222 protein-coding genes, 3 tRNA genes, 1 pseudogene and 1 riboswitch (2 of these 227 cut by a window edge) are annotated in these 226,498 nt (G+C 64.6%); of the genes and pseudogenes, 59 read left to right on the forward strand and 167 right to left on the reverse strand.

The window, feature by feature from the left end; genetic code table 11:
• The 3 genes from IEW81_RS04350 to IEW81_RS04360 all read right to left on the reverse strand — a co-directional run.
• Nucleotides 1-6, reverse strand: the beginning of a protein-coding gene (locus IEW81_RS04350; protein WP_097060289.1) for an NAD-dependent epimerase/dehydratase family protein. The gene continues 840 nt to the left of window position 1, outside the view; 6 of the gene's 846 nt are visible here — the first part of the coding sequence; the start codon lies at nt 4-6; its stop codon lies beyond the left edge, outside the window.
• A gap of 281 nt (nt 7-287) precedes the next feature.
• Entirely contained in the window at nt 288-1,406 is a 1,119-nt protein-coding gene (locus IEW81_RS04355; RefSeq protein ID WP_097060288.1) for a Gfo/Idh/MocA family protein, read from the reverse strand.
• Nucleotides 1,403-2,146 (reverse strand): sugar phosphate isomerase/epimerase family protein, encoded by a 744-nt coding sequence (locus tag IEW81_RS04360; protein ID WP_229671236.1) that lies wholly within the window; start codon nt 2,144-2,146, stop codon nt 1,403-1,405. The genes IEW81_RS04355 and IEW81_RS04360 overlap by 4 nt, the downstream gene beginning before the upstream one ends.
• A gap of 122 nt (nt 2,147-2,268) precedes the next feature.
• Here IEW81_RS04360 and IEW81_RS04365 point away from each other — a divergent pair, with 122 nt between their 5' ends.
• On the forward strand, nt 2,269-2,868 hold the full coding sequence (locus IEW81_RS04365) for a YqaJ viral recombinase family protein (protein WP_097060407.1): 600 nt from the start codon (nt 2,269-2,271) through the stop codon (nt 2,866-2,868).
• On the opposite strand, the gene IEW81_RS04370 is transcribed toward IEW81_RS04365, so the two are convergent.
• Both IEW81_RS04370 and IEW81_RS04375 read right to left on the reverse strand, forming a co-directional pair.
• Complete coding sequence (locus tag IEW81_RS04370) at nt 2,824-3,504, reverse strand: DUF998 domain-containing protein (RefSeq protein WP_097060287.1); 681 nt, start codon at nt 3,502-3,504, stop codon at nt 2,824-2,826. The genes IEW81_RS04365 and IEW81_RS04370 overlap by 45 nt on opposite strands.
• Nucleotides 3,505-3,507: 3 nt before the next feature.
• Entirely contained in the window at nt 3,508-4,116 is a 609-nt protein-coding gene (locus IEW81_RS04375; protein ID WP_097060286.1) for a Pr6Pr family membrane protein, read from the reverse strand.
• A gap of 110 nt (nt 4,117-4,226) precedes the next feature.
• On the opposite strand from IEW81_RS04375, the gene IEW81_RS04380 reads away from it, so the two are divergent.
• On the forward strand, nt 4,227-5,192 hold the full coding sequence (locus IEW81_RS04380; protein ID WP_308421880.1) for an NADP-dependent oxidoreductase: 966 nt from the start codon (nt 4,227-4,229) through the stop codon (nt 5,190-5,192).
• 38 nt (nt 5,193-5,230) lie between these two features.
• Here the strand turns inward: IEW81_RS04380 and IEW81_RS04385 are convergent, their stop codons facing one another.
• The 6 genes from IEW81_RS04385 to IEW81_RS04410 all read right to left on the reverse strand — a co-directional run bounded on the left by IEW81_RS04385 (nt 5,231) and on the right by IEW81_RS04410 (nt 8,655).
• Entirely contained in the window at nt 5,231-5,869 is a 639-nt protein-coding gene (locus IEW81_RS04385; protein WP_229671237.1) for a GNAT family N-acetyltransferase, read from the reverse strand.
• Between the two features lie 97 nt (nt 5,870-5,966).
• Complete coding sequence (gene rplA, locus IEW81_RS04390; RefSeq protein ID WP_097060285.1) at nt 5,967-6,659, reverse strand: 50S ribosomal protein L1; 693 nt, start codon at nt 6,657-6,659, stop codon at nt 5,967-5,969.
• On the reverse strand, nt 6,659-7,090 hold the full coding sequence (rplK, locus tag IEW81_RS04395) for a 50S ribosomal protein L11 (protein WP_097060284.1): 432 nt from the start codon (nt 7,088-7,090) through the stop codon (nt 6,659-6,661). The genes rplA and rplK overlap by 1 nt, the downstream gene beginning before the upstream one ends.
• A gap of 92 nt (nt 7,091-7,182) precedes the next feature.
• Nucleotides 7,183-8,187: a transcription termination/antitermination protein NusG gene (nusG, locus tag IEW81_RS04400; RefSeq protein WP_097060283.1), complete on the reverse strand. Its 1,005-nt coding sequence runs from the start codon at nt 8,185-8,187 to the stop codon at nt 7,183-7,185.
• A gap of 62 nt (nt 8,188-8,249) precedes the next feature.
• Nucleotides 8,250-8,531, reverse strand: coding sequence for a preprotein translocase subunit SecE (gene secE / locus IEW81_RS04405; protein WP_097060282.1), 282 nt, complete (start codon nt 8,529-8,531; stop codon nt 8,250-8,252).
• 51 nt (nt 8,532-8,582) lie between these two features.
• Nucleotides 8,583-8,655 (reverse strand) — tRNA-Trp (locus IEW81_RS04410).
• Between the two features lie 271 nt (nt 8,656-8,926).
• On the opposite strand from IEW81_RS04410, the gene IEW81_RS04415 reads away from it, so the two are divergent.
• The gene (locus IEW81_RS04415) at nt 8,927-10,243 is read left to right on the forward strand and encodes a UDP-glucose dehydrogenase family protein (protein WP_097060281.1); all 1,317 of its coding nucleotides are present in this window, start codon (nt 8,927-8,929) and stop codon (nt 10,241-10,243) included.
• A gap of 63 nt (nt 10,244-10,306) precedes the next feature.
• Entirely contained in the window at nt 10,307-11,503 is a 1,197-nt protein-coding gene (locus tag IEW81_RS04420) for a pyridoxal phosphate-dependent aminotransferase (RefSeq protein ID WP_097060280.1), read from the forward strand.
• A gap of 11 nt (nt 11,504-11,514) precedes the next feature.
• Here the strand turns inward: IEW81_RS04420 and IEW81_RS04425 are convergent, their stop codons facing one another.
• A complete protein-coding gene (locus IEW81_RS04425) occupies nt 11,515-12,276 on the reverse strand; it encodes an SDR family NAD(P)-dependent oxidoreductase (protein WP_097060279.1) in 762 nt (253 codons plus the stop codon).
• Between the two features lie 111 nt (nt 12,277-12,387).
• Nucleotides 12,388-12,541: riboswitch (FMN riboswitch) on the forward strand.
• Between the two features lie 79 nt (nt 12,542-12,620).
• Between IEW81_RS04425 and ribD the strand changes: the two genes are divergently transcribed.
• The 5 genes from ribD to IEW81_RS04450 are packed head-to-tail and all read left to right on the forward strand — an operon-like array spanning nt 12,621 to nt 17,397.
• Nucleotides 12,621-13,709, forward strand: coding sequence for a bifunctional diaminohydroxyphosphoribosylaminopyrimidine deaminase/5-amino-6-(5-phosphoribosylamino)uracil reductase RibD (gene ribD / locus IEW81_RS04430; protein WP_373285369.1), 1,089 nt, complete (start codon nt 12,621-12,623; stop codon nt 13,707-13,709).
• Nucleotides 13,709-14,311 carry a riboflavin synthase gene (locus tag IEW81_RS04435; RefSeq protein ID WP_097060278.1) on the forward strand — a complete coding sequence of 201 codons (603 nt, stop codon included), beginning with the start codon at nt 13,709-13,711 and terminating at the stop codon, nt 14,309-14,311. The genes ribD and IEW81_RS04435 overlap by 1 nt, the downstream gene beginning before the upstream one ends.
• Nucleotides 14,308-15,600: a GTP cyclohydrolase II gene (gene ribA / locus IEW81_RS04440; RefSeq protein WP_097060277.1), complete on the forward strand. Its 1,293-nt coding sequence runs from the start codon at nt 14,308-14,310 to the stop codon at nt 15,598-15,600. Before IEW81_RS04435 ends, ribA begins: the two co-directional genes overlap by 4 nt.
• Nucleotides 15,597-16,073, forward strand: coding sequence for a 6,7-dimethyl-8-ribityllumazine synthase (ribH, locus tag IEW81_RS04445; RefSeq protein WP_097060276.1), 477 nt, complete (start codon nt 15,597-15,599; stop codon nt 16,071-16,073). The genes ribA and ribH overlap by 4 nt, the downstream gene beginning before the upstream one ends.
• 43 nt (nt 16,074-16,116) lie before the next feature.
• On the forward strand, nt 16,117-17,397 hold the full coding sequence (locus IEW81_RS04450; protein WP_229671238.1) for an MFS transporter: 1,281 nt from the start codon (nt 16,117-16,119) through the stop codon (nt 17,395-17,397).
• Nucleotides 17,398-17,426: 29 nt separating this feature from the next.
• Here the strand turns inward: IEW81_RS04450 and IEW81_RS04455 are convergent, their stop codons facing one another.
• From IEW81_RS04455 to IEW81_RS04465, 3 genes are read right to left on the reverse strand one after another with little or no spacing between them, the layout of a single operon-like run.
• Nucleotides 17,427-18,272, reverse strand: coding sequence for an ABC transporter permease (locus IEW81_RS04455; protein ID WP_097060274.1), 846 nt, complete (start codon nt 18,270-18,272; stop codon nt 17,427-17,429).
• The gene (locus IEW81_RS04460; RefSeq protein ID WP_097060273.1) at nt 18,269-19,066 is read right to left on the reverse strand and encodes an ABC transporter permease; all 798 of its coding nucleotides are present in this window, start codon (nt 19,064-19,066) and stop codon (nt 18,269-18,271) included. The genes IEW81_RS04455 and IEW81_RS04460 overlap by 4 nt, the downstream gene beginning before the upstream one ends.
• Complete coding sequence (locus IEW81_RS04465; protein WP_097060272.1) at nt 19,063-19,986, reverse strand: ABC transporter ATP-binding protein; 924 nt, start codon at nt 19,984-19,986, stop codon at nt 19,063-19,065. The genes IEW81_RS04460 and IEW81_RS04465 overlap by 4 nt, the downstream gene beginning before the upstream one ends.
• A gap of 169 nt (nt 19,987-20,155) precedes the next feature.
• Between IEW81_RS04465 and IEW81_RS04470 the strand changes: the two genes are divergently transcribed.
• Entirely contained in the window at nt 20,156-22,006 is a 1,851-nt protein-coding gene (locus IEW81_RS04470; protein ID WP_097060271.1) for an ABC transporter ATP-binding protein, read from the forward strand.
• Nucleotides 22,007-22,084: 78 nt separating this feature from the next.
• Here IEW81_RS04470 and IEW81_RS04475 read toward each other — a convergent pair whose 3' ends face one another.
• The 17 genes from IEW81_RS04475 to IEW81_RS04555 form a co-directional block, all read right to left on the reverse strand.
• Nucleotides 22,085-22,873, reverse strand: a complete 789-nt coding sequence (locus tag IEW81_RS04475) for a TrmH family RNA methyltransferase (protein ID WP_097060270.1) — start codon at nt 22,871-22,873, stop codon at nt 22,085-22,087.
• Between the two features lie 3 nt (nt 22,874-22,876).
• The gene (locus IEW81_RS04480) at nt 22,877-23,452 is read right to left on the reverse strand and encodes a hypothetical protein (protein WP_097060269.1); all 576 of its coding nucleotides are present in this window, start codon (nt 23,450-23,452) and stop codon (nt 22,877-22,879) included.
• A complete protein-coding gene (locus IEW81_RS04485; RefSeq protein WP_097060268.1) occupies nt 23,445-24,038 on the reverse strand; it encodes an isochorismatase family protein in 594 nt (197 codons plus the stop codon). Before IEW81_RS04485 ends, IEW81_RS04480 begins: the two co-directional genes overlap by 8 nt.
• Before the next feature lie 15 nt (nt 24,039-24,053).
• Complete coding sequence (locus IEW81_RS04490; protein ID WP_218839987.1) at nt 24,054-25,484, reverse strand: D-alanyl-D-alanine carboxypeptidase/D-alanyl-D-alanine-endopeptidase; 1,431 nt, start codon at nt 25,482-25,484, stop codon at nt 24,054-24,056.
• A gap of 50 nt (nt 25,485-25,534) precedes the next feature.
• Entirely contained in the window at nt 25,535-26,377 is an 843-nt protein-coding gene (locus tag IEW81_RS04495; RefSeq protein WP_097060266.1) for a hypothetical protein, read from the reverse strand.
• A gap of 191 nt (nt 26,378-26,568) precedes the next feature.
• Nucleotides 26,569-26,641 (reverse strand) — tRNA-Thr (locus IEW81_RS04500).
• 62 nt (nt 26,642-26,703) lie between these two features.
• Nucleotides 26,704-27,345: a TetR/AcrR family transcriptional regulator gene (locus IEW81_RS04505; protein WP_179691803.1), complete on the reverse strand. Its 642-nt coding sequence runs from the start codon at nt 27,343-27,345 to the stop codon at nt 26,704-26,706.
• Between the two features lie 46 nt (nt 27,346-27,391).
• Entirely contained in the window at nt 27,392-28,924 is a 1,533-nt protein-coding gene (locus IEW81_RS04510; RefSeq protein ID WP_229671239.1) for an alpha/beta hydrolase, read from the reverse strand.
• Nucleotides 28,921-30,084 carry a DNA polymerase III subunit delta' gene (locus tag IEW81_RS04515; protein WP_097060263.1) on the reverse strand — a complete coding sequence of 388 codons (1,164 nt, stop codon included), beginning with the start codon at nt 30,082-30,084 and terminating at the stop codon, nt 28,921-28,923. Before IEW81_RS04515 ends, IEW81_RS04510 begins: the two co-directional genes overlap by 4 nt.
• A 98-nt stretch (nt 30,085-30,182) precedes the next feature.
• Nucleotides 30,183-30,806, reverse strand: a complete 624-nt coding sequence (tmk, locus tag IEW81_RS04520; protein WP_097060262.1) for a dTMP kinase — start codon at nt 30,804-30,806, stop codon at nt 30,183-30,185.
• Nucleotides 30,806-33,730, reverse strand: coding sequence for a type I DNA topoisomerase (topA, locus tag IEW81_RS04525; protein WP_097060261.1), 2,925 nt, complete (start codon nt 33,728-33,730; stop codon nt 30,806-30,808). The genes tmk and topA overlap by 1 nt, the downstream gene beginning before the upstream one ends.
• 81 nt (nt 33,731-33,811) lie before the next feature.
• The gene (locus IEW81_RS04530) at nt 33,812-34,171 is read right to left on the reverse strand and encodes an Rv3654c family TadE-like protein (protein ID WP_097060260.1); all 360 of its coding nucleotides are present in this window, start codon (nt 34,169-34,171) and stop codon (nt 33,812-33,814) included.
• Nucleotides 34,168-34,527 carry a TadE family type IV pilus minor pilin gene (locus tag IEW81_RS04535; protein WP_143544647.1) on the reverse strand — a complete coding sequence of 120 codons (360 nt, stop codon included), beginning with the start codon at nt 34,525-34,527 and terminating at the stop codon, nt 34,168-34,170. The genes IEW81_RS04530 and IEW81_RS04535 overlap by 4 nt, the downstream gene beginning before the upstream one ends.
• Nucleotides 34,524-34,712, reverse strand: coding sequence for a DUF4244 domain-containing protein (locus IEW81_RS04540; RefSeq protein WP_097060259.1), 189 nt, complete (start codon nt 34,710-34,712; stop codon nt 34,524-34,526). Before IEW81_RS04540 ends, IEW81_RS04535 begins: the two co-directional genes overlap by 4 nt.
• A gap of 117 nt (nt 34,713-34,829) precedes the next feature.
• Nucleotides 34,830-35,549, reverse strand: a complete 720-nt coding sequence (locus IEW81_RS04545) for a class I SAM-dependent methyltransferase (protein ID WP_097060258.1) — start codon at nt 35,547-35,549, stop codon at nt 34,830-34,832.
• Nucleotides 35,550-35,552: 3 nt separating this feature from the next.
• A complete protein-coding gene (locus IEW81_RS04550) occupies nt 35,553-36,479 on the reverse strand; it encodes a type II secretion system F family protein (protein WP_229671240.1) in 927 nt (308 codons plus the stop codon).
• Nucleotides 36,476-37,489 (reverse strand): TadA family conjugal transfer-associated ATPase, encoded by a 1,014-nt coding sequence (locus IEW81_RS04555; RefSeq protein WP_097060257.1) that lies wholly within the window; start codon nt 37,487-37,489, stop codon nt 36,476-36,478. The genes IEW81_RS04550 and IEW81_RS04555 overlap by 4 nt, the downstream gene beginning before the upstream one ends.
• Before the next feature lie 353 nt (nt 37,490-37,842).
• Here IEW81_RS04555 and acs point away from each other — a divergent pair, with 353 nt between their 5' ends.
• Nucleotides 37,843-39,828: an acetate--CoA ligase gene (gene acs, locus IEW81_RS04560; protein ID WP_097060401.1), complete on the forward strand. Its 1,986-nt coding sequence runs from the start codon at nt 37,843-37,845 to the stop codon at nt 39,826-39,828.
• Nucleotides 39,829-39,846: 18 nt separating this feature from the next.
• Here the strand turns inward: acs and IEW81_RS04565 are convergent, their stop codons facing one another.
• From IEW81_RS04565 to sp36, 3 genes are read right to left on the reverse strand one after another with little or no spacing between them, the layout of a single operon-like run.
• On the reverse strand, nt 39,847-41,352 hold the full coding sequence (locus tag IEW81_RS04565; protein ID WP_229671241.1) for a UDP-N-acetylmuramoyl-L-alanyl-D-glutamate--2,6-diaminopimelate ligase: 1,506 nt from the start codon (nt 41,350-41,352) through the stop codon (nt 39,847-39,849).
• Nucleotides 41,352-41,813 (reverse strand): RidA family protein, encoded by a 462-nt coding sequence (locus tag IEW81_RS04570; protein WP_097060255.1) that lies wholly within the window; start codon nt 41,811-41,813, stop codon nt 41,352-41,354. The genes IEW81_RS04565 and IEW81_RS04570 overlap by 1 nt, the downstream gene beginning before the upstream one ends.
• On the reverse strand, nt 41,813-41,971 hold the full coding sequence (gene sp36 / locus IEW81_RS04575; protein WP_143544646.1) for a Sp36 family protein: 159 nt from the start codon (nt 41,969-41,971) through the stop codon (nt 41,813-41,815). Before sp36 ends, IEW81_RS04570 begins: the two co-directional genes overlap by 1 nt.
• 52 nt (nt 41,972-42,023) lie before the next feature.
• Here sp36 and IEW81_RS04580 point away from each other — a divergent pair, with 52 nt between their 5' ends.
• The 3 genes from IEW81_RS04580 (at nt 42,024) to IEW81_RS04590 (ending at nt 45,668) form a co-directional block, all read left to right on the forward strand.
• Nucleotides 42,024-44,600 (forward strand): transglycosylase domain-containing protein, encoded by a 2,577-nt coding sequence (locus IEW81_RS04580; RefSeq protein ID WP_097060254.1) that lies wholly within the window; start codon nt 42,024-42,026, stop codon nt 44,598-44,600.
• Complete coding sequence (locus tag IEW81_RS04585) at nt 44,600-45,568, forward strand: metallophosphoesterase (protein ID WP_097060253.1); 969 nt, start codon at nt 44,600-44,602, stop codon at nt 45,566-45,568. Before IEW81_RS04580 ends, IEW81_RS04585 begins: the two co-directional genes overlap by 1 nt.
• A gap of 26 nt (nt 45,569-45,594) precedes the next feature.
• Nucleotides 45,595-45,668: transfer RNA gene (locus tag IEW81_RS04590), tRNA-Pro, on the forward strand.
• 115 nt (nt 45,669-45,783) lie between these two features.
• Here the strand turns inward: IEW81_RS04590 and IEW81_RS04595 are convergent.
• The 6 genes from IEW81_RS04595 to IEW81_RS04620 form a co-directional block, all read right to left on the reverse strand.
• Complete coding sequence (locus tag IEW81_RS04595) at nt 45,784-46,449, reverse strand: thymidine kinase (RefSeq protein ID WP_097060252.1); 666 nt, start codon at nt 46,447-46,449, stop codon at nt 45,784-45,786.
• 13 nt (nt 46,450-46,462) lie between these two features.
• Nucleotides 46,463-47,146, reverse strand: coding sequence for a DNA-binding response regulator (locus tag IEW81_RS04600; protein WP_097060251.1), 684 nt, complete (start codon nt 47,144-47,146; stop codon nt 46,463-46,465).
• 170 nt (nt 47,147-47,316) lie between these two features.
• The gene (locus IEW81_RS04605; RefSeq protein WP_097060250.1) at nt 47,317-48,366 is read right to left on the reverse strand and encodes an Rv2578c family radical SAM protein; all 1,050 of its coding nucleotides are present in this window, start codon (nt 48,364-48,366) and stop codon (nt 47,317-47,319) included.
• A gap of 39 nt (nt 48,367-48,405) precedes the next feature.
• Nucleotides 48,406-49,881 (reverse strand): malate:quinone oxidoreductase, encoded by a 1,476-nt coding sequence (locus IEW81_RS04610; protein WP_097060249.1) that lies wholly within the window; start codon nt 49,879-49,881, stop codon nt 48,406-48,408.
• Nucleotides 49,882-49,885: 4 nt separating this feature from the next.
• On the reverse strand, nt 49,886-50,587 hold the full coding sequence (locus IEW81_RS04615; protein ID WP_097060248.1) for an SGNH/GDSL hydrolase family protein: 702 nt from the start codon (nt 50,585-50,587) through the stop codon (nt 49,886-49,888).
• Nucleotides 50,588-50,748: 161 nt separating this feature from the next.
• Nucleotides 50,749-54,354 carry a S8 family serine peptidase gene (locus IEW81_RS04620; RefSeq protein WP_179691802.1) on the reverse strand — a complete coding sequence of 1,202 codons (3,606 nt, stop codon included), beginning with the start codon at nt 54,352-54,354 and terminating at the stop codon, nt 50,749-50,751.
• 192 nt (nt 54,355-54,546) lie between these two features.
• Between IEW81_RS04620 and IEW81_RS04625 the strand changes: the two genes are divergently transcribed.
• The 3 genes from IEW81_RS04625 to IEW81_RS04635 are packed head-to-tail and all read left to right on the forward strand — an operon-like array spanning nt 54,547 to nt 57,348.
• Nucleotides 54,547-54,984, forward strand: a complete 438-nt coding sequence (locus IEW81_RS04625; RefSeq protein WP_097060247.1) for an FMN-binding protein — start codon at nt 54,547-54,549, stop codon at nt 54,982-54,984.
• Nucleotide 54,985: 1 nt separating this feature from the next.
• The gene (locus IEW81_RS04630) at nt 54,986-55,834 is read left to right on the forward strand and encodes an FAD:protein FMN transferase (RefSeq protein WP_097060246.1); all 849 of its coding nucleotides are present in this window, start codon (nt 54,986-54,988) and stop codon (nt 55,832-55,834) included.
• Nucleotides 55,831-57,348, forward strand: a complete 1,518-nt coding sequence (locus IEW81_RS04635; protein WP_097060245.1) for an FAD-dependent oxidoreductase — start codon at nt 55,831-55,833, stop codon at nt 57,346-57,348. The genes IEW81_RS04630 and IEW81_RS04635 overlap by 4 nt, the downstream gene beginning before the upstream one ends.
• A 301-nt stretch (nt 57,349-57,649) precedes the next feature.
• Here the strand turns inward: IEW81_RS04635 and IEW81_RS04640 are convergent, their stop codons facing one another.
• Nucleotides 57,650-58,864 carry an NADP-dependent isocitrate dehydrogenase gene (locus IEW81_RS04640; protein WP_097060244.1) on the reverse strand — a complete coding sequence of 405 codons (1,215 nt, stop codon included), beginning with the start codon at nt 58,862-58,864 and terminating at the stop codon, nt 57,650-57,652.
• Nucleotides 58,865-58,983: 119 nt separating this feature from the next.
• Here IEW81_RS04640 and IEW81_RS04645 point away from each other — a divergent pair, with 119 nt between their 5' ends.
• The 3 genes from IEW81_RS04645 to IEW81_RS04655 all read left to right on the forward strand — a co-directional run bounded on the left by IEW81_RS04645 (nt 58,984) and on the right by IEW81_RS04655 (nt 60,871).
• Nucleotides 58,984-59,439: a GNAT family N-acetyltransferase gene (locus IEW81_RS04645; protein ID WP_097060243.1), complete on the forward strand. Its 456-nt coding sequence runs from the start codon at nt 58,984-58,986 to the stop codon at nt 59,437-59,439.
• Nucleotides 59,440-59,453: 14 nt separating this feature from the next.
• Complete coding sequence (locus IEW81_RS04650; RefSeq protein ID WP_097060242.1) at nt 59,454-59,762, forward strand: MGMT family protein; 309 nt, start codon at nt 59,454-59,456, stop codon at nt 59,760-59,762.
• Between the two features lie 236 nt (nt 59,763-59,998).
• Entirely contained in the window at nt 59,999-60,871 is an 873-nt protein-coding gene (locus IEW81_RS04655) for an endonuclease domain-containing protein (protein WP_097060241.1), read from the forward strand.
• A 387-nt stretch (nt 60,872-61,258) separates the two neighbouring features.
• Here the strand turns inward: IEW81_RS04655 and IEW81_RS04660 are convergent, their stop codons facing one another.
• From IEW81_RS04660 to IEW81_RS14450, 10 genes are all read right to left on the reverse strand, one after another.
• Nucleotides 61,259-63,064 (reverse strand): ABC transporter ATP-binding protein, encoded by a 1,806-nt coding sequence (locus tag IEW81_RS04660; protein WP_097060240.1) that lies wholly within the window; start codon nt 63,062-63,064, stop codon nt 61,259-61,261.
• Nucleotides 63,061-64,869: an ABC transporter ATP-binding protein gene (locus tag IEW81_RS04665; protein WP_097060239.1), complete on the reverse strand. Its 1,809-nt coding sequence runs from the start codon at nt 64,867-64,869 to the stop codon at nt 63,061-63,063. The genes IEW81_RS04660 and IEW81_RS04665 overlap by 4 nt, the downstream gene beginning before the upstream one ends.
• A gap of 154 nt (nt 64,870-65,023) precedes the next feature.
• Nucleotides 65,024-66,232, reverse strand: a complete 1,209-nt coding sequence (gene ddaH, locus IEW81_RS14675) for a dimethylargininase (protein ID WP_097060238.1) — start codon at nt 66,230-66,232, stop codon at nt 65,024-65,026.
• Between the two features lie 74 nt (nt 66,233-66,306).
• On the reverse strand, nt 66,307-67,923 hold the full coding sequence (gene purH, locus IEW81_RS04675; RefSeq protein WP_097060237.1) for a bifunctional phosphoribosylaminoimidazolecarboxamide formyltransferase/IMP cyclohydrolase: 1,617 nt from the start codon (nt 67,921-67,923) through the stop codon (nt 66,307-66,309).
• A complete protein-coding gene (purN, locus tag IEW81_RS04680; protein WP_097060236.1) occupies nt 67,920-68,507 on the reverse strand; it encodes a phosphoribosylglycinamide formyltransferase in 588 nt (195 codons plus the stop codon). Before purN ends, purH begins: the two co-directional genes overlap by 4 nt.
• A 9-nt stretch (nt 68,508-68,516) precedes the next feature.
• On the reverse strand, nt 68,517-69,746 hold the full coding sequence (locus tag IEW81_RS04685) for a cell division protein PerM (RefSeq protein WP_097060235.1): 1,230 nt from the start codon (nt 69,744-69,746) through the stop codon (nt 68,517-68,519).
• An 81-nt stretch (nt 69,747-69,827) separates the two neighbouring features.
• Complete coding sequence (gene dhaM / locus IEW81_RS04690) at nt 69,828-70,571, reverse strand: dihydroxyacetone kinase phosphoryl donor subunit DhaM (protein WP_097060234.1); 744 nt, start codon at nt 70,569-70,571, stop codon at nt 69,828-69,830.
• Complete coding sequence (gene dhaL, locus IEW81_RS04695; protein ID WP_097060233.1) at nt 70,568-71,233, reverse strand: dihydroxyacetone kinase subunit DhaL; 666 nt, start codon at nt 71,231-71,233, stop codon at nt 70,568-70,570. Before dhaL ends, dhaM begins: the two co-directional genes overlap by 4 nt.
• Nucleotides 71,234-71,254: 21 nt before the next feature.
• Entirely contained in the window at nt 71,255-72,253 is a 999-nt protein-coding gene (gene dhaK, locus IEW81_RS04700; protein ID WP_097060232.1) for a dihydroxyacetone kinase subunit DhaK, read from the reverse strand.
• Nucleotides 72,250-72,555, reverse strand: a complete 306-nt coding sequence (locus IEW81_RS14450; protein ID WP_097060231.1) for an aquaporin — start codon at nt 72,553-72,555, stop codon at nt 72,250-72,252. Before IEW81_RS14450 ends, dhaK begins: the two co-directional genes overlap by 4 nt.
• Before the next feature lie 179 nt (nt 72,556-72,734).
• On the opposite strand from IEW81_RS14450, the gene IEW81_RS04710 reads away from it, so the two are divergent.
• Complete coding sequence (locus IEW81_RS04710; protein WP_097060230.1) at nt 72,735-73,511, forward strand: IclR family transcriptional regulator; 777 nt, start codon at nt 72,735-72,737, stop codon at nt 73,509-73,511.
• Between the two features lie 28 nt (nt 73,512-73,539).
• Here the strand turns inward: IEW81_RS04710 and IEW81_RS04715 are convergent, their stop codons facing one another.
• Nucleotides 73,540-75,069 carry an alpha/beta hydrolase gene (locus tag IEW81_RS04715; protein WP_179691801.1) on the reverse strand — a complete coding sequence of 510 codons (1,530 nt, stop codon included), beginning with the start codon at nt 75,067-75,069 and terminating at the stop codon, nt 73,540-73,542.
• A 209-nt stretch (nt 75,070-75,278) separates the two neighbouring features.
• Here IEW81_RS04715 and pulA point away from each other — a divergent pair, with 209 nt between their 5' ends.
• Together pulA and IEW81_RS04725 are read left to right on the forward strand one after the other, a co-directional pair.
• Complete coding sequence (gene pulA, locus IEW81_RS04720) at nt 75,279-81,335, forward strand: pullulanase-type alpha-1,6-glucosidase (RefSeq protein ID WP_097060228.1); 6,057 nt, start codon at nt 75,279-75,281, stop codon at nt 81,333-81,335.
• A 64-nt stretch (nt 81,336-81,399) separates the two neighbouring features.
• The gene (locus tag IEW81_RS04725) at nt 81,400-81,792 is read left to right on the forward strand and encodes a VOC family protein (RefSeq protein ID WP_097060227.1); all 393 of its coding nucleotides are present in this window, start codon (nt 81,400-81,402) and stop codon (nt 81,790-81,792) included.
• A gap of 73 nt (nt 81,793-81,865) precedes the next feature.
• Here the strand turns inward: IEW81_RS04725 and sucD are convergent, their stop codons facing one another.
• Both sucD and sucC read right to left on the reverse strand, forming a co-directional pair.
• Nucleotides 81,866-82,756, reverse strand: a complete 891-nt coding sequence (gene sucD, locus IEW81_RS04730) for a succinate--CoA ligase subunit alpha (protein ID WP_097060226.1) — start codon at nt 82,754-82,756, stop codon at nt 81,866-81,868.
• A gap of 13 nt (nt 82,757-82,769) precedes the next feature.
• Entirely contained in the window at nt 82,770-83,933 is a 1,164-nt protein-coding gene (sucC, locus tag IEW81_RS04735) for an ADP-forming succinate--CoA ligase subunit beta (protein WP_097060225.1), read from the reverse strand.
• 262 nt (nt 83,934-84,195) lie between these two features.
• On the opposite strand from sucC, the gene IEW81_RS04740 reads away from it, so the two are divergent.
• Nucleotides 84,196-84,987 (forward strand): oxygenase MpaB family protein, encoded by a 792-nt coding sequence (locus tag IEW81_RS04740; protein WP_097060224.1) that lies wholly within the window; start codon nt 84,196-84,198, stop codon nt 84,985-84,987.
• 13 nt (nt 84,988-85,000) lie between these two features.
• Here IEW81_RS04740 and IEW81_RS04745 read toward each other — a convergent pair whose 3' ends face one another.
• The 7 genes from IEW81_RS04745 to IEW81_RS04775 all read right to left on the reverse strand — a co-directional run bounded on the left by IEW81_RS04745 (nt 85,001) and on the right by IEW81_RS04775 (nt 93,935).
• Nucleotides 85,001-86,458, reverse strand: coding sequence for a sodium/solute symporter (locus IEW81_RS04745; RefSeq protein ID WP_097060223.1), 1,458 nt, complete (start codon nt 86,456-86,458; stop codon nt 85,001-85,003).
• Entirely contained in the window at nt 86,455-86,757 is a 303-nt protein-coding gene (locus IEW81_RS04750; RefSeq protein ID WP_229671242.1) for a heavy metal transporter, read from the reverse strand. Before IEW81_RS04750 ends, IEW81_RS04745 begins: the two co-directional genes overlap by 4 nt.
• A gap of 110 nt (nt 86,758-86,867) precedes the next feature.
• Entirely contained in the window at nt 86,868-87,587 is a 720-nt protein-coding gene (locus tag IEW81_RS04755) for a LytR/AlgR family response regulator transcription factor (RefSeq protein ID WP_097060221.1), read from the reverse strand.
• Nucleotides 87,584-88,819 (reverse strand): sensor histidine kinase, encoded by a 1,236-nt coding sequence (locus IEW81_RS04760; RefSeq protein ID WP_097060220.1) that lies wholly within the window; start codon nt 88,817-88,819, stop codon nt 87,584-87,586. The genes IEW81_RS04755 and IEW81_RS04760 overlap by 4 nt, the downstream gene beginning before the upstream one ends.
• A gap of 25 nt (nt 88,820-88,844) precedes the next feature.
• Complete coding sequence (locus IEW81_RS04765; RefSeq protein WP_097060219.1) at nt 88,845-89,075, reverse strand: YbdD/YjiX family protein; 231 nt, start codon at nt 89,073-89,075, stop codon at nt 88,845-88,847.
• Nucleotide 89,076: 1 nt separating this feature from the next.
• On the reverse strand, nt 89,077-91,344 hold the full coding sequence (locus IEW81_RS04770; protein WP_097060218.1) for a carbon starvation CstA family protein: 2,268 nt from the start codon (nt 91,342-91,344) through the stop codon (nt 89,077-89,079).
• Between the two features lie 221 nt (nt 91,345-91,565).
• The gene (locus tag IEW81_RS04775) at nt 91,566-93,935 is read right to left on the reverse strand and encodes an ATP-dependent helicase (RefSeq protein ID WP_097060217.1); all 2,370 of its coding nucleotides are present in this window, start codon (nt 93,933-93,935) and stop codon (nt 91,566-91,568) included.
• A 228-nt stretch (nt 93,936-94,163) separates the two neighbouring features.
• On the opposite strand from IEW81_RS04775, the gene IEW81_RS04780 reads away from it, so the two are divergent.
• Entirely contained in the window at nt 94,164-95,063 is a 900-nt protein-coding gene (locus tag IEW81_RS04780) for an endonuclease domain-containing protein (RefSeq protein ID WP_179691800.1), read from the forward strand.
• A gap of 153 nt (nt 95,064-95,216) precedes the next feature.
• Here the strand turns inward: IEW81_RS04780 and IEW81_RS04785 are convergent, their stop codons facing one another.
• Nucleotides 95,217-96,188 (reverse strand): glycerophosphodiester phosphodiesterase family protein, encoded by a 972-nt coding sequence (locus tag IEW81_RS04785; RefSeq protein ID WP_373285370.1) that lies wholly within the window; start codon nt 96,186-96,188, stop codon nt 95,217-95,219.
• Nucleotides 96,189-96,221: 33 nt separating this feature from the next.
• Here IEW81_RS04785 and IEW81_RS04790 point away from each other — a divergent pair, with 33 nt between their 5' ends.
• From IEW81_RS04790 to IEW81_RS04800, 3 genes are read left to right on the forward strand one after another with little or no spacing between them, the layout of a single operon-like run.
• Nucleotides 96,222-96,497: a hypothetical protein gene (locus tag IEW81_RS04790; protein WP_143544644.1), complete on the forward strand. Its 276-nt coding sequence runs from the start codon at nt 96,222-96,224 to the stop codon at nt 96,495-96,497.
• Between the two features lie 2 nt (nt 96,498-96,499).
• Nucleotides 96,500-97,015, forward strand: a complete 516-nt coding sequence (locus IEW81_RS04795; protein ID WP_097060214.1) for a hypothetical protein — start codon at nt 96,500-96,502, stop codon at nt 97,013-97,015.
• Between the two features lie 44 nt (nt 97,016-97,059).
• Nucleotides 97,060-97,881: a Bax inhibitor-1/YccA family protein gene (locus IEW81_RS04800; protein ID WP_097060213.1), complete on the forward strand. Its 822-nt coding sequence runs from the start codon at nt 97,060-97,062 to the stop codon at nt 97,879-97,881.
• 58 nt (nt 97,882-97,939) lie between these two features.
• Here the strand turns inward: IEW81_RS04800 and guaA are convergent, their stop codons facing one another.
• The 6 genes from guaA to IEW81_RS04830 all read right to left on the reverse strand — a co-directional run bounded on the left by guaA (nt 97,940) and on the right by IEW81_RS04830 (nt 103,870).
• Complete coding sequence (gene guaA / locus IEW81_RS04805) at nt 97,940-99,514, reverse strand: glutamine-hydrolyzing GMP synthase (protein ID WP_097060212.1); 1,575 nt, start codon at nt 99,512-99,514, stop codon at nt 97,940-97,942.
• The gene (locus tag IEW81_RS04810; protein ID WP_097060211.1) at nt 99,511-99,939 is read right to left on the reverse strand and encodes a DUF3817 domain-containing protein; all 429 of its coding nucleotides are present in this window, start codon (nt 99,937-99,939) and stop codon (nt 99,511-99,513) included. The genes guaA and IEW81_RS04810 overlap by 4 nt, the downstream gene beginning before the upstream one ends.
• 4 nt (nt 99,940-99,943) lie before the next feature.
• Nucleotides 99,944-100,744 carry an SURF1 family protein gene (locus IEW81_RS04815; protein ID WP_097060210.1) on the reverse strand — a complete coding sequence of 267 codons (801 nt, stop codon included), beginning with the start codon at nt 100,742-100,744 and terminating at the stop codon, nt 99,944-99,946.
• Nucleotides 100,744-102,135: a cation:proton antiporter gene (locus tag IEW81_RS04820; protein WP_097060209.1), complete on the reverse strand. Its 1,392-nt coding sequence runs from the start codon at nt 102,133-102,135 to the stop codon at nt 100,744-100,746. Before IEW81_RS04820 ends, IEW81_RS04815 begins: the two co-directional genes overlap by 1 nt.
• Nucleotides 102,136-102,138: 3 nt before the next feature.
• Entirely contained in the window at nt 102,139-102,666 is a 528-nt protein-coding gene (locus tag IEW81_RS04825; RefSeq protein ID WP_097060208.1) for a cation:proton antiporter regulatory subunit, read from the reverse strand.
• Nucleotides 102,667-102,748: 82 nt separating this feature from the next.
• Nucleotides 102,749-103,870, reverse strand: coding sequence for a GuaB3 family IMP dehydrogenase-related protein (locus tag IEW81_RS04830; protein WP_097060207.1), 1,122 nt, complete (start codon nt 103,868-103,870; stop codon nt 102,749-102,751).
• Nucleotides 103,871-103,927: 57 nt separating this feature from the next.
• On the opposite strand from IEW81_RS04830, the gene IEW81_RS04835 reads away from it, so the two are divergent.
• Nucleotides 103,928-105,073, forward strand: a complete 1,146-nt coding sequence (locus IEW81_RS04835) for a MalY/PatB family protein (RefSeq protein WP_097060399.1) — start codon at nt 103,928-103,930, stop codon at nt 105,071-105,073.
• 24 nt (nt 105,074-105,097) lie between these two features.
• On the opposite strand, the gene guaB is transcribed toward IEW81_RS04835, so the two are convergent.
• Entirely contained in the window at nt 105,098-106,600 is a 1,503-nt protein-coding gene (guaB, locus tag IEW81_RS04840; protein WP_097060206.1) for an IMP dehydrogenase, read from the reverse strand.
• A gap of 221 nt (nt 106,601-106,821) precedes the next feature.
• Here guaB and IEW81_RS04845 point away from each other — a divergent pair, with 221 nt between their 5' ends.
• From IEW81_RS04845 to IEW81_RS04860, 4 genes are read left to right on the forward strand one after another with little or no spacing between them, the layout of a single operon-like run.
• Entirely contained in the window at nt 106,822-108,144 is a 1,323-nt protein-coding gene (locus tag IEW81_RS04845; RefSeq protein ID WP_373285371.1) for a branched-chain amino acid ABC transporter permease, read from the forward strand.
• Nucleotides 108,145-108,147: 3 nt separating this feature from the next.
• On the forward strand, nt 108,148-109,131 hold the full coding sequence (locus IEW81_RS04850; RefSeq protein WP_097060205.1) for a branched-chain amino acid ABC transporter permease: 984 nt from the start codon (nt 108,148-108,150) through the stop codon (nt 109,129-109,131).
• Nucleotides 109,132-109,138: 7 nt separating this feature from the next.
• Nucleotides 109,139-110,113, forward strand: a complete 975-nt coding sequence (locus IEW81_RS04855) for an ABC transporter ATP-binding protein (protein WP_097060397.1) — start codon at nt 109,139-109,141, stop codon at nt 110,111-110,113.
• Nucleotides 110,110-110,847 carry an ABC transporter ATP-binding protein gene (locus IEW81_RS04860; protein ID WP_097060204.1) on the forward strand — a complete coding sequence of 246 codons (738 nt, stop codon included), beginning with the start codon at nt 110,110-110,112 and terminating at the stop codon, nt 110,845-110,847. The genes IEW81_RS04855 and IEW81_RS04860 overlap by 4 nt, the downstream gene beginning before the upstream one ends.
• Before the next feature lie 414 nt (nt 110,848-111,261).
• On the opposite strand, the gene IEW81_RS04865 is transcribed toward IEW81_RS04860, so the two are convergent.
• The 4 genes from IEW81_RS04865 to groES form a co-directional block, all read right to left on the reverse strand.
• The gene (locus tag IEW81_RS04865; RefSeq protein WP_097060203.1) at nt 111,262-112,536 is read right to left on the reverse strand and encodes an ABC transporter substrate-binding protein; all 1,275 of its coding nucleotides are present in this window, start codon (nt 112,534-112,536) and stop codon (nt 111,262-111,264) included.
• Between the two features lie 183 nt (nt 112,537-112,719).
• Nucleotides 112,720-113,973 (reverse strand): ABC transporter substrate-binding protein, encoded by a 1,254-nt coding sequence (locus tag IEW81_RS04870; protein WP_097060202.1) that lies wholly within the window; start codon nt 113,971-113,973, stop codon nt 112,720-112,722.
• A 167-nt stretch (nt 113,974-114,140) separates the two neighbouring features.
• Nucleotides 114,141-115,073 (reverse strand): EamA family transporter RarD, encoded by a 933-nt coding sequence (gene rarD, locus IEW81_RS04875; RefSeq protein WP_097060201.1) that lies wholly within the window; start codon nt 115,071-115,073, stop codon nt 114,141-114,143.
• Between the two features lie 101 nt (nt 115,074-115,174).
• Nucleotides 115,175-115,471, reverse strand: coding sequence for a co-chaperone GroES (gene groES, locus IEW81_RS04880; RefSeq protein WP_097060200.1), 297 nt, complete (start codon nt 115,469-115,471; stop codon nt 115,175-115,177).
• A gap of 154 nt (nt 115,472-115,625) precedes the next feature.
• Between groES and IEW81_RS04885 the strand changes: the two genes are divergently transcribed.
• Nucleotides 115,626-116,807 (forward strand): THUMP-like domain-containing protein, encoded by a 1,182-nt coding sequence (locus tag IEW81_RS04885; protein WP_097060199.1) that lies wholly within the window; start codon nt 115,626-115,628, stop codon nt 116,805-116,807.
• Nucleotides 116,808-116,838: 31 nt separating this feature from the next.
• On the opposite strand, the gene IEW81_RS04890 is transcribed toward IEW81_RS04885, so the two are convergent.
• The 9 genes from IEW81_RS04890 to glmS all read right to left on the reverse strand — a co-directional run bounded on the left by IEW81_RS04890 (nt 116,839) and on the right by glmS (nt 123,918).
• Nucleotides 116,839-117,411, reverse strand: coding sequence for a DUF4190 domain-containing protein (locus tag IEW81_RS04890; protein ID WP_097060198.1), 573 nt, complete (start codon nt 117,409-117,411; stop codon nt 116,839-116,841).
• A gap of 71 nt (nt 117,412-117,482) precedes the next feature.
• The gene (locus IEW81_RS04895; protein ID WP_179691798.1) at nt 117,483-117,791 is read right to left on the reverse strand and encodes a DUF4190 domain-containing protein; all 309 of its coding nucleotides are present in this window, start codon (nt 117,789-117,791) and stop codon (nt 117,483-117,485) included.
• A gap of 118 nt (nt 117,792-117,909) precedes the next feature.
• A complete protein-coding gene (gene tsaD, locus IEW81_RS04900) occupies nt 117,910-119,001 on the reverse strand; it encodes a tRNA (adenosine(37)-N6)-threonylcarbamoyltransferase complex transferase subunit TsaD (RefSeq protein WP_097060196.1) in 1,092 nt (363 codons plus the stop codon).
• Complete coding sequence (gene rimI / locus IEW81_RS04905) at nt 118,998-119,480, reverse strand: ribosomal protein S18-alanine N-acetyltransferase (protein ID WP_097060195.1); 483 nt, start codon at nt 119,478-119,480, stop codon at nt 118,998-119,000. Before rimI ends, tsaD begins: the two co-directional genes overlap by 4 nt.
• Nucleotides 119,477-120,112, reverse strand: a complete 636-nt coding sequence (gene tsaB, locus IEW81_RS04910; RefSeq protein ID WP_097060194.1) for a tRNA (adenosine(37)-N6)-threonylcarbamoyltransferase complex dimerization subunit type 1 TsaB — start codon at nt 120,110-120,112, stop codon at nt 119,477-119,479. The genes rimI and tsaB overlap by 4 nt, the downstream gene beginning before the upstream one ends.
• A complete protein-coding gene (gene tsaE / locus IEW81_RS04915; protein ID WP_097060396.1) occupies nt 120,096-120,542 on the reverse strand; it encodes a tRNA (adenosine(37)-N6)-threonylcarbamoyltransferase complex ATPase subunit type 1 TsaE in 447 nt (148 codons plus the stop codon). The genes tsaB and tsaE overlap by 17 nt, the downstream gene beginning before the upstream one ends.
• A 35-nt stretch (nt 120,543-120,577) precedes the next feature.
• Nucleotides 120,578-121,663 (reverse strand): alanine racemase, encoded by a 1,086-nt coding sequence (alr, locus tag IEW81_RS04920; protein ID WP_097060193.1) that lies wholly within the window; start codon nt 121,661-121,663, stop codon nt 120,578-120,580.
• The gene (locus IEW81_RS04925) at nt 121,660-122,031 is read right to left on the reverse strand and encodes a holo-ACP synthase (RefSeq protein ID WP_097060192.1); all 372 of its coding nucleotides are present in this window, start codon (nt 122,029-122,031) and stop codon (nt 121,660-121,662) included. Before IEW81_RS04925 ends, alr begins: the two co-directional genes overlap by 4 nt.
• Before the next feature lie 18 nt (nt 122,032-122,049).
• On the reverse strand, nt 122,050-123,918 hold the full coding sequence (gene glmS / locus IEW81_RS04930; RefSeq protein WP_097060191.1) for a glutamine--fructose-6-phosphate transaminase (isomerizing): 1,869 nt from the start codon (nt 123,916-123,918) through the stop codon (nt 122,050-122,052).
• Nucleotides 123,919-123,974: 56 nt separating this feature from the next.
• On the opposite strand from glmS, the gene coaA reads away from it, so the two are divergent.
• Nucleotides 123,975-124,922, forward strand: coding sequence for a type I pantothenate kinase (gene coaA, locus IEW81_RS04935; RefSeq protein ID WP_097060190.1), 948 nt, complete (start codon nt 123,975-123,977; stop codon nt 124,920-124,922).
• On the opposite strand, the gene glmM is transcribed toward coaA, so the two are convergent.
• From glmM to rpoB, 55 genes and pseudogenes are all read right to left on the reverse strand, one after another.
• The gene (gene glmM / locus IEW81_RS04940; protein ID WP_097060189.1) at nt 124,919-126,280 is read right to left on the reverse strand and encodes a phosphoglucosamine mutase; all 1,362 of its coding nucleotides are present in this window, start codon (nt 126,278-126,280) and stop codon (nt 124,919-124,921) included. The genes coaA and glmM overlap by 4 nt on opposite strands.
• A gap of 17 nt (nt 126,281-126,297) precedes the next feature.
• Complete coding sequence (gene rpsI, locus IEW81_RS04945; RefSeq protein ID WP_097060188.1) at nt 126,298-126,813, reverse strand: 30S ribosomal protein S9; 516 nt, start codon at nt 126,811-126,813, stop codon at nt 126,298-126,300.
• 39 nt (nt 126,814-126,852) lie between these two features.
• The gene (rplM, locus tag IEW81_RS04950) at nt 126,853-127,299 is read right to left on the reverse strand and encodes a 50S ribosomal protein L13 (RefSeq protein ID WP_097060187.1); all 447 of its coding nucleotides are present in this window, start codon (nt 127,297-127,299) and stop codon (nt 126,853-126,855) included.
• A 141-nt stretch (nt 127,300-127,440) separates the two neighbouring features.
• Nucleotides 127,441-128,322: a tRNA pseudouridine(38-40) synthase TruA gene (truA, locus tag IEW81_RS04955; RefSeq protein ID WP_229671281.1), complete on the reverse strand. Its 882-nt coding sequence runs from the start codon at nt 128,320-128,322 to the stop codon at nt 127,441-127,443.
• Between the two features lie 176 nt (nt 128,323-128,498).
• The gene (gene ligD, locus IEW81_RS04960; RefSeq protein WP_097060185.1) at nt 128,499-129,518 is read right to left on the reverse strand and encodes a non-homologous end-joining DNA ligase; all 1,020 of its coding nucleotides are present in this window, start codon (nt 129,516-129,518) and stop codon (nt 128,499-128,501) included.
• Between the two features lie 86 nt (nt 129,519-129,604).
• Entirely contained in the window at nt 129,605-130,171 is a 567-nt protein-coding gene (gene rplQ / locus IEW81_RS04965; protein WP_097060184.1) for a 50S ribosomal protein L17, read from the reverse strand.
• 39 nt (nt 130,172-130,210) lie between these two features.
• Entirely contained in the window at nt 130,211-131,203 is a 993-nt protein-coding gene (locus IEW81_RS04970; protein ID WP_097060183.1) for a DNA-directed RNA polymerase subunit alpha, read from the reverse strand.
• A gap of 157 nt (nt 131,204-131,360) precedes the next feature.
• A complete protein-coding gene (gene rpsK, locus IEW81_RS04975; protein WP_097060182.1) occupies nt 131,361-131,759 on the reverse strand; it encodes a 30S ribosomal protein S11 in 399 nt (132 codons plus the stop codon).
• Between the two features lie 58 nt (nt 131,760-131,817).
• Nucleotides 131,818-132,192: a 30S ribosomal protein S13 gene (gene rpsM, locus IEW81_RS04980; RefSeq protein ID WP_097060181.1), complete on the reverse strand. Its 375-nt coding sequence runs from the start codon at nt 132,190-132,192 to the stop codon at nt 131,818-131,820.
• A 159-nt stretch (nt 132,193-132,351) separates the two neighbouring features.
• Complete coding sequence (rpmJ, locus tag IEW81_RS04985; protein ID WP_097060180.1) at nt 132,352-132,468, reverse strand: 50S ribosomal protein L36; 117 nt, start codon at nt 132,466-132,468, stop codon at nt 132,352-132,354.
• A 125-nt stretch (nt 132,469-132,593) separates the two neighbouring features.
• Complete coding sequence (gene infA / locus IEW81_RS04990) at nt 132,594-132,815, reverse strand: translation initiation factor IF-1 (RefSeq protein ID WP_097060179.1); 222 nt, start codon at nt 132,813-132,815, stop codon at nt 132,594-132,596.
• Nucleotides 132,816-132,948: 133 nt separating this feature from the next.
• Nucleotides 132,949-133,782 (reverse strand): type I methionyl aminopeptidase, encoded by an 834-nt coding sequence (gene map, locus IEW81_RS04995; RefSeq protein ID WP_268236628.1) that lies wholly within the window; start codon nt 133,780-133,782, stop codon nt 132,949-132,951.
• Between the two features lie 2 nt (nt 133,783-133,784).
• Nucleotides 133,785-134,384: an adenylate kinase gene (locus IEW81_RS05000; protein WP_218839985.1), complete on the reverse strand. Its 600-nt coding sequence runs from the start codon at nt 134,382-134,384 to the stop codon at nt 133,785-133,787.
• Nucleotides 134,381-135,706, reverse strand: coding sequence for a preprotein translocase subunit SecY (secY, locus tag IEW81_RS05005; RefSeq protein ID WP_097060178.1), 1,326 nt, complete (start codon nt 135,704-135,706; stop codon nt 134,381-134,383). The genes IEW81_RS05000 and secY overlap by 4 nt, the downstream gene beginning before the upstream one ends.
• Nucleotides 135,707-135,804: 98 nt before the next feature.
• Nucleotides 135,805-136,377, reverse strand: a complete 573-nt coding sequence (gene rplO, locus IEW81_RS05010; protein ID WP_097060177.1) for a 50S ribosomal protein L15 — start codon at nt 136,375-136,377, stop codon at nt 135,805-135,807.
• Nucleotides 136,377-136,562 (reverse strand): 50S ribosomal protein L30, encoded by a 186-nt coding sequence (gene rpmD / locus IEW81_RS05015; RefSeq protein ID WP_097060176.1) that lies wholly within the window; start codon nt 136,560-136,562, stop codon nt 136,377-136,379. Before rpmD ends, rplO begins: the two co-directional genes overlap by 1 nt.
• On the reverse strand, nt 136,562-137,290 hold the full coding sequence (gene rpsE / locus IEW81_RS05020) for a 30S ribosomal protein S5 (RefSeq protein WP_097060175.1): 729 nt from the start codon (nt 137,288-137,290) through the stop codon (nt 136,562-136,564). The genes rpmD and rpsE overlap by 1 nt, the downstream gene beginning before the upstream one ends.
• Complete coding sequence (gene rplR, locus IEW81_RS05025) at nt 137,287-137,661, reverse strand: 50S ribosomal protein L18 (RefSeq protein WP_097060393.1); 375 nt, start codon at nt 137,659-137,661, stop codon at nt 137,287-137,289. The genes rpsE and rplR overlap by 4 nt, the downstream gene beginning before the upstream one ends.
• A 2-nt stretch (nt 137,662-137,663) precedes the next feature.
• Nucleotides 137,664-138,200, reverse strand: a complete 537-nt coding sequence (gene rplF / locus IEW81_RS05030; RefSeq protein WP_097060174.1) for a 50S ribosomal protein L6 — start codon at nt 138,198-138,200, stop codon at nt 137,664-137,666.
• A gap of 6 nt (nt 138,201-138,206) precedes the next feature.
• Nucleotides 138,207-138,605, reverse strand: coding sequence for a 30S ribosomal protein S8 (gene rpsH, locus IEW81_RS05035; RefSeq protein ID WP_097060173.1), 399 nt, complete (start codon nt 138,603-138,605; stop codon nt 138,207-138,209).
• 114 nt (nt 138,606-138,719) lie between these two features.
• Entirely contained in the window at nt 138,720-139,328 is a 609-nt protein-coding gene (gene rplE / locus IEW81_RS05040; RefSeq protein ID WP_097060172.1) for a 50S ribosomal protein L5, read from the reverse strand.
• A 182-nt stretch (nt 139,329-139,510) separates the two neighbouring features.
• Nucleotides 139,511-139,846, reverse strand: a pseudogene (gene rplX, locus IEW81_RS05045) (50S ribosomal protein L24); the annotation flags it as partial.
• A 3-nt stretch (nt 139,847-139,849) separates the two neighbouring features.
• Nucleotides 139,850-140,218, reverse strand: coding sequence for a 50S ribosomal protein L14 (gene rplN / locus IEW81_RS05050; RefSeq protein ID WP_097060170.1), 369 nt, complete (start codon nt 140,216-140,218; stop codon nt 139,850-139,852).
• Nucleotides 140,218-140,529 (reverse strand): 30S ribosomal protein S17, encoded by a 312-nt coding sequence (gene rpsQ, locus IEW81_RS05055; protein WP_097060169.1) that lies wholly within the window; start codon nt 140,527-140,529, stop codon nt 140,218-140,220. Before rpsQ ends, rplN begins: the two co-directional genes overlap by 1 nt.
• A 2-nt stretch (nt 140,530-140,531) precedes the next feature.
• The gene (gene rpmC / locus IEW81_RS14680) at nt 140,532-140,885 is read right to left on the reverse strand and encodes a 50S ribosomal protein L29 (protein WP_097060168.1); all 354 of its coding nucleotides are present in this window, start codon (nt 140,883-140,885) and stop codon (nt 140,532-140,534) included.
• Nucleotides 140,885-141,304 carry a 50S ribosomal protein L16 gene (gene rplP / locus IEW81_RS05065; RefSeq protein WP_097060167.1) on the reverse strand — a complete coding sequence of 140 codons (420 nt, stop codon included), beginning with the start codon at nt 141,302-141,304 and terminating at the stop codon, nt 140,885-140,887. Before rplP ends, rpmC begins: the two co-directional genes overlap by 1 nt.
• A 2-nt stretch (nt 141,305-141,306) precedes the next feature.
• Complete coding sequence (gene rpsC, locus IEW81_RS05070) at nt 141,307-142,110, reverse strand: 30S ribosomal protein S3 (protein WP_097060166.1); 804 nt, start codon at nt 142,108-142,110, stop codon at nt 141,307-141,309.
• Complete coding sequence (gene rplV / locus IEW81_RS05075) at nt 142,110-142,535, reverse strand: 50S ribosomal protein L22 (RefSeq protein WP_097060165.1); 426 nt, start codon at nt 142,533-142,535, stop codon at nt 142,110-142,112. Before rplV ends, rpsC begins: the two co-directional genes overlap by 1 nt.
• The gene (gene rpsS / locus IEW81_RS05080) at nt 142,535-142,816 is read right to left on the reverse strand and encodes a 30S ribosomal protein S19 (protein ID WP_097060164.1); all 282 of its coding nucleotides are present in this window, start codon (nt 142,814-142,816) and stop codon (nt 142,535-142,537) included. Before rpsS ends, rplV begins: the two co-directional genes overlap by 1 nt.
• Before the next feature lie 11 nt (nt 142,817-142,827).
• Nucleotides 142,828-143,667: a 50S ribosomal protein L2 gene (rplB, locus tag IEW81_RS05085; protein ID WP_097060163.1), complete on the reverse strand. Its 840-nt coding sequence runs from the start codon at nt 143,665-143,667 to the stop codon at nt 142,828-142,830.
• Nucleotides 143,668-143,686: 19 nt separating this feature from the next.
• Complete coding sequence (gene rplW / locus IEW81_RS05090; protein WP_097060162.1) at nt 143,687-143,989, reverse strand: 50S ribosomal protein L23; 303 nt, start codon at nt 143,987-143,989, stop codon at nt 143,687-143,689.
• A complete protein-coding gene (gene rplD / locus IEW81_RS05095; RefSeq protein WP_097060161.1) occupies nt 143,986-144,657 on the reverse strand; it encodes a 50S ribosomal protein L4 in 672 nt (223 codons plus the stop codon). The genes rplW and rplD overlap by 4 nt, the downstream gene beginning before the upstream one ends.
• Nucleotides 144,658-144,662: 5 nt before the next feature.
• Entirely contained in the window at nt 144,663-145,313 is a 651-nt protein-coding gene (rplC, locus tag IEW81_RS05100) for a 50S ribosomal protein L3 (RefSeq protein ID WP_097060160.1), read from the reverse strand.
• Nucleotides 145,314-145,351: 38 nt separating this feature from the next.
• Nucleotides 145,352-145,660, reverse strand: a complete 309-nt coding sequence (gene rpsJ / locus IEW81_RS05105) for a 30S ribosomal protein S10 (protein WP_009773132.1) — start codon at nt 145,658-145,660, stop codon at nt 145,352-145,354.
• 341 nt (nt 145,661-146,001) lie between these two features.
• Complete coding sequence (locus IEW81_RS05110; protein ID WP_097060159.1) at nt 146,002-146,967, reverse strand: DNA topoisomerase IB; 966 nt, start codon at nt 146,965-146,967, stop codon at nt 146,002-146,004.
• Between the two features lie 9 nt (nt 146,968-146,976).
• Nucleotides 146,977-147,423: a hypothetical protein gene (locus IEW81_RS05115; RefSeq protein ID WP_097060158.1), complete on the reverse strand. Its 447-nt coding sequence runs from the start codon at nt 147,421-147,423 to the stop codon at nt 146,977-146,979.
• A 207-nt stretch (nt 147,424-147,630) separates the two neighbouring features.
• The gene (gene tuf / locus IEW81_RS05120; RefSeq protein WP_097060157.1) at nt 147,631-148,824 is read right to left on the reverse strand and encodes an elongation factor Tu; all 1,194 of its coding nucleotides are present in this window, start codon (nt 148,822-148,824) and stop codon (nt 147,631-147,633) included.
• 109 nt (nt 148,825-148,933) lie between these two features.
• The gene (gene fusA / locus IEW81_RS05125; RefSeq protein ID WP_097060156.1) at nt 148,934-151,051 is read right to left on the reverse strand and encodes an elongation factor G; all 2,118 of its coding nucleotides are present in this window, start codon (nt 151,049-151,051) and stop codon (nt 148,934-148,936) included.
• Nucleotides 151,052-151,140: 89 nt separating this feature from the next.
• Nucleotides 151,141-151,611: a 30S ribosomal protein S7 gene (gene rpsG / locus IEW81_RS05130; RefSeq protein ID WP_097060155.1), complete on the reverse strand. Its 471-nt coding sequence runs from the start codon at nt 151,609-151,611 to the stop codon at nt 151,141-151,143.
• Entirely contained in the window at nt 151,611-151,985 is a 375-nt protein-coding gene (rpsL, locus tag IEW81_RS05135; RefSeq protein ID WP_097060154.1) for a 30S ribosomal protein S12, read from the reverse strand. The genes rpsG and rpsL overlap by 1 nt, the downstream gene beginning before the upstream one ends.
• Nucleotides 151,986-152,245: 260 nt before the next feature.
• A complete protein-coding gene (locus IEW81_RS05140) occupies nt 152,246-152,683 on the reverse strand; it encodes a DUF6121 family protein (RefSeq protein WP_097060153.1) in 438 nt (145 codons plus the stop codon).
• Between the two features lie 41 nt (nt 152,684-152,724).
• Nucleotides 152,725-153,528, reverse strand: a complete 804-nt coding sequence (locus tag IEW81_RS05145) for a DUF6121 family protein (protein ID WP_097060152.1) — start codon at nt 153,526-153,528, stop codon at nt 152,725-152,727.
• A gap of 229 nt (nt 153,529-153,757) precedes the next feature.
• Nucleotides 153,758-154,435, reverse strand: a complete 678-nt coding sequence (locus IEW81_RS05150) for a type IV pilus inner membrane component PilO (RefSeq protein ID WP_097060151.1) — start codon at nt 154,433-154,435, stop codon at nt 153,758-153,760.
• Nucleotide 154,436: 1 nt separating this feature from the next.
• Nucleotides 154,437-155,201, reverse strand: coding sequence for a hypothetical protein (locus IEW81_RS05155; protein ID WP_097060150.1), 765 nt, complete (start codon nt 155,199-155,201; stop codon nt 154,437-154,439).
• Nucleotides 155,198-156,235 (reverse strand): type IV pilus assembly protein PilM, encoded by a 1,038-nt coding sequence (gene pilM / locus IEW81_RS05160; RefSeq protein ID WP_097060149.1) that lies wholly within the window; start codon nt 156,233-156,235, stop codon nt 155,198-155,200. Before pilM ends, IEW81_RS05155 begins: the two co-directional genes overlap by 4 nt.
• Nucleotides 156,236-156,245: 10 nt before the next feature.
• Nucleotides 156,246-157,067 (reverse strand): prepilin peptidase, encoded by an 822-nt coding sequence (locus tag IEW81_RS05165; RefSeq protein WP_097060148.1) that lies wholly within the window; start codon nt 157,065-157,067, stop codon nt 156,246-156,248.
• Nucleotides 157,067-158,743 (reverse strand): bactofilin family protein, encoded by a 1,677-nt coding sequence (locus IEW81_RS05170; protein WP_097060147.1) that lies wholly within the window; start codon nt 158,741-158,743, stop codon nt 157,067-157,069. The genes IEW81_RS05165 and IEW81_RS05170 overlap by 1 nt, the downstream gene beginning before the upstream one ends.
• Nucleotides 158,734-159,288 (reverse strand): prepilin-type N-terminal cleavage/methylation domain-containing protein, encoded by a 555-nt coding sequence (locus IEW81_RS05175; RefSeq protein ID WP_097060146.1) that lies wholly within the window; start codon nt 159,286-159,288, stop codon nt 158,734-158,736. The genes IEW81_RS05170 and IEW81_RS05175 overlap by 10 nt, the downstream gene beginning before the upstream one ends.
• Nucleotides 159,285-159,716 (reverse strand): hypothetical protein, encoded by a 432-nt coding sequence (locus IEW81_RS05180; RefSeq protein ID WP_097060145.1) that lies wholly within the window; start codon nt 159,714-159,716, stop codon nt 159,285-159,287. The genes IEW81_RS05175 and IEW81_RS05180 overlap by 4 nt, the downstream gene beginning before the upstream one ends.
• An 80-nt stretch (nt 159,717-159,796) precedes the next feature.
• The gene (locus IEW81_RS14685; protein WP_097060144.1) at nt 159,797-160,204 is read right to left on the reverse strand and encodes a type II secretion system protein; all 408 of its coding nucleotides are present in this window, start codon (nt 160,202-160,204) and stop codon (nt 159,797-159,799) included.
• A 156-nt stretch (nt 160,205-160,360) separates the two neighbouring features.
• Entirely contained in the window at nt 160,361-161,593 is a 1,233-nt protein-coding gene (locus IEW81_RS05190) for a type II secretion system F family protein (protein WP_097060143.1), read from the reverse strand.
• 3 nt (nt 161,594-161,596) lie between these two features.
• The gene (locus IEW81_RS05195) at nt 161,597-163,249 is read right to left on the reverse strand and encodes a type IV pilus twitching motility protein PilT (RefSeq protein WP_229671243.1); all 1,653 of its coding nucleotides are present in this window, start codon (nt 163,247-163,249) and stop codon (nt 161,597-161,599) included.
• Nucleotides 163,250-163,350: 101 nt separating this feature from the next.
• Nucleotides 163,351-165,015, reverse strand: coding sequence for a GspE/PulE family protein (locus IEW81_RS05200; protein ID WP_097060142.1), 1,665 nt, complete (start codon nt 165,013-165,015; stop codon nt 163,351-163,353).
• Nucleotides 165,016-165,219: 204 nt separating this feature from the next.
• The gene (locus IEW81_RS05205) at nt 165,220-169,101 is read right to left on the reverse strand and encodes a DNA-directed RNA polymerase subunit beta' (protein ID WP_097060141.1); all 3,882 of its coding nucleotides are present in this window, start codon (nt 169,099-169,101) and stop codon (nt 165,220-165,222) included.
• A 57-nt stretch (nt 169,102-169,158) separates the two neighbouring features.
• Nucleotides 169,159-172,683 (reverse strand): DNA-directed RNA polymerase subunit beta, encoded by a 3,525-nt coding sequence (rpoB, locus tag IEW81_RS05210; protein WP_097060140.1) that lies wholly within the window; start codon nt 172,681-172,683, stop codon nt 169,159-169,161.
• 235 nt (nt 172,684-172,918) lie between these two features.
• On the opposite strand from rpoB, the gene IEW81_RS05215 reads away from it, so the two are divergent.
• Complete coding sequence (locus IEW81_RS05215; RefSeq protein WP_097060139.1) at nt 172,919-173,587, forward strand: AAA family ATPase; 669 nt, start codon at nt 172,919-172,921, stop codon at nt 173,585-173,587.
• A 241-nt stretch (nt 173,588-173,828) separates the two neighbouring features.
• On the opposite strand, the gene speB is transcribed toward IEW81_RS05215, so the two are convergent.
• Complete coding sequence (gene speB, locus IEW81_RS05220; RefSeq protein WP_097060138.1) at nt 173,829-174,830, reverse strand: agmatinase; 1,002 nt, start codon at nt 174,828-174,830, stop codon at nt 173,829-173,831.
• 102 nt (nt 174,831-174,932) lie between these two features.
• On the opposite strand from speB, the gene IEW81_RS05225 reads away from it, so the two are divergent.
• From IEW81_RS05225 to IEW81_RS05235, 3 genes are read left to right on the forward strand one after another with little or no spacing between them, the layout of a single operon-like run.
• Nucleotides 174,933-175,799, forward strand: a complete 867-nt coding sequence (locus IEW81_RS05225) for a spermidine synthase (RefSeq protein WP_097060137.1) — start codon at nt 174,933-174,935, stop codon at nt 175,797-175,799.
• A 36-nt stretch (nt 175,800-175,835) separates the two neighbouring features.
• Entirely contained in the window at nt 175,836-176,945 is a 1,110-nt protein-coding gene (locus IEW81_RS05230) for a PQQ-dependent sugar dehydrogenase (protein ID WP_097060136.1), read from the forward strand.
• Nucleotides 176,946-177,005: 60 nt separating this feature from the next.
• Nucleotides 177,006-177,452 (forward strand): SprT-like domain-containing protein, encoded by a 447-nt coding sequence (locus IEW81_RS05235; protein WP_097060135.1) that lies wholly within the window; start codon nt 177,006-177,008, stop codon nt 177,450-177,452.
• Between the two features lie 7 nt (nt 177,453-177,459).
• Here the strand turns inward: IEW81_RS05235 and IEW81_RS05240 are convergent, their stop codons facing one another.
• Nucleotides 177,460-177,864 carry an SRPBCC family protein gene (locus IEW81_RS05240; protein ID WP_097060134.1) on the reverse strand — a complete coding sequence of 135 codons (405 nt, stop codon included), beginning with the start codon at nt 177,862-177,864 and terminating at the stop codon, nt 177,460-177,462.
• Nucleotides 177,865-177,906: 42 nt separating this feature from the next.
• Between IEW81_RS05240 and IEW81_RS05245 the strand changes: the two genes are divergently transcribed.
• Entirely contained in the window at nt 177,907-178,488 is a 582-nt protein-coding gene (locus IEW81_RS05245) for a CGNR zinc finger domain-containing protein (protein WP_229671244.1), read from the forward strand.
• 4 nt (nt 178,489-178,492) lie between these two features.
• Here IEW81_RS05245 and IEW81_RS05250 read toward each other — a convergent pair whose 3' ends face one another.
• Both IEW81_RS05250 and IEW81_RS05255 read right to left on the reverse strand, forming a co-directional pair.
• Nucleotides 178,493-178,795 (reverse strand): DUF427 domain-containing protein, encoded by a 303-nt coding sequence (locus IEW81_RS05250; protein ID WP_097060133.1) that lies wholly within the window; start codon nt 178,793-178,795, stop codon nt 178,493-178,495.
• 42 nt (nt 178,796-178,837) lie between these two features.
• Nucleotides 178,838-179,377, reverse strand: coding sequence for a 2-phosphosulfolactate phosphatase (locus IEW81_RS05255; protein ID WP_097060132.1), 540 nt, complete (start codon nt 179,375-179,377; stop codon nt 178,838-178,840).
• An 85-nt stretch (nt 179,378-179,462) separates the two neighbouring features.
• Between IEW81_RS05255 and IEW81_RS05260 the strand changes: the two genes are divergently transcribed.
• The 3 genes from IEW81_RS05260 (at nt 179,463) to IEW81_RS05270 (ending at nt 182,295) form a co-directional block, all read left to right on the forward strand.
• Complete coding sequence (locus IEW81_RS05260; RefSeq protein WP_097060131.1) at nt 179,463-179,930, forward strand: hypothetical protein; 468 nt, start codon at nt 179,463-179,465, stop codon at nt 179,928-179,930.
• Between the two features lie 4 nt (nt 179,931-179,934).
• Complete coding sequence (locus IEW81_RS05265; protein ID WP_097060130.1) at nt 179,935-180,549, forward strand: DUF1684 domain-containing protein; 615 nt, start codon at nt 179,935-179,937, stop codon at nt 180,547-180,549.
• Nucleotides 180,550-180,765: 216 nt separating this feature from the next.
• The gene (locus IEW81_RS05270; RefSeq protein WP_097060129.1) at nt 180,766-182,295 is read left to right on the forward strand and encodes a DEAD/DEAH box helicase; all 1,530 of its coding nucleotides are present in this window, start codon (nt 180,766-180,768) and stop codon (nt 182,293-182,295) included.
• Nucleotides 182,296-182,658: 363 nt separating this feature from the next.
• Here the strand turns inward: IEW81_RS05270 and IEW81_RS05275 are convergent, their stop codons facing one another.
• The gene (locus IEW81_RS05275) at nt 182,659-183,198 is read right to left on the reverse strand and encodes an NUDIX hydrolase family protein (RefSeq protein ID WP_097060128.1); all 540 of its coding nucleotides are present in this window, start codon (nt 183,196-183,198) and stop codon (nt 182,659-182,661) included.
• A 64-nt stretch (nt 183,199-183,262) separates the two neighbouring features.
• Between IEW81_RS05275 and IEW81_RS05280 the strand changes: the two genes are divergently transcribed.
• From IEW81_RS05280 to IEW81_RS05290, 3 genes are all read left to right on the forward strand, one after another.
• Nucleotides 183,263-183,886 (forward strand): alpha/beta hydrolase, encoded by a 624-nt coding sequence (locus IEW81_RS05280; protein ID WP_229671245.1) that lies wholly within the window; start codon nt 183,263-183,265, stop codon nt 183,884-183,886.
• Nucleotides 183,887-183,958: 72 nt separating this feature from the next.
• Nucleotides 183,959-188,722: an Lhr family ATP-dependent helicase gene (locus IEW81_RS05285; RefSeq protein WP_097060126.1), complete on the forward strand. Its 4,764-nt coding sequence runs from the start codon at nt 183,959-183,961 to the stop codon at nt 188,720-188,722.
• Nucleotides 188,715-189,491 carry a DNA-formamidopyrimidine glycosylase family protein gene (locus IEW81_RS05290; protein WP_097060125.1) on the forward strand — a complete coding sequence of 259 codons (777 nt, stop codon included), beginning with the start codon at nt 188,715-188,717 and terminating at the stop codon, nt 189,489-189,491. The genes IEW81_RS05285 and IEW81_RS05290 overlap by 8 nt, the downstream gene beginning before the upstream one ends.
• A gap of 29 nt (nt 189,492-189,520) precedes the next feature.
• Here the strand turns inward: IEW81_RS05290 and IEW81_RS05295 are convergent, their stop codons facing one another.
• From IEW81_RS05295 to IEW81_RS05355, 14 genes are all read right to left on the reverse strand, one after another.
• Nucleotides 189,521-190,018 (reverse strand): hypothetical protein, encoded by a 498-nt coding sequence (locus tag IEW81_RS05295; protein WP_097060124.1) that lies wholly within the window; start codon nt 190,016-190,018, stop codon nt 189,521-189,523.
• Nucleotides 190,015-190,395: a hypothetical protein gene (locus tag IEW81_RS05300; RefSeq protein WP_097060390.1), complete on the reverse strand. Its 381-nt coding sequence runs from the start codon at nt 190,393-190,395 to the stop codon at nt 190,015-190,017. The genes IEW81_RS05295 and IEW81_RS05300 overlap by 4 nt, the downstream gene beginning before the upstream one ends.
• Nucleotides 190,396-190,397: 2 nt before the next feature.
• Nucleotides 190,398-191,294: an EamA family transporter gene (locus IEW81_RS05305; RefSeq protein WP_097060123.1), complete on the reverse strand. Its 897-nt coding sequence runs from the start codon at nt 191,292-191,294 to the stop codon at nt 190,398-190,400.
• Between the two features lie 17 nt (nt 191,295-191,311).
• Complete coding sequence (locus IEW81_RS05310; RefSeq protein WP_097060122.1) at nt 191,312-191,824, reverse strand: CarD family transcriptional regulator; 513 nt, start codon at nt 191,822-191,824, stop codon at nt 191,312-191,314.
• Complete coding sequence (locus IEW81_RS05315; protein WP_179691796.1) at nt 191,821-192,489, reverse strand: TetR/AcrR family transcriptional regulator; 669 nt, start codon at nt 192,487-192,489, stop codon at nt 191,821-191,823. Before IEW81_RS05315 ends, IEW81_RS05310 begins: the two co-directional genes overlap by 4 nt.
• A 55-nt stretch (nt 192,490-192,544) precedes the next feature.
• Entirely contained in the window at nt 192,545-193,225 is a 681-nt protein-coding gene (locus tag IEW81_RS05320) for a haloacid dehalogenase type II (RefSeq protein WP_097060120.1), read from the reverse strand.
• 24 nt (nt 193,226-193,249) lie between these two features.
• Nucleotides 193,250-193,954, reverse strand: coding sequence for a spermidine synthase (locus IEW81_RS05325; protein ID WP_097060119.1), 705 nt, complete (start codon nt 193,952-193,954; stop codon nt 193,250-193,252).
• A 90-nt stretch (nt 193,955-194,044) separates the two neighbouring features.
• The gene (locus tag IEW81_RS05330) at nt 194,045-194,644 is read right to left on the reverse strand and encodes a DUF305 domain-containing protein (protein WP_097060118.1); all 600 of its coding nucleotides are present in this window, start codon (nt 194,642-194,644) and stop codon (nt 194,045-194,047) included.
• Between the two features lie 78 nt (nt 194,645-194,722).
• A complete protein-coding gene (locus IEW81_RS14750) occupies nt 194,723-195,196 on the reverse strand; it encodes a DUF6153 family protein (protein ID WP_097060117.1) in 474 nt (157 codons plus the stop codon).
• Nucleotides 195,193-197,445: a heavy metal translocating P-type ATPase gene (locus IEW81_RS05335; RefSeq protein ID WP_097060116.1), complete on the reverse strand. Its 2,253-nt coding sequence runs from the start codon at nt 197,443-197,445 to the stop codon at nt 195,193-195,195. Before IEW81_RS05335 ends, IEW81_RS14750 begins: the two co-directional genes overlap by 4 nt.
• On the reverse strand, nt 197,442-197,690 hold the full coding sequence (locus tag IEW81_RS05340; RefSeq protein WP_097060115.1) for a heavy-metal-associated domain-containing protein: 249 nt from the start codon (nt 197,688-197,690) through the stop codon (nt 197,442-197,444). The genes IEW81_RS05335 and IEW81_RS05340 overlap by 4 nt, the downstream gene beginning before the upstream one ends.
• Nucleotides 197,691-197,703: 13 nt before the next feature.
• On the reverse strand, nt 197,704-197,985 hold the full coding sequence (locus tag IEW81_RS05345; protein WP_097060114.1) for a metal-sensitive transcriptional regulator: 282 nt from the start codon (nt 197,983-197,985) through the stop codon (nt 197,704-197,706).
• Nucleotides 197,985-200,060 (reverse strand): heavy metal translocating P-type ATPase, encoded by a 2,076-nt coding sequence (locus tag IEW81_RS05350; RefSeq protein WP_097060113.1) that lies wholly within the window; start codon nt 200,058-200,060, stop codon nt 197,985-197,987. Before IEW81_RS05350 ends, IEW81_RS05345 begins: the two co-directional genes overlap by 1 nt.
• A 27-nt stretch (nt 200,061-200,087) precedes the next feature.
• The gene (locus tag IEW81_RS05355) at nt 200,088-200,807 is read right to left on the reverse strand and encodes a ThuA domain-containing protein (protein ID WP_097060112.1); all 720 of its coding nucleotides are present in this window, start codon (nt 200,805-200,807) and stop codon (nt 200,088-200,090) included.
• A 135-nt stretch (nt 200,808-200,942) separates the two neighbouring features.
• Between IEW81_RS05355 and IEW81_RS05360 the strand changes: the two genes are divergently transcribed.
• Nucleotides 200,943-201,527, forward strand: coding sequence for a PadR family transcriptional regulator (locus tag IEW81_RS05360; protein WP_097060389.1), 585 nt, complete (start codon nt 200,943-200,945; stop codon nt 201,525-201,527).
• 37 nt (nt 201,528-201,564) lie between these two features.
• A complete protein-coding gene (locus IEW81_RS05365; RefSeq protein WP_097060111.1) occupies nt 201,565-203,262 on the forward strand; it encodes an ABC1 kinase family protein in 1,698 nt (565 codons plus the stop codon).
• 182 nt (nt 203,263-203,444) lie between these two features.
• Here the strand turns inward: IEW81_RS05365 and IEW81_RS05370 are convergent, their stop codons facing one another.
• The 3 genes from IEW81_RS05370 to IEW81_RS05380 are packed head-to-tail and all read right to left on the reverse strand — an operon-like array spanning nt 203,445 to nt 205,244.
• A complete protein-coding gene (locus tag IEW81_RS05370; protein ID WP_229671246.1) occupies nt 203,445-204,044 on the reverse strand; it encodes a GNAT family N-acetyltransferase in 600 nt (199 codons plus the stop codon).
• A gap of 36 nt (nt 204,045-204,080) precedes the next feature.
• Entirely contained in the window at nt 204,081-204,884 is an 804-nt protein-coding gene (gene heR, locus IEW81_RS05375; protein WP_097060109.1) for a heliorhodopsin HeR, read from the reverse strand.
• A gap of 57 nt (nt 204,885-204,941) precedes the next feature.
• The gene (locus tag IEW81_RS05380) at nt 204,942-205,244 is read right to left on the reverse strand and encodes a helix-turn-helix transcriptional regulator (RefSeq protein ID WP_097060108.1); all 303 of its coding nucleotides are present in this window, start codon (nt 205,242-205,244) and stop codon (nt 204,942-204,944) included.
• A gap of 106 nt (nt 205,245-205,350) precedes the next feature.
• On the opposite strand from IEW81_RS05380, the gene IEW81_RS05385 reads away from it, so the two are divergent.
• The 8 genes from IEW81_RS05385 (at nt 205,351) to IEW81_RS05420 (ending at nt 216,168) form a co-directional block, all read left to right on the forward strand.
• Nucleotides 205,351-206,871, forward strand: a complete 1,521-nt coding sequence (locus IEW81_RS05385) for a proton-conducting transporter transmembrane domain-containing protein (RefSeq protein ID WP_179691795.1) — start codon at nt 205,351-205,353, stop codon at nt 206,869-206,871.
• Entirely contained in the window at nt 206,868-209,303 is a 2,436-nt protein-coding gene (locus tag IEW81_RS05390; protein ID WP_097060106.1) for a DUF2309 domain-containing protein, read from the forward strand. Before IEW81_RS05385 ends, IEW81_RS05390 begins: the two co-directional genes overlap by 4 nt.
• Nucleotides 209,300-209,617, forward strand: coding sequence for a P-II family nitrogen regulator (locus IEW81_RS05395; RefSeq protein WP_097060105.1), 318 nt, complete (start codon nt 209,300-209,302; stop codon nt 209,615-209,617). The genes IEW81_RS05390 and IEW81_RS05395 overlap by 4 nt, the downstream gene beginning before the upstream one ends.
• Nucleotides 209,618-209,677: 60 nt before the next feature.
• Nucleotides 209,678-210,502 (forward strand): aldo/keto reductase, encoded by an 825-nt coding sequence (locus IEW81_RS05400; protein ID WP_097060104.1) that lies wholly within the window; start codon nt 209,678-209,680, stop codon nt 210,500-210,502.
• Complete coding sequence (locus IEW81_RS05405) at nt 210,499-210,993, forward strand: heme-degrading domain-containing protein (RefSeq protein WP_097060103.1); 495 nt, start codon at nt 210,499-210,501, stop codon at nt 210,991-210,993. Before IEW81_RS05400 ends, IEW81_RS05405 begins: the two co-directional genes overlap by 4 nt.
• On the forward strand, nt 210,990-211,727 hold the full coding sequence (locus IEW81_RS05410; RefSeq protein ID WP_097060102.1) for a FadR/GntR family transcriptional regulator: 738 nt from the start codon (nt 210,990-210,992) through the stop codon (nt 211,725-211,727). Before IEW81_RS05405 ends, IEW81_RS05410 begins: the two co-directional genes overlap by 4 nt.
• Nucleotides 211,728-211,858: 131 nt before the next feature.
• Nucleotides 211,859-213,784 carry a pyruvate kinase gene (locus IEW81_RS05415; protein WP_097060101.1) on the forward strand — a complete coding sequence of 642 codons (1,926 nt, stop codon included), beginning with the start codon at nt 211,859-211,861 and terminating at the stop codon, nt 213,782-213,784.
• Complete coding sequence (locus tag IEW81_RS05420) at nt 213,781-216,168, forward strand: HAD-IC family P-type ATPase (protein WP_097060100.1); 2,388 nt, start codon at nt 213,781-213,783, stop codon at nt 216,166-216,168. The genes IEW81_RS05415 and IEW81_RS05420 overlap by 4 nt, the downstream gene beginning before the upstream one ends.
• Before the next feature lie 59 nt (nt 216,169-216,227).
• On the opposite strand, the gene IEW81_RS05425 is transcribed toward IEW81_RS05420, so the two are convergent.
• From IEW81_RS05425 to IEW81_RS05435, 3 genes are all read right to left on the reverse strand, one after another.
• Complete coding sequence (locus IEW81_RS05425) at nt 216,228-216,662, reverse strand: hypothetical protein (RefSeq protein WP_097060099.1); 435 nt, start codon at nt 216,660-216,662, stop codon at nt 216,228-216,230.
• A gap of 162 nt (nt 216,663-216,824) precedes the next feature.
• Nucleotides 216,825-217,844 carry an aldo/keto reductase gene (locus IEW81_RS05430; RefSeq protein ID WP_097060098.1) on the reverse strand — a complete coding sequence of 340 codons (1,020 nt, stop codon included), beginning with the start codon at nt 217,842-217,844 and terminating at the stop codon, nt 216,825-216,827.
• A gap of 59 nt (nt 217,845-217,903) precedes the next feature.
• Nucleotides 217,904-220,645, reverse strand: coding sequence for a pectate lyase-like domain-containing protein (locus IEW81_RS05435; RefSeq protein WP_179691794.1), 2,742 nt, complete (start codon nt 220,643-220,645; stop codon nt 217,904-217,906).
• Nucleotides 220,646-220,737: 92 nt separating this feature from the next.
• On the opposite strand from IEW81_RS05435, the gene IEW81_RS05440 reads away from it, so the two are divergent.
• The gene (locus IEW81_RS05440) at nt 220,738-221,157 is read left to right on the forward strand and encodes a hypothetical protein (RefSeq protein ID WP_188732665.1); all 420 of its coding nucleotides are present in this window, start codon (nt 220,738-220,740) and stop codon (nt 221,155-221,157) included.
• A 258-nt stretch (nt 221,158-221,415) separates the two neighbouring features.
• Here the strand turns inward: IEW81_RS05440 and IEW81_RS05445 are convergent, their stop codons facing one another.
• The 4 genes from IEW81_RS05445 to IEW81_RS05460 all read right to left on the reverse strand — a co-directional run bounded on the left by IEW81_RS05445 (nt 221,416) and on the right by IEW81_RS05460 (nt 225,707).
• Nucleotides 221,416-221,826 carry an arsenate reductase ArsC gene (locus IEW81_RS05445; protein WP_097060096.1) on the reverse strand — a complete coding sequence of 137 codons (411 nt, stop codon included), beginning with the start codon at nt 221,824-221,826 and terminating at the stop codon, nt 221,416-221,418.
• Nucleotides 221,827-221,901: 75 nt separating this feature from the next.
• Complete coding sequence (locus tag IEW81_RS05450) at nt 221,902-222,804, reverse strand: metalloregulator ArsR/SmtB family transcription factor (RefSeq protein ID WP_097060095.1); 903 nt, start codon at nt 222,802-222,804, stop codon at nt 221,902-221,904.
• Nucleotides 222,805-223,197: 393 nt separating this feature from the next.
• Nucleotides 223,198-224,511, reverse strand: coding sequence for an LLM class flavin-dependent oxidoreductase (locus IEW81_RS05455; protein ID WP_097060094.1), 1,314 nt, complete (start codon nt 224,509-224,511; stop codon nt 223,198-223,200).
• Complete coding sequence (locus IEW81_RS05460) at nt 224,508-225,707, reverse strand: O-acetylhomoserine aminocarboxypropyltransferase/cysteine synthase family protein (protein ID WP_097060093.1); 1,200 nt, start codon at nt 225,705-225,707, stop codon at nt 224,508-224,510. Before IEW81_RS05460 ends, IEW81_RS05455 begins: the two co-directional genes overlap by 4 nt.
• A gap of 524 nt (nt 225,708-226,231) precedes the next feature.
• Here IEW81_RS05460 and IEW81_RS14630 point away from each other — a divergent pair.
• Together IEW81_RS14630 and IEW81_RS05465 are read left to right on the forward strand one after the other, a co-directional pair.
• Nucleotides 226,232-226,360 (forward strand): hypothetical protein, encoded by a 129-nt coding sequence (locus IEW81_RS14630; RefSeq protein ID WP_268236630.1) that lies wholly within the window; start codon nt 226,232-226,234, stop codon nt 226,358-226,360.
• Nucleotides 226,353-226,498, forward strand: partial view of a YkvA family protein gene (locus IEW81_RS05465; RefSeq protein WP_097060092.1) — the beginning only. The gene runs 283 nt beyond the window's last position; the window shows 146 of its 429 coding nt (coding positions 1-146); it begins with the start codon at nt 226,353-226,355; its stop codon lies beyond the right edge, outside the window. Before IEW81_RS14630 ends, IEW81_RS05465 begins: the two co-directional genes overlap by 8 nt.

Genomic DNA, 226,498 nt, shown 5'->3' on the forward strand with positions numbered 1-226,498 from the left:
CCTCATGCCGGGGATCCTGCTGTGTATGGATTTCTCATCACTCCAGTCTGCCACCGCGAAAAGGTGTCGAGTGCGGCCAGAGTCTCCAGAAGGGCTCAATCCCGTCCAGAAGCGCTCCATCCCGTCGAGAGGGTGGGTTCGCGGCGAGCGGAAGGATGATGCGGAACACCGTCTGATCCGGCTTGCTCAGGGTCTCGGCTCGGCCGCCGAGCGCCTCCATGACCGCGCTGACGATCGCCAGGCCAAAGCCGGTGCTGCCCTTTGCCTCGAGCGTGAGCTGTGGCGGGCTACAGGGTCGCTGTGCGGGGATCCCAACCCTCTGGCAGTGACACAGCCGCACCGACCGTGCTTTCGACTGTCACAAATTCCCCGGATTCGGCAGCCTCGATCATCGAGACCATCACGTCGAGCACGTGGTAGCCCTGCTCCCCGGATGCCCGCTCGGGCACGCCTGCACGGATGGCCCTGGCCAGCTCGACGACTCCTGTACCTCGCCCAACCGCCGACGTCGTCGGGATGATCTCTGCTTGCGTCGCACCATCCGCCCACAGCAGCAGGTCACCCTCGAACATATTCGGGTCGGGAAAGACGAGGGTGCCGTCAGCTCCGGCGAACTCGACGAGCCCGGTGCGAGGCAGCGACGATTGAAAGCTGAAGATGCACTGGGCCGAGGCTCCGCCCTCGAACTGGATGAGCGCACTGATGTGGGTCGCCACCTCGACGGGAATCTGCTCTCCAGCCCGGCCGCCCGACCCGATCACCCGCGACTGCTTCGACACCGACGAGGTCGCGGCCACCCGCTTCACCGGGCCGAGATTCTGGACGAGAGTGGTGAGGTAGTACGGCCCCATGTCGAACAGCGGGCCACCGCCCCGCACGTAGAAGAAATCGGGGTTCGGATGCCACGACTCGGGCCCAGGGCTCTGGAACAGCGCGAGTGCCGTGAGGGGAGCGCCGATGCTGCCGCTCTCGATGAGCCGTTTCCCGGCCTGGAGCCCCGCGCCCAAAAACGTGTCGGGTGCCGTGGACACCCGAAGACCACGCCCCGCAGCCTCCGCCAGCAGCGCCTTACCGCTCTGACGATCGAGAGCGAACGGTTTCTCCGTCCACACATGCTTGCCCGCGGCAAGGGCGAGCATCGCAACCTCGACATGAGCGGCGGGGATCGTCAGGTTCACGACGATCTCGATGTCGTCGTGGGCGAGCAGCTCCTCGGTGCTGCCGCTGCCGGCCACGCCGTACTTTTCGGCCTGCTCCTTCGCTCGCGCCGGGTCGATGTCGGCGATGAACACCACATTGACGTCGGGGAAGGTGGTCAGGTTATCGAGGTACTGGGTGCTGATATTGCCAGCACCGATAATCCCGACGCCAACGCGCCCCGTGCGTGTGCCTGCGTCACCGGTCACAGCGTCTCTCCCAGCGAACGGAGAAACGTGATGCTGTCGGTGAGCGCGTCGAACACGTCGCCCTCGAAGTCGTCGAGTTCAATCACCCGCACCGCCTGCGGTGCAGCAGCGAGAACCTCCGCCACGGGCATCCTGCCACTGCCCACGGCCACTTGCGCCCTGTCATCCCGGCTGATGTCGCCGTCTTTGACATGAATGAACCGCACACGGTCGCCGAGGCGCTCGAGAAGGCTGACTGCGCTTACGCCGCCGACCTGCGCCCAGTAGGTGTCGACCTCGAGCACGACAGCCGGATCCAGGTTGTCGGCGAAAGCCTCCAGGGCGGTGGTGCCATCGAGCTCCCCAAACTCCCACCAGTGATTGTGATATCCCACGGTGATGTCGAGGTCCGCCGCAACGCGCGCGACGGCGTTGAGTTCATTCGCCGCCAGCACCACGGCGTCAGAATCCGTCCAGGTCTCGGCGCGGATGTTCGGGTCGATGACTGTCGTCACGCCGAGCCTGCGTGCCGCATCCAGCACGGGAACCAGGTCGATTCCGAGCAGGGTCGAGTGCGCAGATGATGGCGTGAGACCGAACCGCGGCAGCAGCTCCTCGAACAGGTCGACCCGCTCGACCATCCCGAAGAGCTCAACCGTGGCGAACCCCATCCCCGCGATGCGCTCGAGTGTGGCCGCCGGATCTGCGGCGAGCGCCTCGCGAACCGTGTAGAGCTGGACAGACAACGGAAACTGCGACACGAGAAACTCCTTTGTTGGGCATGGCGTGCCTCTCCACTCTAGGAGCACGGCCGTCAGGACCGGCAACTCCAGTGAGCCTGGCCGCGAGCGAGGGCGGAACGGGAGACAATGGTGGAGTGATCATGCAGCCCGAACTCGACCTGTGGGAAGTACCCGCCCAGGATCATCGGGATCGGGTCGTCGCCAGTTCAGACGACCGGGTGTCGTGGATCCGGGCTCGCAGCCGCGGAGTCACCGCAACGGATGCCGCCAGGTTCTCCAGTGAACGGGCTATGCAGTCCGTCCTCCAGGACAAGATGCTCGGTTCGGGATTCAGCGGCAACGCCTACACGGACCACGGCAGGGCCCGCGAGCCGGAGATTGCACGCTGGGTGCGTGCACGCCATCGCATCGAGCCGAGCTCCACGCTGTTTCATGCACACGGCCAGCCACTGCATCTCGCCACTCCGGATGGCGTCGGGATGGTGGACGGCACGGTGGTGCTGGCAGAGATCAAAACCACAGGACATGCCTGGCGCAGCATCCCCCGCTCCTACCTTCGACAGGTCTGGTGGCAGCAGTACGTACTCGGGGCCGAGCGCACGCTCGTCGTGTGGGAGCAGCACACCGATTTCGTGCCGATCAACGCCGAGCCGGAGTGCCGGTGGGTGGAACGCGACGACAACGAGATCCACGTTCTAGTGGGCCTCGCTAACCGCCTTCTGGGGCTCATGCACCGCTGAGCCCGCCGGCGCGACTCGCACCAGCCTCGCCGCGAGGACCGCACCGAACACCACGAGCCAGGCGATGGCGAGGGTGGTGGCCACGAACTCCATCCGACTGCCGAGCTCCTGCTCGAAGCGGAACAGCGAGAACAGACCACCGGTGCCAGCGATCACCGCTACCAGGATGCCCGTGACCCGCGAGAACACGGCAAGTACCCGGTGATTTCGGGCGAACGACGACTGCAGCATCGCCCAGCAGGCCGCTGCGAAAGCAAACACCGCCGCGAGCGTGTGAAGGAAGTCCTGGAGGTTGAACGTCGAGCCGTACGGCAGGGGGCAGCCGGCTGTGCAGGTGACCTGCGACGCGAACAGGAACAGCGCACAACCGATCCAGAGGGAGATCGCCGGGGTCCACGCGCGCAGCGCCCTCGCGTTCGAACGCACGCGACGACCGGCCCAGGCGATCGCACTGCCGCCAACAACGATCAACAACAACGCGGCTTCGAACCAGCCCGCGGTGAGCATGCCTTCCGCCCCGAGTTCGCTGACGTACAGCTCCCGGGGCACCGTAAGCCTCGCCGCCCAGATGATCACGAGCGAGATGATGACGAGGATGCAGCCGCCCAGGGACGCCGCGAGCTCAGCTCTTCGCATGCCTCAGGGTTTCAGGATTCGCACACGGCTGATCGCCCAGGCGCCGACACCGAACGCCGCGATCGCGACAGCAATGCCGACGCAGTAGAGCGCGACGGAAGGATATCCGGTTGCCGGGCTGAGGAACGGATAGGGCACCCAGCCATCGGTGGCGCCACGCACGAGCACGACGACGAGCCATACGACCGGATAGACGAGCACGATCCCGAACCGATTCCATGGCAGCGCTGTACGATCGCCGAAGAATATCCAGTCGATCGCAACATAGAGCGGTATGACTACGTGCAGCACAGTATTGGCCCATTCGAGCTCGACCCCGCCCGGGAGCCCGACCAGCAGTGTGTTGTATACGATTCCGACGATCACGATGTACGTCGCGACGCAGCCTCTCGCGAGAATGAGCGCGGGCGATTGCGTCTTGCCCAGAAAGATCACCACCGCACTGACGATCAGCACCACGGAGGTCAGGATGTTGCTCTGAAGCGTGAAGAACCCGAAGAAATTGAACGGGTTGATGGGCGACCTGGATGCCGTGTCTGCGAGCGTGCCGATGACGGCGGCCAGCCCCAGCACTCCTGCGACGACCCGGAAAGAAGCGAAGAGAAATTTCACTCTCGAATGCTACCGGTTCGAGAGTTTGCAGCGAAGTGACATGACCGAAACAGCGCTGACTCATTGGGGCTCTTTACTGAGGGTGGGAAGCACGGCGGGGAGGCCAGCGAATGACCACGATGCGAGCCATCGTTATTGAGGTGACCGGCGGACCGGATGTCCTGCAAGTGTCGACGGTGGCGCGCCCCACCCGGGTCAACGCCGAATTCCTTGTCAAGGTCGTTGCGGCCGGAGTCAATCCGATCGACACGCAATCCCGATCGGGGACAGGTCCTGCTGAAGCCTTCGGGCCATTTCCCGTCGTTCTGGGCAACGACTTCAGCGGACACGTCGTCGAGTCGTCGTACGACCTCCACCCCATCAAGGCCGGTGACGAGGTGTACGGCATGACGATGGTGCCTCGCTTCGGTGGCACATATGCGGAGTACATCAGCGTGCCCGCGACCTGCCTGGCCCGAAAACCCCGGGCCCTTTCCCATGTGGAGGCTGCTGCAGTACCGCTGGCCGCGCTCACCGCATGGGGTGCGGTCGTAGATGTCGCCAAAGCACACGAAGGCCAGCGCATCCTGATCCATGCCGGGGCTAGTGGGGTCGGGCATTTCGCGATCCAGTTCGCCAGCTACTTCGGGGCCCATGTCATCACCACCGGGTCGACCAGGAACATCGGCTGGCTGCGAGAGCTCGGCGCACGCCAGGTTATCGACCACACCATCAGCCGCTTCGAGGATGTCGTCTCCGAGGTGGATGTCGTCATCGACCTGATCGGAAACCTCACCGACCAGACATCGACGCGCTCGCTCGGGCTGCTGAAGCGTGGTGGCCTGATCGTCAGCGTGCCGACCGGCGGCTGGCCGACCATGGCTGAGGACGCCGCGACCGCCGGCGTGCGTGCGACCGGCTACAACGTCCCGGCAGACGGCTCGACGCTCTCCATGATCTCGCGACTGCTGGAGTCAGGCGACGTCAGGGTGTTCGTCGATCAGGTGTTTGAACTCGACCAGGCCGCGGCCGCCCATACGGCGCTCGAAACGAGCCACACCCGCGGCAAGATCGTGCTCAACGTCAGCCCTGGCTGACCCGGCTCTCACTCATTTCAGCCCGGCCCTGGCTTATCTCAGCCCAGCAGTCGTTCCCGCACGAAATCGCTCTCCAGTCGCTCCCCGAGCCTGAATCGCTTGGTGCCGACTATCACGAAACCGCTCTTCTCATAGAAGCGGTTCGCTCTCTCGTTCTCGTCATTCACTCCGAGCCACACCGAACGCGAGCCTCGCGCCGCTGATGCCCGCACCACCGCATCGACGAGAGCAGTCGAGACACCGCCACCGTGGTGAGCCGCACGCACGTAGAGCTTGCTCAGTTCCGACGTTGGGCGCGTGGAGACGGATGCCACGACATCCGGGTCGGTCGGGTCGCCGTGCACCACCATCGCATACCCCGCGGCCCGGCCGTCGACCTCGGCGATGAAAAGCTCGCGAGCGGGATCCGCGAGGTAGCCGTCGAACGATGCCTCCGACAGGTGCTCTGCGATGAACGCGAGGATATTCTCGGGGTCCGCGTCGGGCGGGCACGCCAGCGGGAAGGTCTCGGCGGCGACCGCGTGGAGAAGAGCCGCATCATCCTGAACCGCTGCACGAACCGCAACCTCGCAAACCGCCTCCTTCCGAACCACCTCCTTCCGAACCGCTTCCTTCCGAAATGACGGAGGGTTGTCGGCGTTGAGGGGCTGTGTTCCCGGATCCGGGGCAGCTGTCACGAGATCTCCGTCATTTCGGAAGGTGTGAGTCGGCACGGGGCCGGGGGTGGGTGCAGAAAAGGGGCCGACCGAAGTCGACCCCTTCCCGCAATCGGGGTTACGCCAGCGAGTTGACGTCGAGCGGGATGCCCGGGCCGAATGTCGTCGAGACGGTTCCCTTGGTGATGTAGCGACCCTTCGACGAGCTGGGCTTGGAGCGCACGATCTCGTCGAGCGCTGCCTTGATGTTCTCGCTCAGCTGGTCGTGGGTGAAGCCGGCCTTGCCCACGACGAAGTGCACGTTGGAGTGCTTGTCGACGCGGAACTCGATCTTTCCACCCTTGATCTCAGACACTGCCTTGGCGGTGTCCTGGGTCACGGTTCCGGTCTTCGGGTTCGGCATGAGGCCGCGGGGGCCGAGCACCTTTCCGAGTCGACCGACCTGGCCCATGAGCTCAGGGGTCGAGACTGCCGCGTCGAACGACGTGTAGCCGGCGGCGACCTTCTCGATGAGCTCGGCGCCACCGACCTCGTCAGCTCCGGCAGCGATTGCTGCGTCTGCTGCGGGGCCCGTCGCGAAGACGATGACACGGGCGGTCTTGCCGGTTCCGTGGGGCAGGATGACGGTGCCGCGCACCATCTGGTCTGCCTTACGCGGGTCGACACCGAGCTTCAGGGCGACCTCGACGGTGGAGTCGAACTTCTTCGATCCGGTCTCGCGGGCGACTGCAACTGCCTCGGCGGCGGTGTAGAACTTGCCGTCTTCGATCTTCTCGACGGCGGCCTTGTATGCCTTGGAATTCTTGGACATTATGCTTCCACCGTGATTCCCATTGAGCGAGCGGTTCCCGCGATGATCTTCATCGCGCCCTCGACGTCGTTTGCGTTGAGGTCGACCATCTTCTGCTCGGCAATCGTGCGGACCTGGTCTTTGGTGAGCTTCGCAACCTTGACGGTATGCGGCGTTCCCGAGCCCTTGGCAACTCCCGCTGCCTTCTTGATGAGCTCTGCTGCCGGCGGGGTCTTGAGGATGAACGTGAATGAACGGTCCTCGTAGACGGTGATCTCCACCGGGATGACGTTTCCGCGCTGCGACTCGGTCGCGGCGTTGTACGCCTTGCAGAACTCCATGATGTTCACGCCGTGCTGGCCCAGCGCCGGCCCGATGGGCGGTGCTGGATTGGCGGCGCCGGCCTGGATCTGAAGCTTGATCAGACCCGTGACCTTCTTTTTCGGTGCCATTGATTTTCCTTTTCTGTTCGAGTGGCCCGGTTGGGCCGCTCTCCCGCTTTCCCGGCTGGGACGCGGTGGTGTGTGGTCGGCGTGAGCCGAAACTACATCTTGGTGACCTGGTCGAAGCTGAGCTCGACCGGGGTCTCGCGCTCGAAGAGCGAGACGAGCACGATGAGCTTGCCGCTCTCGGCCTTGATCTCGCTGATCGAACCCGGCAGGCCCGCGAACGAACCTTCCTTGATGGTGATGGTTTCGCCGATCTCGAAGTCGATCTCGGCGGGGATGACGCGTGATGGGGACTTGCCCTTGCCGGACGCGCCCTTGGCTGCGGGAGCTTCGACGATCTCCACGAGACTCTTGAGCATGTTGAAGGCTTCTTCGAAGCGGAGAGGGCGGGGGTTGTGCGAGTTGCCCACGAAGCCGGTCACGCCCGGCGTGTGACGGACGACGGACCAGCTGTCTTCGTTCAGGTCCATGCGCACGAGCACATATCCGGGGATGCGCACGCGGTTCACGAGCTTGCGCTGGCCGTTCTTGATCTCGACGACATCTTCCGTCGGAACCTGGACCTCGAAGACGTAGTCTTCCATCGCCATCGAGATCTTGCGGTTGTCGATGTTCTGCTTCACACGCTTCTCGAACCCGGCGTACGAGTGGATGACGTACCACTTGCCCGGCTTCTCGCGCAGTTCGGCCTTGAAGGCGTCGTAGGGATCAATTTCCGCGGCGTCTGGCTCTTCACCCAGCTCGGGACCGTCGTAAGGGGTGACGTCGGGCTCTTCCGCAGCTTCTTCCTCTGCCTCCACGTCAGCTTCGTCGCCGGTTGCGGCGACGGAGGCGTCAGCCTCATCCACCGAATCGATGTCGAGCGCGTCGTCGACAATTGTGTCGGCCTCGGGGTCGATCGCAGCATCGAGAGCCTCGAGGAGTCCGGCGAGGTCGCCCTCTTCCTCGTCATCGTCGATCACGTGCATCGCCTCGTGCTCGGCAGCGTTCTCTGACTTGCCGGCGGCCAGATCGGTGTTACCCGTCTGCGCTTCGTCGACCTCGCCAGACTGCTCGGCTGCCGTAGCGAGCTCGAAGTCGTCGCGGTGGTTCTCAGACACAAAATCTCATTTCATTGCTCTTGTTCACAGGGCGATAATCGATCGCCGGAAAGCTGGTTCGATCAGCCTGCGATGGTGGGATCGCCGAACAGGAAGTTGACCAGCGCGCTGAAGCCGAAGTCGAGCCCTGACACCAGGGCCATCATGATGACGACGAACACCAGCACGACGATCGTGAAACTCACCAGCTCCTTGCGGGTCGGTGTGACCACCTTGCGCAATTCGAGCATGACCTGGCGAAGGAACAGGATGATGCCCGCGAACGGTCCGCGCTTTTGGGCACGGTCGTTTCTGGCATTGGCGACGACGTCCTCACTCGGATCATCGACCACGTTTCTCGCCATTCGTTTCTACCTTCCGATACCCCCGCTGGCACAGATGCCTGCCGGGACTTGCAGGGCGGACAGGACTTGAACCTGCAACCTGCGGTTTTGGAGACCGCTGCTCTACCAATTGAGCCACCGCCCTTCGCTCTGCCTCACCCTTCTCCGGCTGCAAACACTGGTCCAGGGCGCGCAAAAGCTTGGCAGAATTCAACTACCTCCACCAGTGTATGTCATCGACAGTCAGGACGAAATCCTGCTCTCGCCGCACCGGGAATGCGGTGAATCACCGATCCGGTGGCACCAACTGCCCACGAGCCCGTCTGATCTGCCCACGAGCCAGGCTGATCATTCTGACAAAATAATGGTCGACGCCGCCGCGCGACGAACGAGCCCACCTACGAAAGAGAGACACCATCAAACTTTCCGTTATCGGATGTGGGTACCTCGGAGCCGTGCATGCCGCCGCGATGGCCGAGCTCGGCCACGATGTGATCGGCATCGACATCGACAGGGCCAGGATCGACGAACTGTCGGTTGGCAATGCGCCGTTCTTCGAGCCGGGGCTGCCGGAGATCCTCGCGTCGGCGACCGCCTCAGGCCGGCTGCGTTTCTCCACCCGGATGGAGGACGCCGCTGGGTCACAGGTGCATTTCATCGCCGTGGGCACCCCGCAGAAGAAGGGCTCGTACGCAGCCGACCTCACCTATGTCAACGGTGCAGTGCGCGACCTCATCCCGTTCCTCGGTGAGGGTGATCTCGTGGTGGGGAAGTCGACGGTGCCCGTGGGGACCGCCGAAACCCTGGCCACGATGCTGGCCGCCGCGGGCACCGGAGCGATTCTTGCGTGGAATCCCGAGTTCCTGCGTGAAGGATTCGCCGTCAAAGACACCATCTCGCCCGACCGCCTCGTGTACGGGCTCCCCGCGTCGCAGACCGCTGCCGCCACCGCGAAAACGCTGCTCGACGAGATCTACAGCTCAGCGCTCGACGCCGGCACCCCCGTGATCGTCACCGATTACGCCACCGCAGAGCTCGTGAAGGTCTCCGCTAACGCGTTCCTTGCGACGAAGATCTCGTTTATCAACGCCATGGCAGAGATCGCCGAGGTGACCGGAGCCGATGTCACCCAGCTGGCAGACGCCATCGGACTCGATGCCAGGATCGGCCGCCGCTTCCTCGGTGCCGGTGTCGGTTTTGGCGGAGGCTGCCTGCCCAAGGACATCAGGGCATTCACCGCCCGAGCAGAGGAACTCGGTCGCGGGGAATCCGTCGCTTTCCTCAAGGAAGTGGATGCCATCAATCTCCGCCGGCGCCAGCGCGCGGTCGACCTGACCGTCGAGGCCCTCGGCGGTTCAGTTTTCGGCAAAAAGGTGGCAGTGCTGGGCCTCGCGTTCAAGCCGTACTCGGATGACGTCCGCGACTCCCCTGCGCTGGATGTCGCCGTTCAGCTTCGCGGGCTCGGCGCCAGGGTGGTTGCCACAGACCCACACGCCATCGCGAACGCTCGGAAGCTGCATCCACAGCTCGACTATGCCGAGAAGCTCGAGGATGCCCTGGCGGATGCCGACATCGTCGTGCTCGTCACCGAGTGGGAGCAGTTCAGGCACCTGGATGCGGTGTGGGCCGGTGGGCTCGTCAAAAACCGCATCATCGTCGACGGCCGCAACTGCCTCGATGCGGCCGCATTCCGCGCCTCGGGGTGGACTTACCGGGGCCTCGGCCGGCCGTAGCTACCTTTCCCGGCCGCCACTTCGTGCGCCCTGACACAGGCGCTCGCGCCCTAAACTTGACCTGTGACCCTGCCCCGCATCTCCCGCCGTATTGCCGCCATCGCCGAATCCGCCACGCTGAAGGTGGACGCGAAAGCCAAGGCCCTCCAGGCCGAGGGCCGGCCCGTCATCAGCTATGCGGCAGGCGAACCGGACTTCTCGACGCCAGCGAACATCGTGGATGCCGCATCCCGGGCGGTGCTCGACCCGAAAAACTACAGGTACACGCCGGCGGTCGGCCTGCCCGAGCTGCGTGAGGCGATCGCCGCAAAGACACTTCGAGACAGCGGATGGGCGGTGCCAGCATCCCAGGTCATCGTCACCAACGGCGGCAAGCAGGCCGTCTACCAGTCGTTCGCGACGCTGCTCGACCCGGGCGATGAGGTTCTGCTTCCGTCGCCGTACTGGACCACATATCCCGAGGCGGTCAAGCTCGCCGGCGGCGTTCCCGTCGACGTCTTCGCCGGTGCAGATCAGGGTTACCTCGTCACCGTCGAGCAGCTCGAAGCGGCTCGCACCGATCGCACCAAGGTGCTGCTGTTCGTCTCGCCGTCGAACCCGACGGGTGCCGTCTACTCTCCCGCGCAGACCCGCGCGATCGGGGAATGGGCGCTGGAGCACGGGCTGTGGGTCATCGCGGACGAGATCTACCAGAACCTCGTCTACGACGGAGTGCGTGCGGTCTCGATCGTCGAGGCAGTACCTGAGCTGGCCGATCGAACGATCCTGGTCAATGGCGTTGCGAAGTCCTATGCCATGACGGGCTGGCGGCTTGGCTGGATGGTCGGCCCCACCGACGTCATCAAGGCGACCGGCAACCTGCAGTCGCACCTCTCGTCCAACGTCTCCAACATCTCGCAGCGTGCCGCGATCGAGGCCCTCACCGGGCCGCAGGACCAGGTCGAGTTCATGCGCCAGTCGTTCGACCGGCGCCGCAGGACGATCGTCACAGAGCTCAATAAGATCGACGGGCTGCACTGCCCGACCCCGGAGGGTGCGTTCTACGTGTATCCGGATGTCACGGGGCTGCTCGGTCGCACCTGGGGCGGTGTCACTCCCACGACATCTCTCGAGCTCGCAGACCTGATCCTCGAGCAGGCTGAGGTCGCGGTCGTGCCCGGAGAGGCGTTCGGACCGTCAGGCTACCTGCGACTGTCCTATGCGCTCGGCGACGACGCGCTCATCGAGGGCGTCTCGAGGCTGCAGAAGCTGTTCGGCTAGGACTGGGCGACTCATCGAGGCGCCATCCTGATCGCACCGTCCAGGCGGATGGTCTCGCCATTGAGCATCGGGTTCTCAACGATGTGGGCTGCCAGCGACGCGAACTCCTCCGGCTTGCCGAGCCTGGCGGGGTGCGGAGTCTGCGACCCGAGCGACTCGATCGTGGCTGGAGACAGCGCGTCGAACAGGGGCGTGTGAAATAGTCCGGGCGCGATGGTCATCACCCGGATCCTGAACCTAGCGAGCTCGCGGGCAATCGGCAGGGTCATGCCGGCAACGCCCGCTTTGGACGCCGAGTACGCCGCCTGCCCGATCTGCCCGTCGAACGCCGCCACGGACGCCGTGTTGATGATGACCCCGCGTTCCTCGGCCTCCGTGGGCTGCTCGGCCATGCTTGCCGCGGCCAGCCTGACCATGTTGAAGGTGCCGATGAGATTGATCTCGATCACCCTGCTGAAGATCTCCAGGGGAAACGGCCCCCGGGTTCCGACCACCCTGGCTGCTGTGGTGACTCCGGCGCAATTGACGAGCACATCGAGCCCGCCGAGCTGTGCGGCCGCGTCGACCGCTCGAGCGGCATCCTGCTCACTCGTGACATTGGTCGGGACGAAGTGTGCTCGCGGGCCGAGGTCGGCGGTGACTGACGCGCCCTGGGAGGTCTCGAGGTCGGCGATGACCACGGTGGCGCCACCATCGAGCAGGCGGCGTGCCGTCGCCAGCCCGAGACCCGACGCGCCGCCCGTGACGAGTGCCACGGTGTTGTTGATGTCCATGGTGGTGCCATCCCCTCGATCCCGGCCGTGGGAGCCACTCTAGCTCCGGCGACAGGTAACTCCGGGAATACGGGGAGTCCGGCGGCGTTGACTAGACTTGCAAGCAATAAACACGTGCTCCGGGGTCGGTGAAAGTCCGAACCGGCGGTGATAGTCCGCGAACCACGGATGGGTGCGAACCCTGAGGTGGTTGACCTGGTGGAATTCCGGGACCGACGGTAATGGGTTGGAAACAACCCTCAGTCCGGATGAGAGGCAGCACGAGCGTCGCGACGATTTTGTTGTGCCGCCGGTCTCACGACCCTTAACCCGGAGTCCGTCTTCCACAAGGACAAGGACACCGGATGACCGCGGAGCAGGCGGGCGCAGCGCAACGCAGCGCAACGCAGGGCAGCGCAGGGCAGGCGTACGAGCCGGCCATGCGCCGCGCCCTCGAGCTCGCCGCCCGCGGACCCGCCACCGGTGCGAACCCCCAGGTGGGCTGCGTGCTGCTGGACGCGACCGGAATGATCGTCGCCGAAGGCTGGCACCGCGGGGCGGGAAGTGCGCACGCCGAGGTCGATGCCCTGTCGAAGAGCGACGGCGCCGTGGGCCTGACCGCCGTCGTGACCCTCGAACCCTGCAACCACACCGGACGTACCGGCCCGTGCAGCGACGCGCTCATTGCCGCTGGGATCGCGCGCGTCGTCTATGCCGTGTCAGACCCCGGGCTCCGTTCGGCCGGCGGAGCCGAGCAACTTCGCAGCGCCGGCGTCGAGGTCGTCTCCGGCGTTCTTACCCCAGATGCCACCGAGTTCCAGCGAGCGTGGCTCGTCTCCACCGCCCTCGGCAGGCCATTCGTCACGGTCAAGTGGGCATCCACTCTCGACGGCAGGGCCGCGGCCGCCGATCGTTCGAGCCAGTGGATCACCGGCACGGCGTCACGCCAGCGCGTGCACGAGCAGCGCGCCGCGAGTGACGCCATCCTCGTCGGCACCGGCACCGTACTCGCTGACGACCCCTCGCTCACGGCGCGTGGCGATGGCGGCGAGCTGATGGATGACCAGCCGCTGCCCATCGTTATCGGCGAGCGCCACATCCCCGGCGATGCCCGTCTGTGGGATCACCCCCGTGGCGTGCTGGAGACCGGCAGCCGCAACCTCGCCGAGATCCTGGAGTGGCTGTTCGGGCAGGGCATCCGTCGCGCCTTTGTCGAGGGCGGCCCGACACTCTCGAGCGCCTTCGTCGCCGCCGGACTCGTCGACGAATATCTCATCTACCTCGCGCCGAAGCTCCTGGGCGGCAATCAGCTCGCGATCGGCGACATCGGCGTCACCACGATCGGCGAGGCCCGAGAATTGCGCATTACGAGCGTCGAGCACCTCGGCAACGACATCCTCCTCAGTGCTCGTCCCATCACAGTGGCAAGACCGATCACAGAAGCAGGTCACTAATGTTCACAGGAATCATCGAAGAGCTCGGCGAAGTCACGGCCTGGGAGCTCAGCGACGATGCCGCACGCATTACCGTACGGGCCCCCCTCGCGGTCAGCGATGCCAGCCACGGCGACTCCATCTCCGTCAGCGGCGTCTGCCTGACCGTGGTCGACCAGGGCCGCGACTGGTTCACGGCAGACGTGATGGCCGTGTCGATCGTGATGTCCACGCTGAGCAGCATGACGGTCGGCCAGCACGTGAACATCGAGCGCGCAGCGCAGGTCGGCGACCGGCTGGGCGGGCACATCGTGCAGGGACACATCGACGGCACGTCGACCGTGCTCTCGATGAACGACGGAAGCGCGTGGCGGGTGCTCCGCTTCAGCCTGGCACCGGATGTCGCACCGCTCGTCGCCCGGAAGGGATCCATCGCCGTCGACGGAGTCTCGCTCACCGTCAGCTCGGTCGGCACGGACTGGTTCGAGGTCTCGCTCATCCCCGAGACCCTCGTCGCAACGATCCTCGGTGCGAAGGTCGTCGGCGATCGCGTGAACATCGAAACGGACATCCTCGCCCGCCACGTCGAACGCATGGTGAATTTTGAGAGGTCAGACCGATGAGTCTTACGAGTATCCCCGCAGCGCTCGAAGCCCTGCGCGCCGGCAGGCCGGTCATCGTCGCAGACAATGAGAGTCGCGAGAATGAGGGCGACGTCATCCTCGCCGCGCAGTCGGCCACCCAGGAATGGCTGGCCTGGACGATCCGCAACACGTCGGGCTTCATCTGCGCGCCGATGACCAACGAGATCGCGGATCGCCTGCAGTTGCCGCTCATGGTCGTCAACAATGAGGATCCGCTCGGCACCGCCTACACGGTCAGTGTGGATGCCGCGGATCGCCTCAGCACCGGCATCAGCGCCGCAGACCGAGCGCACACGCTGCGCGTGCTTGCCGACGTGACATCCACCCCGATGAGTCTTCACCGGCCGGGCCACATCATCCCGTTGCGCGCCGCAGACGGCGGGGTGCGCGAGCGGGCGGGGCACACCGAGGCAACCGTCGACCTGCTGAAGCTCGCCGGGCTCGTGCCGGTCGGAGCGATCGGCGAGATCGTGGCTGACGATGGCGAGATGATGCGACTGCCCGGCCTCATCGCGCTCGGTGAATCGATGGACATCCCCGTCATCACGATCGCCGCCCTCATCGACTACCTGCAGCAGTGGCACTGCGACGCAGACGTGCCCGTCGTCGTCGACATTCCCGAGACGTCGCGCGTGATCTTCGAGGTGGAGACGACGGTGCCCACCGCCCACGGCACCTTCCGATTCCGTGCCTATCGCGACCGGATGACCGGAGCCGATCACGTCGCCGTGATCTCCGGCACCCCCAGGGACGGCACGCTCATCCGAGTGCACTCGGAGTGCCTGACGGGCGAAGTCTTCCACTCTCGCAAGTGCGAATGCGGACCCCAGCTGGATGCGGCCCTCGACCTGATCAATGAGCAGGGCGGCATCGTCATCTACATGAGAGGCCATGAGGGTCGAGGCATCGGGCTCATCAACAAGCTGAAGGCCTACAGGCTGCAGGAAGACGGGCTCGACACCCTCGACGCGAACCTCGCGCTCGGCTTCCCGGCAGACGGTCGCGACTACAGCGCCGCCGTCGCCATCCTGGTTGACCTCGGAATCTCGAAGGTCAGGGCCATCACCAACAACCCCGAGAAGCTGCGCCAACTCGAGGAGCGCGGCATCACCATCGTCGAGCGCGTGCCGCTCGTCGTCGGGGTTGGCGAGTTCAACGAGGCATACCTCGAAGTCAAGCGTGACCGCATGGGCCACGCCATCCCCCCCAAAGATGTGCTGGACGCGGTGCTCGCCACCGCTGCGGCACGAAAGGCAGAACAATCATGAGCGGCGAAGGACATCCCGTATTCGACACCGACGGCACTGGCCTGAAGGTCACCATCGTCTCCGGCCTGTGGCATCACAGCATCGCCGACGGGCTGCTCGCAGGCGCCCGCCGGGTGCTGCTCGCCTCGGGTGCCGAGGTCACCGAGATCCAGGTCCCGGGCAGCTTCGAGCTTCCCGTCGCCTCAAAAGTGGCCCTGGATGCTGGCGCGGACGCCGTTGTAGCACTCGGCGTCATCGTGCGTGGCGGAACCCCGCACTTCGAGTACGTGAGCGCCGCCGCCACCGACGGCCTCACTCGTGTGGCCATCGACACGGGCAAGCCCGTCGGCTTCGGTGTGCTCACCCTGGACGACGAGCAGCAGGGCCTCGACAGGGCCGGGCTTCCCGGTTCGAAGGAAGACAAGGGAGCGGAGGCCGCCGAGGCGGCTCTCGCTACCGCGATCATTCTGCGGGGCATCAGAAACTCGATGTAGTTCATTGCTGTCTCGGCGGTAGACGGACTAGTACTCTGGCGCAGTGATCGCGCCTATGCCAGTTTCGCCGCTAGCAGCATTCACCCCGTTCGCCGAACCGAAGCGGAAGGTGACAGGCGGATGGATCGCCCTGTTCGCGACCGCCTGGCTCGGCATCTGGATGGCCCAGCTCACCCCGGTGCAGCTGCTGCTTCCCACCCAGATCGACGGGCTCGTCGGCAGCGCATCCGGCACCGACAGCGTCATCGCGTTCGGTGTGATCTCCGGTATCGCTGGGGCGTTCGCACTCATCGTGTATCCCCTCACCGGTGCGCTGTCAGACCGCACGACCTCGCGCTTCGGCCGCCGCCGCCCGTGGATGCTCGCCGGCACGCTGGTCTTCGCCGTTGCGCTCTTTTTGCTTGGCCTGCAATCCACCCTCGTCGGAATCGGTATCTTCTGGTCGCTGACGATCATCGGCTTCTGCATGGTGTCCGCCGGTATCACCGCCACCATCTCAGACCAGGTGCCGGTCGACCAGCGTGGCTACGTCTCAGGTTGGGTGTCTGCACCGCAGGCGATGGGAACCGTGCTGGGGCTCGCGCTCGTGCTCGGCCTCACCCTCGGCGTGTTCGTCGGCTACACCCTCGTCGCTGTGCTGCTCATCGCGCTCGTGGTGCCGTTCCTGCTCTTCGTGCCTGACGAGGTGCTGCCTCGGGTGCTGCGCCCACCGTTCAGCCTGCTCGCGCTCGTCAAGGGATTCTGGATCAACCCGGTCGCGCACCCCGACTTCGGGTGGACGCTGCTCGGGCGCATCCTCGTCAATATCGGCAACGCTCTCGGCACCACCCTGCTGCTCTACTTCCTGATCTATGGGCTCAACCGCCCGGAGACGGCGCAGGATGACCTGCTGCTGCTGACCGTCATCTACCTGGTCTTCTTCATCGCGGCCGCGTTGCTGCTGGGAAGGCTCAGCGACAGGATCGGGCGCCGCAAGCCGTTCGTCTACCTCGCCGCGTACCTGCAGGCTCTCGCGGCGCTTCTGCTCGCCTTCATTCCCGACTTCACCATCGCCCAGGTCGGCGCAGGCCTTCTCGGTCTCGGATACGGATGCTACATGGCCGTCGACCAGGCGCTGGCAACCCAGGTGCTCCCCAACACTCACAGCCGCGGCAAAGACCTCGGCATCATGAACATCGCGACCACCGTGCCCCAGGCCGTGGCTCCGCTCGGCGGCGCTTTCGTGGTCGCAGCGCTCGGCGGCTACACCGGGTTGTTCGTCTGCTCCGCGATCGCAGCGGTGCTCGGCGGGCTTGCGGTCATCCCGATCAAGAGCGTGAAGTAGCGCGCTGGGCGGCGCTGGGCGGCGCTGGCTCAATCCAGGAACAGTGCGCGTAAACGCCTGGTCGTGAAGAACAGCCCGACAGCGATCATCACCGCGAAGTACAACAGGTGCAGCAGCATTACCGGAGCGAGCGCCCCCGTCGTGAGGCCGCGCACCAGTTCGACGCCGTGCCAGAGCGGCAGCAATTGCACGAAGAACTGGATCACCTGCGGGTAGACCGACAGCGGGTAGAACGTGCCGGACAGCAGGAACATCGGCAGGAGCAGGAACGAGATCCAGTTCATCTGCTGGAAGGTCTTCAGGTAGCTCGTGATGCCCATCCCGAGGCTCGCGAACCCGAAGGCGATCACGACCAGCGCTGGCAGGGCGAGGATGGCCGACCACGACAGGTTCAACCCGAGCACCTGCATCACTACCAGGAACGCGAGCCCATACGCGGCCCCGCGCAGCAGCGCGAGCGAGATCTCGCCGAGTGCAACATCAAGCGGCCCGAGTCGGGTCGCGAGCATCCCCTCGTAGAGTTTGCCGAAATGCATCTTGAAGAACACATTCCAGGTGGAGTCGTAGATCGCGCCATTCATCGCCGACACAGCGAGCAGCGCCGGAGCGATGTATGCCGCATAGGGAATCTGGTTGCCGAGCGGGTCTGTGACGTTCTGGACGTAGCTTCCGAGCCCGATCCCGAGCGCCAGCAGGTAGAAGATCGGCTCGAAGACTCCCGTGAGCACGATGGTCCAGTTCGTGCTGCGGGTCGCGAGCAGCCCGCGGCCCAGCACGGCGCTAGCGTTGCCGGAGTAGAGCGCGCGCACGCTGCCGGATCCGCGGATTTTTACCGCGGCATCCGGGCCAGCAGGATTCACCCTCACCGAGCTCATTTGTTCAGCCTCTTCGTCGCGATGTGCACCGTGAGAGCCCAGCCGCCGAGGGCGAAGACGAGCAGGTATACGACGTGCACGATCGTGAGCCAGAGTGGCTCAGTCGGCCCGTACGAGGCCTGCCTGCCGAGCTCCGAACCGTGCCACAGGGGCGAGAGCCATCCGATCCACTGCAGGTAGATCGGCAGCTGGGTGAGCGGGAACACCGTGCCGCTGAACAGGGTGAGCGGCAGGACCACGACGCGCTGCATCACGGGGAACTGCCCCTTGTCTTCGTAGATCGTCGCGGAGAATGCGGCCAGCGGCGAGAAGGCGAGCCCGGTGAGGATTCCGATCGGGATCATCGTGAGACCCCAGGGCGAGGGCACGGCGCCGAAGGCGAGCATCACGACGTAATAGACGACCACGACGATCGCCATCCTGATGATGATGAAGATCGCCGTGCCGTCGATGATTTGCCGGGCTGTCAGCGGCGTGGAGTTCATCCCGGTGAAGATGGGATTCCACTTGAAACCCATCAGGATACCCAGGAGGTACTCCTCTGCTCCGACCGTCACGGCGGCCGTCGCGAGCAGCGCGGGAGCCACGAACTGCAGGTAACTCGTACCTCCCGGGCCGACGTTGCCGGTCACGAGGGTCGCGAGCCCGACACCGAACGCGAAGAGGTACAGGATGGGGGTGCCCAACGTGGTCGCCACGATGGTGCCCGCATACGTGCGCATCGTCCGCAGCCGGTGCTCGGCGACGTACCATGCACCCCAGCGGCGGGTGCGGGTCGTGATCACGGAGGTCATTCGATCAGCGTCCGCCCCGTGAGTCGCAGGAACACGTCTTCGAGGCTCGAGCGCCTCACCAGGCTCGTGATGGGGGTGAGCCCCCGGCGCACGACCTCGGCAAGCGCCCCATCGCCGTCTTCCGAATAGATGAGGATGCGGTCGGGCAGCAGTTCGAGCCGGCCGATTCCCTCGACTTTTTCTGCGGCCTCCGCGTTTCGTTCTGAGCCGAAGCGCACCTCGAGCACTTCGCGGCTGGAATGCTCGCGGATCAGCGCCGCCGGAGCCCCTTCAGCCATGATCTGCCCTTTGTCGACGACGACCAACCGGTCGCACAGTTGCTCGGCCTCATCCATGTAATGGGTGGTCAGCACGAGGGTGGTGCCCTGCTCTTTGAGCCTGAACAGGCGATCCCAGAGGATGTGGCGGGCCTGCGGGTCGAGACCGGTGGTCGGTTCATCCAGCAACAGGATGCGCGGATCGTTGATCAGCGCCCTGGCGATCGTGAGGCGCCGCTTCATGCCGCCACTCAGGTCGTCGACCTTCGCTTTGGCGCGATCGGCGAGTTGGGCGAAATCGAGCAGTTCGTCGGCGCGCTTCGCGATGACGGCGCGGGACAGCCCGAAGTATCGGCCATAGACGAGCAGGTTGTCCCGCACACGCAGCTCGGTGTCGAGATTGTCAGCCTGAGGAACGACGCCCAGTTGCGACCGGATCTCCGGCCCGAATTCATCGGGATCGAACCCAAGAATGCTGAGGTCACCGCTGGTGCGGGTGGACACCGCTCCGACCATGCGCATGGTCGTGGATTTGCCTGCGCCATTGGGGCCGAGCAGCCCGAAAGATTCGCCGGGCGCGACCTCGAATGAGATGCCGTCGACAGCGGTGAACTCCTTGTACTTCTTGGTCAGGGCGGTTGCAGTGATCACGGGAGCTGGCACGGATTTCAGCCTAGCTGAGGCCCGCGACACCGGCGCCGGATGCGGTGAGCGAAAATGCGGGAACACGCCCAGCGATGACGAAGTACGCTCGTGGGTGGGCCAGCGCCCGCCAGTGTGACGTTGCTCGGAGTATGCGCAGCGGCAGGCTCCACGCAAGACTGAAGGAATCATGAGCAACTCCCCTGCACGCTCCCCGCGATCGCGATTCGGCGCCAAGGACGAAGGCGGCCCCCGCGCCACCTTCCGGCAGCTGCTGCCGTACCTGGCGGAGCACCGCAAGATCCTCAGCGTGGTTATCGGGCTCAGCATCGTCGGGGCTGCTGCCTCTCTCTCGCAGCCACTGCTCGTCAGCCAGGTCATCACGCGGGTACAGGCCGGAGACACCCTCGGCACCCTCGTCTGGGTGCTCGTAGGCCTCGTCGTCGCCTCGGCGATGATCAGCGGATTCCAGCACTATCTCCTGCAGCGCACCGGCACCTCGGTCGTACTCTCGGCCCGACGCCAGTTGATCAACCGGATGATGCGGCTGCCGATCCGCGAATACGATTCCCGCCGCACCGGGGACCTGGTCTCGCGCGTCGGTTCGGACACCACGCTGTTGTACGCGGTCATCACCCAGGGGCTCGTGGATGCGGTCGGCGGTTCGCTCGTGTTCGTCGGAGCGCTCATCGCCATGCTCATCATCGACCCGCTGCTGCTCGGCCTGACCGTGCTGGTCATTGCCATCTCGGTCGTGACCGTCGTGCTGCTCTCGGGACGCATCAGAATCGCCAGTCGCAAGCAGCAGGAGAAGGTGGGCGACCTGTCTGCCGCCGTCGAACGAGCCCTCGGCGCGATCCGTACGGTGCGGGCATCCAACGCCACGGATCGTGAGATCGCCACCATCGAGAAGGATGCGAAAGGCGCCTGGGACATGGGGATCGCGGTCGCCAGGATCTCCGCACTCGTCGTGCCCGTGGCGGGGATCGCGCTGCAGGTATCGCTGCTCATGGTGCTCGGCGTCGGCGGGTTCAGGGTGGCCAGCGGCGCGATCACCATCGCGAACCTCGTGTCGTTCATCCTGTTCCTCTTCATGATGATCATGCCGCTGACGACCGCGTTCGGGGCCATCAACTCGGTCAACCAGGCGCTGGGTGCCCTCGGCCGCATCCAGGAGATCATCGGCCTGCCGACCGAGACCCAGGACGATTCGCGAATCGCGGACAACGCGGCACCGCCGATCGCGTCGGGGGATGCGATCTCGTTCCACGACGTCGACTTCGAATACACGGTGCCGCCGGTCGCTCCTGCGGCCCCTTCCGGTAACGGCTCATCACCCGGGGTCGAGGCCACCGAACCGCGGGCCGTGCTCCGTGGGGTGTCGTTCTCGGCTGCTCGGGGCAAGCGCACAGCCCTGGTCGGACCATCCGGTGCGGGCAAGAGCACGATCCTCGCCCTGATCGAACGGTTCTACGACCCGCAGGCTGGCGTCGTCAGGCTCGGCGGGGTAGACATCCGCGCTCTCGATCGCACAGAACTCCGAGCACAGATCGGATATGTCGAGCAGGATGCCCCTGTGCTCGCCGGCACGCTCGCCGAGAACCTGCGCATCGGTGCACCGGATGCCACGGACCAGCAGTGTGTCGACGTGTTGCGGTCGGTGAATCTCACCGAGGTGCTCGAGCGCAACGAGCTCGGCCTGGAAGCGCCCGTCGGAGAGGATGGGATCATGCTCTCGGGCGGCGAGCGCCAGCGGCTCGCCATCGCCCGGGCGCTGCTCGCCGCCGCGCCGATCCTGCTGCTCGACGAGTCGACATCATCCCTCGACGGGTTGAACGAGCAGCTGCTGCGCGAGGCGATCGACGCCGTGGCGGAGAACCGCACACTCATCGTGATCGCTCACCGCCTGTCTACCGTGGTCGACTCCGACCAGATCGTGGTGCTCGATCACGGCAGGGTCGTGGGCATCGGAACTCATTCTGAGCTCGTCGCGACCACCCCGCTCTACAAGCAACTCGCCAAGCATCAGCTTCTCGTCTGATCGCCGGGTGGGGCCGGGGCGCCCCGGGAACGCCAACTACCCCTTGCGGCCGACGGCGCAACAATGGCGTTCGCGCGATTAGGCGATCGCGTACATCGCGACAGCGGCCGTCGCTGCGACGTTCAGGGAATCGATGCCGTGCGCCATCGGAATCCTGACGACCGTGTCGGCCGCGTCGAGGGCCTCGGGGGTGAGCCCCTCCCCCTCGGCTCCGAGCACGAGCGCGACCCGATCCGGCACGGACTCGGCGAACTCTCGCAGCGATACCGATTGCGGGCTCAGGGCGAGGGCGGCGATGTGGAATCCGGCGAGTTGCTCACGCGCCTCCGCCCACGGGCCGATCCTTGACCAGGGAACCTGCAGCACCGTGCCCATCGACACCCGGATCGCACGTCGGTAGAACGGGTCTGAGCAGCGGGCCGTGACCAGCACGGCATCGGCACCGATGCCGGCAACCGAGCGGAAAATGGCGCCGACATTGGTCGGGTCTGCGACATTCTCGAGGATGACCACCCGCCGGGCTCCGGCCAGCAACTCCTCGACGTCCGGAAGTGCGGGCCTGTGCATCGATGCGATGAGTCCACGGTGGAGGAGATAGCCCGTGAGCTGCTCCAGCAATTCCGGTGGGCCGGAGAACACCGGCACATCGGGCCCCACGAGCGCGATCGCCTCCTTGACGGTGTTACCGAGCGCCAGGACAGACCGTGGTCGGTGCCCGGCACGAATCGCACGCTGGAGCACGAGGGCAGACTCGGCGATGTAGAGCCCGTGTTCCGTGCCCTGCGCTTTCTTCAGCGCCACATCGGTCTGGTGCGAGAAGTCGCTCAGCCTCGGGTCGGAGAGATCGGTGATCGGAATGACCTGCACCGCTCACTCCAGCCTGTGGGTATCGAACAGGATGACCATACGCCCTTGTGCGTCGATGCCCTGTGCGGCCGCCGAGACGCTGCCGCTGGGCTGTTCAAATCTCAGCCAGTACCGCACTGCGGTAATGTCCGCATCGTCTACCGCAGGCACCAAAGCTGACTGGTTGCCATCGAGCTCCCCGTAGTCGGTCGACAGTGAGAAGAGCGCGCCCTCAGGAAGAGTGACCACTGCGCGGAACTCAGGAGACCGGTCAGACTCGCGCGAGAATCCGCTCTCCACCCTGGTTCCGTCGGGCAGGTCGACGCCGCTCAGTGCCTTCACACTACCGAGCGACAGTTCGGTACATGGTGCCCAGGTGATGCGGCACAAGCCAGCTTCGGACTGGGCGAAGCTACCGACGACAACGGTACCGACCGCGACGATGGCGCCGACCAAGAGACCGGCCACCACGAGCGATACACCCAGTCTCAGCCCCTGGCCACGAGTGCGGACGGGTTCGACATCTCGAGGTTCCGCGAGCGGCTCGAACTCTCCGTCGTCGTAGTCGTCGTACTCGTCGTCCCGCTCGTCGTCAGTCACGGAGCCCGCGAGGCGTCGAGCTGGTGACTGTCGCCCCCGCCGAGGCGAGTCGCTCGAGCGCCGCTGCGCTCGACTCCGGCGCCACCCCGGCAACGAGATCTGTGAGCACGCGCACGGTGAATCCGGCTCCCAACGCATCGAGGGCCGACGCGAGGACGCAGTGGTCCGTGGCGATCCCGACGACGTCGATCGTGGTCACGCCGAGGCGCGAGAGCACATCCTGCACCACCTCTCCGGAGCCCCTAGTGCCCTCGAAGATGGAATACGCGGGAACTCCCTGGCCTTTGCGCACGTGAATGACGCTCGGCCCGAGGTCGAGCGCCGCGTGATATTCGGCACCCGCGCTGCCGGCGACGCAGTGCACTGGCCACGAATCCACAAAGTCGGGCGACTCACTGAAATGCCCGCCATTGTCGTTGTCGCCATCGTGCCAATCGCGCGATGCGAAGACGTGGTCGTACGATTCGGGATGCTCTGCCAGCAGCCGCGTGATGCCCGACGCAACCACCCCCCCGCCCGTCACGCCGAGAACACCGCCCTCGGTGAAGTCGTTCTGCACATCGATGATGAAAAGCGCCGAACTCACAGTTGCACCTCCAGGTTAGTTATTGCTCAGGTTGTTGCCGCAACTGTGCACCGCTGCGACGAGCGTGTCGAGTGACTCGCGGGTGTCGAACGTGATGGCGTCACCCAGCCCGTAGAACGCGAAGGTGAGCGCAGTGCCGTCCGCCGTCGTCACTAATCCCGCCAAGGAACGCTCGTGGAAGATCCAGCCGGATTTCGCATGGGTCGCGGATCCGGCTGCGGCGTTGTCGCCCGTGAATCTCTCCGCGAGATCGCCCGAGGCACCGCCAACCGGCATGCCGTCGAACACCACATCCAGACCGTCTTCGCCGTTTCTGATCTTCACCATCAACTGGGCGATGAAGACAGGGGGCACCGCGTTGTTCGCACTCTCGCCGGAACCGTCCTTGATGACGAGCACCTCGGTTCCGGTCATCCCGAGCCCGTCCATCGCTGAGCGCACGACCTCCTGCAATGACGCCGACGAACCACCGAGATCCTGCTTGAGGGAACTCGATCGGGCCAGCATCTCGGCGAGCGCGTTGTCGCTGTTCATCAACATCTGGCTCACGAGAGTGGAGATGGGCTGCGAGGTCACCTCGGCCAGCACTGTCGACCGGGTTGCCTTACCGCCCGCAAAGGTGACATCGGTGAGTTCGGCAGCGGCGGCGAAGGCCTGGCCGGCTCGCGCGATCGGGTCTTCGCTCCTGGGACTGACGAGCTGCGTCGGATCAGCCCTGTCGCCATCCACCATGAGAGCGGTGATGAACGGCTGGTAGCCGTCGGTTCGTTCTGAAATCGGCCACGACGGATTCCAGTTGTCGGCGGGGTCCCAGAGCGTGGAATCCAGGATGATGCTGGTGATGGGCACCCCGGGGTGGGCCGCCGTGTATTTCTCCATCGCCTCAGTCGCGAGATCCGACACCAGCGGCGCTCCGGGGTAGACGCTGTCTTCAGAGGTCGACAGCGTCGCATCGCCCCCTCCGACCAGCACGATCGTTCCCGGCGTCGTGCCGTCGACGACCTTCGTCGACAGGGTCGCACCGGGCCCGAGCGTGGCAACGGCGGTCGCCGCCGTCAGAAGCTGCAATGCTCCGGCGGGGCTTTGGGGTGACGCTCCCGATCGATCGAACAGGGTCGCGCCTGTGGTGGCGTCGACGACGGATGCCGCCAGCGTTCCCAATAGCGGGTCGGCAGCAGCCGAGCCCACCGAACACGTGCGCAATCTCACGGCCGGCTGCGCGGAATCGGGCCTGACCCGGGCGGGTTTCGCCGGGGGCGTGCTCGTTGGGACAGCAACGGCAGCGCTGGACGCGGGCGCCCTCGAGAAGCCGAGGAAGACCGCCCCGGTACCCAACAGCACGAACACCAGCGCCAGCGCCGTGATGAGCCATGCCGTCGGATGCCTGCCGATCACCGTGCTCATGCCGCCGCGTGACTTTCCCTGGGGCGGTTGCGCGTCACTCATCGGTCAATGATACCGAGACGCTGGCCGTCCTCCCCGTGAGTTTGACAGACTCAGCAGGTGGTCCAGCGGGCTGCGGCCCTGACGAACGAGGCCGGTTCGTCGATCCCGCCGTGGCTCATCGCGAATGCTATGCACGCGCCGCCGATGCTGGAACCCGGGCGATAGAGCGAGGCACGGTGGGAGGTCGAATCCCACCACTTCTGGGCCACCGTCGCGCCGGTGTTACCCGATCCACCAGCGAGATTGCCATCACATCCGGTGCTCGGAACTCCGTCGATGCGCACCGAGCCAATGTGGCCCCAAGCGTCCAGCGGATCAGGGCTGGGCGATTCGGCCATCCAGAACAGTCGCGCTTCCATGCAGGAGTCGTAGCGGAAGTTGCTGTACGAGATCGGCTCGAGGCAATTCGCCATCCTGATCGCGTTGTACTGGAAGGCGAACGATGCGAGGTCATTTGAGGTGGTTCCCGCGACGCCCCCCGCAGAGGTGACTCCGGGGGCTGAACCGACGCTTCCACCCGCGGCAGCAGGGCAACCGGGAGCCTGCGGCGCTCCTGCAGCTCCGGTATTCACGGCTCCGCTGCCGACGATCAACGGGACGGACTTCGGCACCGACTTGTGCACAAGGTTCGCCCAGCTCTGGCTGGTGACACCGACAGACGCTGCGGTGTTCACGACAGCAGGTTCCGGGGCGACCCGGGTGGTGGTGGCGATGGCGATACGAGGTGCGGCAGCGATGGATGCGGCGACCGGCCTAATCGCGAGCGGTGGGGCAGTTGTGCCCACGTCCGCGACGACCGACATGTTGAGGCCCGGCCCTGCCCCGCCGATGAGCGGCGCTATGAGCAGCAGGACGACCGTAGCGGCCGACGAAAGGAATGCAGATTTTTTCATGGTGTGTACCCCCGTACCACAGCGGCACCATCCCCCGATAGCGTGTGCCTACTGATCACGATATTGGTAAGGCTCGACTGCCCGCAAGCATTGAGGGACAGAATCAACCGGTCGACCCCAGAACTGGGGGTGTTTCGTTACCGGATGCCCCCATCAACGGGGGACATGCTGCCCGCTTGGAAGCGTTACGGAGCCGCCTAAGAGAATCGAACTCTTGACCTTCTCATTACGAGTGAGATGCTCTACCGACTGAGCTAAGGCGGCGGGCCCGGGTTACCCGAGGCACAGCATGAAAGCCTAGCCGAGATTTGGCCGCGTCATGACGCTCAGGTCCCAGGTGAGCTGAAGAGGGTCTTCAACTCGCCGAACGACTCCGTCAGCCGCTCGGTCAGCTTCGAGGGCGATTCGCCCTGCGCCCAACTGGTCCAGGCGTGGCGCATGGCAGCAAAGGACACGAGAGTGATGAGCCTGGCCCGCTCGGCGAGTCGGTTCGGATCATTCGCCAAAATCGGATCGTCGACAGCCAGCCTGCGTGCGATAACTGTCGCGACCTCCTCCTCGAACCTGCGCATGGTAGCCATCCTCATGGCGAAGAGGTGAGGGTACTGCTTCAGCAGGGCGTGGCGACGATGGAAGATCTCGACGTCGTTGCTCGAAGCCTCACCCGCGCTGATGAGCAGAGCCGTGATGTCATCGAGGAGACTCCCGGGGCTGCTGTCCATGACGAACCGCTCCACCTGCCCACCGGACGGCAACTCCGGTGGATTGCCCATGAGCGCCTCCTCTTTCGAGGCGAAGTAGTTGAAGAAGGTGCGAGGGGAAATGTCGGCTACCCGGCTAACCTCATCAATGGTCACCCCCTCGAGCCCGCGCTCCGCAACGAGGTCCAGCACGGCGAGCTGGATTGACCGTCTGGTCGCGAGTCGCTTTCGTTCGCGCAGGCCCGGCGCGATGGTGTCCGTCGTCATGACACCATTCTTGCACATTGTGCAATTTTGCAGTGATTCACACGCCTCAGCACAGCGGGTCGGTTGCTGGCACGGTGCCATTGATCAGGAACTCGTCGACCGCATCATTCACACAGTCGTTGGATTTGTTGTACGCCGTGTGACCCTCTCCGTCGAAGGTGACAAGGTGGCCCTTCTCGAGAGTCGCGGCGACCGTCTGCGCCCACTTGTAGGGGGTAGCAGGATCGTTCGTGGTGCCCACGACCAGGATGTCTGCAGAACCCGCCGCCAGGATCGGTGCGCGGTCCCGCTTCGCCGGGACAGGCCAGTTCGGGCATCCCGTTCCACCCCACGACATCTGCGGCCCGAAGACCGGAGCGAGCCTGGCCAGCTCAGCCGCCTCGGCACGCATCTGCGCAACATCGCCGTCCCCGTGAGCATCCAGGCAGTTGATGCTGATGAACGCTTCTGTCTGGTTCTCGGCATAGCTGCCGTCAGGGTCACGGCCGTTGTAGGTGTCAGCGAGCTGGAACGCGTAGCTCGCATCGCCCTGGAACACACTCGTGAACAACTCGCGCAGGGAAACCCAGTTGTCGGCGTTGTACAGGGGCAGGATGATCGCCGTGAACATCGCGCTGCTGCCGAGCTCACGGCCGTCGTCGCTGGCGATCGGGCTCGCGTCGAGACTGTCGAGCAGTGTGCGGATCGTGGTCATCGAGGCATCCACCGACCCAGGAAATGGACAGTCTTCTGCCGAACTGCAGTCTTCGAGGAAGGCCCGAAGCGCGCTCTCGAACCCCTGGGCCTGGGTGGCCGTGCCTTCGAAATCGTCTGAGGCTGGATCGACGGCGCCATCCAGCACCAGCCTGCCTGTCTTATCGGGGAAGAGGTCGGCATACACCTGGCCGAGCAGCGTGCCATACGAGTACCCCAGATAGTTGAGGGTGGTGTCTCCCAAGACCGCCCGCAGCATATCGAGGTCGCGGGCGGCGCTGATCGTGTCGACGTTGCCCAGCAGCGGGCCCGTCAGCTCAAGGCACCGCTCACCGAACTGCTTCGTCGAAGCGTTGGCGGCGGCGATCCAGTCGTCTGAACCGGGGGTACCCGGCAGGATGTCGTAGAGGTAGGAGTCGAGTTCGGCGGGGTCTGAGTAGCAGGTGACCGGTGTCGAGCGGTTGACACCGCGGGGGTCGAAGCCCACGATGTCGAAGCTCGACTGCAGCCGCTTGTCTGTCGCATAGTCGACGCTGTCTTTGACGAAGTCGACACCGGAGCCACCCGGGCCCCCGGGGTTGACCAGCAGCGATCCGACGCGGGCAGAGGATGTCGCGGGCTGGCGCACAAGAGCGAGCTCGATGGATTCTCCACCCGGTTCGCTCCAGTCCAGCGGCGCTGTCGCCGTCGAGCACTGCATGCCGCCGTCGCAGTTCGACCACTTCAGGATCTGCTCGTAGAACGGCGTAAGCCCTGCCGCCACGTCTTCACCCGTCGGCGTCGATGTCGTGTTGGCTGCCGGCGGCATGAACCACGAAACGCACCCGCTCAGGGGCAACAGCACCACCATGGCCATCGCGACGACGACGGCGGTACGGCCCCTCAACTCCTGCCTCCGCGGATCGCGGTGATCAGCATCGCCTCGAGAGCAAGGGCGGGAGGCACGTTGCTCTCGATGCGTTCGCGCGCTGTGGCAATGGCATCCATGGTCGCCAACGTATCTACGGCAGTGCAGGTCCCAGCGGCGGCCTGGAGCCTGTCGAGAATTCTCACGTTGATCGGCTCGCCGGGCACTCCGAGTTGCAACAGCAGCATGTCGCGGTAGAGCGTCAGCAGGTCGACCATGATCCGGTCGATGCCGTCACGGAGGCTCCTGGTGGCGCGCCGCTTCTGGTCTTCATCGAGATTTCTGAGCTGGCTTCGAAGCGCTGGGGGAATCGTGCCGCCCGGCTCGATGCCGAGTGATCGCATCGCCGAGGTGCGTTCTTCGGTGTCCCGTTGCTCGGTGATCGCCACCGCGTCGGACTTTGCCAGCTCGAGCAGCGACACCGCCGCCATCACGGCGCCGGACACCGAGCGGATGCCCAGCGCGATGTCGAGGGTGCGCTCACGCCGCTCCCGCGCATCGGCATTGGTGGCGAGGCGGTGAGCCATACCGATGTGCGACTGTGCTTCGCGGGCGGCACGGGTCGCGGTCGCGGCATCCACACCGTCACGCCGCTCGAGCAGTGCTGCCACCTCGGCGATGCCAGGCACACGCAGGCGCACAGTGCGCACCCGGGATCGAATGGTCGGGATGAGGTCGGCCTCGCTCGGGGCGCACAGGATCCATACCGTGCGCGGCGGCGGCTCTTCCAGCGCTTTGAGCAGCACGTTCGAGGTGCGTTCGGCCATGCGATCGGCATCTTCGATGACCATCACCCGGTACCGGCCGACGGACGGGGAGAACTGCGAGGTCGCGACGAGAGCGCGCACCTCCTCGATCGCGATGATCACTCGCTCGGAACTCAGGACGGCGAGATCAGGATGAGTGCGCGCGGCCACCTGTCGAGCTGCTGCCGCATCCCCGTCGGGGTCACCCGGGCTCAGAAGTGCGGTTGCGAACGCGTATGCGAGATTCGATCGACCAGAACCCGGAGGGCCGGTGATGAGCCAGGAGTGGGTCATCGACGAGTCGCCGGAGCCCCCGATCGCCGAGGCCGAGGCCGCAGCCTCCACGATCGCGATCGCCTCGGATTGACCCGTCAACTCGTCCCAGACTGCCATGCGCCCAGCCTAAGCGCTGCGCCCGACAGCACGCTGCGCCAGCTCCGTGGCAGTTCCGTGGTGGTGCTGCGACGCAGTGCCGTGGCGCAGTTCCGGGATCAGGATGTGGGCAGCGACTCGACCCTGGCGCGGATCGCGGCGGCGATGGACTCCACGCTGTCACGGGCGTCCAGCACCAGGAATCGGTCGGGTTCGGCGGCAGCAAGCTGCAGGTAGCCAGCGCGCACCCTGCCATGGAAGTCGTTGGCTTCGGCCTCGAGCCGGTCGTACCGCGTGCGTGAGTCGGCGAGCCGGTCTTTGCCAGCGTCCTCGTGCAGGTCGAGCAGCACCGTCAGGTCGGGCAACAAGCCCTCGGCCGCCCATAGGGAGATGCCCCGCACCTCGTCACCGCCGAGGACGCGACCCGCCCCCTGGTAGGCGACCGATGAGTCGAGGTAGCGATCCTGCACCACGACGTCCCCGCGCTCGAGAGCAGGTCGCACCTTCGTGGCGATGTTGTGGGCGCGGTCTGCCGCGTAAATGAGCGCTTCTGCCCTGGGAGCGATCTCGCCGCGCCTGTGCAGCACGATTTCACGCAACTCCAGGCCGAGATCGGTTCCGCCGGGCTCGCGTGAGACGACAACCGTACGGCCGGAATTCTGCAGCCACTCGACGAGAATGCCCGACTGGGTCGACTTGCCCGACCCGTCACCACCCTCGAGGGTGATAAACAGCCCTGCCACTAGTTGACGGGGGCCGATGCGGCCGACGATGCAGGGATCTTCGAGATGGCTGGCTTGCGCACGGCGGGCTTGCGCGGCGCCGGTGCGCGAACCACTGGCGTCCTGGCCGCAGCATCGCTCGTCGTGGAGGCTGCCTTCGAGGCTGCCGGCTTCCTGGCCGCCGGCTTTTTGGCGACCGGCTTCTTGACTGCCGGCTTCTTGACTGCCGGCTTCTTGGCGACTGGCTTCTTGGCAACCGGCTTCTTGGCGGCGGGCTTTTTGGCGGCGGGCTTCACGGCCGGTCCCTTGGCACGCTTATCAGCCAACAGTTGCACGGCACGAGCGAAGTCAATGTCCTCGATGTCTTCACCGCGAGGAATCGTCGCGTTAGTTGTGCCATCGGTGACGTAGGCGCCGAAGCGGCCATCCTTGATCTTGATCGGCTTCTCGCTGACGGGGTCGGCGTCGAATTCCTTGAGTGCACTGGATGCGGCCCGCCCGCCGTACTTCGGCTGGGCGAACAGTTCGAGCGCTCCTGCAAGGTCGATCTGGAAGATCTGGTCTTCCGAGATGAGCGAACGGGTGTCTGTGCCCTTCTTGAGGTACGCCCCGAAGCGCCCGTTCTGCGACAGGATCTCCGCACCGGATTCAGGATCGAGCCCCACCACACGTGGCAACGAGAGCAACTCCAGCGCAGTGTCGAGGTTGACGGTTGCGAGATCCATCGACTTGAAGATCGATGCCGTGCGCGGCTTGACGACGGCAACCTTCTTTGCCTTCTTCTCTTTGAGCTCGCCGGTCTTCTTGTCGAGCACGTATTCGGGCTCGACCGCGGGAAGCTCGGGCTCGAGCTCGGTGACGTAGGGGCCAAAGCGGCCATCCTTCGCCACCACCTCCTTGCCATTCTCGGGATTCACCCCGATAACGCGGTCACCGACGACGGGAGCGTCGATCAACTCTCGAGCCTTCTCGGCCGTCAGTTCGTCGGGCGCCAGTTCCTGCGGGATGTTGACCCGACGCGGGGTCTCCGGGTTCTCACCCGGGGCCTCGAGATAGGGCCCATACTTGCCGATGCGCAGCGTGACGTCATCAGCGATTTTGATCGAATTGATCTCGCGCGCGTCGATTTCGCCCATGTTGTCGATGACTGTGCGGAGGCCGCGGTGCTTCTCACTACCGAAGTAGAACCCGGTGAGCCACTCGACACGATCCGCTTCGCCGCCGGCAATACGGTCGAGGTCGTCTTCCATTCCCGCGGTGAAGTCGTACTGCACGAGGTCGGCGAAGTACTCCTCGAGCAACCGCACGACGGAGAACGCGATCCAGTTCGGAACGAGCGCCTGCCCCCGAGGCGTGACGTAGCCGCGGTCGATGATCGTCGAGATGATAGATGCGTAGGTCGACGGACGACCGATACCCAGCTCTTCCAGCGTCTTGACGAGGCTGGCCTCGGTGTAGCGGGGCGGTGCAGAGGTCTCGTGGCCCTTGGCCTCCACCTCGACGAGCGACAGCGACTGCCCCTCTGTCAGCGGCGGGAGTTTGGCCTCGGTGGGCTCGGCTGTCGCGTTGCGCACCTCATCGCGGCCCTCTTCGTACGCGTGCATGAAGCCGCGGAAGGTGATGATCGTACCCGTAGCGACGAACTCGGCGATGGATCCTGACGGTGTCGGGCCCGCGCCGATGGTGATGGATGCCGTGGAACCTTTTGCATCCGCCATCTGGGATGCGACCGTGCGCTTCCAGATCAGGTCGTACAGCTTGAAGTCGTTGCCGCGAAGAGTCGGCGCCACCTCGCTCGGTGTGCGGAAGGTGTCACCAGACGGGCGGATCGCCTCGTGTGCCTCCTGCGCATTCTTGCTCTTGCCGGAGTAGACGCGGGGCTGGTCCGGCACGGTTTCTGCGCCATACAGGCTTCTGGCCTGGTTGCGTGCCGCATCGATCGCCTGCTGTGACAGCGTGGGCGAGTCGGTTCGCATATACGTGATGTAGCCGTTCTCGTACAGCGACTGCGCGACGCTCATCGTCTGGCGCGCAGAGAACCTGAGCTTGCGTCCGGCCTCCTGCTGCAGGGTCGACGTGGTGAACGGAGCCGCGGGCCGCCGCGTGTACGGCTTCGACTCGACAGTGTTGACCGTGATGGCGGTTTTCGGGTCACGCAATGCTTTCGCAAGAGTCTGGGCGGCCAGCTCGTCGACGATCGTCACGTCGCCCTTGAGCTTTCCCTTGTCGTCGAAATCGCGACCGGCGGCGATGCGCTTGCCGTCGAGTCGTACGAGTCGTGATTCGAACTGCTGGGTTGCGGTCTTCGGTGTGAACTGGGCGATCAGGTCCCAGTAACCCGCGGTGACGAAAGCAAGGCGCTCGCGCTCACGATCGACGACGAGTCGGGTTGCGGCAGACTGCACACGGCCAGCTGAGAGTCCGGGGCCGACCTTGCGCCACAGCACCGGCGAGATCTCGAAACCATAGAGGCGGTCGAGGATGCGCCGGGTCTCCTGTGCGTCGACGAGCGCCGTGTCGAGCTCTCGCGTGTTCTCGGTGGCGTGTTTGATCGCCTCTTTGGTGATCTCGTGGAACACCATCCGCTTGACAGGCACCTTGGGCTTCAGCACCTGCAGAAGATGCCACGCGATCGCCTCGCCCTCGCGGTCCTCATCAGTCGCAAGGAAGAGTTCGTCGGCGTTGGCCAGTGCCCGCTTCAGGTCGGCGACAGTCTTCTTCTTCGCGTCAGACACGACGTAATAGGGTTCGAACCCGTTCTCGACGTCGACGGAAAACTTGCCGAGGGTGCCCTTCTTGAGTTCGGGCGGCAGGTTCTTCGGTTCGATGAGGTCGCGGATGTGGCCAACGGAAGACTGCACCTCGAAGCCGTCGCCGAGATACTGGGCGATAGTTTTTGCCTTGGTGGGCGACTCGACGATGACGAGTTTCTTCGTGCCGGGCACGGTACTCCTTGGGTTGGGACGAACGAGATGGCGTGGCTGCCCCCGTCAGCGACACCATACACACACAAACCGCACTCTCACCTAATCCACAGCTGAGTCACCGGGCCCCGCCGTCGCAGCTGCGGTGACCGATACGCCCAGGATTATCCTGACCGCCGTGACCGTCACGATCAGGCCATCGACGTCGCACGAGAGGATGGATGCCCCGTTCGCCTCAGCCACTCTCCCGGCCGCCTCGCACGGCATGCCCGGCACGATGCCCACAGCGGTGTCTGCTGCGGCGAGGGCCGCAGCATCTGCCGCGCCGGCGACGGAATGCCGGGCCGAAAGCCCCGTATAAAGAGGAAGAAGCATCATCGACAGCGCTGTGACAGCCCCCAGGATCGCGACTGTGAGTAGCGACCCTGACCCAGCCTCCCCCGCGCGGCGGTCGAGCGTCACAGGCCACCGCCCAGCGCGCAGCTCGATGCGGTGAGGATGAGGCCAGCGATACCGCCCGTCGCCACCTTCGGCTGGTCCGTCAGCGTCACGCAATCGATGTCGCCGTCCGAGCGCTGCGTGACGGTCGCTCCCGGCGCGAGTCGCGAGGCCGTGGCGGCCGCCGAGTCGCCGCGCGCGAACGATCGCGCTGCGGCCGCCGCGGCATCCTGCAACCGCAATTGCTGCCCGGCCACCTGCACACCGGACAGGCAGACGGCGAGCACCACGATGACCGCGGGCATCGTTACCGCGAACTCCGCGGTAACGCTGCCACCGTCACCCGGGGCCCGTCTCCTGCCGCGAGCGCTGCCGATCATCCCGGAATCGACAGCGCCGTGCGGATGATGTCGGTGAGCAGCCCCCGCACCTCGTCCGAGCGCATGATCACCACCAGTAGCCCCGCGAAGCCGACGGCGGCCATTGTCGCGATCGCGTACTCGGCAGTCGCGGCACCCTGTTCGTCTCGCAGCAGCTTTCTCACCGCGGCGGGGATTCTCTTCATCGTGCGTCCTGTTCTGGCCGAGCACGTCGAGTCTTCCCTGGCGTCGCCGGTTGTTGCAACTCATGCAGACGATCGGTGCGAACGGCACCATAACCAGTCGCTGGGCACGAGAAGTGCCTACTTCGTCGCCACCCCGTAGCTCACGTACTTCCACGACCGCGGCGTCACCCGGTTGAGAAACCGCTGGTCGACTCCCGCCAACGCCGCGCGCCTCGACTCGGTGTTGCCGAACATCGCCAGGACCCCCGTGGTCTGCACATCGACCGTGGAGAAACCATCGAGCAGGGCTCTCATCTGGGCGAGCGTCAGATACCGCCACGAGGTGCCGCGAATCCTGTACGCGATCGAGCGCGCGAGTCGGTGGAACACCGTGCCGCGGATGTTCTCTGCGAACAGCAGGATTCCGCCCGGTTTCAGGGATTTGAGGATCTGAGCCATCGCGTCGACCTGGCGCGAGCCGACGCCTCCGAGCACCGACTTGAAGATCACGACATCGAAGTAGTTTTCATAGGGAACATTGATGGCGTCGATGTCCTGGTAGAGGATCTTCGCCGACACGCCGTATTTTTGATGGATCGGGGCTGCCATGATCTCGGTGTTTTTGAGATTCGAGCAGATGACCTCGTGGCCTTTCAGCGCCAGCCACAGGGAAGGGCCACCGGGTCCCGCGCCGATCTCGAGGCACGTTAACCGCGGACCGGCCTGCGGAAGTGATTGGTCCCAGAGGTCCACGGCTGCTTTCCAGGTGCGCACATCCCAGACCAGCACATCTTTCATCAGGGTGTCGTCTTCGCTCGGTGTCACCGCCATAGTGAGCCAGAGTATCGTGCCGGTCATTCGTCACAACGAACCGACAGTCGACGAGATGACGGCAACCAGGAGGGGAAACACCCCCAGCACCATGAAGGCGGGCAGGATGCACAACCCGAGCGGGAGCATCAGGCGCACCCCGAGCGCCGCCGCATCTTCCTGTGCACGCGCGGTCGCGACCCTACGCAGTTCTTCAGCCTGGCTGTTGAGAAGCTCGGCGGCTGGCACCCCCGCGCTTCGGGACAACTCGAGCACCTCATCGACGCCGACGATGGCAGGCAGGGAGAATCGCGCAACGGTCTCGTCGACGATCGCCCTGGCGTGATCGAGAGCAGAACCACCACTCACGGCGATCGCCATGAGATCGCAGCCGATGCCGGGCGCGGGGTCTTTTGGGCGCGCTTTCGCGACCATGGAGGCATTCCATTTCAGCGCGATCGCCATCAACGCCGCGCCGACGGCAAGGCAGATCCAGCCGATCGCGGTTCCAAACAGCACAGCGAGGGTGTTGAAGCCCAGTGCCGTGCCGAACAACACGCCCACTATGGGCAACGCGAGAACCATCCTGGCGGTCGCAACCGGCGCTGCGAGCGCCACTCTCGCGTCGCGCTGGGCCTGGGCGAGATCGCGCAGGGATTGTGAATACCGGCGGAGGCAGGGGGCCAGCGGGGCCCCGGCCGCGGTGGCGACGGTCCAGGCGGCCGCCAGTCCCCGCCACGCCGCTCCCTCGAGGGGGTCGAGCCTCGCCGCTGCGTCGATCACCGCATCGGCCACTGAGGTCGACGATGCTCCAGCGACTCGCGATGCCAGAGTCGAACCGGTGGACGCCGCAACATGCTGCCAGGCAGAGGCCGGGGTGACTCCTGCTGCCAGCAGCACCGAGAGTCGCTGGGTGACCGCGGCGACCTCGGCCAGCGGCTCCCTAGTGGACGCAGCTCTGCGCCCCGGCGCCCTCACCGCGACTCCACCACGAGAAGCCGTCCCCGCTCGTCGAGCTCGAAGGTGCCGACCCGCACGAGCCGACGCACACCACCACGTCGTTCCAGGTGCAGCACGGAGCCGATAGCACTCACGGCCTGCCGCGCGATTGCCGTCGGCCCGAGATCAGCGAGCGCGCCGAGCGCCTCGAGCCTTGCAGGTACGTCGGCCAGTGAGTTCGCGTGAAGGGTACCCCCTCCCCCGTCGTGGCCGGTGTTGAGCGCGCCCAGCAACTCGCGGATCTCTGCCCCGCGACATTCGCCGAGTACGAGCCGGTCAGGGCGCATCCGCAAGGCCTCTCGCAGCAGCCTGGCCAACCCCAGCCCTCCTGCACCCTCCAGGTTCGCCTGTCGTGCCTCCAGCGATACGAAATGCGGATGCTGCACCCGAAGCTCGCTGACATCTTCGATCGCGATAATCCGTTCGGTCACGGCCGCCTCCCCGAGCAGGGCCGACAGCAGTGTTGTCTTACCGCTGCCGCCCGCCCCGGTGATCAGGAGGTTCTGGCGGGCGGCGACGAGTTTGCGGATGACCACGGCCGGAACGTCGTCGAAGAATCCAGCGCTTTCGAGGTCACCCAGCGAGAGCGGTCGCTGATGGGGGATGCGGATGGAGAGCAACGTGCCCTGTGGTGAGATCGGGGGAAGAACGGCGTGCACCCTGATTCCGTCGTGGATGCGGGTGTCGACGCAGGGGTTCGATTCATCAATGTGCCGCCCACCCAGCGCCACCAGGCGAACAGCGAACTCGCGCAGTTCCGATTCGATAAAGCCCAGGGTCGGTTGCCGTTCGAGACCTCCACCTCGGTCAGCCCAGACTTCCCGGCCACCGTTGACGAAGATGTCGGTGACAGCGGGATCGGCGAACAGCGAATGGAGTTGCCCGAAATCTGCGCTGCCAGCTCGACGGGTGGCAGTGTTCGTTGCGGTGGGTTCAGGTGCAGCAGGTCTCCGAACGACGAAGGGCACCAGGTCCGGTTCGAATGACATGGCAGCACGGTATTCACCCTCGCGACCCACCTGGTGGACCGGGTGAGTTCGGTGGGTTCCGAGCGCAGGGATGGGTTGTGGACGGGAGGAAAATCAAACCCGGGCACATCTTCAGCAAATCCGCGCATATCACCGGTTAAAGAGAGGGGCGACGCCTATTGGGGGGAACAGGCGCCGCCACGGCAACGCGGGATTGGGGGGAATCACGTGCGCTGCCAGTCAAATGTAACTTCGACTAACACAGTGTATCGCATGGCGCCGAAGGCGCAATGAGAGTTTGGGTAGTATCGAAGAGTTCGCTTTGTACACTCACTTCGCGGTTCCTGGCAGGCCGCGTGATCGACGAGGATCTCATGTCCACAAATTCGATTGACAGCCTGCTCCACGAATCACGCCGGTTCCCGCCGAGCGACGCATTCGCGGCATCAGCCATCGCCAGCCCGAGCATCTATGACGACGCCAAAGATGACCGGGTAGCGTTCTGGGCCGACCAGGCCCGCGACATCCTGCACTGGCACAAGCCATTCACAGAGACTCTCGACTGGTCGAACGCACCGGTCGCGCGATGGTTCGGCGATGGTGAGCTGAACGTCGCCTACAACTGCCTCGACCGTCACGTCATCGCTGGAAACGGTGACCGGGTCGCCATCCACTGGGAGGGCGAGCCGGGAGACAGCCGCAGCTACACGTACTCAGAGCTGACGGAAGAAGTTAAGCGCGCGGCGAATGTGATCGCGGCCCTCGGCATCGGGCAGGGCGACCGTGTCGCCGTGTACCTGCCGGTCATCCCCGAGGCCGTCATCGCGATGCTGGCCATCGCGAGGCTCGGAGCCGTGCATTCGGTCGTGTTCGGCGGATTCAGTTCAGAGAGCCTGCGCAGTCGCATCGACGACGCGGGTGCGAAACTGGTGATCACGGCCGACGGCGGCTGGCGCAAGGGGAAGGTGTTCCCGCTCAAGGCTGCGGTCGACGGAGCACTCGAGAACGGAACATCCACCGTCACCAACGTGCTCGTCGTCAAGCGCGGCGAGAACGACGTCGAATGGACAGCGGGCCGCGACCTGTGGTGGCACGACGAGCTCGCCAAGGCAGACCCTGAACACGAGGCGCAGGGGTTCGAGGCGGAGAACCCGCTTTTCGTCCTCTATACCTCGGGAACCACGGGCAAGCCCAAGGGGATCCTGCATACGAGCGGCGGCTACCTGACACAGGTGGCCTTCACGCACAAGAACGTCTTTGACCTCCACCCCGAGACCGATGTCTACTGGTGCACGGCCGATGTGGGCTGGATCACCGGTCACAGCTACGTCATCTACGGTCCGCTCGCCAACGGCGCGACCCAGTTGATGTACGAGGGAACGCCGGATACTCCTCACCAGGGTCGCTGGTGGGAGCTGATCGAGAAGTACAAGGTGTCGATCTTCTACACGGCACCTACCGCGATCCGCTCGGCGATGAAGATCGGGCGGCAGGTTGCCCAGCGCTTCGACCTCAGTTCAATCAGGGTGCTCGGTTCGGTGGGCGAACCGATCAACCCGGAGGCGTGGATCTGGTACCGCGATGTGATCGGTGGCGGCACCGCGCCCATCGTCGACACCTGGTGGCAGACCGAAACGGGCGGCATCATGATCTCAGCGCTACCCGGCCTCACCACCCTCAAACCCGGCTCGGCCCAGGTGCCGATTCCGGGCGTGAAGATCGACATCCTCGGCGAGGACGGCACGAGGGTCGACCCACCGCAGGGTGGCCTGCTCGTGGTGTCGGAACCGTGGCCGGCCATGCTGCGTGGCATCTGGGGTGATCCCGAGCGGTTCAAGGAGGCATACTGGTCACGGTTCTCGACGCCTGCTGCCGATGGCGCGGATGCCGACTGGAAGTACTTCGCCGGTGACGGCGCCCACGTCGATTCCGACGGTGACATCGTGCTTCTCGGCCGCGTGGACGACGTGATGAACGTGTCGGGTCACCGCCTGTCCACCCAGGAGATCGAGTCTGCGCTGGTCTCGCACCACATGGTCGCCGAGGCCGCGGTGGTCGGCGCCGCCGATGAGGCGACCGGCCAGGCCGTCGTCGCCTTCGTCATCCTCAAGTCGAACCAGCCCGTACCGCACACGACAGCCGAATCATCCGCCCTGCTGCGCGCCCACGTCGCGCATCAGATCGGCGCTATCGCCCGGCCCCGCCAGGTATTCATCGTGTCTGAGCTTCCCAAAACCCGCTCAGGCAAAATCATGCGCAGGCTGCTTCAGGATGTCGCCGAGGGCCGCGAAATCGGCGACACGACGACTCTCGCAGACACCTCGGTGATGGAGATCATCTCCGACAGGTTGAAGCAATAGTCCTGCACCAATAAGGCGCTACATCCGATCGGCGAGGAGTCGTTCAGCGGTATCGAGATCGCTGAACGGCACCCGCTGGTCGCCGATGATCTGGTACGGCTCATGGCCCTTGCCCTGCAGCAGCACGACGTCGTCGGGACCAGCGGCATCAATCGCGTACGCGATCGCGGTCGTGCGGTCCCGGATCTCGACGACACGTTCGGGATGCTCGAACCCGCGGCGGATGTCAGCAAGGATCTGGTCACCGTCCTCGAAGTGCACATCGTCGTCCGTCACGATAACGAGATCAGAACCGGCCTCGACGATGCGTGCCATCTCGGGACGCTTGCCAGCATCGCGGTCGCCGGTGGCGCCGAACACCGTCACGAGCCGCGAGTGCCCCGACTCGCGCAGGGCCGTGACGGCATGCTGCACGGCGTCCGGGGTGTGCCCGGCGTCCACAACCACCAGGGGCAGCAACGGCGACGGCTGGATGCGTGTCATCCGGCCGACCACGGGTGTGAGTGGGCCCAGGGTTTCCGCGATGCGCGAGGCGGGCACGCCCTGGGCATGCAGCACGCCGGCCACCGCGAGCAGGTTGTCGACGTTGAACCGGCCGATCAGCGAGCTCGCCACAGCGTGACGAGTACCGTCGATCCTGAGGTCGAATTGCAGGCCCTGCGTGGTGAGTTCGACAGCGCCAGCCGACACGGTGGCGTCGACGTTTCCCTGCGAGCTCAGGCCGATCCGGCGAATCCCTTCACCGATGGTTGCGAAGTGCTCGCGCCCGAAAGCGTCATCGAGGTTGACGATGGCGGCGCTGATCCCGGGCAGGGTGAAGATTTTCGCCTTCTGCTTCGCGTACTCCTCCATCGTCCCGTGATAGTCCAGGTGATCCCTCGTGAAGTTCGTGAAGGCGACGATGTCGAACTCGACGGCGTCGACCCGGCCCTGCTCGAGGGCGTGCGAACTGACCTCCATCGCGACATCCTTGACCCCCTTTGCGACGAAGTCTGCGAGGAACTGGTGCACGGTCGACAACTGCGGGGTGGTCATGCCCATATTGATCCGCGGCTCGCCCGTGACACCGGCACCGAGTGTTCCGATCGTCGCTGACGTGGTGCCCAGGGCGTTCCACGCCTGGGTGAGAAGGTGCGCGGTCGAGGTCTTGCCATTGGTGCCGGTGATGCCGACCATGGTCATGGCCCGGGATGGATGCCCTGAAAAATCGTCAGCCATGCGCCCCAGTACGGTCTTCAGCCCGGCCACACGGTACACGTGCTCGGGCAGTGCGCCCTCGGCGTCGATGGCGTCCACGAGCACGGCAGCGGCCCCCCGCTCGAGCGCATCCTGCACCCATGGCAGAGCAGGAGCCCCGGGTCGCCCCAGTGCGACGAAAACGTCGCCTGGCTCGAGCGCCCTGCTGTCCTGCACCAGTCGACGACCGCGAACGACGATGCCGGTGAGCGCGTCGTCGTAGCGGCCGAGGTCGAGGTCGTGCGGCGTCGCATCGGCTCCGGCCTGCCCGTCTGACCAGACCTCCATCACGCGAACTCGAACAGGAACTCGATCTCGACGGGTGCATCGAGCGGCAGCACGGCGACACCGACAGCGCTGCGGGCGTGGACACCTGCGTCGCCGAAGATGTCGCCGAGCAGTTCGGATGCACCGTTTATCACGCCGGGCTGGCCAGTGAATGACGGGTCTGATGCCACGAAACCGACGACCTTCACGACGCGGGTGATGCGGTCGAGCGAGCCGAGCACGTTCTTCGCGGCGGCGAGTCCGTTGAGCACGCAGGTGCGCGCGAGATCCTTGGCCGTGTCGGCGTCGACCTCGGCACCGACCTTGCCGGTGAACGCCAGCTTTCCCTCGACGGAGGGCAGCTGTCCCGAGGTGTACACGAGGTTGCCGACGATGACCGCGGGTACGTACGCCGCTACGGGCTTGGCTACGGAGGGAATGATGATTCCGAGTTCGATGAGGCGATCATCCAGCTGGGACATCAGGACTCTTCTTTCTGTCGCTTCAAGTAGGCGACCAGGCCGCCTTCGGGACCGGTCACCACCTGGACCAGTTCCCAGCCCTCAGATCCCCAGTTATTCAGGATCGCGGAGGTGTTGTGGATGATGAGCGGCGTAGTGAGGTACTCCCACTGGGGCATTTGTCGGCTTCCGTTCAGCTTAGAAAACGGGATTGTCCCGTACCCTAAGTCTATGTCTGCCCAAAAACCCCCCCGTAGAGGCGTCATTTCCGGCATCGCCGGATTCCTCGGTTTCAGCCTTCTTTCCGGAGTTCTGGTGACCGTCATGGTGGCCCCTGCGATCGCGGTCACCGGCGTGACGGCCTCCAGCACTATCGGTGTGTTTGACAGCCTGCCGGAGTACATCAACATCGGCCAGCAGTCGCAGCGTAACGAGATCTGGGCATCGTATTCGGGCGAGGGAAGCGTTGACGGCAAATTCCTGATCGCCTCGATCTACGACCAGAACCGCGAAGAGGTCACCTACGACCAGATCTCGAAATTCGCCCTGGATGCAACGGTAGACGGTGAGGACGCTCGGTTCTTCGAGCATGGCGGGGTCGACGTCTCCTCGGTCGTTCGTGCAGCACTCGCGAACCTTCGCTCGGGCGCGGTGGAGAGTGGAGCATCCACTCTCTCGATGCAGCTGGTCAAGAACATCGCCACGCAGGAAGCGGAGAACCTTCCTACCCAGGAAGAACGCGACGCGGCCTACGAGAAAGCCAAGAAGGAGTCTTTCGATCGCAAGCTGAAAGAGATGAAGCAGGCGATCGGGCTCGAGAAGAAGTACACGAAGAAGGAAATTCTCACCGCCTACCTCAACATCGCCAACTTCGGCAATGCGACCTATGGGATCCAGGCCGCGGCCCAGCGCTACTACAGCGTCAATGCGAGCGACCTGACCCTCGCTCAGGCCGCAAGCCTCGTGGCCATCGTGCAATACCCGAACCAGCGCAATCTCGGTGATCCCGCTAATTATGAGTCCAACACCGAACGCCGCAACTACATCATCAACGCCATGTACAAGGCCGGAAACATCACCGCTGCCGAACGCGATGAAGCTATCGCCATCCCGGTAGACGACACCACTCTTGCGCTGCAGCCGCCCAGGAACGGATGTATCGCCGCCAACGATTACGCCAAGTTCTTCTGCGATTATGTCGTCAAGAGCGTCGGCGATTTCGCTTTCCTCGGGGGCAACGAGACCGAGCGCAATGCCAACTGGAAACGCGGCGGCTACAAGCTGTACACGACTCTGGACCTCGACGTACAGATTCCCGCCCAGATCGCGACCTGGACCTACGCCCCGAATACCGAGACCGGATTTGCCCTCGGAAGCGCAACCTCGTCAGTGCAACCCGGCACCGGACGCGTGCTGATCATGACCCAGAATAAGCTCTTCGACGACACCGCGGAGGGCATCGGCTCCATCGGCACAGCGGTCAACTTCAACACCAGCTACAAATACGGCGGGTCCTCCGGATTCCAGCCCGGCTCGACATACAAGGTGTTCACGCTCCTCGACTGGCTGAAAGCCGGTAAAGGGGTGCAGGAACGCGTGAGCGGAAATCCCAACCGCCAGGAGCCGTTCAGCTCCTACACGGCCTGCGGATCCAAACTCAGCGGCGGAACGTTCCCGTTCAAGAACAATGCTGGGGAAGCCGGTACTTATACCGTTCGCAGCGGCACCGTGAATTCGGTCAACGGTGTCTTCTTCTCGATGGCCAAGCAGCTCGACCTGTGCGACATCCGCGACGTCGCCGCCAGCCTCGGGGTCGAGCGCGCCGATGGCGATCCCCTCGGGACGAACCCGACATCGATCATCGGAACCAATGAGGTCACCCCTCTCAGTATGGCCACGGCTTATGCGTCCATCGCCGCGAACGGCCTGTATTGCAAGCCGATCATCGTCGACAGCGTGACCATGCCGGATGGCTCGACTGCCGTCGGCCAGAGCCCGGACTGCCGCCAGGCCATCGCCCCGAACATCGCCGATACGGCGATTGACGTGCTCAAAGGCGTTATGGTGACCGGCAACCAGGTCTACTCGAACCCTGACGACGGCATCCCGATCTTCGGCAAGACGGGTACGACCGATGACGCACGTCACACGTGGATGGCAACGGGCACGACAATGGCCGGCACGGTGGTGTGGGTCGGCAACATTGTCGGCGACTACAACATCCTGGACTCCGGATATGCCGGGGTCGCCGGAATCCGACTGAGGCACTACATCATGGAACCAACGGTTGCCGCACTCAATGCCAAGTACGGCGGAGTGGACTGGGCGGCCCCGGACCCGGACTTGATGACGGGTGGCGGCCAGAGCGTGCCGGACGTCACCGGTCTCACGGCCGGCGCCGCACAGACAATCCTCGAGGGCCTCGGATTCTCCTACGCCGACGGTGGAGCCGTCGATTCGTCACTCGAAGCCGGCAGGGTGGTGAGCACTGATCCACCCATCGGTTCCGTCTCCGCCAAGGGCGTGACCATCACGGTCTACACGAGCAAGGGAAACCAGATCCCGTTCCCGGATGTGGTCGCCGACGGTAAGTCGAACGACTTCAACCAGGCGAAAACCCTGGTGCAGGCGGCGGGATACCGGACAGTGGTGCAGGCCTGTGTCGTGCTCGCACCGTCGTCGGGATCGGGGCCGGTGCTGCCTACCGATCCGCGCGTGGGGAAGGTACAGACGAGTAATCCTGCGCCTGGCACTCCCACCGTGCCGGGAGCGACAGTGACGCTGGGCGTCGGCAAGATCAACTGCTAGTGGCCTCATCACCCGGGAGGACTGTTGCCGCGGCACTCGGTGCTGCGGCGACAGTCGGCGCAGCGGCGTTCGCGTGGGGATCCCTTGTCGAACGCAATCGCTTCACGATTCGTCACGAGACCGTATCGGTGCTCGAGCCAGGAGCCAGGTCGCTCACAGTGCTGCACGTGGCCGACCTGCACATGGCACCCTGGCAGTCGGCGAAGCAGGAGTGGGTGCGATCGCTTGCGCTTCTCGAACCTGATCTCATCGTCAACACGGGAGATAACCTCGGACATCCCGACGGCATCGAGGGTGTGATCGAGGCGCTGGCGCCTTTCGCCGGCGTTCCGGGGGTGTTTGTCCACGGATCCAACGACTACTTCGGGCCGCAACTGAAGAACCCATTCTCGTATTTCGGCGGACCATCGTCCAGGCCCACCGCGGCCGCCTCCCTCGACACGGAGCGCCTCGAAGCCTTCTTCGAGAATGATCTTGGCTGGCTGTCGCTGAATAACACCGCCAGGGCCATCGAGATCCGTGGATCGCGACTCGAGTTCTTCGGCACCAACGATGCCCACCGCGGCTGGGACCGGCTCGATAAACTGCCGGGCGTCATCGAGGAAATGCGCGAGAACGTCGGCTGGAACGACGACAGGTCAGGGCCTGAGGCGGTCTCGATCGGTGTGACGCATGCGCCGTACCGTCGCGTGCTCGATTCTTTCGTCAATTACGGCGCCGAAATGATCTTCGCTGGGCACACCCACGGCGGTCAGGTGCGCATCCCGGGGCAGCCCGCGCTGGTCACCAATTGCGACATTCCGCGGGACCAGGCCCAGGGCCTGAGCCTGTGGCATCACGCCCGCCATGCATCCTATTTGAACGTGAGCGCTGGCATCGGGACATCCATCTATGCACCCGTGCGGTTCGCCTGCCCACCCGAAGCGGTGGTCGTGACTTTGACGGGTCGAGATTTCAGCTATTCTTGAGGAGTTCGCGCTTCGGTGCGAGTGATCGGGGTGTGGCGCAGCTTGGTAGCGCGCTTCGTTCGGGACGAAGAGGTCGTGGGTTCAAATCCCGCTACCCCGACACATGCCGGCCTCAGGCCGGTCCACAATTGCTCTCCCTCGGGAGGGCGATTCGTGGTTAACGCCCCAACTCGACGGCGAAGGAGTCAGCGTCAGCGTCAGCGAAGGCGACAACGTCAGGCGAAGTCGGGATCTGGAGCGCTGCCGTAGCTGAATTCCGCCCTGGGGCGCCACCCGTTGTTGAGCACTCCGTTGCTCTCCTCGAGGTAGCAGGCTCCGCACAGCGATTCGTACGTGACATCGACACCGTCGATCGCGACCTGGTCCCCGTCGAAAATGTAATGCTCTCCCACCCGCCTCGCGTTGAAGACGGCCTTGCGGCCACAACGGCAGATCGTCTTCAATTCTTCGAGAGAGTGTGCGATCTCGAGCAGTCGGCGGCTCCCCGGGAACGCGACGGTCTGGAAATCGGTGCGGATGCCGTAGGCGAGCACAGGCACGCCCTCGAGGATGGCGATCCTCAGGAGGTCGTCGACCTGCCCCTCGGTGAGAAACTGCGCCTCATCCACGAGCAGGCAGCTCACTGTCGACCCTGAGCTGGCCAGCACCGACGCCCGCTGCGCAAGGAACTTCTGGAGAATATCCTCATCGGGCGCGACGGTGAAATCAACCGGTCGGGTCACCCCGAGCCTCGACACGATCGCAGCATCGCCCTTGGTGTCGAGCTGGGGTTTTGCGAGCAGCACACGGTGCCCGCGCTCCTCGTAGTTGAATGCCGCCTGCAGCAGCGCCGTGCTCTTGCCGCTGTTCATGGCGCCGTAGCGGAAATATAGCTTGCTCATAATCCTTCTCCGGTCAGCGCAGGAATCCGTCTTCGGCAGCTCGCCTGATGAGTTCAGTCTTCTTGCTGGCCGGGCGATCCACTTTGGAATATTTTTCGCGCACACGTCGAAGGTACGTCTTCGCGGTCTCGTATTGCACATTCATGCGCTCGGCCACTTCCGGTGTGCTGAGGCCCGACGCGTACAGTGTGAAGGCTTGCGCCTCCCCCGCGCTCAGCTTCGGGCGCACACGCGCGGTGGCGCCTGTCGGTCGCGGGCGCCAGTCTCGCTGGTCGGGATCGGGCGCGACGCCCATGACCGCGCGGGCGGCATCCATGACCTCACGCATCGGCAGCGTCTTCGAGAGGAAGGCGACGGCCCCGGCCGCAAGGGCTCGCTCGCTCGCCTCTGGAGTGTCGAGACTCGACAACACGATGACCTTCGCGCCAGCCGCGCGGCACGTGCGCACCCGGGCTTCGATCGACACCGGCTCCTTCAGCTGGAAGTCGATGAACACGAGGTCGGTGGGAAAGTTGCTGCTGTGCACGAGCTGGAGCCAGGTGCTCGCGCTGAGCACCAGATCGAAGTCTGGCGCGTTTGTGCCGATCCAGCTGGCGAGGCTGTCGAGAAGCAACTCGTGATCGTCGAGCACGGCAAGTCGCACGCGTGTCTGCGTGTGCTCGTTCGCGTCGTGCATGGCAGAATCTGGGGCTGTCATCGGGTGATCCTCGGGGTTTCGGTGCAAAAACGAGCGACGACGACACCGCTGCGCGGAGGCGGTTCGCCGTGCTCCACAACGGTGGTTCAGATAACTATGACATGTGCCGACGCGGCCCGGCAGCCCGTAATCGGGGTACACGGGTTGTGGTCACTATCGGGGACAGCCTGTCAGAATAGTGTCGCCTGCGCCAGCGACGGCGGCAACTCTTCTGCAATCAGGGTACGTTCCGTCGACGACCGGGGAAGCGCGGTCGCCGGGTTGATCGAACCACGGTGCAGGCCATGGCGCCGGATGATCGGCTGGATCTTCTGCGCGAGCCAGCGCCGGTACTCCTTCGGCGCATACGAACTCGTCGAGTACATGCGCGAATACCGCTCGACGAGCTCTGGATGATTCGACTCGAGCCACTGCATGAACCACTGTCGCGCTCCCTGTCTGAGGTGCAGCGCCGAATACATCACCGAGGTCGCCCCGGCCGCTGAGAGCTGCTCCAGTGCCCGTTCGAGGTGATCCCTGGTATCAGTCAGGTACGGAAGGATCGGCATCATGAACACCGTGCAGTCGAGCCCGCTCTCTCGTACGGCTCGCACCGTGTCGAGCCTGCCGAGCGTTGCCGGGGCACCTGGTTCCACCGACTTCTGCAGGTCATCATCGTGCACGGCGATCGTCATGGCGATGTCGACCACGACGTGCCGGTTCGCCTGCGCCAGCAACGGCAGATCGCGACGCAACAGGGTTCCTTTAGTCAGGATGCTGAACGGCGTACCGCTGTCGGCGAGACTCGCGATGATGCCCGGCATCAGCCGGTAGCGCCCCTCGGCGCGCTGGTATGGATCAGTGTTGGTTCCGAGCGCGACAGGCTCGTGATTCCAACCGGGCCGGGCAAGCTCCCTGGCCAGGACCTCAGAGACATTCGTCTTGACGATGATCTCGCGGTCGAAATCTTTCCCAGCATCGAGATCGAGATAGGTGTGCGTGTTACGGGCGAAGCAGAAAGTGCACGCGTGAGAACATCCGCGGTACGGATTGATCGTCCAGCTGAAGGGCATCGCGCTCGATGCCGGCACCCTGTTCAACGCAGACTTCGCGAGCACCTCGTGAAATCGCATGCCCGCGAATTCGGGTGTCGACACGGTGCGTACCAGATGGGAGAGCTTCGCCATCCCGGGGAGGGCATCGGGTTGCTCGGATTCCAGCGCCTGACCATCCCACCTCATCCAGATATTCGAACATGTGTTCGAATTTCTGTCAAGTGCTCAGGCTGTGATGTGGAGCACGCGGGCGGTGCGCTCGATGGTGTCGCGTGCGAGCTCCGGCTGGTCTGCGAGCGTCTGGCCGTAGGTCGGAACCATGCGTTCCAATTCGGGCCGCCAGGCATCCATCCGGTCGGGGAAGCACTTCTCGACAAGCCCGAGCATGATAGGAACCGCAGTGGATGCGCCGGGTGAGGCCCCGAGGAGCCCCGCGATGCTGCCGTCGGAGGCCGCCACGACCTCGGTGCCGAACTGCAGCACACCGATCTTCGCCTTGTCTTTCTTCATCACCTGCACGCGCTGGCCGGCGGTGATCGTGTACCAGTCTTCAGGCTTGGCGTCAGGATAGAACTCCTGCAGCTCACTGAACTTCGTGGATTTAGATGCAGCGAGCTGCCCTATCAGGTACTTCACGAGGCTGAGGTTCTGTACGCCGGCCGCCACCATCGGTACGACGTTGTGCCAGCGTAGAGATGCGAACAGGTCGAAAATCGAGCCGGTCTTCAGGAACCTGGGGCTGGCACCGGCATACGGCCCGAACATCAGGCTGCCCCTACCATCCACCACCCGCAGGTCAAGATGAGGAACCGACATGGGCGGAGAGCCCGTGGCCGCTTTGCCGTAGACCTTCGCGCGATGCCGCGCAACAAGCTCGGGGTTGTCGGTGCGCAGGAATTCGCCGCTGACGGGGAACCCGCCGAATCCGCGGATTTCCCTGATGCCCGACTTCTGCAGGAGGTTCAGTGCATAGCCGCCGGCGCCCACAAATACGAACCGGGCGTTCAGTGGCTTGATCGGCGTTCGACCCACGTCTCGACGCATCCTGAGCTGCCACAGGCCGTCTCTGGTGCGCTTGAGCCCCGTCACGACCACGCCGGTGTTCAGCTTCGCGCCGCTGTTGACGAGATTCTTCGTCAGGAGATGCGTGAGCGAACCGAAATCGATATCGGTTCCCGAGGCGATGCGCGTTGCCGCGATCGGCTGCGACTTGCTGCGGCCCGGGATCATCAGGGGCGCCCAGGAGCGAATGACCTTCGCGTCTTCGCTGTACTCCATGCCCTCGAACAGCGGGTGGTCTTTGAGGGCGTCGAATCGCGCGCGAAGATATTCGACGTTCTTCTCGCCCCAGACGAAGCTCATGTGCGGGGTCGCGTTGATGAACTCGGTGGGCTCTGGCAGTGCACCGTTCTCCACGAGGAACGACCAGAACTGGCGTGAGACCTGGAACTGCTCGTTGACCTTCACCGCACTCGCGATGTCGATCGAGCCATCAGCACGCTGCGGGGTGTAGTTGAGTTCGCACAGCGCGGAATGGCCGGTTCCGGCGTTGTTCCACGGGTTCGTGCTCTCAAGCGCGAACTCGTCGAGACGCTCGAAGATCTGGATCTCCCAGTCAGGCTCGAGCTGCTGGAGGAGGGCACCGAGAGTGGCACTCATGATGCCCCCGCCGATGAGGGCGACGTCGACGGGTTTGCTCACCTCCTCACTTTAGCGCCGCTGGGAGGTCGAGCTTCGCTAGTTCGGCATTCATCCGCCCGGCAATTGCCGCATAGCCGTCATCATTCGGATGCAGGCCATCGCTCGCCATCCATTCCGGGTGATTCTCGATCCAGCGGGACGCGCCGGGAATGTAGTCGGCATCGATTTCGGCGGCCGCATCCTTCACCCACCCGTTGATGACCTCGACCGAGCGTGGTCGCTCATCCGTGTACCAGAACGGCTCGACGACGATGAACCGCGCCTCAGGCAATGCATCGTTCAGCCTCGTGAGATCGTCGGTGATCTGCGCCTCAATCTCGACCGCTTTCGTGTCGAAGCTGAAATTGTCATTGAGCCCCATCGTGACGAACACGATGTCTGGGTTGTCGTCGATGACCTGGCTCGGCTCGTCACCGTCTCCGAAAATGGATCGGTTATTGATGAAACCGAGACCGTTCACGCTGGGGTTGAATTCGCTCCACCCCCGCTGGTCGCAGATGACGGTCGACCAGCGCAGGTCTGCGGCCGTCGCACCGGTGCCGAGAGTATATGAGTCACCGTAGAACGCCACCCTCGTGGCGTTCGGATCCCGAGGCTCGGAGATCGCCGTCGGCAGCGATGGCGAACAGCCGATCAGCGTGACCGCCGATCCGACCGCGAGGATGGCTGAGATCACGGCGACAATCACGCTGTTTCGGTTACCCATGCCTGCTATTCGACACCGCCCCCGCTGCGGGTTGGGAGAACTACTGCGGGTCAGGAGAACTACTGCGGGTCAGGAGAACGACTGCGGGTTGGAGAGGTTGCCGCCGACACAGTGATGGGCGGAAGCTCCTGCTTCCGCCCATCACATCTGTTCTGTCGGTTCTAGAAAATAACCCAGATGAGCTTCGTCGAACTGGTCGAGCCCGCCACCGCGGAGTCACCCGCGTAAGCGACAGATACCGTGTAGACGCCTCGAGACAGCTTGGGCAGCGTGTAGCTCACGGTGCCGTCCGCCGCGAGCGCGAGCGGTTTCGTCGTACGATCGTCGATCGTGATCGTGACGGTACCTGTGGCGGCCGCGGGAGCCGCGGTCGTCACGGCGACCTTCGCGATCGAGGTCTGCCAGGAGGAGAAGACCTGGCGGCTCAGCGACAGCGACGTGGTCGACGTGTAGCGCACGGTCACCGCCTCAGACGCAGCCGTTCCCGGTGGGAGGCCGGCCGCGGTCGCGGTGACCACGACCGTCAACTGCGTGCCCTGGTCTGCCGCTGTGATCGTGTACTTCGCGCCGGTGGCACCCACGATGTCCACGCCGTTGGACTGCCACTGGTAGCCGAAGGTCAGACCTTCCATGTCCCACTCCCCCGGAGTGGCCTTGAGCTTCTTGCCCACATCGGATTTACCGGAGATGACCGGTGCGACGAGGTTGAGCGGTGCATCCGGTGCCGGAGCCTCGCCCGTCGTGACGGCGACTGCCGTGTAGCGACCGGTGTCGGCGTAACTCACGAGCCCGAGATACGTCGACAGCGGGGCCAGGTCGGCCCACGAAGCGGTGTACGTCACCGGGGTGCCCTGCACACCCGGCAGCACGGCCGGTGACAGGGTGAGTGGCGCTCCACCAGGAACGACCGAGGTGACCGTCACATCCCAGGCCGTACCGTCGGCTGCCGCGAACACGTCCACCAGGACGAGATAGGTGGCTGCCTCCGGAGTGACCAGGTCGACACGCTCGTCGGCCGAGCCTGTCGCGGACTGCCATCCCGCGACAGGTTCGCCCGCGGCATCCAACTTGTACACCACGAGGTCGAGGTCGGTGGTGTCATCGATCGCGTCGAGGTCGAACCTCGCGAACTCTGCGCCCGCGGGCACATCGACGGTGTATTCGGCGCTCTCACCGGTTCCGCCGAATCCGGAGCGCTCGGTCTGCGTGCCAGTGGGGTCGGGCAGCAGGGCACCCAGCGAGAGACCCGATGTCGCGAGCGCGATGTCACCGTTGCCGCCCGGAGTTACCGTGACATCCACGGATCCTGTGACGCCGATTCCCTCGACCGAATCCGGAGCGACGATGGTGACGGGCCGAGCCGCGATGGGGCTGCGAACCGTGGTGTCACCCGACGACCACGTGAGCGAGCCTGTCGTGAACTCATCGAGTGCCGCATCGGTGCGCGATAGCGTGATCGTGTAGCTCGCGGTCTCGCCGGCAGCTCCGAAAGTGAGCGTCGACGGTTCGACCACGGCATCGATTCCGGCCAGGCCATCGATACTCGCGGTGAAGGTGCCCGCCTGGGTCGCCGTGACGGTTCGCGTCACCGCCTCCGGAGCCGTCAGGGTGCCGACCGAGATTGACGCGAGGTTCAGGTTGCTCGGATCCACCGGCTCGACCCCCGCGTCATAACCGAGCGCCTGGAGGTAGGCCAGCCAGTCTGCGGTGCCGTTCAGGTACAGGAGGCCGGGTTCGAAGAATCGTGTCGGATCCACCTGGCCCGCGCCCTGCGTGAACGGATCGGTCACAGCAGCGCCATCCGCGTTGACCGTGTCACCGGCCGTCGTCATCATGGCCGACTTGATCTCTGCCGGTGTCGCGTTGGGACGCTCGCCGAGATAGAGGGCAGCGAGCCCTGCAATGTGGGGCGCGGCCATCGAGGTTCCGCTGAGGAACTCGTAGGTCGGGGCTGTCGACTCCTGGTTGGGGCCGGCCGCGAGGATCGAGACACCCGGTGCCGAGATATCCGGCTTCAGGAGGTCGCTGCCATCGGCGAGCAACGGGCCGCGCGACGAGAAGCCGGCCACCTGTGGTGTGGGAGGCGTGTAGCTCGTCGAGTTGCCGTCGGTGAAGGTCGCCGTGGCGCCGGCGGTTGCGGCGTATGCGACGACCTGGTCGCGGTATCTGGCGTCGAGGTGCACCGTCGGCAGCGCGTGCTGGTCGGTGTCGATGGATCCCGGACCCCTGTTCACGAGCACCACGCCGATGCCGCCGACTCGCAGCACCTCGGCCGATTTCGCGACCCGGTCGTAGACGCCACGTTCGCAGACCACGATCGTGCCCACGGGCACAGCGGTCAGCGAGTTCGGTGCACAGAGATTCGCATCGGTGCCGCCCGGGGAGGCAAAGGCCGTCGAGTTCACGAGGTTGCCGGTGAGCGCAGCGGCATCCGGTGTCATGTCGACGGTGATGGATGCCCCGGCAAACGCCTGGCCGTCACCGAGGGTGACCGTGGCCTGGTACGACGGGATCGTCGACGCGGCGACCGTCGTGATCCACGGGCTCGCGTTGTCGAGGGTGGACGCGCCGGGGCCGTCGTTCCCGGCGGAGGCCGCCACGAACACTCCCGCTGCGGCTGCACCCAGGAACGCTTCATCCGTCGGGGAGAAGGTCGTCTGGGCCGCGCCGCCGCCGATGGAGTAGTTGATGACATCGACTCCGTCTGTCACGGCCCCGTCGATCGCGGCAAGGAGGTCGGTCGTGGTGCAGCCGTCATCGCTGCGCACGGCAGGATCGGGTCCAGACCAGCACACCTTGTACACCGCGATCTTGGCGGCTGGAGCTACGCCCGTGATCGTGCCGAAGTCGATGCCGCCCACGCTGGCCGGTGTCGCGACATTACCGGCCGCAGTGCTCGCAGTGTGCGAACCGTGTCCGTCGCCGTCGCGAGGCGAAACGAATTCGCCGGTGCCCGTCTTCGCGTTGCCGAGGCGGTCAGCACCGAATCCATTCAGGAAGTAGCGGGCGCCGATGATCTTCGTGCTGCAATCGTCAGCGCTGAACTGCTCACCGGTCTGGCAGACTCCGCGGAAGGTGCTCCCGTCGGCCTTCGCGAATACGGTCGCGTCCCCGTCGAGGTATGGGGCGGGGGAAACCGATCCCGCCAGCGGTTCACCCGCGAATGCCGGGTTCTCTGCTGCTATGCCGGTGTCGAGCACACCGACGACGACTCCGTCGCCAGCCTGGTCGGCTCCACCGATCGACTCCCAGACGCCGCCGGGGCCGTCGAGGCCCAGGAAGCTCGTCGATGGCACGGCGGTGATGTGCTTCAGTTCGTCGGGAGTGACGGCGACGACGTTCTTGTCGGCGACCAGCTCGGCGGCCTGCGCCGAGGTCAGTTCTGCCGAGAATCCGTTGAGGGCAGCCGTGTACGACGAGTCGATCGTGACGCCGGCATCTGCAGCGACGCTCTTCTGCTTCTTGGAGAGGTAGTCGGTGTATTCGAGCACCGGCGCGCGTCGAGCGTTCAGCTGGTCACCCTCATCCGGTGAGGTCGCCGGATACCCGGGGATGCTTCCGTCATACGTCGCGACAGCGTTGTCGGCGAGCGTGACGATGTAACGGCCTGGCTCGAAACTTGTTTGACCGGGCCCGCCCGGTGCCGCAAGAGCAGCAGCGCCGGTTCCGACGACAAGGCCGGCCGCGACCAGTGAAGCAGTGGCGAGCGCCGCTACTGCTAATCGGATAGAGGGACGAGCAGCAGTACGTTCGACACGAATTCTCACAGGAGTCCTTAGGGCGAAAAGGGTTGATACCGGAGGCGGTCGGGTCCGCTCCGCTCACCATAGCCAACATTCACCCCCGAAAAGGGGTAGAACGCGCGAGTTTTTCCGATTTTCGTCGCGACATCACCTTCAGGGAAACTCACACCCGATAGGACATGCTTGTACGAACAACTCACGACCACGAGGATTCCCATGCGATCACTTCACGACCACAAGCCAGCAATCGCCGTCTTCGCCGGCCTTACGCTCGTCGGTGCCCTCGCCGGATGCAGCAGCGCTACGGCCGGGGGCGATGCGAACAGTAAGTCTGATGCGGCAGTCCCCAGTGGGGCGACATACGCCGATGGCACGTACACCGAAAGCGGCAGCTACCAGTCTCCCAACGGCACCGAAACAGTGGATGTCACGATCACCCTCGGCAACGGTATCGTCACCGATGTCACGGTGGTCGGTAAGGGTGAAAGCCGTGATTCCCAGCGCTACCAGGGCGAATTCATCAACGGGATCGCCGCCGAGGTCGTCGGAAAAAACATCGACACCCTCAAAGTGAGCAAGGTCGCGGGATCATCCCTGACGAGCGGCGGATTCAACTCCGCCGTCGACACCATCAAGGCCGACGCTGCCTCCTGACGTGCGATTCGACGCGATCGGTACCGGCTGGCAGATCGACACGGCGGAGCCGATCGCACCAGGCCTTTCCACGCGCATCCGGGCCCGCATCGAGGAGTTCGATCGCACATACTCCCGGTTCCGCGAGGATTCGCTCGTCGCGACCATCGCGCGCTCGGCCGGCACCTTCGTGTTCCCGGATGACGCGGCCGCGCTGTTCGACACATACCGTCGCCTCTACACGGCCACCGACGGCCGCATGTCGCCGCTCGTCGGGCGGTCCATGGACGATCTCGGCTACGACCGCGCCTACTCCCTGCGGCCGACCGGGATGGTGCGATCGGCTCCACACTGGGACGAGGCGTTCTCGTGGGACGGCCGCGGTCTCACCACGCTGCGGCCCGTATCTATCGACGTCGGTGCGGCAGGCAAGGGCTACCTCGTCGATATCGTGCTCGGGCTGCTGGCCGAGGCCGGGCACACGGAGGTGATCGTCGACGCCAGTGGCGACATCCGGCACAGCGGAGCTGACCCGATCAGGGTGGCGCTGGAGCATCCGAAAAACCCCGACAAAGCGATCGGGATCGCGAATATCGGCAACGGCTCGATCTGCGCCTCGGCCTCCAACCGGCGCGCCTGGGGTGACGGGCTCCACCACGTCGTTGACGCGACGACGGGCCTGCCCACCCGGAGAGTCATCGCGACGTGGGCGATCACAACGCTCGCGCTGGAGGCCGACGGAATCGCAACAGCGCTGTTCTTCACCGATCCGGAGCGCATCGATACCGAGTTCTCGTTCGACTGGGTGAGGATGTTGTCCGATGGCCGGGTGGAGTGTTCGACAGGATTCGACGGGGAGATATTCAGATGAGACGAATGCTCGACAGGGTCACGGGCGCCATCCCGATGTACAAGCTCGTCGTGGTCTGCCTCGCAGCGATCACGGTTCTGGCCTTCGCGCTGTCGTTGGCCGGGCAACTCTCCCAGGGTCCGCTGGAGCTGCTCGCCTCCCTCGTCGTCGCGATCACCGCCACGGGCGCTTCGGGGTGGGTTGCTGCACGGCTGGCGAGGCGTCAACTGCACCCCGAGTCATCCATCATCACCGGCCTGTTGATCTTCATGATCATGGAGCCGTCGATCGACCCGCTCACCCTCGGCGGCATCGCGCTTTCCGGCGTCATCGCCAGCGCCTCCAAGTACCTCATCGCCGTGCGCGGTCGCCACATCTTCAACCCCACAGCCACCGGGACATTCATCGTCGGTATCACCGGGATCGCGTTCCCGCTGTGGTGGATCGGCACCCCGTACCTCCAGCCGGTGATCATCATCGGCGCGCTGCTCGTGCTCTATCGCACCCAGCGGATCGCGATGGGGGCGGGATTCGCCGGGCTCGCCGGCGCCGTCAGCGTCGCAGCGTCGCTGCTCGGCGGCAGCACCCTCGAGACCGCGCTCGGGTTCGCGTTCCTGTCGTCTGCCCTGTTCTTCTTCGCCGGGTTCATGCTCAGCGAGCCGTTGACGCTCCCGCCGCGCCTGTGGCAGCAGTTCGTCGTCGCAGGGATCGCCGCCCTGGTCTTCGCGGTGCCGTTCAACTCCGGCCTGACGAATAAGTACCTGCTGGCGCTGCTGGTCGCAAACCTCGTCGCTTTCGCGTTCGGCCAGCGCCGTGGCATCAGGCTGAGCTTCATCGGCAAGCAGCAGGTGGGGCCCTCTACCTTCGAACTCGCCTTCCAGCCGGCCCGACCGGTGCGCTTCTCCCCCGGCCAGTACATGGAGCTGGCGATCCCGCACCGCAGGGCCGACTTCCGTGGCACCCGTCGATACTTCAGCATCTCGTCTGCGCCGAGTGACGACGGGCCCATCACCTTCGCCATCACCTTTGCCATCAGCGCGTCGTCGAAGAGTTCGAGCTACAAGCAGGCGCTGCTCGAGCTGGAACCCGGGGCGATCGTGCACGGCACCGGCGTGGGCGGCGATTTCCTACTGCCGAAGGATGTCTCGGAGCCACTGCTGCTCGTCGCGGGCGGGATCGGCATCACCCCGTTTGCCAGCCAGCTCGCCCATGCCACGGCGCGCAGTGAGAAGCGCGACGTAGTGGTGGCCTACGCAACCAGCTCGACAGGTGAGTTGCCGTATCGCGCGATGCTCGAACACTCTGGCGCGAAGGTCGTGCTGTACTCACCCGAGGCACCCGCAAGCCTGCCGCCAGGCTGGCAGTACGGCGGAAGCGGGCGCGTGACCGGGGAGCGGCTTGCGGACGCCATCCCGGATCTGGCCCGCCGTCGCGCCTATGTCTCGGGCCCGCCGGCTCTTGTGAACGACCTGCGGAAGGCCTTGCGCTCGCAGGGCGCCAAGCGTGTGCACTCCGACTACTTCTCCGGCTACTAGAGCCTGATTTTCGCGCGACTGTTCCGCTTTTGTCACCTCACCCAAGCGACAGGCCGCAGAAGCGGAACACTCGGCCGCCGTCGGTCGCCAGTTCTACGATGAGCGCGTCGCCGCTATCGCCGATCGACAATGGCTGGAATTCTCTATCGCAGGATCGAGACCTGTGTCGAGGTGCTGGCTGCGGACGAGACGATCCATCTGCAGAAGGGCTGGGACGACAGAAGGACCGGGACGACAGAAAGGACCGGACGAGAGAAAGGGCCGGAAGCCTGAGCTTCCGACCCTTTGTACGACGCGAGAATTACGCCAGTCGCGCGGCCAGGTTCTTGTCGAGCGTGTCGAGGAACTCCTCGGTGGTCTCCCACTTCTGGTCAGCACCGACGAGGGCCGCGAGGTCTTTCGTCATGTGGCCGGCCTCGACGCTCTTGATGACGACATCCTCGAGAGTGTCAGCGAACTCGGCGAGCGCCGGGTTACCGTCGAGCTTGGCGCGGTGGGCCAGCCCGCGAGTCCACGCGTAGATGGATGCGATCGGGTTCGTGGAGGTGGGCTTTCCCGCCTGGTGCTGGCGGTAGTGACGCGTCACGGTGCCGTGCGCGGCTTCGGCCTCGACGACAGACCCATCCGGAACTGACAACACCGAGGTCATGAGCCCGAGCGATCCGAAGCCCTGGGCCACGGTGTCTGACTGTACGTCACCGTCGTAGTTCTTACAGGCCCAGACATATCCGCCCTCCCACTTCATGGCCGACGCCACCATGTCGTCGATCAGACGGTGCTCGTAGGTGAGGTTCGCAGCATCGAACTGATCCTTGAACTCCGTGACGAAGATCTCTTCGAAGATGTCTTTGAAGCGACCGTCGTAAGCCTTCAGGATCGTGTTCTTCGTCGAAAGGTACACCGGATAGTTACGCGTAAGCCCATAGTTGAGCGAGGCGCGCGCGAAGTCGCGGATCGACTCGTCGAGGTTGTACTGCACCTGCGCGACGCCGTCACCCGGGGAGTGGTAGACCTCGAACCTCTGTGCTTCGGAGCCATCATCCGGGGTGAATTCGACGGTCAGCTTGCCCTTGCCGGAGAACCGGAAATCGGTGGCCTTGTATTGGTCGCCGAACGCGTGACGACCGATGATGATCGGCTTGTTCCAGCCGGGGACCAGTCGCGGGATGTTCGAGATGATGATCGGCTCGCGGAAGATGACGCCACCCAGGATGTTGCGGATCGTGCCGTTGGGGCTCTTCCACATCTGCTTCAGGCCGAACTCTTCGACGCGCGCCTCGTCTGGCGTTATGGTCGCGCACTTGACGCCGACGCCGTGCTTCTGGATGGCGTGGGCAGCATCGATAGTGACCTGGTCGTCGGTCGCATCGCGGTGCTCGATACCGAGGTCGTAGTACTCGAGATTGATATCGAGGTACGGATAGATGAGCGTGTCTTTGATCTTCTGCCAGATAATGCGAGTCATCTCATCGCCATCCAGCTCGACGACTGTGCCTTTTACTGTGATCTTGGACAAGCGGAACTCCTAAGGTTTTGGGCCGTGATTAGCATACTCGGTTCGAGAAGTATCTCGACATCGAGATACTTCTCCCGCGCACTGTGGCACTGGGTGGGCTCGGGAGATAGCCTGTGTGCATGGGTGAGCTGAGACTGGAAGAACTTTCTGCCAAGACCATCGTCGCGGCAAACAACCTGTCATTGCGTCGCGGACAGGAGCAGTTCGTCACGCCGCCGTCGTACGCGATAGCGGATGCCTACCTCAGCCCCGTGACATCGTGGCCCCGGGTCGTGCTCAACTCCGAGGACGAGGTCGTCGGTTTCATCCGCGGCAATTTCGACCCCGAGTCGACGCAGGAGGAGTTCCGCAGCTGCATCTGGCGTGTGACGGTGGCCGCCAGCGCGCAGGGTACCGGAGTCGGTCGCTTCGCCGTGCTCGCTCTCGCGGAAGAGGCGAGACATCGCGGCTTCGACCGGGTGACCGCGGTTTGGGAGCCCGGGGACGACGGTCCAGAGCAGTTCTTCCTGCGCGTCGGCTTCACCATCAGCGGCGAGACCCAGTACGGCGAGAACATCGGCGTGCTCGGCCTGTAGTGACTCCAGGGCCTGTGACGAACACGGACGATTTCGTCAGCCGGGCGCTCGAGGTGGTCGAGAGCATCCCTCCCGGCTTCGTCATGACCTACGGCGACGTGGCGGCAGCGATGGGGTCGCGTGCTGCGAGGGCTGTTGGCCGGGTCATGTCCCATTACGGGTCGGATGCCGCGTGGTGGCGGGTCGTGCGCGCGAGCGGTCATCCGGCCATACATCACGAGCACCAGGCACTCGAGCACTTCCGCGCGGAGGGAACCCCGCTGAGGTGGTCGCGCGACGGAGTGTTCCGAGTGAACCTCGCGGCCGCGCGATACACGCCGTAGGCGCTGGGCCTCGGCGGCGTGCAGCTCCCGCCGCGTGCTGTTCCCTTCGTGTCCAGCTCCCGCCGCGTGCTGTTCCCTTCCGAAATGACGGACTTTCGCAGGGCTGGACCAATTCGTTGCCGGGGACTGGTGCCGCGGCATCCACTCTTCTCCGTCATTTCGGAAGGGTGGGTGGCTTGTGCACCGATCGGCGTGAGCCCCCTGTTGAGCCGCGGGTGCGCCGGAATGCTCGGCGCATGGATTCCATCTACCTCGACGTCCGGCGGCGCGGCGGAGTCGCTCGCACCTGGGAACTATTGCGCGATGGGCACACTTCCCATCAGCTGACTGCAGCGGTGCATCGCGGCGAAATCGTGCGCGCGCGGCAGGGTCACTACGTCTGCCCCGAGCTCGATGAGGCCGAGCTGCAGGCTGTGCGGGTCGGCGGTCGACTCACCGGTCTGGCCGGCGCCCGCCGACACGGCATCTGGACACCGATCCATGCCCCGCTCGAATTGACGGTCGCCCCGGATGCCCGTGCCCTGCGTAGCCCGACGAATAAGTCGGTGCGGCTGAAGGAGCTCCGCCGCCACCGTGTGCGCGTGCACTGGAACGACGGTGCCGCAACCGGAACGCGATCCCTCGTCGGCCCGCTCGGATGCGTTCTGGAGGTGGCCCGCACTCAGCCCGCCAACATCGCGTTCGCCGTCGTCGAGTCAGCGATCGCGCTCGGGAAAGTATCCCGTTCCAGCTGGGCGCGAGCCGCAAGATCGCTGCCGCACCAGACCCAGGTGAAACTTCGCCGGGTCGACAGGCTGAGTGGTAGTGGCAGCGAGTCCCTCGCGAAATTCGAGTTCATCGCTGCCGGTATCCACTTCTCTCAGCAGGTTCAGGTCACTTCGGGCATCCGGGTCGATTTCGTGCTCGGCGATCGACTGGTGGTCGAGATCGATGGTGCCGAGTTCCACGCTACCCGGGAGGGTTTCGAGGAAGATCATCGCCGCGACGCGGCCCTTCGGGCGTTCGGCTATCGCGTGCTGCGGTTCAGCTACTGGCAGGTCAGCGAGCGATGGGCCGACGTCATGGCGGCGGTGACGGCCGCCCTGGTGAGTCGTGACCACCTGGCGTGACGGGTTGCCGAGCCGCGGCATCCACACGCCACCTTCCGAAATGACGGAGATGGCAGCGGTCAGAGCCGACCCGCTCGCGCCACCATCTGGATGGTCGCTGCGATCTCCGTCATTTCGGAAGAGGTGTAGGGCGGAAGGCTAACGCGGAGCGGCCGAGCGGAGAGGTAGGGCGGAAGGCCAACGTGGAGGGGAGCGGTCAAGTGGATGAGGGCGCGAGCGCGATCTGCCGTGGAGGGGAGCGATGAAGTGGGTGAGGGCGGTGAACCTCCGCGTAGCGTGCCAGATTTGTGGTCTTCGCGTCTTCGAACAGCCGGGGGTGCATCCACTCGCCTCTTCGGCGCGTTCATCGAACCAAGGCGGGGCGTGATGGTCGTCACGGCCTCGGGTCTACACGAGGGATTCCCTCCACGCGGCATGAAGTTGCGCGAAGCGCCCGGTTCCCGCGATGAGGTCGCGCGGGGTTCCGTCCTCGACGATGATGCCGTGCTCCATGACGAGCACCCGGTCCGCGATCGCCACCGTCGACAGCCTGTGGGCGATGATGATCGCCGTGCGGTCGGCGAGCAGTGTCTGCAGGCCTTCCTGCACGAGCCGCTCCGACGGGATGTCGAGCGATGCCGTCGCCTCATCGAGGATCAGTACGACCGGATCGGCGATGAACGCCCGCGCGAACGACAGCAACTGCCGCTGGCCGGCAGAGACCCGTCCACCACGCTTGTTCACCTCGGTGTCGTAGCCGCCTGGAAGCAATTCGATGAACTCGTGCGCGCCCACGGCCTGTGCTGCGCGCACGATCTCGTCGCGGGTGGCATCCGGCTTTCCGAGCGCGATGTTGTCGGCCACGGTGCCCGAGAACAGGTACGCCTCCTGTGTCACCATCACGATCGCCCGGCGCAGGTCTTTCGGGTGCAGTTGGCGCAGGTCGATTCCGTCGAGCGAGATGGTGCCGTGTGACGGGTCGTAGAAGCGCGAGATCAACTTGGCGAGGGTCGATTTACCCGCGCCGGTCGAGCCCACCAGCGCGATCGTCTGGCCCGCTGGCAGCTCCAGGTCGAATCGAGGCAGGATGACCCTGTCAGCCTTGTACGCAAACTCGACGTCGTCGAAACTCACCCTGCCCTGCGCCTGGAACAGGTCGATCGGAGTCGTGGGGTCTGGCACACCCGGCAGTTCCTCGAGCACGCCCGAGATCTTCTCGAGAGCGGCCGCAGCCGATTGGTAGGAGTTGTAGAACATCGCCATCTCCTGCGCGGGAGCGAAAAACTGCCGTGTGTACAGCAGCGTCGCGAGCAGCACACCTATCGCGAGCCCATCCCCGGCAACCCTCAGGCCACCGACGAGCAGGATGACGGCGAGCGTCACGTTTCCGATCAGCACGAGCCCAGGGTCGAAGATCGCGAACAGCTGGATGACGCGGCTGTTGCTGACGCGGTAGCTCTCGACGAGCCCGCCGAACTCCATCTCGTTGCGCTTCTCCTTGCGGAAGGCCTTCACCGCACGGATGCCCGTCATGGTCTCCACGAATTGCACGATCAGCTGCGCCGAGGCCGTCCTGGTTTCGCGGAATGACTTCTGCGAACGCTTCTGGAACCACCTGGTGAGGATTGCGAGCGGGACGAGCGCGCCGAAGAGCACGAGCCCGCTCACCCAGTCGAGCGAGAACATCGCGATGGCGATGAACAGCATGTAGAGCGCACCCTGCACGAGCTGGTTGATTCCGGAATCCAGCAACTCCCTGATTGCATCCAGGTCGCTGGTCTGGCGCGCGATGATGCGGCCGGAGGTGTAGTTCTCGTGGAACTCGAGCGACAGTCGTTGGGTGTGCAGGAAGACACGCTTGCGCAGGTCGAACAGGATCGCCTGGCTGATGCGTGCCGTCAGCACGGTGTACCACGCGATCAGGGTCGCCCCGACGACGCCGCTGACAAGGTACGCGGCAACAGCGAACGCGAGCGGCACCCAGTCGCGGTCGACGAGGGCGGGCAGGCCGCGATCGATGCCGAACGCGATCAATGCCGGCCCAGCAACCTGCGCCGCCGTGCTGACGATCACCACGGTCATGGTCAGGATGACGCGAGCTCGCAGCGGGCGCACCAGCGAGCCGAGCAACCGCAGCGAGCGCTGCCTGATCTGCTTGCTCTCTGCCGCGCTGAAGTCGCTGCGCTCTTCGCCTTCAACTCCGGAGACGCTCATGAGCCCACCTCTTCTCGTTCGCGCTGTTCTTCGTCTTCGAGACTGGAAATCACGAAACGGTAGTGTTCGCTCGATTCGAGGAGCTCTGAATGTGTTCCGATCGCTGTGACGCGGCCATCCTGCAGCAGCGCGACCCTGTCGGCAAGCATGACGGTGGATGGCCGGTGGGCGACGATGAGTGCGGTCGTCGAGGCGAGCACCCTCCTGAGTGCCGCCTCCACGAGAGCCTCGGTGTCGACGTCGAGCGCAGAAAGCGGGTCGTCGAGCACGAGTACCGACGGCTTCGCGGCAACGGCTCGCGCCAGCGCGAGCCGTTGCCGCTGGCCCCCGGAGAGGCTGAGCCCCTCCTCACCGACACGCGTGTCGAGGCCTTCGGGCAGGTCGTACACGAACGACGCCTGGGCGATGTCGATGGCTTCGGCGAGATCTGCCTCCGTGCCGTCCGGGCGCCCGAGAAGCACATTGTCACGCACGCTCGCGGAGAACAGGGTGGCGTCTTCGAAAGCCATGGCGATGAGCGACCGCAGCTCGGTGAGCCTGAGCTCGCGCACATCCACGCCGTCAACGGTGATCGAGCCGCCGGTCACGTCGTAGAGGCGCGTCGTCAGCGCGGTGATCGTGGATTTGCCGGAGCCAGTAAGCCCGACGAGAGCCATCGTCTCGCCCGGTTCGATGGCGAGATCGACACCGTTGACGAGGTCGGGGACGTGCGCGGGCGAATCCTGGTACCGAAAGTGCACATCGTGCAGGACGAGCCTGCCCCTGGGATCCGCCACGGTCAGCGGTTCGACCGGGTCGACGATGCTGTTCCGGGAGTCGATCACCTCGAAGAACCTGTCGGTCGCCGTGCGCGTGTCGAAGGTCATCGACAGCAGGAAGCCGATCGACTCCACGGGAAAACGCAGCACGGTCGCCGTGGCGAAGAACGCGACGAGGTCGCCGACGCTGATCTGGCCGTCGACCGCCAGCCACACTCCACCGAGCAGGCACAAAGCGAACGTGACATCCGGAACCAGCAGAAGCCACAGCCAGATGCCGGCGATCGCGCGCGCTTTCTCGATCTCGGTGCCGCGCAGCACGTCGGCCTGGTTCGCGAAATTGTTCAGTGCATGTTTACCTCGGCCGAATGCTTTGAGCACTCGGATGCCGTGCACAGACTCCTCCACGGTGGTCGCAAGGTCCCCGGCCTGGTCCTGGCTGCGGCGGGCGACCGTCGAGTACTTGTTCTCGAACACGAAACCGTAGATCCAGAGCGGGATCGAGCACACCATGAACAGCACGCCCAGAACCCAGGAGATGTTCAGCAGGAACACGAAGCCGACGACGATGGTGAGCACGTTGACGACGAGCAGCACGAGACCGAACGAGACCCAGCGCCGGATGAGGTTCAGGTCGCTCACCGCTCGCGACAGCAACTGCCCGCTCGGCCACCGATCGTGGAAGCTCACGGGCAGCACCTGCAGCTTCTCGTAGAGCGCGTTGCGCATGCGCGCCTCGACATGCGTCCCCGGGGTGAGCACCAACATGCGCCTGAGGTAGACCATCACAGCTTCGACGATTCCGAGGCCGAGCACGATCGCGAAGGCTGGCCAGATCTGCTGTGCGTCGCCTGACTGCAGCGGGCCGTCGACGAGGCCGCGCAGTACCTGTGGGATGAGCAGCGCCACCACTCCGGCAGCGAGCGCGGTGACCGTGCCGAGGTAGATCCGCGGCATGGCTGGCTTCATGTAGGGATAGAGGCGCCGAATCGAAGCGAAGGTGCTGGCCCGCTTGGAAGCCCTGGGCGGGGTCGAGATTTCAGGCATGGGCGTCCCTTATGGGGATGGGCGGTAGCACGCCCCGAATTGTTAGGGTGCTTGCCCGGACAACACCTTCTGTGTGGTGCCTGGGCAGCCTTACAGACTAGGCCAGGAAATGAGGAGAACGCAACACTTGATCAGGATCGCTGAGCAGCGAAGGTCAACCCACGCGCACCGAGAGGCAGGTGACGCAGCCCTCGAGCTTCTCGAACTCGCTCACGTCTACGGCGACCACGGTGTATCCGAGATCCTCGACAAGAGCGATGGATTTCGGCACGGATGTCGCCATCAGGACGGTGTCGTGGGATAGCACGACCACGGCGGCACCGGGCTCCGGCATCGCGAGAAACCGGTCGAAGACCCGTGGGTCGTCCACGTGAGCAGGGAAGCCCACGACTGTTCCGTCGGGCAGGGCAGTCACCGCGCTCTTGAGGTGCAGCACCTTCGTGACGGGGACGGCGACCACGGTGTATCCGAGCGCAGTCGCGAACGAGCGAAACTGGCGGATGCCGTCCGCGTTGGTGCGCCCTCCGCGACCGACGTAGATCGTGGCATCCACCACCAGCACGTCGCCGCCGTCGAGCGTTCCCGGTTCGACGATCTCGCGCACGACCAGCCCGGCTTTGCGAACAGCTGGGGCTATGGCGTCGGTCTCGCCGTGGCGGGAGTCAGCCCCCGGGCGGGTGATGATCGCGGTTCCGCCAAGCACGACGACGGCATCCTCGATGAAGACGGAGTCGGGGTACTCGTCGGCGACGGGCAGTTCCACGGTCTCGAAGCCGGCCTTCACCAGCGCCTCGACGTACTCGTCCCACTGGGTGTCGGCAAGGGTCGCATCCAGCTCGGTACGAACGATGTGGGTGATCTCACCATCGGCGAGGGTCGTTGCGGGCTGGCGGATGAACGCGATGCGGTGCGACCCGCGGGTGACGATCGCTGTCCAGGCCCAGCGGCCCGCTGTCGCGGCAACGAGACCGGCCACGATGAAATACAGCAGGTTCGAGCCCAGCAGGCTCCCCGCCACGAAACCGACGGCCTCGGGGGTGAGCGGCCCCGCGATGGCGACCGCGTAGAGCGTACCGAGGAAGGTCGCGACCACGCCGACGATGAGCCCTGCGGCAAAGGCGACGGGCCGGATCCGATTCACCCCCAAGAGCGATGCGACCGTGTACAGCACGAACAGCAGGAGGCTGGCGGGCACGAAGTAGTCGCTGATCGGAACGATGTTGGCTGCCGCTGCGCCGTTGGAGATGAAGAAGATGAGCACCGTCAGGATGTGCGTCAGCGCCGCGACCACGAACCCCGAGATCACCGCCGCCATGAGTCGACGACCGGTGGGCTGGGGGCAGTTCAGGGCGCTGGGATGCATTCGGACAACATACCGATGATCGCCTTGCTCTTGCTGGGAGCACCAACCGGTGGACGCCGTCCAGGGAACGGCGTCTAGTGGAAGAAGTGCCGCTCGCCCGTGAAGTACATCGCGACTCCTGCGGCGTTCGCAGCCGCGATCACTTCCTCATCACGGATGGAGCCTCCGGGCTGCACTATAGCGCGGACTCCGGCTTCGAGCAGGATCTCCAGCCCATCAGCGAACGGGAAGAAGGCGTCACTCGCGGCCACCGAGCCGGCCGCGCGATCACCAGCGCGCGTGACCGCGAGCTGGCAGGAGTCCACCCGGTTGACCTGGCCCATGCCGACACCGACCGATGCGCCGTCATGGGCGAGCAGGATGGCGTTGGATTTCACGGCACGCACGGCGCGCCACGCGAATTCGAGATCTGCGCGCGTCGGCTCGTCGACCTCGGAACCCGCCACAAGAGTCCACGCATCCGAGTCGAAGTCGGCGTAGGTGTCTGGCGACTGCACGAGCGCACCTCCGGAGATCTGGCGAAACTCCTGCTCAGAGCGACCGTAGCCAGCGGGCAGTTGCAGCAGGCGAAGGTTCTTCTTCGACTGCAGCACCTCGAGCGCGTCCGCGTCGAACCCGGGTGCGACGACGACCTCGGTGAAGATGTCCTTTATCGACAGGGCCGCTTCACGAGTGATGGATCGGTTGGCCGCGATGACGCCGCCGAACGCAGAGACCGGATCACAGGCGTGTGCCCGTGCGTGTGCGGATGCCACCGGATCCCCCGCCCCGCGCGACACCGCGATGCCGCAGGGGTTGGCGTGCTTGATGATGGCGACGGCCGGTTCGTCGAAGTCGTAGGCTGCGCGCACGGCGGCGTCGGCATCCACATAGTTGTTGTACGACATCTCTTTGCCGTGCAGCTGGGTGGCCTGCGCAATGCCGCGGCCACCATCTTCCACAAAGAGGGCCGCAGACTGGTGTGAGTTCTCGCCGTAACGCAGCGTGCTCCTGAGGTGCACCTCATAGGTCAGGGTGTCGGCGAATGCTGTCTCTTCCGTTGCAGCATGCTCAGCCGCGATCCCGACATTCGCGGCGAAGTAGGCGGCGACCGCCGTGTCATATGCCGCAGTGTGCATAAACGCCTCGCCCGCCAGCCGCTGGCGCTGTGCGAGAGTCGTTCCACCGAGCGTGAGCGCCTTTTCGACCTGCTGGTAGCTCGCCGGGCTCGTGACGATGGCCACGTTCGCGTGGTTCTTGGCGGAGGCGCGGACGAGGGCGGGGCCGCCGATGTCGATCTGCTCGATCACGTCATCGACGGGCGCACCCGTGGCGACGGTCGCGACGAAGGGGTACAGGTTGGAGACGACGAGCTGGAAGGCCGCGATGCCGAGCTCCCTGAGCTCGCGTTCGTGCGACTCCAGTCGCAGGTCGGCGAGGAGGCCGGCGTGGATGGCGGGATGCAGCGTGCGCACCCGGCCGTCGAGCGACTCCGGAAATCCTGTGACCTCAGCCACTTCGGTCACGGCGAGGCCAGCAGCAGCGATGGTCCTGGCCGTCGAGCCCGTCGACACGATTTCGACTCCTGCGGCGACGAGCGCGGTCGCCAGGTCGACAAGACCGGTCTTGTCGCTCACCGAGATGAGGGCCCGCTCGATCTGGATGACGTCGCGCGGACGGTAGTCGATGGGGGCGTGGCTGGGGCCGCTCATGAGAGCTCCTTCAGGTCGATGTGGGAGTTGGCGATGTCGAGCACGGCCTGGATCAGCAGCCGGCGTTCGACGGGTTTGATTCGTTCATGCAGCCCCGACTCGGTGTCGCCGGCAAACACCGGAACGCGCTCCTGGGAGATGATCGGCCCGCTGTCGACCCCGTTATCGACGACGATGACGCTCGCACCGGTCTCGGTGACTCCCGCGGCGAGCGCATCCCGAACCCCGTGTGCGCCCGGAAACTCGGGCAGGTAGGCCGGATGGGTGTTCACCAGGTTGGGTGAGAGCGCGGCGATGACGCGGGGCGGCAGCAGCTTCATGAAGCCGCTGAGGATCACGAGGTCGGGCTGCCAGACCTGGATCTGCTCGAGCATGGCGTCGCCCCACTCGTCGCGGTCGGCGTAGTTCGACATCGCGACGGAGAAGGTGGGCACACCGAAGCGCTCGGCGTGATCGAACCCGTCGGCGGGGCGGTCGGCGCCCACGGCGAGGACGCGCGCAGGAAACTCCGCGTCTTCGGCGGCCTCGAGCAGCGCGAGAAGGTTAGACCCGCCTCCCGAGATCAGGACCACGAGTGATAACACCCCGTAATTCTAGCGCTCGGCCTCGCCGACCTTCGCGGGGCTGCGCTTGAGGCTCGCGAACAGTCCGGCCATCGCCCCGAGCCCGAGTTCGAGCGCTGCCCAGCCCCCGACGGCGATCGCATCAGGCCCGACATCATGAAGTCGACCGGGGCCTGCTGCACCGGTGGATGCCCAGGCCAGCAGCCCGAGGATGACGCCGCCGACGATGCCGATGCCGATCGCCACGAGCACGAGTTCACGGCGACCGAGCTTCCTGCGGGCACCGGGCCCGAGGATTGCGCCGACGAGGAATCCCGCCACGATGGGGACGAGCAGCCCGACGAACCCGAACGCGAGGGCGTCGGCAGGAAGCGCGCCGAGCACGGGGATAGCGGGGATCGGCCCGAGCTGGGTGGCCAGCGGGCTGACCGCCGATCCGGTGCCGAGCGCGAAGCCCGGCCCGACGAGCCAGCTCGCAGTGTAGATGACAAGGTTCGGCAGCAGCGCGAGTTGCGCGAGGGTGATGGTCACGCCGCCGAGCACCTCGGTGTGCAGGCCCTCGTAGAGCGTGATGATCCGTGCGTATGAGATCAGGATCGCTGCCGCCGTGAGGGCCGCGGCGAGGGTGAACACGGCGGCGGCCGCAGCGGCACCTCCACGCAGGGCGGTCACCGCGCCGTCGCGCACAGGAGCCGGCCAGTCGTTGATCCAGTTGCGGATGGAGCTGCGGATGGAGCTGCCACGGTCATCCTGCAGGTTACGGGTTCGCCGCACACCGATCGCCATGCCAACGGCGAACACGAGGGTCGGCAGCAGCGTTCCCTGCACGAGGGAGGGCCGGGCGTCGGGGTGCAGCGCGGTGAAGGTCACCGCGAACGACGCGAGCGCGAAGGTGCCGAGCGACACGAGCTCGCCGAGAATCCGGTGCCGTGTTTCGGCCACGCGCCTGCCTGCACGAACGCCGAGCAGCACGGTCAACAGCGCGAAGCCGAGCAACGCGATGGTGAGGGTGAACGGTGCACCGGCCGCAGGAAGCCCCAGCTGGGCCGCGGTAGCGGGGTCGAGCGTCATGGTGATGTCGACGCCATGGCCGAGCAGCCAGGTGTCGACCGACACCCGCCAAAACACGGCCCAGTCGATGGCGAGCCCGAATTGGATGCCCCACAGCAGCGTCAGCGGAACCAGCGGTATCGCCACGCCGATGGCGACGACGAGGATCGCCTCGAACGCGGCGAACAGGGCGGTGAGCTGGCGATTCATGACCTTGGCGACACTACCGGGGAGCGGCGCCAGGGCCCGCGCGGCCTACCGGCTACGCTTCGATTGGCCTGTGATCGAAGCTCACCGAAGCTCACCGAAGCCATCGACGGTCATGGCTCGAAGCCGCTCCACTGCCTCGGCGGCCTGTGGCCCGGTCGCCGAGATGCGGATGACGTCACCCGTCCTGCTGCCCAGTGACATCAGGCCCATCAGGCTGTTGGCCGCCACCGGGCCGGTACCCGTCGTGAGGTCGGCGATGGTGACCTTCGCGTCGAACAGAGAAACTGCCTTCACGATGGAGGCGGCAGGGCGGGAGTGCAGACCGTCAGGATTAACGAGTGTCTCCTCGGCTGTCACCGATCCGGCGATCGCTGATCCGGCGATCGCTGATTCGGCGTCATCGGGCGACGCAACTACCGGGACAGGCAGATCGAGCTGCCCCTGTTTTGCGTCCATCGCGTGGTGCGCTTCGCGAGAGATCTCGTCGAGGCTCGCCCCCGCTGCCGCAAGCACGACCGCGGCAACGATGCCCTCTACGAACGGAGCGTCGCTGAGCCGCACAGGGTTGTCGGTCTCGATGAACTCCAGGGCCATGGCTGCGCTGAGCACAGCAGAGCCGAGGTCCATGAGCACGATGACACCCTCGGGTGTCGAGACTTTGTCGATCGCCGCCGCCACTTTCGTGGCATCCGTGCCGATCACGCCGTCACCGGCTCCCGCAGCGATCGCGATAGCCGGGGGCACACCGGTCACCATTTCGAGGGCAAGTTCTACCGCGGCCTCGGCCAGCCGGGGGCTGTGCGAGACCACCACTATTCCGATCACGCCGGTGCCTGGCCGAGCGTGTCGGCGAGCGCCTCGAACAGCAGCGCGGTCGAGGTCGCCCCCGGATCGAGATGGCCAGAGCTGCGCTCACCGAGGTAGCTTGCCCTGCCCTTTCGTGCAACGAGGGGCTCGGTCGCGTCCCTTCCTGCCTTCGCCGCAGAAAAGGCTGCCGCTGTCGCTGTCACGCAGTCCCCACCCGTGGCAAGGCTCGCATCCAGCGCATCCAGCGCGGGAGCCATCGCGTCGAACATGGTCTTATCGCCAGCTTCCGCCTTGCCCCTGGCAACGACTCCACCGAGACCGGCCCGCAGGGCGGCGGAAAGCGCGGCGCCGTCGAGCGTCGTGACCGGCCCGGCGGTCGTTCCCATCCGGAGAAAAAAGGTGCCGTACAGGGGGCCGCTCGCGCCACCGACGGATGTCACGAGGGTCATTCCCACGGACTTGAACAACTCGTCGACGAGGGTCGCCTGCGTACCGTCATCGTGCGAGACACCGATCTTTTCCATCACAGCAGTCATGCCACGGGTCATATTCGACCCGTGATCCGCATCGCCGATGGCCGAATCCAGTTCGGTCAGGTAGCCCTGCTGTTGAGAAACCAGTTCGCGGAACCTGGCAAGCCAGGCCACGAGTTGATCGAGAGAAACGGTGTCTGTCGTCATGTTCGCACTCTTCTTTCCTGGCTACAGTCCCCAGCGAAGCCCGGACGTATTGACCGGTGCATCCCAGAGCTTCAGCAGCTCGTCGTCAACCTTCAGCAGCGTCACAGAGCAGCCTGCCATGTCGAGGCTGGTGATGTAGTTGCCCACGAGGGATCGGGCAACGGTCACACCGGCCTTCTCGAGCAGCTTCGCAACCTCGCCGTACATCAGGTACAGCTCGATCAGCGGTGTGCCGCCCATGCCATTGAGCATCGCGATAACCGGGCCGCTGGTGAAGTCGAGGTCTGCGAGCACGGGATCAACCAACTGCTGGGCGATGGATGCCGCGCCCGCAAGTGCGACGCGGTGCCTGCCGGGCTCCCCATGGATGCCCACGCCGATCTCCATCATGTCGTCCGGAATCTCGAAGGTGGGCTTTCCGGCCGAGGGAACCGTGCAGCTGGTCAGCGCCATGCCCATCGAGCGACCTGATGCGTTGACGAGGTTCGCCAGCGCTGTGATGGCCGCGAGGTCGCGCCCTTCCTCGGCGGCGGCGCCGACGATCTTCTCGAGAAACACGGTGGTTCCGACACCGCGGCGACCCGCGGTCCACGTGGAATCCTCGACCGCGACATCATCGTTGACCACGACCGCGGAGACCTTCACCCCGGTCTCGGCTTCCGCCATCTCGGCGGCCATCTCGAAATTCATGACGTCGCCGGTGTAGTTCTTCACGATGTGCAGCACACCAGCACCAGAATCCGCGACCTTCGTGGCCTCCTGCATCTGGTCGGGGGTCGGTGAGGTGAACACCTCGCCAGCACAGGCGGCATCGAGCATCCCGAAGCCTACGAAGCCTCCGTGCAGGGGCTCGTGACCCGACCCGCCGCCCGAAATGAGAGCGACCTTGCCCGCTTTCGTGGGGGTGCCGCGGTAGATGATGCGGTTGACATGGTCGACATTCAGTTCGGGATGCGCGGCCGCGATGCCGGTGAGCGCGTCAGCCAGCACGGCTTCGGGTGCGTTGATGAGCTTCTTCATGACGTGGCCTTCTCTTCGGTGAGTGCTGCGGTGAATGCTTCAGTGAGGGTGGTACTGTGTGCCCGCGGGCGCGGGGTGGGCCCGAACAGCCGGGCGGCAGAGACGCCGGCCAGCAATTCCGCGATCACGTGCGCGGGCCATTTCTCCCGCTGCACGCTCTTGCCGAGCAGTTGCTGCACGAGCATCGGCCCAGTGCTGCGAGCGGGATTGATGGATGCGCCCGTGGCCGGTGCGGGTGGGATGATCGCCGCGAATGCGACTACGCCGAACCCGAGCCCGGCGAATCCTGGGCTCGTCTTCATTGTTCTCCTTTGAACGTGCGGGATGTCGACCCCGGTAATCGTTAACCGGCTTCCGAAGTGCAGAATTGTATTCGACAATGTCGAATATGGTACGGGCACACGGCAACTGTCAAGAGCTATGGTGAACGGATTCCCGCGCTGACGGCCATACTGGGGGAAATGCGAACCAGGGGACGGCCGTGATCCAATCGATCGACCGGGCGGCGAGGGTGCTGTCATCCCTCCAGGGTGCCCGGCATCTCGGCATCACCGAACTCGCGACGCTGCTGGCGCTGCCGCCCTCGACGGTTCACGGGATCGTCAAGTCGCTCCAATCCCACGGTCTTGTGGCCAAGGAGCCCAACGGAAACCGATACATGCTCGGCCCCGCCCTGCTCAAACTCTCGAATGTGTATCTCGACACGCTCGATGTGCGAGCACGCGCGATGCGCTGGACTCGGGAACTTTCTCGCAGGACAGGCCTGTCAACCCGCCTCGGCGCTGAACTTTTCGACGAAGTCATCATCATCCATCACAACCTCAGGCCCGACGGCAGCGAGCAGATGCCCGAAACCGGACTGTCGATTCCCGCACATGCCTCAGCGATGGGCAAGGTTCTGCTCACCTACAACCCCGATGCCGCGGATGACGTGCTCACGCGCCCGCTGCGCAGCCTTACCGGCGAAACCGTCACCGACCCCGCCCGGCTGATTCTGCAGTTCGCCCTGGTCGCCGAGCGCGGAATCGCGACGGAAGAGGATGAGGCCGTGCTGGGCGAATCGTCGGTCGCCGCCCCCGTCGTCGACCGCAGCGGCAGTGTCATCGCCGCCGTGGCCGTCGTGATGCCCTCCAGCGAGTGGCCGCCGGACGACAACGTGCTCAATGACCTGCGCGAGACCGCGAGGAACATCTCCCGCGAGCTCGGAGCAACCGTGTGGCCTCCACCCGTGTCACGACGGCACGCCCTCGACGACTAACGCGACGATCGAGTGAGCAAACAATCGACTAACACATCGGGTCTGCCGCCGGCACCGTCCCGTTCACGAAGTACTCGTCGACAACATCGTCGATGCATGCCACACCCTGGTTGTAGATCGTGTGGCCCTCACCCTTGTAGCTGATCAGCACCCCGCTCGATAGTTGTTGAGCCAGAGACACCGCCGACGCATACGGCGTGGCCGGGTCGTTGGTCGTTCCGATGACGAGGATGGGCGCTGCGCCCTCGGCCGTGAAACTCGAGGGGAGTTGCGCCCTGGGAAACGGCCAGTTCGTGCACGCGGTGTCGAGCACGGCGAAGTCGTCGTATGTGGCGTACTTGCCGAGGATGGGAGCGGCGACATCGATTTCGGCGATGCGGTCGAGAGTGGAGGCCGGGTCATCCACGAAATCTCCATCGACGCAGGTAGCGGCAACGTAGACCTCATACGAGTTGCTCTGGTACGAGCCGTCGGCGTTGCGCGAGTTGTAGCTGTCAGCGCTGGTGAAGGTGAGGCCAGGATCCCCCTCAGCGAGCGACGCGAACATTGCGGTCAGCTCGGGCCAGTAGCTCTCCGAATACAGGCTGGAGAGGATACCCGTTGCCAGGGTCGCCGAATCGAGCACGCGACCGTCGGCATTGGTGAACCCCTGGGCGTCCACGTTGTCGAGCGCTGAACGGGCCTGGGCGGCCGCGTCATCCACCGTCCCGCTGAAAAAGCAGTCGGTGCCGCTGAGGCAGTCGGCGAGGTAGGCCCTGAATGCGCTGTCGAAGCCGGCCATCTGGAACTTGAGGCTCTCGAAATCACTGACCAACGGATCCACGGCGCCATCGAGCACGAAGCGCCCGACCTTATCGGGGAAGAGTTCGGCATAGATCGTTCCGAAGTAGGTGCCATAGGAGTAGCCGAGGAAGTTCAGCTTGTCGTCGCCGAGCACCTCACGCAGCATGTCCATGTCTTTGGCATTGCTGGCGGTGTCGACATTGCCGAGCAGCTCGCCGGTGTTCTTCTCGCACGCGGCGGCGAACGACTGCTCTTCGGTGATCAGCTCATCGATCCAGCCCTGCGTGTTGTAGGCGTTGTCGTAGGTGCCGTAGAGGGTCTCATCGGTCTGTTTCGGATCGGTGTAGCACACCACCTGCGTCGACCGCCCGACACCACGGGGATCCCACCCGACGATGTCGAAGTTCTCCGCAACCGCTGCGGTAGCGGATGCCTCGCCGCTCTGGGACACGTAATCCCAGCCCGAACCACCTGGCCCGCCGGGGTTGAGCAGCAGGGAACCCTGCGCGGTGCCCGTGGCCGGATGCCTCACCAGCGCAAGATCGATGGCGCCGTCTGACGGGGCATCCCAGTCGATGGGAGCCTTCGCGGTGGCGCATTCGAGGCCGCCCTCGCAGTCGGTCCACTGCAGCACCTGTGAGTAGAAGCCGGCCTTATCGGTGGGGGTGGGGCCGGGAGCTGCGCTCGGCGACGGAGCCGGGGGAAGAAAAGTGCAGCCAGACAGCACAAGGGCCAGCGAGCACACGATAGCGAACGCTGCGCGATGTCGATTCACCGGTGACCCCTCAGAATATGTGCCGGGCACGTGCGTGGACGGCTGACAGCGAGGCTACCGTGAGGCCAGCAAGGCCGGCAAACCTCCTCCCCCCAGTCGGGGGTAGAACTGGATGTGCTGCAAACGCTTGCAGTCTGTCTGCCAACGGGGTACGGTCACGAATGTCGGCCTCTGCGCGCGGTAGAGAGCCACACCGTCGGGAGTCAAAGATGACACAGGGCCACGCCATCGCTCACCATTCAGCCATTCGGCTGGTTGCCATGATTTCGGCGGTGACCATCGCCGTCTCCGGCGTGCTCGTCGCACCCGGTGTTGCGGCGGCAGCCGAGCCCACCGTCGCCCTGGTCGGCAGCATCCAATCAGAACTGGGTTGCCCTGGTGACTGGGATCCGGCCTGCAACACGACCGATCTGGCACCGACGGGCACTGCTGGCGTGTGGTCGGCCGAGTTCACCGTGCCGGCAGGCACCTACGACTATAAAGTCGCGCTCAATGACACGTGGGACGAGGCGTACGGCCTCGACGGCGGCGGTGACAACATCCCTCTTACCGTGGGCGGCGACAGCACACTGCGGTTCACGTTCGACCTGGCGAAGAAAAGAGTCGGTCTCGAAGCGCTGGATGTTGCTGGTGCATACGGCGAAGAGGATGCCGCTCTCGTCAGGGACCCGATTCGACAGGCCGGCAGCGACGAGCAGTTCTACTTCGTGATGACCGATCGCTTCAAAGACGGCGACGCAACCAACAACACCGCTGCCCTGGGAAGCGACCCGATGGTGTCTGGCTTCGACGCGACGAAGAAGAGCTTCTATAACGGAGGCGACCTTGCGGGCCTGCGATCTCAACTCGACTACATCCAGGGCCTGGGAACCAGCGCGATCTGGCTTACGCCGTCGTTCCTGAACAATCCCGTGCAGGGCAGCGGCGAGAACGCTTCGGCGGGTTACCACGGCTACTGGATCACCGACTTCACCCAGATCGACCCCCACCTCGGCACGAATGCCGAGCTCGCAGCTCTTATCGACGACGCCCATGCCCGTGGCATGAAGGTCTATTTCGACATCATCACCAACCACACGGCCGACGTGATCGACTACGCGGAGAAGAAGTACAGCTACATCGACAAAACTGCGGCTCCGTACACCACCGCTGCGGGCGAGCCCTTCGACCCGGCGGATGTGGCGGGCAGCCCCGATTTTCCCGAGCTCGATGCGGCGACATCCTTCCCGTACACACCGACCCTCACCGCCGAGAATGCCGATCGCAAGGTTCCGGCCTGGCTGAACGACCCCACGCTGTACCACAACCGTGGCGACTCCACCTTCGAGGGTGAGAGCGTGCTCGACGGCGACTTCTCGGGCCTCGACGACCTGATGACCGAGAACCCGAAGGTCGTCGCTGGATTCGTTGACGTCTATAAGACCTGGGTGGATTTCGGCATCGACGGGTTTCGCATCGACACCGTCAAGCACGTGAACCTCGAGTTCTGGCAGTCATGGTCGACCGAGGTGCTCGACTATGCCACCGCACAGGGCAACCCGGACTTCTTCATGTTCGGGGAGGTCTACGACGCGAACGCCGCGAACACCTCGCCGTATGTGCGCAAGACCGATATGAACTCGGTGCTCGACTTCTCGTTCCAGTCGCAGGCGACCAGCTTCGCCGCGGGCAACAGCGCCAGGGGTCTCAGTTCATTGTTCGCCAGCGATGATCTATACACGACGCCGGATTCGAACGCCTACGCCCTGCCCACCTTCCTGGGCAACCACGACATGGGCCGCATCGGCTACTTCCTGAAGGACAGCGATGCGCCGCTGCAGCGTGACGAACTTGCGCACGAGCTCATGTACCTCACGCGTGGCCAGCCGGTGGTCTACTACGGCGATGAGCAGGGCTTCGCCGGTGCCGGCGGCGGCAACGACCAGAGCGCGCGACAGTCGCTGTTCGCCAGCAAGGTCGACGAATACACCAGCCAGCCCCTTATCACCGGCGAAATAGCAGGCTCGGTCGATCGCTTCGGGGTGGATGCCCCGCTCTACAGTCACATCGCCGCCCTGTCGACGCTGCGCAGCACCCGTCCCGCACTCGCGCAGGGCGCCCAGATCGAGCGTTACGCCGACTCGGGGGCAGGGGTCTACGCGTTCAGCCGGGTCGATCGCGTGGAAAGGATCGAGCACCTCGTCGCGCTCAACAACTCCGGTGCCGCCAGGACTGTCACCTTCGATTCGCTCACCGCCGGCGCCGCATACTCCGTGCTCTACGGCGCGGCGGAGGCCGCCACGACAGCGAACGCGGCAGGCGAGGTCACCATGACCGTTCCGGCGCTCAGCACAGTGGTGCTGCTGGCCGATCGCCCCGTGACTGCTCCGGATGCGGCATCCGCCATCACGGTCGATGTTCCTGCCGCGGGGGCGGGTCTCACGGGCGTGACTCCGGTCAGCGCCGATGTCGCCGATTCGACGTGGCAGGAGACGAGCTTCGCGTGGCGTGTTGTCGGTTCGAGTGAGTGGATCGCGCTCGGCACAGCAGAAGACACGAGCCCGCGAGTCTTCCACGACACGGCCGGGCTTGCTGCGGGCACGCTCGTCGAGTACCGCGCCATCGCCACGGATTCCGCAGGGCAGCGAGCGGCGGCATCCACCTTCGCCTCGATCGGCAACGCCGTGAATCTGGCGGAGACGGTCGACCCCGAGCCCGGGATCGACCTGGTGACCGTGCCGGGCAGCCACAATTCGGAGATGGGCTGCGCGGGCGACTGGCAGCCGGGCTGTGAGGCCGCAAAGCTCACGAAGCGCGCTGACGGAATCTACGCGGGCACCTTCGATATCCCGGCCGGCGACTACGAATTCAAGGTCGCCATCAACGGCACCTGGGACATCAACTACGGCGCCGGCGGTGTATCGCAGGGCGCAAACGTCGCCTATACCGCCCCCGGCGGCCCGGTGACCTTCTGGTTCGACCCGCGCACGAAGTTCTTCCAGAACTCGGCGCAGGGCGACATCATCGTCGCGGCCGGGTCGTTCCAGTCAGAATCCGGATGCCCGGGAGACTGGCAGCCCGATTGCCTCGCGACCTGGCTGCAGGATGCCGATGGTGACGGCGTCTTCACCTTCTCGACCACGACACTGCCGACCGGATCGTATGAGGCGAAGGTCGCGCATAACCTCGGCTGGGCCGAGAACTACGGCGCCGGTGGCGTGCGCGATGGCGCAAACATCCCGTTCTCGGCCACCGAAGGTAAAGGCACGCTCTTCAGTTACACGCTGGCAACCCACGTGCTCACAGTAGAGTCGGCCGACCCACCGCTGGCCGGCACCGGCGAGCAGCGAGCGCACTGGGTCTCGGAGGGCACACTGGCCTGGCCACGCGACCTGTTGCCCACCAACGCCGACCCGAAAGACCTGCGCTTCACGCTCTACTCGTCGGCCACCGCGGGGCTCACCGTTACCGACGGCGCGGTCACGGGTGGTGATGCGGTCGAGCTGACGTACGACCCAGCCGGCCTGTCCGATGCCGAGAAGGCACGGTTCCCGGCGCTCGCCAACTCCGTCGCCCTCAGGCCAGCCGCAGTCGATCGCGCCGCGGTCGAAGCCCTGCTCACCACCCAGCTCGCGGTCGCCCAGTTCGGGGTCGATGACGCTCTCGCGGCATTCACGGGTGTGCAGGTTCCCGGGGTGCTCGACGACCTGTATGCGGATGCCGCATCAGACCGCACGCTGGGCACATCATGGTCGAAGTCGAAGCCGTCGATGTCGCTCTGGGCACCCACCGCGCAGAAGGTGAACGCGCTCGTCTGGGTGGCGGGAGATGCTGCCGAGCCGACGCGGCTTGCTCTCGAGCGGCAGTCGGACGGTGCCTGGACCGCAACGGGGAAGAAGGGGTGGACGGGGGCGTCATACGCCTTCGAGGTCACGGTCTTCGCGCCGTCGATTGGAAAAATCGAGGTCAATACCGTGACCGATCCCTATTCGGTAGCGCTGACGGTGAACTCTGGGCGGTCGGTGTTCGTCGACCTCGCCGATAAGGAGTACCGGCCAAAAGTTTGGGAGAAGGCGGCGGCCCCTACGATCGAGAATGCGGTCGACCGCTCCATCTACGAGTTGCACGTGCGTGACTTCTCCATCTCAGACGAGACGGTCCCCGAGAACCTGCGCGGCACATACGGGGCATTTGGTGTCGATAGCGACGGAACCCGGCACCTCGCCGGGCTTGCGGATGCCGGTCTGAACACGGTGCATTTGCTCCCCACCTTCGACATTGCCACGATCGAAGAGAATCGGGCCGCCCAGGCGACACCGGACTGCGACCTGGCATCGTTCGGCCCGGCCTCGCCCGAGCAGCAGGCGTGCGTCCAGGCCGTCGCCGACACCGATGGCTTCAACTGGGGGTATGACCCGTACCATTTCTCGGTGCCCGAGGGGTCGTACGCCGCCGACCCGCAGGGTGGCGCACGCGTCGCGGAATTCCGCGGGATGGTCGGCGCGCTGCATAAGTCCGGCCTCCAGGTTGTGCTCGACGAGGTGTTCAACCACACCGCACAGAGTGGCCAGGGTGAGAAGTCGGTGCTCGACCAGGTCGTGCCGGGCTACTACCACCGGCTCAACGCGACCGGCGGGGTCGAGACATCCACCTGCTGCCAGAATGTGGCGACCGAGCACGACATGGCCGAAAAACTGATGGTCGACTCGGTGGTGCTCTGGGCACGTGAGTACAGGGTCGACGGATTCCGGTTCGACCTCATGGGCCATCACTCGAAGGCGAACATGATCGCTGTGCGCGAAGCCCTCGATGCGCTGACCCTGAAGAAAGACGGGGTCGACGGGAAGGCCATCTACCTCTACGGCGAAGGCTGGAACTTTGGTGAGGTGGCAGACAACGCGCTCTTCGAGCAGGCCACCCAGGGGCAGCTCGGCGGTACCGGAATCGGCACGTTCAACGACCGACTACGCGATGGCGTGCACGGCGGCAGCCCTGTCGACGGCAGCACGATCCAGCAGCAGGGTTTCGGCACGGGGTTGGGCACCGACCCCAATGGCGCGCCGATCAATGGAACGACGGAGGAGGCGCTCGCGCGACTCGCCCAGCAGACCGACCTCGTGCGTCTCGGGCTCACCGGCAACCTGAAAGACTTCAGCTTCGTGGCCTCCGATGGAACGCTCACGCGCGGCGAGGAGTTCGACTACAACGGACAGCCAGCCGGATATGCCGATCAGCCCGCCGAGACTATCAACTACGTGGATGCGCACGACAACGAGACGCTCTTCGACCTGCTGGCGCTGAAACTCCCTACCGATACCCCCATGGCCGATCGGGTGCGCATGAACACGCTCTCGCTTGCCACAGCGACGCTCTCGCAGGCGCCATCACTGTGGCATGCCGGCACCGACCTGTTGCGGTCGAAATCACTCGACCGCAACAGCTACAACTCCGGCGACTGGTTCAACCGCATCGACTGGAGCGGGCAGTCCAACAACTTCGGCGTGGGCCTGCCCACCGCAGCCGATAACGAGGACAACTGGCCGATCATGGTCCCGCTGCTTGACGATCCCGCACTGAAGCCGACCCCGGCAGACATCGCGACGGGCGCCGCGGCCGCACAGGACCTGCTGCGGCTCAAGCAATCGACCGAGCTGCTGCGACTCGGCGACGCGTCGGTGATCGCCCAGAAGCTCGCGTTCCCGGGCAGCGGTCCCGATGCGGCTCCCGGCGTCATCACCATGACTGTCGACGACGCTCTCGGTGCCGACGCAGATCCGGCGTTCGACGGGCTTGTCGTGGTCTTCAATGCGTCACCGGATGCCGCAACCCAGGTGATCACAGGGCTCAGCGGCCGCGACTTCGCACTTAGTGACATCCAGGCCTCCGGTCTCGACCCGATCGTGAAGCAGACCACCTGGGATGCCGCGACGGGAACCGTCACGGTGCCTGCCCGTACGGTGGCGGTGCTCACCGAAGCGGAGCAGCCGCAGCCGATCGCCAGTAGCGTCCGCGCCTCGGCGAGCCGGTTTCTCGCGAGCACCGACACTCGGGTTAGCTACACGGTTGTCGTCGAGGCCGACGGGGCGCGGCCGACGGGAATCGTGGAGGTGCTCGACGGCGGTGTGATCATCGCGACAGGCACTCTGGTGGCGAGCGACAGCGGTCGCATCCGGTTCACCCTTCCGAAGTTCGGTCGAGGGCTGCACTGGCTCACTGCGCGCTATGCCGGAACCGAGCTGATCCTGCCATCGACAACGAACGGGGCGTCGCCAGTCTTCGTCTGGTGATGATGGGCGCGTGTCTGTAGCGGGTCCTAAAGTGCTGGTATCACGCTAAAGGAGAGGCTGGATCATGGACTGGAAGATCGAACTCGTCTTTATCCCGGTCAGCGACATCGACCGGGCGCGCGACTTCTATGTGAACATCGGCTTCGTGCTCGACTGCGACCAGCAGGTAGAGGAGGGGCTGCGTTTCGTGCAGCTCACCCCTCCGGGCTCGGCGTGCTCCATCGCCCTGGGGGAAGGGATCACGGAGATGACACCGGGAACCCAGAACTCGATCCAGGTCGTCATTCCCAACGCCGACGACGCACTCGCCCACCTCAACTCGCAGGGGGTGGATGTGCACGGCGTCGATGAGCAGGCCTGGGGACGCTTCGTGCGCTTCAACGATCCGGACGGCAATACCTGGACGCTTCAGGAATTGCCTGACTATTCGAAAGACCCGTACGCTCCACAGAACTGACGTGTTAACGTCGGATGGCCCGCCGAAGCGGGCCATCCGGGGCTAAAAGACGATTGCAGCGCTGCGAGCTGTTCTACAGGGCCGCGAGCACCGCGCGCAGCAGGGTTGCGGTCTCGCTCGGCGTCTTGCCGACGCTAACACCGGCGGCCTCGAGGGCCTCCTTCTTGCCCTGGGCCGTGCCAGCGCCTGCGGAGACGATTGCTCCAGCGTGGCCCATCGTCTTACCCTCGGGGGCAGTGAAGCCCGCGACGTACGCGACGACCGGCTTGGTCAGGTTGGCCTTGATGTAGTCGGCTGCGCGCTCTTCGGCGTCGCCACCGATCTCGCCGATCATCACGATCGCCTTCGTTTCGGGGTCGGCCTCGAAGGCTTCGAGAGCGTCGATGTGGGTGGTGCCCACGATCGGGTCACCGCCGATGCCGATCGCGGTCGAGAACCCGAGGTCGCGCAGCTCGTACATCATTTGGTAGGTCAGGGTGCCCGACTTCGAGACGAGCCCGACCGGTCCCTTGCCCGTGATCGTGGCCGGGGTGATGCCGACGAGGGACTCCCCCGGGGTGATGATGCCGGGGCAGTTGGGCCCGATGATGCGGGTCTTGCCACCCTTGCTCTTGGCGAGAGCCCAGAATTCGGCGGAGTCCTGCACGGGGATTCCCTCGGTGATGACCACGACGAGCCCAATGCCCGCCTCGATGGCCTCGACCACGGCGTCCTTGGCGAAAGCGGGAGGGACGAACACGATCGAGACATCAGCGGATGTGGCATCCATCGCCTCGGCAACGGTGCCGAAGACGGGAAGCTCGATGCCGCCGTCGTGCACCACAGTGGTGCCGGCCTTGCGAGCGTTGACGCCACCGACGACCTGGGTGCCCGCCTTCAGCATGAGCGCCGTGTGCTTGGTGCCTTCACCGCCGGTGATGCCCTGCACGATGACCCTGGAATCCTTATTGAGGAAGATCGACATTATTCCGTTGCCCTTACTTCGAAGCCAGCTCGGCGGCCTTATCGGCGCCCTCGTCCATAGTGTCCGCCAGAGTGACCAGCGGGTTGCCTGCTGCGGTCAGGATGGCTCGGCCCTCGTCGACCTTATTGCCATCCAGTCGCACGACCAGCGGTTTGGTTGCGGTGTCACCCAGAACCTTGAGCGCACCGACGATGCCGTTCGCGACAGCGTCACACGCGGTGATGCCGCCGAAAACGTTCACGAACACGCTCTTCACCTGCGGGTCGCCGAGGATGACGTCGAGGCCGGCGGCCATGACCTCAGCGGATGCCCCGCCACCGATGTCGAGGAAGTTGGCGGGTCGCACGCCGCCGTGCTTCTCGCCCGCGTAGCTGACCACATCGAGGGTGGACATGACGAGCCCCGCCCCGTTGCCGATGATTCCGACCTCGCCGTCGAGCTTGACGTAGTTGAGGCCGGCAGCCTTCGCCTTGGCCTCGAGCGGATCCGCCGCCGCTGCATCCTCGAGCGCCTCGTGGTTGGGGTGACGGAACTCGGCGTTCTCGTCGAGGGTGACCTTGCCGTCGAGGGCCAGGATCTGGCCGTCTTCGGTCAGTACCAGCGGGTTGACCTCGACGAGGGTCGCATCCTCACCCTTGAAGACGTCGTAGAGCTTGACGAGCACAGGCGCGACCTTGTCGGCCAGCTCGGTATCGAAGCCACCCGCGAGGGCGATCTCGGTCGCCTTTGCGAGGTCGATGCCGTCGAGGGGGTTGACCTCGATTTTCGCGAGAGCATCTGGACGCTCAACCGCGAGTTCCTCGATCTCCATACCGCCCTCGACGCTGCACAGCGAGAGGTACGAACGGTTGGCCCGGTCGAGCAGCACGGAGAAGTAGAACTCCTGTGCGATGCGAGCGCCTGCTGCGACCATGACGCGATTGACAGTCAGCCCCTTGATCTCGAGGCCGAGAATGGCCTCGGCGGCGGTGGCGGCATCCTCAGGATTATGCACGACCTTGACGCCGCCGGCCTTGCCGCGACCTCCGGCCTTCACCTGCGCCTTGACGACGACGGTGCCGCCGATCTTCTCGGCCGCCGCCCTTGCCTCGGCCGGGGTGTCGGCAATGATGCCGGCAAGTACAGGCACTCCATAGGCTTCGAAAAGGTCCCGAGCCTGGTACTCGAAAAGGTCCACGTAACTCTCGCAATCGCGCGTCGGTTTCAGTTGAAAGGCACGTGCTCTCTGCCGAACTAACTCGACATCAAGACACTTTGGCCAAGCACCAGACTACTCACTCTGCTGCACCGCTGCGTTCGTGGTTCCTCTGAGCGGGCCTAAAGTTCTGCAGAACTTTCGGGAGGCGGGTCCTGCGCGCGCCCGCAGCAGGTGTCCGAGGGGTTTGCGTTTCGCGAGACGGGGTGCCGCGTCGCGGGTACCGGCGCGGCAGAATGGTGAGATGCCAGCAGCCCAGCCGTCACCGCTGCGGATTACGGATGTCTCGGCCGAAGCCCTGCTGCTGGCCGGCGGTGCCCGCGCCATCCTGTTGCAGCTCGCGAACCCCGGAGTCGGGCACGGCGTTGCCGCGCACAGCGACTTCGCGAACCGGCCTCTCGATCGCCTTCACGGCACCCTCACCTATCTCTATGTGATCGTCTATGGCACCCCGGATGAAGCGCGCAGGGTCGCGAAGATGGTGGGCGCCGCCCACGCACCCGTGCGCTCCGAACCGGGCGACGCCGTGCAATACGACGCGCGCGACGACCAGCTGCAGCTCTGGGTGGCTGCCACCCTCTACGACACCGCGATGTGCGTGCGAGAACTCGTCTTCGGTGCACTGTCAGCAGCTGACGCCGAGTCGCTGCTCGCGGACTACTCGGTGATCGCGACCGCACTCGGGGTTCCGCGGTCGGTGTGGCCCGAGAATCCTGCGTCTTTCGCGCGCTACTGGGCCGACGCCGAGGCCGCACTTCGGGTGGACGACGTCGCCAGGCGTGTTGCCGATGAGTTGCTTCATCCATCGACAGCGCCATGGTGGATGCACGCCGCCATGCCCGCGGTGAGGCTGTTCACCGCGGGACTCCTCACCCCCGCGCTGCGCGAAGCGTTCGGCCTCGACTTCAACGAGCGCCGGTACAGACGTCTCGTGAGATTCACGCGCACCGTCTATCCGCGCCTCCCGCAGTGGATTCGGCATGCCCCGAGTCGTCGGTACCTGGCCACCTTCAGGAGGAGCGCGGAGTTGGCCTGATCGCCCGGCCGGGTCATCGTTCCGGCGCGTGCAACCGCAGGAAGAATCGATCGACGTGATGCGAATGGTGCCGGCGCCTGCCCAGCGACACGAGCACGGTGGTGGCCGTCGCCAGAGGAATGATCCACGCGGCCGGCTGGGCTAGGGCGGCTTCCAGGATCGGATCGCTGACCGAGCCGAAGGCCGTCACGACGAGTGCGAGGGTCACGGATCCGCTGCCGGTGAGCATCCCGGCAATCGCACCGTGCGCCGTGAGCCCCCGCCACCACACCCCCAGCAACAGCACCGGTGACAGGCTCGACGCGGCGACCAGGAAGACGAGCCCGACGCTCGAGGTCAACCCGTTCGGCACCGTCACGAAGGTGAACAGCAACGGCACGACGACGCTGGCGAGAGCCGAGATCCTGAAGGCGCGCACACCGCCGCCGAGCACCTCCTGGCTGACGACGCCCGCGATGGAGACGACGAGACCGGATGCCGTGGCGATGAACGCGGCAAACGCGCCGGCGATGATCAGCGCGGTCAACAGCTGCCCGCCGACGCCGGGGATGAGTCGGGACGGCAGCAGCAGCACCACCGAGTCGGCGGTTGCCGGGCTCGCGAGGTCACCGGCGAAGCGACGGGCGATGAGCCCCATCGTGCTCGACACCATGTAGAACACACTGATCATCACGATGACGATGACGGTCGTACGCCGAGCCGAGCCACCGGTCGGGCTCGTATAGAAACGCACAAGCACGTGCGGCAGGCCCATCGTGCCGAGCAGCAGGGCCAGAAGCAGCGACACGGTGCGGTAGACGTCCTGGTTCGCGGGGCCCGCCTCGACGGGAAACACGACGGTGGGGTCGATGCTGCCTTCGGAGCCGGAGGTGACGATGAGCAGGAACACCACGGGCACCGTCAGTGCAGTGAGCTTGAGCCAGTAGTGGAAACCCTGCACGAAGGTGATCGAACGCATCCCTCCCGCGGCGACGATGACGGCGACGAGCACCGCGACCCCCACCGCGCCGACCCACGGGGGCAGCCCGAGCACCACATTGATCGCGAGGGCTGCACCATGGAACTGCGGCACGATGTACAGCCATGCGATGAGCACCACGAGCACGCTCGTGAGTCGCCGCACACCCGCAGAGTCGAGTCGTGCGTCGAAGAAGTCGGGAATCGTGCGGGCCCCGCTGCGGCGTAACGGTGCCGCCACGAACAGCAACAGGGCGAGATATCCGGCGCTGTAGCCGATCGGGAACCAGAACGCGCTGCTGCCCGCCAGGAGGATGAGGCCCGCGAGACCCAAAAACGTGGCCGCGGAGAGATACTCGCCACTGATGGCCGAGGCATTCCACCACGGTCGAACCGTGCGGGACGCGACCAGGAAATCGTCAGTGGTGCGGGAGATCCGCAAACCGAAGAATCCGATGATGACCGTGGCCAGCACGACGAAGGCGATGGCCGCCACCGACAGCACGGGGTTCACCGGCGCGGCTCGAGGCTGCGATAGCGCTGTTCGTTCCTGCGCGCCGCGCGCACGTACACGAGTGCGAACAGCACCACGAGTGGGTACATCCCGTATGCCTGCAGCGCCCACGACCACGGCACGCCGAAGACCGTCTCCGATTGCAGCACCGGGATGGTGGCGATGGCGATGGAGGCCGCGGCGAGAGTAACGACGAAACCGGTCGCCAGGGTGATCGCCAGCCTGAGCTGGGCGCGGATGAGCGTGCCGAGATACACCGCGCTGGCGTCAGTGATCCCCGGATCGACTCCAGGGCCCATCGGCCGACCGGCCGTGGTGGGCCGCGCCGCCGTGACTCGCCTGCGCGGCAGCAGCGGCGGTTGCGGCGGTTGCGGCGGCGGTTGCGGCGGTTGCGGCGGCGGCTCGACCGTCACGCGCGCCCACCCCTCGCCTCGAAGGCATCGCGAACCGCGGGAAGCAGTCGCCGACTCACGGGCAGGTCGACCCCTCCCACCGTGACCACCGGGTTCGACCCGACCCGCACGCTCGAGATCGAGTCGAGAGCTACCAGGAACGACCGGTGAATTCGAAGGAAGCCCGACCCGGCCCACTGGTCGCCGAGCTCGGTGATCGTAACGCGCACGATATAACTGTCATCTTCCGTGTGCAGGCGCGCGTAGTCTCCCTGCGCCTGCACGTAACGAACATCGCTGCGCCGGATGCGCCGGATCGTCGCTCCGCGGATGACCGTGATGACCTGGTCGTCCTGCGGCGAGAGTCGGCCCGGCGACAGGGCGGCCTCGATGCGGGAGACTGCCCGCTCGAGTCGCTTCTGGCGCACCGGCTTCAGCAGGAAGTCGGTGGCATCCAGGTCGAACGCGTCGACCGCCGTCTCCTCATCCGCTGTCACGAAGACGATCAGTGGAGGTGAGGCGAACAGGTTGGTCGCCCGGGCCAGGTCGAAGCCCGACAGGCCGGGCATATGGATGTCGAGCAACGCGGCATCCACCTTCTCGCTGGTGAGAATCCCCAGGGCCTCGGCCCCGGTGTTGGCGCGTCGGATCAGGGCGATGCGCGGATCCTGGCGGAGAAGGAACTCGAGGGCATCGAGGGCGGGCTCCTCGTCATCGGCGATGAGCACATCGATCATGGCGTCGGTCCCGTCATCGAGTCCGCAGTGAATTCCGCGTCGTGCATGGGCTGGGATCTCGGCACACTCATCCTGATGAGGGTGCCAGCACCGATGTTCGTCTCGATCACCAGCCCGTATTCTTCGCCGTACATCCGACGCAGCCTCGTGTCCACATTGCGCAGGCCGACATGGTCGTCCCCGCCATCGTCGCGTCGACCCGTCGAGTGGCCCAGGTGCGATTCGAGCCAGTCCGGGTCTATGCCCACCCCATTGTCTTCGACGACGATCTGCACGTTCGCCCCGATCTCCTCAGCGCTGATCGTGATCCGGCCGCCTCGTTCCCTGGCCTCCAGCCCGTGACGCACCGAGTTCTCCACGAGCGGCTGTATCGACAGGAAGGGGATCACGGCCGAGAGGGTCTCGGGTGCGATCCGCAGCATCACCTCCAGCCGATCACCGAATCGTGCCCGCTCCAGCACGAGATATGAATGGATGCTCCGCAGCTCTTCCGCAACCGTCGTGAAGTCCCCGGCCCGCCGGAACGAATACCGCGTGAAGTCGGCGAACTCGATGACCAGCTCCCGGGCTGTCGGCGGATCGGTGATGATGAACGAGGCGATCGCGTTGAGGGCGTTATAGATGAAATGCGGGCTGATCTGCGACCGGAGCGAACGCAACTCGGCCTCGGCCAGCGCCGTGCGGGATGCTTCGAGGTCACCGAGTCGCAGCTGGGCCGTGACCCACCCCGCGACCTCTCCCGTTGCGCGGACCATGGGCGCATGACGTGACGCCGCGAAAGCGATCACCACCCCGGCCACCGCTCCGTCGACGATGATCGGTGCGGCGATCGCCCAGGGAGTTGTGACCCTCGCCTCCACGGGAACCGGCAACACCCTGGTGCGAGCACCGTCGAAGGGTTCCGCGACCACGGAGGCCACGAACTCCCGCAACGACTCACCCGGGCCGTCTATCGCGACTGCACCCCGGGCATCCGCGATCGCGAGGATGTCGCAGGCCAGCAGTGTGCGCAGGTGACGGGCAGCACGCACCGCACCCTCGTCGGCAAGCCCGCCGCGCAGGTTCTCCGCGGCGCGGGATGCGAGGTGCAGTGTGCGGTAGGTCGCCTGCTCGCCATCGCTGCCGAGCTCACGCGAACCGCGAGCAAACCTGAGGGCCGCGACCACCGCGAGAGTGAGGAAGCCACCGACCAGCGCGCCCGCGATCGCGGCGATCAGCGTCGATGTGCCCATGGGTGAAGCCTAGCCACGTGCAGGCTCAGCAGCACCGAGCCCCCGGAGTCGCCTCCTGTTCCCGGTATCGCTGCACCCAGAACTCGCGCTCCGACAGTGGCGGCTCGCCGGGATGCTCCACCGCCAGATGGGCGACGTAGATCTCGTAGGCGCGATCACCCATGAGCGACGTCACGTACCAACGGATGCTGCGAGCGCCGCGGCCCGCCCAGCCCGCGAGAGCTGGCACCGTGCCCGTCACGATGCTGCCAGCCATATCAGTGTCCGGCGGTGGGTCGCTGGGCCGCAGGAAGGGCATCCCACTGCTTCTGGATCTCCTTCTCCTCGGCCGTTGCGGTCAGCCCGCTCGGCGCGAAGACGCGCGACTCCACCCTCGGATCTTCCGAACTGACGCCGCCGCCCGATCGGTACGACCGCACGGTCGCGACGATCGCGGTAGCAATCACGATGATCGCGAGCGTGACGAAGATGATCGAGAGCGTGCCCTGGATGAAGGTGTTGCGCACCACCGCCTCCATCGCTTCCACGGTCTGCGCCGTGCCCAGGGTTGTCTCCCCTGCGGCGAGTGCATCGCGGAAGGCGACGTGGTTGGCCCAGTAGCCGACCGCGGTCACCGGCGAGAAGATTTTCAGGAACGAGGCCGAAATGGTGATGACGGCGACGAACGCGAGCGGGACGGCAACCACCCAGAGCCACCTGAAGTTGTTGTTCTTGGCGATGATCGCCAGGCACACGGCGAGCGCGATCGCCGCCAGCAGCTGGTTCGCGATGCCGAACAGGGGGAACAGGGTGTTGATTCCGCCGAGCGGATCGGTGACACCCATGAGCAGGATCGCCCCCCATCCCGCGACCATGATGGCCGTCGAGATGAAGACGCCGGGTCGCCATGACGTGTTCCTGAAGGCGGGGACGATGTTGCCGATCGTGTCCTGCAGCTGGAAACGCGAGACGCGGGTTCCGGCATCAACGGCCGTCAGGATGAAGAGCGCCTCGAACATGATCGCGAAGTGGTACCAGAACGACATCATCCCGGTTCCACCGATGAGTTGGTGCATGACGTTCGCGAGTCCGAGCGCGAGTGTCGGCGCACCACCGGTGCGGGAGACGATGGATGCCTCGCCGACATCGTTGGCGGTTTGCGTGAGTTGATCCGGCGTGAGGTTGACGCCCGTGAGCCCGAGCGAGTTGACCCAGGCGACCGCACCTTCGACCGTGCCACCCGTGGCCGCGGCCGACGAGTTCATGGCGTAGTAGATGCCCTGGTCGAGCGTGACTGCCGCGACGAGCGCCATGACGGCCACCATCGACTCCATGAGCATGCCGCCGTAGCCGATGAATCGCGACTGGCGTTCCTTCTGCAGCAGCTTCGGTGTCGTTCCCGAGGCGATGAGCGCGTGGAATCCGGATAACGCACCGCAGGCGATCGTCACGAACAGGAAGGGGAACAGCGTTCCGGGAACGACGGGGCCGGTCTCACCACTGGCGAACTTGCTGAACGCAGGGACCGAGATCTCGGGCCTCACGATGACGATGGCGGCAGCCAGGAGGCCGATCACACCGATCTTCATGAAGGTCGAGAGGTAGTCGCGGGGGGCGAGCAGCAGCCAGACAGGGAGCACCGCGGCGATGAAGCCATAGATGATGAGCGCCCACGCGAGCGTGGTGCGGTCGAGGGTGAAGATCGCGACGCCCCAGTCGGTCTCGCCGACCCATCCACCACCGACGATGGCGAGCATCAGCAGCACGAACCCGATGATCGAGACCTCGGTGATGCGGCCTGGGCGGAGGAAGCGCAGGTACACGCCCATGAAGAGGGCGATCGGGATGGTCATGCCGACGCTGAACACGCCCCATGGGCTCTCGGCCAGGGCGTTGACGACCACGAGCGCGAGAATCGCGATGATGATGATCATGATGAGCAGTGAGGCCACGATCGCAGCGGTACCACCGACCTTGCCCAGTTCGTCCCGCGCCATCTGGCCCAGCGAGCGGCCGCCACGACGGGTCGAGAAGAAGAGCACGAGGTAGTCCTGCACTGCGCCGGCGAAGATCACGCCGACGATGATCCAGACGGTTCCGGGCAGGAATCCCATCTGTACGGCGAGAACCGGCCCGACGAGGGGGCCGGCACCCGCGATTGCGGCGAAGTGATGACCGAAGAGCACCCTGCGGTCGGTCTGGACGAAGTCCTTACCGTCCGCCTTGTACTCCGCGGGGGTCGCCCTGGTGTCATCCGGCTTCGTGATGAACTTCTGGATCACCTTGGAGTAGAACCGGTAGGCGATCAGGTACGAGCAGAGAGCCGCGAACACGAACCAGATGGCATTGACGGTCTCGCCGCGCACGATGGCGAGCATCGTCCACGAGACCCCGCCGAGAAGGGCGATCGCCGCCCACAGGATGATCCTCGGCGGCGTCCACGACTTCTTCGCGGACGGTACTTGGTCAACGGAACGAGGGGGCAGTGAATCTAATGATCGGTCACCTCCCGATTTCGGGGAACGGATGGTGGGGGCCTTCGACATGATGATCTCCTGGAGGTCGCGACACTGCGTCCCTCGACGATAGGAGCAGTCGGAGGAGGGTGACCCCGGGAGGCGGTCGGCGGTGGTCTCATTGCGACGAACGGTGGCCGGTACGCGACGAGATGCGACACGATGCTTCGATCGCATCCAGGGGTTGTCGGTCTACTGCGGGGGTCAGGCTGCTGTGGAGGTCAGGCTGCTGCGGAGGCCGGACCTGCGCGTTACAACTTCTCGATGGGGGCGATCTTGATCAGCAACCGTTTCCGGCCGGCGATGTCGAACTGCACCTCGGCGACGCGCTTGGTGCCCTCGCCGGTCACGGCCGTCACCCTGCCCTCGCCGAAATCGGTGTGCCGGATGCGGTCGCCAGCCTCGAGAGTCATGTCACCGTTGTCGCGCACGAGCCCGGTCACGGCACTGGTCCACTCGGTTTTCACGCGCGGCGGCGCCGGCGGAAGCTCGTCGCGGGAGTAGCCGGAGCGCATCGCAGGGCCGCGCGCGTTCAGCGCACGGCCGCCGGGGCGGAACCCGCCGCTGCCACCGGACTGTTTCCACTCGATGAGGTCGGCCGGAATCTCCTGCAAGTAGCGGCTCGGCATGGCCACATTCACCTCGCCGAAGCTGGCTCGGGAGGTCGCCAGCGAGATGTACAGGCGCTTACGCGCACGGGTGATGCCCACGTAGAACAGTCGCCGTTCCTCCTGCAACCCCCCGGGCTCGTTGGCCGACATCCGATGCGGCAGGAGGTCTTCCTCGACACCGGTCAGGAAGACAGCATCGTATTCCAGCCCCTTCGCCGTGTGCAGGGTCATAATCGACACCGAGCCGTCCTCGTCATCGATCTCGTCGGCCGCAGCGAAGAGCGCCACCCCGGTCAGGAAGTCGATGAGCGAACCCTCGGGGTTGACCGTTGTGAACTCTTTGGTCTGCGAGACCAGTTCTTCCAGGTTCTCGGCGCGCGCCTCATCCTGCGCATCGCCGCTGCTCTTGAGGGCCTTGTGATAGCCGGTACGGTTCAGGATGTCCGTCAGGATGTCGTGCGGAGCAGCCGTCGTCGCAACCCTCCCCGCGTCATCCAGTATCGTGCCGAGCTCGACGATCGCGGCCGTCACCTTCGGCCCGAGACCGAGCTGGCCCGCATCCGCGAGCACCTCCCGAAGCGGCGTGCCGATGCGGTTCGCATGCGCCTGCATGGCCGCCTCGGTGGCAGGGCCGATGCCGCGCTTGGGCACGTTCATGATGCGGCGCAGGGCGAGGTCGTCGTCGGGGTTGGCGACCTGAATCAGGTAGGCCATCGCATCCTTGATCTCGGCACGCTCATAGAACTTTGTACCCCCGGGGATCCGATACGGGATCGCTGAGCGGATGAAGATCTCTTCCAGCGGCCGGGTCTGCGAGTTGGTCCGCACGAAGATGGCCACGTCGTTGAGGCTGCCACCGGCCGAGCGCAGCGACTCGATCTCGTCTGCCACGAACTGGGCCTCGTCGTGGCCGGAATACCCGGTGAACCCGATGATCTTCTCGCCGGCGCCCACCACCGTGAACAGGTTCTTCGCTTTGCGATCGAAATTGTTCGAGATGACGGCGTTCGCCGCGTCGAGGATGTTCTGGGTCGACCTGTAATTCTGCTCGAGCAGGATCACCTTCGAGTTCGGGAAGTCGCGTTCGAACTCGGTGATGTTGCGGATGTCGGCCCCACGGAACGCATAGATCGACTGGTCGCTGTCGCCCACGACGGTGAGCGAGGCCCCGGGGATTCCGCCGCTCGGGTCGAGCTGCATCCGGGTGTCTGCAGGCACGTTGTGCGGCGCGACCGCCCTCACAAACTCCCGGATGAGCGCGTACTGGGCGTGGTTCGTGTCCTGGTACTCATCGACGAGCACGTGCCGGAACCGGCGCTGGTAGAGCGCGGCAACATCCGGAAACGCGCGAAAGAGGTAGACGGTCTCGGCGATGATGTCGTCAAAGTCGAGCGCGTTCGCCCGGCGAAGTGCGGAGGTGTACCGCTTGAAGATCTCGACGAACCCGGCCTCTTTCGGGTCGTCCATATTGACACTGCGGGCGAAGGCATCGATGTCGGTCAATTCGTTCTTGAGCTTCGAGATGCGACTCGACGCCCCGCCGGGGGTGAAGCCGACCGTGTCTGCGCCGAGCTCCTTGATGATCCTTTTGAGAAGGGCACGCTGGTCGGCGGTGTCGTAGATGGTGAAACTCTGCTTCATGCCCATCGATTCAGCCTGCCGACGCAGGATGCGCGTGCAGGCGGAATGGAACGTCGAGATCCACATGCCCTCGGCCGCATCCCCGACGAGAGATTTCACGCGCTCCCGCATCTCGGCGGCCGCCTTGTTCGTGAACGTGATCGCGAGGATCTGGCTCGGCCAGGCCTCGCGGGTCTGGAGCAGGCCGGCGATGCGACGGGTGAGCACGCTCGTCTTGCCCGAGCCCGCACCCGCCACGATCAGCAGCGACTGCCCGCGGTATGTGACGGCCTCACGCTGCTGGGGATTGAGTCCGTCGAGCAGGGCGTTGTCGATCCCGCCAGCTGTCGCGCGGCCGGGCTGCTCGAACGAGTCAAGAAGGTAAGTCATCGCCCGCAATTCTAGGCGCGACCGCTGACGCCGGTGGTTCGAGCGTCACCGCTGCCTGAGCCGCGCTCCCTATTCACCAAATGAAGGAGTTTTCCGCGCTCACGTGCTGTGCGCCCCGCAAAACTGCCCGCGACGACGACATCTCCTTCATTGGGGAAGCGGATGAGGCTTTTCCACTACTGCGGTAACCCGTGGCAGTGGCCAGTCGAACGGCGCGACAGTTGCACCATGACCACTGCTGGGACCCGCACCGGGATCCGAAGTACACCCGTGCGAGCATCCGTCACCGCCCTGGGTGGGCTCGCCGCCACGTTCGAGCTGCACGCCCGCGGCCACTCGCGACACGACATCGCGGCTGCCGTCCGATCCGGTTCGATCCTGCGTGTTCGCCAGGGCTGGTACTCGCATCACGACGTGCACCCGTCCGCTCTGGAGGCCGCCAGGGTGGGCGGGCGGCTCACGTGCCTGTCCGCACTCGATCTGCACGGCGCGGGGCTCGTCGCCGACCCGGGGCTGCATGTCTCGGTTGCAGGCAACGCCTGCAGGCTCAGGATGCCCCGCGACGGCCATACACGTATTACGGCCGCCGCAGCATCCGGAGTGGTCGTGCACTGGCGAACCCAGGAGGCGACCGGCCGACTCCTGCTGCCACCGCTGGCGGCGATCCGGGACCTGATCGCGTGCCAGCCAGCCGATATCGTGTCGGCCCTGGTCGGGGTGCTGCTGCGCCAGCGACCCGAATTGTGGCCGCAGTGGAGGGAATTCATCTCCACAGTCCCTGTCGTGCACCAACCGTGGTTGCTGCGCATCGATTCGACTTGCGAGTCAGGCATCGAAGGACTGTTCTGGTTCAGGATGCGGGATCACCCGATTTCGCTGCGACGCCAGGTCGCCATCCCGACCGTAGGGCGAATCGATTTTCTCGTCGGCACGAAGCTCGTGGTCGAGGTCGACGGTGCCGAGTATCACACCAGCCCCGAGAGGTTCGAGGCTGACCGCCGCCGGGACGCCATGCTGAGTTCTTTGGGCTACCGGGTGCTGCGGTTCAGCTACGCGCAGGTGATGTTCCGGTGGCCGGAGGTAGAGCTCGCCCTGCTGGCCGCGGTGGCCCGCGGCGACCAGCACTGACGCCCCAGGTCCCGCTCGATTACCCAAATGAAGGAGTTTTGGCCGAGTCGGGGGCTGGCTTCTGCTGCCTAGGCCCCTGTCGGTGAAATCTCCTTCATTTGGGTAAGGGAAAGGGAAGGGCGGGACGGGAGACTGCTGCCGCCCGGGCTGGCATCAGTCTGCGAGCACCTCACGCACGAGGTCTGGCTGGTCGGCGAACACCCCATCCACGCCCACGTCCAGGATGCGCCTGAACTCTCCGCGCCAGTCGCCCCACGCGGCGGGATCGGTTCCACGCCGGAAGCCGCCGCCCAGGAAGCGGTTCTCAGCCCGAAGGGTCCACGTGAAGACGTCGAGCCCCGAGTCGTGTGCACGATCGACGAACGCGCGACCCGTGTCGGCCAGGAGCAACTTCTTCTCGACGCTCACCCCATCCACCTCCTCGGCCAGCCAGCCCAGACCGGCGACCTCGAGGTGGTCGGCATATGATCGCGCGTCGTTCCCGTCGCGCGCGACCAGGTCGGCGGGTGCTCCGGATGCCTCGGCCAGGAACACCGATCGCCCCGGAACCCCCCTGCCGCGGATCTGGCCGAGCACGGTCTGTTCGAAACTTTCCACCACGAGATTGTCTTCGGTGGCCCACCCGGTGATCTCGGCGGCGAACAGCTCATCCATCGGCAACCCGATCGACGCGAAGTAGGTGGCGTGCTTGATCTCGGCGACCATGACGCCCGGCCGGTCCTGTGCGTCGATGATGCCGAAGAGATCGATGAGCCTGAGGATCGGGAACACGCCGTCGAAGGTGGCGCTCTCGCTCCGGATGCCCGGCAGCCGTTCCACCGCACGCAGCGACCGAAGCTCCGCCCACGTGAAATCCTCAGTGAACCAGCCGTTCTGGGTGACCCCGTCGACGGTCTTCGTGGTGCGCCTTTGGGCGAATTCGGGGTGCTTCGCAACATCCGTCGTCCCGGAGATCTCGTTCTCGTGCCTCACCACCAGCACGCCGTCTTTCGTTGGCACCAGGTCAGGCTCGATGGCGTCCGCGCCGAGTTCGAACGCGAGTTCGAACGCGCCGCGGCTGTGTTCGGGCCGATAGCCGCTTGCTCCGCGGTGGGCGATCACGAGAAGACTGCGTTGGGGGGCCACGCCACAAGGGTAGGCCCCGAGTAGCATTCGGATATGCCCGCCTGCGTCTCGTGCTCCACGGAGCTTGACCCGCTGTGGAACTACTGCGTCAACTGCGGAACTCCGGTCGTCAGGGCAGAGTCTCGACAGGCAGAACCTCGACCGGCAGAACCTCGACCGGCAGAGTCGATCCCCGGGGCCATCCGGCCGGAGCAGCCGTCAGTGATCGCCCCCTCCCGTACCCTCCCCCGGTCCGCCCTCCTCGTCATCGTCCTGGCGGTCGTCGGTGCCGTCGGTTCGTTCTTCGCCGCTGCAGCGGCACTCCGCTGACTGTGGCTGCATCGCTCTGGCGCGAGCCGACCTCGATGCTGTCCCTTCGCTGGGGCACCTACCGAGGCCGCTACTTGGCCGGCCTCCTGCTCATCGTCGGCGGCGCCGTGCAGCTCCAGGGCTCGAATACGTGGACCCTCCCGCTGCTATTGATCGGCACTACGGCTCACATCGTCGGCTGGTCGATCATGCCGGCGCGCGGCTGGCGCAGGATGCTCGTGATCGTGCCCGCGACTGTGCAGATCTGGCTGCTGCTGACAGGGCCGGCATCCGTATGGATGTTCGTCATTCCCTACCTGTGCTGGATGCTCGTGCGGCACCGACCCGCCCGAAGCTACCTGACCGTGCTGCTGCCGCTCGCGAACGGTTTCGTCATCCCCCAGTTCACCATGGAGTACTCGGGTATGCCGGTGGCGCTGGCCGTCTCCATGACGGTGTTCGTGGGTGCGGCGTGGCTTGCGAGGCTGATCGCTGTAGGCGCACAGACACCCAGCACATCTTCAACGCTTATCCGCTAAATTTGACATAACGATGGCCGAAAGGCCGAAGGAGACGACCAACAATGGCCATGTCCAATCCCGCATTCAGCGCGAAGTCTTTCGCGAGCCCGGCAACTGCTGCCGGCAGGATGAATACCACCGTGCAGCCCGGGCTCAGCGCTGAGCAGCTCCAGGAGATCTACAACCGTCCGGCGGGCGGTGCTTCAGACACCGAGCGCATGACCTACGAGAACACCATTCTCAAGACCGTCATCACCCTCGCCTTCGTCGTCGCCGGGGCGGCGGTCGGATTCGTGGTGCCCGTCCTGGCCATACCGTTCGCGATCGTCGGTTTCGTGCTCGCGCTGGTCAACATCTTCAAGAAGCAGCCGTCACCGGCTTTGGTCATCGCCTTCGCGGTGGCCCAGGGAATCTTCGTCGGTGGCCTCTCACGCATCGTCGAGGCCACGGCTCCTGGCATCATCTTCCAGGCGCTCGTCGGTACAGCTATCGTCTTCGGCGTCACACTCGCTCTCTTCGCAAGCGGCAAGGTTCGTGCGTCGAAGAAGGCCACGAAGATCTTCATGATCGCGGGAATCTCCTACGCTGCGCTGTCGCTGGTCAACCTCATCACCCAGCTGACCGGCCTCAACGACAACCCGTGGGGCATCAACGGCACCTCCATCCCCGGCACTGACATCCCGTTCGGCCTGATCATCGGCCCGATCGCGATCCTCATGGGCGCGTACTCGCTCGTGCTCGACTTCACCTCGGTGAAGCAGGGCGTGGATGGTGGAGCACCCAGCCGCTGGGGCTGGAAGGCCGCCTTCGGTATCACGCTGACGATCATCTGGCTCTACATCGAGATACTGCGCCTGATCTCGATCCTGCGGGGCAGCAACTAGTTTCGGTTACGCGAATGGCCGCCCCTCGGGGCGGCCATTCGTCGTTAAGCCGTGGGAGCTACTCCCACTCGATGGTTCCCGGCGGCTTCGAGGTGACGTCGAGCACCACCCGGTTCACTCCGGGAACCTCGTTGGTGATGCGGTTCGAGATCTTTGCGAGCACGTCATAGGGAAGCCGCGTCCAGTCGGCGGTCATCGCGTCTTCAGATGACACGGGCCTCAACACGATGGGGTGACCGTAGGTGCGACCATCGCCCTGCACTCCAACGCTCCGAACGTCTGCGAGCAGAACGACCGGGCATTGCCAGATCTCGTTATCGAGACCGGCCGCGCTCAATTCGAAGCGAGCTATCGCATCCGCCGAACGGAGCAGCTCGAGTCGCTCACGGGTAACCTCGCCCACGATGCGGATCCCGAGGCCTGGCCCCGGAAACGGCTGGCGACCCACGATGACCTCCGGCAGGCCGAGTTCGCGACCGATGGCTCGCACCTCGTCTTTGAAGAGGGTGCGCAGCGGTTCGACGAGCGAGAATTTCAGGTCTTCGGGAAGCCCGCCGACGTTGTGGTGACTCTTGATGTTGGCCGTGCCGGTGCCGCCACCGGACTCGACCACGTCGGGGTACAGGGTGCCCTGCACGAGGAAGTCGATGGAGGCACCGTCACCCTGCGCTTCAAGCACGAGCGCCTCGGCCGCGTTCTCGAATGACCTGATGAACTCGCGCCCGATGATCTTGCGCTTCGTCTCGGGGTCGGTCACTCCGGCGAGCGCATCGAGGAACTGGTCGACGGCATCCACCGTAACGAGGCGCACTCCGGTGGAGGCGACGTAGTCTTCCTCGACCTGGCGGCGTTCATCCTGTCTCAGCAGGCCGTGGTCGACGAAAATACAAACCAGCTGGTCACCGACAGCCTTGTGCACGATCGCGGCGGCCACCGCAGAATCGACACCACCGGACAGCCCGCAGATCACCCGTGACGTGCCGACCTGCTCGCGGATGCGAGCGACCTGCTCGTCGATGACGTTCGCGCTGTTCCAGTCGGCAGGGATACCGGCTGCCGTGTGCAGAAAGTTCTCGAGTACGCGCTGGCCGAATTCCGAATGCTTGACCTCAGGATGCCACTGCACTCCGTAGAGACGACGCTCATCGCTCGCGAACGCTGCCACCGGCGTCGAGGCGCTCGAGGCGAGCACGGCGAACCCGTCCGGCGCGCGGGAGACTGAATCCCCATGGCTCATCCACGTCGTCTGGAGGCTCGGCTGGTCCCCGAGCAGCATGCTCGTGCCGGGCGTGAGCGTAACATCCGTCGCTCCGTATTCGCGCAGGCCCGTGTTGGCTACCTCGCCGCCGAGCTGCTGGGCCATTACCTGGAAGCCGTAGCAGATGCCGAGCACAGGGACGCCGAGGCCCAGGATCGCGGGGTCGAGGGTGGGCGATCCTGCGTCGTAGACACTGGACGGCCCACCACTCAGCACGATGCCGAGCGGGTTCTTTTCGGCGACCTCTGCCGCGGTGATCGTGTGGGGCACGATCTCGCTGTAGACGCTCGCCTCACGCACCCGACGCGCGATCAGTTGTGCATACTGCGCCCCGAAGTCGACGACCAGGACGGGACGGGCTTCTGTGGAGGTCATGCGTCAACCTTCGGCTGGGTCTCGAGGGTGGCGATCGCGGCCATGGCGTCTTTCGGCACGCGGCGCTCGAAATAGAACGAGAGGAACGGGATGACCCCGCCGAGCGCTATCAGCAGGAACCGTGTGAACGACCAGCGGATAAGCCGCCACATCACGAAATCGGTACCGAGATAGAGCACGTAGAACCAGCCGTGGGCGATCAGGATCAGGGTCGACAGGTTTACGCCGTCGATGAGATCCTTCGGGGTGAGTGCGAGGAATCCGTAGGGGCCGAGAAGCTCGATGTCTACACCGAATCCGTAGCGGAACACCATCATGAGCAGGAGGAGCAACAGGAATGTGCCGGTGATGTACGACGACACCTTGTAGATGGAGACCGTGCGTCGGATTCTGGCGACGTCTTCTGGCCTGGGACCGATGGGCATTTCCCTATTCTACCGGCGGTGCGGGAGTGCCTGATGCGAGCTCGGCGTCACGCAGGGCCTCCCCTTCCGCTTCCCAGGTGTCACGCACGAGTCGGTACCAGAGGAAGATCGCGAAGCCCGCGAAGACCACCCATTCGATCGCGTAGAACACGTTCAACAGGTTGAGCGAAACCTCGCTCAACGGCCGGGGCGAGTCGATTCTGACGAGACCGGATGCCGCGGCATCCGTCACCAGATAACCGCCGTAGACCCCCGCTGGCTGCTGCGCCCAGAGGTTGACGAGCTCGGACACCGCGAGGGCACTGCGCCGGCCCGCCTCGAAGTCGGACTCCTGGGGGGACTCGCTGGGCAGATACCGCCCGGTAATCGTTCCGTCGGGAGTGGACTGTTCCAGCCTGCCGACGGCCTGCCGAGCGTCATCCGCGCTGGCCGCCCAGCCGAGGGCCACAGCAAGGCTCGCACCGTCCGGGGTGATCGCGTGCCCGACAACCCAGAAGCCCGGCGTCGCATCGACATCATTGAAGCGGTCGCTCAGCACGACGTAGTCCCCGGCCACGAACGTCGCATCCGCCGTGACGAGCTGCCCGGTCGCCAATGCCGGAACCGGCTGTTGGGGAGTACTCACCGTGTCGAGGGCGACGACATTCTCGGTCTGCTCCACCGGCGCGGCGCCGCTCTCGAAACTGCGCGAGAGCTGCCACTGCCCGAGGGCTGCGAAACCTCCGGCGATCGCGAGCGCCAGCACGAGCGCGCCGATCCATCGTGGCCGGCGTGCGATCTGCCACACCGTGGCCTGGGTCTGCATCAATATTCCGGATCCCGTTTGCGTTCGAAATGTTCGTCTGACTGTTGGCTGGCCTGCTCGGCGTGAGGGTCGGCCGAAACCGGGTACCCATCGCTGACACTGTCCCTGTCGGTGAAGATGTCTTCATCACGCGATTCCGGCACATCTTCGCCCGACATCGCCGCCTCAACGAGCGCGATGTCTTCCGCGCCCATCCTGTCTCGCACGGGCTGTGCTGCCTTCGTGAGCTTCGACCGGAAGACCACTCGACCGATCTTCTCCGAATTGACGGCGAGTACCGGCCCCACTATCGCCATGGACAGCACATAGAGACCGGCGAACGGTGTCAGTCTCGGGTCGAGTCCCGCCGCTGTCGCGAGGGTCGCCAGGATCAGCGCGAACTCGCCGCGGTTCTGCAGCATTGCGCTGGCGTTGAGCCCTTCAGCCCGGGTGAGCTTGTTCTGCCAGGCGATCAGCTGGCCGCCGAGGGTGTTCACGATGAGGGTCATGACCACCGCAACCCCCACCGGGACGAGCACCTCGCCGAATGTCGAGACGTCGAGGGCGAGACCGAAGTTGAGGAAGAAGAACGCGCCGAACACGTCTCTCAGCGGAAGAGCGAATGTCTCGATCCTCGTGCGGAATCTCGTCGCACCGAGCACCAGCCCGATAAGAAAGGCACCGATCGCGTCGGACACGCCAAGCAGCGCGCCGATGCCGCCGAACGCCACCGCAAGACCGAAGAACAGGATCGTGAACAGCTCGTCGTCTTTCGTGTTCACCAGTCGCGAGACGACCCGACCGCCCCAGCGCGCCAGCGCGAACATCACGATCAGGAACGTGAACGAGATGGCGAGCTGCAGCGCGATAGCGCCCACGTCGGTCTCACCGCCGATGACGACACCGACGATGGCCAGGTAGATCGCGACGAACACATCCTCGAGCACCATGATGCCGAGGATGGTCGGCGTTTCCCGGTTGGCCAGCCTCCGCAGTTCGATGAGCAGCTTCGTGATGATGGCGCTGGACGACGCTGCCGTCATGCCGGCGATGATCAGCGCCTCCCTGGTGCCCCAGCCGATCCACATCCCGAGGGCGAAACCCACCCCCAGGTTGATGGCGATGCGTGTTCCACCCGACATCAACAGCGCTCCCGCGTTGCCGTAGAACTCGTCCTGGTCGAACTCGAGACCGAGGCTGAACAGCAGCAGAATGAGGCCGAACACCGCCACGAGCTCGACATCCGCCGACTGGAAGCTCAGCGGGAAGAAGTAGGAATTCGGGCTCGCGATGAACCCCACGAACATGTAGATCGGAATAGCCGGCAGCCCGATGCGCTTGCCGACACGACCGAGACCGTAGGCGATGACAAAGAGAATGCCCAGGACGAGAAGGTCTTCTCCTGAGTGCACGGGCTATCCCCCGGTGTCGGGGTCAGCTGGAGTTTTGTGAACCTCGCCTGTGCGATAAAAGCTGAACGCCTTGGCCACCTTCTCGGGTGAGCCTGCCACGACAAGAGTGTCGCCGGGAAACACGGTGAAGTCGTCTGCTGGGGCCGGGTTCGCCGACTCCCCCCGCACTACAGCGACAACCGTCAACCCGACGACTCCGCGGCTCGCGAGATTTCCGAGCTTCTGGCCGGCGATGTGATCGTCATAGTCGACGGTGAACCAGTCGATCGTGAGCCCGGGGATCGCATCGAGTTTCGAGAGCGACTCCGTGATGCGTGTGCCACCGAGCAGTTCGGCGAGAGTATGGGCTTCATCCTCGTCGAGCCGAAGGGACACCTTGGTCGCGTCTGAACCGCCGTCCTCGTCGGAGAAGCTGATCAGGTCGCTATGCCCCGAGCGGTGAGTAATCACGCCCACCTTGCCGCCATCATCCGTCACGAAGGTGTGCAGAACACCGACGCCAGGGAGCTTCACACGACGCACGTCAACCATGGCTCCAGTGTACGTCGGCGGTGCGGGGACGGTCCGCGCGCCAGCTGTCGCGGGCTTCGAGCCTTACACGGTGTGGCCGTGATTACCTCGCGTTGTATGGCGCGACGACAACCTCGACGCGCTGGAACTCTTTCAGGTCTGAATATCCGGTGGTGGCCATCGACCGCCTGAGTGCCCCCATCAGGTTCACCCGCCCATCGGCGACGCTCGATGGCCCGAAAAGGATCTCCTTCAGCGGTGCGAGTGATCCGACCTCGACGCGATTGCCGCGCGGAAGCTCGGAATGGTGCGCCTCCGCACCCCAGTGCCAGCCGCCGCCGGGCGCATCCGTCGCGCGTGCGAGGGTGCTTCCCAGCATCACCGCGTCCGCGCCGACGGAGATCGCTTTGACGATGTCGCCGCTGGTGCCGAGGCCGCCATCGGCGATGACGTGCACGTAGCGGCCACCAGACTCATCCATGTAGTCACGCCTCGCGCCGGCGACATCGGCTACCGCCGTCGCCATGGGGGCGTGGATGCCCAGGCTCGCGCGGGTCGTCGATGCCGCTCCCCCGCCGAAGCCGACGAGCACGCCCGCAGCACCCGTTCGCATGAGGTGCAGTGCTGCGGTGTACGTTGCCGCGCCACCGACGATCACGGGAACATCGAGTTCGTAGATGAACTCCTTGAGGTTCAGCGGCTCGACTGCCTTTGACACGTGCTCGGCACTGACGGTCGTGCCGCGGATGACGAAGAGGTCGACTCCGGCGTCGACGACGGTCTGGCACAGCTCTTTCGTGCGCTGCGGGCTCAGTGCACCGGCAACAGGAACGCCGGCGGCGCGAATCTCCGCCAGTCTCGCGGTCACGAGCTCCGGCTTGATCGGCTCGGAGTAGATCTGCTGCATGCGCTTCGTGGCGCTGGCCGCGTCGAGCCCACGAATCTCAGCAAGCAGGGGCTCCGGATCCTCATATCTCGTCCACACGCCCTCGAGATCGAGCACACCGAGCCCGCCGAGCTTCCCCATCGCGATCGCCGTGCTCGGGCTCACAACAGAGTCCATCGGGGCTGCGAGCACCGGAATATCGAAGGTGTACGCGTCGATCGTCCAGCTGATCGAGACATCGTGCGGGTCGCGGGTACGCCGGGACGGCACGATCGCTATGTCGTCGAAGGCGTATACGCGGCGGGCACGCTTGGCGCGGCCGATTTCGATGTCACTCACCCCGCAAGTCTAGGCATCACGGCGACCGCCACGCATCGCATGCAGCAAGCTGGGTTCATGCAGCCCGTGACCGCCGACCCGATCGAAATCCTGCGCCAGCGTTCGAGCGAGAAGTGGACGGCCTATCCGGCGGACGTGCTTCCCCTGTTCGTCGCGGAAATGGACTATCCGCTCGCGCCCGTCATCGCGCAGTCGCTGATGGCCAGGATCGCGGCATCGGACACCGGCTATGTCGGCTCATCCAGCACATTGCCGCTGGCGTTCGCGGGGTTTGCCGAGCGCGCCTGGGGCTGGACCGTCGACCCGGAGCGAGTGCGAACCACGACGGATGTCAGCGTCGCGATCGTCGAGACACTGCGCCAGGCAATCAGCCCTGGTGATGCGGTCGTCATCACGCCGCCCGTCTATCCACCGTTTTTCGACCTGATCCCCGAGGCTGGCGGAGTCGTGGCGGAGGTTCCCCTCCTCGACGATGGCGCCACCTGGAGCATCGACCTCGCCGGGCTGGAGCGCGCTTTCGCCGCCGGGGCGACGGCGATGCTTCTCTGCAACCCCCACAATCCTGTCGGGCTCGTGCACTCGCGTGAGAGCCTCGAAGCCGTCGCCCTGCTCGCCGACTCGTACAAAGTCACGGTGATCAGTGACGAGATCCACGGCCCCCTGGTGCACCCGGGAGTGCACTTCAGCCCGTACCTCAGCGTGTCTGATGCCGCGCGCAAGCGCGGGGTCACCGTCACCTCTGCGAGCAAAGGCTGGAACCTCGCCGGCCTCAAGTGCGCGATTATGGTCGCCGGTGGCAAGCGGGGCATGCGTGTGCTCGACCGCATGCCGTACGAGGTCGCCTTCCGCACGAGTCTCTTCGGCCTGCACGCGAGCATCGCGGCCTTCGAGCACGGTGAGGAGTGGCTGGATGGCGCGCTCGCCTCCATCACCGCGAACCGCGAGCTGCTGTCCAGCCTCCTCACCGAGCTGCTTCCTGACGTCAGGTACCGGATGCCCGACGCGAGCTACCTCGCCTGGCTCGACTTCACCGCCATGGGTCTGGGCGACGATCCGAGCATCCGGATCCTCGACGAGGCACGGGTAGCACTCAACCCAGGTCCCACCTTTGGAACCGAAGGGCGCGGATTCGCCCGGCTGAATCTCGCCTGCAGCCCTGAGGTGCTGTCGGAAGCCATCATGCGGATGGCGCTCACACTCTGAGCCCGACTACCCGCGGTAGCCCGACTACCCGCGGTAATTGGGCGCTTCGACCACCATCTGGATGTCGTGCGGGTGCGATTCCTTGAGCCCGGCAGCCGTGATCCTCACGAACTTGCCCTTCATGCGCAGCTCATCGATCGTCCTGGCGCCGGTGTAGAACATGGACTGGCGGAGGCCGCCGAGCAACTGGTAGACGACCGACGACACCGGACCGCGGTAGGGTACCTGGCCCTCGATACCCTCGGCGATGAGCTGCTCATCAGACGGCACGTCCGACTGGAAATAGCGGTCGCGGGAGTATGAGGTCTTCTTTCCCCGGGTCTGCAATGCACCGAGCGACCCCATGCCGCGGTAGCTCTTGAACTGCTTGCCATTGACGAAGATGAGATCGCCGGGGCTTTCATCCGTTCCTGCAAGAAGCGAGCCGAGCATCACGGTCTCGGCGCCGGCCACGAGGGCCTTGGCGATGTCACCCGAGTACTGCAGCCCCCCGTCAGCGATCACGGGGATGTTGGATTCGCGGGCCGCGAGCGACGCTTCGTACACGGCTGTCACCTGCGGCACACCGACTCCCGCCACCACTCGCGTGGTGCAGATCGAACCCGGGCCGACCCCGACCTTGACGGCGTCTGCACCGGCCTCGATGAGCGACTGCGCACCGGACCGGGTCGCGACATTCCCGCCGATGATGTCGATCGCATCGAACGCGCTGTCGCCCTTGAGGCGACGGATGATGTCAAGCACTCCCGCAGAGTCCCCGTTGGCGGTATCCACCACGATGACGTCGACGCCGGCGTCGCGCAACTGGCCAGCGCGATCCCAGGCGTCCCCGAAGAATCCGATGGCCGCGCCGACCCGAAGCCGCCCCTCGTCATCCTTCGTCGCGTTGGGATACATCTCGGTCTTCTCGAAATCCTTCACGGTGATGAGGCCGGTGAGCCTGCCCAAGCCATCGACCAGCGGCAGTTTCTCGATCTTGTGCTGCGCGAAGATCGCCACGGCCGAATCCGGGTCGATCCCCATCGGCGCCGTGATCAGAGGGACTCTCGTCATAACGTCGCGCACCAGCGTCGTCGACTTCTCGAATGGCGACACGAACCGCATGTCACGATTCGTGATGATGCCGACGAGCGTTCCGTCTGGCTCTACCACGGGAAGACCCGAGACGCGGAACTGGCCGCACAGCGCATCCACCTCGGCGACCGTGGCATCCGGAGTTGTCGTCACCGGGTTGGTGATCATGCCGGACTCGCTGCGCTTGACCTTGTCGACGTAGGCCGCCTGCTCTTCGATGGACAGGTTCCGGTGCAGGATGCCGATGCCGCCGTTTCGCGCCATCGCGATGGCCATTCGTGACTCCGTGACGCTGTCCATCGCCGCTGACAGCAGCGGAGACGCCACCGTGATGCGGCGGGTCAGCCGCGAGCTGGTGTCTGCCTCACTCGGGATGACATCGGTGTGCCCCGGCAGCAGCATCACGTCGTCGTATGTCAGGCCGATGAAACCGAAGGGGTCAGGCTGGTCCATGAGTTCCTCTTACTTAGGAGCAATTGAGACCGGGATGCTGCGCTGAAAACCGGTAATCGATATTATCCCGTTACACCTCGAGGTATTCCACACCGCATAATGGCTTGACCGCTTTGTGCCCCGAACGAAAGACCAGGGACACGATTGCGCGATAGCTTCATCGAAGACGGTGCGCCAGCACCCGCGGAGCACAGTTTCGGCTGGTGCCGTCAGGAGGTTTTGTGACTACAGTTCGAATTCGTGATGCGCGAAAGACGAGGCGCATCGGCATCGTGGCTCTCGCAGCCACTGTCGCGACCCTCGCCCTGACGATGCTGTCGGGCCCGGCAGCGGCCGACGACATCAACCTCGACAAGTACGACTTCAAGGTCAGCGGCAACGTCAAGTTGAACAGCGAACCTCTCGAAGCCGTCGCACTGACCGTGGCCGGCAGCGGCTACACGGTAGACATCGTGACCGATGTCGAGGGCCGCTGGAGCGTCGGAGTGCCGGAGAAGGGCGAGTACACGGTCACCCTCGACGAGTCCACGCTTCCCACGGACATCGCCGTCATCGACGAGACCGACGACTCACCCAACGTCAAAGAGGTGACGATCGGCCAAAGCGGCAGTTCGGTCATGAACTTCTTCATCGGCCGCGGAGAGCGCAACCAGACCAGTTTCGTCGACCAGCTGGTCGAACGCCTCGTCAACGGACTTAACTTCGGGCTGATGCTCGGGCTCGCAGCCATCGGCCTCTCGCTCGTGTATGGCACCACCGGCATCTCCAACTTCGCCCACGGAGAGATGGTGACCTTCGGCGCGATCATGACCCTCGTGTTCTCTGGCATGCTCGGTCTGCCGATCTGGGCCGGCATTCCCATCGCGATCCTCCTGAGCGCAGCCTTCGGCTACGTGATGGATGTCGGGCTCTGGAGACCACTGCGAAAGCGCGGGGTCGGCATCGTGCAGCTGATGATCGTCAGTATCGGTCTCTCGCTGGCGCTGCGCTACATCTTCCAGTACTTCATCGGCGGAGGCACAGAGCAGCTGCCAGGCTCGGATTCACCCCAGATCGACCTGTTCGGATCGGTTTCACTGAGCGTGATCGACCTCGTGAGTATGGCGATCAGCATCGCGGTGATCTGCTCCGTGGCATGGTGGCTCTTGAAGACGAGAATCGGCAAGGCGACCAGGGCCGTCTCCGACAACCCATCGCTGGCCGCCGCATCCGGAATCGATGTCGACCAGGTCGTGCGGATCGTCTGGATCGTCGCGGCCGGTCTCGCGGGACTGTCGGGAATCCTGTGGGCGTACTTCCGGCCGGGCATCCGCTGGGACATGGGAGCGCAGATCCTGTTGCTCATCTTCGCCGCGGTCACCCTCGGCGGACTCGGAACGGCCTTCGGCGCGCTCATCGGTTCTATCGTCATCGGACTGCTGGTCGAGGTGTCCAGCCTGTTCATTCCCGCTGATCTCAAATACGTCGGGGCTCTCGTGGTTCTGATCGTCATCCTGTTGTTCCGCCCGCAGGGAATCCTCGGCAGGCGAGAGAGAGTGGGCTAGTCCATGGACCTTCTGCAAATCCTGTCGAATACTGTTTCGTCGATACTCGGCCCCGCGACCATCGCCTACGCTCTCGCCGCGGTCGGGCTCGCCGTGCACTTCGGCTACACCGGCCTGCTCAACTTCGGCATCGCGGCCTACATGGCCATCGGTGCATATGGCTACGCCATCTCGGTGCTCACCTTCGGCTTGCCGTGGTGGGGCGGGGTGCTCGTCGGCATCGTCGGGTCGATCATCTTCTCGCTCATCCTCGGAATACCGACCCTGCGGTTGCGGGGTGATTACCTCGCCATCGTGACCATCGCGGCGGCGGAGGTCATCCGATTGCTCTTCCTGACAAACGCCTTCGACGCTGTCACTGGCTCGGCCGACGGACTCAGCGGGTATCACGACAGCTTCAGGGCGGCCAATCCACTGCCAGACGGCACCTTCGGATTCGGGCCATTCACCTACAACTCGACAGGCTGGTGGGTTCGCATTATCGGCGTGCTCATACTCGCCATCGCGGTGCTCATCGTCTGGTCTGTGATGCGCAGCCCCTGGGGTCGCGTGATCAAGGGGATCCGTGAAGATGAGGATGCGGTTCGCGCGCTCGGTAAAAACGTGTTCGCCTACAAGCTGCAGGCACTCGTACTCGGCGGGATCTTCGGCGCCCTCGGCGGGATCGTCTACGCGCTCCCTTCGTCGGTAAACCCCGGTGTGTACGTCACGTCGCTCACGTTCTTCGTCTACACGGCACTATTGCTCGGTGGCGCTGCCACGGTCTTCGGCCCGGTGCTCGGCGCCGTGCTCTTCTGGGTGGTGCAGACCTTCCTGAGCAACCTGCTTCCCGCGCTGGTCGTCAGCGGCATCCTGCCCTTCATGTCGACCTCGCAGTCGCAGACGCTGAGGTTCATCCTCGTCGGGGTGGCGCTGATGTTATTGGTGATCTTCAAACCTCAGGGCCTCCTGGGAAACAAGAAGGAGCTGACCTTTGTCAAGCAATGAGACGCCCATCAACGAAGCCCCCGTCCAGCGCGAGAAGGCGACCAACCTGCACAAGGGCGATATCGCCCCGGGTGTGGCCAAGGTCGACCCGATCATCATCGCCGACGGCATCCGCCGCACGTTCGGCGGCCTCACCGCCGTCGACGTCGACCACATCGAGATCCCGCGCAACGCGATCACGGCGCTCATCGGACCCAACGGCGCAGGCAAGACGACACTGTTCAATCTCCTGACGGGCTTCGACAAGCCGGACGGCGGAACCTGGACCTTTGAGGGCAATTCCCTCGCTGGCATGCCGGCATTCAAGGTCGCGCGATTGGGCCAGGTTCGCACGTTCCAGCTCACGAAAGCCCTGGGGCTGCTCACCGTGCTCGAGAACATGAAGCTCGGCGCAAAAGACCAGCGTGGTGAGAAGTTCTTCTCGAGCATGTTCCCTGCTCTCTGGCGCAAACAAGATGACGCCATCGAGCAGCGAGCCATGATGCTTCTGAAGAAATTCAAGCTCGACGCCAAAAGCGAAGATTTCGCGGCCAGCCTCTCCGGAGGCCAGCGAAAGCTGCTCGAGATGGCTCGCGCGCTCATGAGCCAGCCGACACTCGTCATGCTCGACGAGCCCATGGCCGGGGTCAACCCGGCGCTGACACAATCGCTGCTCGATCACATCCTCGATCTGAAGGATGAAGGCATGACCGTGCTTTTCGTCGAGCACGACATGCATATGGTCCGACACATCGCCGACTGGGTCATCGTCATGGCTGAGGGTCGGGTCGTTGCCGAAGGGCCACCAGACGAGGTCATGAAGAACCAGGCCGTCATCGATGCGTACCTCGGTGCGCACCAGGATGTCGACCTCGGCGTCGTCACGGGCCGCGTCGCGGGAGAGATTCCGGAAGAGGCGCAGGATCTCGCGGCAGAGGTTGCTGCCCTCGACAGCGCAATCCGCAACAGGGCGGCAAACGACAACCCGGAGAAGACCTCATGAGCGACATCGCCACGACGACCGCCGTGGTGAGGGTCACCAACCTGACCGCGGGTTATCTTCCGGGCGTCAACATCCTCAACGGTACGAACCTCGTCGTCGAGCAGGGTGAGCTCATTGGCATCATCGGGCCCAACGGTGCCGGCAAGTCGACACTGCTGAAGGCCATCTTCGGCCAGGTGAAGGTTCGGGACGGCAGCATCCTGCTCAACGGTGACGACATCACGGGGCTGAAGGCGAACAAGCTTGTCGCTCGAGGCGTCGGATTCGTTCCGCAGAACAACAACGTGTTCCCCAGCCTCACCATCGAAGAAAACCTGCAGATGGGCCTCTACCAAAATCCGAAGATCTACGCGGAGCGGCTGCAGTTCGTGACAGGCATCTTCGCCGAACTCGGCAAGCGACTCAAACAGCGCGCGGGATCCCTGTCTGGCGGAGAACGCCAGATGGTGGCGATGTCCCGTGCTCTCATGATGGACCCCCACGTGCTTCTTCTCGATGAGCCCTCCGCCGGGCTCTCCCCCGCCCGCCAGGACGAGGCGTTCCTTCGCGTCTCGGAGATCAACAAGGCTGGCGTGACGACCATCATGGTCGAGCAGAACGCGAGACGCTGCCTGCAGATCTGCGACAGGGGCTACGTGCTGGACCAGGGCAGGGATGCGTATACCGGTACCGGTCGCGAGTTGCTGAACGACCCGAAGGTCATCGGCCTCTACCTCGGAACCCTCGGGGCCTGACCCCTCTCTCCGGAAGACCCCTCTCCTGCTGCAGGAGAGGGGTCTTTTGCTGTTCGGGGGGCCTGGGCGCTTTACGCACGACAGGCACTCGCGCGCCGGGGGCTCGCACCCCAGGCACGTTCGTCCCCCGCCGAGGATTTGCACGCCGGTCACTCGCACGCCAGGCAGGTTCGTCTCTCGCCGAATGAAGGAGAAACTCCCATCCTGACCACTATGGCGGCCTCACTGGCGGCCAAGACGGCACATTGCCTTCATTTGGCCGGTGGGGGCGCTGGATACCGGATGGCACCACTCATGGGGTTCGGATGCCGCTGGCCTCCCAGGCGGCGCGCAGGGGCGCTCAGGTGGCGCGCACGCAGAAGGGCCCCGGCCGAAGCCGGGGCCCTTCGCGTCATTGCTAGCTGACGTCAGTGTTTAGTTGAATGCGGTGAAGTTGTTGTCTTCACCGTACTGGTACACGCCGATCGTCGCCTCGGTGGGGTCTCCCACGTCGTTGAACGTGATCGGGCCCGAGATGCCCTCGTAGTCGACAGTGCCGCCATCGTTGATGATTGCCGCGCAGTCTGCGAACGTGGTGCACTTCTCGCCGTCGCCTGAACCACCGGAGACTTCCTGGAGCTTCGCTGCGATCTCGGCCGAGTCGGTCGATCCGGCTGCCATCGATGCGAGGGCCAGCAGGATCACCGAGTCGTACGACTCGGCTGCGTAGCTGAAGTCTTCGAGGTCGGTGTTTCCTTCGCTGACCCAGAAGTCGTTCAGCGCGCCGGTGAACTCGGCGATCGTGTCGACACTCAGGCCCGGAAGGGTGCCCTTGGCACCGGTGAGGGTGCCCGCCGGGAACGTGTCGCCGAAGTTCTTCAAGTTGCCGTCCACGAAGTAAAGCTGGTCAGCGGGGTAGCCGCTGAGGCCTGGGATGATCGTGGAAACTTCTTCGAACGTGATCAGTGCGATCGCGTCCGGGTCGGCGGCGAGAACTTCGCTGATCTGGGCGTCGAACGTCGTGTCGCCGGTGTTGTAGGTGGTCTCTGCGACTACCTCTCCACCAGCGGCTTCGAAGGCGTCCTTGGTGAAGCTGGCGAGACCGGTTCCGTATGAGTCGTTCAGGACGATCATGCCGAGGGTCTCGGCGCCGGACTCAGCGATCAGGTTTCCGAGAACCTCACCCTGGAGAACATCCGAGGGAGCGGTGCGGAAGTAGAGACCGTTGTCGTCATAGTCGGTGAATGCGGCCGAGGTGTTCGCCGGGGAGAACTGGATGACGCCAGCGCCCGTGACCTGGTCGATGAACTGCAGCGAGACGCCGGACGATGCTGCACCGAGGATGGCCTTGACGTCTTCACCCAGAAGGCGGGGGATCTCGGTCTCGTATGCCTTGTTGTCAGTATCGCCCGAGTCGCCCTGCACGAGTTCGATCTGGATTCCCAGGTCGGCAGCGTTGATCTCGGAGACCGCGTACTCGCCACCGGCGATTTCGGGCGGGCCGAGGAAGGCGAGGTTACCCGTGACCGGGAGAGCCGTACCGAGCTTCAGCGAAAGGTCCTGCGCTGGGCCGCTGCTGCTTCCACCCTCTTCTGCGGGTGCTGCACAGCCGCTCAAGACGATTGCACTCACACCGACGATGGCGATGCCACCCATCAGGGATTTGAGTGACCGCGAGCGTGAGGCCTTGGCCTTCGCGAATACGCTCATGTTGCTCCTTGCGTGTTGTATTACATGGGAATGAGGGCCACTACGGTGTGGCCACTCAGCCAAGGTATGCGCAGGAGAGTCTCGGCACAATACAAGGGTGTTACAGACGTGTAACACGACACGATCGTTATATTCCGTGATGTTGGGCCCATGCAGCCGATGTCGACTGCGGGGCATCCGAATTCAGTTGATCCTGGTGAAGATGTTGTCGGCACCGTACGTGTACAGGCCGATCACCGCATCAGCGGGGTCACCGTTTTCGTCGAAGGTGATCGGCCCTGATGGGCCGTCATAGTCGACTGCATTTCCTTCGAGAATGAACCGTGCGGCTTGCCCGAATGTCGTAGCCTTCTCGCCGCCTCCGACACCTCCGGAGACTTCCTGCAGCATGCTGGCGATGGCGACGCCCGACGTATCGTCCGCCGCAAGCGCGGCGAGCGCCACGAGCATCACGGCGTCATACGACTCCGCCGCATAACTGAAGTCGGTGAGAGCGGGGTTGATCCCGAGCAGGCGATCGGTGAAATCCGTCAGGGCGGAGAGATCGAGGCCGGGACGCGTCGCCGTCGCTCCGGTCAGGCTCCCGGCGGCGAAATCCACACTCTGGTCACTGGTGGGCAGCCCCACGAAGTAGAGCTCGTCACCGGTGAAACCGGCCCCAGTGAGGCCGGGCACCGCGAGCTTCGCCAACGTCGGCGTGACGACAGCAACCGCCGCAGGTGAGCTTGCGGCCACTTCGTCGACCTGGGTCTGCAGGGTGGTGGATGCCGCATCGAATGCGACACTCGAGACCACGGTTCCACCCGCGCGCTCGAACGCATCGGCGAGCGCCTCGGGCAATCCGGGCTCGCAATACCCGCTCTGGTAAAGGATCCCGAGAGTCTGCACGCCGGACTCCGCGATCTGCTCCCCCAGCGCCGAACCCTCCCTGGCGCAGGATGGAGCGGTGCGCCAGTAGAGGTTGTCATCGGCATACCGGCTGAAGTCCGGCGAGATATTGCCCGGTGACACCTGGACGACTCCCGCGTTGACGATCTGGTCGATGACCTTTTTCGACACGCCATCGGAGATCGCTCCGACAATAGCCGAGACACCGCTGTCGATCAGCGTCGTCACCGATGTGATGCCGACATCGGTGGTGGCGTCACCGGCATCCTGGCTCGTTGCGGTGACGGTGAGCCCGACATCGGCGTCGTTGATCTCCTGAACAGCGAGGTCGAATCCGGCCTGCGCCGACGGCCCGAACGCAGCCAAGGAGCCCGTCTGAGGCAGCAGTGCCCCGATGGACAGCGACAGGTCGGGTCGCGGTAGCGGAGTCGCGGTGGGCACGACGGAGGCCTCCGTGCATCCGGCAAGCATGACGGCGATAGCCGTAACAAGGCCGACCGCGGCGACTCGAGTGCGAGTAATAGGAAACGTGGGCATGGTGTTTTTCATCAGATTTTCTGGCCCGTCTGGTGATCACCCAACTCGATCACCCCGCGACAGCATCCCGCTCGAAAACGAACCTGATGTCCTTTCGAACTAATAGATACCGTGATGTCCCGATGACACATCACCCTCCGGGTGACGGTGACCGGACCGGAGCCCCATCGTAGTCGATGTCACTTCCCAGGGGCACGGCGGCGGCGTTGGCGTGCGGCCGCAACAAACATGTCGATGGTGAGGACCGCGAGCGCAAGCCATACGATCCCGAACCCCAGCCAGCGCTCTGGCGGCATCTCCTCGTTGAGCACGACCACGCCGACGACGAGCTGCAGGATCGGCGCGATGTACTGCACGAGCCCCATATAGGTCAGTGGGAGTCTTCTCGAGGCTGCGGCGAAGAGGATGAGTGGAACCGCCGTAGCGACGCCGAGCGACAGGATCAGTGCAGTGTGGCCAGCGCCCTCTGTCGCGATCGTCAACCCGCCCGCCGCACCTATGACGAGGAGCGCAACAGCGGCGGCGGGGGCGAGCACGGCCGTCTCGATGGCCAGCCCACTGATCGCGTCGGCTTTGGGGCCTACCCGCTTCTTCACCAGCCCGTACAGGCCGAAGCTGAAGGCCAGCGTGAGCGCGATCCACGGGAACGCGCCGTATCCGATCGCGAGCACGAACACCGCCACCGCGCTGACACCGATCGCGACCCACTGCAGCGGACGCAACCGCTCACGCAGCACGATCACGCCGAGCAGCACGGTCACGATGGGGTTGGTGAAGTAACCGAGCGATGCTTCCACAACGTGGCCGGTCACACTCGCGAATACGTATACGACCCAGTTCACGAGGATGAACACCCCGGCGACAGAGAGCGTCAGCAGTGTGGCTCGATCGCGGAGAATGGCGAGCAACCGCGGCCAGCCACGGGTCGCCGAGATCAGAAGCGCGCAGAAGACCAGGGAGAGGACGATGCGCCATGCGACTATCTCGATGGGGCCAGCGGGCTGGAGCGAGACGAACAGAACCGGGAGGAAGCCCCACAGTACGTACGAAGCGACGGCGAAAGCGAGCCCCGGTCGCGACACCCGGTCGTCAGCTGCGGGAGTCGTTGACACTGATCCAGCCTAAAGGCGGCGGCGGACGCAAAAGACCCCGTGGCAGAACCACGGGGTCTTTTCGGCAGTATTCCGCTTGGGCGGAACCTGATGAAACGAAACTAGCGGACGACGACCGCGAGCACGTCGCGAGCCGACAGGACGAGGAGGTCTTCTCCGCCGTACTTCACTTCGGTTCCGCCGTACTTGGAGTAGATGACCTTGTCACCGACTGCGATGTCGAGGGGAACGCGGTTGCCGTTATCGTCGATGCGGCCGGGTCCCACTGCAACGACCTCGCCCTCCTGGGGCTTCTCCTTCGCGGTGTCAGGGATGACAAGACCCGACGCTGTGGTCGTTTCTGCCTCTACCTGCCTGATGACGATTCGATCTTCGAGCGGCTTGATGGACACCGACACGGTTGACCTCTGCTTTCCTGAAAACTTGGGTTGGCACACTCCCTGTGAGAGTGCCAACTTCACTATAGAGCCTCGTTGGCACTCGATCAACGTGAGTGCCAGATCAGTCCCACCCGTATCGTGAGAATGCCGTCGCCACGGGTACCGTGAGGGAATGGATCAGGCCGAACTCAGAGAACTCTTTTCAGTCGAAGGGCTCAGGTTGCTCGACTCGCTGCCGCCGTTCGATTCGACGGCCGATGTGGTTCGCACGGTGTCAGACCTGCGTAAAGCCGGGCATGACGCTGGGCTTGTTGCCGCCGTGCTCAATCAGGCAAAGCTCCGACACCGGGCCACCGCCAAGTTCGGTTCGTTCGCTGAACGGATGCTGTTCACCGAAGCCGGGCTCGAACAGGCCACCCGCCTCGGGGTGGCGGCCCACCATGCCGGACGCTTCGCCGATGCCGGCGTCAAGTGGGTGGCGGATCTCGGGTGCGGCATCGGGGCGGATGCCCTCGCCATCGCCGCACTGGAGCTCGAGGTGACCGCGGTCGAGCGCGACGAGGTCACCGCGGCCATCGCCGCGTACAACCTGGCTCCGTGGTCGAACGCGCGCGTGGAGCACTCTGCCGCAGAAGAGATCGATCTCGCCGGTGTCGATGGTATCTACCTCGACCCCGCCCGTCGCGACGGCGCCAGACGACTTCGCGATCCCGGTGACTGGTCGCCATCGCTCGACTTCGCCTTCGGCCTCGCCGAGCTCTACCCGACGGGCATCAAACTCGGCCCGGGTATCGACCGTGAGCTGATTCCCACCGAAGCCGAAGCCCAGTGGATCTCCGTCGAACGGGATGTGGTCGAGCTTGGACTGTGGTTCGGGGCCCTCGCCCGTCCGGGCATCCGCCGCTCCGCGCTCGTCATCAGCGGCATGGGAACCGCGGAAATGACCGCGGCCGCCGACAGCGAGGATGCGGAGGTCGGTGCGCTCGGCGGCTTCGTCTACGAGCCCGACGGCGCGGTCATCCGGGCCCGGCTGATTGGAGACCTGGCTCGCGCCGTCAATGGCAGGATGCTCGACCCGTCGATCGCATATGTGACCTCGGACGAGGCCCACCACACCCCGTTCGCCACGTGCTTTCGCGTGATCGAGGAGTTTCCCCTCGACAAGCGCACCCTGAAGCGCGAGATCGCCGCTCGCCGTATCGGGACCCTTGAGATCAAAAAACGCGGCGTCGACATCGATCCGGCCGAGTTCAGGACCGCACTCGCACCGAAAGGCGACGCGAGTGGCACCCTCATGCTCACGCGGATAGGTTCGCAGCGGCGGGCACTTCTCGTCGAAAGAGTGACCTTCTAGAAAGAGTGACCTTCTAGAACAGAGTGATCTTCTAGAACGCGGATCCGGGCAGCGCGACCAGGAAGATGAGCAGCACGCCAATTCCCGACACGAGCGAGATGCCCACCCCCACGTAGCCCGTGATCAGGGCCGTTACCCAGAAACCTTTGGCCCAGGGCTCGCGTTTCCGCGCGATGTGACCCATTATCACTCCGGCCAGCGCAGGCAGGAACCCGAACCCGACGAACGAGCCGAGCACTCCGACAATTCCGGCGATCATGGCGACGAGACTGAGGGTCTGGCTGGGGCCTACAGCCACGGGGGCGTAGGTGTTGGGCTGCGCGGGGGCCGGGGAAGCGTGCGGGTTGGGCTGCGCGACCACTGCGTACAGCAGGGTCGCAGCCGGTGCCGCATAGGGATCAGGGCGGGCGGCGGCAGGAGTCGCAGCCGCTGGCGCTACCGGGGCTAAGGGAGGCAGTGGGGCCGGCGGGGATGCGGGCGTCGCGGCCGCGGCGGGCGGCGCGGCCACGACCGGCGCAGGCTCCACGGGAGCCGGTGGCACCGTTTCTGTTGATGTCGGAACCGGAACCGGCGGAATCTCGTTGTCGGGGGTCGTGTCGGCCATGAGTGCTCCAGTCGATCCGTGAGTCGAAAATTCCTGAAACACACACCAGTGGGCGTGCGCTCCAGCAGTGATCAGTAGTTGTAGCCTGCGGTAGCCGCACCAAAAATCAGACCGAACCAGACAATGACGAGGATGACGACGACAACAATTCCGAGGTATCCGAGGATGAGGCCGATGATCGCGAGAATGTTGCCCTGCTCACCGGTCTTCTTGATCTGGCTGAGGGCGATGTGACCGGTGATGATTCCCGCAAGGTGGATGCCGATGACCGAGGCCACGAGAGAGATGATGGCCAGCGTGTTCCACCTCGCGGCCGGTGCTCCCACAGGAGCGCCATAGGGCTGTTGGGGAACGGATGAGTACGGGGTGGGTTCGGTCATGATCGCCCTCTTTCTGAAAGTTGGTGCCGTATCGGCGTTGCCATAGTTGCAGCGTCGCGCTGGCATGTCAACGCGGCCACGGCGCCCGCCGGAGCCGACGGACCGCAGCGAAAACGCGCTAGACCTGGATCGTGGTGACAGGAAGGGTGGAATCCGCCCCGAAGTCGAGAGTCGACGGCGCGTGCCCGGCCATGATGAGTTGCGCACCGAGCGCCGCGATCATGGCGCCGTTATCGGTGCAGAGCGACAGGGGCGGAATGCGCAACCGGATGCCCGCAGCGACGCAGCGCTCGGCGGCGAGCTCGCGGACTCGCGCGTTGGCGACCACCCCGCCACCGAGCAGGAGTCTCGGCACTCCCAGGTCGGTGCACGCGGCCACGGCCTTCGTGAGCAGCACGTCCACGACGGCCTCACGGAAGCTCGCTGCGACGTCTGCGACGGGGACTTCGGAACCCGCATCCTGCTCCCGTTCCACCCACCGCGCTACGGCGGTCTTGAGCCCCGAGAAGGAGAAGTCGTAGCGATGCTTTTCCATATCTTTGGGAAGGCTGAGGCCCCGCGGGAACCTGATCGCCTTCGGGTCTCCCCCCACGGCGACCCTATCGATGTGGGGTCCCCCCGGGTAGGGCAGGCCGAGAAGCCGTGCGACCTTGTCGAACGCTTCTCCTGCGGCATCGTCGATCGTCTCGCCCAGCAACTCCACATCGGAGACGAGGTCTCTCACCAGCAGTAGCGAGGTGTGTCCGCCGGAGACGAGCAGGGCGATCGTCGGGTATTCGAGCGGCTCGCCATTCCTGGTGAGGTCAGTGCTGCTGAGGTCAGTGCTGGTGAGGTCAGTGCGGATGAGGTCCGCTCCGACGTGGCCGACGAGGTGGTTCACCGCGTAGAGGGGCTTGTCGAGCGCGACAGCGAGCGCCTTGGCCGCACCCACCCCGACCATGAGCGCCCCAGCCAGCCCCGGTCCGCTGGTCACCGCGATCGCGTCGAGCTCGGCGAGCGTGACATCCGCCTCCGACAATGCCTGCTCGATGGCCGGCACCATCGCCTCGAGGTGCGCACGCGCGGCCACCTCGGGCACCACACCGCCGTAGCGGGCGTGTTGATCCATGGATGACGAGATCACGTTGGCGAGCAGCTCGGTGCCGCGCACGATGCCGATGCCGGTCTCGTCACAGCTCGACTCGATGCCGAGGACTAACGGCGCGCTCATGCCACACTCATTTCGGGTTGCGGGATGACCAGCCGCATGATGATCGCGTCGACTCCGTCTGGCTGGTAGTACTTCGGGCGTACCGCGATCTGCTCGAAACCGAGTGACAGGTACAGCGCCTGCGCCGATGGGTTGTCGTCGCGCACCTCGAGGAATATCTCCCTGGCGCCCCTGGATCGCGCCTCGGAGATCAGGTGCAGCATCAGCACTCGCCCAAGACCCCGGCGACGTGTGGACTCGGCCACAGCGATCGTCTGGATGTCGGCCTGCGGTTCCCGCAGCGGCGAGCGCAACCCTGCATAGGCGTCGACCTGCGTCGGGGCATCCGGCGGGAAGGCGACGACGTAGTAGCCGTGCCGATCGCCGAGCTCGGCCCGCATGATCGCCGACGACCAGGCGTCCGTCGTGAATACCTGCGACTCGATTTTCATGATCGCGTCGAGATCGTCGACGGTGGCGCGTCGCAACTGCCAGGTCATGAGGTGACCCGCTTCGGCCCGCTCGACATCGTGACGTCGGGCGATCGCAGGTAGAGCGCGCCGGGCCGACCATCGAACGCATCGTCGAAGGCACGGCCGTTCGCGAACATCGTCTCCGCCAACATCCCGAGCGCTCCGGCAGACACCGTGGCGGCCTCGAGCAGTCGGTACCCAGCGAATCCGTCGACGGCGGTCTCGAGCTCGCCCACCCGGACAAGCCCGGGCCCGTTCGTGCGGATCGGGAGGCCGGCGGCATCCGACCCCGAATAGGTCGACCAGTAGACCTCGCGTCGCCTGGCGTCTGTTGCCACGAGGGTCGGCGCGGTGCATCCGAAGGCGATGGCGTCGTGGCTCACGGCCGGGATGATCAACTTCCCGGCACCCAGCGCGAACGCGCGCGCGGCGGCGATCCCCACCCTGAGCCCCGTGAACGGGCCGGGACCCATGCCCGCGACCACCCCGGAGAGATCCGCGACCTCGATCCCGGCGTCGGCGATGCTGCGCGCGATGAGGGTGCCGATCACCTCGGCATGCCGTCGCGTGTCGTCGGACGAATGCTCTGCAAGGATGCCGCCTTCGCGGTCAACGACCGCAACGCTCGTTCCGGCCGATGTGTCAATGGCGAGCAGCATCTAGCCATCCCAACTGCGCCCAGCGCGGTCCGTGGCCGGTGACGCGAACCTGCCTGGGCTCCACCTCGGCCTCCATGTCGCCGCCGTGCGGGCGGTCGATGTCGAGTTCGAGCCACGAATCGGCGACGCCGTCGAGCATGCCTGCGCCCCATTCCACGACGACGATGGATGCCGCAAAATCGATGTCGAGGTCATCCAGTTCCACGGCACTACCGAGCCGGTAGGCGTCGACGTGCACCAGCGGGGCGCCACGCTCCCGCGGGTGCGTGCGAGCGAGCACGAACGTGGGGCTGGTGACCGCGCCCCTCACGCCGAGCGCCACGCCGATCCCTCGCGTGAGGGTGGTCTTGCCTGCTCCGAGCTCCCCGTTGAGCAGCACGAGGTCGCCTGCAACCAGCTCGGCGGCGAGAGTCGCACCGAGTTCGCCCATCGACTCCGGTGTCTCGATCACCAGGGAGATGACGCTCACGAGAGGTACCGTCGCGTGACGCGGTCGCCGATGCGGGTGACGATCTCGTAGTTGATGGTGCCGGATGCCGCGGCCCAGTCATCCGCTGACGGTACCCCGGTGACGGGGTCGCCGAAGAAGATCGCGCGATCCCCCAGTGTGACGGCGTCATCGCCCACGTCGACCACCACCTGGTCCATCGCGATCCTGCCCGCAATCGTGTACTTCACACCGTTGATACTGATCGGCCCGGAACCCGAGCCGTGGCGAGGAATGCCATCGCCGTACCCGAGCGGAACCAGGGCGAGTGTCGTGTCTTTCGCCGCGACGTACTCGTGACCGTACGACACTCCAGTGCCCGCGGTGACGCGCTTGACGGACACGATCGCACCGCTGAGCTGCATCGCGGGCGTCAGCACCGGTGTATCCGGTTGGAGCCCGCCGAAAGGGGAGAGCCCGTAAATCGCAATCCCCAGCCGCACCATGTCGAATCGTGAATCGGGGTTCGCAAGAGCGGCTCCGGTCGCGGCGATATGGGCGATCTCGATGCGCAACCCGGCAGCGGCAGCCGAAACCCGTGCCACCTCGAAGGAGGCGACCTGCCGTTCGTCGTCCACTCCGGCGAGGTGACTGAAGAGCCCACGGACGCTGATCCGTCCCCCGCGCTCGTGGGCGGCAGCCGCGGCGAAGAACGTGTCCCACTCCGCCGGTGCCGCACCGTTGCGACCCAGCCCGGTGTCGACCTTGAGGTGCACCCGGGCAACTCCGGATGCCGCGGCCACCCGGTCGAGCTGCTCGAGGTAACTCACTCCGAGGTCGACCCGCGCGGCTACAGCCGCACTGAAATCCTGCGCCGGATCGTGCAGCCACGCGAGCACTGGAGCCTCGATGCCGGCTGCCCGCAACTCGAGCGCCTCGTCGATATCGACGACACCGAGCCAGTCTGCGCCACCATCGAGGGCGGCACGCGCGGCCTGCACGGCGCCGTGACCATATCCATTGGCTTTCACGACCACCATCGATGTCACGCTGCCGACAGCCGACCTGAGGGCCTCCACGTTGCGCGAGATGGCGCCGAGGTCGATCAGCGCTTCGCGCATCATGGCGTCGACTCGACGATCACATAGGCGATGGCCATGCCCGCATCGTGGCTCATGGACAGGTGGATGGCCGTGATGCCCTTCGCGTCGGCGATCGCCTGCGTGGCCGGACCCAGCACGAGCCCGGGGTTTCCGAGAGGATCGGAGACGACCCGCATATCGTGCCAGCTCACGCCGGTGGAATCACCGAGCGCCTTGATGAAGGCTTCTTTGGCCGCGAACCGACCGGCGAGGGAGCGCAGCGGCATGGGCTTGCCATCCTTCTCCTGCTCACTCTCAACGAACAAGCGCGACCTGAGTGCCGGGGTGCGCTGCAGGCCGTGCTCGAAGCGCGCGATGTCGACAAGGTCGACGCCGATCCCGACGATCATGGTGTGAGCTCCATCGTGTTACTCGACGGTGACGGATTTGGCGAGGTTACGAGGCTGGTCGACGTCGAGCCCCTTGGCCGCCGCCAACTCCATGCCGAAGATGTGCATGGGCACGACGGCCAGGAATGGTTCGAACAGCGATCCCGCCAGGGGTATCGGGATGACCTCGTCGGCAAATGGCAACACCGCAGCATCACCCTTCTCGGCTATTGCGATCACCCGCGCACCGCGAGCGCGGATCTCCTGGATATTCGAGACGACCTTGGGGTGCAGCGAGTGCGGGTCACGCGGGCTGGGAACTACCACGATCACAACCTGCCCCGGCTCTATCAGCGCGATCGGTCCATGCTTGAGCTCGCCTGCGGCGAAGCCTTCGGCATGGATGTACGCCAGTTCCTTGAGCTTGAGGGCCCCCTCGAGCGCCACCGGGTATCCGACATTGCGACCCAGGAACAATACGGACTGGGTGTCAGTCATCCAGCGGGCCAGCTGGCCGATCTCGGCCTGCGAGACGCTCAGCACTTCTGCAATCTTCTCGGGCACCGCCTGCAGCTCGATCACATTCTCACGGATCTGCTCGTCCGTCTGGGTTCCACGCACCTTTCCGAGGTGGAGGCCCACGAGGTAGAGCGCAGTTACCTGTGCAAGGAACGCCTTCGTCGACGCGACGGCAACCTCCGGCCCTGCGTGCGTGTAGACCACAGCCTGGGATTCGCGCGGGATCGTCGCGCCCTGGGTGTTACAGATCGAGAGCACGCGCGCGCCGGCCTTCGTGGCGTGCTGCACGGCCATGAGGGTATCCATCGTCTCACCGGACTGGCTGATCGAGATGACCAGAGTACGGTCGGTGATGATCGGATTCCGGTAGCGGAATTCATGCGAGAGTTCGACATCCACCGGGATGCGTGACCACTCCTCGATCGCATACTTGCCCAGCATTCCGGCATATGCAGCGGTTCCGCAGGCCACGATGACGATGCGATCGATGCCCGCGAGCGCCTCATCGCCGATCGGCTCCAGCTCTTTCAGCGAAACGAGCCCATCGTGCACGCGACCCAGGATGGTGTTTGCAACCGCCTCAGGCTCCTCGCTGATCTCCTTGGCCATGAAGCTCGACCAGCCGCCCTTCTCCGATGCCGACGCATCCCAGGCGATGTCGAACTCGTCGGCTTCCACCGGGTTCCCGTCGAAATCCGTGATCTCGACGGAATCGGGACGGATGGTGACCATCTGATCCTGCCCGATCGCCACGGCCCTGCGGGTGAATTCAACGAAGGCCGCGACATCCGAGCCCAGGAAGTTCTCGCCATCGCCGAGGCCGATCACCAGCGGCGAATTGCGTCGAGCGCCAACGACGACGCCGGGCTCGTTCTCGTGCATCACGAGGAGCGTGAAGGCACCCTCGAGTCGCGCCACGACGTTGCGAAGAGCCACAGTCAGGTCGGTGACCCGGTCGTACTCGCGTCCGACCAGGAGTGCTGCCACCTCGGTATCGGTCTCACTGATCAATGTCGCTCCTGTGGCTTCGAGCTCAGCTCTGAGTTCGGCGAAATTCTCGATGATCCCGTTGTGGATCAGGGCCAGCTTTCCATCGGCAGAAAGGTGAGGGTGCGCGTTGCTATCGGTAGGCCCACCGTGAGTCGCCCAGCGGGTGTGGCCGATGCCGGTCATCCCATTCGCCAGTGGCTGGTCCGCGAGGTTGTCGAGCAGCACCTGCAGCTTGCCCGCGCGCTTCCGAGTGCCGATGTGGCCCGACTCGTCGATGACCGCGATGCCCGCCGAATCGTATCCTCGGTACTCCAGCCGCTTCAGGCCACCGAGCAGCACCTCGATGCTCTTGCTGTCGCCACTAGCCTTGTTTCCGACATAACCCACGATTCCGCACATGCCTCCCGATTTTAGTTGCCTCAGGCCCCCGGCGCCGCACAGGTAGGATTTAGCGGATGTCAGAGCCTGTCAGCAGCAACGGCCACGTCTCGCCGTTTATCGAGCTGGGGCGCGCCGATTGGGCTGCCCTCGCCCCCACGATGAGCGCTCCCCTCAGCCGAACCGAGATCGTCGGGCTGCGTGGGCTAGGCGACGAACTCGATCTCGTCGAGGTCGAAGAAGTGTACGTACCGCTCAGCCGACTCCTCAGCCTGTACGCGGAGGGTGCGCAGAAGCTCCATACCGCGACATCCACCTTCATCGGTGAAAAGGCCGCACACACCCCGTTCGTCATCGGCATCGCCGGCTCGGTTGCGGTGGGGAAGTCGACGATTGCGAGGCTGCTGCGCGAGTTGCTCGCCCGCTGGGAAGACACCCCGCGGGTCGAGCTCGTCACCACCGATGGCTTTCTCTTTCCCAACGCCGAACTGGAGCGTCGCGGGCTCATGGAACGTAAGGGATTCCCCGAGTCGTATGACCGCAGGGCGCTGCTTCGATTCGTCAGCAAGATCAAGAGCGGGGCGCCGATTGTGCGCGCACCGTTCTACTCACACCTCGCGTACGACATCGTTGCTGACGCCGAGATCGTCGTGAATGCGCCTGACGTGCTCATCATCGAGGGTCTCAATGTGCTCCAGCCGCCTGCTTCGGGTCGCAGCCTCGCCGTCAGCGACCTCTTCGACTTCTCCATTTACGTGGATGCCCGATCCAGCGACATCGCCCGCTGGTACGAGGAGCGGTTCCTCCGCCTGCAGCAGGGGGCGTTCTCCAACCCGAAGTCGTACTTCCACAGGTTCGCCGACCTGAGCGAAGACGAGGCCCGCGCCCGCGCCCATCGGATCTGGGCCGGCATCAACGCGCCGAACCTCGAGCAGAACATCCTTCCGACGCGGCCGCGCGCATCGCTCGTGCTGCGTAAAGGCTCGAACCACAACGTTTCCAGCGTGCTGCTTCGGAAGACTTAGAGCGCAAGCCTTTCGCGCACGACGGCGGCGAGGCCCCCGGCGATCTTCTCCGCCAGTTCCTGGTGCTCGGCCTCGACCATGACGCGCACCATGGGCTCTGTCCCAGAAGGGCGAAGGAGCACCCGACCCGAATCGCCCAGCGCTTCTTCAGCAGTTGAGACGGCTGACGCGATCATCGCGTCTGATTTCAGGGCGTGATGGTCGACGCCCCGTACGTTGATGAGCACCTGCGGATATACCGTCATGGCTGACGCGAGCTGGGCGATGGTCCTGCCTGTCCTGGCCATCTCAGCCGCAAGATGAAGTCCGGTCAGGATGCCGTCTCCCGTCGTCGCGAATTTCGTCATGATGACGTGCCCGGACTGCTCACCACCGAGCGAGAGCGATTGCGCCGCGAGCGCTTCGAGAACATAACGGTCGCCGACCGCCGTTTCGACCATCCGGATATCGTTGGCCGCCATGGCCCGTCGAAGCCCGAGGTTGCTCATGACCGTCGCCACGAGCGCACGGTCGTTGAGCACACCACGCTCTGCCATCGACAGAGCGAGGATCGCCATGATCTGGTCACCATCGATCGTGTTGCCATCAGCGTCCACTGCGAGGCATCGGTCGGCATCCCCGTCATGGGCGATTCCGATGTCGGCCCCGTGGGCGATCACGGCCGCGGAGAGAGGACCGAGATACGTCGAACCCACGCCGTCATTGATGTTTATGCCGTCCGGGTCCGCGCCGATGACCGTGACCTTAGCCCCGGCATCGGTGAAGACCTGGGGCGAAACCCCTGCTGCGGCACCGTGAGCACAATCGAGCACGACGTGGATGCCGTCGAGTCTGTGCGGAAGCGTCGACAGCAAGTGGACGAGGTATCGATCCTCCGCGTCCGAGAAGCGCCGGATACGGCCTACGTCGGCACCCTTTGGCGCCAGTTTCGGCTGGTCGAGCATCGCCTCGATGCGGTCCTCAACCTCGTCCGGCAGCTTCGTGCCGCCAGCGGCGAAGAATTTGATCCCGTTATCCGGAGCGGGATTATGCGAGGCAGAGACCATGACCCCGAGGTCGGCCTTGAAATCGGCAACGAGGTAGGCCAGTGCAGGCGTTGGCACGACACCAGCGTCGTAGACGTCGACTCCGGAGCTTGCAAGCCCAGCAGCCACCGCCGCCGCGATGAATTCTCCCGAGACTCTGGGGTCACGGGCAATGACCGCAACCGGACGACGACCCGACGCGCGACGACCGTCGGCGACCCTGCCCTTGCCCAGGACGACGGCAGCCGCCTGGGCAAGGTTGAGTGCAAGGTCGACAGTCAGGACTCCATTCGCGAGACCGCGAACGCCATCCGTACCAAAGAGCCTTGGCATGCCTGTCGCTGCGCGCGCTAGCGCTTCGAGAACTGAGGAGCCTTGCGGGCCTTCTTGAGTCCGGCCTTCTTGCGCTCCTTGACGCGAGCATCGCGGCTGAGGAATCCAGCCTTCTTCAGCGCTGCGCGGTTGTTCTCTTCATCGATCTGGTTGAGCGAACGGGCGATGCCGAGGCGCAGTGCACCGGCCTGGCCCGAGGGGCCACCACCGGTGATCTTCGCGATGACGTCGTAGCTGCCGAGCAGGTCGAGAATCTTGAACGGGTCGTTGATGAGCTGCTGGTGCAGCTTGTTGGGGAAATACTCTGCGAGCTCGCGGCCGTTGACCGTGATGGTTCCAGCACCGGGGATGAGGCGCACGCGGGCGATGGCCTGCTTGCGACGACCCACGGCTGCGCCGGGAACGGTCAGGACTGCGCGGGGGGCCTTGGGGGCATCCTCAGCGGGAGTCTCGGTCGAGTAACCGCCTGCAGGCGTCTCGGTGGTGTAGCTCTCGGGTGCTGACTCGGCAACGGAGTCTTCGATCTTGGCCAATTTATAAGTCCTTAATTCTTTGCGTGAGAAGCGCGGGCGCTACTGGGCGACCTGGGAAAGGGTGTACGGCGTGGGCTGCTGAGCCGCGTGAGGGTGCTCTGCGCCTGCGTAGACCTTGAGCTTCGTGAGCTGTGCACGACCGATCGAGTTCTTCGGGAGCATTCCCCGAACGGCCTTCTCGACCGCGCGGGTGGGGTGCTTCGCGACCATTTCAGAGTAGGTCGTCACGGTCAGACCACCCGGGTAACCCGAGTGGCTGAAGTAGTTTTTGTTGGCCAGCTTAGAACCGGTGAGGGCGACCTTCTCCGCATTGATGATGATGACGAAGTCACCCATGTCCATGTGGGGGGCGAAGGTTGCCTTGTGCTTGCCGCGCAGTAGAACCGCCACGTGGGTTGCGAGACGGCCGAGAACGATGTCGGTTGCGTCGATGATGACCCAGTCACGCTGGACGTCTTCGGGCTTGGGTGAGAATGTACGCGTCACAATAGTGCTGCTTTCATTGATCGATTGAGGTGTTCGTGAATCCCGCTCCGTGGCCGGTTCGTTGACGATGTCGCGGAACGCAGCCCGTGGAGGGCTCATGATCGGATGCCGGGCGCGGGGCGCAGACACCAAAGGTCGAGTCTAGGCGTTCGATATGCTTCCGGTCAAACCGCCATCGACGCTGCGACGAGCGCGGGTTTGCGCCGCGCGCAGGCCGACGTCGTGGTCGCTCGGGTATCCCACTTCCACGAGGGTGAGGCCTGCTGCAGGCATCACCTTGAACTCGCTCGTGCGACGAGCATCGTCCCGGATGCCCAGCAGACGATCACCGTCGAGCTTCGCCTCCCCCACCGACACCACTGAACCCACGAGCGCCCGCACCATGCTGTGGCAGAACGCGTCGGCCTGGAGCCGCGCGATGAGCACGCCGCTGTCGTCACGGTGCCACCGGAACTCCTGGAGTTCGCGAATGGTCGTCGCACCCTCCCGCGGCCGGCAGTATGCGGCCCAATCGTGCAATCCGAGCAGCTGCCCCGCTGCAGCGTTCATCGCGTCGAGGTCGAGTGGCGCCGGATACCAGACCGTGTGATGGCGAAGCAGCGGATCACGGCGAGCCGTGGCATCCGCTATCCGATACTCGTAACGACGGAAGACTGGAGAAAATCTGGCGTCGAACCCCTCGGGTGCAACCGTGACAGCGGCAACATAGATGTCGCTCTTGAGGCCGGCAATTCCATTCAGCCGCTTAGCCAGCGCTGCCGTCGGCTTCTGCGCCTTCGCTCCCCTGCCGTGTGGCGCGGCCAGATGAGCGATCTGGGCCGCGGTCAGGTCGAGGTGCGCTACCTGCCCAGTTGCGTGCACCCCGGCGTCGGTTCGGCCCGCGACAGTCAACCTCGGCACCGGACCGAACCGCCTGAACACCGTCGCGAGTGCAGCCTCAAGCTCCCCCTGAACAGTGCGGATGCCGGGTTGGCGTGCCCACCCCGTGAAGTCGGTGCCGTCGTAAGCGATGGCCAGGCGCATGCGGGTAGTGGGGGCGGGGGGTTCTGAGTGGTCGACCACTGTGCGATTGTAAGCGAATGAAGCTTCCCGATGGATTTCCCGATCCATCGATGCTGGCGAACGCCGTCCCGCGCCACAGCGTACGTCGACGGGGCCGCGGCACAATCGTGGGCTGAGGCCCTGAACCTCCGCTGGTGCTAGGGCTTTTTTGCTCGTGACGGCTGCACGCGAGGCGGCTCACCGGGCATCTTCGGGAAGTCGGGCGGAAACGGCAGCTCCCCTAAGCCGTTCCCGAGGTCGCGCTCCCACCATTGGAGCAGGGTGGAGAGATCACCGGGGTCATCCGCGAAGTGTTCCCAGGGATCGCCCACCGACTGCAGCCTGCCCGGCACCGTCAGAACGGTGAAGTCACGTGGATCTGCGTCAGACAATTCTGACCATTCGAGCGGGGTCGACACCGGGGCGAGCGCAAGCGGCCGTGCGCTGTACGCTCCCGCCATGGTGCGATCCCGGTTGGCCTGGTTGTAGTCGACGAACACCTTTGCTCCGCGCTCCTCTTTCCACCACGACGTTGTCACTTCAGTGGGCATCCGCCTCTCCAGCTCACGCGCGGCAGCGATGACGGCATGCCGCACCTCGAGAAACTCATGGACGGGCTCGATCGGCGCAAAGACGTGAACACCTCTGCCTCCCGATGTCTTGATGAACGCCGTAAGGCCCGCTTCGGCCATGACGGCGCGCAACTCGACGGCGATCCTCACGGCGTCCCTGAAATCGGTTTCGGGCTGCGGATCGAGATCGATCCGAAACTGGTCAGGATTATCGGTGTCTTCTGCCCGCGAGGCCCACGGGTGAAACGTGATCGTGTTCATCTGGACCGCCCAGACCGCAGCCGCCGGTTCATCGATGACCAACTGTGCATGCGAACGTCCGCTGGGATACACGACAGGGACGCTCCGGATGAAGTCCGGCGCACCCTTTGGCGGATTCTTGGAGAAAAACGCTTCGCCGTCGATATCCGCGGAGAACCGCTGGAGAGACACGGGCCTGTGACCGTTGGCCAACACGAAAGCGTCGCCGACAGCGATCATGTACTCCGCAAGCTGGAGTTTTGTGATGCCCTGCTCTGGCCACAGCACCCTGGATGGGCTCGACACCCGGATATCGCGGTCACCGTGAGGCCCGGGAACCTGGATCGTCACCGCGTCGCTGGCCATGTATCCAAACTACGCCTGCACGGCAACCCGCCGCTTAACGAAGTTCGGCCCCGCTGCACAGCGGGGCCGAACACTCACTCATGGTGTTACTTGGCGTCCTTCGCAGGTGCCTCGTCAGCGTCCGAAGCCGAAGTCTCGGTCGCTGCCTCTTCGGCTTCAACGGGAGCGTCCGCCGCAGCAGGCTCATCCGCAACGGATTCGTCCGTAACGGGCTCGTCCACAACGGGCTCGTCGGCAACCGTGGTGTCAGCCTTGGCCGCCGCTGTCTTCTTGACGGACTTCGGCTTCGGGTTGACCGGCTCGAGCACGAGCTCGATCTGAACCATCGATGCATTATCGCCCTTGCGGAAACCGAGCTTCGTGATGCGGGTGTATCCGCCTTCACGCAGCTCAACCAGCGGCGCGATCTCGGTGAAGAGCTCGTGGATGACGCTCTTGTCGCCGATGATCGACAGCGCGCGACGACGGTTGTGCAGGTCGCCTTTCTTCGCGAAGGTGATCAGTCGCTCGGCGACGGGGCGCAGTCGCTTGGCCTTCGTCTCGGTGGTCTTGATGCTCTTATGAGTGAACAGGGCTGCAGCCAGGTTCGCGAGCATCAGACGCTCGTGGGCCGGCCCTCCGCCGAGGCGAGGTCCCTTTGTAGGTGTAGGCATTTTCTAGTTCTCCAGTATCAAAAGTCTGCGGTGAGACGCTTAGGCGGGGGTTTCGTCGTCGTAGCCGCCGAAGAAGTGGGCTCCGTCGAATCCGGGAACGCTGTCCTTCAACGACAGCCCCATCTCGACGAGCTTGTCCTTCACTTCGTCTACAGACTTCTGGCCGAAGTTGCGGATGTTCATGAGCTGCGTCTCCGACAGTGCGACGAGTTCGCTCACGGTGTTGATGCCCTCGCGCTTGAGGCAGTTGTAGCTGCGAACCGAGAGGTCGAGGTCTTCGATCGGCATACTGAGCTCGCTCGACAGCACGGCGTCGACCGGCGCTGGGCCGATCTCGATGCCCTCGGCAGCGTTGTTCAGCTCGCGAGCGAGGCCGAAGAGCTCGGTCAGCGTGCGACCGGCCGAAGCAACCGCGTCACGCGGGGTGATCGCGTTCTTGGTCTCGACATCCACGACCAGGCGGTCGAAGTCAGTGCGCTCACCGGCACGAGTTGCCTCGACGCGGTAGGTGACTTTCAGCACGGGGGAATAGATCGAGTCGACCGGGATCTGCCCGGCTTCGCTGAACTCGCTGCGGTTCTGCGTCGCCGACACGTAGCCACGGCCCCGCTCGATGGTGAGTTCGAGTTCGAACTTCGCCTTGTCGTTCAGGGTCGCGATCACGAGGTCCGGGTTGTGGATCTCGACACCCGCAGGGGCCGAGATGTCTGCCGCGGTGACCTCACCGGCGCCCTGCTTGCGCAGGTAGGCCGTGATCGGCTCGTCGTGCTCGCTTGAGACGACGAGGTTCTTGATATTGAGGATGACCTCGGTGACGTCTTCCTTGACACCGGGCACTGTGCTGAACTCGTGCAGCACTCCATCGATGCGGATGCTCGTGACAGCGGCTCCTGGAATTGAGGAGAGCAGTGTGCGACGGAGTGAGTTTCCGAGCGTGTATCCGAAACCGGGTTCGAGCGGCTCGATGACGAAGCGCGAGCGGAACTCGGAGATGTTCTCTTCAGCAAGAGTGGGACGCTGTGCGATGAGCACTGGTGATTCCTTTCGGCAAAGTGTCCGCTATATGACACTTGAGGCGCGACGAGTGGCTGGCCCGTCGATCTGTTGAGTTGTGAGTAAACGTGACGCTGTGGAAGCCGATGGCCGCGCCGACGAGCGTGCTCGTTAGCGTGGCCACCGGCCAGTGAAACTAAACGCGGCGGCGCTTGGGCGGGCGGCAACCGTTGTGCGCCTGAGGAGTCACGTCGTTGATGGAACCGACCTCGAGGCCAGCGGCCTGAAGCGAGCGGATCGCGGTCTCGCGACCTGAACCCGGTCCCTTGACGAAGACGTCGACCTTTTTGAGTCCGTGCTCCTGCGCCTGGCGTGCTGCCGACTCCGCCGACAGCTGTGCGGCGAAGGGGGTCGACTTGCGCGATCCCTTGAAGCCGACAGTGCCCGACGATGCCCAACTGATAACCGCACCCGTGGGGTCGGTGATCGTCACGATGGTGTTGTTGAACGTCGACTTGATGTGGGCCTGGCCCAGCGCGATGTTCTTCTTTTCTTTCTTACGCGGCTTACGAACGGCCGATTTTGGTGCTGCCATGGTGTTCTCCGAAGTGTCTGATAAGTACAGGCGTGGATGGCGATGCGAGCAGTGCTCGCTATCGAGCCTTCTTCTTGCCGGCTACGGTGCGCTTCGGGCCCTTGCGGGTACGAGCGTTGGTTTTGGTGCGCTGTCCGTGAACGGGCAGGCCCTTACGGTGGCGGATGCCCTGGTAGCTACCGATCTCGACCTTGCGGCGGATGTCTGCTGCGACCTCGCGGCGGAGGTCACCTTCTACCTTGAAATTGACCTCGACGTAGTCGCGAAGGGCAATGAGCTGTTCGTCGGTGAGATCCTTGACGCGGATCTCCCCGCTGATCCCGGTATCGGCGAGGGTTTTGAGGGCCCTCGTGCGACCGACACCGTAGATGTAAGTCAGTGCGACCTCTACGCGCTTGTCGCGCGGGATGTCGACGCCGGCTAGACGTGCCATGGTGGCTTCTCCTGTGAATGAGTGGAGGTGTGGGGCAGAACCTGTACACCGGCCTCCAACCGGTGGTGTCCGCCACAACCGCGAAAGCGACCGTGACTTCTGGATCTGCCGTTCCTGTTCAATTGTGATGCTGTGAATCTGGCCAAGCGGGTGAAACTGTTAGCCCTGGCGCTGCTTGTGACGCGGGTTCGACTTGCAGATCACCATGACGTTTCCATTGCGGCGGATGACGCGGCAGTGGTCGCAGATGGGTTTGACGCTGGGTTTAACCTTCATTGTTGTTCCTTGCACTCGCTGTCTTCGTACTCGCAGGATGCCACGAGCCGTTACTTTCCAGCGCGATGTCCGTTGAACGATGCCTTGCGGCACAGCCCGTCACGGCACTCCTTGTAGCGATCGGCCTATTTGTATCGATATGTAATGCGGCCGCGGGTCAGGTCATACGGACTCAACTCCACAACCACACGGTCCTCCGGGAGGATCCTGATGTAGTTCTGTCGCATTTTGCCCGAGATGTGAGCAAGTACACGGTGGCCGTTTGTCAACTCAACACGAAACATCGCATTGGGTAGAGCTTCGACTACTGCGCCCTCGATCTCGATGACACCGTCTTTTTTGGCCATAGCCTCTTCGTCGCTAAAAGTTAGTTTTCGCTGGTCTGCGGGGATTTCGGTATTTGCGCACAGCGCAGACACCAAGGGTCAAGCTTAGATCATGCGAAGGCGTTTCGCCACCACTTCCAAGCGCATCGATCCACTAAGAGATGGCTACAGGAGTCACACCGTACGAGGCGAGCTTCGACGCTCCCCCGTCCTCGGAGGTCAGGACCCAGATGCCACCCACATGAACGGCAATGGAATGCTCCCAGTGCGCCGCATCCAGCCCGTCATCGGTGGCCACAGTCCAGTCGTCATCGAGCACGTGTGAATCAATGCCACCCATCGTGACCATCGGTTCGATGGCGATGACCAGTCCCGGTCGCACGTCCGGACTGTTGCCGCGCACGCGGTAGTTGAACACCGGCGGATCCTCATGCATCGACCGACCGATACCGTGCCCCGTAAAATCCTCGACGATTCCATATTCGATGGCACCCGTCAGCGCATCCTCGATCGCCGCGCTCACGCTATTGAGCTTGCGCGCAGAGGCAAGGGCGGCGATACCCGCCCACAGCGAATGCTCCGTTGCATCGGACAGCTGCTGTCTCCGTGCGACGACATCCGGCCGATCGGGATCGGGGACGACCAGGCTGAACGCCGCATCCCCATTCCAACCGCCCAGTTCGGCGCCGCAGTCTATTGAGACCAGGTCACCCGGCACGATCACCCTGGCGCCGGGCACGCCGTGCACGATCTCGTCATTCACCGACGCGCAGATCGTGTGCCGGTAACCGGGCTCTTTCATGAAGTTCGGAACCCCGCCCCCAGCGCGAATGACCTTTTCGGCAATCGCGTCGAGCTCGAGCGTGGTGACCCCTGGTGCGACCGCACGCCGAACGGCGTGAAGAGCCTCCGCCGTCAGCCGGCCAGGTCCCACCATCAGGCGTAATTCCTCAGCGGTCTTGTATATCTTTCGGTTGCCGAACGACACGACTAAAGGCGTGAGCGGTCCGCAAGCGCGATCCCGCGCTCCGCCAGCGCGTCAGTGATGCGCGCGGTAACAACATCGATTGCGCCGAGTGCGTCGATCTTCACCAGCACCCCGCGGCCACCATAGACATCGACGAGGGGGGCAGTCTGGCTTGCGTAGACCTCGAGCCTGTGCCTGACGACTGCCTCATCATCGTCACTGCGACCCTGGTCGCCTGCGCGTTTGCGGAGCCGCTCAACGACCACGTCGGGGTCTGCCACCAGTTCGATGACGGCATCGAGCGCTGTTCCGTGCCCGGCGAGGAACTCGTCCAATTCACGAACCTGGTCCGTCGTGCGCGGGTAGCCATCAAGCAAGAAACCCGACTCGCAATCTCTTTCTGCGAGGCGATCCCGGATCAAGGCGTTGGTGAGAGAGTCGGGAACGTTGTCACCGGCATCCATGTACGCCTTCGCCTTGGCACCCAGCTCGGTCTCATTCTTCACATTGGAGCGGAAGATGTCCCCCGTTGAAATAGCGGGGAGGCCGTAGTTCTCAGCCAACCGAACAGCCTGAGTGCCTTTTCCCGCGCCGGGCGGACCAATCAGCAGCAGCCGCGTCAACGGAGCAGGCCTTCGTAGTGTCGCTGCTGGAGCTGTGAGTCGATTTGCTTCACAGTCTCGAGACCGACACCCACAATGATCAGGATGCTCGCCCCGCCGAACGGGAAATTCGTATTGGCGCCGACCAGCACCAGAGCGATGAGCGGAATCAGGGCGATGAGACCGAGATACAGCGAACCTGGGAGTGTGACGCGAGTCAGCACGTAATCCAGGTACTCGGCGGTCGGTCGACCTGCGCGGATGCCGGGGATGAATCCACCGTACTTCTTCATGTTGTCAGCGACCTCTTCTGGGTTGAATGTGATCGCGACATAGAAGTAGGTGAATCCGACGATGAGCAGGAAGTAGAGCAGCATGTAAAGCGGGTGGTCGCCCTTGGTCAGGTAGTTCTGGATCCAGACCACCCACACCGACGGTGCTTCGCCAGCGGCAGGCGTGTTGAACTGCGCGATAAGCGCGGGCAGGTACAGCAGCGACGATGCGAAGATCACCGGCACGACGCCGGCCATATTGACCTTGATGGGGATGTAGGTGTTGTTTCCACCATAGGTACGCCTGCCGACCATGCGCTTGGCATACTGCACGGGGATGCGGCGCTGGGACTGTTCGACGAACACCACTGCCGCCACGATCACGACACCGACGGCGATCACAGCGATGAAGACGTCGAAGCCCTGCGCGGAGAGGATGCTGCCGAGTGACCCGGGGAACTGGGCAGAAATCGACGTGAAGATCAGCAACGACATGCCATTACCGATGCCGCGCTCGGTGATGAGCTCACCCATCCACATGATGAGGCCGGTACCCGCGGTCATAGTGATGACCATGAGCATGATGGCGTACCAGGAGTCGTCGGTGATCAACTGGCTGCATTCGGCGACACCGGAGTTCGACGGGAACAGCGCGCCGCTTCGGGCAACGGTGATCAGGGTCGTCGACTGGAGGACAGCGAGGGCGATCGTGAGGTAACGGGTGTACTGGGTCAGCTTGGACTGACCGGTCTGGCCCTCTTTGTAGAGAGTTTCGAAGTGTGGGATGACCACGCGCAGGAGCTGCACGATGATCGACGCGGTGATGTACGGCATGATGCCGAGCGCGAAGACAGACAGCTGCAGGAGCGCACCGCCGCTGAAGAGATTGACGAGGTCGTACAGACCCTGGGTGCCCGCGTTGCTCGCGAGACACAGCTGCACGTTACCGAAGTCGACGAACGGTGCAGGGATGAACGAACCGAGACGGAACAGCGCAACGATGCCGAGCGTGAACCCGATCTTCCTGCGAAGGTCGGGCGTGCGGAATATCCGCGCGACAGCTCTAAACACAAGGCCTCCGATGATGTAGTGATGCAGTCGAGTGGGGCTCCCCGGGAGGGAACCCCACTCGTTTACGCCAACACTTGCTCACGCAAGTTGCCGGAAGGTTACTTAATGGAACCGCCAGCGGCGACGATCTTCTGCTCAGCAGAGCTGGAGACCTTATCGACTGCAACGTTCAGCTTAACCGCAATGTCACCGTCGCCGAGAACCTTGACCTTCTCGTTCTTGCGAACGGCACCCTTGGCGACGAGATCGAGGATCGTGACGTCCCCACCCTTCGGGTACAACTCCGCCAGCTTCTCGAGGTTCACAACCTGGTATTCGACACGGAACGGGTTCTTGAACCCGCGCAGCTTCGGAGCGCGCATGACGAAGTTGACGCCACCGCCCTCGAAGCCCACGCGCATCTGGTAGCGGGCCTTGGTGCCCTTGGTGCCACGACCGGCAGTCTTACCCTTCGAACCTTCACCGCGGCCTACACGGGTCTTGTCCTTCTTGGCGCCGGGCGCCGGGCGAAGGTGGTGAACCTTCAACACCTGCGGGCGTGAAGGCACGTCAGCCGAAGGCGTCTTCTTTGCGGGTGCAGACTTCGCCGCAGGAGCCTTGGCCGCGGCCGTGGTCTTAGCGGGAGCCTTCTTGGGGGCAGCCGTGTCGGCAGCCTTCGTTACGTCAGCCATTAGTCAATCTCCTCGACCTTGACAAGGTGAGCGACAGTACGAACGTAGCCGCGGTTCTGCGAATTATCTTCGCGAACAACGACATCACCGATGCGGTGGAGCCCAAGGCTCCGCAGGGTGTCGCGCTGGTTCTGCTTCTCACTGATTTTGGACTTGATCTGGGTTACCTTCAGGCGCGCAGCCATCAGACACCTGCCTTAGCTTCTGCCTCGGCGCGCAGGAGGCGGGCCGGGATGACGTGCTCGGGGTCGAGGCCACGACGTGCGGCAACCGCACGAGGCTCCTCGAGCTGCTTGAGGGCAGCGACCGTCGCGTGCACGATGTTGATCGTGTTCGACGAACCGAGCGACTTGCTCAGTACGTCGTGGATGCCGGCGCACTCGAGTACGGCGCGGACGGGCCCACCAGCAATAACACCGGTACCGGCCGAGGCCGGACGCAGCAGGACGACGCCTGCTGCAGCCTCACCCTGGACGGGGTGCGGAATCGTCTGGGCGACGCGAGGTACGCGGAAGAAGTTCTTCTTCGCCTCCTCGACGCCCTTGGAGATGGCGGTAGGGACTTCGCGGGCCTTGCCGTAGCCGACGCCGACCAGTCCGTTACCGTCGCCGACGACCACGAGAGCGGTGAAGCTGAAACGACGACCACCCTTCACGACCTTCGAGACGCGGTTGATAGTGACGACGCGCTCCAGGAACTGGCTCTTCTCCGCGTCGCGGCTGTTGCCACGATCGCGGCTGGGGCTGCGCTCACGGCCGCCACGGCGAGCCTCGCGGGGCTCGTTGGTGACGTCCGTTGCCGGCGCGTCGACGACTGCCGCCGAGGCTACGGCCTCAGCCGTGACCACTGCGGGTGCGTCAGTTACTTCGGACGTCACGTCCTGCTCCTTGTTGGTATTGGTTGCGTCGGTCACAGGTTCAACCCGCCCTCTCGTGCTCCATCGGCGATCGCTGCAACGCGTCCTGCGTAGCGGCTTCCACCACGGTCGAATACGACTGCTTCGATGCCGGCGGCCTTCGCGCGCTCGGCGACGAGCTCGCCGACCTTGCGTGCCTTGGCGGTCTTGTCACCGTCGAAGGTGCGCATGTCAGCCTCGAGCGTGGATGCCGATGCCAGGGTGAAGCCCTTCGAGTCGTCGACGACCTGCACGAATACGTGCCTGGCCGAACGCGTGACGACAAGACGCGGGCGCACCTCGGTGCCGACGACCTTCTTGCGAAGGCGCGTGTGACGACGGGCCTTGGCCGCCGACTTGCTCTTACCTCGTTTGATTCCGAGAGCCATGATCACTTACCACTCTTTCCGGCCTTGCGGCGGACTACTTCTCCGGCGTAACGCACGCCCTTGCCCTTATAGGGCTCGGGCTTGCGCAGCTTGCGGATGTTCGCTGCGACCTCGCCGACAGCCTGCTTGTCGATGCCGACGACGGTCACCTTGTTGTTGCCCTCGACCGTGAAGCTGATGCCTGCTGGCGGGTCAACCGTGATGGAGTGCGAGTAGCCCAGAGCGAACTCGAGCGAGGCGCCCTTGGCTGCGACGCGGTAACCGGTACCGACGACCTCGAGGCCCTTGGTGTAACCGTCGGTGACGCCGACGATCTGGTTCGCGATGAGCGTGCGGGTCAGGCCGTGAAGCGAACGGGACTCGCGCTCGTCGTCCGGGCGGGTGACGAGCACCTGACCGTCTTCGAGGGCGACCCTGATCGGGTTCTTGACGGTGAGGGTGAGCTCACCCTTCGGGCCCTTGACTGCGACGGCCTGGCCGTCGATCTTGATCTCGACCCCGGCAGGGACGGAGATGGGGAGGCGTCCAATACGTGACATCAGCGATTACCACACGTAAGCGAGGACTTCCCCACCTACGCCCTTCGAGGTCGCCTCTTTGTCGGTCAGCAGACCAGAGGAGGTTGACAGGATGGCTACGCCCAGGCCACCGAGCACCTTGGGGATCTCGGTCGACTTTGCGTATACACGCAGGCCGGGCTTCGAGACGCGCTTGATGCCCACGATGGAGCGTTCACGGTTGGGGCCGTACTTGAGGTCGATCGTGAGCGTCTGACCGACGCGTGCATCCTCGATCTTCCACGCCGCGATGTAACCCTCGTTCTTGAGCATCTCGGCGATGTGGGACTTCAGCTTGCTGCTCGGCAGCGAAACCGTGTCGTGGTACGCCGAGTTGGCGTTCCTCAGTCTGGTCAGCAGGTCTGCGACCGGATCTGTCATTGTCATGATTGGTGTTTCCATATCTCGCCCGGTTTCGACATCCGTTACGCGAATGCCGACCTGGTCGATCGGTGGTGCCTGGTGGAACTGGTGCCGTATGGCGTGAAACTATTCGGAGAGTTACTTCGTGTTCTCGGCAGAGCGGAACGGGAAGCCCAGCGCCTTGAGCAGCGCGCGACCCTCCTCGTCCGTCTTCGCCGTGGTGACGACCGTGATGTCGAATCCGCGGACACGATCGATCTTGTCCTGGTCGATCTCGTGGAACATCGACTGCTCCGTGAGTCCGAACGTGTAGTTGCCGCGGCCATCGAACTGCTTGTCGCTCAGGCCACGGAAGTCACGGATGCGCGGAAGCGCGAGCGTGACGAGGCGGTCCAGGAACTCCCAGGCACGATCGCCACGAAGCGTGACGTGTGCACCGATCGGCTGGCCCTCACGCAGCTTGAACTGCGCGATCGACTTGCGAGCGTTGGTGACCTGCGGCTTTTGGCCGGTGATGGCCGTGAGGTCCTTGACAGCACCGTCGATGATCTTGCCGTCGCGGGCTGCCTCACCGACACCGGTGTTGACCACGATCTTCACGAGCCCGGGCACCTGGTGCACGTTCGTGAAACCGAAGTCTTTCTTCAGCTGCGCAGCGATCTCGGTACGGTACTTCTGCTTCAGGCGCGGCTGGGCCGCTTTGATAGGCGCAGAGCCAGTCGGCGCAGCAGTTGCTGTGTCAGTCATCAGTTTGCGTCCTTCTCGGTTGCGGCGGGCTTCTCAGCTACAGCGTCCTGTTCGGTTGCGGCGGGCTTCTCAGCTGCAGCGTCCTTCTTGGCCTTGGGGGCTGCCTTCGCGGGCTTCTCGGTTGCCTTCTCCTCGGCAGCCTCGCCCTTCAGCGCCTTCGACTTCTTGGTCTCGACGCGGCGCGACTTCTTGAAGTAACGCACGCGCGTGGTCTTGCCACGGTCATCCGTCTCGACAGTGAAGCCCACGCGAGCGGGGAGCTTGGTCTCGGGGTCGACGAGAGCGATGTTCGACACGTGAATGGGTGCCTCCATCGTCTCGATGCCGCCGGTCTTCGTACCGCGCTGCGACTGGCCAACCTTGACGTGCTTGGTGACGAAGTTGACGCCCTGCACGATCACGCGGTTCTTGCCGGCGATGACGCCGATGACGCGACCCTGCTTGCCGCGGTCTCCGCCTCGGTCCTGGGTCGGGCCACTGATGACCTGGACAAGGTCACCCTTGTGAATGTTTGCCATGAGTTACAGCACCTCCGGTGCGAGCGAGATGATCTTCATGAACTTCTTGTCGCGAAGTTCGCGGCCAACCGGCCCGAAGATACGGGTACCGCGAGGGTCCCCATCTGCCTTCAGGATGACGGCGGCATTCTCGTCGAACTTAATGTACGAGCCGTCGGAGCGACGGGTCTGCTTGATGACGCGGACGATGACGGCCTTGACCACATCACCCTTCTTGACGTTTCCGCCAGGGATCGCATCTTTGACGGTGGCGACGATGACATCGCCGAGGCCCGCGTACCGACGGCCGGAGCCACCGAGAACGCGAATCGTGAGGAGTTCCTTGGCGCCGGTGTTATCGGCGACCTTGACTCGGGATTCCTGCTGAAGCATTACTTGGCCTTTTCGAGGATCTCGACCAGGCGCCAGCGCTTGGTAGCGCTGAGCGGACGGGTCTCGCTGATGAGAACGAGGTCACCGACTCCGGCCCCATTGGCCTCGTCGTGGACCTTGACCTTGGATGTGCGGCGGATGACCTTGCCGTACAGGGGGTGCTTTACGCGGTCTTCGACCTCGACAACGATGGTTTTGTCCATCTTGTTGCTCAGTACGTATCCGCGACGGCTTTTGCGGTAACCGCGAGCGAGCTCAGCAGTCTCAGTCGCTGTGGTTGCACCTTCAGTGGGTGCTTCGACCTTGGCCATGATTACGCCTCCTTCGTCTCTTCGGTGACCTCAGCTGCGGGGGTGGCCGCTGCGTCGGTCTTCGCTGTGTCTTTCACAGGCTTGGTGGTCTTTGCCTTCTTTTCTGCCTTGGCCGGAGCCTCGACAGCGACTGGCGTTGCCCGGATGCCCAGCTCGCGCTCACGGATGACCGTGTAGATGCGAGCGATGTCGCGCTTGACAGCGCGGATGCGTCCGTGGCTTTCGAGCTGGCCGGTCGCGGCCTGGAAGCGAAGGTTGAACAGTTCTTCCTTCGCTTTCTTCAGCTCTTCGACGAGTCGCTCGTCCTCATAAGTGTCGAGCTCGACTGGGGCAAGCTCCTTGGTTCCGATCGCCATTATGCGTCGCCCTCCTCGCGCTTGATGATGCGTGCCTTCAGGGGCAGCTTGTGAATAGCACGAGTGAGAGCTTCGCGGGCAACCTCTTCGCTGACGCCGGCGAGCTCGAAGAGCACGCGGCCTGGCTTGACGTTGGCGATCCACCACTCGGGCGAGCCCTTACCGGAACCCATGCGGGTTTCGGCAGGCTTTTTGGTGAGCGGGCGGTCGGGGTAGATATTGATCCACACCTTCCCACCACGCTTGATGTGACGGGTCATCGCGATGCGAGCGGCTTCGATCTGTCGGTTGGTGACATACGCAGGCGTAAGCGCCTGGATGCCGTACTCGCCGAACGAGATGACCGTTCCACCAGTCGCCTGGCCGCTACGACCCGGGTGGTGCTGCTTGCGGTGCTTGACCTTGCGGGGAATCAACATGGTTACGCCTCAACTCCTGCTGCAACTGGTGCGTCAGCCTTGGGTGCCGCGGTCGAACCGCCTGCACCGCGGGGCGGACGGCTGTCGCGGCGGTCGCCGCCACGGTCGTCACGACGCTCCGGACGGGATGACTTCTGGTTGGCCTGCTCACGAGCAAGCTCCTTGTTCGTGAGGTCGCCCTTGTAGATCCAGACCTTCACGCCGATGCGGCCGAACGTCGTCTTGGCCTCATAGAAGCCGTAGTCGATGTTGGCACGAAGGGTGTGCAGCGGAACGCGTCCCTCACGGTAGAACTCTGAACGGCTCATTTCAGCGCCACCGAGTCGACCGGATACCTGGATGCGAACACCCTTGACCGAGCCGACGCGCTGTGCGCCCTGCATGCCCTTGCGCATCGCACGACGGAATGCGACTCGAGCAGTGAGCTGCTCGGCGATCCCCTGAGCGACGAGCTGAGCTTCAGCCTCGGGGTTTTTGACCTCGAGGATGTTGAGCTGGATCTGCTTGCCCGAAAGCTTCTCGAGGTCGGAGCGAATGCGCTCTGCTTCCGCCCCACGACGACCGATGACGATACCGGGGCGCGCCGTGTGGATGTCGACACGGACGCGGTCACGGGTGCGCTCGATCTCGATGCGGGCAACGCCTGCACGGTCGAGTGATGTCTTGAGCAGGTTACGGATCTTGACGTCTTCAGCAACGTAGTCGCTGTAACGCTGGCCGGCCTTGGTGCTGTCAGAGAACCAGCGCGACACGTGGTCGGTGGTGATTCCCAGACGGAAACCGTAGGGGTTTACCTTCTGTCCCATTACTTCTTCCCTGCCTTCGTGGCGGTGGTCTTCGTTCCTGTCGAGCGAGCTGATGCCTTCTCGACGTCGGCTTCGGTCGGAGTCGCGAGCACGATGGTGATGTGACTCGTGCGCTTCAGGATCTGGAACGCGCGGCCCTGTGCACGCGGTTGGAACCGCTTCAGGGTCGTTCCCTCGTCGACGAATGCTTCCGAGACGAACAGATCCTGCTCGTCCAGGTAGCTGTTGGTGGAGTCTGCCTTGACCTTCGCATTGGCCATGGCCGCTGCGACGAGCTTGTAGACGGGTTCGCTCGCACCCTGCGGTGCGAACTTCAGGATCGCCAGAGCTTCGACCGCCTGCTTTCCACGGATGAGGTTGACGACACGACGAGCCTTCGTCGGGGTGACGCGAATGTGCTTCACGCGGGCGATGGATTCAACCATTAGCGACGACGACCCTTCTTGTCATCCTTCACGTGTCCACGGAAGGTACGGGTGGGGGAGAATTCTCCGAGCTTGTGGCCCACCATGGTTTCGGTGATGAACACCGGGATGTGCTTGCGACCGTCGTGCACGGCGATGGTGTGACCCAGCATGGCCGGGATGATCATCGAGCGTCGCGACCAGGTCTTGATCACATTCTTGCTACTGGCATCATTCGCCTTGACGACCTTCTGCAGCAGGTGGTCGTCGACGAAGGGGCCCTTCTTCAGACTGCGTGGCATCTTCTTGACTCCTACTTGCGCTTCTTGCCGACATTGCGGCGGCGGACGATGAGCTTGTCACTCGGAAGGTTGCGCTTACGCGTACGACCTTCCTTCTGGCCCCATGGTGTGACGGGGTGACGTCCACCGGACGTCTTACCCTCACCACCACCGTGAGGGTGGTCGACGGGGTTCATGGCGACACCACGGACGGTCGGGCGAACGCCCTTCCAACGCATGCGGCCAGCCTTGCCCCAGTTGATGTTCGACTGCTCGGCGTTGCCGACCTCACCGATGGTGGCGCGGCAGCGGATGTCGACGTTGCGGATTTCACCCGACGGCAGACGAAGCTGAGCGAAGGGGCCGTCCTTGGCGACGAGTCGAACTGATGCTCCCGCGGAGCGGGCCATCTTGGCACCACCACCCGGACGCAGCTCGATCATGTGGATGACGGTACCGACCGGGATGTTCTTCAGCGGAAGGTTGTTACCCGGCTTGATGTCGGCGGAAGCGCCCGACTCCACGATGTCGCCTTGGTTGAGCTTGTTCGGGGCGATGATGTATCGCTTCGAACCATCGAGGTAGTGCAGCAGCGCGATGCGCGCCGTGCGGTTGGGGTCGTATTCGATCTCGGCAACGCGGGCGTTGACGCCGTCTTTATCGTTGCGCTTGAAGTCGATCACACGGTACTGGCGCTTGTGGCCACCACCGATGTGGCGGGTCGTGATGCGACCAGCGTTGTTACGACCACCGGTTTTGGGCAGTGGGCGAAGCAGTGACTTCTCCGGGGTGGAGCGGGTGATCTCGGCAAAGTCAGCGACCGAGGAACCGCGACGACCGGGAGTCGTGGGCTTGTACTTGCGAATAGCCATTGTTATTTCTCCTCAGTCCCTAGCCGACAGCCGTGAAGATGTCGATGGAACCGGACTTGAGTGTGACGATTGCGCGCTTGGTGTCCTTGCGCTTGCCGATACCGAACTTGGTGCGACGGGTTTTGCCCGTGCGGTTCAGCGTGTTGACCGATCCGACCTTGACATCGAAGATCTTCTCGATAGCGAGTTTGATCTCTGTCTTGTTGGCGCGGGGGTCGACCTCGAAGGTGTACTTGCCGTCATCGATCAGGCTGTAGCTCTTCTCGGAAACGACGGGCGCGATGATGATGTCGCGGGGGTCTTTGAACGTCACGGCAGTCATGCGCTGACCTCTTCCTTGGTCGCCTTGGTGTTCCAGGCCACGAATTCTTCGAACGCGCCCTTAGTGAAGACGATGTCGTCGCTGATGAGCACGTCATACGCGTTCAACTGGTCGAACGGCAGAACGTGGACCGTCTGCAGGTTGCGGACGCTCTTGTAGCTTGTCTCGTCATCACGCTGCAGAACGATGAGCACGTTCTTCGAGGGTGCGATGTCGAGCAGGAGAGCCGCCATAGCCTTCGTCGACGGCAGGTTGCCGACCGAGAGGGAGTCGATGACGTGGAGACGGTCGCCGCGAGCGCGGTCTGACAGTGCTCCGCGAAGTGCAGCCGCAATCATTTTCTTGGGGGTGCGCTGGGAGTAGTCGCGCGGGTGCGGACCGTGCACGATGCCACCACCACGCATCTGGGGAGCACGGATCGAGCCCTGACGAGCGCGACCGGTTCCCTTCTGCTTGAACGGCTTGCGGCCGGCTCCTGACACCTCGCCGCGACGCAGCGTGTTGTGCGTTCCCTGGCGAGCCGCGGCGCGCTGGGCGACGACGACCTGGTGGATGAGCGGGACGTTGGTCTGCACGTCGAACACCTCGGCGGGAAGATCGACGCTGCCGACCTTCTTACCTTTGGCGTCGATGACATCTAGTGCTGTGACGTCGGTTGAGGTAGCCATGATGACTAGGCCCCCTTCACTGCGTTGCGGACGAAAACGATGCGACCACGGGCACCGGGAACGGCACCCTTGACGAGCAGGATGCCCTTCTCGAGGTCTACCGAGTGGACGATCAGGTTGAGGACGGTAACGCGGTCACCACCCATACGACCAGCCATGCGCATGCCCTTGAAGACACGGCTGGGGGTCGAGGAAGCGCCGATAGATCCGGGCTTGCGGTGGTTGCGGTGCGAACCGTGGCTGGAGGAGACGCCTTTGAAGTTGTGACGCTTCATCACGCCGGCGAATCCCTTGCCCTTGCTGGTGCCCATGACGTCGACCTTCTTGCCGGCCTCGAACATGTCGACGGTCAACTCCTGGCCGAGCGAGTACTCACTCGTGTCGTCGGTACGCAGCTCGGTGAGGTGGCGGCGGGGGGTGACGCCTGCGGCGTCGAAGTGACCCGTGAGGGGCTTCGTGACCTTGCGGGGGTCGATCTGCCCGTATGCGATCTGCACGGCGCTGTAGCCGTCGATCTCCGGCGTGCGCAGCTGCGTCACGACGTTGGGGGTGATTTCGACAACGGTCACGGGTACGAGCTTGTTGTTCGCATCCCAGACCTGGGTCATCCCGAGCTTCTTGCCCAGCAATCCCTTGATCGTCTTGGTGTTAGTCATGGAGGTTTCCTATTCGACTGAAGTAGCTCAAGCGCGAGCTAGAGCTTGATCTCGATATTGACGTCGGCAGGAAGGTCGAGTCGCATGAGCGAGTCGACGGCCTTGGGAGTCGGGTCGATGATGTCGATGAGTCGCTTGTGGGTGCGCTTCTCGAAGTGCTCGCGGCTGTCCTTGTACTTGTGAGGGGAGCGGATCACGGCGATCACGTTCTTCTCGGTGGGCAGCGGCACCGGGCCCACTACCGTGGCGCCCGCGCGGGTTACCGTGTCGACGATCTTGCGTGCCGACGAATCGATGACCTCGTGGTCATACGACTTCAGCCGAATGCGGATCTTCTGTCCCGCCATGGGTGACTCTCTTCCTTTAGTACTGCTCAGGACTGCAGCGTGGGACCTTTCGACCCCATATGCTCAGCACTTCTGCTTTCGCACCACTGTTTATCTGTCAATTGCTTGCCTTGTTACACAAATCCCGCCCGCGCGACAACGAAGTGAATCCGAAGCGCTTCGGGGGCTGTGGTTGAACCTGGTTCTGCTTCCCGCGGCCTAGCCCGATCCCTGGGACCCGAACTATGCACTGCCTGGAAGTGATTCCTCGCTACGTAAGCGGGAAGTGTTGAACTAGAAGAGTTTGTCACAGACTTGGCATTGCTGCAACCCGGGCGTGTCGCTTTACGGCGTGTCGTGAATCAGGCACCGAGGAGGGCCCGCAGACGGGTTTCCGGCGAGGATCCGGCCGCCGGGTCAATGGTGTGCCCACGGTCGTAATTGTCGACCACGCGAGGATCTACATAGCTTGCCCTTGCCACCGACGGCGTATTGCCGAGCACACTCGCGACATCCCGCATCACCTGGGCGACGACTCGCTTCCTGGCCGTCGGCGTCTTCTGCGGGCCGGCCGTAGCGAGGCTTACAGCAGCGGTTACTGTGCCATGCAGCGTGCGGAAGTCTTTGGCGGTGAACTCACCGCCCGTGCGCTCGGCCAGATACGAATTGATATCTTCTGCCGACAGTGGATGCCACGAGTCGCCGTCCTTCCACGCGAGCAGCCGCGCCTTAGTGCCCCTGCGCTTGAGCGTTCGAAGCACTGTGGCGAGCTCGGCATCCACGATCACCGAATCCCACTTCTGACCGCTCTTGCCCGGAAAATCGAGCGATACCGTGCTGCCCGTGATCTTTGCATGCGAGCAGAGCAGCGTTGAGAGCCCGTGGCTGCCGTTCTGCTCGGTGTAGCGCTCAGAGCCGACGCGCAGCGAACCGGTATCGAGCATTCTGAATGCAGCGGCGAGAGCCCGCACCTTCGACGGCACCGTATCCCTCAGGTCGGTCGTGACCCTGCGACGTGCAGCCGGGAGCGACCCAGCCAGGCTCAGTGCACGGTCGAACTTCAGCCGGTCTTTCTGCTGCCGCCAGAACGCGTGGTAGAGGTATTGGGTTCGGCCTGCGGCATCCACCCCCGTCGCCTGGATATGGCCGTTCTCGTGTGGCGAGATCCAGACGTCTTGCCAGGCCGGCGGAATCGCGAGTATCTCGATACGCGCGCGCTGCGCTGAAGGCACGGGATGCCCCAGCTCATCCCGGTACGAGAAACCCTTGCCAGCGCGCACCCGCCTCAGGCCTTTGCCACTCGAGTCACTGCGGCGAAGTCTGGGCACCTCGTCAGACTATGACGGGTTGCGTGGAGCCGAGGAGGGCTTGAGAATCAACCGATGCACGAGTAGGACAGCGACGGTCGCCGCAAAGAGGACCGCGATTCCAGCTTCGATGGCGAACAGGATGAACTGTTCCGCCCACGCGCCCTGCTGCACAAACCCGACCACGACCACCGTCATGAGGTTGGCCAGCGTGCCGACGGCCGCGAAGACGAGGGTGAGGCCCGCGCCGGCAGAGCGGCCGCGGCCCGCAGCGACGCCGAGGAGGATCACCCAGACGAGAAGACCGATGTCCATAAAGAGGAACAGTCGCTGACCGGCCTGCCCCAGGCTGCCGCCAATAGAGCCGCTCGCCACGCCACGCCATACGGTGAGAAGCACGAGCGAGAGGATGACAGTGAGCAGCACATCGAGAACGATGGTGCTCACCACGACGCGCGTGCCGACAAAGCGACTCATGTGGACAGGCTAGCCCTTTGACCCGGCGCCAACCGCTCCCCCTGGGCCGCTTGACGAGCATCAGGATGATGCGGCCCAGCAGTGTGGCGAGCGGGACGAACGCGAGGTTTCCGTTGCCAACCCTGAATGATGCGCCAGACGTGATGCCACTTAACGGCAGCAGGGCCGCACCCGAAGGCACGGCCCTGCTGTTCTGAATCTGAAGAACTACTTGAGTACCTTGACGACCTTGCCAGCACCGACGGTGCGGCCACCCTCACGGATGGCGAAGCCGAGGCCCTCCTCCATGGCGATGGGCTGAATCAGCTCAACGGTCATTTCGGTGGTGTCGCCGGGCATGACCATCTCGGTGCCTTCAGGCAACGTGATGACGCCGGTAACGTCGGTGGTGCGGAAGTAGAACTGCGGGCGGTAGTTCGCGTAGAACGGGTTATGACGCCCGCCCTCATCCTTCGACAGGATGTACGCGGTGCCCTCGAACTGGGTGTGCGGTGTAACCGAACCCGGCTTGACGACAACCTGGCCGCGCTCGACGTCTTCGCGCTTGGTTCCGCGGAGCAGCAGCCCACAGTTCTCGCCGGCCCATGCCTCGTCGAGCTGCTTGTGGAACATCTCGATACCAGTGACCGTGGTCTTCTGGGTCGGGCGGATTCCTACGATCTCCACGTCCGAGTTGATCGCGAGGGTTCCACGCTCGGCGCGGCCCGTCACGACGGTTCCACGGCCGGTGATCGTGAATACGTCCTCGATGGGCATGAGGAACGGCTTGTCCTTGTCGCGCACCGGGTCAGGAACGTTCGCGTCCACGGCGTCCATGAGGTCGAGGATGGACTGGGTCCACTTCTCGTCGCCCTCGAGAGCCTTGAGGCCGGAGACGCGCACAACGGGAGCGTTGTCGCCGTCGAAGCCCTGGGCCTCGAGGAGTTCGCGAACCTCGAGCTCGACGAGCTCAAGGATCTCTTCGTCGTCAACCATGTCGCTCTTGTTGAGCGCGACGAGCAGGTACGGCACGCCGACCTGCTTGGCCAGCAGCACGTGCTCGCGCGTCTGTGCCATGGGGCCGTCGGTTGCTGCAACCACGAGAATCGCGCCATCCATCTGGGCGGCACCGGTGATCATGTTCTTGATGTAGTCGGCGTGGCCGGGTGCATCGACGTGAGCGTAGTGACGCTTGGGCGTCTCGTACTCGACGTGCGAGATGTTGATCGTGATACCGCGCAGGCGCTCTTCCGGCGCCGAGTCGATCGACGCGAAGTCGCGCTGGACGTTGGTCGCCGACGGGAACTTGTCTGCAAGCACCTTCGAGATGGCGGCAGTCAGCGTGGTCTTTCCGTGGTCGACGTGACCGATGGTACCGATGTTTACGTGCGGCTTGGTCCGCTCGAACTTGGCCTTAGCCACTGTGGGTCCTCCTCAGGACTCGTTGCTGGGCATCCGATAATTCTCGGATGCTTCGCGGTTTGTGTGTTGTTATGTTACTCGGGCTCGGTGAGCCGCGGGTGCAGGGCTATTACTCGCCCTTGTTCTTCTGGATGATCTCGTCAGCTACCGCGCGGGGAACTTCCGAGTAGCTGTCGAAGGTCATCGAGTACACAGCGCGGCCAGAGGTCTTGGACCTCAGGTCGCCGACGTAACCGAACATCTCCGACAGGGGCACCTTGGCCGTGACGACCTTGACGCCAGTCGCATCTTCCATCGACTGGATCTGGCCACGACGCGAGTTCAGGTCGCCGATGACGTCTCCCATGTATTCCTCAGGGGTACGTACTTCGACAGCCATGAGCGGCTCGAGCAGCACGGGATCGGCCTTGCGGGCCGCTTCCTTGAATGCCATGGAGCCGGCGATCTTGAACGCCATTTCTGACGAGTCCACATCATGGGCAGCACCATCGAGGATGATTCCCTTGACGCCGACCATCGGGTAGCCGGCGAGAACGCCCACTGCCATCGACGCCTGGAAACCCTGGTCGATGGAACCGATGTACTCACGCGGGATGCGACCACCCGTGACCTTGTTCTCGAATTCGTAGATCGTGTCAGGAGTCACTTCGAGTGGCTCGAGCGAGATCTGCACCTTCGCGAACTGGCCGGATCCACCGGTCTGCTTCTTGTGGGTGTAGTCGTGCTTGTCGACGATGCGACGAATCGTCTCGCGGTATGCCACCTGCGGCTTACCGACGTTCGCCTCGACATTGAACTCACGTTTCATGCGGTCGACGAGGATGTCGAGATGGAGCTCGCCCATTCCCTTGATGACCGTCTGACCCGTGTCCTGGTTTTGCTCGGTGCGGAATGTCGGGTCTTCCTCAGCAAGCTTCTGGATCGCGATACCCAGCTTCTCCTGGTCGGCCTTCGTCTTCGGCTCGATCGCGACCTCGATGACGGGCTCGGGGAAGGTCATCGACTCGAGAACGACCTGGTTGCTCGGGTCGCACAGGGTGTCTCCCGTGGTCGTGTCCTTGAGCCCGATGACCGCGTAGATATGACCGGCCGTGACGCTGTCGACAGGGTTCTCTTTGTTGGCGTGCATCTGGAAGATCTTGCCGATGCGCTCCTTCTTACCCTTGGTCGAGTTGACCAGCTGCGCACCCGAGTCAGCCTGACCCGAGTAAACGCGGATGTAGGTCAGTCGACCGAAGAACGGGTGAACCGCGACCTTGAACGCGAGCGCGGCGAACGGCTCGGTCGAATCTGGGTGGCGCTCGACGATCTTCTCATCGTCACGAACGTCGCGTCCCTCAGTTGCAGGCACGTCGAGCGGGCTGGGCAGGTAGTCGACGACAGCATCGAGCATCGGCTGGACGCCACGGTTCTTGAACGCCGAACCACAGAGAACCGGGTAGATCTCGCTGTTGACAGTGAGCTTGCGGATGGCCTTCTTGATCTCGGCCACCGAGAAGTCGGTGTCACCCTCCATGAAGCGCCCGAGGAGCGCGTCATCAGTCTCAGCGACGACCTCGAGCAGCGCGGTGCGGTACTCGTTGGCCTTTTCGATCAGATCGGCGGGGATCTCTTCGACGGCGTACTTGGCGCCCATCTCGACGTCACCCTTGGAGTCTCCGCGCCATGTGAGCGCGCGCATTTCAACCAGGTCGACGACGCCTTCGAAGCTGTTCTCGAAACCGATCGGAAGCTGGATGACCAGCGGCTTAGCGCCGAGGCGCTTGATGATGGTGTCGACGGTGAAGTAGAAGTCGGCGCCGAGCTTGTCCATCTTGTTCACGAAGCAGATGCGCGGAACGTCGTACTTGTCGGCCTGACGCCAGACGGTCTCTGACTGCGGCTCAACACCTTCCTTGCCATCGAACACAGCAACAGCGCCATCGAGGACGCGCAGCGAACGCTCCACCTCGACGGTGAAGTCCACATGCCCGGGGGTGTCGATGATGTTGATCTGGTGCTTGTCCCAGAAACACGTGGTCGCAGCAGAGGTGATCGTGATGCCACGCTCCTGCTCCTGTGCCATCCAGTCCATCGTCGCTGCACCATCGTGCACCTCGCCGATTTTGTGGGTGATACCCGTGTAGAACAGGATGCGCTCGGTCGTCGTGGTCTTGCCAGCATCGATGTGAGCCATGATGCCGATGTTGCGGACCTTGTTCAGGTCGGTGAGCACGTCCTGTGCCACGGGTTCCTCCGAAAGTTTGTGTAATGAACGCTGGACTCATCAATCGGGCGGGAACGGAGATCCGATCCCGCCCGATCAGTGAAGAGTGATTACCAGCGGTAGTGCGCGAACGCCTTGTTCGACTCTGCCATCTTGTGGGTGTCTTCGCGGCGCTTGACTGCCGCTCCGAGACCGTTGGAAGCGTCGAGGATTTCGTTGGTGAGTCGCTCGGTCATGGTCTTCTCACGACGACCCTTGGCATAGCTGGTCAACCAGCGAAGCGCGAGAGTGTTTGCGCGGTGGGACTTGACCTCGACCGGAACCTGGTATGTCGAGCCACCAACGCGGCGCGACTTGACCTCGAGGGTCGGGCGCACGTTGTCGAGCGCCTTCTTGAGGGTGACGACTGCGTCTGCGCCATTCTTGGCCGAGACGCCTTCGAGGGCGCCGTAGACGATGCGCTCTGCAAGACCCTTCTTGCCGTCGAGCAGGATCTTGTTGACGAGCTGGCTCACAATGGGAGCTCCGTAGACCGGGTCCGCTACTACGGGACGCTTCGGTGCTGGACCTTTACGAGGCATTACTTCTTATCCTTCTTGGCGCCGTACAGGCTGCGAGCCTGCTTGCGATTCTTGACTGCCTGGGTGTCGAGTGCGCCACGAACGATCTTGTAGCGAACGCCGGGGAGGTCTTTGACACGACCACCGCGGATGAGCACCATCGAGTGCTCCTGGAGGTTGTGACCCTCTCCCGGAATGTATGCGGTGACCTCGGTGCCGTTGGAGAGCTTGACGCGGGCGACCTTGCGAAGGGCCGAGTTCGGCTTCTTCGGGGTGGTGGTGTAGACGCGGGTGCAAACGCCGCGTTGTTGCGGGTTGGACTTCAGGGCGGGGGCTTTGGTCTTGACGACCTTCGGCGAACGGCCCTTTCGCACCAGCTGCTGAATGGTGGGCACTAAATAACTCCTTGTTGTTGCTGCACGGTGACAGCGTCTTGATGGTTAGCATTCGCGAGACCTGAGCCCTACGAGTTCATCTGGACCCGCTGCTTCCTTGGGAGGAAATTCGCGGGTATGCCGTGGGGGCCGTTCGAAGAGCGAACCCTTGGTGCAGGATGCGGGTGCCCGGTCGCCGCCCAGAGTTGAACTCCGTGGCACGATTCAGGCGCACAACAAAGCGCACACCTCTCAAAGAATAGTCTCATCCGCGACGGCGGTCAAATGATTCCGCCCTCAGGGGGCCCATCCACGGGCCGCCTGCCGACAGCCCTCGACGCCGCGACCACGGCCGACGAGAGCACGGCTGCCCCCGGTACGAACGGCGCCAGCGCGAAGTGCACGGTGGCGGCGGGGATCCACCCGAAATCACCGCGGGTGATGCTGTACCCGACGCCCCCCACCAGCAGCATCGCCACGAGGGTCAACGCGGCAGAACCGAACACCATTCGCCAGGGACGGGCAGCGATCGCGACGCTGCGAACAGACGAGAAGGTCACCAGGAGTGCCGCAATCACCATCGAGGGGCCGAGCAGCGGGCCGGCATCCACGTAGTCGATGACATCACGATCGACAATGACGCTCAGGATGCCCCACAGCGCGATCATCGCAGCGAGGTAGGCCACCGTGGCAAAGACTGCCAGTCCCGTGCGCGCCATCCAGGCGGAAGAATCGCTGCTCGTAGCCGGTATTGAGGGTGTCAGCCCTGGGCGCGACGCTCAGCGAGCTCGCGCTCGTACGTCTCACGGGCGTTCGCGTTGCGCGCCTTGACGCTGCGGCCGCGACGGCTGATGAGCGCACCGAACCAGAGTGCGACTTCGCGAGCCAGTAGCGCTGAAGCGATGACGAAGGGATTCGAGAGCTGAGTCACGAAGCGTGCATTCGCCTCGGCCGGAGTGTTGGAGATGACCCCCGTCGCGAGCAGCCCGAGGCCGATGGTGCCGAAGTACACGGCAAGCCCGACCAGCACGCTGCCGACGATGTAGGCCGACCACGCCCCGCGATTGACGAGGAGCACCAGCAGCACGAACGCCAGCACGAAGAACAGCATCGGGATATAGAACTGCGCCTGCGAGAGGAATCCGAAATCGAACCGACCCGAACCGGCGTACTGGATGATGGCCGTGATCACGGCGAGCAGCGCGACGAAGATGAGGGCCGACAGCCCGGCGATCAGCGTGCCGATACCGCGGTTGCCGCGATTACGGGGTTGGGCCGGCGCCTGGACGTAGACGACCTGCTGGGGAGCCTCGACCGGACGCTCCTCGGTGCGAACCGCTGCGGGGTCGGCCGTAGCGACGATGGGCTCACGCTCTGACGCGTGAGCGGAATCCTGTTCGACGACCGTCGAATCGTCATCTTCAATGACCAGCTCGTCGTGCACAGGTGCCTTCGACGGCTCGTCGACGATCACAGCTTCCTGCACCGCATCGTCGTGGGGGTCAGACTGTGCCGGTGTAACACCCGGGGTGTGGTTTCCGGAATCCGGGTTGGTTGCGGTCATCGCTGCTCCTCATGCCTGTCTGCCAGTCGGCATCCAGTCTAGTCAGGAGGCGCATCGCTGCGCCCCCTGACATTTCAGACGCAGCTATGTGGAGTATCGGATGCTGACTCGTTGCGGTCTTCGCGCACGGGATGACATTCCTCAATCACTGGGTGGCATCACGGCCAGATCCCCGCCAGCCAACCAATGGAGTGTCATCACGCCGCGTGGGCGTGCGCTGGGGGCCGGGTCAGCCACCCTCTTTGGGTGTGGTTTCTTCTGCCACGGGGGGATCCGTGAGGACATAGACGTAGCCGTCGATCTTGACCTTGCCACCGCCGCCGTCATAGGTGATGTCGAGCGCCTCGACCAGGAAGAGCCGAGTGCCGTATTGCACCTTCTGAATGAACGCCAGGAGCCCACCCGGGTTGCCGGTGAACTCGACCGAGACCGGTACTGAGACGAAACCCTCCGGCGCCGGGGAGACCGGGCCCGCTTCGGGGGCGACAGCGGCCGGGTCGTCGCCCTCCCCCGGATCCGGTGCCGCAGCTGGCGCCGCCAGTGCTGCCGCTTCGGCGGCAGCGCCGAACCTCTCGGGAATGCCGGCCGTGATCGAGGTGAGTTCGACGCCGCTCTCGGCTGCCAGGGCGTTCAGCTGTCCGAGCAGGGTCGACACTTGAGCATCCGGAGGGAGCGCATCCTTCAACTCATCCAGCTGCTTAGTCAGCGCCGGGAGGTCTTCGTCCAGTTTCTTCAGCTTGACCAGAGTCTGCTCATACGTCGCGTTGAGCATCTCGACGCCGACCCGTTCATCGTCGGCCGCCTGCACTTCGGCGAGCCTCGGGGCGATACCGAGAACCCAGCCACCGGCCACGATCACCACCGTCACCAGAACCGCACCAGCGGTCCACCATCGTGTCGTCGTCACGTCACTTCTCCTCGTCGTTCTGGAATCGCAACAGGTACGCCTCGTCGTTGACGAGGAGCTGCAGGCCGACGACGTAGCCCGCTGCCGGGCTACCCGCCACAGTGGCCGGCGGGGCAATTCCCGCGAAGCCCGTGATCCCGGCGAGATCGTCGAACCAGGCTTCGACATCCGGCACAGTCACGCTCGTGGCGGTGATTGTTATGGTCGCTACTGCTGCTTGCTGCAGTGGGTTCTCGGCGATCGCTGCGCCCTCGCCGCCCCCCTCACTCGCGACCACGGGCGTGATCACCAACTTCGTCAGTGACACTCCATCCGGCAGCGTCGAGCTAACCTCGTCGAGATAGGCCCTCCAGTCGATCTCGGTTGCGGTTCCGACCGCTCGCGCGGCGATGGCCGCGTCGACCTCGTTGGCGATCTGCCTCGCCTCGGTGTAATCGAGCTGGCGTGCCAGGAGATCGAGGCTGCGGTCTCGCTCGAGCTGAAGGACGGCCTGACTGGTGATCGAACCGATCGTCGCGAATCCGACCGCGCCCGCCACGACGACGGCGACCATCACCGCGAGGATGACGAGCATCCTCACGACCCCTTTGCCCTTGTAGGCCGCCCTGACCTCTGGCGGCAGAAGGTCGGCACGGGGGGTACCGCCGACCGTGAGCGGTGCGGCGCTCGCCTTCTGAGCCTTCGTGGCCCGTGCCGCTTTCGGGACTCGCCGAGCTGTGGGTTCCTGCGCTTCGCTGGTCGGTGGCGCGTGAGTTTCTGTGGTCATGCTGCCCTCCCCAGGGCAAGTCCGAGGGCAACCGCGGCCCGGGCTGGTGAGCCCGCCAGCTGCTTGGCATCCTTGCCGAGTTCGACCTTCGAGAACGGTTCGGCGATGGTGACGATCATCGATGTCATCGACGCCAGCGTCTCTGCGAAGCCCGGCATCCGCGCCGCACCGCCGCTGAGCACGACCTGCTCCACCTGGCGGTTCTCGCGAGTGTTCGCGAAGTAGTTGAGTGTATTGCGAAGGCTGTTCAGCAGTTCGCGGGTGACCTCGTAGATCACCTCCACAGCCGGGCGGTTCTCGGGCAACACGCTTCCGCTCGCCATGCCGATTCCAGCCTTGACCTGTTCGGCCAGCTCACGATCGATACCGAGCCGGGAGATGAGTGCACGGGTGAGATCGTCACCCCCAGCCGGAATGATGCGCACAAACTGTGGCACCCCACCGGTCGAAATGACGATGTTGGTGGTCGTCGCTCCGATATCGATGACCGCGGCTGTGCCAGACGTGTTTGCTCCGATTGATCTTTGCAGCGCGAAGGGGATGAGGTCGACGTCGACAGGCCACAGGCCCGCTTTGCGCACCGCGTTCACGTTGGCGAACACGGATGCCTTGACCGCGGCGACCAGGAGCCCACTCACGGCCGGCCCTGTCTCGCTATTAACTTCGGCGATCGGGTAAAAGTCGAGCAGGGCCTCAGCCACGGGCACCGGGATCAGGTCCTGCACCTGAAACGGCAGCGCCTCCCTGATGGCGTCGATCGAACCGCGCGGCACCACGAGGTCGCGTGCGAGCACTTTCTGATTGCCGAGGCCGATGACCACGTCGCGGCTGCGGAACTTGCCCTCGGCCCAGAGGCGCTTGAGCGCCGTCGCGACGGTGTTCTCCTCGATCACCTCCCCGTTGCGTACTGCGCCCTCCGGTAGTGCGACCTCGTGGTAGCGCTGCACCACCGGCCGCTTCCTTGCGACATATTCCAGCTCGATGCCGCGAAGCACCTCATTGCCGATGTCGAGCCCGACTATTCGTGTCGTCACGTCGTTCCCCCTAGACCAATCCGAACAGCGCCAGATACGCGGTCGCGATCTGCTCTCCAGCAAAGATTCCCAGCCAGGCCCCCAGAATCATCCACGGGCCGAACGGGATGGCCGTGCGGCCGGTCGCACCGCGCGTCATCACGAGCACCAGACTAAACAGTCCGCCGAGCAGAAACGCGCCGAACGCGCCCACCGCGAGCGGCCCCCATCCGAGCCACCCGAGGTAGAGGCCGATGACCCCGGCGAGTTTCACGTCACCGAACCCCATCCCGCCCCGATACAGGTTCGCCATCGCGAAGTAGGCCGCGAAGAGACCGATCGCACCGAGAGCCATCGTGAGCAGCCGCTCTGGTTCTCCCGCCGTGAGCGCGGCAGCCGTGAGCAGTACACCGGCGACCGGGTAGGCCGGAAGCACGATGCTGTTCGGCAGCCGTCGGGTGTCGAGGTCGATGAGGGCGAGGGCGACACTGATCGCGGCAAAGTAGAGGAACGCGACAAGGGTGAGCACTGTCGCGGCGACCGCCACAACGCCGACCGCCTCGGAGGCGGCATTCGCCAGCACGAACAACGCGACGGCCGCGAAGAAGAGAGCGGTTCCGAGCTCGACCAGCGGGTAGCGTGCGGATATCGGCGCTCGGCAGTCCCGGCATCTGCCGCGCAGTACGAGCCAGGAGAGAACGGGCAGGTTATCGAGCGGTCGCACTCGCGCGCCACAGCTTCCGCAGGCGCTCGGGGGCGACACGATCGACCGGCCGGCCGGCACCCTGAATACGACGACGTTGAGAAACGAACCGATCAGGGAGCCGAAAACGCCCACACCCATGGCGATCATCAGCGCAGCTCTCGGAAGCTCACCCTGCCGCCCAGCTTCGAGCTGCTCAGCACGAGGATGGGCGGAAGGCTCGCGTCGAAATTCACCCCGGGCACGCCGACGGGTACATAGGTGAGCTGTGCCTGCTGCAGAAACTCCATGGTTCCGCCGTAGAGCTGCCCGCGCCAGAAGTTGCGGTCGCTGATGATCTTGCACGGCGTGTACGCCATCGCGGCGATCGTCGGAGCGATGTTCGCCTCGTTCGTGAGCAGGATGGTGCCCACCGGGTTGTTGGGGTCGACTACCGCGGGACAGGTGGGCGTGGGCTTCCCATCTGCCCCCGTGTCGTTGATGTTGTCCGGCACCATGAACCAGAGGTAGCGGGTCGCCAAAGAATTTACGGGCGTTGTCGCGACGAGCTTGTCGACATTGAACTTCCACGCGATGAAGGTGATATTCGCGCTCAGTTCAATATTCCTAATGTTGTTCTGAAATTCCAGGCCTGCTGCACCGCATCCGCGGGCGTCGACCACGATGTTGCCGGTCGTCGCCGACTTAGTCGCGAGGGAATCCCAGAAGGCGTTGGAGTTGCCGATCATGCAGCTGCTGGTCGCGACAGGCCAGGTGAGCACCGTGTATCCCGCCCACGCGGACGTGTTGGGGTAGGGGATGTCGGTCCAGTCCGGAACCCTCGGAGCCGGAAGCGGTGCGAGTCCGGTGAAGTTGGTAGACGTCGTGCCGTCTATTTTTCCGCTTCCCGAGACCACAACCGACCCGCTCGAAACGACGTTCCCCTGCACCTGGCCGGAACTGCCCACCTTCACCGAGTTGGCCGCCGTGCCCGAGAGTGAGACGCTGCCCTGCACGAGGTCGTCGATCTGCAGGTTTCCCGCAGAGCTGATATTTCCGCGTACCTCTCCGATGCCGCTACTCAGCTTGACAACATCGGAGCCCGACGCGACCCCCTGGCCGATAGCGATGATGTCTTTCTTCACCACGGTGCCGAGGCCAGAGATGTCGACGTACTTCGACACGTGGATCGCCCCGTTGACGTCGCAGCGATCAAGCTTCACGTAGCCGTTGGCCAGGAGTATGCTCCCGTCGATGGTGGCGCCGTTCGAGCAGATCACGTTGCCGTTCTTGATCTGCACGTCCGCAGCGATGCTTGACAACGCCGAGTTCAGCACGAAGTTCTTGAAGTCGCCTTCCATGGTGTTGGCGTACACGGCGGGCTCGATCACCGGAGCCGGAACGAAGATCGGTACATTGGCGTAGACGGCTTCGACGATGCGACTGTCGCTCGGCGACGCTCCGGTGACCGTGGTGTTCGCGGCGTACCCCGTTGAGGTGATTTTGATGAGAGTCGAGGCGTTGGTCGGGCACCCGGTCACCCAGATGGGTGTTGTCGAACTGATCGAGTGCTGGAGCGAGTACTTGTAGCGCGGTGCGGTAGTCGTCTGGAAGGTGGTGGTGCAGCCGGACTGGATGGCGACCAGTGCGCGGTCTACACCGGCCTCCGCGGCGGCCCTCGCCTGCACTCCGGCGCGGGCCGAGGTCGTTACCCCGAGGCCGTTGATCGTGGCGGTGACGACGGTGACGCCGATCACGCTCGTGACGAGGGCAAGGCCGATGACGGCGAGCAGGGTGCTGCCGCGTTCGTCGCGCTGGGAAAAGAGTCGGTTCTGCTTCAGAAACATATCGGGTTGTCCGCTCCTGCTGGTGGTGGTTGCCGACTGGCTGCCGACGTGGTGACGAGCACGGCCTTGCTGGTGCCGTTCTTGGACTCGAAGGTGAGATCGATGCGCCTCGCGGTCAGGGCGAACACGGGGGTCGACCCGGCGGGCTTGATGTCGGCGTTGAGCACCGTCCAGGTAGCCAGCTCGGCCGCGGTGGGGGCGGCGATTGCCGTGGCGGATTGCTTCCAGCGGATCTGGCCGCCACCGACATGCCATGCGTTGCAGGTCCAGACCGGCGTGGCTGCGGAACCGACGGAGCGTGTCATGAGCAGCTGCGTTCCCGCAGCCGGAGCGGTGAGCTTGATGTCGCTCGAGTTGCGCACGCCGTTTGTCACGGACTGGGCGACGACCTGGCCCGAGTTCGTGGCGCTGTTGACTCCCCGTACTGTGCGCTCGGCATTGATCGAGTTGAGGAAGATGCCGCCGACAATGAGCAGGACGACAACGGACAGCACGATGTAAACGAGGAGTTCGACGAGGGTGAACCCGTCATCCGAATCGTTCATGGCGCCGCCGTCTTGACGTAGAAGAGAGTGGTGGCCTCGGCGAGCGGCTGGGCGACGCCGGTTCTGGTGACCCAGACACGCACGCTGACAACGCCGGGGTATGTCAAGGGGCACGCGGCGACCTGGCGGTGCGGCTGGTACACGGTGCCGCGTTCGTCGGTCGTAGTGGCCGGGGCGACGTCGTCGAAGACGCTCACTTCGGAGCAGGTCGTGCCGAGTTCGCGAAGTTTGTCGAGCTGCTGGCCGGCGAGCTGACTGGCGGTGGCGATGGTGGTCGTTCGGACCGACGTAGTCAGGCCCTGGACGAGGATGGGGAGAAAAGCTGTGGCGAGAAGAGCAAGAAGGAACATCGAGATGATGATCTCGATGAGGCCGATGCCGGCATCATCCGACCACGACTGCGACTGCGACCGCCCTGTATCCAGCACTTGCGTCTCCGTTTCTCGGGTGAACTTTCGGAAAGACCGATGGGGCACCATTGGCACCCCATCGGTCCGTTTGGCGCGATTTAGGCGCAGGCGGTGTTGACGACGCCCCCGGAATTTGTGATGCTGAATTTCTTGGTTGTTTCACTCACGGCGTCGATGCAGAAAGCCGACCCGCCGGTCTTGATAGTCGTCGTGACGCCGGTTGTGGCAACGAAGCCATATGCCGCAGCCTTCAGGTCAGCAATAGCCGTAGTTCCGGCAGGGACGTCGACAAGGAGGCTGACGTAGGCGACCTTGGCGTTGGCGAGGTCAGACTTGGCCGCTGAGTCCTTCGCTTGGTTCTGCTGCCCGAGGAAGATCGGGATGGCGATGGCGGCGAGAATGCCGATGATGATGACGACGACGAGGAGCTCGATGAGGGTGAAGCCCTTGTCGTTGTTCCTGATGCGCTCGTTGCGAGCCTCGAAGGCCTTGGTGAGTGAAAGCATGTGCGGTTCCAATCCTGTGATGAGTGAGGTGATGAGTGAGGTGATGAACAGGCGGCCCTTGGTTGTGCGCCCCTGAGGATAACTCTGGCAGCCGGCCTCATCACTATGTATCCCCCCTACGGGGCGAGACAGCCCCCAAAACGCGGGGCAGAACGCCTATTCGATGAGAGTGAAAATGGAGAAAATCGGCAGGTAGAGCGCCACGATCATGCCGCCGAGCACGACGCCCATCAAGGCGATCATGAGCGGCTCGATGAGCGCCGTGAGCTGCTCGGTGGTGGACTCGACCTCCTGGTCGTAAAAGTCCGCGATCTTGGACAGCATTGTCTCCAGTGCGCCGGAATCCTCGCCGACCGAGATCATCTGGGTGACCATCGCCGGGAAGATGGACTCCTCAGAGAGCGGACCGGAGACGGTTTTGCCCTGGCGCACCGACTCCTGCACCGCGATGAGAGCCTTCTCGATGACATAGTTGCCCGAGGTCGAGCCGACGATCGAGAGTGCCTGCAGAATGGGCACGCCCGACTTCATCATCGTCGAGAAGTTGCGGGTGAATCGCGCGATCGCAATCTTGGTCATCAGCTGCCCGAACACGGGCAGCTTGAGCTTGATCGGATCGACGGCCTTACGCACCCTCTCGGTGTTCTTGTTCTTTGCCCACCAAAACGAGAACGCGATGAGCACGACGACGATCACGGGGGCCAGCCATTGAAGGATCCCGGATAGCCAGACCAGAATGAGGGTGGGCAGCGGAAGCGTGCCACCGAGTCCGTCGAACATAGTCTTGAAGACCGGCACGATGAAGATCAGCATGCCGACCACGCCCAGCAGCGCCATGATCAGCACCACCACGGGGTAGGTCATGGCCGACTTGATGGTGCCGCGCAGCTTGACCTCCTTCTCGTAGTTGTCGGCGATGGACTCAAGGGAGTCCTCCAGAAACCCGCCGGTCTCGCCAGCTCGCACGAGGTTGATCATGAGCGGCGGGAAGATCACATCGTGCTTCGCGAAGGCCTCGGAGAGCGAGGCGCCGGCCTCGATATCCAACCGCACCCGCTCGAGCGTCTTTTTCAGGGTCGCGTTCTCGCTCTGGTCGGTAAGGATCGTCAGCGCGCGAAGCAGGGACAGGCCGGCAGAGATCATCGTGGCCATCTGACGGCTCATGATGGCAAGATCCTTGAGCCCGACCCGCTTCTCGAACAGGCCGCCGAGCGAGATCTCCTTTTTCAGCCCGGTGCCGCTTCCGGCCGCCGCGATCGACGTCGGAGCGATGCCCATGGTGCGTAATCGCGAGGCGACGGCCGTCTCGCTGACGGCATCTACCTTGCCTTTGACGATCTTTCCCGCAGAGTCGCGGCCCTTGTAGGCGAAGCTGGTGGCGGTAGCCATGGTCTACTTGCCCCCGGCGGAGTAGCGATCGCCGAAATCTATTCCGCCGGTCATGCCGCCACCGTCCCGGGTTTCCTGCCGGGAGATCAGCCGCTTGAGCGTCTCCTCGTCGTGGCACTTCTCGTAGGCCGCCCGCACCGTAATCTGGCCGCTATTGACCAGTTCGGCGAGGTGCTGATCCATGGTGAACATGCCGTGCTCGCGCCCGGCCTGCATCGACGAGCTGATCTGGTACGTCTTGCCCTCGCGGATGAGGTTGTTGATCGCCGGCGTGGCCACGAGCACCTCGGTTGCGACCACTCGGCCTTTGCCGCTCGCCTTCTTGATGAGCGTCTGGCAGACGACGCCCTGCAGGGTCGCGGCGAGCTGCGCCCGCACCTGGCCCTGCTGGTGCGGCGGGAAAACGTCGATAATTCGGTCGATCGTTTGTGCGGCATCCTGTGTGTGCAGGGTTGCGAACACGAGGTGCCCGGTCTCCGCCGCGGTGAGTGCGACCGACACGGTCTCGAGGTCGCGCAGCTCGCCAACCAGGATCACGTCGGGGTCCTGCCGCAGCACGTGCTTGAGCGCCGCCGCGAAGCTGTGGGTGTCGTTGCCGACCTCGCGCTGGTTGACGAGCGACTTGTGGTTGCCGTGCAGGAACTCGATCGGGTCTTCGACCGTCATGATGTGGTCCGTCCGGGTGCGGTTGACCAGATCGACGAGCGCGGCGAGGGTCGTCGATTTACCCGAACCGGTCGGGCCGGTGACGAGCACGAGCCCACGAGAAAGCTTCGCGAAGTTGCCTACAGACTCAGGGACGCCGAGCTCGTGGAGCTGTTTGATCTCGGTCGGAATCAGTCGAAAGGCTCCACCGAGCGCCTCGCGCTGCTGAAAGATGTTCACGCGGAAACGGGTGGTGCCAGACAGCGTGTACGCGAAGTCAAGCTCAAGCTCGCGCTCGAAAATCTCCTGCTGCTCTGACGACATGATGCTGTACAACGCGGCCCGCAGGTCGTCGGGCTGCCAGACCGGAGCTGCGGCGATCGGGCGCAGCTCACCGTCGACACGGATCATCGGTGGCGCACCGGCTGAGACGTGAAGATCGGAGGCCAGCGCGATCACGACCGCGTTCAGCGCCTGCACAATGCGCGGATCGCTGCCCTCCTGGCCGTCGCCCGGAACCGGAGCACCGGGCGACGCTTCTGCAGTGAGCACGGTCTCGGTCGGGCGATGCACGGGCTGAAGCGCCTGCTGCGGGAGCGCGTGGATGGGCGCGGCCTGGGCGGGAAGAGGTTGTGCGGGAGCGAATTGGTAGGCCACCTGAGCTGGCGGGGTTGCCTCCAGAGGGGCCGGAATGGAGACGACAACCTCAGGCACTGCCTCGTGGGTAGCGAGTACCTGCGGCGCTGGCATTGTCGCTGCCTGCACGAAAGGAGCAACCGGCGGGGTCGCCAGCCGCGCGGCGGCATTGGCTGCAGGGACCAAGGTCGGCGGGAGTTGCGCGTGGGTGTCCGCGAGCGGGGCGGGCTGGGAAAAGAGCCGTGACACCATGATGGGTGCGGCTGGCGGCGCAACGGCACCGGGGGCCGGCATGTTCACTGGCGGAAGCGACGGGCCGGGAGCGGGCGCTGCTGCCGTGGCATCCTGACCCTGCTCTGCGTTTCGCGGGCGCATTATCTCTTCGAAAGACGGGGGCGCGTCAGCAGAACGCCGACGACCACCGGCGTCAGGCCACACTTGACCGGTATCTAATGGAATTTCGTACACTGGCTTGCTCATACCACCACTCTCATGATCTCTTCGATTGACGTGAGACCGATTTTTGCTTTCCCCCAGCCGTCGAGACGGAGGGTGCACATGCCCTGGTCAATGGCGACCTTCGTAATTTCTGCGCTGGACGCCCGCACCACCGCGAGGCGTTCGATCTCTTCAGTCACGAGCATCACCTCGTGCAGTGCAATACGGCCGCGGTAACCCGTATTCGAGCAGCTGGAGCAACCGACAGGGCGGAAGAGGGTCGGGATGGGCATGCTGCGATCCCAGCCGAAACGCAGCGCTTCGAGCTCGGCCGTATCGTGCTGGTACGGTTCCCGGCAGCGCTCGCACAGCCTGCGCGCCAGTCGCTGGGCTACCACGCAGTCGATGGCGGATCCGACAAGAAAGGGCTCGATATCCATCTCGGTCAGTCGGGTGATCGCGCTTGGCGCGTCGTTCGTGTGAAGCGTCGAGAGCACGAGGTGGCCCGTGAGCGACGCTTCGATGGCGATCTGGGCCGTCTCGTGGTCACGGATCTCACCGATCAGCACCACATCGGGGTCGGAACGCAGAATCGACCGGAGAGCGCTGGCGAAGGTGAGCCCCGCCTTCGGATTGACCTGGACCTGGTTGATGCCCTGCATCCGGAACTCGACGGGGTCTTCAACGGTGATGACGTTGATCTCGGGCTTCGCAACGGTGCTCAGCGTTGTGTAGAGCGTCGTCGACTTTCCGGAACCTGTGGGCCCGGTGACGAGGATCATGCCGTAAGGCTTCGTATACGACGAGCGGTATGCCTCGAAGTTGCGAGGGGAGAGCGCCAGATTCTCCATATCGAGCGTGCCGGCGTTGTTGTCCAGGATTCGCATGACGACTTTTTCACCCCAGACCACAGGCAGGGTCGCGACCCGGAGGTCGATCTTGCGACCGGCGTGACGTACCGAGATTCGGCCATCCTGAGGCTTTCGGCGCTCGGCGATATCAATCTCGGCCATGATCTTCAGGCGAGATGTGACGCCGTTCTGGATCGTCTTTGGGGCCGACTGCATCTCATGCAGGACCCCGTCGATGCGGTATCGCACGTGCATCTCGTGCTCGCCGGGCTCGATGTGGATGTCGGACGCCTTATCCTGAATGGCCTGGCTGATGATCAGGTTAACGAAACGTACGATCGGTGCGTCGTTTGCCGACTCCTCCTGGTTGACGACAACAACGGCGCTACCGGTCTCCTCCTCTAGGGCGGATGTCAGGTCGCTGAGCTCATCATCGGCGCGGTGGTATTTCTCGATCGCAGCCTTGAGATCCGCGGGCGCCACGACGACCGCGCGAATCTGCATCCGAGTTGCCGCCCGCACATCGTCGGTAGCGAACACGTTGCCGGGGTCGACCATGGCCAACGTGAGTACACCGTCGACGATGTCGATCGGCAACACCTGGTGCCGGCGGCACGTGACCGCGGGTACGCGCGAGACGGCGTCGCGGTCGACCGGGTACTCGATGAGTTCGACGAACGGAAGTTCTGCCTGCATAGCGCGGGCGGACGCGAGCTGGACCTCGGTGACGAGGCCCTGCTCAACAAGAGATCGGACAGAGTCTTCGTCTTCACCCCAGACGCCGGAGATGCTGTCGACTTGCTCGATGGGCACCACCCCGCGAAGGATGAGGATTTCTGTTAGGGAAGCCAAGGGGGACTCCTCACGATCCGGTTATCGAGGCCCCCGGCAACGACGCTTATGAGAATTGGTGGGGTAATCACATAAAAGTACTTCGGGGTCGATTCGCACACCACACCCAGTACGGGGCACGGACAGGTGTGTCTACCGGGTTAAGGGGGGGTTAAATGCAGGATGGCCCGCCACCGAAGTGACGGGCCATCCTGGGTGGCAACCCTAGTTGTAGGTTCCCGGGGTGCTGTCGTCTGAGCTGAAGCTGTCGAAATCGACGAAGCTCAGGTCGCTCTCGCTGAACACCGAGTCGTCCGTGAAGATGCGATTCGGGTAGCGCTCGGCCTTCGCCTCTTCCGTCGCCTCGACAGACACATCGCGGTAGCGCGGGAGACCCGTGCCGGCCGGGATGAGCTTTCCGATGATGACGTTTTCCTTGAGGCCCATCAGCGGGTCGGACTTGCCCTCCATGGCGGCCTGCGTGAGAACACGCGTGGTCTCCTGGAACGATGCGGCCGACAACCACGACTCAGTCGCCAGCGATGCCTTGGTGATACCCATGACCTCCTGGCGGGCCGAAGCCGTTGCCTTGCCCTCGGTGAGCGCGGCGCGGTTCAACTCGTTGTACTTGAGACGGTCGACGAGCTCGCCCGGAAGCAACCCGGTGTCACCGTGGTCGACCACGGTCACCTTGCGGAGCATCTGGCGCACGATGACCTCGATGTGCTTGTCGTGGATCGGCACACCCTGCGAGCGATACACGCCCTGCACACCATCGACCAGGTGGAGCTGAACGGCGCGGACACCCTTGACGCGAAGAACTTCCTTCGGGTCGAGGTTTCCGACGTGCAGCTGCTGGCCGAGATCGACGTGCTGGCCATCCTCGATGAGGAGGGTTGCACGGCGAAGCACCGGGTAAGCGACGGGCTCGTCACCATTGTCGGGGGTCAGGATGAGGCGGCGAGCCCGATCCGTGTCTTCGATGGTGATGCGGCCCGCGGCCTCAGCGATGGGCGAAGCACCCTTGGGGGTACGAGCCTCGAACAGCTCGGTCACGCGGGGAAGACCCTGCGTGATGTCGTCTGCCGACGCAACACCACCCGTGTGGAAGGTACGCATGGTGAGCTGCGTTCCGGGCTCACCGATCGACTGGGCCGCGATGATTCCGACGGCCTCACCGATGTCGACGAGCAGTCCGGTTGCGAGCGAGCGGCCGTAGCAGGCCGCGCACACGCCGACGACGGACTCGCAGGTGAGCACCGAACGCACCTTGATGTTGTTGACGCCAGCCGACACCAGGGTGTCGAGCAGTACGTCACCGACATCGGCCCCGGCGGGGGCGATGACCTTGCCCTTTTCGTCAACGGCGTCTGCGGCGAGGCTGCGAGCGTAGACCGAGTTCTCGACATTGCTGTCAAGCACCCAGTTGCCAGCGGCATCCTGTGCTGCGATCGGCATGTCGAGGCCCTTGCTGGTGCCACAGTCGTCTTCACGGATGATGACATCCTGCGAAACGTCGACGAGTCGACGGGTCAGGTAACCGGAGTCGGCGGTACGAAGCGCCGTGTCGGCCAGGCCCTTGCGAGCACCGTGGGTCGAGATGAAGTACTCGGCCACAGTCAGGCCCTCCTTATAGGAGTGCACGATCGGGCGAGGGATGATCTCACCCTTCGGGTTCGAGACGAGCCCACGCATACCGGCGATCTGACGAACCTGCATCCAGTTACCACGCGCACCAGACGACACCATGCGGTTGATGTTGTTGTCTGAGGCGAAGTTGTTCTGCATGGCCGTGGCGACCTCGGCAGTTGCCTTGTTCCAGATCTCGATGAGCTCCTGGCGACGCTCGGCGTCGGTCGTGAGCCCCTTGTCGAACTGGTCCTGGACCTTTGCGGCCTGCTTCTCGTAGCCGGCGATGATCTCCGGCTTGTTCGGCGGGGTCACGATGTCGCTGAGCGCCACGGTCACACCCGAGCGTGTCGCCCAGTGGAATCCGGCGTCCTTGATGCGGTCGAGTGCTGCTGCGACCTCCACCTTCGGGTACCGCTCAGCGAGGTCGTTGACGATCGCCGAGATCTGGCCCTTGTCAGCCACTGCCTCGATGTAGGGGTAGTCGGCGGGAAGCGCCTCATTGAACAGTGCGCGACCGAGGGTCGTGTTCATCAGGACGGTCTTGCCCTGCACGAAGCCCTCAGGAGCCTCACCCTCGGCGAAGTGCACGTCCTCGAGACGGATGCGCACCTTCGAGTTCAGGTTCAGCGAATGCTGGTCGAACGCGAGGATCGCTTCGGCGACAGACGAGAACGCGCGGCCCTCCCCCTCACCGCCGTCTTTCAACGTGGTCAGGTGGTGCAGGCCGATGATCATGTCCTGTGTGGGCAGGGTCACCGGGCGACCGTCTGACGGCTTCAGGATGTTGTTGCTCGCGAGCATGAGCACGCGGGCCTCGGCCTGAGCTTCAACCGACAGCGGAAGGTGTACCGCCATCTGGTCACCGTCGAAGTCTGCGTTGAACGCAGCACAGACGAGGGGGTGGAGCTGGATGGCCTTGCCCTCGACCAGCTGGGGTTCGAAGGCCTGGATTCCGAGACGGTGAAGCGTTGGTGCACGGTTGAGCAGCACCGGGCGCTCGCGGATGATCTCCTCGAGCACGTCCCACACCTGCGGACGTGAACGCTCGACCATGCGCTTGGCGCTCTTAATGTTCTGGGCGTGGCTCAGATCGATGAGGCGCTTGATCACGAACGGCTTGAACAGCTCGAGTGCCATCTGCTTGGGCAGACCACACTGGTGCAGCTTGAGCTGCGGCCCGACGATGATGACCGAACGACCGGAGTAGTCGACGCGCTTTCCGAGCAGGTTCTGGCGGAAACGACCCTGCTTGCCCTTGAGCATGTCGCTCAGTGACTTGAGGGCACGGTTACCGGTGCCGGTGACGGGGCGACCACGACGACCGTTGTCGAACAGTGCGTCAACGGCCTCCTGCAGCATGCGCTTCTCGTTGTTGACGATGATCTCGGGGGCTCCGAGGTCGAGCAGGCGACGCAGGCGGTTGTTGCGGTTGATGACACGACGGTAGAGGTCGTTGAGGTCGGAGGTCGCGAAGCGGCCACCATCCAGCTGAACCATCGGGCGAAGCTCGGGCGGGATGACCGGAACGACCTCGAGCACCATGGCGGCTGGCGAGTTGCCGGTCTGCAGGAAGGAGTTGACCACGCGCAGTCGCTTGATCGCGCGGATCTTCTTCTGGCCCTTGCCGTTGGCGATCTGGTCGTGGAGGTCGACGCTCTCGGTCGCCAGGTCGAACGCCTGAAGGCGCTTCTGGATGGCCTCGGCGCCCATGTAGGCCTCGAAGTAGGTGCCGAAGCGATCCTGCAGCTCCTGGAAGACGGAATCCTCGGGCTTGAGGTCACCGACCTTCAGGCTGCGGAAGTCGTCCCAGACGCGCTCGAGCTGGCTGATCTGCTCGTCGAACGACTTGCGGGCCTGGCTCATTTCCTTCTCGGCGCCATCCTTGACGCGACGCTTCTGGTCGCTCTTGGCACCTTCAGCCTCGAGTGCTGCAAGGTCTTCCTCGAGCTTGGAGAGACGGTCGGCGATGCGGGTATCGCGCTGGCCTTCGAGAGTCTTGATCTCGAGACGGATCTCGTTCTCGAGGCCGGGAAGGTCGGAATGACGACCCTCCTCATCCACAGAGATGATCATGTATGCCGCGAAGTAGATGACCTTCTCGAGGTCTTTCGGCGCCATGTCGAGCAGGTAGCCGAGTCGAGACGGCACACCCTTGAAGTACCAGATGTGAGTAACGGGAGCGGCAAGCTCGATGTGACCCATGCGCTCGCGACGCACCGAGGACTTGGTGACCTCGACGCCGCAGCGCTCGCACACGATGCCCTTGAAGCGCACTCGCTTGTACTTACCGCACGAGCACTCCCAGTCACGGCTCGGTCCGAAGATCTGCTCTCCGAAGAGACCATCCTTCTCGGGCTTGAGCGTGCGGTAGTTGATGGTTTCTGGCTTCTTGACCTCGCCATGTGACCAGCGACGGATGTCGTCGGCGGTAGCGAGACCGATCTTGATTTCGTCAAACGCGTGAACGTCGAGCAATGTATGTCTTCTCTCTTACGCAGTTAAATAAGAACAGGTTCTGAAGGCGAGTCGTCGCTAGATCTCGTCGATGGACGAAGACTCGAACCGCGTGGAAATGTTGATGCCCAGCTCTTCCGCAGCGCGGAAGACCTCGTCATCCGTGTCGCGCAGGTTAACCGTGGAACCATCGGCCGAGAGCACCTCGACGTTCAGGCACAGCGACTGCATCTCCTTGATGAGCACCTTGAAGGACTCTGGGATGCCCGGCTCCTGGATGTTCTCACCCTTGACGATCGCCTCGTAGACCTTCACTCGGCCGAGGATGTCATCCGACTTGATGGTGAGGAGTTCCTGGAGCGCGTAAGCGGCACCGTATGCCTCAAGAGCCCAGACCTCCATCTCACCGAATCGCTGGCCGCCGAACTGAGCCTTACCACCCAGCGGCTGCTGCGTGATCATCGAGTACGGGCCCGTCGAGCGAGCATGGATCTTGTCGTCCACCAGGTGGTGGAGCTTCAGGATGTACATGTAACCGACCGAGACGGGCTCGGGGAACGGCTCGCCGGAGCGACCGTCGAACAGTCGCGTCTTTCCGGAGGAGTCGATCAGGCGGTCACCGTCACGAGTCGGCGTGGTCGAGTTGAGCAGCCCCTCGATCTCGGTCTCGAGCGCACCATCGAACACCGGGGTCGCAACCTTGGTGCCGGGAGCCGCGCTGCGAGCGTGATCCGGAAGCGTCTTGGCCCACTTGGGTGAACCGTCGACGTCCCAGCCCTGCTTGGCAACCCAGCCCAGGTGAGTCTCGAGCACCTGGCCGAAGTTCATTCGACCGGGGATACCGAGCGGGTTCAGGATGACATCGACCGGAGTTCCGTCGGCAAGGAACGGCATGTCCTCCACCGGCAGGATCTTCGAGATGACGCCCTTGTTGCCGTGACGGCCAGCGAGCTTGTCACCAGCGGTGATTTTGCGCTTCTGGGCGATGTAGACGACGACGCGCTGGTTGACACCAGAGCCGAGCTCGTCATCGTTGTCGGCGTTGAACTCCTTGACAGCGATGATCGTTCCGGCTTCACCGTGCGGAACCTTCAGTGAGGTGTCGCGCACTTCGCGGCTCTTCTCATTGAAGATGGCGCGCAGCAGGCGCTCCTCGGCGCTCAGTTCGGTCTCACCCTTCGGTGTGACCTTACCGACGAGGATGTCGCCGGGGCGAACCTCTGCACCGATACGGATGATGCCGCGCTCGTCGAGGTCGGCGAGCAGCTCCGGGCTGACGTTCGGGAGATCACGGGTGATCTCCTCCTTGCCGAGCTTCGTGTCACGGGCATCCACTTCGTACTCTTCGATGTGGATCGACGAGAGGGTATCGTCCTTGACCAGGTTCTGGCTCAGGATGATCGCGTCCTCGAAGTTGTGACCCTCCCACGGCATGAATGCCACGAGCAGGTTCTTTCCGAGGGCGAGCTCACCGTTCTCCGTCGCGGGACCGTCGGCAAGGACTTCGCCCTTCTCGACACGGTCGCCCGCGCTGACGATGACACGGTTGTTATAGCTGGTGCCCTGGTTGGAGCGGTCGAACTTGCGCAAGAAGTAATCCTGCGTGCCGCCCTCATCCAGCTGGATGGTGACGACGTCGGCCGAAACCTCGGAGACGACACCGGCCTGGTCGGCAGTGATGACGTCGCCGGCGTCGATGGCTGCGAAGCCCTCCATACCGGTTCCGACGAGCGGGCTCTCGCTGCGCAGCAGCGGGACAGCCTGGCGCTGCATGTTGGCACCCATGAGTGCGCGGTTTGCATCGTCGTGCTCGAGGAAGGGGATCAGCGATGTCGCGACCGACACCATCTGGCGTGGCGACACGTCCATGTAGCCGATCTGCTCGGTCGGGATCAGGTCGACCTCGCCACCCTTCTTCCGGGCGAGCACGCGGGGCTCAGCGAACATCGATTCCGCGGTCAGCGGGGCGTTTGCCTGGGCGACGACATAGTCATCTTCTTCTGACGCAGTCAGGTAGTCGATGGTCGCCGTGACCTTGCCGTTGACGACACGGCGGTACGGGGTCTCGATGAATCCGAACGCGTTGATGCGAGCGAACGATGCGAGCGAACCGATCAGGCCGATGTTCGGACCTTCCGGGGTCTCGATCGGGCACATGCGACCGTAGTGCGAGGGGTGAACGTCTCGAACCTCGACGCCAGCACGCTCGCGGCTCAGTCCACCCGGGCCCAGCGCCGACAGGCGACGCTTGTGGGTCAGTCCCGCCAGCGGGTTGTTCTGGTCCATGAACTGCGAGAGCTGCGATGTTCCGAAGAACTCCTTGATCGCCGCGACGACGGGGCGCACGTTGATCAGGGTCTGCGGGGTGATCGCTTCGATGTCCTGCGTGGTCATGCGCTCGCGGACGACGCGCTCCATGCGGGAGAGTCCGGTGCGGACCTGGTTCTGGATGAGCTCACCGACAGCGCGGATACGACGGTTGCCGAAGTGGTCGATGTCGTCGATGTCGAGCCGGACATCCACCTTCTTGCCATCGCGGAGTCCCTTGATGGTCGACAGTGCGTTGTCCCGGACCGTCACGTAGCTCGACGAAGAGTCATGCAGGGCGACCATGTACTTGATCGTCGCGATGATGTCTTCGATGGTGAGGACCGACTGCTTGATGTCGGTGTCGATACCGAGCTTGCGGTTGATCTTGTAACGACCGACCTTCGCGAGGTCGTAGCGCTTCGAGTTGAAGAAGAAGTTGTCAAGCAGCGCGCGAGCGGCCTCGGCAGCAACCTGCTCGCCCGGGCGGAGCTTGCGGTAGATGTCCTTGAGCGCCTCTTCCTTCGTGAGGATGTTGTCTTTCTCGAGGGTCAGCTCGATCGACGGGAAGCCCTTGAACTCCTCGAGGATCTGCTCGCTCGTGAGGCCGAGGGCCTTCAGGAAGACGGTGACGCTCTGCTTGCGCTTACGGTCGATGCGAACGCCGACCTGGTCGCGCTTGTCGATCTCGAACTCGAGCCATGCGCCACGGCTCGGGATGATGCGTGCGGAGAAGATGTCCTTATCGGAGAGCTTCTCGGGGGTGCGGTCGAAGTACACACCGGGGGAACGAACGAGCTGCGACACGACGACACGCTCGGTGCCGTTGATGATGAACGTGCCCTTTTCCGTCATCAGCGGGAAGTCGCCCATGAAGACCGTCTGGGTCTTGATCTCACCCGTGAGGTGGTTCATAAATTCGGCGTTCACGTAGAGAGGGGCGGCGAAGGTCTTGCCGCGCTCCTTGCACTCGTCGATCGTGTACTTCGGCTCTTCGAGCTCAGGGCCCGTGAAGGAGAGCTGCATGGTCTCGCCGAGGTCTTCGATCGGAGAGATCTCCTCGAAGATCTCGTCCAGCCCGCTGCGCGTCGGCAGGTCGGTGCGGCCCTGGGCCACACCATCCGTGACGCGCTGCTTCCAGATCTCGTTGCCGACCAGCCAGTCGAAGCTCTCGGTCTGCAATGCGAGCAGATCGGGAACGGTCAGCGTGTCACTGATTTTGGCGAAAGAAAGCCGCGATGCTACGCGGCCGTTCTTCGGGGACTTACTGGTGGATGCGTTTTTCGCAGCAGCCAAGGAAATAACCTCCGTGGACCCCGTCGGGCCCTAATGTCGGAAACCCGACGGTCGGTAATGAGATGCTCACCAAAATCAAAGAACGATTTACCCCGCCGCTATACTCGGGGCACGCCAGCTGTCCGCAATATGACGGCATGGATTGATTGGGAGCGCAAAGGATAATCATAGGTCGACTCGACACGCCTTTGCAAGCCGAATCTTGACCTGATTCTGGGAATGGGCTATAAGACTGATGGATTGGCGTGAACTGGCACCCGAAGTGCGAGCGGAGCGAGCCATCCGGATCATTGTCGTCGGCGCCGAATCGAGCGGGAAGACCACGCTCGCTGACTCCCTCACCACGCATTACCGCGCGCGCGGAGGCGTATGGCAGCAGACGCTCTGGGTGCCAGAGTACGGCCGTGAGTACACCGAACTGCTGCTCGCCCAGCAGGGCGTGATCGAGAACGACCCTCACGCGACCGTGCACTCCGCGGAGTGGACGCCCGAAGATTTCGCAAACATCGCGGTAGAACAGCAACGACTAGAGGATGAAGCGGCTGCAACTGGCTCCCCCGTGCTGTTCTGCGACACCGACGCTTTCGCGACGCGGCTGTGGGAGCGCCGCTACCTCGGCGACTCCTCCACCGCGGCCTTCGACGCCGTGCCGGAGCTGCCGCCTCGAGGGCTCTACCTCATCAGCGACATTGGGGGGGTGCAGTTCGAGCAGGACGGCATCCGTGACGGAGAGGACTACCGCGAGGCGATGCAGCGTTGGCTCGAGGAGGAGTTGACGGTGCGCGAGCAGCCCTGGGCACTCGTGGGTGGCGATGCCGAGCAACGGCTTGAGACGAGCATCCGGCTGGTCGATGAGCTGCTGTGGTCTCACTTCAGTGGCCTGCCGGACGACCCGCACGCCTGAGGCGTCGCAGCCCGGCTCCAACGCCTGTCGCCCCGTCCCGTTTCGTCCGCTTTCCCGGCGCGCTACTCCACCGAAATGAAGGAGTTTTCTCCCTCAGATGAGCATTCGGGCGGCGACGGGGTGCTGCATCCGGATTTCTCCTTCATTTGGGCGGAGAGTGAGCGCATCACTGTGCGGAGAGCGAGCGCATCACTGTGCGGAGAGCGAGCGCATCACTGTGCGGGGAGGTGCGCGGATCTCGTCAGGCTCGAGAGTCGCGCTTTCGCACGGCCATCGCGGCGAGCGCCTCCCAGATGAGCCCGTGAGCATTGTTGACCGTGATGTCGGCGTGGTCGTAGGCCGGCGCGACCTCCATCACGTCGAAACCCACGACATCCAGCTCAAGCACAATCTGGCGAACCATGCGCAGGAGGTCGACCGGGGCGAGTCCACCGGGAGCCGGTGTGCCCGTCGCCGGTGCGAAGCCAGGATCGAGCACGTCGATGTCGATCGACACGTAGACCTTATCTGCGCGCTCCCGTGCTGCGGCGATCACATCGGTCATGACGGCTTTCACGCCACGTTCCCAGATCTCCTGCATCATGAAGTGCTTCAGGCCATGGTCGCGCATCCACTTCTGGTCTTCCTCGCCCGGCCAGTATCCCCGAAGCCCGACCTGGAGGAAGTGCGTACCGGGGATGGCGCCGGACTCGATGAGCCGGCGCATGGGGGTTCCATGGCTCGCGAGGTTTCCCTCCAGGATGTTCGCGGTGTCGGCGTGCGCATCGAAGTGGATCATCGCCACGGTGCCGAAACCGTGGTGCTCGGCCACCGCGGTCGCTGCCGGCCAGGTGATCGAGTGGTCGCCGCCGATCACGATCGGCACAATTCCCCGGCTCGCGACCTCCTTGACGCGCTCGTAGATCGCCGCGCGCGACAACTCCCACATGCCGTGGCTGGTCACAGCATCGCCGTAGTCGACGACCTCGAGGTGGTCGAACATCTCCACCTGCAGGTCGAGGTGGTACGTACCGGGGTCGTAGGCGTTCGCCCTGAGCGCACGCGGGCCGAAGCGCGCGCCCGGGCGGTTGGTGGTGCTGTCGTCCCACGGGGCTCCCACGATCGCGACATCCGGTTGCCACTCGTCGAGCTGGGACGGCTCTGTGAGTAAGGGGCGCATGCCGAAGGTGGCTGGACCGACGTAAGACTGGGCGTCCAGTTGTCGGCGCATGTTGTCGGGGAGATGACGGATCGGCTCGCTCATACGGCAACGGTAGCGCTACCGAGTGCAACGCCGACGGCTACATCGGTCGCGCCCGCCAAACTCCACGACGAGGGCCAGGTGAATATGTGAAAGGGTCGAAGGGTGGTCGACTACCCCTCACGAACTCTCGCGCACAGCGGTTATCTCGCAACCATCACTCCGGATCGCTGGGTCGACGGCGCGTACACGCTCACTGTCGACGGAACACCCCAGTCGCAGGTGAACCTCGACGACCCGACCGAGCTCTTCTTCGAGTACGTGCGCCGCATGGGCCACGTCATCGACCAGCTCGGGATGCCCGGGGAACCGATCACGGCCGTGCACCTCGGCGCGGGCGCCCTCACCCTCCCCCGCTACGTCGAGGCGACCCGCCCGGGCTCACGCCAGCAGGTCATCGAGCTCGAGTCCGACCTCGTCGACCTGGTCCGCGCCGAGCTGCCGTGGTCGAAGTCCGCATCGATCAGGATTCGCCACGGCGACGCCAGGGCCGTGATGGAGAAGTTGCCGCCGGGGCTCCACGGCTCCGTCGACCTGCTCGTGGTGGATGTCTTCAGCGGCGCCCGGACCCCCGCCCATGTGACGTCTGTCGAGTTCTATCGCAGTGCGGTCGCGCTGCTCGCGCCCCGTGGCATCCTGATCGCGAACGTTGCAGACGGCCCCGGCCTCGCGTTCGCCCGGTCGCAGGCGGCAACGCTCGCTGCCGTGACCGGCCACGTCGCGATTCTCGCCGAGACGCAGATCCTGAAAGGCCGACGGTTCGGCAACCTCGTGCTCGTCGGTTCGGCCGAAGAGCTTCCCTTCGACTGGATGCCGCGACTGCTCGCCGCAGGGCCTCATCCGTCAAAGATCGTGGCGGGCCCCGAACTGCGCGACTTCATCGCGAGCGCCCAGGTTGTCACTGACGCGAGCGCGGTACAGTCGCCGCCGCCATCCAAGGGCATCTTCCAGGTGAAACCCGGCAGCTCGTAGCCCCCACCACCCAGAAGCGCATGATGGGATGGGAGCATGCGTATTCCCCCAGCTCTCGCAGCCGTCGTGGTCGCAGCACTGCTTGCCGGCTGTACGGCACAGCCCCAGGGCGCACTGACCACCCCTGTTCCCACCACCCCTGTTCCCACCACCTCCGAACCCGCTGCCGCGGTCGCACCGGTCGGTGAACCGACGACGATCGCGAGCGGGCTGGATGCACCGTGGTCGATGGTGAGGCTTGACAGCGGTTCGACCCTCATCAGCGAACGCGACAGCCGCTTGGTGAAGGAGCTCACGCCCGACGGGACCGTGCGGGAGGTCGGTTCGGTCGACGGCGCGGCTCCCGGCGGCGAGGGCGGACTGCTCGGCATCGCGGTGGCGCCGGATGATCCGACCGGGTTGTTCGTGTACCTGACCGCCGCGGACGACAACCGGATCGTGAGGTTCGACCTGGGCGGGGAGCCCGGTGACTACTCGCTGGGCGCGAGCCGCGACATCCTGACCGGACTGAAAAAGGCAGGAAACCACAATGGCGGCCGCATCGAGTTCGGCCCGGACGGCAAGCTGTATGCGACGGTCGGCGACGCCAGCGACCCGAAAACCGCGCAGGATCGGGCCAGCCTGAACGGCAAGATCCTGCGGATGAATGCCGACGGGACTGCACCAGCCGATAATCCCTTCGACGGTTCGCTGGTCTACTCGCTCGGGCACCGCAACCCGCAGGGCATCGCGTGGGATGACGATGGCCAGCTCTGGGCCGCCGAATTCGGCCAGAACACCTGGGATGAGTTCAATATCATCCAGCCCGGCGCAAACTACGGCTGGCCAACAGCCGAAGGCACTTCGGACGACCCCGCGTTCGTGAACCCCGTCTTCCAGTGGCCGACGGATGACGCGAGCCCGAGCGGACTCACCTGGGTCGGCGGCACCTTCTTCATGGCGGGCCTCGGCGGTGAGCGGCTGTGGGCCGTCAACCCCGGTACACCGACCACCGCGGTGGACTACTTCTCTGACAGCTTCGGGCGCATCCGCGACGTGATTCCGGGGCCGGATGGCACGCTCTGGATGATGACCAACAACACCGACGGTCGCGGCACACCGCGTGAGGGCGACGACCAGATCCTGCAGGTGGAGCTGGCGCCCTAGTTCTCCACACTCTCCGGGTTGCTGAAGCCGATAGTCGGCCGCTCGGGTTAACCTCAAGGGGTGGCTGAGCTGAACAGGGTGCGAACGTGGGCGACAGCCCTCATCGACCTGCACCTCGACCGCAGCTGGAGCTTCGAGTTCGACAACGCGAAGACCAGGGCGGGGCTCTGCAATTACACTTACAAGCGCATCAGCGTCTCGAGATACCTCGCCGCACGGTATGAGGATGACGAGATCCACCAGGTACTGCTGCATGAGGTCGCCCACGCGATCGCCGGCACCCGCGCCGGTCACGGTCCACAGTGGAAGGCGATCGCGTCAGACCTGGGTTACGAGGGCAACCGGCTGCACGATGGAGCCATCGCCACCGAGTTCGCGCCGTGGGTGGGAACCTGCCCCGCGGGCCACACTCATTACCGCTATCGCACGCCGACGAGGGCCTTGGCCTGCGGCAAATGCTCCAGGAAGTTCAACGCGGCGCACACGATCGCCTGGGTGAACAAGTAGCGAGCGTTCAGCCGAAGTGCCGGTCGAAGGCGGCGGCGATGTTCTTCCAGTGCCCGAGCATCATCCGGCGCTCGTCACGGTCGGCCAGCTTCTCATGATGGATGCCGATCGTGGTGCCGGTGATCGTCTCCTTCACCGTGAGCTGAAGAGTGGAGTCATGCGGCCAGTCACTCGGCTGCCATGACAGCCGGAGCCTGACGTTCTCGGTGCGACTGCGGATGGTGCCCTTCACGCCGTCTTTCGTGACGTACCCAGCACCCGTCTCGGTCGGCAGGGAGTCGATGTCGCCGAGCCACGTGTCGAGTCCATCGCCGACCAGGTATTGCCATACCGCCGGCACCGGGGCGGCGACGGTAGTGCGAACCCCCACTTCCCAGCCGGCGTCCTTCGTCTTGCCCGTAGCGTCACTCATGTAACCCACTGTATTGGTTACCCGAGCCCTATATTGGATTACGTGAGTGAAGAAGCCGAACAGCGGTTCACCGTCAGCGACGATCGGCTCTGGCATTTCGACGCCGGATCGCTCGCCCTCGACTTCGCGTACACCGGCGGTATGGGTGACAGCCCGGCCGGGGAGCGACTGCGTACCCCGGCCGACCTCGCGTTCTGGTTCAACGAACGATTTCCCGAGGTCGATGGCACGGCGAATGATCGCGACCTGACGGACGCTCTCGCCCTCCGACAGGCGATCGCCCGCTCGGCGACAGCGATCAGCCGGGGTGATCGCCCCTCCGCTGACGACGTGGACGTCGTCAACCTTTTCGCGGCGACCCCGGATATCCCGCCGTCGCTGGCGGGCGGTCGGCGGCAGGCCGGACGCGCTCGGGCCAGGGCAAGCCAGGCACTGTCGGTGATGGCGCGCGAAGTGATCCAGCTGTTCTCACCTGACCGGGCCGATCGCATCAGGGAATGCTCCGCAGACGATTGCCAACTCGTCTTCTACGACGAATCACGCTCGAACAACCGCCGCTGGTGTTCCATGCAGCGGTGTGGCAATCGCGCCAAGGTACGAGCTCACCGGGCGCGATCGCTCTGACCGACTAGTCGACGACCTTGACGTCTTTCCAGAACGCGACGTAGTTCGCGAAGTCTTTGCCGACTCGCTCGCGCGAACCCGGCAGGGGCTCCGGGTAGCTGAAGGCACGGTCCTGCAGGAGGGTGTCGCCGTCTTTCACGGAGAAATACTGGCAGTCACCCTTCCATGGGCAGTGGTAGGGGGTGGTGCTCTTCTCGAGCAGCTCGCTCGTCACGCTCGACGGCGGGAAGTACCAATTGCCCTCGATAGAGATGAGATCTTCCTTCGGTGCCTCTGCGATGATCGTGTCGCCCAGCATTGCCTTCATGGTGCAGCCCTCCGTGAGTGAGTAAGTGTCTGACCAACAACGCTACTGCGGCAACCTGAATTCCTTCAGGATGGTGAATCCGGGCGAATCGTTGGCTGCGCGGGCGTCGTCGACCGCGTCTCGGCCTTCGCTCGCGAGCAGCTCCTGTCCGGCGACGCAGGCTGACAGCACGTGCCCCACCGCATTACGGAGCCCCGTGTACGCACCGACCGCAGCCGCGGCCTCCGGAGAGATGTAGTCGATGCCGACATCCGCGATCGCGTCGATGATCGCTCCCGCGGCAAGCAGGTCTTCCACCGCGAAGCGCCCATCGGGCCCACCAGCAGCAACCACGGCGACGGTCGCCCGGTCTCCGAGTTCGACCTGCCTCGCGAGCACCCACTCGGCCAGGGCGACGCGCGAACCGGTCGAGCCCGTGATCAGCGCACCTCCGTGCGCGATAATGCCGGGATCCGTGTCACCGCCGGGGATGGCATCCACCCACACCAGGATGTCTGCTCCGGGAGCCAGCGCGTTCGCGCCGTCGATACCCCAGTCGAATCGCACCTGGTAATGCGGCTGGTTGCGGGGTATCGAATTCACTTCACGAGGATAACCGCCTTACACCACCCGCGGTCGCGCGGGACAGGCCTGTCGTGCGGCAACCGCGGGCCACCACAATGGAGCCATGCGCGTGCTTCTCAAACTTCACCTCGACTGTGCTCCGGATGCCGCGTGGCGGGCAATCCGCAATCCGACGGTGTTCCGCGCGGTTTCCGCGCCGTTCACCACCTTCGATTCGCTGGAGCCCGGCGGTTTCCCCGACAGCTGGCCGGAGGGCGAGCACCTCCTGCGTGCGAAAGGCTTCGGACTTGCGGTGATCGGCGAGCAGACGATCGATCTCGAGTTCCGAGAGAGCCGTCAGGGTGTGCGCACGGTTCGTGACACGGGTCGCGGGCTGTCCGGCCCGCTCGCGCTGGTCGACAGGTGGGAGCACACCATGGCGGTTTCGGCACTGCCCGGCGCGCGCACGCTGTACCGCGACCAGCTCATCGTCGAGGCGGGGGCGCTGACACCGCTGCTGTGGGTCGGTTTCTGGGCGTTCTGGCAGTGGCGCGCGCTGCAGCTCAAGCGGCTGTCGGTGGATTGGAAATAGCCCGGTGACCGCTCTCGATGTTGGCGACTGGCGCCGCCGCGTCTTCGCCACCTATGCAGCGGTGCGCGAATCCACCGACCTGTTCGCTGCACACGACCTTTGGCGCCGTGAGCGCGACGACCTGTTTGCGAACCACCCGTCGACCCCCTTGCTGCCCGAAGACCTGGCCGTGTTCACGGGCCTGCCCGTGAAGCCATATGACCCAGACTGGCGATTCGAGGTCACGCTCACCGCCGCCGACGGGCGCCGGATGGAGGTCGAGACCGGCACGGACGGCACCGTGCCCTTCGAGCTGATCGGCGTCGCCGAGGTTCCCGGCGTCGGGCCGCTCGACGTGTGGAGACTCGCCTCATACGGTGGCGGCATCTTCATTCCGGTGAAGGATGCCCTGGCCGGCGCCCGCGGAGGTACATATGGCGGCGGCCGCTATTTGCTCGACACCGTCAAAGGCGCAGACCTGGGATCGGGACGGGACCCACAGTCCCTCGTGCTCGACTTCAACTTCGCGTACAACCCATCCTGTGCTTACGACCCGATGTGGGCGTGCCCACTCGCCCAGCCGGGCAACACCGTCGCAGTGGAGGTTCCCGTCGGAGAGCGTTACTCGGGCTCGCATTAGGCCATCTGCTAGACTGGGGCCACTTGCGAAACCACGACGGTTTCCCTGCGTCGTAGAACGCTTCCTCTTCTCCCCGATATGCCTCACGCATGGCGGGTCGTAGATACTTTCACGGCGAACGGATGTGGCCACAGCCACCTTCGCCAACCGCACCACTTCCCGACCCATCTGGATAAGTGCGTGCACTCTTTGTCCCGAAAGGCACAAGAAACCCCTATGTCAGAAAACATCTTCAGCACGCTCGGCGTGCCAGCTCCTCTCGTCGCCTCGCTCACCGCGAGCGGCATCCTGGAACCATTCCCCATCCAGCTCGACACCCTGCCGGACACACTGGCGGGCAAAGACGTGCTCGGCCGCGGTAAGACGGGCTCGGGCAAGACCCTCGCCTTCTCCATCCCTATGGTCGCCCGCCTCGGCGGCAAGCTCGCCGGTGGCAAACGCCGCCCGGGCCGTCCGCTCGGACTGGTGCTCGCCCCGACCCGCGAGCTCGCCACCCAGATCTCCACCGCCATGGAGCCGCTCGCGACCGCATACGGCCTCAACATCACCACCATCTTCGGCGGCGTTTCGCAGCAGCGACAGGTCGCAGCCCTCAAGGCGGGCGTCGATATCGTCGTGGCCTGCCCCGGCCGCCTCGAAGACCTCATGAAGCAGGGCTTCGTGCAGCTCGACGCGATCGAAGTGACAGTGCTCGACGAAGCAGACCACATGGCCGACCTCGGCTTCCTGCCCGTCGTCACTCGCATCATGGACAAGACCCCTCAGACCGGACAGCGGATGCTGTTCAGCGCAACGCTCGACAACGGCGTTGACAAGCTCGTGCGCCGTTACCTCCATAACGAGGTGCTGCACTCGGTCGACGAGGCAAATTCCCATGTCGCCGCGATGACCCACCATGTCTTCGAGGTAGCCGGAGTCGACGAGAAGAACGAGCTCATCAAAAAGCTCGCCTCGGGCACCGGCCGTCGCATCCTGTTCATGCGTACCAAGCACCACGCCAAGAAGCTCGCAAAGCAGCTGACCGACTCGGGCATCCCCTCGGTCGACCTGCACGGCAACCTCTCGCAGGTCGCTCGTGACCGCAACCTCGCGTCGTTCGCCTCAGGCGAGACCCGCGTGCTCGTTGCCACAGACGTCGCAGCCCGTGGCGTGCACGTGGATGACATCGAGCTCGTGATCCACGTCGACCCGCCGGCCGAGCACAAGGCGTACCTGCACCGCTCGGGGCGCACGGCCCGCGCCGGCAAGGAGGGCGAGGTCGTCACGATCGTGTTGCCTGCCCAGCGCAAAGACACCGCAGCGCTGCTGCGCAAAGCCCAGATCACCGTCACCCCCCAGCACGTGACCGCGGCTTCCGCATCGGTCACCGCCCTGGTCGGAGATGTCGCAGCCTACGTCACACCCGCACCCCGTGCCGCGGTGCAGCAGCAGGGCGGCGGCCGCTCACAGGGCGCCAATGCCCAGCGCAAGCGCGTTGGCCGCGACGGATCCTCGGATGCACCCCGTCGCGACCGTTCGGGTCGTCCGGCGGCCGCTGCTGGCGGCCAGCGTCGCTCAGCGTCCACTACGGCGTGGTCATCATCAGCTCCAGCCGCTCCTGCTCGCGCCGAGCGCGCTCCTCGCGAGGAGCAGGCACCGTCGCGCCCGCGCGGCGGCAACGGCCGCGCCCAGGCCGCCGGTGGCCCCATCCGCGTCGGTCAGGTCGTGCGCCCGAATGCCGGTGGCGGTCAGCGCCGCGGACGCTGATTCTTCTCTGTACGACAACGCCGCTCGAACTCCGGTTCGGGCGGCGTTGTCGCGTAAGGGGTGCGTTGCACCCCGGTATGACGACACAGCACGAGTTCGGGTGATCCGGGATCCGCTCACCAGCGAAGTCAGGCAGCAGTTCACCGCAGAGGAAGCCGACCACGCGATCCTGCACCGCAACGATGAGGAAGCGCTTGCCGCTCACCCACTGCCTCGGCCGCCGCCTTTTCGATGCCAAATGAAGGAAATTTCGGCAAGACCCGGGTCACACAATGGCATGCGGGACCCTTCTTGCCGGAATCTCCTTCATTTGGCTGAAAGGAACGAGCGTGGCGGCAGCGTGGCGGCAGCGCAGTGCCGGGGCTAGGGCAGCACGCCCACCGATGCCAGGGCTGCGCGCAGCAGCGCCCCTCGTCCACCCTCCATGTCGGAGGTGACGGATTCGGCGGCCGCCTCAGACGGGCGCATCCAGGTGACCTCGAGCGCGTCCTGGCGCGGCTCGCACGTTCCGGTGATTGGTACCACGTAGGCCAGCGAGACGGCGTGCTGGCGGGCATCCATGAACTGGCTTTCACCGGGCCAGGGGAAATACTCGGCCACCGAGAAGGGCAGTGGGCTGGCGGGCAGCAGGGGGAACGCCATCGGCCCGAGGTCTTTCTCGAGATGACGGAACAGAGCATCGCGCAGCGTCTCGCCGTACATCACCCGGCCGGAGACGAGCGTGCGGGTGAACTCACCATCGTTGGCGCGCAGCAGCGTGCCGACCTCAGTGACGCGACCCAGCCCGTCGACACGCACCGGCACGGCCTCGACGTAGAGCAGCGGGAGGCGCCGGCGGGTCTCCGCGAGTTCCTCGTCGCTCAACCAGCCGGAGTTCGGGTCGGGAGTGCCTGTTGATGCCATGCTCCATTGTCACCCACCGCGCCCGCACGTTCCGACAGGCGTGCAGCAGTGCGAGTATGGGGAGGTGAAATTGGATGAGTCAGCGGTTCTCTGGTCAGCTCCCGAGCGAGAGAGGGCGGGCAGGCCGCTGCTCGTATTACTGCACGGCTACGGCTCGCACGAAGGAGACCTGTTTTCCATGTCTCCGGCGCTACCCCTCGAGCCTGTCATCGCGTCGGTGCGCGCCCCGATCGCCGAAAGCGGTGGCTGGGCGTGGTGGTCACGCCAGGCGAGCCCGGCCGGCGAACCGGCAGCAGACACAGTGGATGAGGCAGCCCGCGCCGTCATCGACTGGCTCGACAGCGTCTCCTCGGGTGCCGTGAGCCTCCTCGGGTTCTCCCAGGGCGGCGCGCTCGCGCTGCAACTCCTGCGGCTCGACCCCGAGCGCTTCGCGGCGACGGTCTCCCTCTCCGGATTCATCGCCTCGGCCGAGCACCCCGGCGACGCGCGGCTGGCCGAGGTGAAGCCCGCGGTCTTCTGGGGCCGGGGAACCGACGACCCGATCATCCCGAGCCAGGCCATCGATCGCACTGCCGAGTGGATACCCGCCCACACGACCGCGACGATCCGCACCTACGAAGGTATCGGCCACTCTATTTCGACGCCGGAGCTCGCGGAGTTCAGTGGATTCCTGCGCAGCCACGGCTAGACCTTCACGGAGAGCAGTGCGCCCTGAGCGCAACCTCGGACGGATGACGGTGGTGCACAGGATGATGGTCAGATGAGCTCGGTGCTCGACAGCTTCTCCCCCGCGACCAGGGAATGGTTCAGCGGGGCCTTCGACGCGCCCACACCAGCGCAACTCGGAGCCTGGCACGCGATCTCCCTGGGAGCCCATGCGCTCGTGGTGGCGCCCACCGGATCGGGCAAGACTCTCGCCGCCTTTCTCTATGCGATCGACCAGCTCGCCTCCCGACCGGTGCCCGAAGACCCCAAAGCCAGAACGCGCGTGCTCTACATCTCCCCACTGAAGGCTCTCGGCGTCGACGTGCAGCGCAACCTCCGCGCACCACTCGTCGGCGTCACGCAGACCGCACGTCGGCTCGGGCTGCCCGCCCCCGATGTCACGGTCGGGGTGCGCAGCGGCGACACGACCCCAGGTGACCGTCGGTTGCTCGCGCGGCTTCCACCGGACATCCTGATCACGACGCCGGAATCGCTGTACCTGATGCTCACGTCGGCCGCCCGAGAGACGCTTGCAAACGTCGACACCGTCATCATCGATGAGGTGCACGCTGTCGCCTCGACGAAGCGTGGCGCGCACCTCGCGGTGTCGCTCGAGAGACTCGACGAGCTGCTGCCGAAGCCGGCCCAGCGCATCGGGCTCTCCGCGACCGTGCGGCCGCTCGAGGAGGTCGCGCGCTTTCTTGGCGGGCGTGCCCCGGTGACCATCGTGCAGCCACCCGCCGCGAAGACGTTCGACCTGTCGGTTGTCGTGCCCGTCGACGACATGACCGTGCCCGGCACGGTCCAGTCCCGCGGCTCCGAGTCCCGCAGCGCCGAATCCCGCGGAGGATCATCCGCGGGGGCCACGGCAGAACCCACCGGGTCGATCTGGCCGCACGTCGAAGAACGCATCGTCGACGAGATCCTGCAGCACCGGTCAACCATCGTCTTCGCGAACTCCCGGCGGCTCGCGGAGCGGCTGACGTCGAGGCTCAATGACATCTACGTTGAGCGGCTCGATGCTGAGCAGCTCGATGCTGAGCGGCTCGATGCTGAGCTGGCCGCACCCGCATTGACCGCCAGCGTCGCCTCCACGACGACAACGGCGACGACGACAATGACGACTACGACGACAATGACGACAGTCGTCGAGGCCACGCGAGAAAGCTCCGCCGGACTATTGGCTCGCGCCCACCACGGCTCCGTCTCCAAGGAACAGCGCGCCACCATCGAAGACGACCTGAAATCCGGTCGACTGCGATGCGTCGTCGCGACGAGCTCGCTCGAACTCGGCATCGACATGGGTGCGGTCGATCTCGTGATCCAGGTCGAGTCCCCGCCGTCGGTTGCGAGCGGACTGCAGCGCATCGGTCGGGCCGGCCACCAGGTCGGCGAAATCTCGAAAGGGATGCTGTTCCCCAAGCATCGCACCGACCTCATCCACACCACGGTCGCAGTGGAGCGGATGAAGTCGGGCCAGATCGAGGCGATCACGGTTCCGGCGAACCCGCTCGACGTGCTGGCACAGCAGACCGTCGCCGCCACCGCCCTCGAGGCGATCGACGTCGAGGAATGGTTCGAGACGATCCGGCGCAGCGCACCATTCGCCACACTGCCCCGCAGTGCCTACGACGCCACCCTCGACCTGCTCGCCGGTCTCTACCCCAGCGATGAGTTCGCCGAACTGCGCCCACGCATCGTCTGGGACCGTGTGGCCGGGACGATCACCGGCCGACCCGGCGCGCAGAGGCTGGCCGTGACATCCGGAGGCACCATCCCCGACCGCGGACTCTTCGGTGTCTTCATGGTCGGCGGCGAACCGGGAGCGCCCGGCAGACGCGTTGGTGAGCTCGACGAGGAGATGGTCTACGAATCGCGCGTCGGTGACGTGTTCGCGCTCGGGACGACCAGTTGGCGCATCGAAAACATCACGCACGACCAGGTGCTCGTGTCACCCGCGTTCGGGCAGCCGGGCAAGGTGCCGTTCTGGAAGGGCGATGGGCTGGGTCGGCCCGCAGAACTGGGCGCAGCGATCGGCGCATTCGTGCGTGAAATATCCACCAGCACCGCCGAAGAGGCGCGTACCCGCGTCGAAGGCATCGGCCTGGATGACCGTGCCGTGAACAATCTCATCGCGCTTGTCGCGGAGCAGCAGCAGTCCACCGGGCAGGTGCCGACCGACCGCACTCTCGTCGTCGAGCGCTTCAAGGACGAACTCGGCGACTGGCGTGTCGTCTTACATTCTCCGTACGGCATACCTGTTCACGCGCCGTGGGCACTCGCCATCAGCGCTCGAGTCCGCGATCGGCTGGGAGTGGATGGCGCAGCCATGGCCGGCGATGACGGCATCGTGGTGCGCATCCCCGACTCCGATGGCGAGCCCCCCGGAGCCGAACTGTTTCTCTTCGACAGGGGGGAGCTGGAGGCGACGGTCACCGAGGAGGTTGGCGGCTCCGCACTGTTTGCGGCGCGCTTCAGGGAGTGCGCGGCGCGGGCACTGCTGCTGCCGCGGCGAGACCCTGGACGACGCTCCCCCCTGTGGCAACAGCGGCAACGCGCATCCCAGCTGCTGGATGTGGCCCGCAAGTACCCGAGCTTCCCGATCGTGCTCGAGACCGTGCGCGAGGTGCTGCAGGACGTCTACGACCTGCCCGCACTGATGACCCTCACCACAGAGCTCGCGACCCGCAAGATCCGCATGGTCGAGAGCCAGACCGATGTGCCGTCACCGTTCGCCCGCTCGCTGCTGTTCGGCTACGTCGCCGCTTTCATGTACGAGGGCGATTCGCCGCTGGCTGAGCGCAGGGCAGCCGCTCTCTCGCTCGACCCCACCCTGCTCGCCGAGCTGCTGGGGCGGGCTGAGCTGCGAGAGCTGCTCGACCCCGCGGTCATCGAGCAGACTGAACTGGAACTGCAGCGACTCGCCCCGGACCGCAAAGCTCGCGACGTCGAAGGCGTCGTGGACCTGCTCAGGATGCTCGGCCCGCTGTCCGTCGACGAGATCGCCGAGCGCTCCCAGCCGTCGGTGCTGGGCACCCCTGCCGTCGACAGTTCCACTCCTGTGGCCGCAGACGGCGAGCCGGCGGCAAGCGCGGAACACTCGGTCGACTTTGCGCAGCTCGAGGTCTCGCTCGGGCAACTGCAGCGCGCCAATCGCGTATTACGGGTCACTATCGCCGGAACGCAGCAGTGGGCGGTCGTCGAGGACGCCGCCCGGCTCCGGGACGCACTGGGTGTCCCGCTGCCGATCGGCGTGCCGGCCGCGTTCATCGAGCCTGTCCCGGACCCGGTCGGCGACCTTGTGAGCAGGTTTGCGCGCACCCACGGGCCCTTCATCGTGCAGGATGCCGCGACCCGATTCGGTCTCGGAACGGCCGTGGTCACCGACACCCTCCGTCGACTCGCCGCCGACCGTCGCGTCATCGACGGGGAGTTCCGTCCCGGTGCCAGCGGAACCGAGTGGTGCTCCGTCGAGGTGCTCCGCCGCCTGCGGTCACGGTCACTGGCCGCCCTGCGCCAGGAGGTCGAGCCTGTCGAGCAGTCCGCGCTCGGCCGATTCCTGCCGGTGTGGCAGAACGTCGGCAGCGCTCTTCGGGGCGTCGACGGCGTGGCGCAGGTCATCGAGCAACTCGCGGGCGTACCCCTCCCCGCGTCGGCGTGGGAATCACTCGTGCTGCCGGCAAGAGTCGCCAACTACTCACAGGCCTGGCTCGACGAGTTGACGGTAACCGGCGAGGTGATCTGGTCGGGCAACGGCGTGCTGCCCGGCAGCGATGGCTGGGTGAGCCTGCACCTCGCCGACACGGCCCGCCTGACCCTGGCCGCACCGGGTGGCGATGACACCACCGAACTCCAGCGCTCCATTCTCGAGGCTATGGCCGGGGGCGGCGCGTACTTCTTCCGGCAGCTCGGGCAGGCCGTCGGCAGCACCGACGACAAGAAGCTCAACGCGGCCCTCTGGGAGCTGGTGTGGGCGGGTCTCGTCACCAACGACACCTTCTCGCCGCTTAGGTCGTACCTCGGCGGGCCTGCCGCTCCCCGCCGCTCCCGCTCTCCCCGGGGTCGTTCGAGTTCGGCGCGGGTGATGAGTTCAGGGCCACCGACGGGCGGCGGCCGCTGGTCCCTGTTGCCTCTCGCCGAGGGAGACACGACCATCCGCGCAAAGGCGATGGCCGAATCCCTGCTCGAACGACACGGCGTCGTGACGCGCGGTGCCGTCGTCAGCGAGGGCATCCGGGGCGGCTTCGCCCTGGCGTACAAAGTTCTGAGCGGTTTCGAGGAATCCGGTCGCGCACGACGCGGCTACTTTGTCGACGGGCTGGGAGCCGCCCAGTTCGCGACCGGTGCCACCGTCGACAGGCTTCGTAATTTCACCGTCGATCCGGATTCCACGCCGAAGCTGGAGGCCATCACGCTGGCGGCGACCGACCCCGCCAACCCGTATGGCGCCGCACTGCCGTGGCCGGGTGCCCCGGCAGTAGCTGATTTGGTCGACGACACAGCTGCTGTCGCCGCAGCCGAGCCCGCTGAGAAGCGTGGACATCGGCCCGGTCGTAAGGCTGGTGCGATGGTGGTGATGGTGGATGGCGCACTCGTGCTCTACGTCGAGCGTGGCGGCAAGACGGTGCTCACCTTCAGCCCTGACGAGAGCGCCCTGCGTGCGGCGGCCGTGTCGCTCACTACGACAGTTCGCTCCCGGATCGGCGCGCTTCGCATCGAGAGGGTCAACGGTGACTTCTCGATCGGCACGCCACTCGGATCCATGCTCGTCGACGCGGGCTTCGTGCCGACGCCTCAGGGGCTGAGGCTGCGTGCCTGAGGGCGACACGGTCTACCGGTCGGCGAAGAACCTGGCGGCTGTGCTCGACGGAACGGTGCTCACGCGCTGCGACATTCGGGTGCCGAAATTCGCCACCGTAGACCTGACCGGCGAGGTGGTGCATGAGGTGGTCAGCCGCGGCAAACACCTGCTCATGCGCGTGGGGGAATATACGCTTCACAGCCACCTGAAGATGGAGGGTTCGTGGCATATCTACCCCGACGGCAATCGGTGGCGCCGCCCTGAGTGGCAGGCCCGGGCGATCATCGCGAATAAAGAGTTCACGGCTGTCGGATTCGAGTTGGGCTTGTTCGAGATCGTCGAGCGCGCCTCTGAAGAGTCGGTCGTCGGATACCTCGGGCCGGACCTCCTCGGGCCGGGTTGGGACGCCGAACTCGCGATTGCCAACCTCGCCAGCGACCCGAGCCGTGAGATCGGCCTCGCCCTGCTCGATCAGAGAAACCTCGCGGGGCTCGGCAACGTCTACCGCTGTGAGCTGTGTTTCCTGCGGGGCGTGCTGCCCACCAGGCCGGTCGGCGACGTGAACGACCTCCCACGGATGGTCGCCCTGGCGAAGAAACTCATCGAAGCCAATAAGGACCGCACCGAGCGCACCACCACCGGCAAGCTGCGCGGCGACACCGACTGGGTCTACGGTCGCGCGGGCAGGCCATGCCTGCGCTGCGGCACCCGGATATCGAGGGGCGAGCTCGGCGACGATCCGCTGCAGCTCAGGAACACCTTCTGGTGTCCCCGCTGCCAGACCTGAGCGTCACGGTATCCGAACCGTAGCCAGCACTACCGCTGCAGTCGCCACCATCGAACGGCGGAGATGAACAGGATGCCGATCGCCGTCGCGATCCCGAGAGCGATGAGCAGCGGTGCCCCATACATCAGTGCCTGGAACGTCGCGTAGTCGAAAGTGGTCTGCGACCCCTGGCCGGCCGCGAACATCTGCTGAAGCAGCGTGATGAGGTAAACGCCTCCGAGCATCAGGACGACTGAGACCACACCGAGCCCGATGACGAACGGATTAACCCTGCGACCTTCCGCGGGCTCGTCTGCCGTCGTATCCGGCACGGGGGCGGCGGCCGCCGCCACTGCCGCCGACATCGTCGCCGGCGGAGCGGCGGGCCGAACTGCCGACAACACGGTCGGCAACGCGGTCGGCGGAGCCGCCGCGACAGCCGGTGCCGGTACGGGCTTTGCAGCGGGTGGTTCCGACGCCAACGGCCCCGCGTATCCGGGCTGGAATGCTGGATCGAACCTCGGGTCGAATCGGGCGTCGTCGCTCATGAGGTCACGGTATCACCGGGTGATTCATCCATGATGCCGACGAAGCGGCTGCCGATGCCGTCGATCTCTCGACGCACCAATCCGGCAGCGACGGTCGGCAGGTCGTCAGGGTGATGATCCGCGCAGGTCATCCAGGTGAAGGCGGGCCACCACTTCTTCGGCCGGGCCGCCTCGGTGAATCCGCAGACGTCACAGGTCAGCTGCACCCATACGGCCTTCTTGCCGGTGCGGTTGGCCCAGGATTGCGCGAGCCAGGCTGGTGGATCTGCTCGCATCGCCTCGAGTTGGTGCTCAGACATCCGGGTAGGAAGGTCATGGCGCCTGGCCATCTCGAGCGGAATATCGAGACGCAACGCGGCTTCTCGACGGGAGATCATCGTCATAGTGTCACCTCAGTAATCGGTGTGCGTGAACGTCGGCTCGCGGCTCGCACCGCGCCCATGCTGGCAGCTACCACGAGAACCATGGCGAGCAGGTCGAGCGCGGCCAGGGGCTGGCGAAGGATGATGAGCCCGGCGAGCGCCGCCAGCACGGGCGCGAGGCTCAGCAGGATCGAGAACGTGGCGGCGGGAAGTCGGCGCAGGGCGAGCAGCTCAAGGCCATAGGGAATTGTCGACGACAAGATCGCCACCGCAAGCCCGAGCAGCAGGATCTGCGGATTGATGATCGCGGCGCCGGCTGTCACCGTGCCGAACGGTACCACCAGGACCGCGGCCACGGTCATCGCCAGCGCGAGCCCGTCGAGTCGCTCGAACCGCTGGCCCGTGCGCGCTGACATCAGGATGTACGCCACCCATAGCGCCCCGGCAGCGGCCGCACAGAGCACGCCGATCGGATCGAGCGAGTCGAATCCTCCCCTGCCCAGGATCGCGACCCCGGCGAAGGCGAGCACCGCCCACAGCCAGCTCGACGCCCTGCGACTGATCACAACGGACAGGATGAGCGGACCGAGCACCTCGATCGTGACCGTCACTCCCAGCGGCAGCCGCGCGAGTGCTTCGTAGAACAGCACGTTCATGCCGGCGAGTGACAGCCCAAAGGCGACCACCGTCATCCAGTCTCCCCGCGACCGGCCGCGCAGTCGCGGTCGGAACAGGAGCATCAGGATGGCGGCCGAAAAAGCCAGTCGCAGGCTCACCATCCCGACGGCCCCGACGGCCGGGAACAGCGTCACCGCGAAGGCTGCGCCGACCTCCTGGCACACCAGCCCGACAACGACGAGCCCTGTGGCGCCTACCGCAGGTCCGCTGCTACGCGTGGGTGATACGGCGCTCATTCCTCGCTAATTCGGGGTCAGGCGGTGACGGTGTCCTGGGCGGGAGCACCACTGGAGAGCACGCCGAGCAACAGCACCGCGGCCTCCTCATCCACGATCCCCTGAGCGAGGGCGAGCTCAGAAACGAGGATCTGGCGAGCCTTCTCCAGCATGCGCTTCTCGCCTGCAGAAACACCCTTCTCCTGGTCGCGACGCCACAGGTCTCTGACGACCTCGCTGACGCGGTAGACGCTTCCGCTGGCCATCTTCTCCTGGTTGGACTTGTAGCGGCGCGACCAGTTGCTGGGCTCCTCGGTGAACTCATCGGTGAGCACCTTGTAGACAGCAGTAACGCCATCAGCGTCGATCACATCGCGCACGCCGACCAGCTCGACGTTGTCGACGGGAAGCTGGATGGTCAGCTCGCTGGTGTGCACACGCAGCGTCATCAGCTTGGTTTCGACCCCCCGGATCGCACGCGAGGTGATCGCGGTGATGGTCACGGCTCCGTGGTGAGGGTAAACAAGAGTCTCGCCGATTTCAATCTTCATGAGTGTGTCGTTTCTTTTATTGGGGATTCGAGAATCCAGGGGGGAAGCAGGTCTACGAGTTGGCGCACGAGATCGTCGTCTGACAGTTCGATCTGCCCACGCATCCACGCACTGATCAGGGTCATCGCGCCGCCAGCGACGAAGGTCGACACGAGCTTCGCATCGACATCATCGGGTGCACCGCCGACGGTGATGACCGAGTCCATGAGCCGGATGGAGTAGCTCTCGACGAGCTCGTCATAGGCACTGCGGGTATGCGGTGTCTGCAGCGCGCTCCAGTACAGGGGAAAGTTGTCGACGATGTGGGCGACGAGCCGACCGAAGCCCAAACGGGCGGCGGCCCGGCCAGGGATCAGGTCTTCGCGGCGCCAGTCGACGTCGAGCCCGTTGATTTCGTCGAATTGACTACGCAACACCTCCACGGCAAGGTCGTCGAGGCTGCCGAAGTGCGCGTAGAACGTGCTGCGGCTGATCCGCGCAACGCGCACGATGTCGGCCATCGTCACAGAAGCATTGCGGTCCGAGATCAACTGGCGAACGGCGGCGAAGACCATATGGCGGGTGTGCTCAGCCCTGGGGTCAGTGCTGGCCTTCGAGGCCAGGGTACGATTCGACCGGAAATCGGTGCGATTCGACTGGAAATCAGGATTACCAGTCGCGCGCATCATACGATTCTACCACTTATCGGACACCAGTCCGGTAAGTGCGGTCAGATCCGGCTCAGCCCTGGGCGGACAGGCTCTCGCTCAGCTCCTGCATGCTGCCGACCACCTGACCCGGTGCCGCGAAATAGCTTGGATAGGCAGCCCCTGACCGGTTCACCCACGCGGTCTGGAGGCCCGCCCGGGCGGCACCGTGGATGTCCCACGGGTGCACGGCGACCATCAACATCTCATGTGGCTCCACCCCGCATATTTCGGCGGCGTACTCGTAGGCCGATCGAACCGGCTTCCATGCCGGTGCGTCCTCCACGGTCAGGAGCGCTTCGAACTCGCCACGGATGCCGGCAGCGCTGAACATCGTCTCGGCCAGCTGGTTCGATCCGTTCGTCAGCGTCACGAGCCGGAATCCTGCACCAGACAGCCCTCGAACCCCGCCGGCGACATCGGGATGCAGCTCGAGCTGGCCGAGGCCGCTCATCACATGGGCGACGGCGTCGTCAATATCTCGATCCAGTGTCACACCGCGAAAAACATCGCGCAGCAGCTCAGCGCCCACGACCGCGAACTTCGCACTATCCCCGGATGCGGCGAGCGCGAAGCCATCGCGCAGCAGCGCGGCGAACCAGGCCCGAGCGAGGTGGCCGGGCGCGCCGACATCCTCGAACCTGGACGCCATGGGAGACATGTCTGACAACGTCTCGTTGACATCGAAGATGATCACTGCTGGTTGCGGCTTCATGTCCAACTCCCTGGATGTGGTTCGTCAGGTACCTGCGACGTAGACCGTATTCGACGATACGCCGCCGGTGACCGGGTTGTCGAAGTCGATGACGTGCGCCGCGGGTTCGGCGAAGACGAGAGCCATCACGGCCATGAACTCATGGTCCGGCGGATCATCCGACCAGAGCGCGAACACCCCGGAGGGCTTCAGGTGGCGGCTGAGGGCCGAAAGCCCTGCCTCCGTGTACAGGTCGGCATGACTGGGATCCAGTTGGTGCCGCGGTGAATGATCCACATCCAGCAGGATGGCGTCGTACAGCGGGTCGGTTGCGTCTGGCTCACGTCGCATCACCGCGAAGAAGTCGTCAAGAACGAGGCTTGTTCGCGGGTCGCTGGTGAGCTCGCCGGAGACAGGAAGCAGCCCGCGCTCGTGCCAGTCGATCACTGCGGGCATCGTGTCGATGACGGTCATGGCGCCGACCCGAGCGTCGCGCAGCGCCGCGATGGCGGTGTATCCGAGTCCGAGGCCGCCAACGAGCACCTTGAGCCGGTCGCCAACGGCGACCGCGAGCCCGAGGGTGGCGAGCTGCTCCTCCGCGACGGTGAACAGGCTCGACATCAGGAATTCTTCACCGAGCTTGACCTCGAAAATCTCCACCCCCAGCGCAGCATCGGTACGGCGGCGAAGGGTGAGGTCGCCCATCGCGGTCGGTTGCCAGTCGAGTTCCTCGAAGGGGTGGATGCGCATGCGCCCATTCTCCGCCTTTCGCGGGGTGATGCGACGAATCGGGCAAGCTCACCATCGAAGGTGAGCTCACCCGATCCGGTCAGGCGACCGCTATCCCAGGGATTCCAGGATGTCGGCCATCTCGGTGATTTCGGCCGTCTGGCTGGAGACGATGTCTTTCGCGAGGGAGATCGCGGCGGGGTTCTCGCCGTCCGCGACTTCCGACTCCGCCATGGTGATGGCGCCCTTGTGGTGGGTCGTCATCTGCTCGAGGAACAGCTTTGACGCGGCGGCGCCGGTAGCGGCATCCAGTTTGTCCATGTCGTCTCCAGACATCATGCCGCCCCCCATGCCAGACATCCCCGGCATCGAGCCCATCGGGCTCCCCCAGGCTTCCAGCCACGAGGTCAGTTCCTTGATCTCAGGCTCCTGGGCAGCCTTGATCCGGGTCGCGATATCGATGACCTTCGCATCGATCCCCTCCTTGGCCAGGATCATGTCGACCATCTCGACGGCCTGCTTGTGGTGAGGCACCATCCCCATCGCGAACGTGACGTCGGAATCGTTGAACGGTGTCGAGTTCTCGCTCGACGGGGAGGACGAATCGTCGCGGTTCATCCCGCCCATCGTGTTGGTCGCCGTGCATGCGGACAGGCTGATGGCCGTGGCGAGAACGCCGACGATAGCCAGGGTGGAACGTAGTTGTGACATGAGTTTTTTCCGATCAGTTATAGATAGTTGGTGGGGTGTGTGCGCGTCGCACTGTATGCATCGACTGTGTGCATCGCATCACGTCCTGCTGATGGAAAGTTCTGTCAGGTCGGGTGGTCGGGATGGCCCATTCGTGTAGGGAGCCGGAACCGTCAGGGCAGGCAGTGCCGAGAAGACGACGGGCCCTCGGCGGGACGCCACCTCTGCTAGCAGTGCACCTGTAGACACGGGGGCCAGCACACACGTCATGCTCGACATGACATGGCCCGGATCGCATGTGCCGCCGCAGTAACCAGTCACTAGTTCATTGACGCGAGATCCCGCGGCGACGCCGTGAGACTCCATCCCGGACGAAGCTGACGATGTTGACGACGCTGACAACACCGACGAAGCTGACAACACCGACGAATCATAATGCCCGGCTGCTGTCGAGGCGATCGTGTGCATGGCCAGCAATCCGACGAGCACTGCGCCAACCAGGGTGAGCAGCAACACGGTTCGCCCGAACACCCCGGGAGGTTCGGCTGCGGCTCTCAGTCTCGAGAGTGTCATGGCGCCTCCGCACCAGCGAGAGGGGCCGCCCTGAACCGTCGCAGCCGGAGGCTGTTCGTCACGACGAAGACCGATGACAGGGCCATCGCCGCCCCCGCGAGCAACGGGTTCAGCAGCCCGAGCATTGCGAGCGGAATCGCTGCGACGTTGTAGGCGAACGCCCAAAAAAGATTGCCTTTGATAACGGCGAGGGTTCGGCGTGACAGCCTGACGGCATCAGCGACGACCAGCAGGTCACCGCTGATGATGGTGATGTCGCTGGCTGAGATCGCCGCATCCGTCCCCGTCCCCATGGCGATGCCGAGGTCGGCCGCCGCGAGCGCAGCGGAGTCGTTCACCCCGTCCCCGACCATCGCCACAACGTGTCCCTGCGCCTGCAGCTCGCGCACGACATCCAGCTTTCCCGCCGGTGTCACCCCGGCACGCACATCCTCGATCCCGACCTCGGCGGCGACCGTCGAGGCCGCCCCCGCGTTGTCGCCCGTGAGCAGCACCGGCGTGAGTCGAAGGGCACGGAGGCGACTGACGGCGAGCGCGCTGGTGGGCTTGACCGTGTCGCGCACGCTCAGGATGCCGCGAAGCACGCCATCCCAGGCGACGGCGATCACAGTGGATCCGCGCACCTCCTCGGCGGCACCGTGCGCGAGGGCGTCGTCACCCATAGCCACGGACCAGGACTCGGCCAGCCAGCCGAGCGTTCCGGCAAGCACGAGGTGCCCGTCGACCGTTGCCTGGACGCCGCGTCCGGGGTGCGACGCGAAAGATTCCGCATCGACGATGCCGACGCCGGCCGTACGGGCATACTCCACGATCGCACGCGCGACGGGATGTTCAGAGGGGCTCTCCACGGCCGCGGCCATAGCGAGCAGCACGTTGGGGTCCGTGCCATCCATGACTTTCATCGACTGCACGGTCATCGTGCCGGTGGTGATGGTCCCGGTCTTGTCGAGCACGATCATGTCGACGGTGCGCGTCTGTTCGAGCACCTGCGGGCCACGAATGATGATGCCCAGTTGCGATCCGCGACCGGTGCCGACCAGCAGGGCGGTCGGGGTTGCGAGCCCCAGGGCGCACGGGCACGCGATGATCAGGGTGGCGACAGCAGCGGTGAATGCCTGCTCGAGGGAGCCGCCCGCGATAAGCCAGCCCGCGAACGCCACGAGCGACAGCCCGATCACAACAGGCACGAAGATGGCCGAGACCCGATCCGCCAGCCTCTGGGCCTGGGCTTTGCCGTTTTGGGCGTCTTCGACCATGCGGGCTATGCGCGACAATTCGGTGTCTGACCCCACCCTCGTCACCTCGACGATGAGCCGCCCTCCGACATTGACAGTCGCGCCCACGACGCGGTCCCCTGGGCCGACCTCGACCGGGGCCGACTCTCCGGTGAGCATGCTCAGGTCAACCGCCGATACGCCATCCGTCACGAGTCCGTCTGCGGCGATCTTCTCGCCGGGTCGCACAACGATGGTGTCGCCGACGACGAGGGATGCCGCGGCCATCCGCGACTCGACACCGTCCCGAAGCGTGGTGGCGTCTTTCGCGCCCAGCTCGAGCAATGCACGCATGGCCGCCCCGGACTGCTTCTTCGCCCTGGCCTCGATGTAGCGCCCGGCGATGATGAACACAGTGACGGCTGCCGCCACCTCGAGGTAGATCTCACCGGTACCCGACCCGCCTGGCGAGAAGAGACTGAAGGTCATGTGCATGCCGGGCTGGCCAGCCGTACCGAAGAAGAGCGCATACAGCGACCAGCCGAACGCGGCCAGCACGCCGACGCTGATGAGGGTATCCATCGTTGTGGCGCCATGACGCAGGTTCACCGCAGCGGCGCGGTGGAAGGGCCACGCGCCCCAGACGACGACGGGCGCCGCGAGGGTCAGCGCGAGCCACTGCCAGTTCGTGAACTGCAGCGCAGGCACCATCGAGAGCAGCACCACGGGGATGGCGAGAGCGGCCGAGATGACGAGCCGGCGTCGCAGCTCAGCGGTTTCGGAATCGATCCGGGGCACGGGCACGTCATCGGCCGGTCCGGTGATGACCGGCTCGGCCGCGGTGTACCCAGCCGCCTCGACCGCAGCAATCAGATCAGCCGCGTCCACACCATCGGAGGTCACGCGCGCCTTCTCGGTGGCGTAGTTGACCGTGGCGATGACCCCATCGATGCGGTTCAGCTTGCGCTCAATCCGCGTCGCACAGGAGGCACACGTCATGCCTCCGATGTCCAGGTCCACCTCGGTGCTGGTCATCGCCCGACGGTCACCTTCGAGTACCCGGCCTCATGCACCGCGGCGAAAACAGTCTCGACGGCGATGGGCCTGTTGCTGATGACCGTGACCCTCGATGCCCCACCCACCTTGAGGTCGACGCTGACGCTCTCGACGCCGTCAATAGCCGAGACCTCCTCGGTCACGCTGGCAACGCAGTGGTTGCAGGTCATCCCCTCGACGAGAAAGTGCTCGCTGGTGGTGTCGTTCAGTGTGTCGTTAGTCATGGTGTGTCTCCTGTCAGGACCGCACGAGGCGGGCTATTGCTGCTGATGCTTCACGGATCTTCTCGTCGGCGACAGCGCCGCCCTCGCGAGCCGCCTCGGCGACGCAGTGCGCGAGGTGATCATCGAGCAGCGCGAGTGCGACGGTCTCCAGTGCCTTGGTCGCCGCGGATACCTGGGTGAGCACGTCGATGCAGTACGTGTCTTCCTCAACCATGCGGTGGATACCGCGCACCTGCCCTTCTGCACGACGCAACCGCGTCAACAGCTGTTCTTTATTGCTGGCATATCCGACCATCACTGTGCCTTTCGTGTGTGTGCCCGAGGGCTGTCCAATATCGCGGCCGTGCTCGACTCTGCCCGGAGGTCGAGTCGGCGCAGCAGCTGCGCGTTGAGAGCGACCACGATCGTGGATGCTGACATCAGCAGTGCGCCCACCGCCATCGGCAGGATGAATCCGATGGGTGCGAGCACGCCCGCGGCGAGCGGCACGGACAGCAGGTTGTATCCGGCGGCCCACCACAGGTTCTGCTTCATCTTCGCGTAGCTCTTGCGGGAGAGCTCGACGACCGACAGCACGGATCGTGGGTCGTCGCTCACCAGGATGACTCCGGCCGAAGCGATTGCCACGTCGGTGCCGGCGCCGATCGCGATCCCGACATCCGCCTGGGCGAGTGCTGGCGCATCGTTGACTCCGTCGCCGACCATGGCGACCCGGTGGCCCTCTGCCTGCAGCTCGCTGACCTTGGCGGCCTTGTCTTCGGGGCGCACGCCAGCGAAGACACGATCGATGCCGAGCTCCGTCGCCACGGTCTGGGCGACAGCTGCGGCATCCCCCGTGATCATGACCACCTGGATTCCCAGGGCGTGCAAGCCGTCGACGGCCTGCCGGGACTCTGGCCTGATTTCATCGGCGAGCCCGATCGCGCCGACGACAGTGCCGTCGCGCAATACGTGCAGGATGATGTCCCCGTCGCGCTCCCAGTCTGCTGTCTCGGCCAGCGGTCGTGCGTCGTGGGAGCCGAGCATGCCGGGCCCGCCGACACTGATGGTCGAGCCGTCTACTGTGCCACTCACGCCGATGGCGGTGGACGACTGGAAGTCGGTCACGCGCGCCACGGTGAGAGAGCGCGCCCCGGCCGCCGCGACGATCGCCCTGGCCAGTGGGTGCTCGCTGTCGCCTTCGGCGGCGGCCGCCCACTGCAGCAACTCGGCTTCGGACACGTCGCCGACCGCGGCGACCTTCGACACCACGGGTTCGCCCATGGTCAACGTGCCGGTCTTGTCGAAGAGCACGGAACTGACGGTGCGCATGCCCTCGAGCGCGAGCCGGTCCTTGATCAGGACTCCACCTTTGGCCGCGCGTTCTGTCGCGATCGACACCACCAGGGGGATGGCCAGGCCGAGCGCATGGGGGCAGGCGATGACGAGCACAGTGACGGTTCGGATCACCGCGTCGTTGGGCGATCCCACGAGCATCCACACCACTGCGGTGATGGCGGCCGAGCCGAGGGCGAACCAGAAGAGCCACCCTGCAGCCGTGTCAGCGAGCCGCTGCGCCCGCGACGTGGAGCCCTGCGCCTCCGTGACGAGTCGCTGGATGCCCGCGAGAGCGGTGTCGTCGCCGATCGCGGTGATCCGCACCCGCAGCGCATTGTCCGTCGCCACCGTGCCCGCCACGACGTGGGCGCCGACGCTCCTGCTGACCGCGCGTGACTCCCCCGTGATCATCGACTCGTCGACATCAGCGGTTCCCTCTGTGACATCACCGTCCGCGGGCACCCTGGCGCCCGGTCGCACGACGACGACATCGCCTACAACGAGCGCTGAGGGCGATACGGTGACCGTCGTATCGCCATCGACCCGCTCAGCTTCATCCGGAAGCAATGCGGCGAGTGAGTCAAGGGCGGACGAGGTCTGTGCGAGCGAGCGCATCTCGATCCAGTGGCCCAGCAGCATGATCACGATGAGCAACGCGAGCTCCCACCAGAAATCGAGCTGGCCATCGAGGATGCCGAGGCTGGCTCCCCAGGATGCGAGGAATGCCACCGAGATGGCCAGGGCGATGAGCAGCATCATCCCCGGTTTGCGTGACCTCAGCTCGGAGACCGCTCCCGTCAGGAAGGGACGCCCGCCCCAGACGTACATGACCGTGCCGAGAACCGGCGAGATCCACGCAACAAAGGGCAGTGCGGGCAGCGTGTAGTTCAACAGCATCGCCATCATGTCGCTGAACACGACGACGGGTGCAGCGATGACCAGCATCACCCAGAAGAGTCGGCGGAACTGCGCGACATGGTCGCCGTGACCGCCGTGAGTCATGCCGGCGTGCTGCGAAGTGTCGCTCGCGGGATGCTCCACACGGGTTTCCATAGCTTCATGGTATACCCCTATGGGGTATCAGCGCAGGGAGAGGTCGGGTTTCGCGCGGCTCGACCAGAGCAGTCCGTTCTCGATGATGCGGCGCACGCTCGGATTCTCGAGCACGTCGAGGCTGTGACCGGGGGTCGCCACGAAGATCCGGCCCGCGGCCCACTGGCGAGTCCACACGGCGGGCGAACGCGACGGCCGATGCCAGGGGCTGTAGTCGTTCGAAGGATGAGTCGTCGTCGCGAGCACATCGATGAGGTCGTCGTGCAGCACCCAGTACTGCTCGGTCTCGAGTACGAAATCGTCGATTCCGGCCGTGATCTCGTGTTCCCGGCCGAGGTCGGTGATCTCGATGGTGTGCCGCAGAAAGTTGTCGGTCTCGTCGCCAACCAACTGGCCGGGTGCGCGCGACGGGTGAGTCACGAATTGCCCGCCGACGAGGTGAAGGTAGTCCGCACTGTTGCGGAACGAGTCCGCAATTCCGCCGTGCCACCCGGCGAGGCCCGCCCCGTGCGCGACCGCGTCGCGCAATCCGGCCAACTCTTCCCGGCCGATCTCCGACATCGTTACGCACTGCAGGATGAGGTCGACCCCTCCCATGATTTCGGCGTCGGCATAAACGCCCGTCGATTCTTCGACAGTCACGTCAAAGTCGTTTGCCAAGAGGAACGGAATGAAGGCATCGGTGGATTCCACCGGATGATGCCCGTCCCAGCCGCCTCGAACAATCAGCGCTTTCCTGGATGACATGGCCCGCCTTCCCGACGTGTAGCTCTCCACTCACGATGCTGGCAGCTGGCTGTGGAAGAGCAGCAACAGGCTCGCGAACGATATATCGTTGAGTATCGTCAAGCCCGACCGGGCGCCGACACGGAGGAGATTATCATGAGCGGTTCTTACAGCAACAACAAGTTCCCTGGCGGAGGGTTCCCCGGGCGCCGGAACGGGCAGTCTGACGGTTGGCCCATGAACGCCGTCTGGGAGACGTTCGAGAACATGCGCGGCCAGTTCGGGCAAAAGACTGGCACCCGAATGGGACGCGGTGATGTTCGCGCCGCAGTGCTGTCTCTACTCGCCGAGAAGCCGATGCACGGTTACCAGATCATCCAGGAGATCAGCGAGCGCAGTGGCGGAGCCTGGAAGCCCAGCCCCGGATCTGTCTACCCTGCCCTGCAGTTACTCGCCGACGAAGGGCTCATTCGCGCCGAGGAGTCCAACGGCCGAAAGACTTACTCGCTCACCCCCGAGGGCCAGGCTGTGGCGGATGCCGCGGCTGACACCAAAACACCGTGGGAAGCCCAGGGCATGCGTGACAGCAGTCGCGCTTCCGCGCTGCCCAAGGCCGGCATCGAGCTCGCCCAGGCGGCAGCACAGGTCGGTCGCACGGGGACGCCGGAGCAGGTACAGCAGGCTGTCAAGATTCTCGACGAGGCCCGCCGTAAGCTCTATTCCATCCTCGCCCAGGACTGACCCGGTGTCGGCTGCCCAGCCGCACCAAGGAGATTAGATGACCGACAGCCGCGCCATGCGCGCCCGCTATCGCAAGATTTTGAGATTTGCGGCACGTTACCTGGCACAGGCGTGGTGGTACGAACTGTTCCTCCCCCGGCTCGGGCTCTCGAAGTTCGCGGCACGGGGGAGGCCCGCGCGGCTGAAGAAGATCGCACAGCGCTTCCACGTGCTCGCCGTCGACCTGGGTGGCCTGATGATCAAGGTCGGCCAGTTCATGTCATCCAGGCTCGATGTGCTGCCGCCCGAGATCACCAAAGAACTCGAGGGGCTTCAGGATGAGGTTCCCGCTGTGCCGTTCGAGCAGATCCGGGTGTTCGCCGAAGCCGAGCTGGGCGTGCCGCTCGAGCGTGCCTTCTCGTTCGTCGACCCGATACCGCTGGCTGCGGCATCCCTCGGCCAGGCCCATCGCGCGACGCTGTCCGACGCCGACGCGGCAGAGACCGGGCTACGCGACGTCGTGCTGAAGGTGCAGCGACCGGGCATCGACAGGATCGTTGACGTCGACCTGTCGGCGCTTCGCCGCATCGCCCAGTGGCTCAGCCGGATCCGACTGATCTATGACCGGGTAGACATGCCCGCCCTTCTTGAGGAGTTCGCCACCACCAGCCTGGAGGAGATCGACTACCTGCACGAGGCTGCCAACGGCGAGCGGTTCGCCGGCAATTTCGCGGGTGACCCGCGCGTGAGGATCCCAGAGCTGGTGTGGGAACGCACCACCCGTCGGGTGCTGACATCGCAGGACGTCACGGCGATCAAGATCAACGACATTGATGCCCTGCGAGCCGCCGGGATCGACCCCGTCGAGGTCGCGTCCGAGTTCGCCGCGGTCATGTTCGACCAGCTGTTCTTCCACGGCTTCTTCCACGCAGACCCGCATCCCGGCAACATCTTCGTCACGCCCCTGGCCGAGGAGGACGGCGAAGGACGTGCCTGGAGGTTCACCTTCATCGACTTCGGGATGATGGGCGAGGTTCCCGAAACCCTGAGGAAGGGGCTCAGGAGCCTCCTCATTGCAGCCGCTTCACGCGACGGCAAGGGGATGGTCGACGGCATCCGCAGGGTAGGAGTGTTGCTCCCCTCAGCAGACACCGCTGAACTCGAGCGAGCGATGACCACCGCGTTCTCCCGCTTCGGCGGCATGGGTTTCGCCGAGCTGCAGGAGGTCGACCCCCGCGAATTCCGTGCGTTCGCCATCGAATTCGGCGACCTCGTGCGCACCCTGCCGTTCCAGCTCCCCGAGAACTTCCTGCTTATCGTCCGCGCGATGTCGATGACCTCAGGCATGTCGAGCTCCCTCAACCCGGCCTTCAACATCTGGGACGCGATCGAACCGTACTCAACCCAGCTCATCCGCAGCGAAAGCGGCAAGCTCGTTCAGGATGTCGCGAAACGGGCGATGACGATCGCGAGCACCCTCGCACGCCTCCCTGACCGCCTCGACGACCTCGCGACCCGCATCGATGAGGGCAGGATCGCGGTACAGACCCCTCGGCTCGACCGCCGTATCAGCGGTCTCGAGCGCATGGTGAGGCAGTTGATCTCGGCCGTGCTGTTCGGCGTGCTCCTGATCGGCGGCATCGGGTTGCGTTCCGACGATGCGGTCTTCGGAACCGTGCTCATGATCGTCTCGGCGGTCCCCCTGATTCATGCACTGTTCGCCGGTGTGATTGCTCGGCGCGGTCCACTCGGCTAGGACGCGTGTCCGAGCCCGCAGCGGACAATCCCTCTAGCGCACTCGGGATGCTCGCAAGCCACGACGTCGACAGGATTGATCACCCGCAGCGGGACTACTGCGAGAACTGCTCTATCAGGGCGTTGCCGACAGGGCCTCATCCGTTCGCGGCCGACGATGCCATCACCCGTGATGGGCACGCCCTAGCTGCTCGGACGCGCTAACCACTCCGCCCGAAGAATCGCGTGGATGCCGGTATCGCTCCACTCGCCCTTCAGCCAGAGATCTTCGCGGAACAGGGCCTCCTCGCGCATTCCGAGCCGCCGGCACAGGGCGACGGATGCACCGTTATGTGGGTCCAGCTCGGCGATCACCCGATGGAGGCGGAGTTCGGTGAAGGAGTAGGCCAGCATCGATTCGGCCGCCTCGGTGGCGTATCCCTTCCCCTCGAAGTCAGGATGAAGGGTCCAGCCGATCTCCGCGGTGAGGTCGTCGATGCTCGTCAGCTTGAAATAGAGATGGCCGATGACTCGCCCGGCTTCAAGCCCCGGTGTGGTGAGCTCGAGTGCCAGTTGCAGGTCGTCGCCCACCTCGGCGAGCCGCTTCATCCTCGACCACTCGGCGATCTTCTCCGCCACGGTTTCCCGAGAGCGCGGTTCATGCAACAGGTAGCGACAGACCTCCGGGTTCGACATATAGCGATGAACGTCGTCCACGTCGCGGGATGTCATGACCCGCAGAACCAACCGCGGGGTATGGATGGCGGCAAATTCGTGGGCGACAAAAATCGGTGGCCCGGGCACCCCTGGCGACTCCACCACAGCAACCCCTCTCGGTGATCAGCCGGTAATGGCCGGGATGATGGCGCCCGAGAACACCTGCCAGGCGAGAGCAGTCTTAGCGACGAGGCTCAGGGTGATGTAAGCGCGTTCACCCTGGAGGTAGCTCCTCCACTTGCCGACCTGCTTGTACTGAAGCCATTGGTTGATGGCGAAGGTGTTGAAAAACAGGAACAGCGAGATGACGATACCCACCACGAAGCCGGGGATCTCGGTCTCACTCGCGCTACCGGGACGCAGGAAGTACACGAGAACGACGATCCAGGGGACGATTCCGACCATCGACCCGAAGATGAACGGAACCAGCCCGCCCGAGCCTGGCTTCTCGTACTTCTCCTGCAGTGCGCCGAACAGGATCATGGCTGCGTTCGCGGTGAAGAGGCCAAAAAACGCCCCGAAATCGGTCGCTCCGTTGATGGCGAGAATGAGCCAGATCATGATCGAGGAGCTCAGGGAGTATTCGACCCAGCGGAAATAGTTGCGGTTCTTGAGCAGCCCTGCCTTGTACCGCCCGAAGAACCCGGGGCTCGAGATGAGGAAGTGGAAGAAGGCGCTGAGCGCGAGGAAGGCGACGACTCCGATGCCGATGTTCACCTCGAAGAGCGTCACTCGCTCTGGTGGGATGGGAACTCCGGGCGGCCCCGCGAGGTAGTCGGCCGTCACGGCGAACAGCACCTGGGTGCTCAGCATCGTGAGCACAATGGCAAAACCGACGGCCTGCAGCAGGTGCAGACTGCCTGCCACCAGGTTGTAGATTCGCAACCGGCCTATCTGCTGGTCAGAGGTGTAGACAGTCTTGGCCATGAGCTGACTCCTTTGTTGGGGCTGACGTTAGCACCGGAGCCGCCAGCGTGGTTGCGGCTACGGGAGGGGCGGCGTCTCTGGGTCGCCCGGGTTGGCGAAGGCGGCCAGGAGTTCACCGATGCGGTGATCGCGGTCGAGGGGGTGCCGCAGCGGCATGGCGGTGTTGAGACGGTAGATGTTGCGACGGCCCTCACGCTCGCGCTCAAGGTAGCCAGCCTCTTCCAGCTCGGTCACGATGCGCTGGGCCGCTCGCTCCGTGATGCCCACCTGGACGGCCACATCCCGCAATCGCGCGTTCGGGTTGTCCGAAACGCACAACAGCACATGCGCGTGATTGGTGAGAAAGGTCCACTGAGCCATTCCCCCATTGTGCCCCGCCGGAATTCGGTCGTCGCATATTGGATTCCGGTCATTCAACATGTGCTATGTTTTTCCTGTTTTCTACTTCACGTATTGGAAGGCTGGTATGACAGACGAACTGGTAGTGCTGGCCATCACCATGACTCCATGGATCGCCGCCTGTTTCTCCGCGCTCGCTGGTCGATCGCGGCTGGGCGCAGACACGACCGCGCGAGTCGCGGCCGCGATTGTCGCCTGCGGCTTTCTCGTTGCCGTCGCACTGTCACCGCTCGTCATGGCATCCGAGCCTCGGAACATGGGCATCGGCGCATCCGGTCTTCGGATCGATGCACTCGGGCTGATCCTGACGATGCTCGCGCTCGGGCTGGGTGCGCTGATCCAAACCTTCGCGATCCGGTATCTTCGCGGCGATGTACGCCAGATCTGGTTCGTGACCACCGCCAACCTGCTCACCGGATCCACCGTGCTCATGGTGTGTGCCGGTTCGGTCGCGGTCTTCGCTGTGGCCTGGATCGCAGCGGGGGGCGCTCTCATCCTGCTCCTCGCCACCTACTGGCCGCTGGCACAGGCCCGCGCTGGCGTGCGCCGCACAGCCGTTCGATTCCTGATCGCGGATATCGCGTTCCTGGCTGGCGTGAGCACCCTCCTGATCGTCGCCCGAGGAGACATCCCGCTGGACAGGCTGGGCGACATCACCTCAGCCATGCCGCTGCCGGCACAGCTGGGCGTCGCCGCAGCGCTCGTCGCACCGGCGCTCGCTCGCTCCAGCCAGATCCCTTTCCAGGGCTGGTTGCCCTACACCCTCGCTGCCCCCACCCCGGTCTCGGCCCTGATGCATGCTGGTGTAGTCAACGCCGGGGCGATCCTGTTGATCCGCTTCACCCCCGTGATCGCCACACATCAGCTCATCATGATCGCGATCTTCCTCGCAGGCGCCTCGACGCTGATCTACGCATCGACAATGCGTCTCATCCGTCCGGACGTGAAAGGTCGACTGGTGTTCTCGACGACGGCACAAATGGGATTCATGATCATGACCTGCGGGCTTGGGCTGTTCGCCGCCGCGATCTTCCACCTGATTGCCCACTCGCTTTTCAAATCCGCGCTCTTCCTCGGAGCTGGCATGGGTGTAAGACAGCGTGCTGTCGACCGCGACCTTCCTGCCGCGCCATCCCCATCCAGATGGGCCACGGTCGTCGCGGTCGGGCTCGCTGTCATCGTGCCGCTGGTGGCCCTAGCCGGAGCAAAGCTGGTCTTCTCCCCGACCCTGACAGCAGCGGGCCTGGGACTGTTGGCGTTCGTCGCCATGACCGCAGGCGTTGCGCTGGGATCGGCGTTTACGACGAACTTCACCACACGTACGATTGCCGCCGGCGTCGCAGCGACGGTGGTGTTGGCTGTCGGTTACGTCACCTTCCTCGATGCCTTCGCCGAGATCCTCGAACCGCCGATCGCCGTCGCGGGTGCACCAGCGTGGTTGCTCGTGCTTCCCGCCGCCGGTCTGCTGATGCTGTGGGTGTTGGCCCGAAACTCTCGACATCTCTCCCCACTGGGTGACGCCATCTACGCACGTTCTGTGGCCAGCACCCAGCGCACACCATCACCAATGAAGGGCGTACCGTCATGAGCCTGATTCTCCGCGCGCACGTTGCCGCCGCAGCACACGATGTCGTGTCCTCCTGGCCGCTGGAGTCGTTCATCGCCGTAAACCCCCTCGCCAGCCGCGAATCCCACCCCTTCGAGACCTCGGCGACACCGGATGCGACCCTCACCCGGAGTCGCGACGCCTACCTCTCCGACTACCGCCTGGGCAGAATCGACAACACCGATCTCGAAGCCGCCCTCATCGAACGCATCCCCGCATTCGCGACGTCCTTCACCGTCGGTACGAGCACCATCTCTGCGAAGCGCGTCGCCGTGCTCGATCTGACGACGGTGGAATGGGGCTCGCCGCGCCCAGCAGACGGCACTCCGACGTGGATTGACGAGTACGTCGCTGCGTGGGTCTCGACCTACCTGAATCCGGATCCACTCTGGATGATGCCGCACAGCGAACGCGGGCTGTTCGGGGCATGGCGGCATCTCGCCCGCCACGACACCGCACTGCCCCGACGTGCTCGCCGAAAGCTCGGCGGGGTCCCGTCCGAGCCAGACGGCGCGTTGGCCTGGGCACTGAACGAGCTGGAAATCCCGTCGCAGAAGATCGTCGCAAGCCTGCGCGAAGAACTGAACCGGTTGCCGGGATGGGTGGGTCACATCAAGTGGCGGGCAGACCGGATCGGAGACATCGACATCGCCTCCTATCTCGCCGTGCGGTTCGTGCTGCGCGCCATCCTCGATATCTCCCCCGTTCACACCTCCGGGCCCTCCGACACCGGCAGCCCGGAACCGACGGTCTGGCAACGGGCCGAAACGGTGACGCGCTCGCTCCTCGGCTCGGAGGTGACCCGCGAGCATATTGCCGCGATCGCGAGGGTGCTGGCCAACCATCCGGTGACTGAGCATCCATACACGTGGCAAAAGGCGTACGAAATCCACTACCGCGCCGCCCTCATGCCTGCTCTCAGCGCGACGCATGAGGTGCACGGGCGACCCGAGATGCAACTGGTCATGTGCATCGATCCGCGCTCGGAGGGCATGCGGCGACACCTCGAGTGCGACCCGGGGGTCGAGACGTTCGGATTTGCGGGGTTCTTCGGCATCCCCATGCGCTTCGCGCGCTACCGGGCTCGCGGCAGCATCGACTCCCTTCCGGCACTTCTCACCGCACGCCATCACATCACCGAAGACCCGACCGACATGGCACAGACCCGACGCCTTCTCGCACGGGCACGGAATCGGGACGCCTTTCGAAAGGCGAACCATCACGCCGATTCGAACGCGGCGACGCCCTTCGCGTTCGCGGAAGTCACCGGCTGGATCTTCGGTGCCGCGAGCATCCTGCGCACCTTCACTCCGGCGCTTCACGCACGACTGGCCCGCGCCCTCACCCCTGCCCTCGAACGGCCGGACTCGACCGTCACGGTCGCCGACTCGTTCAGTCTGCAGGATCGTGCAGCGATGGCAAGGACAGCCGTCCGGATGATGGGGATGACAGGGTTCGCACCCCTCGTCGTCCTGGCCGGGCACAAGTCCGAGTCTGCGAACAACCTGTTCGAGTCTGCCCTGGACTGCGGAGCGTGTGGCGGTAACCCCGGAGCCGCGAATGCGCGCGCCGCGGCCGCCATCTTCAACGATCCGGCGGTTCGGGAGCTGCTCTCGACCGGGGGAATCGACATCCCCGCCGACACCGTGTTCGCCGCTGCCGAGCACAACACGGCGACGGATGCCATGACTCTGCTCGACCAGCACCTGCTGCCCCGCAGCCATGACCAGTTTGTGCAGAGGTTCGATCGGCTGTCGCGCACCGCCGGTGACCACCTGTTAAGGGAGCGCGCGAACGACCTCCCGGGGGCATCACGGCGGCGCTCATCCACCCCGTTGCGTGCTCGCGCGCACGATTGGGCTGAAGTGTATCCAGAGCTCGGGCTCGCGGGAAATGCCGCCATGATCATCGGCCCGCGCCGAATCACCCGTGGCGTGGACCTCGGCAGGCGCGTGTTCCTGCACTCGTACGAGTCAGGCGAGGATCCGGATGGGACCGCTCTGGAGACGATCATGACCGCCCCGCTTGTCGTCGCCCAGTGGATAAACCACCAGTACTACTTTTCGGCACTCAACCCGACCACCCTTGGCGCCGGAACGAAGACCATTCACAACGCCGTCGGGACGATCGGGGTACTCGCTGGCGGCAGCGGCGACCTGCGGCGAGGGCTGCCCTGGCAATCGGTCGGATGCGGAACCGAGCTTTTCCACGAGCCGATGCGCCTGGCCGTCGTCATCCAGGCACCACTAGAGCGGGTGGGCGACATCGTGTCCCGCAACCAGGTATTGCGAAACCTGCTCGACAACGACTGGATCACCCTCACCGCACGCCACGATTCGACGGCCGTCTGGCATCGATACACCCGCTACGGCTGGTCGCAAGCCCCCATCACCACGGAAGGACGACGCTCATGAACAACCTGACGAAGATGACCCGGCTGGAGGTCATCGTGCCAGCCCGTGACGCCCCGCCCATCAGGGACCTGATCACGAGTGCGGGCGCAACCGGCTATACCTCCGTGTCGGGAGTGTCCGGAATCGGACATCATGGCCAGCACTCAGGTGCCCTGCTCTTCAACGAGTACGACACCCTGACCATGCTCATCACCGTCCTGCCACCCGACAAAGCCGGAGACCTCATCGATGCCGTCCGCGAGCTTCTCAGCACCTCCAGCGGCGTGATGTTCGTCGCTGACACCTATGTCTCCAGACCCGACTACTTTCAATGACGGATGCCCCCGTGATCCGATACAGGTTACCCGTATTAGTAATACTGATAGCTTTGCGTCATGAGCATCATCACCCTCAACAACGGCGTTTCGATCCCGCAGGTCGGGTTCGGCGTTTTCCAGATCCCTCCAACGGACGCCCAGCGCATGACTGAGGCAGCCCTGTCTGCCGGCTACCGTCACATCGACACCGCGGCCGGCTACCAGAACGAGGAAGGCGTCGGCGTCGGGGTGATCCAGTCCGGCCTGCCCCGTGACGAAGTCTTCGTCACCACGAAGCTGTGGAACGCTGACCAGGGCTACGAGAAAGCCCTCGCCGCGTATGAGACGAGCCGCAAAAAGCTCGGTCTCGACTACATCGACCTCTACCTCATCCACTTCCCGATTCCGCAGAAGCGGCTCTACCAAGAGACCTGGAAAGCACTCGAGAAGCTCTACAGCGAGGGCGCGGTGCGCGCGATCGGGGTATCCAACTTCAAGTTCCCCTACCTCGACCGCCTGCTCGCCGGCGCTGAGGTCGTGCCCGCGGTGCACCAGATCGAGGTTCACCCGACCTACCAGCAGGCAGAGTTGGATGCCCTCACACGCGTACATGGCATCGCGGTGGAGGCGTACAGCCCGCTCGGCCGTGGCGCCGACCTGACCGCACCCGCCATCGTCGAGATCGCGGCGCGAGTCGGGGCGACCCCCGCCCAGGTCATCATGACGTGGCACCTGAAGCGCGGGCGGATCGTGCTGCCGAAGTCGGCATCCGTCGAACGCCTCACAGAAAACCTGCGCACCGATCACATCGAGCTGACCGAGGCCGACCTTATGACGATCGAGACGCTCGAAGCGGGTCTTCGCACCGGCGAAGACATCGAGACCTTCGACATCCCCGCATGATGACATCTACAGCTGAGATCATTGCTCGCGCCGAGGCCGACGAACAACGCCTCCAGTTCAGGTCATTTACCCCGGATGACGCGTTCCGTCTCGGCATGCTCATGCGCGAACTCGCGCAGTCGCGGGGGAACACGATCACCATCGACATCGCGCTCGGTGAGCAGCGCCTGTTCCACACCGCGCTCCCCGGGACCTCCGCCCACAACGCGAAGTGGATCGAGCGAAAGAAGCGCACCGTGCGCGAATGGGCCGCAAGCAGCTACGCCGTGGGGCTGCGGTTCCCGATCCTCGATCCACCGTTCGCCCTCGAAGATGCCCCCTGGATGGATCCGATGCTGTACTCGGGCAGCGGAGGCGGTTTCCCGGTCGTCGTGACGGGCGTGGGAATGGTGGGCACGATCGCCATTTCCGGCCTGCGCCACGACCTCGACCACGCCTTCATCGTCGACGCCCTGACCCTCTTCCTCGGAGTCGATCCGGACGCCCCGTGACAGACTCACCGGATCCGTCCCCCGAAGACGACCCTGTATCCCAGGATGTCGCCCCGCGGTCGTCCCTGCACGCAACGGTTCTCGACGTGGTCGGCTCTGAGATCGTCGCGGGGAGACTGCGCGAGAACGACACCCTGAACGTGGAGGTGTTGCGCGAGCGATTCGGCGTCTCGCGAACCGTCATCAGGGAGACCCTGCGCTCACTTGCAGCCCTGGGCCTGGTGCGCGCGCGATCGAAGGTGGGCACGCAGGTCAACCACCTGAGCTCCTGGACACTGCTCAACCCCACGATCATCCGGTGGCGGGCAGCAGCGCACTATCGCGAGCAGATGATCGAACTGCTGCAGGTACGGAGGGGCATCGAGGCCACCGCCGCGGGCCTCGCCGCCGCCACGATGACGGACAGCGACATCGCCCGGCTCGTCGAGCTGGGTGACCGGCTGGCCTCGGCCGCCGAGTCGGACGACGGCGAGACGTTCCTCAACGCGGACACCGCGTTCCATCGCCTGCTGCTGGAGGGCAGCGGGAATCCGGTGATCGCGCAGTTCGCGGAGGTGGTCACCGCGGCGTTGAGAACACGTGACGACGCGCACCAGCCCCTCATCATCGACACCACTCCGCTCGGGCTCGCACTCCACGCGCAGCTTGCCGACGCGATCGCGTCGCACAACGTCGAACTCGCCGAACGGCTGGCGACCGCGATCGCAGACACGACGCTCTCCGAATTCACCTGATCCGCTGTCTTGTCACCGAAGGCACCTCCCTGCAAAACCAGGGCACTCAAAAGCCGTGACAATCTTCCCCAGCGTCCCACTCGGGACTTTCGGCTCTGTTCGGGTTCGCGCCCGCGGTGCATCATTGCGGTATGGATGCCCCGAGCACGAGCCCCGCGCCGCCGAGAGGCGGCCCGGACGATCTCCTCGCTCTCCTGGGGGAACTCCAACAGTTGCGGCACAGTCTTCTGGACGCCGAAGTGCGGGAGTCCGGGTCTATAAAGGCCGTGATGGCACGGCATCGACCCAGCGCAATCAACCTCGTGCACTACGTCGAGTTGAGGTCGCACGACATCAGGGCGCTCCAGGAGCGCCTGACGCAGCATGGGCTTTCGTCGCTGGGCAGAACCGAGTCGCACGTGATGCCCGGCATCGATATGGTGATCCACACGCTGTCGCAGCTCACCGGTCACGAAGTCGAACGGTCTTCCGGGCCAGCGCGCGTTCCCCACCGGGGGTTGCTCTCCCGCAATGCGATCAGCCTGCTGGGCCCCCGGCCGAAAGACCGACCCACCCGCATCATGGTGACCTTTCCCTCAGAGGCGGCAACGGACTACGCAACAGTGAGGACGATGCTCGCCAGCGGCATGGATATCGCTCGCATCAACTGCGCCCACGACGATGCCGGGGCGTGGAGCGCCATGATCCACAACGTGCGTACAGCGGAAGCAGAGCTTGGAAAGTCGTGTCTGGTCTCGATGGATCTCGCGGGTCCAAAACTTCGGACAGGGCCGCTGGTGCCCGGTGCTGACGTGGTCAAAGTAAAGCCGGAACGCAACGAGCGTGGAATAGTCCTGACACCGGCGACGGTGTGGCTCGGCGAAGCCCCTGCGGCAGGCAGCGGCATCCAGATTCAGTCGATCCCCGTGACCGACCCGGGCTGGGCCACCCGCCGAACTGTCGGGCAGCGAATCCACCTCGTGGATGCGCGCGGTTCCGGTCGCGTGCTCACGGTCGAGCGGGTGCACGGTACCGGATGCCTGGTGTCGTTCCGCAAGACTGTCTACTTCGCATCTGGAACACAACTCGTCGCCCGCGTGTCGGGCGGCCGTCAGGCCGAACTGGAGCTGGGAACTCGAGTCGGGGCCCTACCGTCGCGAGCGACGTCGATGATGGTTCGCCGCGGTGATCGCATCCAGTTGACAGCGGACCTGACTCCTGCAGACGTGTCTGGCGGATCCGTCCATCGCATCGGCGCGACGCTCTTCGAGGTTTTTGCCGACACCAGGCCGGGCGAGCGACTGCTCATCGACGACGGGAAGATCGCCACGGTGATCACCGATGTCGCCGCCCATGCCGTATTGGTCGAAGTGCAAAGTGCCGGGGTGGCTGGCACGAAGCTCCGTGCCGAGAAGGGGATCAACCTCCCCGATTCGACCCTCACCCTTTCCGCGCTTACCGAGAAGGACGCGGAAGACCTCGCGTTCGTCAGGCAGCACGCCGACATCGTGGAGTTGTCGTTCGTGCGAAGCGCGGCCGACGTCGATGACCTGCTTCAGCGCCTCGGCCCCGCTGACGAGCATCCACTGGGCATTGTCCTCAAGATCGAGACCGTGGCGGCATTCGAATCGCTTCCGCAGATCCTGCTCGAAGCCATGCGCTGGGGAGACATCGGAGTCATGATCGCGCGCGGTGACCTTGCGGTCGAGGCCGGATTCGAACGCCTGGCCGAACTCCAGGAAGAGATTCTCTGGTTGTCCGAAGCCGCCCACGTGCCCGTGATCTGGGCCACCGAAGTGCTCGACGATATGGCGCGCACGGGTGTGCCGTCGCGGGCTGAGGTGACGGATGCGGCTATGGCTCAACGCGCCGAATGCGTCATGCTCAACAAGGGGCCTTACATCGGCGAGGCCATCACGATGCTCGCCGACATCCTCCATCGCATGCAGGATCACATGGCCAAGAAGCGCAGCCTGTTGCGGCGGCTGAAGGCGTGGGATCTCGACCGCGCCGTCGTCGCGACGGCACCGTCCACCTCGGACGAGATCGATTCGGATGCCCGGATCGCTACCCGGTGATCCCGCGCCAAGCCGAGGTGACGGGGCTTCCCCGTGACGCGGTCGCCGAGCGCGTGGCCCGTGGCCTGACGAACACCCCATCGACCCTGTCGAGCCGATCGGGATGGGGAATCCTTCGCGACAACGTCTTCACCCTGTTCAACGGCATCGTCGCCGGGTGCTTCATCCTTCTCCTCACCCTCGGTCAGTGGCAGGATGCGCTGTTCGGTTTTGCCGCTGTGGGTAACTCGGTGATCGGGGTCGTACAGGAGTATCGGGCAAAGAGGTCGCTCGACAAATTTGCCGTGCTGAACTCACCGCTGGCCCGAGTGCTACGCGAGGACGGCGTGACAGACATCCAGGTCGCCGACATCGTCATGGATGACATCCTCGTGCTGCGGGCGGGCGACCAGGTGGGCGCAGATGCCCACGTGCTCAGTTCTGACGGCCTTCAGCTCGACGAATCCCTGCTCACCGGGGAGTCTGATCCGGTCGACAGAGCTGCAGGCTCCGAGATCCTCGCTGGCTCCAGCGTGGTGTCGGGTCATGGGCGGGCCAGGGTCACTCACGTCGGCGCAGACACCTTCGTGAGCAGGCTGACCGTCGAGGCGAAGCGGTTCTCACTGGTTCGATCCGAGATCCGCGGCGGGTTGAACCGCATCCTGCGTTGGATCTCCTGGGCGCTGCTGCCCGTCATGCTCATCGTCGTCAACGGCCAGATGCAGGTGCTGGGCGGCTGGGAGACGGCGATCCGCACGGGCAGCTGGCGCATGGGGGCCGTAGGCGCTGTCGCCGCGGTGATCGCCATGATCCCGCTCGGACTGGTGCTGCTGACCAGCGTCGCGTTCGCGGTCGCTGGCGTGCGACTCGCGCGGCAGAAGGTGCTCGTTCGAGAACTGGCAGCCGTGGAAGGGCTGGCCCGGGTCGACATGTTGTGCCTGGACAAGACAGGAACCCTCACCGAGGGCACTATCTCGTTCGACGATGTGCACGTGGTCAGCGAGCGCCAACCCGCCGGATGGAGGAATGCGCTCGGCTGGTTCGGTTCCGAGCCCAACGCCAACGCGACCGCGCGCTGCCTCACCGTGGCCTTCCCTGATCGGGCAGAACTGGCTCCGGTATCGACCGTGCCGTTCTCGTCGACCCGAAAGTGGAGCGCCGTCGACTTCGGTTCGGCGGGCGATGCCGCGGGCACCTGGATTCTCGGCGCCCCGGAATTCGTGCTCGCCGTGGACGAGACCGAGACGCTGAGCCGTGCCGCCGCTCTCGCCGCCGAGGGCAAGCGCACGCTCGTGCTCGCCTGCGCGCCAACCCGTCTCGTCGAAGAACAGCCTGGGAAGGCGCAGCTTCCGCCGGGGATTCGCCCAGTGGTACTTCTGACATTTCGGGAGCAGGTGCGCCCGGATGCCCGGCAGACCATGCGGTACTTCCACGAGCAGGGCGTCCAGGTCCGTATCATCTCGGGTGACGACCCACGAACTGTCGCCGCCGTCGCGACCCAGGTCGGCCTGGGCCCGGTGGAAGGCTTCGACGCGAGGGACTTGCCCGAGAACCTCCAGGAACTCGGCGACGCGCTCGAGACTCACACGGTCTTCGGACGGGTCACCCCCGCGCAGAAACGCCAGATGATCCTGGCCATGCAATCCCGCGGCCACGTCGTGGCGATGACCGGCGACGGGGTCAATGATGTGCTGGCGCTCAAGGTCGCCGACATCGGGATTGCAATGAACAACGCAACGCAGGCGACCAGGGCCGTGTCGCGGCTCGTGCTTCTCGACGACCGCTTCGACCGGCTTCCGAGTGTGGTTGCCGAAGGGCGGCGGGCTATCGCCAATATCGAGCGCGTGTCCATGCTCTTCCTCGCGAAGACGGTATACGCGGTGGTGATCTCCGTCATCTTCGGTGCACTGCTGTGGGGTTTCCCGTTCCTGCCCCGCCAGCTCTCGGTGATCGACGGGGTGACGATCGGGATCCCGGCCTTCTTCCTCGCCCTCATGGCGAACAACCGTCGCTATCGTTCGGGCTTCCTCAGGCGATCCCTCTCGTTCGCCATTCCGGCCGGGATCATCGTCGCGACCGCAATCGCGGCGGTCCATGTCTACGGCGATACCACAAGGGGCCTTACCGTCGGCGGCCTGAGAACCGCATCCCTGATCACCCTCGCCCTGGCTGCACTGTGGATACTCGTCATCATCTCCCGGCCTCTCAGCCCCCGGCGGCTGCTTATCATCGGGGTGATGTACGTCGGAGTTGCCCTCGTCTTCACCGTCCCGATCTCGACGGAATTCCTGAGCCTGGATATGCCGCCGACGCCGCTACTGGCAGCGACCGCGGGGTGCGTGCTGGGTGCCACGATCGCGTTAGAGATCCTCTACCGCGTGAGGAGAGATCCGCTACCGCGATAAACGTGGCCGAGTTGTCTTGGACAGGCGCGCTGCCGCCAACGCCGAGTGCCGGCCGTCGGTCAGGCCGTGGCGCCGCGGCGCAGCAGCAGCACGGCCGCCGTGGCCTGCCACACGACGAAACTCTCGACGACGAGCGACAGCAGGCCGAGTGGCTCGAGCCAGTTACCGATGTCATCGGTTGCACCGGGCATCCCGACGGTGCGATTCACGACGAAGGCGAGCAGAATGGCGAGGCCGAGACCGATCGCGGCGACGTAGTCGAGGGGCTTTCCGACGCGGAAGATCCGCTCCATGATGACGAACGATGCCACGATGAGGAAAATGTACGCGACAGCGAGGTACGGCACCTCCTCGATCTTGCCCGGCAGGTCGAGCACGTGGATCGCAGCCGTCACAGCCAGGGCAAGGCCCACCGCGATCTGCCGGGCATGGAGCTCGGTGGGGGCGGCATCCCGAGCTGAGACCGCGCGCGTAGGGGTGAGCGTGGCAGACATGTGGGGCTCCGTTCCGGAGCGCCGTTGCGCTCACGTTTCGAGGCTAGGGCCGAGCGTCAGGTGCACGATGGGCAATCAGGGCTTCATGTGAGAACTCGAGTCTGAATCGGGGCAACCTGTGCTGCAGGCGTGAACCTGCTGGCAAACAGTTGGGCTCGCCGATCAGTCAACAGTGCGCGCGCGCTGTTCGATTCCGGGCGCTCCGTACGGATAATCAGCCGCTGCGGGATCGCTGGCGTGGTCGAGACGGGCAACCTCCTCCGCAGTCAACACGAGGTGAGACGCACCCAGATTCTCGGTGAGCTGGTCGACAGTTCGGGCGCCGAGGATGATCGAGGTGACACCTGGTCGATCGTGCAGCCACGCCAGCGCAATCTGCGAGAGCGTGACCCCACGCTCGGTTGCGATCTCCGTCAGAGCCGAGATCGTCGTCCAGGTCCGATCCCTGGCACTGCGTCCAGCGTACGCTTCGACACCTCGCTCCGGGTCCTCACCGAGGCGGGTAGCTCCCGTCGGTGCCTCGGTCGCCGAATACTTGCCCGTCAGCCAGCCGCCGCCGAGGGGCGACCACGGCAGGATTCCCAGCCCACCGTCGATGCATGCGGGAACGACCTCCCATTCCACCTCACGCACGAGCAGGTTGTACTGCGGCTGCATCGAGATCAGCGGCACTCGATCGGCCGCAAGCGTCGTGGCCTTCGCGACCTGCCAGCCGGTGAAGTTCGAGAGGCCAGCGTAGGAGATCTTCCCCGAGCGCACCGCATCCTCGAGGAATCCCAGGCTCTCGTCCAGCGGAGTGAGTGGATCCCAGGAATGAAGCTGGTAGAGGTCGACGTGCTCGACGCCGAGCCTCACCAGCGACGCATCGAGTGCCCTGCGGAGGTGCCGGCGTGAGTTGCCCGCATCCCGAGGTTCCACGCCCACCGGGAACCGCCCCTTCGTCGCGAGGAAGATGTTCGCTCGAGCCTGCTCATCGAGTGTGCCCAGCCACCTGCCGACGATCCGTTCAGACTCGCCACCGCTGTAGACATCCGCCGTCTCGACGAGATTTCCGCCGCGGGCGGTGTACTCGTCGAGCTGCCGCGCGGCCTCCGTTTCTGCCGTCTCGGATCCGAAGGTCATGGTTCCGAGTGCATAGGTCGAGACGACGGCGCCTGAGCGCCCGAGGGTGCGGTATTTCATGGGGTGATGTGTCCTTGTCCAGTGGTCCTGCCCCAGACCCGTAACCGCTGCGGAGTGCGTCAGCTCCCCTTCGGCGCGAGGTCCAAATCGTCCAGGTAGTAGATCTTTCCACTTCCTACCGTACCGAAGTCGAAGAAGACAGAAACCTTGTTATAGACCAGCGCGGGGTTGAGGGCCGCCGTTGTCGCCACCTGGTTCGCCAGGTTGAAGGTCAGCGTCTCCCAACCACCAGCCAGCGTGGTGGTGGCGTCAGTCTCGACCGATTGAGCGCCGTCGGCGGCGTTCTCGACCTTGAGGCGCACCCTGATCCCCGCATCCGGAGACCATACCCTCGCCGTCAACGACGTCAGGGTAGACGTGAACGCGATCCGCTCGATCGCTGCGTTGGGCATGGTGGCGATCGTGGTGCCCGACCACACCGCCGCACCGGCACCCTTGACGACCTGCGCGACCCTGTTGGCGGCGTTGGTCGGGTCGACGACGATGGTCGGGTCGACACCTCCGAAGCCGATCAGGGTCGGTGGCGTCCCTTCATCGAAGGTGAGCAGGCGTCGGGTTGACGGAGGCAGCACGGTGTCGAACTCCTGCCGGGCGACAACGGATGCAGTGTTGGCATTGCCTGCCGCATCACTGAATGAGCCCGCGGCGACACTGACATCGATGACCCCGGTCGAGTTGCCCGGGGGCCTCACGACCAGCGTGGCGTGGGTCGAGTCCTGTCGAGCGAACGCACCCTTCGCGCCGCCCACGACGGCGACATCGTCTGCGGTGAAGCTGGCGCCGACGCTCTCGCTGAAGGCGAAACTGAAGGTGACGTCACCCGGCGCGGATGCCGCGATGTCGTCCGTGATGGCAACCGTCGGAGCCGTCGTGTCAGGCACCGCCGGGTAGTCCCCCACCGTGACAGGGGTGCTGGCATTGTCGATGGTCGACGACCCGCCGATCCCGTTGATCACGTTCGTGATCCCACCCTTTGCCTTCGATGGATCGAGGAAGATCGTCAACATGTTGTGCAGGCTGCCGGGGGCCAGCGTCCCGGGCACCTCGAACGCGTTCGCGGCGAAGATGTCCACGCCCTGGTTAAAGAAGCTGTAGCTGCCCAGCGCGGAAGCTGTGAACGTCGTGACCGAGTCGGCGACTTTTAATGCAGACCAGCCGTTGACGCCTGGGGCCTGCATCCAGGCCGCCTGGCTCGGCGGGTCGTACGCAAGCTCGTTCTGGAAAAAGACGATCTCGCCACCGTTTCCGTTCCAGATCACGTTGTGCTGCTGGTAGTGCTCGACAAACAGCCCGGTGGCTGTGACATTGTCGCCGTTGACGATGACGCCGTTCTTTGCGGTGTTGATATCCCACCCCACGGTTCCCGCGATCCCGTGGTCTGCTCTCCAGGCCCAGATGTCATCGAGGATGACGTTGTCACTGTTGACCTCGAGACTGACGTCAGCCTTGCCGACGTTCGGACCGCCGATCCTGAAGAACACGTCCTGCAGAGTGGTGGGGTTGGATCGGCTGCTCGACTCATGCCTGTCCCCGATGTCGGCCTTCTCCTTCTTGACGCTGCCGATCTGCAGCAGCACCGGCGAGTTCTTCGTGCCGGCGTCGATCGTGATGCCAGCGATACCGACGCCCGCGACATCCTCGACCGCCATCACGACCGCACCCTTGACCGCGGTCAGGGTGGCAATGCCAATGCCCAGCACGACGGTGTTCGCGTTCTGCACCTTGATCGTCTTATCGATCGCGTATACACCCGGTGTGAACAACAGATTCTTGCCGCTCTTCAGTTGCTTATTGATGGTCTGCACCGAATCGCCCGGCTTGGCCACGAAGAATCTCGACAGCAGGATGCTACGACCCGGTGTCGGACCGTTTACCCACGACGCTCCCGTCGAGTTGGTGCGCAGCGACGGCACGAACACGTTGTACCGGCCAGCGGAGTCGAGGTAGAGATAGGGCTTCTCTTTGCTGACCGGCGTCTTGTCGACCGTCGTGTACGGCCCGCACACGTCCGTGACGGCGGGGAAGCACTCAGCCGGGGCCCCGCCCACACCGGAGAACACCTGGTTCCAGACACCGTTAGACCAGCTGCCGACGCTGCTGTTGCGTGTGAAGTACTGCTGTTGGGAACCGTTGATTACCGGGCCCATCGTCGAGTCGGCGATGAAGCCACCGCTGGCGAACTGTGGGCCGTCTGTGCAGTAATCCATCAACGACAGGTTGCCGCCGATGATGTTGACCCGGCGCACCGGGGAGGCCTGTGATGCTGCCCAGAAGTTCGCGGAAGCCCGGCACCCCTCGCCTCCCGTGACGTTGATCGTGAGGTTCGACATCGAACGCCAGAAGTTGTCCAGTGCGAAGCATCCCGTCGCGGGCCTGCACCGGTTGTAGACGTCGACGTGACCGTTGATGGTGACGTCGGTGGGATTCAACCCCAGGCCAGCCACCTCGGTGTAGTAACCCACCTGGATCATCAGCGGGTTCTCGACAGTGCCGTAGCTGCCCGGCTTGAACAGCAGCGCGTACCTGTTAGTACCCATTTCGTCGTTGATCTGCCGGTCCCTGATCGCGTCGACCTCAGCCTGGATCTGGCTGGTGGGCATGCTCGGATCGAAGATCCGCACGTTGGGACCGAAGTCAGGCTCGGCGGAGCTCGGCGGAGCTGGCCGCGCTTGCGGCGAGGCGAAGGCCGCCGACGTTCCGGTGAGCGAGAGGCCGACGACAAGTCCGGTCGCGGTGACCGCAGCGACCAGGGAGCGCAACCGACGGCGACGGGGGGCAGGAGTGACGTGTGGCAGCAACATTGCTGGCCTGCTTTCTGCAGATGGGCACCGTAGGCAAAAGCTACCGATTGGCTTCACTTCGACAGTAATAACCTCGCTGAGCCGCGTCAACGTTGTGGTTACCGGGTGAGTTCTCTCGGGGCATCGAGCGCTCGATCCTGATTTCGCTGATCCGGATAAGCACCAGCCGGATGAACGGCTCATGCATCCCCGCAACCCGTCGTGATGACAGCATCGGCGGCCAGGACAACATCATCCGCCAGTGGTGTCGGGAACGCCTTCCTGAGATCCAACCCAAGCTCTCCCATCGCCGCGACGACCAAACGATTCGGTCCTGGGCCGGCGTCCAACGGGCGGAACGCACATGCACGGAACCGTCCGGCGGCATGGTTATCACCATTGCCGCCAGTGCCGCCATCGTGAAGCGGCCCGCGTTCTGCTCGCAGGCGAACAGCACCTCGGGCACGGCGCGCTCGATCGCGCCTTTGGCCTGCGCGAGCGCCGTGGGGCCTTCGCCTATGCGAGCGCTGTAAGCCGGTCGGACGCGAATCGCGTCGAGTTGCCGGCCAGGTGCGCCTTCGTTGCGGAGGTCCGTAGCCGGCCAGCACTGCGGAGGTCCGCGACAGGCCAGTGTGGAACTCGAGCACGTACCGTTCGCTACTCCCCCACCGGGCGCCGCAGATATTCCTCCCGGTCGCCCAGTCCGGGCAGCTCAAGCCCGGGTAGCGCGTCCGGCTGGCTCAGTCCCGGCCGCCCTCGTCGGCGCTGATGCCATTCTCGGTGGCGGCGGTTCAGACCGTTGCAGGAAGCAATTCAGCCAACAGGGCTTGAACGCGGGCCTTGATGTCGTCACGAATGGGGCGAACCTGATCGATCGACTTGCCTTTCGGGTCGGTCAACTCCCAGTCTTCGTAACGCTTACCGGGGAAGATCGGGCAGACATCGCCGCAGCCCATGGTGATGACGACATCGGAGTCTTTGACCTGCTCGGTCGTCATGAGCTGGGGCACGGCCTGTGAGATGTCGATACCCTCCTCAGCCATGGCCTGAATAGCCATGGGGTTGATCTGGTCGCCGGGCTCCGAACCTCCCGAGCGAACCTCGACGGCACCTTCGGAAAGCTTGCGCATGTAGCCTGCGGCCATTTGCGAACGGCCGGCATTGTGGATGCACACGAACAGGACTACAGGCTTCTCTGACACTGGTTTTCCCTCATCTCGACAGTTCTCAAAGCATAGACGGTCATCTATGGGTTTGAGTAGCTTTGCGGCGAGAGTTCAGACCGCGTTCACCTGCAGGGTCGCGAGCAGCGACCGGACGCGCGCCTCGATGTCGTCCCGGATGTCGCGGACCCGGCCGATCGGCAATCCCACCGGGTCGCCAACATCCCAGTCGAGATATCGCCTGCCGGGGTATATCGGACACGCATCGCCGCACCCCATCGTGATGACGACATCCGCGGCACGGACCACCTCATCGGTGAGCGGCTTCGGGAATTCACCACCGATCGACACGCCGATTTCATCGAGAGCCGCCACGATCACAGACCGCACCGTGCTTGCCGGGTCGGAACCTGCCGTGCGCACTCGCACGGTGTCGCCAGCGAGATGGCGAAGGATGCCCGCTGCCATCTGGGAACGCCCCGCGTTCTGCACGCACACGAACAGCACCTCGGGGGTGCGATCGAGGTCGTTCGACTCGACTTTGGCGAGAGCAGATAGCCGGTCCGCGGCGAACCGGGACGCAAGCGAGGGCAAATAGCGGATTGCTTTCCCGTTCTCCGCCAGGAGTGTGTAACTTTCCTGCACATATCTCGCGACGGTCTCTGGCGAAAAGACGCCAGCGAACCGGCCCGAAAGATCTGCTGTAACGCGCTCGAGAACACCCTCCGCCGATCCCGTCGCGGGGGAACGCTGGAGAACTTCGGCTACGCGATCAGCGTGCTCCGGCTGGATCGAGTACCAGACCAGCCGTCCGTCAGGATTGCGCTCAAGCAGACCGACCTCCACCAGCGCCTTGAGGTGATGGCTCACCGTTGGCTGGCGCAACTGCAGCTCGCCAGCGAGATCTGACACGGAACGCCTGCCCTCGAGGCTCTCCATGATCAGGTGCAGGATGCGTGCTCGTGTCGGATCAGTGAGGAGCTTCAACTCGATTGACGTGGCCGCATACACATCCATAGATCGAAGTCTATGGGTCGCGAAGTCGAGCGATAGCTGACGGATACCCCGGCCCGCGCACTGCTCCAGCAGCACGTCGGGACAGTCGACGTGAGGTCGAGCCACGTCGGGATGCATCAAGCCACGTCCCGCCACATCGTGCCAGAGTGCGCCAGATTTGCGCGAGGCGATGAGCAGCTCGATCCCCGCAATTTCGGCGCTACCGGGTAAGACGGTTACCAGAACGTTGGCGGTTACCCGAGTAATGACGGTTATCGGAACGCCGGCGGAATCTGGCGCATGCTCGCCCTCATCACCGCCCGTGACCTCATAGCTCGTGACCTAGAAGCCATCGGCCTGCCAGGCCGCACACAGTCATAGCCCCGCGACCGACGCCCAGCACAGCAGTCAGCGTTAGAAGTCGCCCAGGTTGCCGTGGATGCCGCCACCGCCGAACGATGTGCGCAGAATGCCGCGACGCCGCAGGATCGGAACGAGGTCGTCGAGCAGGCGGTGAACCGTGACCGGGTGCAGGTCTCCCCACAGCAGCACCCCGTCGTTTTCGGCGTCGTCGCCGAGGCGTTCGATGAGGTCAGCGAACTCGTCGGCCGTTCCGACGAAGCCACTGCCGTCAGTCAGGCGGCCGAGGCGCGCTTGCTTAGCCAGCAGCTGCCGCAGCGGAGTGGTTTCCGGGTCATATCCGCCCAGCAGGCGATTGATCGAGCCCTCCGAAACATGATCACCGAAGACCGTGCGATCGAGCGGCCTGTCGAAGTCGAGAGCGGTGAGGTCGGTCTCGAGGTCGCTCGACTGCCTGTCGGCGATGTGGAGCACCGCTGCGTCATCCGGATTCGCAGACTCGGCCACGAGACGGTCGGCCTCGTCCGCGCTACCCACGAGCACGGGCTGGATCGCGAACAGGATGGTGATGTCTTCGGGGTTGCGACCAGCCTCAACCGCCGCAGCGTGGATGCGAGCCCGATAGGCCCGCACGCTCTCGGTATCGAGAGGGGCGAGCGCGAGCTGCACGTCGGAGTTGGCCCCGGCAAAACCCAGCCCACGCCCCGACCCCCCTGGTGAAACGATGGCCGGCTCCCCCTCGAGAAACGGGATCGCATTGAGCGGACCATCGAACGAGAAGTACTCGCCGCGGTGCTGCACGGTGGTGAGCCTGGAGCCATCGGCGTAGCGATCCTCCGAGCCAGGCAGGGCTCCGGGGGCCCACGAGCGCCACAACTGCCTGATGCCGCCGAGCCACTCCTCGGCACGGTCGTAGGCGGCATCGTGCCCAAGCGGCGGCGACGACCCGAAATGTCGTGCGCTGCCGGTGTCGGTCACGACGTTCAGTCCGAGACGATGCCCGCTGAGGTGCTGCAGCGACGCGAACTGCCGCGCAGCCGTATACGGGATGTAGGCGGCGGGGTTCACCGTGGGCGCGATTCCGATGTGCTCGGTCACCGCGAACAGGTACGGCGCCAGCAGCAGCGGATCGTGTTTGGGGCCACCGAAGGCCTGACGAATGCGCAGATCGATGGTCGATGCGTTGCCAAGCGACGGGGCATCCTCAATGATCAGCATGTCGAAACCGGCTTGCTCGAGCTCGCGCACCGACTGCTGATAGAGCGCGGGTTCGGTCCAGCGCCAGTTCCAGTCGAGGTATGGATGCCCCCACCCCTGCGGCCCGAAGCCGCGGGCCAGGAACCATCCGAAGTGCTGTTGGTGGGTCATCCTGCGGCCGCCGACCCACGCCGTATCGCCGAAAGGCCACGATCGAGGTCATCGATCAAATCGGGCAGGTACTCGATACCGATCGACAGTCGCAGCGTGCCCGGCCAGATGCCCGCTTTCTCAAGCTGCTCGTCGGTGCGCAGGTTGTGGCTGGTAGTCGCCAGGTGAAGCACAAGAGAACGCACGTCGCCGAGGTGCGTCATGTGGGTGAAGACGTCGAGAGCATTGATGAAACTGCGAGCGGCATCCACCCCGCCGCCCAGCGTGAACGAGAAGACCGAGCCCTGCCCATTCGGCATGTAGTGCTGCGCGAGCGCATAAAAAGGGTTCGACTCGAGCCCTGGATAGTCAACAGACTGGACCTCGGGTTGCTGCTCGAGCCAGCGTGCGATGCCGAGGGCATTCTCTGACTGTCGCTCGACCCGCAGCGACAGGGTTTCCAGCCCCTGATTGATGAGAAACGCGTTGAGCGGCGATGGCGTCGGTCCAAAACGCAGCGCAACACTGTCACGAAAATATGCGATGCGCTCCGTGTCGTTGTCGACGATCACGCCGCCGAGGACGGCACCGTGGCCCGCGAAGAACTTGCTGGCGGAGTGGATGACGATATCAGCGCCGTGCTCGAGCGGGCGCACAAGGAAGGGCGTCGCGAGGGTGCTGTCGACGATGAGCGGAATGCCGTGTTTGTGCGCGACCGCGGCGATCGCCGAGATATCCAGAACCTCGTTTTTCGGGTTCGTGATCGACTCGGCGAACAGCGCGCGAGTGGTGGGCCGGATGAGCCGTTCCCACGCCGCTGGCTCGTTCGCCTCGTCGACGAAGTCTGTCTCGACACCGAGCCTCGTCAGATTCTCGACAAAGAAGCCGCGGCTGCCCTCGTAGATACTCGACGCCGAGATCAGGTGCTCACCCGAACGCAACAGCCCGAGCATCGTGACAGCGAGCGCCGCTTGCCCGCTGCCGACGAGCAGCGCCTCGGCACCCCCCTCGAGCACAGCGACTCGCTGCTCGACCGCTTCGGCCGTGGGATTCGCGACGCGCGTGTACGAGTAGCCGTCGCCCGTAGAGAAGTGGTTGACGGCGCTGTCGAAGTCGTCGAGCACGAAGCCGGCCGTCAGGTAGATGGGAAGTGCACGCGGAGTAACGTGAGCGGTCGGGCTTCCTGCATGAAGCTGTTGTGTTGCGAAGCCAGTCATTGCCCAAGAGTGCCACCGTGTTCCGGAACTTGTCCATTTACGAACCACTATTACTCGGGCTCCGGGCCGTGGGGCATCGCCTGTCCGGTCTGCCACCGCGGGGCCACCACTTCCCCTCCCTCCTTGCCCCACAGCATTTCACCGCGACTCGCAGGTATCGACGACGATGCATTTCGAGCTCCATCCTGCTGGTTCATCTGGAGCGCGCCAAGGTCGCCGGAACAGGATGCGCCAGACCCAGACCCAGACCGAGAACACGAACACGAACACGAACACAGGAATCGCGAGCGCGAGCGCCACCACGAGCCGCAGCCCGAAGGGGCGCAGTCATGAACTCAACCCGACAATGCCAAATATCGCCAAACATTGCCAAGACACTGATGACCGGGCGCGATTCTCTTGACATGAACTGGTCACGATGCTTCCCGGGTATGGATGAAAGGTGGGCACGGCGGTGCGATGATGACGACGCCATGTGATGCGACCCGTTCTCCGTGCGGCGCCAACATCTGGGAGACTTGGCTGTGAGCAAGACCAGCACTCCGCAAGCGGCGCGGCCGGAGTGCCTCGCTATCATCGCCGTCATCGCGGAGGCCGCAGTCCTTGGATGTTCGATGCCCGCGACCATGATCGAGCTTTGCGTCGATGGTTGAGTGGTGGCAGCTCGCCCTGAGTATTGCTGGTGGGCTCGCGATTCTCTGGGTGGCGCTGGTGATCGCATTACTGGTGGAGCAGCGCAAGCATCCCGGTGCCACCACGATTCGGGCAATACTGCGACTCGCACCGGACGT

The organism is Salinibacterium xinjiangense (genome assembly GCF_014645015.1).
GTDB lineage: Bacteria > Actinomycetota > Actinomycetes > Actinomycetales > Microbacteriaceae > Rhodoglobus > Rhodoglobus xinjiangensis.

Excerpts from the sequence above, each read along its gene's own strand:
- IEW81_RS04770 (WP_097060218.1), bottom strand. The coding sequence starts at position 91,344 with ATGTCGAAGGCCCCCACCATCCGTTCCCCGAAATCGGGAGGTGACCGA.
- IEW81_RS05250 (WP_097060133.1), bottom strand. The coding sequence starts at position 178,795 with ATGAAGGCAATGCTGGGCGACACGATCATCGCAGAGGCACCGAAGGAA.
- IEW81_RS04535 (WP_143544647.1), bottom strand. The coding sequence starts at position 34,527 with ATGATCGGCAGCGCTCGCGGCAGGAGACGGGCCCCGGGTGACGGTGGC.
- IEW81_RS04490 (WP_218839987.1), bottom strand. The coding sequence starts at position 25,484 with ATGAGTGACGCGCAACCGCCCCAGGGAAAGTCACGCGGCGGCATGAGC.
- infA (WP_097060179.1), bottom strand. The coding sequence starts at position 132,815 with ATGGCCAAAAAAGACGGTGTCATCGAGATCGAGGGCGCAGTAGTCGAA.
- IEW81_RS04870 (WP_097060202.1), bottom strand. The coding sequence starts at position 113,973 with ATGAAAAACACCATGCCCACGTTTCCTATTACTCGCACTCGAGTCGCC.
- IEW81_RS05315 (WP_179691796.1), bottom strand. The coding sequence starts at position 192,489 with ATGCGCGCGACTGGTAATCCTGATTTCCAGTCGAATCGCACCGATTTC.
- IEW81_RS04825 (WP_097060208.1), bottom strand. The coding sequence starts at position 102,666 with ATGGTTGACGTGCGTCGTGTGAAGCTCCCTGGCGTCGGTGTTCTGCAC.
- IEW81_RS05360 (WP_097060389.1), top strand. The coding sequence starts at position 200,943 with ATGAGCGGTTCTTACAGCAACAACAAGTTCCCTGGCGGAGGGTTCCCC.
- IEW81_RS05455 (WP_097060094.1), bottom strand. The coding sequence starts at position 224,511 with ATGACCCACCAACAGCACTTCGGATGGTTCCTGGCCCGCGGCTTCGGG.
- tsaD (WP_097060196.1), bottom strand. The coding sequence starts at position 119,001 with ATGAGCGCGCCGTTAGTCCTCGGCATCGAGTCGAGCTGTGACGAGACC.
- IEW81_RS05305 (WP_097060123.1), bottom strand. The coding sequence starts at position 191,294 with ATGAGCGCCGTATCACCCACGCGTAGCAGCGGACCTGCGGTAGGCGCC.
- IEW81_RS04605 (WP_097060250.1), bottom strand. The coding sequence starts at position 48,366 with ATGAGGTGGGATGGTCAGGCGCTGGAATCCGAGCAACCCGATGCCCTC.
- IEW81_RS05450 (WP_097060095.1), bottom strand. The coding sequence starts at position 222,804 with ATGGATGTGTATGCGGCCACGTCAATCGAGTTGAAGCTCCTCACTGAT.
- ribD (WP_373285369.1), top strand. The coding sequence starts at position 12,621 with ATGACCGCGGAGCAGGCGGGCGCAGCGCAACGCAGCGCAACGCAGGGC.
- IEW81_RS04425 (WP_097060279.1), bottom strand. The coding sequence starts at position 12,276 with ATGGACATCAACAACACCGTGGCACTCGTCACGGGCGGCGCGTCGGGT.
- IEW81_RS05275 (WP_097060128.1), bottom strand. The coding sequence starts at position 183,198 with ATGGCATCAACAGGCACTCCCGACCCGAACTCCGGCTGGTTGAGCGAC.
- rplR (WP_097060393.1), bottom strand. The coding sequence starts at position 137,661 with ATGGCTCTCGGAATCAAACGAGGTAAGAGCAAGTCGGCGGCCAAGGCC.
- rplA (WP_097060285.1), bottom strand. The coding sequence starts at position 6,659 with ATGTCCAAGAATTCCAAGGCATACAAGGCCGCCGTCGAGAAGATCGAA.
- sp36 (WP_143544646.1), bottom strand. The coding sequence starts at position 41,971 with ATGCCCCAGTGGGAGTACCTCACTACGCCGCTCATCATCCACAACACC.
- rpmJ (WP_097060180.1), bottom strand. The coding sequence starts at position 132,468 with ATGAAGGTTAAACCCAGCGTCAAACCCATCTGCGACCACTGCCGCGTC.
- IEW81_RS05430 (WP_097060098.1), bottom strand. The coding sequence starts at position 217,844 with ATGAAATACCGCACCCTCGGGCGCTCAGGCGCCGTCGTCTCGACCTAT.
- IEW81_RS05195 (WP_229671243.1), bottom strand. The coding sequence starts at position 163,249 with ATGCGCCCGCGAAACGCAGAGCAGGGTCAGGATGCCACGGCAGCAGCG.
- guaB (WP_097060206.1), bottom strand. The coding sequence starts at position 106,600 with ATGGACCAGCCTGACCCCTTCGGTTTCATCGGCCTGACATACGACGAC.
- IEW81_RS04545 (WP_097060258.1), bottom strand. The coding sequence starts at position 35,549 with ATGACCGGCACGATACTCTGGCTCACTATGGCGGTGACACCGAGCGAA.
- IEW81_RS04565 (WP_229671241.1), bottom strand. The coding sequence starts at position 41,352 with ATGGAGGTCTGGTCAGACGGGCAGGCCGGAGCCGATGCGACGCCGCAC.
- rplC (WP_097060160.1), bottom strand. The coding sequence starts at position 145,313 with ATGACTAACACCAAGACGATCAAGGGATTGCTGGGCAAGAAGCTCGGG.
- IEW81_RS04470 (WP_097060271.1), top strand. The coding sequence starts at position 20,156 with ATGAGCAACTCCCCTGCACGCTCCCCGCGATCGCGATTCGGCGCCAAG.
- truA (WP_229671281.1), bottom strand. The coding sequence starts at position 128,322 with ATGCGCCTGGCCATCGCTTACGACGGCACCGACTTCACGGGGTGGGCA.
- IEW81_RS05270 (WP_097060129.1), top strand. The coding sequence starts at position 180,766 with ATGTCAGAAAACATCTTCAGCACGCTCGGCGTGCCAGCTCCTCTCGTC.
- IEW81_RS04660 (WP_097060240.1), bottom strand. The coding sequence starts at position 63,064 with ATGAGCGTCTCCGGAGTTGAAGGCGAAGAGCGCAGCGACTTCAGCGCG.
- IEW81_RS05400 (WP_097060104.1), top strand. The coding sequence starts at position 209,678 with ATGAGCATCATCACCCTCAACAACGGCGTTTCGATCCCGCAGGTCGGG.
- IEW81_RS05115 (WP_097060158.1), bottom strand. The coding sequence starts at position 147,423 with ATGAGTCGCTTTGTCGGCACGCGCGTCGTGGTGAGCACCATCGTTCTC.
- IEW81_RS04860 (WP_097060204.1), top strand. The coding sequence starts at position 110,110 with ATGAGCGACATCGCCACGACGACCGCCGTGGTGAGGGTCACCAACCTG.
- IEW81_RS05170 (WP_097060147.1), bottom strand. The coding sequence starts at position 158,743 with ATGTTTCTGAAGCAGAACCGACTCTTTTCCCAGCGCGACGAACGCGGC.
- alr (WP_097060193.1), bottom strand. The coding sequence starts at position 121,663 with ATGATGCGCGAAGCGCTGATCGACCTCGGCGCCATCTCGCGCAACGTG.
- IEW81_RS04515 (WP_097060263.1), bottom strand. The coding sequence starts at position 30,084 with ATGGCAGTCTGGGACGAGTTGACGGGTCAATCCGAGGCGATCGCGATC.
- IEW81_RS05295 (WP_097060124.1), bottom strand. The coding sequence starts at position 190,018 with ATGAGCGACGACGCCCGATTCGACCCGAGGTTCGATCCAGCATTCCAG.
- ribH (WP_097060276.1), top strand. The coding sequence starts at position 15,597 with ATGAGCGGCGAAGGACATCCCGTATTCGACACCGACGGCACTGGCCTG.
- IEW81_RS05140 (WP_097060153.1), bottom strand. The coding sequence starts at position 152,683 with ATGGCGCGCACGGGACTGGCAGTCTTTGCCACGGTGGCCTACCTCGCT.
- rplQ (WP_097060184.1), bottom strand. The coding sequence starts at position 130,171 with ATGCCTACACCTACAAAGGGACCTCGCCTCGGCGGAGGGCCGGCCCAC.
- rplW (WP_097060162.1), bottom strand. The coding sequence starts at position 143,989 with ATGACTGCCGTGACGTTCAAAGACCCCCGCGACATCATCATCGCGCCC.
- IEW81_RS04635 (WP_097060245.1), top strand. The coding sequence starts at position 55,831 with ATGAGACGAATGCTCGACAGGGTCACGGGCGCCATCCCGATGTACAAG.
- heR (WP_097060109.1), bottom strand. The coding sequence starts at position 204,884 with ATGGCCAAGACTGTCTACACCTCTGACCAGCAGATAGGCCGGTTGCGA.
- acs (WP_097060401.1), top strand. The coding sequence starts at position 37,843 with ATGTCCACAAATTCGATTGACAGCCTGCTCCACGAATCACGCCGGTTC.
- IEW81_RS04455 (WP_097060274.1), bottom strand. The coding sequence starts at position 18,272 with ATGAGCTCGGTGAGGGTGAATCCTGCTGGCCCGGATGCCGCGGTAAAA.
- rplF (WP_097060174.1), bottom strand. The coding sequence starts at position 138,200 with ATGTCACGTATTGGACGCCTCCCCATCTCCGTCCCTGCCGGGGTCGAG.
- secE (WP_097060282.1), bottom strand. The coding sequence starts at position 8,531 with ATGGCGAGAAACGTGGTCGATGATCCGAGTGAGGACGTCGTCGCCAAT.
- pulA (WP_097060228.1), top strand. The coding sequence starts at position 75,279 with ATGACACAGGGCCACGCCATCGCTCACCATTCAGCCATTCGGCTGGTT.
- IEW81_RS04790 (WP_143544644.1), top strand. The coding sequence starts at position 96,222 with ATGCCCGCCTGCGTCTCGTGCTCCACGGAGCTTGACCCGCTGTGGAAC.
- IEW81_RS04775 (WP_097060217.1), bottom strand. The coding sequence starts at position 93,935 with ATGACTTACCTTCTTGACTCGTTCGAGCAGCCCGGCCGCGCGACAGCT.
- IEW81_RS04925 (WP_097060192.1), bottom strand. The coding sequence starts at position 122,031 with ATGATCGTCGGGATCGGCGTCGACCTTGTCGACATCGCGCGCTTCGAG.
- IEW81_RS04760 (WP_097060220.1), bottom strand. The coding sequence starts at position 88,819 with ATGGGCACATCGACGCTGATCGCCGCGATCGCGGGCGCGCTGGTCGGT.
- IEW81_RS05325 (WP_097060119.1), bottom strand. The coding sequence starts at position 193,954 with ATGCGCATCCACCCCTTCGAGGAACTCGACTGGCAACCGACCGCGATG.
- sucD (WP_097060226.1), bottom strand. The coding sequence starts at position 82,756 with ATGTCGATCTTCCTCAATAAGGATTCCAGGGTCATCGTGCAGGGCATC.
- rplV (WP_097060165.1), bottom strand. The coding sequence starts at position 142,535 with ATGGTTGAATCCATCGCCCGCGTGAAGCACATTCGCGTCACCCCGACG.
- IEW81_RS04615 (WP_097060248.1), bottom strand. The coding sequence starts at position 50,587 with ATGGGTAACCGAAACAGCGTGATTGTCGCCGTGATCTCAGCCATCCTC.
- IEW81_RS05230 (WP_097060136.1), top strand. The coding sequence starts at position 175,836 with ATGCGTATTCCCCCAGCTCTCGCAGCCGTCGTGGTCGCAGCACTGCTT.
- IEW81_RS05155 (WP_097060150.1), bottom strand. The coding sequence starts at position 155,201 with ATGACCACAGAAACTCACGCGCCACCGACCAGCGAAGCGCAGGAACCC.
- rpmD (WP_097060176.1), bottom strand. The coding sequence starts at position 136,562 with ATGGCTGCGCGCCTGAAGGTAACCCAGATCAAGTCCAAAATCAGTGAG.
- rplK (WP_097060284.1), bottom strand. The coding sequence starts at position 7,090 with ATGGCACCGAAAAAGAAGGTCACGGGTCTGATCAAGCTTCAGATCCAG.
- glmS (WP_097060191.1), bottom strand. The coding sequence starts at position 123,918 with ATGTGCGGAATCGTGGGTTATGTCGGAAACAAGGCTAGTGGCGACAGC.
- IEW81_RS04370 (WP_097060287.1), bottom strand. The coding sequence starts at position 3,504 with ATGCGAAGAGCTGAGCTCGCGGCGTCCCTGGGCGGCTGCATCCTCGTC.
- rpsS (WP_097060164.1), bottom strand. The coding sequence starts at position 142,816 with ATGCCACGCAGTCTGAAGAAGGGCCCCTTCGTCGACGACCACCTGCTG.
- IEW81_RS05175 (WP_097060146.1), bottom strand. The coding sequence starts at position 159,288 with ATGAACGATTCGGATGACGGGTTCACCCTCGTCGAACTCCTCGTTTAC.
- IEW81_RS05330 (WP_097060118.1), bottom strand. The coding sequence starts at position 194,644 with ATGTCACAACTACGTTCCACCCTGGCTATCGTCGGCGTTCTCGCCACG.
- IEW81_RS04540 (WP_097060259.1), bottom strand. The coding sequence starts at position 34,712 with ATGAAGAGAATCCCCGCCGCGGTGAGAAAGCTGCTGCGAGACGAACAG.
- IEW81_RS04685 (WP_097060235.1), bottom strand. The coding sequence starts at position 69,746 with ATGAATCGCCAGCTCACCGCCCTGTTCGCCGCGTTCGAGGCGATCCTC.
- IEW81_RS04505 (WP_179691803.1), bottom strand. The coding sequence starts at position 27,345 with ATGACGACGGACACCATCGCGCCGGGCCTGCGCGAACGAAAGCGACTC.
- IEW81_RS04600 (WP_097060251.1), bottom strand. The coding sequence starts at position 47,146 with ATGACAGCCCCAGATTCTGCCATGCACGACGCGAACGAGCACACGCAG.
- IEW81_RS04815 (WP_097060210.1), bottom strand. The coding sequence starts at position 100,744 with ATGCAGACCCAGGCCACGGTGTGGCAGATCGCACGCCGGCCACGATGG.
- IEW81_RS14450 (WP_097060231.1), bottom strand. The coding sequence starts at position 72,555 with ATGAAGACGAGCCCAGGATTCGCCGGGCTCGGGTTCGGCGTAGTCGCA.
- IEW81_RS14750 (WP_097060117.1), bottom strand. The coding sequence starts at position 195,196 with ATGACACTCTCGAGACTGAGAGCCGCAGCCGAACCTCCCGGGGTGTTC.
- rpsK (WP_097060182.1), bottom strand. The coding sequence starts at position 131,759 with ATGGCAGCACCAAAATCGGCCGTTCGTAAGCCGCGTAAGAAAGAAAAG.
- IEW81_RS05310 (WP_097060122.1), bottom strand. The coding sequence starts at position 191,824 with ATGAAGATTGAAATCGGCGAGACTCTTGTTTACCCTCACCACGGAGCC.
- rpsH (WP_097060173.1), bottom strand. The coding sequence starts at position 138,605 with ATGACAATGACAGATCCGGTCGCAGACCTGCTGACCAGACTGAGGAAC.
- rpmC (WP_097060168.1), bottom strand. The coding sequence starts at position 140,885 with ATGGCGATCGGAACCAAGGAGCTTGCCCCAGTCGAGCTCGACACTTAT.
- coaA (WP_097060190.1), top strand. The coding sequence starts at position 123,975 with ATGTCAGAGCCTGTCAGCAGCAACGGCCACGTCTCGCCGTTTATCGAG.
- IEW81_RS05260 (WP_097060131.1), top strand. The coding sequence starts at position 179,463 with ATGCGCGTGCTTCTCAAACTTCACCTCGACTGTGCTCCGGATGCCGCG.
- IEW81_RS04895 (WP_179691798.1), bottom strand. The coding sequence starts at position 117,791 with ATGACCGAACCCACCCCGTACTCATCCGTTCCCCAACAGCCCTATGGC.
- IEW81_RS05345 (WP_097060114.1), bottom strand. The coding sequence starts at position 197,985 with ATGGTCGGATATGCCAGCAATAAAGAACAGCTGTTGACGCGGTTGCGT.
- IEW81_RS04780 (WP_179691800.1), top strand. The coding sequence starts at position 94,164 with ATGACCACTGCTGGGACCCGCACCGGGATCCGAAGTACACCCGTGCGA.
- IEW81_RS04460 (WP_097060273.1), bottom strand. The coding sequence starts at position 19,066 with ATGACCTCCGTGATCACGACCCGCACCCGCCGCTGGGGTGCATGGTAC.
- IEW81_RS04885 (WP_097060199.1), top strand. The coding sequence starts at position 115,626 with ATGGATCAGGCCGAACTCAGAGAACTCTTTTCAGTCGAAGGGCTCAGG.
- IEW81_RS05350 (WP_097060113.1), bottom strand. The coding sequence starts at position 200,060 with ATGGAAACCCGTGTGGAGCATCCCGCGAGCGACACTTCGCAGCACGCC.
- dhaL (WP_097060233.1), bottom strand. The coding sequence starts at position 71,233 with ATGACGACAGACACCGTTTCTCTCGATCAACTCGTGGCCTGGCTTGCC.
- IEW81_RS04865 (WP_097060203.1), bottom strand. The coding sequence starts at position 112,536 with ATGAGCGTATTCGCGAAGGCCAAGGCCTCACGCTCGCGGTCACTCAAA.
- tsaB (WP_097060194.1), bottom strand. The coding sequence starts at position 120,112 with ATGCTGCTCGCCATTGACACATCGGCCGGAACGAGCGTTGCGGTCGTT.
- IEW81_RS05425 (WP_097060099.1), bottom strand. The coding sequence starts at position 216,662 with ATGTCTGCCACGCTCACCCCTACGCGCGCGGTCTCAGCTCGGGATGCC.
- IEW81_RS05460 (WP_097060093.1), bottom strand. The coding sequence starts at position 225,707 with ATGACTGGCTTCGCAACACAACAGCTTCATGCAGGAAGCCCGACCGCT.
- speB (WP_097060138.1), bottom strand. The coding sequence starts at position 174,830 with ATGAGCGAGCCGATCCGTCATCTCCCCGACAACATGCGCCGACAACTG.
- IEW81_RS04555 (WP_097060257.1), bottom strand. The coding sequence starts at position 37,489 with ATGTCATTCGAACCGGACCTGGTGCCCTTCGTCGTTCGGAGACCTGCT.
- purH (WP_097060237.1), bottom strand. The coding sequence starts at position 67,923 with ATGAGCGGCCCCAGCCACGCCCCCATCGACTACCGTCCGCGCGACGTC.
- IEW81_RS04380 (WP_308421880.1), top strand. The coding sequence starts at position 4,227 with ATGACCACGATGCGAGCCATCGTTATTGAGGTGACCGGCGGACCGGAT.
- rpsM (WP_097060181.1), bottom strand. The coding sequence starts at position 132,192 with ATGGCACGTCTAGCCGGCGTCGACATCCCGCGCGACAAGCGCGTAGAG.
- rplN (WP_097060170.1), bottom strand. The coding sequence starts at position 140,218 with ATGCTTCAGCAGGAATCCCGAGTCAAGGTCGCCGATAACACCGGCGCC.
- IEW81_RS05435 (WP_179691794.1), bottom strand. The coding sequence starts at position 220,645 with ATGTTGCTGCCACACGTCACTCCTGCCCCCCGTCGCCGTCGGTTGCGC.
- IEW81_RS05405 (WP_097060103.1), top strand. The coding sequence starts at position 210,499 with ATGATGACATCTACAGCTGAGATCATTGCTCGCGCCGAGGCCGACGAA.
- rplE (WP_097060172.1), bottom strand. The coding sequence starts at position 139,328 with ATGACTGACACAGCAACTGCTGCGCCGACTGGCTCTGCGCCTATCAAA.
- IEW81_RS05215 (WP_097060139.1), top strand. The coding sequence starts at position 172,919 with ATGGATTGGCGTGAACTGGCACCCGAAGTGCGAGCGGAGCGAGCCATC.
- rplD (WP_097060161.1), bottom strand. The coding sequence starts at position 144,657 with ATGGCTACCTCAACCGACGTCACAGCACTAGATGTCATCGACGCCAAA.
- rimI (WP_097060195.1), bottom strand. The coding sequence starts at position 119,480 with ATGACCTGGCAGTTGCGACGCGCCACCGTCGACGATCTCGACGCGATC.
- IEW81_RS04800 (WP_097060213.1), top strand. The coding sequence starts at position 97,060 with ATGGCCATGTCCAATCCCGCATTCAGCGCGAAGTCTTTCGCGAGCCCG.
- rplO (WP_097060177.1), bottom strand. The coding sequence starts at position 136,377 with ATGGCTGACGTAACGAAGGCTGCCGACACGGCTGCCCCCAAGAAGGCT.
- IEW81_RS04755 (WP_097060221.1), bottom strand. The coding sequence starts at position 87,587 with ATGATCGATGTGCTCATCGCCGATGACGAGGAGCCCGCCCTCGATGCC.
- ddaH (WP_097060238.1), bottom strand. The coding sequence starts at position 66,232 with ATGCATCCCAGCGCCCTGAACTGCCCCCAGCCCACCGGTCGTCGACTC.
- IEW81_RS04750 (WP_229671242.1), bottom strand. The coding sequence starts at position 86,757 with ATGGGCCCTGGAGTCGATCCGGGGATCACTGACGCCAGCGCGGTGTAT.
- IEW81_RS04570 (WP_097060255.1), bottom strand. The coding sequence starts at position 41,813 with ATGTCCCAGCTGGATGATCGCCTCATCGAACTCGGAATCATCATTCCC.
- rplP (WP_097060167.1), bottom strand. The coding sequence starts at position 141,304 with ATGTTGATTCCCCGCAAGGTCAAGCACCGCAAGCAGCACCACCCGGGT.
- tsaE (WP_097060396.1), bottom strand. The coding sequence starts at position 120,542 with ATGGGCGAACTCGGTGCGACTCTCGCCGCCGAGCTGGTTGCAGGCGAC.
- IEW81_RS04625 (WP_097060247.1), top strand. The coding sequence starts at position 54,547 with ATGCGATCACTTCACGACCACAAGCCAGCAATCGCCGTCTTCGCCGGC.
- IEW81_RS05395 (WP_097060105.1), top strand. The coding sequence starts at position 209,300 with ATGAACAACCTGACGAAGATGACCCGGCTGGAGGTCATCGTGCCAGCC.
- IEW81_RS05145 (WP_097060152.1), bottom strand. The coding sequence starts at position 153,528 with ATGACCGCAACCAACCCGGATTCCGGAAACCACACCCCGGGTGTTACA.
- guaA (WP_097060212.1), bottom strand. The coding sequence starts at position 99,514 with ATGACCTCCACAGAAGCCCGTCCCGTCCTGGTCGTCGACTTCGGGGCG.
- rplB (WP_097060163.1), bottom strand. The coding sequence starts at position 143,667 with ATGGCTATTCGCAAGTACAAGCCCACGACTCCCGGTCGTCGCGGTTCC.
- ligD (WP_097060185.1), bottom strand. The coding sequence starts at position 129,518 with ATGGCCAGCGACGCGGTGACGATCCAGGTTCCCGGGCCTCACGGTGAC.
- IEW81_RS04835 (WP_097060399.1), top strand. The coding sequence starts at position 103,928 with ATGCAGCCCGTGACCGCCGACCCGATCGAAATCCTGCGCCAGCGTTCG.
- IEW81_RS05390 (WP_097060106.1), top strand. The coding sequence starts at position 206,868 with ATGAGCCTGATTCTCCGCGCGCACGTTGCCGCCGCAGCACACGATGTC.
- dhaK (WP_097060232.1), bottom strand. The coding sequence starts at position 72,253 with ATGAAGAAGCTCATCAACGCACCCGAAGCCGTGCTGGCTGACGCGCTC.
- IEW81_RS04645 (WP_097060243.1), top strand. The coding sequence starts at position 58,984 with ATGGGTGAGCTGAGACTGGAAGAACTTTCTGCCAAGACCATCGTCGCG.
- IEW81_RS14685 (WP_097060144.1), bottom strand. The coding sequence starts at position 160,204 with ATGCTTTCACTCACCAAGGCCTTCGAGGCTCGCAACGAGCGCATCAGG.
- IEW81_RS05335 (WP_097060116.1), bottom strand. The coding sequence starts at position 197,445 with ATGACCAGCACCGAGGTGGACCTGGACATCGGAGGCATGACGTGTGCC.
- IEW81_RS05165 (WP_097060148.1), bottom strand. The coding sequence starts at position 157,067 with ATGATCGCCATGGGTGTGGGCGTTTTCGGCTCCCTGATCGGTTCGTTT.
- IEW81_RS05240 (WP_097060134.1), bottom strand. The coding sequence starts at position 177,864 with ATGAGTGACGCTACGGGCAAGACGAAGGACGCCGGCTGGGAAGTGGGG.
- IEW81_RS05300 (WP_097060390.1), bottom strand. The coding sequence starts at position 190,395 with ATGATCTCCCGTCGAGAAGCCGCGTTGCGTCTCGATATTCCGCTCGAG.
- IEW81_RS04495 (WP_097060266.1), bottom strand. The coding sequence starts at position 26,377 with ATGAAAAAATCTGCATTCCTTTCGTCGGCCGCTACGGTCGTCCTGCTG.
- IEW81_RS05285 (WP_097060126.1), top strand. The coding sequence starts at position 183,959 with ATGAGCTCGGTGCTCGACAGCTTCTCCCCCGCGACCAGGGAATGGTTC.
- ribA (WP_097060277.1), top strand. The coding sequence starts at position 14,308 with ATGAGTCTTACGAGTATCCCCGCAGCGCTCGAAGCCCTGCGCGCCGGC.
- IEW81_RS04765 (WP_097060219.1), bottom strand. The coding sequence starts at position 89,075 with ATGGCTGGCAGCATCGTGACGGGCACGGTGCCAGCTCTCGCGGGCTGG.
- rpsG (WP_097060155.1), bottom strand. The coding sequence starts at position 151,611 with ATGCCTCGTAAAGGTCCAGCACCGAAGCGTCCCGTAGTAGCGGACCCG.
- IEW81_RS05385 (WP_179691795.1), top strand. The coding sequence starts at position 205,351 with ATGACAGACGAACTGGTAGTGCTGGCCATCACCATGACTCCATGGATC.
- IEW81_RS04725 (WP_097060227.1), top strand. The coding sequence starts at position 81,400 with ATGGACTGGAAGATCGAACTCGTCTTTATCCCGGTCAGCGACATCGAC.
- IEW81_RS04365 (WP_097060407.1), top strand. The coding sequence starts at position 2,269 with ATGCAGCCCGAACTCGACCTGTGGGAAGTACCCGCCCAGGATCATCGG.
- IEW81_RS05340 (WP_097060115.1), bottom strand. The coding sequence starts at position 197,690 with ATGACTAACGACACACTGAACGACACCACCAGCGAGCACTTTCTCGTC.
- IEW81_RS04595 (WP_097060252.1), bottom strand. The coding sequence starts at position 46,449 with ATGAGCAAGCTATATTTCCGCTACGGCGCCATGAACAGCGGCAAGAGC.
- IEW81_RS04850 (WP_097060205.1), top strand. The coding sequence starts at position 108,148 with ATGGACCTTCTGCAAATCCTGTCGAATACTGTTTCGTCGATACTCGGC.
- IEW81_RS05320 (WP_097060120.1), bottom strand. The coding sequence starts at position 193,225 with ATGAAGCCGCAACCAGCAGTGATCATCTTCGATGTCAACGAGACGTTG.
- IEW81_RS05365 (WP_097060111.1), top strand. The coding sequence starts at position 201,565 with ATGACCGACAGCCGCGCCATGCGCGCCCGCTATCGCAAGATTTTGAGA.
- IEW81_RS04810 (WP_097060211.1), bottom strand. The coding sequence starts at position 99,939 with ATGCCCATCGGTCCCAGGCCAGAAGACGTCGCCAGAATCCGACGCACG.
- IEW81_RS04665 (WP_097060239.1), bottom strand. The coding sequence starts at position 64,869 with ATGCCTGAAATCTCGACCCCGCCCAGGGCTTCCAAGCGGGCCAGCACC.
- glmM (WP_097060189.1), bottom strand. The coding sequence starts at position 126,280 with ATGCCAAGGCTCTTTGGTACGGATGGCGTTCGCGGTCTCGCGAATGGA.
- rpsQ (WP_097060169.1), bottom strand. The coding sequence starts at position 140,529 with ATGGCCAAGGTCGAAGCACCCACTGAAGGTGCAACCACAGCGACTGAG.
- rpsC (WP_097060166.1), bottom strand. The coding sequence starts at position 142,110 with ATGGGACAGAAGGTAAACCCCTACGGTTTCCGTCTGGGAATCACCACC.
- IEW81_RS04890 (WP_097060198.1), bottom strand. The coding sequence starts at position 117,411 with ATGGCCGACACGACCCCCGACAACGAGATTCCGCCGGTTCCGGTTCCG.
- rpsJ (WP_009773132.1), bottom strand. The coding sequence starts at position 145,660 with ATGGCGGGACAGAAGATCCGCATTCGGCTGAAGTCGTATGACCACGAG.
- IEW81_RS05190 (WP_097060143.1), bottom strand. The coding sequence starts at position 161,593 with ATGGCTACCGCCACCAGCTTCGCCTACAAGGGCCGCGACTCTGCGGGA.
- IEW81_RS05415 (WP_097060101.1), top strand. The coding sequence starts at position 211,859 with ATGGATGCCCCGAGCACGAGCCCCGCGCCGCCGAGAGGCGGCCCGGAC.
- IEW81_RS04435 (WP_097060278.1), top strand. The coding sequence starts at position 13,709 with ATGTTCACAGGAATCATCGAAGAGCTCGGCGAAGTCACGGCCTGGGAG.
- IEW81_RS04740 (WP_097060224.1), top strand. The coding sequence starts at position 84,196 with ATGCCAGCAGCCCAGCCGTCACCGCTGCGGATTACGGATGTCTCGGCC.
- IEW81_RS05380 (WP_097060108.1), bottom strand. The coding sequence starts at position 205,244 with ATGGCTCAGTGGACCTTTCTCACCAATCACGCGCATGTGCTGTTGTGC.
- IEW81_RS05355 (WP_097060112.1), bottom strand. The coding sequence starts at position 200,807 with ATGTCATCCAGGAAAGCGCTGATTGTTCGAGGCGGCTGGGACGGGCAT.
- IEW81_RS04655 (WP_097060241.1), top strand. The coding sequence starts at position 59,999 with ATGGATTCCATCTACCTCGACGTCCGGCGGCGCGGCGGAGTCGCTCGC.
- IEW81_RS04580 (WP_097060254.1), top strand. The coding sequence starts at position 42,024 with ATGTCTGCCCAAAAACCCCCCCGTAGAGGCGTCATTTCCGGCATCGCC.